218 protein-coding genes, 5 tRNA genes, 1 other RNA gene, 1 pseudogene, 1 CRISPR repeat array and 1 riboswitch (1 of these 227 running past the window's edge) are annotated in these 230,686 nt (G+C 44.1%); of the genes and pseudogenes, 189 read left to right on the plus strand and 36 right to left on the minus strand.

The genetic code is table 11. The annotated features are described in order from the left end of the window. Positions 1-48 precede the first annotated feature (48 nt). The 14 genes from DWW77_RS05200 (at position 49) to DWW77_RS05265 (ending at position 17,005) form a co-directional block, all read left to right on the plus strand. Positions 49-1,467 carry a sugar transferase gene (locus DWW77_RS05200; RefSeq protein ID WP_118608196.1) on the plus strand — a complete coding sequence of 473 codons (1,419 nt, stop codon included), beginning with the start codon at positions 49-51 and terminating at the stop codon, positions 1,465-1,467. 104 nt (positions 1,468-1,571) lie between these two features. Beyond that, positions 1,572-3,779 (plus strand): polysaccharide biosynthesis protein, encoded by a 2,208-nt coding sequence (locus tag DWW77_RS05205; protein ID WP_353616918.1) that lies wholly within the window; start codon positions 1,572-1,574, stop codon positions 3,777-3,779. Positions 3,780-3,820: 41 nt separating this feature from the next. Continuing rightward, entirely contained in the window at positions 3,821-5,104 is a 1,284-nt protein-coding gene (locus tag DWW77_RS05210) for a DegT/DnrJ/EryC1/StrS family aminotransferase (protein WP_118608197.1), read from the plus strand. A 20-nt stretch (positions 5,105-5,124) separates the two neighbouring features. Beyond that, positions 5,125-6,402, plus strand: coding sequence for a sugar transferase (locus DWW77_RS05215; RefSeq protein ID WP_286187990.1), 1,278 nt, complete (start codon positions 5,125-5,127; stop codon positions 6,400-6,402). Positions 6,403-6,472: 70 nt separating this feature from the next. Further along, positions 6,473-7,387 carry a LicD family protein gene (locus DWW77_RS05220; protein WP_118608198.1) on the plus strand — a complete coding sequence of 305 codons (915 nt, stop codon included), beginning with the start codon at positions 6,473-6,475 and terminating at the stop codon, positions 7,385-7,387. Next, positions 7,384-8,283, plus strand: coding sequence for a glycosyltransferase family 2 protein (locus DWW77_RS05225; protein ID WP_118608199.1), 900 nt, complete (start codon positions 7,384-7,386; stop codon positions 8,281-8,283). Before DWW77_RS05220 ends, DWW77_RS05225 begins: the two co-directional genes overlap by 4 nt. Before the next feature lie 15 nt (positions 8,284-8,298). After that, a complete protein-coding gene (locus DWW77_RS05230; RefSeq protein WP_118608200.1) occupies positions 8,299-9,015 on the plus strand; it encodes an IspD/TarI family cytidylyltransferase in 717 nt (238 codons plus the stop codon). Positions 9,016-9,033: 18 nt separating this feature from the next. After that, on the plus strand, positions 9,034-9,936 hold the full coding sequence (locus tag DWW77_RS05235; protein WP_118608201.1) for a glycosyltransferase domain-containing protein: 903 nt from the start codon (positions 9,034-9,036) through the stop codon (positions 9,934-9,936). A 40-nt stretch (positions 9,937-9,976) separates the two neighbouring features. Further along, entirely contained in the window at positions 9,977-11,248 is a 1,272-nt protein-coding gene (locus DWW77_RS05240) for an O-antigen ligase family protein (RefSeq protein ID WP_118608202.1), read from the plus strand. Beyond that, positions 11,242-12,213: an NAD-dependent epimerase/dehydratase family protein gene (locus DWW77_RS05245; protein ID WP_118608203.1), complete on the plus strand. Its 972-nt coding sequence runs from the start codon at positions 11,242-11,244 to the stop codon at positions 12,211-12,213. The genes DWW77_RS05240 and DWW77_RS05245 overlap by 7 nt, the downstream gene beginning before the upstream one ends. Positions 12,214-12,258: 45 nt before the next feature. Further along, positions 12,259-13,116 carry an ATP-grasp fold amidoligase family protein gene (locus DWW77_RS05250; protein ID WP_202048777.1) on the plus strand — a complete coding sequence of 286 codons (858 nt, stop codon included), beginning with the start codon at positions 12,259-12,261 and terminating at the stop codon, positions 13,114-13,116. A 20-nt stretch (positions 13,117-13,136) separates the two neighbouring features. Then, complete coding sequence (locus DWW77_RS05255; RefSeq protein WP_118608205.1) at positions 13,137-14,633, plus strand: lipopolysaccharide biosynthesis protein; 1,497 nt, start codon at positions 13,137-13,139, stop codon at positions 14,631-14,633. A 34-nt stretch (positions 14,634-14,667) separates the two neighbouring features. Further along, complete coding sequence (locus tag DWW77_RS05260; RefSeq protein WP_118608206.1) at positions 14,668-15,756, plus strand: GDP-mannose 4,6-dehydratase; 1,089 nt, start codon at positions 14,668-14,670, stop codon at positions 15,754-15,756. Between the two features lie 16 nt (positions 15,757-15,772). Next, positions 15,773-17,005, plus strand: coding sequence for a nucleotide sugar dehydrogenase (locus DWW77_RS05265; protein WP_118608207.1), 1,233 nt, complete (start codon positions 15,773-15,775; stop codon positions 17,003-17,005). Between the two features lie 235 nt (positions 17,006-17,240). Here the strand turns inward: DWW77_RS05265 and tnpC are convergent. Next, positions 17,241-18,278 (minus strand): annotated as a pseudogene (tnpC, locus tag DWW77_RS05270) (IS66 family transposase). A 158-nt stretch (positions 18,279-18,436) separates the two neighbouring features. Between tnpC and glmM the strand changes: the two are divergent. The 3 genes from glmM to DWW77_RS05290 all read left to right on the plus strand — a co-directional run bounded on the left by glmM (position 18,437) and on the right by DWW77_RS05290 (position 23,587). Beyond that, positions 18,437-19,825, plus strand: coding sequence for a phosphoglucosamine mutase (gene glmM / locus DWW77_RS05280; RefSeq protein WP_059086318.1), 1,389 nt, complete (start codon positions 18,437-18,439; stop codon positions 19,823-19,825). Between the two features lie 81 nt (positions 19,826-19,906). After that, positions 19,907-21,745, plus strand: coding sequence for a glutamine--fructose-6-phosphate transaminase (isomerizing) (glmS, locus tag DWW77_RS05285; protein ID WP_118608210.1), 1,839 nt, complete (start codon positions 19,907-19,909; stop codon positions 21,743-21,745). Positions 21,746-21,964: 219 nt separating this feature from the next. Further along, positions 21,965-23,587, plus strand: coding sequence for an LCP family glycopolymer transferase (locus DWW77_RS05290; RefSeq protein ID WP_118608211.1), 1,623 nt, complete (start codon positions 21,965-21,967; stop codon positions 23,585-23,587). 123 nt (positions 23,588-23,710) lie between these two features. On the opposite strand, the gene rfbD is transcribed toward DWW77_RS05290, so the two are convergent. The 4 genes from rfbD to DWW77_RS05310 form a co-directional block, all read right to left on the minus strand. Next, positions 23,711-24,643, minus strand: coding sequence for a dTDP-4-dehydrorhamnose reductase (rfbD, locus tag DWW77_RS05295; RefSeq protein ID WP_092069245.1), 933 nt, complete (start codon positions 24,641-24,643; stop codon positions 23,711-23,713). Next, on the minus strand, positions 24,640-25,674 hold the full coding sequence (gene rfbB / locus DWW77_RS05300; RefSeq protein WP_015525710.1) for a dTDP-glucose 4,6-dehydratase: 1,035 nt from the start codon (positions 25,672-25,674) through the stop codon (positions 24,640-24,642). Before rfbB ends, rfbD begins: the two co-directional genes overlap by 4 nt. Positions 25,675-25,767: 93 nt before the next feature. Beyond that, positions 25,768-26,664, minus strand: coding sequence for a glucose-1-phosphate thymidylyltransferase RfbA (rfbA, locus tag DWW77_RS05305; RefSeq protein WP_015525711.1), 897 nt, complete (start codon positions 26,662-26,664; stop codon positions 25,768-25,770). A gap of 129 nt (positions 26,665-26,793) precedes the next feature. Then, the gene (locus DWW77_RS05310) at positions 26,794-27,975 is read right to left on the minus strand and encodes a MerR family transcriptional regulator (protein WP_021976536.1); all 1,182 of its coding nucleotides are present in this window, start codon (positions 27,973-27,975) and stop codon (positions 26,794-26,796) included. A gap of 234 nt (positions 27,976-28,209) precedes the next feature. Between DWW77_RS05310 and DWW77_RS05315 the strand changes: the two genes are divergently transcribed. Both DWW77_RS05315 and DWW77_RS05320 read left to right on the plus strand, forming a co-directional pair. Continuing rightward, the gene (locus DWW77_RS05315; protein WP_118608212.1) at positions 28,210-29,208 is read left to right on the plus strand and encodes an acyltransferase; all 999 of its coding nucleotides are present in this window, start codon (positions 28,210-28,212) and stop codon (positions 29,206-29,208) included. A gap of 170 nt (positions 29,209-29,378) precedes the next feature. Next, a complete protein-coding gene (locus tag DWW77_RS05320; RefSeq protein ID WP_118608213.1) occupies positions 29,379-30,089 on the plus strand; it encodes a hypothetical protein in 711 nt (236 codons plus the stop codon). 86 nt (positions 30,090-30,175) lie between these two features. Here DWW77_RS05320 and glgD read toward each other — a convergent pair whose 3' ends face one another. Continuing rightward, the gene (gene glgD, locus DWW77_RS05325; RefSeq protein WP_118608214.1) at positions 30,176-31,297 is read right to left on the minus strand and encodes a glucose-1-phosphate adenylyltransferase subunit GlgD; all 1,122 of its coding nucleotides are present in this window, start codon (positions 31,295-31,297) and stop codon (positions 30,176-30,178) included. A 1-nt stretch (position 31,298) separates the two neighbouring features. After that, a complete protein-coding gene (locus DWW77_RS05330) occupies positions 31,299-32,438 on the minus strand; it encodes a glucose-1-phosphate adenylyltransferase (RefSeq protein ID WP_118608215.1) in 1,140 nt (379 codons plus the stop codon). Positions 32,439-32,794: 356 nt separating this feature from the next. Between DWW77_RS05330 and DWW77_RS05335 the strand changes: the two genes are divergently transcribed. Then, the gene (locus DWW77_RS05335) at positions 32,795-33,448 is read left to right on the plus strand and encodes a DUF3786 domain-containing protein (protein WP_015525717.1); all 654 of its coding nucleotides are present in this window, start codon (positions 32,795-32,797) and stop codon (positions 33,446-33,448) included. A gap of 159 nt (positions 33,449-33,607) precedes the next feature. Further along, positions 33,608-36,034 (plus strand): putative bifunctional diguanylate cyclase/phosphodiesterase, encoded by a 2,427-nt coding sequence (locus tag DWW77_RS05340; RefSeq protein WP_242981896.1) that lies wholly within the window; start codon positions 33,608-33,610, stop codon positions 36,032-36,034. Between the two features lie 29 nt (positions 36,035-36,063). Here DWW77_RS05340 and DWW77_RS05345 read toward each other — a convergent pair whose 3' ends face one another. Both DWW77_RS05345 and DWW77_RS05350 read right to left on the minus strand, forming a co-directional pair. Next, a complete protein-coding gene (locus DWW77_RS05345) occupies positions 36,064-36,864 on the minus strand; it encodes an ABC transporter permease subunit (RefSeq protein ID WP_330418234.1) in 801 nt (266 codons plus the stop codon). Next, positions 36,851-37,618, minus strand: a complete 768-nt coding sequence (locus DWW77_RS05350) for an ABC transporter ATP-binding protein (protein WP_015525718.1) — start codon at positions 37,616-37,618, stop codon at positions 36,851-36,853. Before DWW77_RS05350 ends, DWW77_RS05345 begins: the two co-directional genes overlap by 14 nt. A 129-nt stretch (positions 37,619-37,747) precedes the next feature. On the opposite strand from DWW77_RS05350, the gene DWW77_RS05355 reads away from it, so the two are divergent. From DWW77_RS05355 to DWW77_RS05385, 7 genes are all read left to right on the plus strand, one after another. Beyond that, positions 37,748-38,413 (plus strand): epoxyqueuosine reductase QueH, encoded by a 666-nt coding sequence (locus DWW77_RS05355; protein WP_022426266.1) that lies wholly within the window; start codon positions 37,748-37,750, stop codon positions 38,411-38,413. A gap of 151 nt (positions 38,414-38,564) precedes the next feature. Then, entirely contained in the window at positions 38,565-39,944 is a 1,380-nt protein-coding gene (argH, locus tag DWW77_RS05360; protein WP_015525719.1) for an argininosuccinate lyase, read from the plus strand. Positions 39,945-40,037: 93 nt separating this feature from the next. Then, positions 40,038-41,123, plus strand: coding sequence for an aspartate-semialdehyde dehydrogenase (gene asd, locus DWW77_RS05365; RefSeq protein WP_015525720.1), 1,086 nt, complete (start codon positions 40,038-40,040; stop codon positions 41,121-41,123). Between the two features lie 99 nt (positions 41,124-41,222). Further along, on the plus strand, positions 41,223-41,459 hold the full coding sequence (locus tag DWW77_RS05370; protein WP_015525721.1) for a putative Se/S carrier protein: 237 nt from the start codon (positions 41,223-41,225) through the stop codon (positions 41,457-41,459). 181 nt (positions 41,460-41,640) lie between these two features. Continuing rightward, on the plus strand, positions 41,641-42,396 hold the full coding sequence (locus DWW77_RS05375; protein ID WP_015525722.1) for a formate/nitrite transporter family protein: 756 nt from the start codon (positions 41,641-41,643) through the stop codon (positions 42,394-42,396). 1 nt (position 42,397) lies between these two features. Continuing rightward, positions 42,398-44,449 carry a DNA topoisomerase gene (locus tag DWW77_RS05380; protein ID WP_114001427.1) on the plus strand — a complete coding sequence of 684 codons (2,052 nt, stop codon included), beginning with the start codon at positions 42,398-42,400 and terminating at the stop codon, positions 44,447-44,449. Continuing rightward, positions 44,446-45,114, plus strand: coding sequence for an LbetaH domain-containing protein (locus DWW77_RS05385; protein ID WP_021651109.1), 669 nt, complete (start codon positions 44,446-44,448; stop codon positions 45,112-45,114). The genes DWW77_RS05380 and DWW77_RS05385 overlap by 4 nt, the downstream gene beginning before the upstream one ends. A 124-nt stretch (positions 45,115-45,238) precedes the next feature. On the opposite strand, the gene DWW77_RS05390 is transcribed toward DWW77_RS05385, so the two are convergent. Then, positions 45,239-45,976: a TraX family protein gene (locus DWW77_RS05390; protein WP_015525725.1), complete on the minus strand. Its 738-nt coding sequence runs from the start codon at positions 45,974-45,976 to the stop codon at positions 45,239-45,241. Between the two features lie 246 nt (positions 45,977-46,222). Here DWW77_RS05390 and DWW77_RS05395 point away from each other — a divergent pair, with 246 nt between their 5' ends. Next, a complete protein-coding gene (locus DWW77_RS05395) occupies positions 46,223-46,915 on the plus strand; it encodes an iron-sulfur cluster assembly scaffold protein (RefSeq protein WP_015525726.1) in 693 nt (230 codons plus the stop codon). 40 nt (positions 46,916-46,955) lie between these two features. Continuing rightward, complete coding sequence (locus DWW77_RS05400) at positions 46,956-47,966, plus strand: GGGtGRT protein (protein ID WP_118608216.1); 1,011 nt, start codon at positions 46,956-46,958, stop codon at positions 47,964-47,966. Between the two features lie 227 nt (positions 47,967-48,193). Here the strand turns inward: DWW77_RS05400 and DWW77_RS05405 are convergent, their stop codons facing one another. The 4 genes from DWW77_RS05405 to DWW77_RS17935 form a co-directional block, all read right to left on the minus strand. Then, positions 48,194-49,324 (minus strand): tyrosine-type recombinase/integrase, encoded by a 1,131-nt coding sequence (locus tag DWW77_RS05405; protein WP_118608217.1) that lies wholly within the window; start codon positions 49,322-49,324, stop codon positions 48,194-48,196. 399 nt (positions 49,325-49,723) lie between these two features. Continuing rightward, the gene (locus DWW77_RS05410) at positions 49,724-49,912 is read right to left on the minus strand and encodes a hypothetical protein (RefSeq protein ID WP_118608218.1); all 189 of its coding nucleotides are present in this window, start codon (positions 49,910-49,912) and stop codon (positions 49,724-49,726) included. A 13-nt stretch (positions 49,913-49,925) separates the two neighbouring features. Beyond that, positions 49,926-50,219, minus strand: coding sequence for a hypothetical protein (locus DWW77_RS05415; RefSeq protein ID WP_118608219.1), 294 nt, complete (start codon positions 50,217-50,219; stop codon positions 49,926-49,928). 40 nt (positions 50,220-50,259) lie between these two features. Further along, positions 50,260-50,649, minus strand: coding sequence for a helix-turn-helix domain-containing protein (locus DWW77_RS17935; protein WP_171030223.1), 390 nt, complete (start codon positions 50,647-50,649; stop codon positions 50,260-50,262). Positions 50,650-50,883: 234 nt separating this feature from the next. On the opposite strand from DWW77_RS17935, the gene DWW77_RS17940 reads away from it, so the two are divergent. The 39 genes from DWW77_RS17940 to DWW77_RS05595 all read left to right on the plus strand — a co-directional run bounded on the left by DWW77_RS17940 (position 50,884) and on the right by DWW77_RS05595 (position 71,263). Further along, positions 50,884-51,312, plus strand: a complete 429-nt coding sequence (locus DWW77_RS17940; protein ID WP_171030222.1) for a helix-turn-helix domain-containing protein — start codon at positions 50,884-50,886, stop codon at positions 51,310-51,312. A 22-nt stretch (positions 51,313-51,334) separates the two neighbouring features. Beyond that, on the plus strand, positions 51,335-51,835 hold the full coding sequence (locus DWW77_RS05425; RefSeq protein ID WP_226834064.1) for a helix-turn-helix domain-containing protein: 501 nt from the start codon (positions 51,335-51,337) through the stop codon (positions 51,833-51,835). A 9-nt stretch (positions 51,836-51,844) separates the two neighbouring features. Then, positions 51,845-52,042, plus strand: coding sequence for a hypothetical protein (locus DWW77_RS05430; RefSeq protein WP_118608222.1), 198 nt, complete (start codon positions 51,845-51,847; stop codon positions 52,040-52,042). Between the two features lie 69 nt (positions 52,043-52,111). Further along, entirely contained in the window at positions 52,112-52,993 is an 882-nt protein-coding gene (locus tag DWW77_RS05435) for a putative phage tail protein (RefSeq protein WP_118608223.1), read from the plus strand. Between the two features lie 14 nt (positions 52,994-53,007). After that, positions 53,008-53,313 carry a hypothetical protein gene (locus DWW77_RS05440; RefSeq protein WP_118608224.1) on the plus strand — a complete coding sequence of 102 codons (306 nt, stop codon included), beginning with the start codon at positions 53,008-53,010 and terminating at the stop codon, positions 53,311-53,313. 16 nt (positions 53,314-53,329) lie between these two features. Then, positions 53,330-53,821 carry a hypothetical protein gene (locus DWW77_RS05445; RefSeq protein WP_182431193.1) on the plus strand — a complete coding sequence of 164 codons (492 nt, stop codon included), beginning with the start codon at positions 53,330-53,332 and terminating at the stop codon, positions 53,819-53,821. Positions 53,822-53,823: 2 nt separating this feature from the next. Further along, the gene (locus DWW77_RS17945) at positions 53,824-53,994 is read left to right on the plus strand and encodes a hypothetical protein (RefSeq protein ID WP_173716207.1); all 171 of its coding nucleotides are present in this window, start codon (positions 53,824-53,826) and stop codon (positions 53,992-53,994) included. Next, positions 53,994-54,359, plus strand: coding sequence for a hypothetical protein (locus DWW77_RS05450; protein ID WP_118608225.1), 366 nt, complete (start codon positions 53,994-53,996; stop codon positions 54,357-54,359). The genes DWW77_RS17945 and DWW77_RS05450 overlap by 1 nt, the downstream gene beginning before the upstream one ends. Before the next feature lie 3 nt (positions 54,360-54,362). Continuing rightward, complete coding sequence (locus DWW77_RS05455) at positions 54,363-55,409, plus strand: formylglycine-generating enzyme family protein (protein ID WP_118608226.1); 1,047 nt, start codon at positions 54,363-54,365, stop codon at positions 55,407-55,409. Positions 55,410-55,467: 58 nt separating this feature from the next. Then, positions 55,468-55,899, plus strand: coding sequence for a four helix bundle protein (locus DWW77_RS05460; protein ID WP_118608227.1), 432 nt, complete (start codon positions 55,468-55,470; stop codon positions 55,897-55,899). Between the two features lie 376 nt (positions 55,900-56,275). Beyond that, complete coding sequence (locus DWW77_RS05470; RefSeq protein ID WP_118608229.1) at positions 56,276-57,496, plus strand: RNA-directed DNA polymerase; 1,221 nt, start codon at positions 56,276-56,278, stop codon at positions 57,494-57,496. A gap of 145 nt (positions 57,497-57,641) precedes the next feature. Further along, positions 57,642-58,022 carry a hypothetical protein gene (locus DWW77_RS05475; protein ID WP_118608230.1) on the plus strand — a complete coding sequence of 127 codons (381 nt, stop codon included), beginning with the start codon at positions 57,642-57,644 and terminating at the stop codon, positions 58,020-58,022. A gap of 20 nt (positions 58,023-58,042) precedes the next feature. Further along, on the plus strand, positions 58,043-58,363 hold the full coding sequence (locus tag DWW77_RS05480) for a hypothetical protein (RefSeq protein ID WP_118608231.1): 321 nt from the start codon (positions 58,043-58,045) through the stop codon (positions 58,361-58,363). After that, entirely contained in the window at positions 58,360-58,671 is a 312-nt protein-coding gene (locus DWW77_RS05485; protein ID WP_118608232.1) for an aminopeptidase, read from the plus strand. Before DWW77_RS05480 ends, DWW77_RS05485 begins: the two co-directional genes overlap by 4 nt. Before the next feature lie 2 nt (positions 58,672-58,673). Next, complete coding sequence (locus DWW77_RS17950; protein WP_177290865.1) at positions 58,674-58,826, plus strand: hypothetical protein; 153 nt, start codon at positions 58,674-58,676, stop codon at positions 58,824-58,826. Further along, positions 58,810-60,465 (plus strand): phage tail tip lysozyme, encoded by a 1,656-nt coding sequence (locus DWW77_RS18175; protein ID WP_207664952.1) that lies wholly within the window; start codon positions 58,810-58,812, stop codon positions 60,463-60,465. Before DWW77_RS17950 ends, DWW77_RS18175 begins: the two co-directional genes overlap by 17 nt. Before the next feature lie 1,015 nt (positions 60,466-61,480). Further along, positions 61,481-61,636, plus strand: a complete 156-nt coding sequence (locus DWW77_RS17960) for a hypothetical protein (RefSeq protein ID WP_182431194.1) — start codon at positions 61,481-61,483, stop codon at positions 61,634-61,636. 83 nt (positions 61,637-61,719) lie between these two features. Continuing rightward, positions 61,720-61,884, plus strand: coding sequence for a hypothetical protein (locus tag DWW77_RS17965; protein ID WP_182431195.1), 165 nt, complete (start codon positions 61,720-61,722; stop codon positions 61,882-61,884). Further along, positions 61,884-62,024, plus strand: coding sequence for a hypothetical protein (locus tag DWW77_RS17970; RefSeq protein ID WP_182431196.1), 141 nt, complete (start codon positions 61,884-61,886; stop codon positions 62,022-62,024). The genes DWW77_RS17965 and DWW77_RS17970 overlap by 1 nt, the downstream gene beginning before the upstream one ends. 119 nt (positions 62,025-62,143) lie before the next feature. Next, positions 62,144-62,473 (plus strand): hypothetical protein, encoded by a 330-nt coding sequence (locus DWW77_RS05500; RefSeq protein ID WP_118608233.1) that lies wholly within the window; start codon positions 62,144-62,146, stop codon positions 62,471-62,473. Further along, entirely contained in the window at positions 62,463-62,807 is a 345-nt protein-coding gene (locus DWW77_RS05505; RefSeq protein ID WP_118608234.1) for a hypothetical protein, read from the plus strand. Before DWW77_RS05500 ends, DWW77_RS05505 begins: the two co-directional genes overlap by 11 nt. Further along, positions 62,804-63,061: a helix-turn-helix domain-containing protein gene (locus DWW77_RS05510; RefSeq protein WP_118608235.1), complete on the plus strand. Its 258-nt coding sequence runs from the start codon at positions 62,804-62,806 to the stop codon at positions 63,059-63,061. The genes DWW77_RS05505 and DWW77_RS05510 overlap by 4 nt, the downstream gene beginning before the upstream one ends. An 88-nt stretch (positions 63,062-63,149) precedes the next feature. Beyond that, complete coding sequence (locus DWW77_RS05515; RefSeq protein ID WP_118608236.1) at positions 63,150-63,431, plus strand: hypothetical protein; 282 nt, start codon at positions 63,150-63,152, stop codon at positions 63,429-63,431. 78 nt (positions 63,432-63,509) lie between these two features. Beyond that, entirely contained in the window at positions 63,510-63,695 is a 186-nt protein-coding gene (locus tag DWW77_RS05520; RefSeq protein ID WP_118608237.1) for a hypothetical protein, read from the plus strand. A gap of 18 nt (positions 63,696-63,713) precedes the next feature. Next, positions 63,714-64,043, plus strand: a complete 330-nt coding sequence (locus DWW77_RS05525; protein WP_118608238.1) for a DUF4313 domain-containing protein — start codon at positions 63,714-63,716, stop codon at positions 64,041-64,043. Position 64,044: 1 nt separating this feature from the next. Continuing rightward, positions 64,045-64,968: a DUF8626 domain-containing protein gene (locus DWW77_RS05530; RefSeq protein ID WP_118608239.1), complete on the plus strand. Its 924-nt coding sequence runs from the start codon at positions 64,045-64,047 to the stop codon at positions 64,966-64,968. Continuing rightward, positions 64,958-65,170, plus strand: a complete 213-nt coding sequence (locus DWW77_RS05535; protein ID WP_118608240.1) for a hypothetical protein — start codon at positions 64,958-64,960, stop codon at positions 65,168-65,170. Before DWW77_RS05530 ends, DWW77_RS05535 begins: the two co-directional genes overlap by 11 nt. Next, complete coding sequence (locus DWW77_RS05540; RefSeq protein ID WP_118608241.1) at positions 65,170-65,421, plus strand: hypothetical protein; 252 nt, start codon at positions 65,170-65,172, stop codon at positions 65,419-65,421. The genes DWW77_RS05535 and DWW77_RS05540 overlap by 1 nt, the downstream gene beginning before the upstream one ends. Further along, positions 65,384-65,704, plus strand: coding sequence for a hypothetical protein (locus DWW77_RS05545; protein ID WP_118608242.1), 321 nt, complete (start codon positions 65,384-65,386; stop codon positions 65,702-65,704). The genes DWW77_RS05540 and DWW77_RS05545 overlap by 38 nt, the downstream gene beginning before the upstream one ends. Next, positions 65,701-65,952 carry a hypothetical protein gene (locus DWW77_RS05550; RefSeq protein WP_118608243.1) on the plus strand — a complete coding sequence of 84 codons (252 nt, stop codon included), beginning with the start codon at positions 65,701-65,703 and terminating at the stop codon, positions 65,950-65,952. The genes DWW77_RS05545 and DWW77_RS05550 overlap by 4 nt, the downstream gene beginning before the upstream one ends. Next, positions 65,949-66,623, plus strand: coding sequence for a hypothetical protein (locus DWW77_RS05555; RefSeq protein WP_118608244.1), 675 nt, complete (start codon positions 65,949-65,951; stop codon positions 66,621-66,623). Before DWW77_RS05550 ends, DWW77_RS05555 begins: the two co-directional genes overlap by 4 nt. 12 nt (positions 66,624-66,635) lie before the next feature. Beyond that, positions 66,636-67,796 carry an SUMF1/EgtB/PvdO family nonheme iron enzyme gene (locus tag DWW77_RS05560; protein ID WP_118608245.1) on the plus strand — a complete coding sequence of 387 codons (1,161 nt, stop codon included), beginning with the start codon at positions 66,636-66,638 and terminating at the stop codon, positions 67,794-67,796. A 54-nt stretch (positions 67,797-67,850) separates the two neighbouring features. Beyond that, positions 67,851-69,206: a ParB/RepB/Spo0J family partition protein gene (locus DWW77_RS05565; protein ID WP_118608246.1), complete on the plus strand. Its 1,356-nt coding sequence runs from the start codon at positions 67,851-67,853 to the stop codon at positions 69,204-69,206. Next, positions 69,203-69,682 (plus strand): hypothetical protein, encoded by a 480-nt coding sequence (locus tag DWW77_RS05570; RefSeq protein ID WP_118608247.1) that lies wholly within the window; start codon positions 69,203-69,205, stop codon positions 69,680-69,682. The genes DWW77_RS05565 and DWW77_RS05570 overlap by 4 nt, the downstream gene beginning before the upstream one ends. After that, positions 69,669-69,908, plus strand: coding sequence for a hypothetical protein (locus tag DWW77_RS05575; protein ID WP_118608248.1), 240 nt, complete (start codon positions 69,669-69,671; stop codon positions 69,906-69,908). Before DWW77_RS05570 ends, DWW77_RS05575 begins: the two co-directional genes overlap by 14 nt. Positions 69,909-69,910: 2 nt before the next feature. After that, entirely contained in the window at positions 69,911-70,153 is a 243-nt protein-coding gene (locus tag DWW77_RS05580) for a hypothetical protein (protein WP_118608249.1), read from the plus strand. Positions 70,154-70,158: 5 nt separating this feature from the next. Then, positions 70,159-70,377, plus strand: a complete 219-nt coding sequence (locus DWW77_RS05585; RefSeq protein WP_118608250.1) for a hypothetical protein — start codon at positions 70,159-70,161, stop codon at positions 70,375-70,377. Positions 70,378-70,380: 3 nt separating this feature from the next. Then, entirely contained in the window at positions 70,381-70,620 is a 240-nt protein-coding gene (locus DWW77_RS05590) for a hypothetical protein (RefSeq protein ID WP_118608251.1), read from the plus strand. Positions 70,621-70,957: 337 nt separating this feature from the next. Further along, on the plus strand, positions 70,958-71,263 hold the full coding sequence (locus DWW77_RS05595; protein WP_330591180.1) for a phage holin family protein: 306 nt from the start codon (positions 70,958-70,960) through the stop codon (positions 71,261-71,263). 189 nt (positions 71,264-71,452) lie between these two features. Here DWW77_RS05595 and DWW77_RS05600 read toward each other — a convergent pair whose 3' ends face one another. Further along, positions 71,453-72,736: an O-acetylhomoserine aminocarboxypropyltransferase/cysteine synthase family protein gene (locus DWW77_RS05600; RefSeq protein ID WP_118608308.1), complete on the minus strand. Its 1,284-nt coding sequence runs from the start codon at positions 72,734-72,736 to the stop codon at positions 71,453-71,455. 594 nt (positions 72,737-73,330) lie between these two features. Here DWW77_RS05600 and DWW77_RS05605 point away from each other — a divergent pair. From DWW77_RS05605 to DWW77_RS05645, 9 genes are all read left to right on the plus strand, one after another. Next, positions 73,331-74,335 carry a Gfo/Idh/MocA family protein gene (locus DWW77_RS05605; protein WP_015525730.1) on the plus strand — a complete coding sequence of 335 codons (1,005 nt, stop codon included), beginning with the start codon at positions 73,331-73,333 and terminating at the stop codon, positions 74,333-74,335. A gap of 202 nt (positions 74,336-74,537) precedes the next feature. Further along, positions 74,538-75,371, plus strand: a complete 834-nt coding sequence (locus DWW77_RS05610) for a sugar phosphate isomerase/epimerase family protein (protein WP_021651116.1) — start codon at positions 74,538-74,540, stop codon at positions 75,369-75,371. A 45-nt stretch (positions 75,372-75,416) separates the two neighbouring features. Beyond that, positions 75,417-77,525 carry a cytidylate kinase family protein gene (locus tag DWW77_RS05615; protein WP_114001428.1) on the plus strand — a complete coding sequence of 703 codons (2,109 nt, stop codon included), beginning with the start codon at positions 75,417-75,419 and terminating at the stop codon, positions 77,523-77,525. Next, positions 77,522-78,442 carry a sugar phosphate isomerase/epimerase family protein gene (locus DWW77_RS05620; protein WP_015525733.1) on the plus strand — a complete coding sequence of 307 codons (921 nt, stop codon included), beginning with the start codon at positions 77,522-77,524 and terminating at the stop codon, positions 78,440-78,442. Before DWW77_RS05615 ends, DWW77_RS05620 begins: the two co-directional genes overlap by 4 nt. 438 nt (positions 78,443-78,880) lie before the next feature. Then, positions 78,881-79,786: a quinolinate synthase NadA gene (nadA, locus tag DWW77_RS05625; protein ID WP_118608252.1), complete on the plus strand. Its 906-nt coding sequence runs from the start codon at positions 78,881-78,883 to the stop codon at positions 79,784-79,786. Positions 79,787-79,859: 73 nt separating this feature from the next. After that, positions 79,860-81,119 carry an FAD-binding protein gene (locus DWW77_RS05630; RefSeq protein WP_059086302.1) on the plus strand — a complete coding sequence of 420 codons (1,260 nt, stop codon included), beginning with the start codon at positions 79,860-79,862 and terminating at the stop codon, positions 81,117-81,119. Positions 81,120-81,220: 101 nt separating this feature from the next. Then, complete coding sequence (gene nadC, locus DWW77_RS05635; protein WP_021651122.1) at positions 81,221-82,075, plus strand: carboxylating nicotinate-nucleotide diphosphorylase; 855 nt, start codon at positions 81,221-81,223, stop codon at positions 82,073-82,075. A 188-nt stretch (positions 82,076-82,263) separates the two neighbouring features. Beyond that, positions 82,264-82,776 (plus strand): transcription repressor NadR, encoded by a 513-nt coding sequence (locus DWW77_RS05640; protein ID WP_021651124.1) that lies wholly within the window; start codon positions 82,264-82,266, stop codon positions 82,774-82,776. Between the two features lie 216 nt (positions 82,777-82,992). Next, on the plus strand, positions 82,993-83,643 hold the full coding sequence (locus tag DWW77_RS05645) for a trimeric intracellular cation channel family protein (RefSeq protein ID WP_118608253.1): 651 nt from the start codon (positions 82,993-82,995) through the stop codon (positions 83,641-83,643). 111 nt (positions 83,644-83,754) lie between these two features. Here DWW77_RS05645 and DWW77_RS05650 read toward each other — a convergent pair whose 3' ends face one another. Together DWW77_RS05650 and DWW77_RS05655 are read right to left on the minus strand one after the other, a co-directional pair. Then, positions 83,755-85,479 (minus strand): ammonium transporter, encoded by a 1,725-nt coding sequence (locus DWW77_RS05650; protein WP_022426742.1) that lies wholly within the window; start codon positions 85,477-85,479, stop codon positions 83,755-83,757. 293 nt (positions 85,480-85,772) lie between these two features. After that, positions 85,773-87,875 carry a glutamine synthetase III family protein gene (locus DWW77_RS05655; protein ID WP_118608254.1) on the minus strand — a complete coding sequence of 701 codons (2,103 nt, stop codon included), beginning with the start codon at positions 87,873-87,875 and terminating at the stop codon, positions 85,773-85,775. A gap of 391 nt (positions 87,876-88,266) precedes the next feature. Between DWW77_RS05655 and purF the strand changes: the two genes are divergently transcribed. The 26 genes from purF (at position 88,267) to rnpB (ending at position 121,246) form a co-directional block, all read left to right on the plus strand. Further along, the gene (gene purF, locus DWW77_RS05660; protein WP_015525743.1) at positions 88,267-89,661 is read left to right on the plus strand and encodes an amidophosphoribosyltransferase; all 1,395 of its coding nucleotides are present in this window, start codon (positions 88,267-88,269) and stop codon (positions 89,659-89,661) included. Between the two features lie 182 nt (positions 89,662-89,843). After that, a complete protein-coding gene (locus DWW77_RS05665; RefSeq protein WP_330364123.1) occupies positions 89,844-90,173 on the plus strand; it encodes an HPr family phosphocarrier protein in 330 nt (109 codons plus the stop codon). 321 nt (positions 90,174-90,494) lie between these two features. Further along, the gene (pyrG, locus tag DWW77_RS05670) at positions 90,495-92,123 is read left to right on the plus strand and encodes a CTP synthase (protein WP_022426745.1); all 1,629 of its coding nucleotides are present in this window, start codon (positions 90,495-90,497) and stop codon (positions 92,121-92,123) included. Beyond that, a complete protein-coding gene (gene gltB, locus DWW77_RS05675; RefSeq protein ID WP_118608255.1) occupies positions 92,120-96,673 on the plus strand; it encodes a glutamate synthase large subunit in 4,554 nt (1,517 codons plus the stop codon). Before pyrG ends, gltB begins: the two co-directional genes overlap by 4 nt. A 13-nt stretch (positions 96,674-96,686) precedes the next feature. Continuing rightward, the gene (locus DWW77_RS05680) at positions 96,687-98,174 is read left to right on the plus strand and encodes a glutamate synthase subunit beta (protein ID WP_118608256.1); all 1,488 of its coding nucleotides are present in this window, start codon (positions 96,687-96,689) and stop codon (positions 98,172-98,174) included. Between the two features lie 229 nt (positions 98,175-98,403). Continuing rightward, positions 98,404-99,726, plus strand: coding sequence for a glutamine synthetase family protein (locus DWW77_RS05685; protein ID WP_118608257.1), 1,323 nt, complete (start codon positions 98,404-98,406; stop codon positions 99,724-99,726). A gap of 38 nt (positions 99,727-99,764) precedes the next feature. Then, positions 99,765-100,319, plus strand: coding sequence for an ANTAR domain-containing response regulator (locus DWW77_RS05690; RefSeq protein WP_015525749.1), 555 nt, complete (start codon positions 99,765-99,767; stop codon positions 100,317-100,319). Between the two features lie 130 nt (positions 100,320-100,449). Next, positions 100,450-101,781, plus strand: a complete 1,332-nt coding sequence (gene aspS, locus DWW77_RS05695; protein ID WP_059085246.1) for an aspartate--tRNA(Asn) ligase — start codon at positions 100,450-100,452, stop codon at positions 101,779-101,781. 14 nt (positions 101,782-101,795) lie between these two features. Continuing rightward, positions 101,796-102,089, plus strand: coding sequence for an Asp-tRNA(Asn)/Glu-tRNA(Gln) amidotransferase subunit GatC (gene gatC, locus DWW77_RS05700; protein WP_110102034.1), 294 nt, complete (start codon positions 101,796-101,798; stop codon positions 102,087-102,089). 15 nt (positions 102,090-102,104) lie between these two features. After that, a complete protein-coding gene (gatA, locus tag DWW77_RS05705) occupies positions 102,105-103,577 on the plus strand; it encodes an Asp-tRNA(Asn)/Glu-tRNA(Gln) amidotransferase subunit GatA (protein ID WP_118608258.1) in 1,473 nt (490 codons plus the stop codon). Further along, positions 103,574-105,013, plus strand: coding sequence for an Asp-tRNA(Asn)/Glu-tRNA(Gln) amidotransferase subunit GatB (gene gatB, locus DWW77_RS05710; RefSeq protein ID WP_118608259.1), 1,440 nt, complete (start codon positions 103,574-103,576; stop codon positions 105,011-105,013). Before gatA ends, gatB begins: the two co-directional genes overlap by 4 nt. A gap of 6 nt (positions 105,014-105,019) precedes the next feature. Further along, positions 105,020-106,243, plus strand: coding sequence for an LL-diaminopimelate aminotransferase (locus DWW77_RS05715; protein WP_021651140.1), 1,224 nt, complete (start codon positions 105,020-105,022; stop codon positions 106,241-106,243). Positions 106,244-106,549: 306 nt separating this feature from the next. After that, positions 106,550-106,876, plus strand: a complete 327-nt coding sequence (locus DWW77_RS05720; RefSeq protein ID WP_015525755.1) for a cupin domain-containing protein — start codon at positions 106,550-106,552, stop codon at positions 106,874-106,876. 272 nt (positions 106,877-107,148) lie between these two features. After that, a tRNA-Leu gene (locus DWW77_RS05725) sits at positions 107,149-107,233 on the plus strand. A 137-nt stretch (positions 107,234-107,370) separates the two neighbouring features. Continuing rightward, the gene (locus DWW77_RS05730) at positions 107,371-109,623 is read left to right on the plus strand and encodes a leucine-rich repeat domain-containing protein (RefSeq protein WP_110102028.1); all 2,253 of its coding nucleotides are present in this window, start codon (positions 107,371-107,373) and stop codon (positions 109,621-109,623) included. Between the two features lie 119 nt (positions 109,624-109,742). Beyond that, positions 109,743-109,827, plus strand: a tRNA-Leu gene (locus DWW77_RS05735). Positions 109,828-109,854: 27 nt separating this feature from the next. After that, positions 109,855-109,939 (plus strand) — tRNA-Leu (locus DWW77_RS05740). 289 nt (positions 109,940-110,228) lie between these two features. Further along, positions 110,229-111,239 carry a deoxyguanosinetriphosphate triphosphohydrolase gene (locus DWW77_RS05745; protein WP_015525757.1) on the plus strand — a complete coding sequence of 337 codons (1,011 nt, stop codon included), beginning with the start codon at positions 110,229-110,231 and terminating at the stop codon, positions 111,237-111,239. Positions 111,240-111,258: 19 nt separating this feature from the next. After that, entirely contained in the window at positions 111,259-113,052 is a 1,794-nt protein-coding gene (dnaG, locus tag DWW77_RS05750; RefSeq protein ID WP_110102026.1) for a DNA primase, read from the plus strand. A 39-nt stretch (positions 113,053-113,091) separates the two neighbouring features. Next, positions 113,092-114,219, plus strand: coding sequence for an RNA polymerase sigma factor RpoD (rpoD, locus tag DWW77_RS05755; RefSeq protein WP_021651146.1), 1,128 nt, complete (start codon positions 113,092-113,094; stop codon positions 114,217-114,219). After that, on the plus strand, positions 114,212-114,940 hold the full coding sequence (locus DWW77_RS05760) for a tRNA (adenine(22)-N(1))-methyltransferase (RefSeq protein WP_227573898.1): 729 nt from the start codon (positions 114,212-114,214) through the stop codon (positions 114,938-114,940). The genes rpoD and DWW77_RS05760 overlap by 8 nt, the downstream gene beginning before the upstream one ends. After that, positions 114,927-115,709, plus strand: coding sequence for a Nif3-like dinuclear metal center hexameric protein (locus DWW77_RS05765; RefSeq protein WP_021651148.1), 783 nt, complete (start codon positions 114,927-114,929; stop codon positions 115,707-115,709). Before DWW77_RS05760 ends, DWW77_RS05765 begins: the two co-directional genes overlap by 14 nt. Positions 115,710-115,856: 147 nt before the next feature. Further along, a complete protein-coding gene (locus tag DWW77_RS05770) occupies positions 115,857-117,524 on the plus strand; it encodes a nucleoside kinase (protein ID WP_173739874.1) in 1,668 nt (555 codons plus the stop codon). Positions 117,525-117,739: 215 nt separating this feature from the next. Then, positions 117,740-118,774, plus strand: a complete 1,035-nt coding sequence (selD, locus tag DWW77_RS05775; protein ID WP_330383049.1) for a selenide, water dikinase SelD — start codon at positions 117,740-117,742, stop codon at positions 118,772-118,774. A gap of 679 nt (positions 118,775-119,453) precedes the next feature. Continuing rightward, a complete protein-coding gene (locus DWW77_RS05780) occupies positions 119,454-120,827 on the plus strand; it encodes a sodium-dependent transporter (protein ID WP_092069463.1) in 1,374 nt (457 codons plus the stop codon). A gap of 68 nt (positions 120,828-120,895) precedes the next feature. Then, positions 120,896-121,246: RNase P RNA component class A (gene rnpB / locus DWW77_RS05785), an RNA gene on the plus strand. A 183-nt stretch (positions 121,247-121,429) separates the two neighbouring features. On the opposite strand, the gene DWW77_RS05790 is transcribed toward rnpB, so the two are convergent. From DWW77_RS05790 to DWW77_RS05800, 3 genes are all read right to left on the minus strand, one after another. Then, positions 121,430-121,867, minus strand: a complete 438-nt coding sequence (locus DWW77_RS05790; RefSeq protein WP_118513716.1) for an aspartate carbamoyltransferase regulatory subunit — start codon at positions 121,865-121,867, stop codon at positions 121,430-121,432. Further along, the gene (pyrB, locus tag DWW77_RS05795) at positions 121,861-122,784 is read right to left on the minus strand and encodes an aspartate carbamoyltransferase (RefSeq protein WP_118513714.1); all 924 of its coding nucleotides are present in this window, start codon (positions 122,782-122,784) and stop codon (positions 121,861-121,863) included. The genes DWW77_RS05790 and pyrB overlap by 7 nt, the downstream gene beginning before the upstream one ends. Before the next feature lie 69 nt (positions 122,785-122,853). Next, positions 122,854-123,255, minus strand: coding sequence for a putative ABC transporter permease (locus DWW77_RS05800; RefSeq protein WP_022426606.1), 402 nt, complete (start codon positions 123,253-123,255; stop codon positions 122,854-122,856). Between the two features lie 252 nt (positions 123,256-123,507). Between DWW77_RS05800 and DWW77_RS05805 the strand changes: the two genes are divergently transcribed. The 5 genes from DWW77_RS05805 to DWW77_RS05825 are packed head-to-tail and all read left to right on the plus strand — an operon-like array spanning position 123,508 to position 131,014. Next, positions 123,508-124,806, plus strand: a complete 1,299-nt coding sequence (locus tag DWW77_RS05805) for a bifunctional folylpolyglutamate synthase/dihydrofolate synthase (RefSeq protein WP_118513712.1) — start codon at positions 123,508-123,510, stop codon at positions 124,804-124,806. Next, the gene (pheA, locus tag DWW77_RS05810; RefSeq protein WP_118608260.1) at positions 124,803-125,933 is read left to right on the plus strand and encodes a prephenate dehydratase; all 1,131 of its coding nucleotides are present in this window, start codon (positions 124,803-124,805) and stop codon (positions 125,931-125,933) included. The genes DWW77_RS05805 and pheA overlap by 4 nt, the downstream gene beginning before the upstream one ends. 21 nt (positions 125,934-125,954) lie before the next feature. Next, positions 125,955-127,274: an ATP-binding protein gene (locus DWW77_RS05815; RefSeq protein WP_330575514.1), complete on the plus strand. Its 1,320-nt coding sequence runs from the start codon at positions 125,955-125,957 to the stop codon at positions 127,272-127,274. A gap of 34 nt (positions 127,275-127,308) precedes the next feature. After that, positions 127,309-128,844: a Ppx/GppA phosphatase family protein gene (locus tag DWW77_RS05820; RefSeq protein WP_118513710.1), complete on the plus strand. Its 1,536-nt coding sequence runs from the start codon at positions 127,309-127,311 to the stop codon at positions 128,842-128,844. 16 nt (positions 128,845-128,860) lie between these two features. Beyond that, entirely contained in the window at positions 128,861-131,014 is a 2,154-nt protein-coding gene (locus DWW77_RS05825; RefSeq protein ID WP_118608261.1) for an RNA degradosome polyphosphate kinase, read from the plus strand. Positions 131,015-131,141: 127 nt separating this feature from the next. Here DWW77_RS05825 and DWW77_RS05830 read toward each other — a convergent pair whose 3' ends face one another. Together DWW77_RS05830 and DWW77_RS05835 are read right to left on the minus strand one after the other, a co-directional pair. Further along, the gene (locus DWW77_RS05830; protein WP_118608262.1) at positions 131,142-132,305 is read right to left on the minus strand and encodes a ComEC/Rec2 family competence protein; all 1,164 of its coding nucleotides are present in this window, start codon (positions 132,303-132,305) and stop codon (positions 131,142-131,144) included. Between the two features lie 225 nt (positions 132,306-132,530). Beyond that, positions 132,531-132,602, minus strand: a tRNA-Glu gene (locus DWW77_RS05835). A gap of 213 nt (positions 132,603-132,815) precedes the next feature. Between DWW77_RS05835 and DWW77_RS05840 the strand changes: the two genes are divergently transcribed. From DWW77_RS05840 to DWW77_RS05855, 4 genes are all read left to right on the plus strand, one after another. Beyond that, complete coding sequence (locus DWW77_RS05840; RefSeq protein ID WP_118608263.1) at positions 132,816-134,495, plus strand: GGDEF domain-containing protein; 1,680 nt, start codon at positions 132,816-132,818, stop codon at positions 134,493-134,495. Beyond that, the gene (locus tag DWW77_RS05845; protein ID WP_118608264.1) at positions 134,482-136,386 is read left to right on the plus strand and encodes a GGDEF domain-containing phosphodiesterase; all 1,905 of its coding nucleotides are present in this window, start codon (positions 134,482-134,484) and stop codon (positions 136,384-136,386) included. Before DWW77_RS05840 ends, DWW77_RS05845 begins: the two co-directional genes overlap by 14 nt. 287 nt (positions 136,387-136,673) lie before the next feature. Beyond that, positions 136,674-138,599, plus strand: a complete 1,926-nt coding sequence (locus DWW77_RS05850; protein WP_021650321.1) for a DNA gyrase/topoisomerase IV subunit B — start codon at positions 136,674-136,676, stop codon at positions 138,597-138,599. A 15-nt stretch (positions 138,600-138,614) separates the two neighbouring features. Beyond that, positions 138,615-140,861, plus strand: coding sequence for a DNA gyrase/topoisomerase IV subunit A (locus tag DWW77_RS05855; RefSeq protein ID WP_118608265.1), 2,247 nt, complete (start codon positions 138,615-138,617; stop codon positions 140,859-140,861). Positions 140,862-140,931: 70 nt separating this feature from the next. Here the strand turns inward: DWW77_RS05855 and DWW77_RS17975 are convergent, their stop codons facing one another. Then, entirely contained in the window at positions 140,932-141,072 is a 141-nt protein-coding gene (locus tag DWW77_RS17975) for a hypothetical protein (RefSeq protein ID WP_173733046.1), read from the minus strand. A gap of 150 nt (positions 141,073-141,222) precedes the next feature. Here DWW77_RS17975 and DWW77_RS05860 point away from each other — a divergent pair, with 150 nt between their 5' ends. The 22 genes from DWW77_RS05860 to DWW77_RS05965 all read left to right on the plus strand — a co-directional run bounded on the left by DWW77_RS05860 (position 141,223) and on the right by DWW77_RS05965 (position 163,508). Next, the gene (locus DWW77_RS05860) at positions 141,223-143,358 is read left to right on the plus strand and encodes a CRISPR-associated helicase/endonuclease Cas3 (RefSeq protein WP_059085252.1); all 2,136 of its coding nucleotides are present in this window, start codon (positions 141,223-141,225) and stop codon (positions 143,356-143,358) included. Between the two features lie 331 nt (positions 143,359-143,689). Continuing rightward, entirely contained in the window at positions 143,690-144,157 is a 468-nt protein-coding gene (locus DWW77_RS05865) for a DUF3990 domain-containing protein (RefSeq protein WP_015525783.1), read from the plus strand. Next, positions 144,141-144,581 (plus strand): hypothetical protein, encoded by a 441-nt coding sequence (locus DWW77_RS05870; protein WP_059085218.1) that lies wholly within the window; start codon positions 144,141-144,143, stop codon positions 144,579-144,581. Before DWW77_RS05865 ends, DWW77_RS05870 begins: the two co-directional genes overlap by 17 nt. A 19-nt stretch (positions 144,582-144,600) precedes the next feature. Continuing rightward, a complete protein-coding gene (gene cas5c / locus DWW77_RS05875; RefSeq protein ID WP_015525785.1) occupies positions 144,601-145,263 on the plus strand; it encodes a type I-C CRISPR-associated protein Cas5c in 663 nt (220 codons plus the stop codon). Continuing rightward, positions 145,260-146,996, plus strand: coding sequence for a type I-C CRISPR-associated protein Cas8c/Csd1 (cas8c, locus tag DWW77_RS05880; RefSeq protein WP_059085217.1), 1,737 nt, complete (start codon positions 145,260-145,262; stop codon positions 146,994-146,996). Before cas5c ends, cas8c begins: the two co-directional genes overlap by 4 nt. Continuing rightward, positions 146,993-147,904, plus strand: coding sequence for a type I-C CRISPR-associated protein Cas7/Csd2 (gene cas7c, locus DWW77_RS05885; RefSeq protein ID WP_059085216.1), 912 nt, complete (start codon positions 146,993-146,995; stop codon positions 147,902-147,904). The genes cas8c and cas7c overlap by 4 nt, the downstream gene beginning before the upstream one ends. After that, positions 147,904-148,569 (plus strand): CRISPR-associated protein Cas4, encoded by a 666-nt coding sequence (gene cas4 / locus DWW77_RS05890; protein ID WP_059085215.1) that lies wholly within the window; start codon positions 147,904-147,906, stop codon positions 148,567-148,569. The genes cas7c and cas4 overlap by 1 nt, the downstream gene beginning before the upstream one ends. Further along, positions 148,566-149,597 carry a type I-C CRISPR-associated endonuclease Cas1c gene (gene cas1c / locus DWW77_RS05895; protein WP_015525792.1) on the plus strand — a complete coding sequence of 344 codons (1,032 nt, stop codon included), beginning with the start codon at positions 148,566-148,568 and terminating at the stop codon, positions 149,595-149,597. Before cas4 ends, cas1c begins: the two co-directional genes overlap by 4 nt. Before the next feature lie 9 nt (positions 149,598-149,606). Continuing rightward, the gene (gene cas2 / locus DWW77_RS05900; protein WP_059085214.1) at positions 149,607-149,897 is read left to right on the plus strand and encodes a CRISPR-associated endonuclease Cas2; all 291 of its coding nucleotides are present in this window, start codon (positions 149,607-149,609) and stop codon (positions 149,895-149,897) included. Between the two features lie 160 nt (positions 149,898-150,057). Next, positions 150,058-151,332: direct repeats of the CRISPR family, unit length 32 nt; unit sequence GTCGTTCCCCACGAGGGAACGTGGATTGAAAT. A gap of 216 nt (positions 151,333-151,548) precedes the next feature. Then, entirely contained in the window at positions 151,549-152,013 is a 465-nt protein-coding gene (rimP, locus tag DWW77_RS05905) for a ribosome maturation factor RimP (protein WP_021650312.1), read from the plus strand. Positions 152,014-152,054: 41 nt separating this feature from the next. Then, the gene (gene nusA / locus DWW77_RS05910; RefSeq protein WP_015525794.1) at positions 152,055-153,248 is read left to right on the plus strand and encodes a transcription termination factor NusA; all 1,194 of its coding nucleotides are present in this window, start codon (positions 152,055-152,057) and stop codon (positions 153,246-153,248) included. Next, positions 153,248-153,526, plus strand: coding sequence for an RNase P modulator RnpM (rnpM, locus tag DWW77_RS05915; RefSeq protein WP_015525795.1), 279 nt, complete (start codon positions 153,248-153,250; stop codon positions 153,524-153,526). The genes nusA and rnpM overlap by 1 nt, the downstream gene beginning before the upstream one ends. Then, positions 153,513-153,830, plus strand: a complete 318-nt coding sequence (locus tag DWW77_RS05920; protein ID WP_021650310.1) for a L7Ae/L30e/S12e/Gadd45 family ribosomal protein — start codon at positions 153,513-153,515, stop codon at positions 153,828-153,830. The genes rnpM and DWW77_RS05920 overlap by 14 nt, the downstream gene beginning before the upstream one ends. 42 nt (positions 153,831-153,872) lie before the next feature. Beyond that, positions 153,873-156,566: a translation initiation factor IF-2 gene (infB, locus tag DWW77_RS05925; RefSeq protein WP_092069354.1), complete on the plus strand. Its 2,694-nt coding sequence runs from the start codon at positions 153,873-153,875 to the stop codon at positions 156,564-156,566. Between the two features lie 12 nt (positions 156,567-156,578). After that, a complete protein-coding gene (gene rbfA, locus DWW77_RS05930) occupies positions 156,579-156,947 on the plus strand; it encodes a 30S ribosome-binding factor RbfA (protein WP_015525797.1) in 369 nt (122 codons plus the stop codon). A 9-nt stretch (positions 156,948-156,956) separates the two neighbouring features. After that, on the plus strand, positions 156,957-157,913 hold the full coding sequence (locus DWW77_RS05935; RefSeq protein WP_022426620.1) for a DHH family phosphoesterase: 957 nt from the start codon (positions 156,957-156,959) through the stop codon (positions 157,911-157,913). Positions 157,914-157,923: 10 nt separating this feature from the next. Continuing rightward, the gene (gene truB, locus DWW77_RS05940) at positions 157,924-158,811 is read left to right on the plus strand and encodes a tRNA pseudouridine(55) synthase TruB (protein WP_092069358.1); all 888 of its coding nucleotides are present in this window, start codon (positions 157,924-157,926) and stop codon (positions 158,809-158,811) included. 34 nt (positions 158,812-158,845) lie between these two features. Continuing rightward, positions 158,846-159,745, plus strand: a complete 900-nt coding sequence (locus tag DWW77_RS05945; RefSeq protein ID WP_015525800.1) for a bifunctional riboflavin kinase/FAD synthetase — start codon at positions 158,846-158,848, stop codon at positions 159,743-159,745. Positions 159,746-159,900: 155 nt separating this feature from the next. After that, entirely contained in the window at positions 159,901-160,167 is a 267-nt protein-coding gene (gene rpsO, locus DWW77_RS05950; RefSeq protein ID WP_015525801.1) for a 30S ribosomal protein S15, read from the plus strand. 197 nt (positions 160,168-160,364) lie between these two features. Beyond that, positions 160,365-162,458 carry a polyribonucleotide nucleotidyltransferase gene (locus tag DWW77_RS05955; RefSeq protein WP_118608266.1) on the plus strand — a complete coding sequence of 698 codons (2,094 nt, stop codon included), beginning with the start codon at positions 160,365-160,367 and terminating at the stop codon, positions 162,456-162,458. Beyond that, a complete protein-coding gene (gene nrdG, locus DWW77_RS05960; RefSeq protein ID WP_015525803.1) occupies positions 162,459-162,953 on the plus strand; it encodes an anaerobic ribonucleoside-triphosphate reductase activating protein in 495 nt (164 codons plus the stop codon). It begins immediately after the preceding gene. Positions 162,954-162,995: 42 nt separating this feature from the next. Beyond that, a complete protein-coding gene (locus tag DWW77_RS05965; protein WP_015525804.1) occupies positions 162,996-163,508 on the plus strand; it encodes a dCTP deaminase/dUTPase family protein in 513 nt (170 codons plus the stop codon). Between the two features lie 94 nt (positions 163,509-163,602). Here DWW77_RS05965 and DWW77_RS05970 read toward each other — a convergent pair whose 3' ends face one another. Then, positions 163,603-163,977, minus strand: a complete 375-nt coding sequence (locus DWW77_RS05970) for a DUF1292 domain-containing protein (protein WP_015525805.1) — start codon at positions 163,975-163,977, stop codon at positions 163,603-163,605. A gap of 200 nt (positions 163,978-164,177) precedes the next feature. On the opposite strand from DWW77_RS05970, the gene DWW77_RS05975 reads away from it, so the two are divergent. From DWW77_RS05975 to DWW77_RS06010, 8 genes are all read left to right on the plus strand, one after another. Continuing rightward, positions 164,178-164,933: an exodeoxyribonuclease III gene (locus DWW77_RS05975; RefSeq protein WP_015525806.1), complete on the plus strand. Its 756-nt coding sequence runs from the start codon at positions 164,178-164,180 to the stop codon at positions 164,931-164,933. Positions 164,934-164,995: 62 nt separating this feature from the next. After that, a complete protein-coding gene (locus tag DWW77_RS05980; RefSeq protein ID WP_286187991.1) occupies positions 164,996-166,921 on the plus strand; it encodes a Type II secretory pathway, pullulanase PulA and related glycosidase in 1,926 nt (641 codons plus the stop codon). Beyond that, complete coding sequence (locus DWW77_RS05985) at positions 166,872-167,465, plus strand: DUF5662 family protein (protein WP_021977109.1); 594 nt, start codon at positions 166,872-166,874, stop codon at positions 167,463-167,465. Before DWW77_RS05980 ends, DWW77_RS05985 begins: the two co-directional genes overlap by 50 nt. Before the next feature lie 57 nt (positions 167,466-167,522). Then, positions 167,523-168,101, plus strand: a complete 579-nt coding sequence (locus DWW77_RS05990; protein ID WP_110102003.1) for a DUF6553 family protein — start codon at positions 167,523-167,525, stop codon at positions 168,099-168,101. 141 nt (positions 168,102-168,242) lie between these two features. Further along, on the plus strand, positions 168,243-171,164 hold the full coding sequence (locus DWW77_RS05995; protein ID WP_118608267.1) for an insulinase family protein: 2,922 nt from the start codon (positions 168,243-168,245) through the stop codon (positions 171,162-171,164). Positions 171,165-171,232: 68 nt separating this feature from the next. After that, the gene (era, locus tag DWW77_RS06000; RefSeq protein ID WP_118608268.1) at positions 171,233-172,141 is read left to right on the plus strand and encodes a GTPase Era; all 909 of its coding nucleotides are present in this window, start codon (positions 171,233-171,235) and stop codon (positions 172,139-172,141) included. A 2-nt stretch (positions 172,142-172,143) separates the two neighbouring features. Next, positions 172,144-172,902, plus strand: coding sequence for a DNA repair protein RecO (gene recO / locus DWW77_RS06005; protein WP_015525810.1), 759 nt, complete (start codon positions 172,144-172,146; stop codon positions 172,900-172,902). A 193-nt stretch (positions 172,903-173,095) separates the two neighbouring features. Beyond that, positions 173,096-174,490, plus strand: coding sequence for a glycine--tRNA ligase (locus tag DWW77_RS06010; protein ID WP_015525811.1), 1,395 nt, complete (start codon positions 173,096-173,098; stop codon positions 174,488-174,490). A 31-nt stretch (positions 174,491-174,521) separates the two neighbouring features. Here the strand turns inward: DWW77_RS06010 and DWW77_RS06015 are convergent, their stop codons facing one another. After that, positions 174,522-175,394, minus strand: coding sequence for an AraC family transcriptional regulator (locus DWW77_RS06015; protein WP_022426301.1), 873 nt, complete (start codon positions 175,392-175,394; stop codon positions 174,522-174,524). A gap of 461 nt (positions 175,395-175,855) precedes the next feature. Between DWW77_RS06015 and DWW77_RS06020 the strand changes: the two genes are divergently transcribed. From DWW77_RS06020 to DWW77_RS06035, 4 genes are read left to right on the plus strand one after another with little or no spacing between them, the layout of a single operon-like run. Continuing rightward, complete coding sequence (locus DWW77_RS06020; RefSeq protein ID WP_118608269.1) at positions 175,856-177,151, plus strand: ABC transporter substrate-binding protein; 1,296 nt, start codon at positions 175,856-175,858, stop codon at positions 177,149-177,151. Positions 177,152-177,168: 17 nt separating this feature from the next. Beyond that, positions 177,169-178,032, plus strand: coding sequence for a carbohydrate ABC transporter permease (locus DWW77_RS06025; protein WP_502696223.1), 864 nt, complete (start codon positions 177,169-177,171; stop codon positions 178,030-178,032). Then, positions 178,032-178,874, plus strand: a complete 843-nt coding sequence (locus DWW77_RS06030; protein ID WP_015525816.1) for a carbohydrate ABC transporter permease — start codon at positions 178,032-178,034, stop codon at positions 178,872-178,874. Before DWW77_RS06025 ends, DWW77_RS06030 begins: the two co-directional genes overlap by 1 nt. 27 nt (positions 178,875-178,901) lie before the next feature. Beyond that, positions 178,902-181,082 carry an alpha-galactosidase gene (locus DWW77_RS06035; RefSeq protein WP_110101999.1) on the plus strand — a complete coding sequence of 727 codons (2,181 nt, stop codon included), beginning with the start codon at positions 178,902-178,904 and terminating at the stop codon, positions 181,080-181,082. 89 nt (positions 181,083-181,171) lie between these two features. Here DWW77_RS06035 and DWW77_RS06040 read toward each other — a convergent pair whose 3' ends face one another. After that, positions 181,172-182,050 (minus strand): aldose 1-epimerase family protein, encoded by an 879-nt coding sequence (locus DWW77_RS06040; protein WP_015525818.1) that lies wholly within the window; start codon positions 182,048-182,050, stop codon positions 181,172-181,174. A 271-nt stretch (positions 182,051-182,321) separates the two neighbouring features. On the opposite strand from DWW77_RS06040, the gene ppdK reads away from it, so the two are divergent. From ppdK to DWW77_RS06125, 17 genes are all read left to right on the plus strand, one after another. Then, complete coding sequence (ppdK, locus tag DWW77_RS06045; protein WP_059085207.1) at positions 182,322-184,952, plus strand: pyruvate, phosphate dikinase; 2,631 nt, start codon at positions 182,322-182,324, stop codon at positions 184,950-184,952. A 116-nt stretch (positions 184,953-185,068) separates the two neighbouring features. After that, positions 185,069-186,250, plus strand: a complete 1,182-nt coding sequence (locus DWW77_RS06050) for a hypothetical protein (protein WP_118608270.1) — start codon at positions 185,069-185,071, stop codon at positions 186,248-186,250. A 105-nt stretch (positions 186,251-186,355) separates the two neighbouring features. Further along, entirely contained in the window at positions 186,356-187,408 is a 1,053-nt protein-coding gene (rsmH, locus tag DWW77_RS06055) for a 16S rRNA (cytosine(1402)-N(4))-methyltransferase RsmH (protein WP_118071171.1), read from the plus strand. A 203-nt stretch (positions 187,409-187,611) separates the two neighbouring features. Then, a complete protein-coding gene (locus DWW77_RS06060; RefSeq protein WP_118608271.1) occupies positions 187,612-188,643 on the plus strand; it encodes a 2,5-dihydroxypyridine 5,6-dioxygenase NicX family protein in 1,032 nt (343 codons plus the stop codon). Positions 188,644-188,648: 5 nt separating this feature from the next. After that, positions 188,649-189,806: a PucR family transcriptional regulator gene (locus DWW77_RS06065; RefSeq protein WP_021977542.1), complete on the plus strand. Its 1,158-nt coding sequence runs from the start codon at positions 188,649-188,651 to the stop codon at positions 189,804-189,806. A 2-nt stretch (positions 189,807-189,808) separates the two neighbouring features. Then, positions 189,809-191,074 (plus strand): cytosine permease, encoded by a 1,266-nt coding sequence (locus DWW77_RS06070; RefSeq protein WP_059085206.1) that lies wholly within the window; start codon positions 189,809-189,811, stop codon positions 191,072-191,074. Then, positions 191,075-192,466 (plus strand): dipeptidase PepV, encoded by a 1,392-nt coding sequence (pepV, locus tag DWW77_RS06075; RefSeq protein ID WP_021977544.1) that lies wholly within the window; start codon positions 191,075-191,077, stop codon positions 192,464-192,466. Between the two features lie 109 nt (positions 192,467-192,575). After that, positions 192,576-193,034 carry a GtrA family protein gene (locus tag DWW77_RS06080; RefSeq protein ID WP_353616919.1) on the plus strand — a complete coding sequence of 153 codons (459 nt, stop codon included), beginning with the start codon at positions 192,576-192,578 and terminating at the stop codon, positions 193,032-193,034. A gap of 39 nt (positions 193,035-193,073) precedes the next feature. Beyond that, positions 193,074-194,435: an MATE family efflux transporter gene (locus DWW77_RS06085; protein ID WP_118608273.1), complete on the plus strand. Its 1,362-nt coding sequence runs from the start codon at positions 193,074-193,076 to the stop codon at positions 194,433-194,435. A 144-nt stretch (positions 194,436-194,579) separates the two neighbouring features. Beyond that, complete coding sequence (locus DWW77_RS06090) at positions 194,580-194,789, plus strand: DUF1858 domain-containing protein (protein ID WP_021650997.1); 210 nt, start codon at positions 194,580-194,582, stop codon at positions 194,787-194,789. A gap of 153 nt (positions 194,790-194,942) precedes the next feature. Further along, positions 194,943-195,530, plus strand: coding sequence for an anthranilate synthase component II (locus tag DWW77_RS06095; protein WP_118608274.1), 588 nt, complete (start codon positions 194,943-194,945; stop codon positions 195,528-195,530). A 4-nt stretch (positions 195,531-195,534) separates the two neighbouring features. Next, positions 195,535-196,956 carry an aminodeoxychorismate synthase component I gene (gene pabB / locus DWW77_RS06100; protein ID WP_118608275.1) on the plus strand — a complete coding sequence of 474 codons (1,422 nt, stop codon included), beginning with the start codon at positions 195,535-195,537 and terminating at the stop codon, positions 196,954-196,956. 86 nt (positions 196,957-197,042) lie between these two features. Next, entirely contained in the window at positions 197,043-197,837 is a 795-nt protein-coding gene (locus tag DWW77_RS06105) for an aminotransferase class IV (protein WP_118608276.1), read from the plus strand. A gap of 264 nt (positions 197,838-198,101) precedes the next feature. Further along, on the plus strand, positions 198,102-199,013 hold the full coding sequence (pfkB, locus tag DWW77_RS06110) for a 1-phosphofructokinase (RefSeq protein WP_118608277.1): 912 nt from the start codon (positions 198,102-198,104) through the stop codon (positions 199,011-199,013). A gap of 20 nt (positions 199,014-199,033) precedes the next feature. Continuing rightward, the gene (locus tag DWW77_RS06115; protein ID WP_118608278.1) at positions 199,034-200,947 is read left to right on the plus strand and encodes a PTS fructose transporter subunit IIABC; all 1,914 of its coding nucleotides are present in this window, start codon (positions 199,034-199,036) and stop codon (positions 200,945-200,947) included. Between the two features lie 38 nt (positions 200,948-200,985). Next, a complete protein-coding gene (locus DWW77_RS06120; protein ID WP_118608279.1) occupies positions 200,986-201,243 on the plus strand; it encodes an HPr family phosphocarrier protein in 258 nt (85 codons plus the stop codon). Positions 201,244-201,314: 71 nt separating this feature from the next. Further along, positions 201,315-202,058 (plus strand): DeoR/GlpR family DNA-binding transcription regulator, encoded by a 744-nt coding sequence (locus tag DWW77_RS06125; protein ID WP_118608280.1) that lies wholly within the window; start codon positions 201,315-201,317, stop codon positions 202,056-202,058. A gap of 75 nt (positions 202,059-202,133) precedes the next feature. On the opposite strand, the gene DWW77_RS06130 is transcribed toward DWW77_RS06125, so the two are convergent. Further along, entirely contained in the window at positions 202,134-202,388 is a 255-nt protein-coding gene (locus DWW77_RS06130; protein ID WP_022426090.1) for a hypothetical protein, read from the minus strand. Between the two features lie 135 nt (positions 202,389-202,523). Here DWW77_RS06130 and DWW77_RS06135 point away from each other — a divergent pair, with 135 nt between their 5' ends. The 16 genes from DWW77_RS06135 to DWW77_RS06210 all read left to right on the plus strand — a co-directional run bounded on the left by DWW77_RS06135 (position 202,524) and on the right by DWW77_RS06210 (position 217,740). Further along, positions 202,524-203,390: a GGDEF domain-containing protein gene (locus tag DWW77_RS06135; protein ID WP_182431197.1), complete on the plus strand. Its 867-nt coding sequence runs from the start codon at positions 202,524-202,526 to the stop codon at positions 203,388-203,390. Between the two features lie 87 nt (positions 203,391-203,477). Then, a complete protein-coding gene (gene tsaA / locus DWW77_RS06140) occupies positions 203,478-204,167 on the plus strand; it encodes a tRNA (N6-threonylcarbamoyladenosine(37)-N6)-methyltransferase TrmO (protein WP_021650988.1) in 690 nt (229 codons plus the stop codon). Between the two features lie 143 nt (positions 204,168-204,310). Beyond that, on the plus strand, positions 204,311-204,592 hold the full coding sequence (locus DWW77_RS06145; RefSeq protein ID WP_015525835.1) for a DUF2325 domain-containing protein: 282 nt from the start codon (positions 204,311-204,313) through the stop codon (positions 204,590-204,592). 182 nt (positions 204,593-204,774) lie between these two features. Further along, a complete protein-coding gene (locus DWW77_RS06150; protein WP_015525836.1) occupies positions 204,775-206,094 on the plus strand; it encodes an aspartate kinase in 1,320 nt (439 codons plus the stop codon). 334 nt (positions 206,095-206,428) lie between these two features. Further along, positions 206,429-206,650 (plus strand): HPr family phosphocarrier protein, encoded by a 222-nt coding sequence (locus tag DWW77_RS06155; RefSeq protein WP_015525837.1) that lies wholly within the window; start codon positions 206,429-206,431, stop codon positions 206,648-206,650. A gap of 178 nt (positions 206,651-206,828) precedes the next feature. Continuing rightward, a complete protein-coding gene (locus tag DWW77_RS06160; protein ID WP_118608311.1) occupies positions 206,829-209,195 on the plus strand; it encodes an ATP-dependent DNA helicase in 2,367 nt (788 codons plus the stop codon). Between the two features lie 123 nt (positions 209,196-209,318). After that, positions 209,319-210,785 (plus strand): serine hydrolase, encoded by a 1,467-nt coding sequence (locus DWW77_RS06165; protein ID WP_286187992.1) that lies wholly within the window; start codon positions 209,319-209,321, stop codon positions 210,783-210,785. 94 nt (positions 210,786-210,879) lie between these two features. Further along, the gene (locus DWW77_RS06170) at positions 210,880-211,254 is read left to right on the plus strand and encodes a RidA family protein (RefSeq protein WP_015525839.1); all 375 of its coding nucleotides are present in this window, start codon (positions 210,880-210,882) and stop codon (positions 211,252-211,254) included. Between the two features lie 201 nt (positions 211,255-211,455). Next, positions 211,456-211,531: riboswitch (cyclic di-GMP riboswitch) on the plus strand. A 528-nt stretch (positions 211,532-212,059) separates the two neighbouring features. Then, positions 212,060-213,325: a sn-glycerol-1-phosphate dehydrogenase gene (locus DWW77_RS06175; protein ID WP_114001462.1), complete on the plus strand. Its 1,266-nt coding sequence runs from the start codon at positions 212,060-212,062 to the stop codon at positions 213,323-213,325. A 70-nt stretch (positions 213,326-213,395) separates the two neighbouring features. Continuing rightward, complete coding sequence (ispF, locus tag DWW77_RS06180; protein WP_044961210.1) at positions 213,396-213,887, plus strand: 2-C-methyl-D-erythritol 2,4-cyclodiphosphate synthase; 492 nt, start codon at positions 213,396-213,398, stop codon at positions 213,885-213,887. Between the two features lies 1 nt (position 213,888). Then, positions 213,889-215,298 (plus strand): cysteine--tRNA ligase, encoded by a 1,410-nt coding sequence (gene cysS / locus DWW77_RS06185; protein ID WP_021650981.1) that lies wholly within the window; start codon positions 213,889-213,891, stop codon positions 215,296-215,298. Then, positions 215,283-215,708 (plus strand): Mini-ribonuclease 3, encoded by a 426-nt coding sequence (locus tag DWW77_RS06190; RefSeq protein ID WP_022426226.1) that lies wholly within the window; start codon positions 215,283-215,285, stop codon positions 215,706-215,708. Before cysS ends, DWW77_RS06190 begins: the two co-directional genes overlap by 16 nt. A gap of 10 nt (positions 215,709-215,718) precedes the next feature. Further along, positions 215,719-216,444, plus strand: a complete 726-nt coding sequence (gene rlmB / locus DWW77_RS06195) for a 23S rRNA (guanosine(2251)-2'-O)-methyltransferase RlmB (protein ID WP_243874521.1) — start codon at positions 215,719-215,721, stop codon at positions 216,442-216,444. 36 nt (positions 216,445-216,480) lie between these two features. Next, entirely contained in the window at positions 216,481-217,065 is a 585-nt protein-coding gene (gene sigH, locus DWW77_RS06200) for an RNA polymerase sporulation sigma factor SigH (RefSeq protein ID WP_118608283.1), read from the plus strand. An 84-nt stretch (positions 217,066-217,149) separates the two neighbouring features. After that, positions 217,150-217,503: a hypothetical protein gene (locus tag DWW77_RS06205; protein ID WP_059085171.1), complete on the plus strand. Its 354-nt coding sequence runs from the start codon at positions 217,150-217,152 to the stop codon at positions 217,501-217,503. Positions 217,504-217,667: 164 nt separating this feature from the next. Next, positions 217,668-217,740, plus strand: a tRNA-Thr gene (locus DWW77_RS06210). Between the two features lie 436 nt (positions 217,741-218,176). On the opposite strand, the gene DWW77_RS06215 is transcribed toward DWW77_RS06210, so the two are convergent. Then, entirely contained in the window at positions 218,177-218,611 is a 435-nt protein-coding gene (locus DWW77_RS06215) for a BRO-N domain-containing protein (protein WP_118608284.1), read from the minus strand. A 173-nt stretch (positions 218,612-218,784) separates the two neighbouring features. Beyond that, complete coding sequence (locus DWW77_RS06220) at positions 218,785-219,048, minus strand: DUF6809 family protein (RefSeq protein WP_110103902.1); 264 nt, start codon at positions 219,046-219,048, stop codon at positions 218,785-218,787. Between the two features lie 109 nt (positions 219,049-219,157). On the opposite strand from DWW77_RS06220, the gene DWW77_RS06225 reads away from it, so the two are divergent. From DWW77_RS06225 to DWW77_RS06235, 3 genes are all read left to right on the plus strand, one after another. Then, a complete protein-coding gene (locus DWW77_RS06225; RefSeq protein ID WP_118608285.1) occupies positions 219,158-219,388 on the plus strand; it encodes a helix-turn-helix domain-containing protein in 231 nt (76 codons plus the stop codon). A 927-nt stretch (positions 219,389-220,315) separates the two neighbouring features. Further along, positions 220,316-221,140, plus strand: coding sequence for a hypothetical protein (locus DWW77_RS06230; protein WP_118608286.1), 825 nt, complete (start codon positions 220,316-220,318; stop codon positions 221,138-221,140). A gap of 28 nt (positions 221,141-221,168) precedes the next feature. Next, positions 221,169-221,954, plus strand: coding sequence for a hypothetical protein (locus tag DWW77_RS06235; RefSeq protein ID WP_110103901.1), 786 nt, complete (start codon positions 221,169-221,171; stop codon positions 221,952-221,954). 857 nt (positions 221,955-222,811) lie between these two features. Here DWW77_RS06235 and DWW77_RS06240 read toward each other — a convergent pair. The 7 genes from DWW77_RS06240 to DWW77_RS06270 all read right to left on the minus strand — a co-directional run bounded on the left by DWW77_RS06240 (position 222,812) and on the right by DWW77_RS06270 (position 225,935). Further along, the gene (locus tag DWW77_RS06240) at positions 222,812-223,354 is read right to left on the minus strand and encodes a Uma2 family endonuclease (RefSeq protein ID WP_118608287.1); all 543 of its coding nucleotides are present in this window, start codon (positions 223,352-223,354) and stop codon (positions 222,812-222,814) included. Between the two features lie 66 nt (positions 223,355-223,420). Continuing rightward, positions 223,421-224,128 (minus strand): recombinase family protein, encoded by a 708-nt coding sequence (locus tag DWW77_RS06245; RefSeq protein WP_118608288.1) that lies wholly within the window; start codon positions 224,126-224,128, stop codon positions 223,421-223,423. Positions 224,129-224,247: 119 nt separating this feature from the next. Further along, positions 224,248-224,463: a hypothetical protein gene (locus tag DWW77_RS06250; RefSeq protein ID WP_118608289.1), complete on the minus strand. Its 216-nt coding sequence runs from the start codon at positions 224,461-224,463 to the stop codon at positions 224,248-224,250. An 81-nt stretch (positions 224,464-224,544) separates the two neighbouring features. After that, positions 224,545-224,880, minus strand: coding sequence for a hypothetical protein (locus DWW77_RS06255; protein WP_118608290.1), 336 nt, complete (start codon positions 224,878-224,880; stop codon positions 224,545-224,547). Between the two features lie 4 nt (positions 224,881-224,884). After that, the gene (locus DWW77_RS06260) at positions 224,885-225,220 is read right to left on the minus strand and encodes a hypothetical protein (RefSeq protein WP_118608291.1); all 336 of its coding nucleotides are present in this window, start codon (positions 225,218-225,220) and stop codon (positions 224,885-224,887) included. A gap of 17 nt (positions 225,221-225,237) precedes the next feature. Beyond that, positions 225,238-225,603, minus strand: a complete 366-nt coding sequence (locus tag DWW77_RS06265; protein WP_118608292.1) for a hypothetical protein — start codon at positions 225,601-225,603, stop codon at positions 225,238-225,240. Next, positions 225,600-225,935, minus strand: coding sequence for a hypothetical protein (locus DWW77_RS06270; protein ID WP_147419583.1), 336 nt, complete (start codon positions 225,933-225,935; stop codon positions 225,600-225,602). Before DWW77_RS06270 ends, DWW77_RS06265 begins: the two co-directional genes overlap by 4 nt. On the opposite strand from DWW77_RS06270, the gene DWW77_RS06275 reads away from it, so the two are divergent. From DWW77_RS06275 to DWW77_RS06300, 6 genes are all read left to right on the plus strand, one after another. Then, positions 225,934-226,320 carry a hypothetical protein gene (locus tag DWW77_RS06275; RefSeq protein ID WP_118608294.1) on the plus strand — a complete coding sequence of 129 codons (387 nt, stop codon included), beginning with the start codon at positions 225,934-225,936 and terminating at the stop codon, positions 226,318-226,320. The genes DWW77_RS06270 and DWW77_RS06275 overlap by 2 nt on opposite strands. A gap of 1,521 nt (positions 226,321-227,841) precedes the next feature. Next, complete coding sequence (locus DWW77_RS17980; RefSeq protein WP_173760814.1) at positions 227,842-228,000, plus strand: hypothetical protein; 159 nt, start codon at positions 227,842-227,844, stop codon at positions 227,998-228,000. Between the two features lie 274 nt (positions 228,001-228,274). Beyond that, entirely contained in the window at positions 228,275-229,498 is a 1,224-nt protein-coding gene (locus DWW77_RS06285) for a winged helix-turn-helix domain-containing protein (protein ID WP_118608296.1), read from the plus strand. Between the two features lie 45 nt (positions 229,499-229,543). Next, entirely contained in the window at positions 229,544-229,930 is a 387-nt protein-coding gene (locus tag DWW77_RS06290; protein WP_118608297.1) for a hypothetical protein, read from the plus strand. Between the two features lie 87 nt (positions 229,931-230,017). After that, the gene (locus DWW77_RS06295) at positions 230,018-230,320 is read left to right on the plus strand and encodes a hypothetical protein (protein WP_118608298.1); all 303 of its coding nucleotides are present in this window, start codon (positions 230,018-230,020) and stop codon (positions 230,318-230,320) included. A gap of 107 nt (positions 230,321-230,427) precedes the next feature. Continuing rightward, positions 230,428-230,686, plus strand: the beginning of a protein-coding gene (locus DWW77_RS06300; RefSeq protein WP_118608299.1) for an Ig-like domain-containing protein. 1,265 nt of this gene lie beyond the right edge of the window; 259 of the gene's 1,524 nt are visible here — the first part of the coding sequence; the start codon lies at positions 230,428-230,430; its stop codon lies beyond the right edge, outside the window.

Consider the following 230,686-nt stretch of genomic DNA (forward strand, 5'->3'; position numbering starts at 1 on the left):
TAAACACAGTATAACATACTGTAAGCGAGGGAAGGCGTATAAAAGGATATGTATCAAAAAGAAAACAGTAGCTGGGTAAAACATGCGGATTTTGCGATCTGCGATATGCTGTGTCTGCAGCTTGCGTTTGTACTTGCATACTGGATCCGAAACGGGATCGATCAGCCATACGAGACAGAGCTGTACCGAAATGTGGCAGTGGTGATGTTTCTTATCCAGCTGATGGTCACATTTTTTAATGAGAGCTTCAGCGGAGTTCTGCGAAGAGGAATGCTGGTGGAACTGAAGAAAACCTTTGAACAGTGTACACTGGTCTGCCTTCTGGTTCTGGCATATATGTTTCTTTTAAGAATTGGAAACAATTATTCCAGAATGATCCTGCTGATCACCTATGTGCTTTATACCTGCTTCAGCTATTGCGGCAGACAGGCACTGAAGAAATTCCTGAAGGATCGCAGATACGAAGAAAGCGAGAAACGATCCCTGCTGATCGTTACAGTCAGTGAAAATGCAGACAATGTGGTGGAAACCATCCGCAAGAATAATTACGGAACCTATCATCTGGCAGGAATTGTTTTTATGGATTGTGACAAGAAGGGAGCATCCGTCTGTGGAGTACCGGTAGTAGCCGGGAAGGAGGATATGATCTCCTATATCCATAAGAACTGGATCGACGAAGTTTTTTTTGCAGTGCCTAAGCAAATCTCAATCCCGGAGCAGATGATCAAGGATTGTTCTGCAATGGGAGTTGTCATCCATATGAGACTGGCAACCATGAAATCTCTTGGCAAGAACCAGGTGGTGGAGGAGCTTGGTGGATATACCGTGCTTTCCAGCAGTATCCACATTGTAACGCCGCGCCAGATGTTTGTTAAGAGAGCCATGGATATCGCAGGCGGTTTGGTAGGCTGTCTTTTTACAGGAATCGCAGCGATCTTTCTGGTTCCGGCCATCAAGATCAAATCTCCGGGTCCTGCATTTTTTTCACAGGTCCGCATGGGAAAGAACGGTCGTCCGTTCAAGATCTATAAATTCCGCTCCATGTATATGGATGCAGAAGAACGCAAAAAAGAACTGATGAAACAGAATAACGTAAAAGACGGAATGATGTTCAAAATGGATGATGATCCACGAATCATCAAAGGAGTAGGACATTTTATCCGAAAGACATCCCTGGATGAATTTCCGCAGTTCTGGAATATTCTGAAAGGAGATATGAGCCTTGTAGGAACCAGACCGCCGACAATGGATGAGTGGGAGAAGTACGAGCTTCACCATCGCAAACGTCTGGCCATCAAGCCGGGACTTACCGGTATGTGGCAGGTAAGCGGTCGAAGTGATATCACGGATTTCGAGGAAGTCGTAGAGCTTGATACGAAGTACATTGCCGAATGGTGTCTGAAGCTGGACATTGAGATCCTGGTTAAGACAGTTATGGTCGTTTTCCGCGGAAGCGGCGCGAAATGATCAATACATATTGAGATTCGAATATAATGACCCGGACGGCGGAAGTGCAGTCCGGGGATAAAAATAAATTAGATAAGTTATAAATATAAAAGAGGAAGTTAAAAATGCAGATTTTATTGATCATGCTGATTGTAGTACTTCTCGCGTTCTTGGTCCTGCTTCTGGCATTGGCAAAACAAAGTCCCAGGGAAAAGCAGACAGAAGACAAAGAGCAGGAAGAATACATCAGGGATTATGCAGAAACAGTAAGACAGACCGGAGGAAGTATGAAGAAGTTAGAACATTGGAAAGTAATTGCGATATATCTGATCATCTATGACATAATAGCTGTTAATTTTTCTTATTTTATGGCGCTGCTGGTGAGATTCGATTTTCGGTATTTCTCGATCCCCACAGATTATTTTGCTGCATGGAGGAGTTTTGCACCGATCTATACCATTATCATCCTGGCAGTGTTCGGATGCATGCATCTGTATAACAGTGTATGGCGTTTCGCAAGCTTCCATGAGCTGATCAAGATCACGGTAGCAACTGTGATCACAGGCGTTCTGCATATTGCGGGTATCACGATCTTCTGGGGACGGATGCCGGCCTCCTATTATCTGATCGGTGTCATGCTGCAGTTTTTCCTGACTGTAGGCGTACGTTTCTCCTATCGTTTTGTACTTCTTGAGCGGAACCGCAGAGAAAAGAGCGAGCGTGAAGAGCGGAGCAAAAACGTAATGATCATCGGTGCAGGAGAAGCGGGAAGAACCATTGTCCGGGAGCTTCAGAATGCAAGGGAAACCAATTCCAGAGTACGCTGCCTGATCGATGACAATCCGAATAAATGGGGAAGATACATGGAAGGAGTTCCGGTGGTAGGCGGAAGAGACGATATTTTTCTCAATGTGGATAAGTATCATATCAATCAGATCCTTCTTGCGATTCCGACTGCAACACCGCATCAGAAGCGGGATATCCTGAACATCTGCAAGGAAACCGGATGCGAGCTGAAGCAGCTTCCGGGTGTATATCAGCTTGTAAACGGAGAAGTATCCTTGAGCAAGATGAAAAAAGTAGCAGTGGAGGATCTTCTCGGACGAGACACCATCAAAGTCAACATGTCAGAAATCTTTCAGTATCTGAAGGGCAAAAGGATCCTGGTAACAGGAGGCGGCGGTTCCATCGGAAGTGAGCTCTGCCGTCAGATCGCAGGTCATGAGCCGGAGCTCCTGGTGATCTTCGATATTTATGAAAATAACGCTTACGACATTGAACAGGAGCTGAAGGCCAGTTATCCGAACCTGAACCTGAAGGTACTGATCGGCTCCGTCCGTGACAGCAAAAGGATCAACTGGGTATTTGAAACCTACAAGCCGGAGATCGTATATCATGCAGCCGCACATAAGCACGTACCGCTGATGGAGAACAGCCCCTGTGAGGCGATCAAGAACAATGTGGTAGGAACCTATAAGACTGCATATGCGGCAATGATGAACGGCTGTCAGCGATTTGTGCTGATCAGCACCGACAAGGCCGTAAACCCGACCAACATCATGGGCGCCAGCAAACGACTCTGCGAAATGGTAGTCCAGAGCATGAACATGGTCAGCCACAACGGACACACCGACTGGCTGCCACGACTTGGCGGACACAGAAAGGATACCCTGGATGCACTTCACGATAACGAAGGCCAGGCATATGTAAGTGAGAACCATACATCGAAAACAGGAACCGGCACAGAATTCGTAGCTGTACGATTCGGAAACGTTCTCGGCAGCAACGGAAGTGTGATCCCGCTGTTCAAGCGCCAGATCGAAAAAGGCGGCCCTGTCACCGTCACACATCCGGACATCATCCGCTACTTTATGACTATCCCGGAGGCCGTAAGCCTTGTCCTCCAGGCAGGAACCTACGCCAAAGGCGGCGAGATCTTCGTCCTGGACATGGGAGCCCCGGTAAAGATCGACACCCTTGCCCGAAACCTGATCAAGCTTTCCGGCTACACCCCGGATGTAGACATCAAAGTCACCTACACTGGTCTCCGCCCAGGCGAAAAGCTTTACGAAGAAAAGCTGATGGCCGAAGAAGGCATGGAGAAAACTCCAAACGACCTCATCCACATCGGCAAACCCATCGAAATGGACGTACAGGAATTCTTCAAACAGCTGGAAGTCCTGGCAGCATACGGCTACGCCAACAGCGAAAAGATCCGAGACATCGTAGCCGCGATCGTACCGACCTATCACTCTGCGGATTCCGACCTGAAGCTGCATAAGAAGGTGTATGAGGAGCTGATGAGTGAGGCGGCTGTGGCTGCGGAGAAGTGATCAAGCATAAACTGAAAGTACATAAAAAGAGGTAGAGAGCCATGTTCAAAGAAAGTAATAAGTTTGAAAAATTTGAATCCAAAGTCTGGTTAAGCAGTCCAACAATGCATGGACCGGAAATTGAATATGTAAAAGAAGCATATGAAACAAACTGGATGTCTACAGTAGGAAAAAACATTAATGAAGTAGAAAAACTTGCCTGTGAATATATTGGCTGCAAATATGCGGTAGCTTTATCAGCAGGAACGGCTTCTTTACATCTGGCTATGAAACTGGCTGGAATCGAAGCATATGGTATGCCGAAAGTAGGTCATGGAGCATTGGAAGGAAAAAAAGTTTTCTGCTCCGATATGACTTTTGATGCAACAGTAAATCCAGTTGTATACGAAGGCGGAGAACCGGTATTTATAGATACAGAGTATGATACCTGGAACATGGATCCGGAAGCATTGGAAAAAGCCTTTGAAATCTATCCTGATACGAAGGTTGTGGTTATTGCACATCTTTACGGAACTCCGGGAAAGATAGAAGAATTAAATGCTGTGATCAGAAAGCATGGAGCTATTTTGATCGAGGATGCGGCAGAATCTATGGGAGCCACATATAAAGGTGTTCAGACAGGTACGTTTGGAAAGTATAATACGATTTCTTTTAATGGAAACAAGATCATTACAGGAAGTTCAGGCGGATGTTTCCTGACAGATGATGAAGAAGCTGCAAATAAAGTACGTAAATGGTCAACGCAGGCCAGAGAGAATGCTGCATGGTACCAGCATGAAGAACTGGGATATAACTATCGAATGAGCAATGTGGTTGCTGGCGTTGTACGTGGGCAGTTTTCATATTTAAATGAACATATTGCACAGAAAAAAGCAATCTATGAGAGATATAAAGAGGGATTAAAAGGATTACCAGTATCCATGAATCCAATGGATCTGGAAAATTCTGAGCCAAATTACTGGCTGTCTTGTCTGATTATTGATAAGAAAGCGATGTGCAAGCAGGTTCGTGGCGAGCAGGATGTCTGCTACATAAAAGAAACAGGAAAAACCTGTCCGACAGAGATTCTGGAAGCAATTGCATCTATTAATGCAGAAGGACGCCCAGTCTGGAAACCGATGCATATGCAGCCGATTTATCGTCTGAATCCATTTGTTGTAAAAGACGGAAATGGAAGAGCCAGATCGAATGCATATATTGCAGGCAGCGTGTCTGATGTTGGAATGGATATTTTCAACCGAGGTCTGTGTCTGCCTAGTGATAATAAGATGACAGTGGAGCAGCAGGAGAGGATCATTGAGGTTATTCGGGCTTGTTTTGAATAGTATTCAAGGGGAATGAGATTGTGTCTAAAAAGAAAAAATTAGGTCTTCTGGCAGGAAGTACAGCAGTAACGACTGCGACAACAGCACATGCAATGAAAAAGGAAGCAGATAAGACTACATATACTGCTGAATTAATGAGTGCGATTAAACCCCGTAAGATGGGATTTTATGAGAAGTATATAAAACGAGGAATGGATGTAATATGTGCATCTGCAGCAATTTTATGTTTTAGTCCGATTTATGCAGGCGTTGCTCTTTTAGTAAAAATAAAACTGGGATCACCAGTTATTTTTACGCAGGATCGTCCAGGTTTGGTAGATAAGGACGGAAGAGAAACGATTTTCAAAATGTATAAATTTCGTACGATGACAGATGAGCGAGACGAAGAAGGAAATCTGCTTCCTGATGAAGTAAGACTGACAAAATTTGGTGCATGGTTAAGAAAGACAAGCCTTGATGAGCTGCCGGAAGCTTTTAACATCCTGAACGGAACGATGTCAGTATATAAAAATGACAATCCGGACTTTCTGGAACAAGCATTAAGTAGCATTATTGATATTCAAACGATAGTGCCTGATGAAGTGATTCTTGTAGTCGATGGACCCGTTAGTAATGAAATAGATAATGTTATAAAAAATTATCAAAAAAAATACATTTTTCTTCGAGTAATTCGTTTAGAAGAAAATGGTGGATTGGGTAATGCACTTAAAATTGCTACAGAAAGTGCTAAATATAATTTAATCGCTCGTATGGATAGTGACGATATCTCATTACCAAATAGATTTGAGGAACAATTAAAATATTTTATGCTTCATCCTACAATAGATGTTGTTGGTGGTGATATCGAAGAATTTATTAATGATGAATCTAATATTGTGGGTAGGAGAAGAGTTCCTCAAAAAAATGATGAAATTAGAGAATATATGAAAAAAAGATGTGCTTTTAACCATATGTCGGTAATGTATAAAAAAACAACTATTCAAGCTGTAGGTGGTTATCAAGATTGGTTTTGGAATGAGGATTATTTTCTCTGGATTAGAATGTGGCTTAATAATGCAGAATTTGCAAATACAGGAACTACTCTTGTAAAAGTTCGGGTTGGAAAAGAGATGTACCAGCGACGTGGTGGTAACAAATATTTTCAAAGCGAAAAAAAACTTCAAACTTATATGCTAACACATGGAATGATAAATAGAAAAACATATTGTATTAATATAATAAAAAGATGGATTGTTCAGAGGGTGTTGACAAATAGATTAAGGGGATGGGTATTTAGGACATTTGCGCGTGAAAAATAAGTGCGTGATATTTTAAAAAGTAAGTGATATTTAAAATTGAGATATCAATATTCTAAAAAAGGTGATGTAATTGATAAACAAAAAAAAAATACTTAACAAAGTGTCAAATGAGAAAAATATTAGGAAACTTACTGAGACGGAAAAAAAGGATTTGAAGAATACCTTTCTTTTGATGACACAAGAAATAGATATGGTATGTAAAAAGTATGGAATAAAAATGTTTTTAGTAGGTGGAAGTTTACTTGGAGCTGTACGGCATGGCGGCTTTATACCATGGGATGATGATATTGACTTTGGAATGAAAAGATGTGACTATCAAAAATTTATAGAAATTTTTGATAGTGAATTAGGTGATAGATATTATTTAAGATGTCCTAATTCAAAATATCCTAATGGCAATCGGTTTATGCAAATTTATAAAAGAGGAACTACATTAAAAGTTGCAGAAGGAAGCACTCCATTGCAGCCAAATTGTGTTTTAATTGATGTATTTCCATATGATTATGTTCCTGATAATAAACTATTACGAATTTTAAAGGGAATATATTGCAATTTTTTGATGTTAATAGCAGCATCTGTAACAGGTTATGTTTATCCAAATGAGAATTATAAAAAAATGATGATGCACTCTTTTACTGGTAAATGTATATTTTATGGAGAGTATTTGTTGGGAAAATTGTTTTCATGGAAAAAACCAGAAGAATGGTTTAATAAAGTTGATAGAGCGGTTCAACAGAAAAAAAAATCTAAGTATGTTACCAGTGCAATGGGAAGAAAACATTATCTAGGAGAAATTTTTTCAGAAAAGGTTTTTTTTCCTCTATCTGAGATAAAGTTTGAAGAATTAAAATTATATGCGCCAGCAGATCCTCAAACTTATCTATTACATAATTATGGAAAAAATTATATGACCCCACCATCAAGAGATAATCAGGAAAGTCATTTTGTTTTATATTTTGATTTGAATAAAGAGGAGAATATATGAATGTTGCAGTACTAATGAGTACATATAATGGAGAAAAATATATTAAAGAACAAATTGAAAGCATATTAGGACAAGAGAATGTATCAGTTGAGATTTTTATTCGGGATGATGGATCAATTGATCATACAGTAGATATTGTAGAAAAGTATGACAATATAAATATTATAAGAGGAGAAAATATCGGAGTAGGAAATAGCTTTATGGAATTAGTATATAAAGTTCCTAACAGTTTTGAATTTTATGCTTTTGCGGATCAAGATGATATTTGGCTTAATAATAAAATGGAAAAAGGAATTGAAAAAATTAGACACCAAAAAGGGCCGATTTTATATTGTTCGAATCAGCGATTAATAGATAAATATGGAAGTGAAATAGGTGTTAGATTTAATAGAAATCCGGATTTATCGAGTGAAAAAATATTTGTTCAAAATAGTGCAACGGGATGTACTATGATTTGGAATAGAGAATTGCAAAATATTCTTTTAAAAAAAAGGCCAGCAAAAGAATTATTATATAGCAGAATACATGATGTTTGGGTTGCTATGGTAGCAAGTATATGTGGAACTATTATCTACGATAAAAATGGATATATACTTTATCGACAGCATGAAAATAATGTAGTTGGAGCAAGAAAAAAGACAAGAAAAGATATACTTGTTCAACAAATAAAAAAAATAAAGAGAAAAGATTTAAGGTGTGGAAGAAGTTTGTTGGCAAAACAAATGAAGATACTTTTTCCTAAAGAATCTGAAAAGTGTAAGGCTATTGTTTGGGGAGCAAATTCAACATCTTTTTCAGGAAAATTGAATCTTATATTTAATAATAGATATTTCAGGAAATATTCAAATGAAAATTTGTGTGCATTTATTTTTAAAGTTGTTTTTGAATTGTTTTAGTGAAAGGATATAATAATGAATATTGCAATTATTTTTGCTGGCGGAGTTGGCACGCGTATGAATACCAAAGATAGGCCTAAACAATTTTTGATGGTTCATGGGAAACCAATTATAGTACATACTATTGAAAAATTTCAAGAACATGCCGAAATTGATGGAATTATTGTTGTATGTGTTAAAGATTGGATTAATTATATGAAAGAAATGCAATTTAGATATCGTTTGGATAAAATTGCTAAAATTGTTCCTGGGGGAAAAACGGGACAACTTTCCATTTATGCTGGATTAAAAGCAGCAGAAGATATATTTGGAGTAGATGATAATATTGTATTGATTCATGATGGTGTTAGACCTTTAATAGGAAAACAGATTATTTCAGATAATATTGAGAGTGTAAAAAAATATGGAAGTGCGGTAACTTGTGCTCCAACAAAAGAATCTGTTGTTTTGATAGATGAGAAAAACAATATTACGGAAGTAGTAGAACGTAATGAATCTAGAACTGCAAAAGCACCGGAAAGTTTTTATTTGAAAGATATTTTGGCTGCTGATGAAGAAGCTATTTCTAAAGGAATTATAAATGAGATAGATTCATGCACATTGATGGCACATCATGGAGCAAAGATGCATGTTGTAAATGGAGATTACGGAAACATCAAAATTACGACACCGGAAGATTTTTATACATTTAGAGCAATCTATGATGTGAAAGAAAATGAACAATTACAATAAAATGGGGAGACAATAGATATGTCTAAAAGTTTAGATCAGAGAATATTGCAGTTAAATAAGCGCTATCAGGAAATTTATTGGTCAAATGAATTTCAAAAAAAAGAAAAAATGAAATATTATTTAAATAATTTAATTCATGGAAGATTTAATCAAATATTTGAAGATTTAAAATTTAGACATTATGCGATTGAAAATTTTACAACTGCTGCGAATATAGATACCCAAATTGGTGGAAACAATAATATTAAAGGAAAAAAGATAGCAGTTTATAGTTGCATTATCGGGAATTATGATAATTTTATAGATCCAATTATTGTAGATCCTGAAGTAGACTATTATATGTTTACAGATCAAGAATTACCAACAGATACTATTTGGAATAAGATTGATGTGACACAATTATTAGAATACGAGAAATATTCACCTATATTATTAAATCGCAAAATAAAAATGTTACCGTTTAATTATTTAAGAGGATATGATTATAGTGTTTATGTGGATGGAAATATAGAAATAGTAACTTCAGTATTACCAATAATTAAAAATATGGGAAATGCTGTATTAGGAGTGCATTATCATAGTGCAAGAGATTGTATTTTTGATGAAGTTATTGCGGTAAGACATTATAAAAGAGCAAGTATAAATGAAAATTATGATAAACAGTTATATGAATATGAAAAGATAGGTTTTCCGAGGCACTTCGGACTTTATGAAAATTCTATAATAGTTCGGAAACATAAAGATAAAATGTTAAAAAAAATTATGAATGATTGGTGGAATGAATACAATAAATATCCGACAAGAGATCAATTTAGCTTACCATTTGTTATTTGGAAAAATCATTATAAGAATGATGTGTATATATTAGGTAACAATATTTCAAAAAACCCAAGATTTAATAGAGTAGATAAACACAATTAAAGAAAATATAAAATAGGATGGTGATTAGGAGGGTTACCCATTGAAAAAGATAGGACGTTATAGCATAGGAGAAATGATCAAAAATTTATCAGCAATCCTGTTTTGTACAACTATAGAAATAAATATTATTGGCAAATATGTACCATTCGCTAAAGGGCAATATGTGTTATTATTGTCCTTAATAATGATGATAATAGGAACTGCACTTCAAAATGAATTTATAATTAAGATAAAGTTTTCAAAATATCAAGGATATTTATTAGGAGTTATTATATTCACATTTTGTAGTGGATTATGGGCAATAGATTCAAATCTTACTAATATGTGGGGAAGTGATTTCATAGGTACTTTTTTAATGATGTACGTTATATATATATGCTATAGAAATGAAAGTACCATAGATACTATGTTAAAGATATTTATGATAAGTGGTTATTTTGTTATTATATCGTCTATAATGTATTATGGCATAGACTATTTTGTTTTAATATTGAAATCATCAGAATTTTCGATTTCTAATAGATTGTCGAATGATTTTATTAATGCGAATGTATTAGGAATGAGAGCTGCGTATTCTATATTAATTAACATATATTTATTTTTGTATAAAAAATCTCATGTTTGCTATTTACCATTTTCTTTTCTTTGCATTTTAATAATTGCATTTTCACAAAGTAGAAAAGCTATTATCATAATAGGAATTGGAACTTTTATGATGCTGATTTTAAAAAATATGAATAATAAAAATTTTATAAGTAAATTCTGGGGATTAATCAAAATACTTATTGTGTTAATTGTGTTATGGTTTGTGATTTCTTATGTTCCAGCTTTCTCTGCATTAAATGAACGTATGCAATATGTTGTTAATTATTTTTCAGGAAGAGGAGAAGTGGGCTTATCTATTACGGAAAGATCAGAATTAATAAAAATTGGAAAAGAAATATTTGTTCATCATCCTATATTAGGAATTGGTATAGATAATGCAAAACTTGTTGTATTGAAAATAATGGGAAAAAAAGATTATTATCTGCATAATAATTATTGGGAAATGCTGGCAGATGGAGGGATTATTGGTTTTATTATTTATTATTGGATTTATGCTTTTATTTTAAAAAAAATGATTAAATTTAGAAGATTATCAGACGGAGAGTTTGTAATATGTTTTACTTTTCTAATTTTGAGCCTGATTTTGGATAATGCAGCAGTTAGTTATTTGAGTAAAACAACATATTACAAATTATTGTTTATATTTATTTATTGTGAACGATTAACAAAATATGATGATAAGAATAAAGGAAAATTGAAATGTTAAATGAATTGAATGGAAAAAAGGTATTGTTAACAGGAGCAACTGGATTAATAGGTTCGTCAATAGTAAAGGTACTGGAGAATTATAATGTAAAAATAGTGGCAGTGGTAAGAAATATTGAAAAAGCAAAAAAAATATTAGGAAAATATACCAATATTGATTATTTAAATTATGATATTGTAGATATACCTATTGAAAATATGAAAATTGATTATGTTATTCACGCGGCGGCAAATACTTCTAGTGAATCATTTGTTGATGAACCAGTTGAAATTATTATGAATGCTATTAATGGAACTAGGAGGATATTGGAAATTGCAAAATATAATAATGTAAAAGGAATGGTATATTTATCCAGCATGGAAGTTTATGGTTGCCCTAAAAGTGATTTGAAAATTAGTGAAGATAGTGAATCAAATTTAAATACGATGTCGGTAAGATCAAGCTATCCTATTTCAAAACGTGTTTGTGAAAATTTATGTGCATCATATGCAGGAGAATATAAAGTTCCAGTTAAGGTTATAAGATTAACACAGACATTTGGAGAAGGTGTTGTCTATGATGATAAAAGGGTATTTGCTGAGTTTGCAAGATGTGTTTTAGAGAAAAAAAATATTGTTTTAAAAACCAAGGGTGAGACGAGAAGAAGTTATTTATATACAAAAGATGCAGCAATGGCAGTATTAACTGTTTTAGTTAAAGGAAAAATAAGTGAAGCGTATAATGCAGCTAATGAAAAAACGTATTGTTCTATTTATGAAATGGCTAAATTGGTAGTTGATAAATGTTCAAATAATAAAATAAAAGTTATTATAGATGAATCAGAAAATTCTTTTAAATATGGGTATGCGCCTACATTGCATATGAATTTAGATACGAGCAAAATAAGAATGTTGGGATGGAATCCAACTATAGATTTAGAAAAAATGTATAAGCTGATGATTGAATGGATGGCTAATAATAAGTAATAGAATTGAAAAGTTTAACAAGAATAAATGAGGAGGTATATTATTATGACTATAAAACATAGGCTAGCACAATTGTTACCAGATAAAATATATTTGCAGATTTATTATAGGAGAATTTTTGGGAGGAAACTTAACTTAAAGGAGCCAAAAACTTTTAATGAAAAAATTCAATGGTTAAAATTATATGACCGTAATCCAACATATAGTAAGATGGTGGATAAATATGAAGCTAAAAATTATGTCGAAAATAAAATAGGAAAAGAATATATAATACCTACATTGGGTGTATGGGAGGAATTTGACAAAATTAATTTTAGTGAATTACCAAATCAATTTGTATTAAAAACAACTCATGATTCAGGAGGCGTTGTAATTGTAAAAGATAAAGATAAAATGAATCTTGTAAAAACAAAAAAAATTATTGAAGATTCTTTAAATAATAACTATTATCTTCAAGGCAGAGAGTGGCCATATAAAAATGTGAAGCATAGAATTATTGCAGAAAAATATATGGTAGATGAATCAGGATATGAGTTAAAAGATTACAAATTTTTTTGTTTTAATGGGATAGCAAAAGTAATGTTTATTGCTTCGGATAGACAAAATACTAATGAAGAAACTAAGTTTGATTTTTTTGATATGGAATTTAATCATTTGCCATTTACTAATGGTCATCCTAATTCTAATAAGATTATAATAAAACCCAAGTCTTTTGAAAAAATGAAAAAGTTGGCTGAAATATTATCAGAGGGAATTCCACAAGTTAGAATAGATTTTTATGATATTAATGGAAATATTTATTTTGGAGAAATGACTTTTTCACATTGGAGTGGATTTGTTCCATTTATTCCGGATGAATGGGATTATCGTTTGGGAAGTATGATAAATTTGCCAGTAAAATAATTGATAAATAGAGGGATATGATGAGAGAAAGAAAATTAGCCAAAAATACTATTTCATCTTTAATATTTCAGGTGACAACAATAGTAAGTGGTTTTATATTACCGAGATTAATTTTGAAACAATATGGATCGTCTGTTAATGGATTAGTCAATTCTATTGCACAATTTTTGAGTATAATTTCTTTCCTTGAATTGGGGGTAGGTGCAGTTGTCCAATCAACATTGTATAAACCTTTGGCAGAAAATGATAATGTTCAAGTTAGTAAAATATTAGCATCAGCAGAAAAGTTTTTTAAAAATTTAGCGCGAATTTTAATAATATATATAATTATACTTGTTTTTTGTTATCCTTATTTGGGAAATCAAAAATATAGTTTTCTTTATACAGCAACATTAATAGGAGCAATGTGCATTAGTTATTTTGCACAATACTATTTTGGGGTTGTTGACCGGTTATTATTAACTGCGGATCAAAAAGGCTATATTCAATATAATGCACAGACAATAACATTAATACTAAATACTGTTATAAGTATAAGTTTAATAAAATGTGGTAGTTCAATACAATTACTTAAACTAATGTCATCTTTGATATATTTATTTAGACCCATTTACTTAAGAATATACATAAATAGACACTATGTAATTAATCGAAAAATTAGCTATGATGAGGAACCTATTAAACAAAAATGGAATGGTGTTGCACAACATGTTTGTTCAGTTGTGTTGGATAGTACGGATAATATTGTATTAACAATTTTTGCAACATTGTCAGATGTATCTATTTATTCAGTATATTATTTGGTTGTAAGTGGAGTAAAACAGTTATTTTTATCACTAACAAATGGAATTCAATCGTTAATAGGGGAGCTTTGGGCAAAACAAGAATTAGATAATTTGAAAAAATATTTTGAATGGATTGAATGGAGTATACATACAGGTGTTGTGTTTATTTTTGGTTGCACATTGTTTTTGATTGTTCCGTTTGTTCAGGTTTATACTGAGGGAATTACAGATGCTAATTATGTTGTACCAAGCTTTGCTATATTATTAACAGTGGCAAATGCAATGCATTGTTTACGGTTACCTTATAATATTATGATACTTGCAGCTGGACATTATAAACAAACACAATGCAATTATATTATTGCTACAATTATGAACATAGTTCTTTCGATTATGATGGTTCAAATTTGGGGCTTGATAGGTGTTGCAATAGGTACAATTTGTGCAATGACATTTCAGACGATGTGGATGATGTATTACGATTCAAAAAATTTTATAAAGTGGCCACTTGTAAAATCTATAAAGCAATTTTCAATTGATATATTTACTATAATTATAGGGTTTATTGTATGTAATCAGATACACATGAAGAATATCGATATTATTTCGTGGGTCTTATTAGCTTTTTCTACAATTATTATATTTGGATGTATTATTGTAGCAATTAATATGATTTTTTATAGAGAAAAAATTGTAAGATTATTAAAAGTGATAAGAAAAGGTTTAAATTAGATTATTTATAAAATAAAGGAGTACAAATATATAAATGAAAAAGCAGAATATCATGTTAAATGGTAAAGTTGTTTTAATAACTGGCGTAGCTGGGTTTATTGGATCAAATCTAGTTCACAAATTGTTGTGTATGAAGGAATCTGTTAACATCATCGGAATAGATAATATGAATGATTATTATGATGTTTCAATCAAGGAATGGAGATTAAAAGAAATTGAAACGGTTGTCAGTGAACATCCAGGATCATCATGGAAATTTATAAAAGGAAACATTGCAGATAAAGAATTGATTAATCAGATTTTTGAAGAATATAAACCAGCAGTGGTTGTAAATTTGGCTGCTCAGGCAGGGGTTCGTTATTCTATCACAAATCCAGATGTGTACATTGAGAGTAATCTGATGGGATTTTACAATATTCTTGAAGCGTGTCGTCATTCCTATGATAATGGACAGAAAGGTGTAGAACATCTGGTATATGCATCTAGTTCTTCTGTTTATGGAACAAACAAAAAAATCCCATATTCTACAGAAGACAAAGTAGATAATCCGGTATCCTTGTATGCCGCAACGAAGAAATCAAATGAGCTGATGGCTCATGCTTATAGCAAATTATATAATATTCCGTCAACTGGTCTTCGATTTTTTACTGTATATGGACCGGCAGGACGTCCGGATATGGCATATTTTGGATTTACGAATAAACTTCGTGCAGGCGATACCATTCAAATTTTTAATTATGGAAACTGTAAACGTGATTTTACCTATGTGGATGACATTGTAGAAGGAGTAAAGCGTGTAATGCAGGCTGCGCCGGAAAAGAGGAATGGAGAAGATGGTCTGCCAATTCCACCTTATGCAGTTTACAACATTGGAAATAATCAGCCGGAAAATCTGCTTGATTTTGTGGATATTTTACAGCAGGAATTGATTCGAGCAGAAGTGTTGCCGGCTGATTATGATTTTGAGTCACATAAAAAGCTAGTTCCAATGCAGCCAGGAGATGTTCCAATTACTTATGCAGATACGACTGCATTGGAGCAGGATTTTGGTTTTAAACCTAAAACTAGTCTTAGAAACGGATTAAGAAAGTTTGCAGAGTGGTATAAAGAATTTTATATGTAAAAAGGAGTTTTGACGTATGAAGATAGCAGTAGCTGGAACAGGATATGTTGGTTTGTCCATTGCGACATTGTTATCACAGCATCATGAAGTGATGGCAGTTGATATTATTCCGGAAAAAGTAGAAAAAATTAATAAGAGAATCAGTCCGATTCAGGATGAGTATATCGAGAAGTACCTGGCAGAAAAAGAATTAAACCTGACAGCTACATTGGATGCAGAGATAGCATATAAAGATGCTGATTTTGTGGTGATTGCGGCACCTACCAATTATGACAGTAAAAAAAATTTCTTTGATACATCTGCAGTAGAAGCAGTGATTCAGTTGGTAATCAGATATAATCCGGATGCGATAATGATTATCAAATCTACGATTCCAGTTGGTTTTACAGCATCTGTTCGTGAAAAGTATCACTGTGATAATATTATTTTTAGCCCGGAATTTTTGAGGGAATCGAAGGCACTTTATGATAATCTATATCCATCAAGAATTATTGTTGGTACTGATATACAGAATGCAAGACTTGTAAAAGCAGCCAAAACATTTGCCGGACTTTTACAGGAGGGAGCTATTAAGGAAAATATTGACACATTGATTATGGGATTTACTGAGGCTGAAGCAGTTAAACTGTTTGCAAATACATATTTGGCATTGCGGGTATCGTACTTTAATGAACTTGATACTTATGCTGAAATGAAAGGTTTGAATACTCAGCAGATTATAAATGGGGTGTGTCTGGATCCACGTATTGGCTCTCATTATAATAATCCGTCTTTTGGATATGGTGGATATTGTTTGCCGAAAGATACAAAGCAGCTTTTGGCTAACTATGCAGATGTTCCGCAAAATATGATGTCTGCAATCGTAGAATCCAATAAAACACGTAAAGATTATATTGCAGAGCGTGTGTTGGAGCTTACCGGTGCATATGAAGCTAATGATGATTATGATACAAGCAAAGAGAAAGAGGTTATTGTTGGTGTATATCGGCTTACCATGAAATCAAATTCAGATAATTTCCGTCAGTCCTCTATACAAGGTGTGATGAAGCGCATTAAGGCCAAAGGTGCCACCATTATTGTTTATGAGCCGACATTAGAGGATGGAACGACATTTTTTGGAAGCAAAGTCGTAAATGATCTTGAGGCATTTAAAGAGCAGAGTCAGGCAATTATTGCAAATAGATATGATAAATGCCTAGATGATGTAAAAGAACGAGTATATACAAGAGATATCTTTTACAGAGATTAAAAGATAAGTTATAAATTTAAATGAATACTTATGAAATAATTACTAAGCAAAATTCCAGTTGAGGAATAACAGGGTTTTGTTGTTTTTTCGTATTTTTATTGTGTTTTAGCCGGATCATAAAACAGTCATACAAAAGTAACAGAATTAGTTTTTCATAAAGTCTGGCAGTAAATCCTCAAACATGAGTACTGGGGATTGAGCTGACTTTATGAAAATAGATATGCACATTGAAAAATCAAGTTTTTTTGTAGCGGCTTGGACATTCTTTCTGGATTCTGGGCGACCATGGAAGAAGATCATCAATAAACATGAGATCTTTGTCATCCATATGCTGAGGGATCTCAGTAAGCAGCAGGTTGAAATATTCAAAGGTATTTAGCATGTTTGCCTTTGCTGTTTCGACCAGGCTGTACAGGATCGCACTTGCCTTTGCACCAGTGGAAGATTCAATCATTACGAAGTTTTTACGGCCAATGGTAAAAGGCCGGATTGCCTGTTCTGCATAATTGTTATCCATTGGGACATTGCCGTCAGATAAAAACACACGAAGATATTCTTCCTGATTTATACTGTAAGCGAGAGCCTTTCCAATTGTGCTGTTATGAGTTACCTGTGAGTACTTCTGTTTTGCCCATGCGAAATAAGCATCCACTTTTTCTAAAAGAACAAGCTGACGCTGCTTTTTGCGGTCTGTGACAGAGAGGTCATCAAAGGTATTGTCGATGTGCATGATCTCTGTGATCATGCGGTATGCTTCCTGGGCGATCGACCCTCTGGCGGTATCCTGCTCGACAGATTTTATGAATTCTGCAAAAGGTCTTCTTGCATGGATCCAGCATCCTGCGACTTTAAGATCACGGCGTTCCCTTGCAAGTTTATGATAGACCTGGTATCCATCCGTGACCACAGTCCCGGAGAAAGTATTCAGGAATTCACGCGGATGGTCTGAGTGGCGGGAAGGCTGCCAGTCAAAGAGGACGATGGGATGAGTTCCGCGCAAAGGCCGGTTTCGGTAGACCCACATGTAAATCTTCTTACCGTTTTTGATCTTTGCATGATCGATCCGCATGACTTTTACCGGTGACTCATCCGCATGTATGACTTTACTGTCATAGATCAGGGACAGGTATACATCGGTACTTTTGATCACTCAGTTAGCCATGGTATTTTTGGAAAGCTGGATGCCATTTGTCTTAAAAGCTTTTGACTGTCGTTCCAGAGGCAGAGCATTTGTATATTTGCCATTGACCCTGTGATAGCTATATACTACCACAAAAGTAATTTTCTTTCACTGACAACTATCCTAACACACAGGGATAAACAGTATTATTGATGTTCATACAGAAAGGTAAGAACAATTCTGATCAATCTGTATGACACATTAATGCATAAGATAGGTTATAAATATTAGCACACAAAGGAGAGCAAGAAATGGGAAAATATTTTGGTACAGATGGCTTCCGTGGAGAAGCGGGTGTTTCGTTAACTGCAGATCATGCTTTCAAGATCGGGCGTTTTCTGGGATGGTATTATAATGAGCTGCGCAGAAGAGCGGGGGAGACGGCTGCGGCCAGGATCGTGATCGGCAAGGATACCCGGCGTTCCAGCTATATGTTTGAGTATTCGCTGGTCGGCGGACTGGTGGCGTCCGGAGCGGATGCTTATCTTCTCCACGTGACAACAACGCCGTCTGTGGCTTATGTTGCTCGTACCGATGGCTTTGACTGTGGTATTATGATCTCTGCCAGCCATAATCCTTATTATGATAACGGGATTAAGCTGATCAATGGCCAGGGTGAGAAGATGGAAGAGGAAATCATCGCTCTGGTGGAGGATTATCTGGATGACCGTCTTCAGCTGTTCGGAGAGAAATGGCATGAGATTCCTTTTACAAAGGGCGGTGAGATCGGCAGGACGGTGGATTATTCGGCAGGCCGGAACCGTTACATAGGATATCTGATCTCCCTGGGAGTATATTCCTTTAAGGGAATGAGGATTGGTCTGGACTGTGCCAACGGAAGTGCATGGAATATCGCAAAGGCGGTTTTTGATGCGCTGGGAGCGAAGACTTATGTGATCAATGCTGAGCCGGATGGTACCAATATCAATAACAATGCCGGTTCCACCCATATCGAGGGTCTCCAGAAGCTTGTAGTGGAGAAGGGGCTGGATGTTGGCTTTGCCTACGATGGAGATGCGGACCGCTGTCTCTGTGTGGATGAGAAGGGAAATGTGGTCAGCGGGGATGCGATCCTTTATGTGTACGGCCGTTATATGAAGGAGCGCGGAAAGCTTCTCACCAATACGGTTGTGACTACGGTAATGTCCAATTTTGGCCTTTACAAGGCTTTTGATGCTCTTGATATCGATTATGCGAAGACTGCAGTAGGGGATAAATATGTTTATGAATATATGATGCAGAATGGCTGCCGTATTGGTGGTGAGCAGTCCGGGCACATTATTTTTTCCAAGTATGCATCTACCGGGGATGGCATCCTTACAAGTCTGAAGATGATGGAAGTTATAATGGCAAGGAAGAAAAAGCTCAGTGAGCTTACTGCTGATCTGGCGATCTATCCCCAGGTTCTTGAGAACGTGCGTGTCCATGACAAGGCAGCAGCGCAGGCAGATGTGGATGTGCAGGCAGCAGTAGAGAGTGTGGCTGAGGCGCTTGGAGACACCGGAAGGATCCTGGTGAGAGAATCCGGTACAGAACCTCTGCTTCGTGTTATGGTTGAGGCAGAGAGTGAGGAGCTTTGCAGAAAATATGTGGACCAGGTGGTTGAGATCGTCCGTAAGAAGGGGCATGTGGCAGAGTGATGTCCTGGATGCAGACCGCAGGTGTCTGAAGAACGGAGCAGTCAGAAGAATATAAAAATGCAATAAGAGGAGAAAAAAATCATGTGTGGAATTGTAGGTTTTACAGGCAGGCATCAGGCAGCACCCATCCTTCTGGACGGGCTTTCCAAACTGGAATACAGGGGATATGATTCCGCCGGCATCGCAGTGCGTGACGGGGAAAAGGATATCGAGATCATTAAGGCGAAGGGCCGTCTGAAGGTCCTTCTGGAGAAAACAAACGCAGGTGAATCTGTTCCGGGTATGTGCGGGATCGGTCATACCCGCTGGGCAACTCACGGAGAACCATCAGAGGTCAATGCCCATCCTCATGTCAGTGATAACGGAAATGTGGCAGCTGTGCATAACGGCATTATCGAGAATTACCAGGAGCTGAAGGAGAAGCTTCTCCGCAGGGGATATTCTTTTTATTCTTCCACAGATACGGAGGTTGCTGTGAAGCTGGTGGATTATTACTACCAGAAATACGGCGGATCTCCGGTTGAGGCAGTGCGTCATGCCATGGTGCGTATCCGTGGTTCCTATGCGCTGGCAATGATGTTCCGTGATTATCCGGAAGAGATCTTTGTAGCGAGAAAAGACAGCCCTATGATCCTGGGTGTGGAGAATGGAGAATCCTATATCGCATCGGATGTTCCTGCGATCCTGAAGTATACAAGAAATGTTTATTATATCGGAAATCTGGAGCTGGCATGTGTAAAACCGGGTGAGATCACTTTTTACAATCTGGATGGTGAGGAGATCGAGAAGGAGCCTAAGATCATTGAGTGGGATGCAGAGGCAGCGGAGAAAGCCGGTTTTGAGCATTTCATGATGAAGGAGATCCATGAGCAGCCGAAAGCAGTTGCAGATACACTGAACTCCGTTATCCGGGAGGGCAGGCTGGATCTGACGGAGATCGGTCTGGATGATGAGAGGATCCGCAGCATCAGCCAGGTTTATATCGTGGCCTGCGGCTCTGCTTACCATGTGGGAATGGCTGCACAGTATGTGATCGAGGATCTTGCAGGTCTTCCGGTGCGTGTGGAGCTTGCTTCGGAGTTCCGTTACCGGAAGCCGCTTCTGGATCCTGACGGCCTGGCAGTGATCATCAGTCAGTCCGGTGAGACTGCGGACAGTCTGGCTGCACTTCGGGAATGTAAGGAGAAGGGGATCCGCACGCTGGCTATTGTCAATGTGGTGGGTTCTTCCATTGCAAGAGAGGCGGATCATGTATTCTACACACTTGCAGGACCGGAAATCTCGGTTGCTACCACCAAGGCGTACAGTACACAGCTGATCGCTTCCTATGTGCTGGCATTGCAGATGGCACTGGTCCGCGGAAAGATCTCAGAGGAGCAGTGTGAGTCCTACATTAAGGAATTGAAGACACTTCCGGACAAGATCAGCAGGATCATCGAGGATAAGGAAAGGCTTCAGTGGTTCGCCTCCAAGCAGGCCAATGCAAAGGATATCTTTTTTATCGGAAGAGGGATCGATTATGCCATCAGCCTTGAGGGCAGCCTTAAGATGAAGGAGATCAGTTACATCCATTCTGAAGCATATGCAGCTGGTGAGCTGAAGCATGGCACCATTTCCCTGATCGAGGACGGCACCCTTGTGATCGGTGTCTTGACACAGCCGGAGCTTTATGAGAAAACAGTCAGCAATATGGTGGAGTGCAGAAGCCGTGGGGCATATCTGATGGGGCTTACTACATTTGGGAACTATAATATCGAGGATACTGCTGACTTTACGGTTTATATCCCGAAAACAGATCCGCATTTTGCAACTTCTCTGGCAGTGATCCCGCTGCAGCTTCTGGGTTACTATGTCAGTGTAAATAAAGGTCTGGATGTGGATAAACCGAGAAATCTTGCCAAGAGTGTTACCGTGGAATAAGGAAATCCATTTTACAGAAGGAACATTTTAGCGGCAGTTCCGTGACATCGTGAGAGCATAAAAGAATCATGATATCACGGAACTGTTTTTGCATTTGGCGATTTACGATATTTCTTGCTTTTATCAGTAAAAAAGCGTAAAATGATTAGGATATTTGAATCTGTACAGAGAGTGTCCATATGGAATATTTTCTGTACCAGCAAAAATGGAGGATTGCATATGAGAAAAATGGGAAAACATATCCCAGGGCTGATCGTGACGCTTGTGGTTCTGATCACAGCGATCGTATTTGCGGTCATGCTTCTGAATATGAAGGTGATCCCGACGAAGTTCATTGCAGTGATCGGACTGGTAATGCTGGTCCTGATCGTGATCGTCGGAGCGCTTGTATGGAGTACGGATGGTAAGATAAGATTTGTAGTGGGAGTGATCCTTGCAGCAGTCTTTGCAGCAGTATTCATTCTCGGAAGTATGTATGTTTATAAGACACATTCTACACTGGCAGGGATTTCCGGTGTGAACACAGAGGTTACGGAGGTCGGCATTTATGTCCGTGCAGATGATTCTGCAGATTCCATAGGGGCTACAGCAGATTATGTGTATGGTGTGCTGACAGATCTTGACAGAGCCAATTCTGACAAGGCTATCCAGGAGGTGGATTCTGAGACAGGCAAGACTGTGCAGGTCCAGGAGTTTGCAGGACTTACAGAGCTGGTTGACGGTCTTCTGAACGGACAGACAGGTGCGATCGTGCTGAACAGCGCATATTTAAGCGTTATTGAAGAGATGGATGGATATTCCGATATTTCTTCCAGGATCAGAGAGCTGACTGTGAAGAAGGTGGAGACGACCATTGAGCCGCAGGAGACAGAGGCGAAGGCTGAAGAGAATACCAATGACGGTTCTGTATATACCATTTTTATCAGTGGTATCGACAGCCGCAGCGGCCTTGTTGCAAAGAGCCGAAGCGATTCCAATATCATTGCTACGGTAAATACAGCTACCAGACAGGTGCTTCTGGTTTCTACACCTCGTGATTATTTTGTACCGCTTTCTATTTCAGGCGGACAGAGAGATAAGCTGACACATGCAGGTATCTATGGTATCAATGTATGTATGGATACTCTGGGAATGCTTTACAATGAGGATATCAACTATTATTTCCGTATCAACTTTGCGGGATTTGAGCAGCTGATCGATGCGCTTGGCGGAGTTACCGTTTATTCTGACTATGACTTTGATTCCAAGAATGAGACAGGATATCACTTCAATCAGGGAGAGAACTACCTGAACGGTGAGCAGGCTCTGGTATTCAGCCGTGAGCGTTATGCCTTTAAAGAGGGCGACCGTCAGCGTGGCAAGAACCAGATGGCAGTGATCAAGGGGGTGATCAACAAGGCTCTTTCACCGGAGCTTCTGAAGAATTATTCTTCTGTCCTTTCCAGCATCCAGGGATGCTTTGAGACCAATATCTCCTATGAGGAGATCGCCAGACTGCTCCAGCAGCAGCTGAACAATGGCGGTGACTGGAACATCGTAAGCTACAGTGTAAATGGTACCGGTGACACACAGAAGCCGTACTCCATGAGCCAGAAGGCTTACGTTATGATCCCGGATGAGTCTACCGTTCAGAAGGCGGAGGCCATGATGAAGAAGGTTCGTGACGGAGAGACTGTTTCCCAGGAGGAGGCAGACAGTGCAACATCAGTGGCAGAAGCTACGGATAATGATGCACAGGCAGCTGCAGAGGGAAGTACAGCAGAAGCGCAGGGTGAGACTGCAGATGCCACACAGAATGGCACAGCAGATGCCCAGGCAGCAGACGGAACTGTTGCACAGTAGTAAGATAAAATTATTAAATTTTAGCATAAGAACAGCCGGGAAAGCGTAAAGCTTTCCACCGGCTGTTTTTTCATGAGAAACAGAACGAAAAAAATCCACCGGCGATTACCGATGGACTTTTTTTTACAGGATCTCTTTCAGATATCTTTCCAGGGCATCCTGCCATGTTGGAAGTGGCTGGAAGCCGTTTTTTACAAGCTTGGATTTATCCAGGCGGCTGTTGAATGGACGTACAGCCTTGGAAACGCCGTACTCTGCAGTTGTGACAGGAGATACCTCTACTTTTTCGTATTCCTTGTGGCCGAGGGCAGCAGCCTGGCGGAAGATCTCTTTAGTGAAATCATACCAGCTGATGAAGCCGCCTTCGTTGGTTGCGTGATAGTAGCCGTATTTCTCTGTCTCGACCATGTCTACCAGAAGACGTGCAAGGTCGTAGGTGTAGGTCGGAGTTCCAATCTGGTCACTGACTACGGTAAGCTTGTCATGGGTTTTTCCCAGATTTACCATGGTACGGATAAAGTTTTTGCCGTTTTTGCCGAATACCCATGCAATACGTACGATAAAGAATTTATCTACAGTGCCGGATACTGCCAGTTCACCGTCAAGCTTGGTCTGACCGTATACGTTCTGTGGAGCGTAGTCCTTGCAGTCCGGATCCCATGGTGTGGTTCCCTGGCCGTCAAAAACGTAGTCTGTGGAAATATACATCATCTTGATGCCAAGCTCCTTGCAGATGTCCGCAATGTTCTGTGTTCCTACAACATTGACAAGACGTACCTTTTCACGGTTTTCCTCGTCCTCTGCAGCGTCTACGGCTGTCCATGCGGCACAGTGTACCACTGCATCAGGCTTTACCTCACGGATGGTTTTTGCTACCGCTTCTTTATCTGTGATATCAAGCTGCACATAAGGCATGGTGGTAACAGGAGTACCATCAGCGATGCCGCTGTAGGAAGGAGCAATGTCACTTCCTACGCCTTCATGTCCACGGCCGGACAGTTCATTCATTACGTCATGGCCAAGCTGGCCGCCAACACCTGTTACGAAAAATCTCATGCTTTAACCTCCTCGCGGTTTCCATACATTTTTTCGTAGTAGTTCTGATACTCACCGGAGATGATGGTTTCCCACCATTCCTTGTTGTCAAGGTACCATTTGATGGTCTTTTTGATTCCGTCTGCGAATTTTGTTTCAGGAAGCCATCCAAGCTCGTTGTGGATCTTGGTCGGGTCGATAGCGTAGCGCATGTCATGGCCTTTACGGTCTGCTACATGTGTGATCAGGCTTTCCGGTTTGCCAAGCTCCTTGCAGATCAGTTTTACGATATCGATGTTTTTCATCTCGTTATGTCCGCCTACATTGTAAACCTCGCCTACACGCCCTTTGTGGATGATCAGGTCGATGGCACGGCAGTGATCCTCAACATAGAGCCAGTCGCGGACATTTTCGCCCTTTCCGTAAACCGGGAGTGGTTTGTCGTTCAGAGCGTTGGCGATCATCAGCGGGATCAGCTTTTCCGGGAAGTGATACGGGCCGTAGTTGTTGGAGCAGCGGCTGATGGTCACAGGCAGGCCGTAGGTTCTGTGGTATGCGAGAACAAGAAGGTCAGCACCTGCTTTGGAGGAGCTGTACGGGCTGCTTGTATGGATCGGAGTTTCCTCTGTGAAGAAGAGGTCAGGTCTGTCAAGAGGAAGATCTCCGTAAACCTCGTCTGTGGAAACCTGATGATAACGCTGGATTCCGTATTTACGGCAAGCATCCATGAGAACAGCAGTACCCTTGATGTTGGTGTCAAGGAATACCTCCGGGTTTTCGATGGAACGGTCTACGTGGCTCTCAGCTGCGAAGTTTACCACGATGTCCGGATGTTCCTCCTCGAAAAGCTTGTAAACAGCGTCACGGTCTGTGATGCTTTCCTTTACAAAGCGGAAGTTCGGCTTGTCCATGACCGGTGCAAGAGTGGAAAGGTTTCCGGCATAGGTCAGGCAGTCCAGGCATACGATACGGTAATCCGGATGAGCCTCCATCATATGAAAAATAAAGTTGCTTCCGATAAATCCGGCGCCGCCGGTAACGATGATTGTCATAAAAAATCTCCTTTATAATAAATGATTGATCTTATGCGGATTCCGTCGAAACGGAGTCCGCAGGTAAATTCAGTGTCGGAAAATCAGATCGGCTTAGTGAAGCGCGTCCAGATATTTTCCGTCCAGAACATCCTTGAGATACTGGCCATACTGGTTTTTCTTAAGGATTTCGTAAACCTTGAGCACGTCCTCCTTTGTGATCCAGCCGTTTAAGTAAGCAATCTCCTCAAGGCATGCGATCTTGCGGTGCTGATGCTGCTCCATGGTTTTTACGAAGTTGGTTGCCTCTACAAGGCTTTCGTGTGTACCGGTATCCAGCCATGTGAAGCCCTGGCCCAGAAGCTCAACGTTCAGCTGTCCCTTCTCAAGGTAGATACGGTTCAGGTCTGTGATCTCAAGCTCGCCTCTTGCGCTTGGCTTCAGATTTTTTGCGTACTCTACAACCTTGTTGTCGTAGAAGTAGAGACCGGTTACACAGTAGTTGCTTTTTGGCTTTTCCGGTTTCTCTTCAATGGAAACCGCTTTTCCGTTCTGGTCGAATTCCACGATGCCGAAACGCTCCGGATCATCTACATAGTATCCGAAAACAGTGGCACCTTTGCCTGTTTCTGCGTTGTCTACAGCAGCTTTCAGGCGCTTTTTGAGGCCATGTCCTGCGAAAATGTTGTCACCAAGGACCATACATACGGTATCGTTGCCGATGAATTCCTCGCCGATGATAAATGCCTGAGCAAGTCCGTCCGGGCTTGGCTGTACAGCATAGGTAAGGTTGACACCGAACTGATGGCCGTCACCGAGAAGCTCCTCAAATCTCGGGGTATCCTGCGGGGTGGAGATGATCAGGATATCACGGATGCCTGCGTTCATAAGAACAGACATAGGATAGTAGATCATCGGTTTGTCAAAGATCGGCAGAAGCTGTTTGGAGGTCACCATGGTAAGCGGGTAAAGACGTGTTCCGGAGCCTCCGGCTAAAATAATTCCTTTCATATGTTTTCTCCTTTGCGTGATGATGTGCAGCATAAGTCGTGCCTGCACATAACTTTGTTACTGTAACTGTATTATAAAAGGTGACGCAAGGTCACCTTCAAGAGCTTTTTTCATATTTTTTATTTTTGGCTATTTTTCACAAAGAAATACGCCGGCATCCTTGGTAATGCGGAATCCTTTGGCAGTTTTTCTGGCGGTGTAGGCCCGGAATTCCTTGTAACGGTCCAATATATACTGATTCTGGTTGCCGTGGCAGGAGAGGACGTAGGAGATCAGCGGTTCCGCATCCTGGACCAGAAGGCAGTCTTCATAAGAAAGCCACTGAGCCTTTGGGAAAAAAGGCGCCAGGATACTCTGGCCGTTTTCACGTCCGAACCGTTCATAAAGCCGGTCTGCGGAAAGCACGATCCGTTCATCAAAATCCTGCACCAGCTGGCTGACCTCCTGCATATGTGCCTTTCCGTAAGCACTGCAGAGAAATCTTCCGCCGGGAGCGAGGACACGGCGGACTTCCTTCAGGACGGAAGGAATATCATCGCAGTAAAAAAGCACGTGATTGGCGATCACCAGATCAAAGCTTTCGTCCTTGCAGGGGATTTTTCGGCAGTCAAAGGCCCGGAATGCAAACCGGGTATCCGAGGAACCGATGGCTCGTCTGGCATCGCGGAGCATACCGCTGGAAATATCGGAAAGTGTGATGGAGATATCCTCCGGCAGAAGGGAAAGATTGTCGGTCCATAACGTTCCGTCCCCGCAGCCCAGCTCCAGAATACGAAGACCGGGTGAGATCCGGCATTGCTCAAAGATCCAGGGAAACCATCCCTGTTTGTTCTGGGAGTACAGGCTGTGGAGGTTGATCCTGGAGGAAATGTTGGTGGCATTCTGATACTGATTCTTGAGGCTTTTTTCCATGCCGGTCAGGTGGATCAGGTTCAGCATCTGGCTCCAGTCAATGGTGTGCTGTTCCTTTATCATCTGTGCGGTATCCTGGATCGCTTTTTCCACCAGCTGCATCTGTTCGATCCGGTCACGGACCAGACGAAGCTGGATATTCAGAGAATTCAGCATGAAATGATAATCGGAATCACCGATGGTCATTTCACGGATGTCATCCAGGGAAAAGCCCAGGTATTTCAGAAGGAGGATCTGCTGAAGCCTTGCAAAATCCTCGTCTGTATAAAAGCGTGCGCCGGATTCGGTGACGAGAGAGGGTTTCAGGATATCCTGTTTATCATAATAGCGGACAGTACGCAGAGTTACGTGTGCCATGCGTGCAAATTCGCCGGAAGAATAGTAGCCGTCTTTTTTCATAAAAAATAGAATCCTTTCTGAGGAAATAACAAACATCCTGTCATAGAAGTCATAAAAGAATTATAATTCAGATCTGGAAGCCGTACAAGAGTAAAACGTATAAGAGTAAACCGTACAGGAGAAAAACAGCATTGACAAAATTCTGCTGGTTTGTTAGTATATCGTTTCGAAAAAAAGGGAACCCCGGAATCATATTTTCGGGATAAGCGTTCGATATAAAAAGGAGTAATTTTTATGCGAAACCGTACTCTGGATATGGTAAAGGCGATCTGTGCTTATGCAGTTGTGCTTCTTCACGTCCATTTTCCGGGAAATGCCGGAATTATAGCCAATGTACTTGCCAGATTTGCAGTACCTGTGTTTTTTATGGTATCCGGATATTTTTGTTTCCGTGGCGATGATACGGAATTTATAAGAACCGGAAAAAAGATCCGGCATGTTCTGAAGCTGATGCTTGTGGCATTTCCGGTCTGCTGTCTGTGGGAGCTGATCCAGAACCACATCGACGGAGCAAGCCAGAAGGAATGGCTGGAAGCCCTGGTTTCGGGGGAACATATCCGCCAGTTTCTTCTATATAATAACAGCTCTCAGGTGAAATGGCATCTGTGGTTTCTCCCGGCACTGCTCTATTGTTATCTTCTTTTTGCCCTGGCAGCAAGATTCCGGATTTGTAAGCAGGCATATGTTCTGATACCGATGCTTCTTCTGATCCATTTCGGAATGGAGGAATTTTCGACCTTCCTGTTCCCGGAAAAGCATTTCCGTGTTATGCAGTTTCGAAACTATCTGTTTACCGGATTTCCGTTTTTTATGTTGGGACATCTGATACACAGACATCAGGAAAAGCTGGAAGCCTGGTTTGCCGGAAAAAAAGTGCTTCTTTTGTATGGCATGGTAGCTGGCGGCGGGATTGCAAGTCTGCTGGAATACCGGTATTTTGGCAAACTGGAATTGTTTCTGGGTTCAGTATTTATGGCTGTTGGTCTTTTTCTCATTGCGATCATGGGAAAGAATCGGAAAGTGCCCGAGCTTCCGGTAGCCATCGGTCAGAAATATGCATTTTTTATTTATCTGTTCCATCTCTGTGTGGCGGATATCCTGAAGGATGTGGCTGTGGCAGCTGGAATTGAGAAAAATCTTTTATATCTGTGGATGAGACCGGTGATGGTCTGTGTTCTTGTGACTGCTGTGGCGGTAATGTATGGATATGGAATGAGGATCTGCCGGAAATAGAAGAGTTTATGGTATTTTCATATTTATGCGCTGTGATTTTGTACCAAAATATGCTAAAATATCCTTTATTGATAAGTCACAGCACCCACCCGGAGGATGCGGGGAAAGCGACTGGAATATCCCGCTTCAGGGTAAGAAATACTGAGACATGAAAGAAAAAGGAGATTTTTATGGATTTACAAAACAGAGCGGAGGCCGGCAGTGACGGACACGATGAGAGTGTACTGAATCCGGAGATGCCCAACGAAACTGATCTGACGAAGAAGGAACGCCGCCGGATCGAAAGAGAGAAACTGAAGGGAATGGGAACAGGTAAGAAGATTCAGTATATCTGGATGTATTATAAGATACATATGCTGTGCGTGCTTCTTGCCATTGGCGGAGTCTGTCTGGGAGTGAATATTTATCGCCACGCACAGATGAAGACAGTGCTTTCCATTGCAGTGGTGAATGCAGGGGATTTTGACGCTGAGAAGGTGGAAGAGGATGCCCTGAAGACACTGGGAACAGAGGATAAATATGCAGAAGTCAGTGTGGCACAGAATCTGATGACGGATGAGACAGGAGAGGATTTCGATTATTATGCCAGGATCGCATATGTGACGGAAATCCAGAGTGCTACCGTTGATGTCCTGATCATGCCGAAGGAACTCTATGAACATGAGAAGGACAGCGGAATGTATGCAGATCTCAGGGAAACGTTTGGAGATGAGGTATTTGAGTCTTTGGGCGCTGTGGATGATCATCATCTGGAGCTTGACGGCAGCAGTAGTGTTGCTCAGGAATTTGGCCTGAGATATGATCCGGTGTGCATCTGCCTTCCGGGTAATGTGAAGAATAAAGATAATGCATTGAAATGGATCCAGTCTGTTCTGAAATGATGAATCCATATGTCTGGCTGAGTACAGAGATAAATAAGGCCTCCGGTTCGTAACACAGGAACCGGAGGCCTTATTATATATGAATATTACAGTGTATCGTTACGTTTGATGTAGCCGGGCTCATCTGCAGGACAGATGATCTCCTTGGCATGTGTGATCTTGGCATGCTTGTCTACGACCAGATTTTCGATATGGACATTTTCACCGATGGTGCAGTCTGCAAGAACTACACAGTTCTTGATAACAGCGCCCTTTTTGATGGTACAGCCACGTCCGACAATAGAATTCTCTACAGTTCCCTCGATCATGGAGCCGTTGGAGATAACGGAGTTGGAAACATTGGCTGTGTCAAAGTAATGGGTCGGGCAGGAGTTATTGGTGCGTGTATAGATCGGCCAGTTATCATGGAAAAGATCGGTTGCAGTTTTGTAGTCGATCAGATCCATATTTGCATCGTGATAGCTCTTGAAATCAGTGATCGTTGCAAAATATCCGCGATGAGATACACCACGCACATCCAGCTCACCGTCTCTGCAGCCGGCATTGATCACGTCTGCAAGGGTATAAAGAGAGGAGATCTCTTTTGCCTTATGGATGAGGCTGATGAAAAGCTCCTTGCTCATTACGTAGGTATCCATGAAAATGTTGCGGTTCTTCGCATTGCCGTGGTTGTGCTCAATGGAGAGAACACCCTTCTGACGGTTCAGGTTCAGGATGTGGCAGTTCAGATGGTTCTCCTTGGCATTATCAACGGAATGATAAAGCATGGTCACATCTGCACCGGATTCGATATGGGCATCGATCAGCTTGGAGTAGTCGGTAGTGTAGATCATGTAATTCGGGGCGATAACAACATACGGATAATGAACTGCTTCGATGCACTCCAGATTGGAGTAGTAGTTGTCGATATCGGTGTTATATATATCGTTGACTCCGGAATGCTCTGAAAAGAGGATCTGGAGATTACCACTCTTGGAATTGATGTTGTAGTGACGTCCGGTTCCGAGATGTTCCACAAGAGAACGGGGTTTGTTCTTTACATAGACCTGAATGTACTCGATCCCGCTGTTGGTCATATTTGAGATCGGGAAGTCGATGACACGATATCTTCCGAGAAATGAAAAGGCGCCGATCGCACGGTAGTCCTGAAGCCCCTCCACATGGATATTTCTTTCTGAGGAATTCACGATTCCAAATGCTTTAAACATATTACTCAGCCCCCTTTACACGTTTTGATACAAGTTCGATGTGCTCACTGTCTTTGGAACCGACACAAGCATTGGCACCGATCACGACTCCGCCTGCAACGAGAGCACGCTGGACAACGGCACCTGCCTCAACAACAACACCCGGCATCAGGACACTGTCGATGATCTTGGCACCAGGACCGACTTTGACGCCTGTGAAAAGTACGGAGTTGGTGATCTCACCCTCCACAACACAGCCCTGAGTGATGAAAGCATTGTTGATCACAGCTGTATCACAGATATACTGTGGAAGAGATGTAGCATCCTCAGTGTAGATCTTCCAGGTAGGATCGTTAAGATCAAGTTCACTGTTTGGACTGAGAAGATCCATGTTTGCTTCCCAGAGGGAATCGATGGTTCCGACATCCTTCCAGTAGCCTTTGAACTTGTAGGCGTAGAGTGCCTTGTCCTGTGCAAGGAGTGTAGGGATGATGTCTTTACCGAAATCGTGATTGGAATCCGGATTTTTGATATCTGCCAGCAGGAGCTTGCGCAGAAGCTTCCAGTTGAATATGTAGATACCCATGGAGGCAAGATTGCTCTTTGGGTGTTCCGGTTTCTCCTCAAATTCCACGATGCGGTCATCTTCACCGGTGTTCATGATACCGAAACGGCTGGCTTCCTTCATGGGAACCTCGATAACTGCAATAGTCGCATCTGCCTTATGCTGGATATGATCATCAAGCATCTTTGCATAATTCATCTTATAGATGTGGTCACCGGAAAGGATCAGAAGGTATTCTGGGTTCTGTGAGTCGATGAAATCAATATTCTGAGAGATCGCATCAGCTGTTCCACGGTATACATCCAGACCGGCATCAGCCTTCTCACGTGGAGGAAGTACATAAACTCCGCTGTCCTTGGCATCAAGGCCCCAGCGGCCACCGGCTGCTACATAGCTGTTCAGTAAAACTGATTCATACTGTGTCAGTACACCTACGACATCAATGCCACTGTTGGCACAGTTACTGAGCGGAAAATCCACGATACGGTATTTACCGCCATAACCAACGGCTGGCTTGGCAACTTTATTCGTCAATTCGTGAAGACGACTTCCTCTTCCACCGGCCAGGATCATTGCTAACATACTGTTTTGTTTCATGGCGAATCCTCACTTTCATTTCTTGTTTACTGCCAGGTGTCTTTAACCATAAAAACAATAAACTTTGTTAATATTATACACCTTTTAAAAAAGAAAATCCAGTTTTTTGTGCAAAAAAACGTTATTTTTATATTGGGAAATTAGACGGATTTGGGAAAATTGATGGATGATCTGTCGAAAAAAAGAAACGCTTAAGAAGATTCCGGGATGCTGAAAAAACAGTAACACTGAAAATAGCCGGATTTCGGATACATCGGCGAAGATTCTTGCGGAAAATGTGAAAGCAGTGTATTCTGTAAAAAAAGTCCGGAATACAGCGGAGAAAGGATATCGATATCAGACAGGGAGAAGACAGGATGAAAGAAGAAAGAATTTCCAACTATGTAAAACTATGTGAAGAGTGGGCACAACGCTTTTTGAAGATGGATCAGGCAGATCTGCATAAACGGGTGCCGGAACTGAAGGAAGAAAACGGGTTTCTCACGATCATTCATTTCGGAAGAAGATATGGGGTGAGTCTGGAAGACGGCAGTATCCGGAGCCTGGATGGACAGAGAGAACCGGATACTACGGAGATGCTGAATATTTATACGCTTCTGGGGTATGCGAAAGAGGGGGCTTTTATTATGGATAAGTGGGTCCCTTTTGCAGATCTCAGGAATGCAAGACCATTTGCGCCGGCGTATCAGATCGGAGAGACGGATGTGTTCAGTGCTACATTTTCCGGCCATGAAAAGGAATTGAGGGAGGCGTTTCAGAAGCTTGACGGCAGGGAACTGCCCCAGGGTGATGTGGGATATGAGATCAGGGCCTTTGACTGTATGCCTATGAGATTCTTTTTCTGGGAACGGGACGAGGAGTTTGAAGCACAGGGAAATATCCTGTTTGATTACAGTGCCACAGATTTCAATCATGTGGAGAGTGCGGTATCCATAGCAGATTCCGGGATCAAAAGGCTTGCGGAGCTTGCCGGGGTTCCGCTCAGGGGGAAATCTTTTCAGATGCGCTGATAACCGAAATATAATAAAACCAATATGAAAAATAAATAATACGAAAGATAATTGCAGTTATCAGAAAAATCGTATATAATGAAGGAATATTTAAGGATTTTGAGACAGTAACTGTCACGAAGGATCTATGAGAAATTTACGAATCCGGAGGTGATGCTCGTGGGGAAAAATGCATCGGGAATGTATGTCATAGATGAGGATTATAAGATTATCAGCTATAACCTGGCAGCACGTGAGATCTATCCGCAGCTGAAGAGGGGCGAGAAATGCTATCACTGTCTGAGAAACAGAGAAACTCCCTGTGAGATCTGTCCGGTCGTTAACGGGATCAAAGGTCCGAAGAATTATCTGGAACCGGGACGGAATATCCTGCGTTCGGTTGATGCTGTGGAGATTCCGCTGGAATCCGGCGGGACAGGACATGCCCTTGTTTTTTCGGATACAAAGACGAATGATGAGATCAGCAGCGGAATGATGGAGAATCCGCTTCTTATGGGGATCATTAATGTTCTCGGAAAAAATTTTATCAATATCTACTCTGTTGACAGAGAGACTCATAAGGTCCAGGTATGCCGCTTCCAGGGGCAGAGTGGAGCTTATGGGGAGGAGGGACTTCGCAGGGATGAATCCTATGAGAAGATCATGGATATTTATATTGAGAGCAGTGTTGCGGCAGAGGACAGGATCCGGATGCATCAGATGATGGATTTTGAGAAGATATGCCAACGTCTTACAAGGATTCCCCAGTTGATGGTACATTATCGTGTACGCCGAAGCAACGGGAGGATTGAATATTTCTATGTGAAATGTGCCAGGGTAGGAACGGCTGAGGATTTTCAGACCGTGGTGTTTGCTTTTGCCAATGAGGATATGGATGTACGGTACAGTGAGATGGAGGCAATACTGGAACCAGGAGGAACAGCATCCGGAAGAAAACTTCTTATTGTAGTGAATGACGAGACGGATCGGAAAGCGCTTACAGAACATCTGGAGGGCAGTTTTGAGGTTATCACTGCGATGAATGAAGCAGAGGGGATGAAGCGTCTGTCTGAGAATTACAAAACCCTTTCTGCAATTCTTCTTGATATGAGTGTGCCGGTATGTGATGAATTTCAGTTTCTGGAGCTGATCCGTGATGATGTGATGCTGACCTCTGTGCCTGTGATCATCATAACCGGAAGTAACCGGTTGGAGGATGAGGTGCGATGTCTGGAACTGGGAGCAGTGGATTTTGTACGGAAACCGTATAATGTCCGTATATTAAAAAGTAAGATCAACAATGTGATCAAGCTGAGAGAGTCCGTGATGGTACTCTCAGCTCTGGAATATGATGATCTTACAGGGCTTTATATCAGACAGGCCTTTTTCCATCATGCAAAGACGCTGATGCGCTTTAATACGAATCAGGATTTTCATGTGGTGGTGGCAGATATAAAGAACTTTAAATGGATCAATGGAACCTATGGAGAGAAGATCGGTGATCAGGTTCTTACTTATCTGGGAGATACGTATAGAAATCAGGTTCGCTACGGGACGGTGGGCAGATATGGAGGAGACCAGTTTGTAGCCATCATATATGGAAAGAAAGAGATCCGTAGGGCAGATATGGAGAAATTTATCCACAGGGTCGAGAGTGGAGCACCGATTCCTAATCTGGTGGTCAACTATGGGGTCTATGAGAATGTGGATAAGACACTGCCTTTTACCCTGATCTGTGACAGGGCTTTTCTGGCCATGAAGAGTATCCGGGATGACTATGAGCACCAGATCGCTTTTTATGATGATGAGATGAGACAGAGGCATATCCGTAACGGACAGATGGAGAATGCTTTCGTGGAGGCTATACGCAATGAAGAATTCGTAGTCTACCTGCAGCCGAAATACAGTGTGGAGACAGAAGAGATCGTTGGGGCGGAGGCACTGGTGCGCTGGAAGAGAGCGGAAGGAACTATGGTTTCGCCGGGAGAATTTATCCCTCTTTTTGAGAAGGATGGTCTGATCGTACGCCTTGATGAATATGTTTTCCGAAAGGTATGCAGCATCCAGGGGGAACGTATAAGATCAGGGAAAAAGATACTTCCGATTTCGGTGAATCTGTCACGTGCCAGTATCCATTACGATAATATGATCTGTCGTTATGTGAAGATCGTGGAAGAAAATGGCATTCCGTTTTCTTCTGTTCCCATTGAATTGACAGAAACTGCTGCGTTGTATAATGATCGGATCAGTAAGCTCATAGAGAAGATGGTGGATGCAGGATTCGAGCTGCATATGGATGATTTTGGCTCCGGCTATTCATCTATGACAAGCCTGAACCAGCTGCCATTCGATACTCTGAAGCTGGATAAAAGTCTGATCGATTACATAGAGAATTTTCGTGGGCAGCAGGTAATCCGTCATACCATTTCGCTGGCACACAGCCTGGGAATGAAGGTTCTTGCCGAGGGCGTGGAGAAAGAAAAACAGGTGGAGATCCTGCGAAGCCTGAGCTGCGATGAGATCCAGGGCTTTTATTATGCACGGCCTTTGCCGTGGGAAAACTTTGAAACAAAGGTTATAAGAGCAAAAGAGGCGTGTAAAAAATGAGAGATCATTTTTACACGCCCTTTTTACAGCTAATGCTTCCGGACCTGTTTTTCAATAAGATAAAGTGCAAAATACAGCAGCATGGCAATGATGCAGAGGATCACAATGGACATCAGGACCCATGTAAGTCTGAATGTCTGGCTTCCGTAAATAATCAGGTATCCCAGGCCTTTTCGTGCACCGATAAATTCTCCGATGATCACGCCTACCAAGCAAAGCCCGATGTTGACCTTCATCACACTCAGGATAAGAGGAACGGAGGAGGGCAGGACGATCTTCAGAAGCTTTTCCTTTTTGTGTCCCCCCAGAGTTTCGATCAGCTTCAGCTTTTCCGGATCTGCCTGGCAGAAGCCGGAGTACAGATTGATAACGGAGCCGAAGATGGCTACAGACATGCCGGCGACCACAATGGTACGTTCGTTGGCACCAAGCCATACGATCAGAAGAGGGGCCAGAGCAGATTTCGGGAGACTGTTCAGTACCACCAGACATGGCTCCAGGATCCGTGCAATCCGTCGGGAGCACCAGAGAAGTACTGCGGTTCCTACACCCAGGATCACAACAAAAAAGAAACTGACAAGAGTTTCTGCCAGTGTCACGGCAATATGTGCAAACAGGGACTGATCCCTGCACATGGAAAGAAAGGTCTCTGCGATCAGGGAAGGACTACTGAAGATAAAGGAATCGATCCATCCAAGATCAGAGGATATTTCCCAAAGTCCCATAAACAGAACAAAAAGAAGTGTCCGTGCAGCCAGGATAATGTTTTTTTCTTTTTTTTGCCGTGCAAGATATTGTTTCTGCTGTCTGGAAATTTCAGGCATTTTCATTGAGCTCCTTCCATATGATGTTAAAATATTTCTTAAAATCCGGAGCATTTCTGGAGGAGAGGGGAGTGCGGTCGCTGATATCCAGATCGATATCAATGATCTTTCGTACAGTAGCAGGACGTGCAGAAAGGATCAGTACCCGGTCGGCCATGCTGATGGCCTCTGAGATATCGTGAGTGACCAGGATCGCAGGCTTGCCGGAGCTTTTGAGGATTTTTCCGATATCATCACTGACATTTAAGCGGGTCTGGTAATCCAGTGCAGAAAAAGGTTCATCCAGAAGAAGGAGCTCCGGTTCCAGCACAAGGGTCCGGATCAGAGCGGCACGTTGGCGCATACCGCCGGAAAGCTGGGAAGGGCGGGCATCACGGAAACGGTCCAGACCGTAGGTCTGAAGAAGGGCTTCTGCATGTGCCAGCTTTTCAGGTGTGAGTTCTTTCCGGATCTCCAGGCCGAGAAGGATGTTTTTGTAGATGCTCCGCCATTCCAGAAGATGATCCTTCTGGAGCATATATCCTACAGTGGTACTGCCGGAGGATACCGGCCGGCCTCCCAGAGTAATGGAACCGTGCTCCGGAGTGAGCAGGCCGGCAATGAGATTCAGAAGAGTGGATTTTCCGCATCCGGAAGGTCCTACAATGGACAGGAATTCACCGGGCATCAGGTCAAAGGATATATGAGAAAGGGCGGGTGTCTCACCGGATAATGTGTGATAGGAGAGACACACGTCCCGCACTTTCAGGACAGGATTCATGGATGTTGCCTCCTTTTCGTAGATAATGGTATAATATTATCATATGTCTGAAACATGAGAAGGCCAATGGCAGAGATGCATACTTTGATGTCTGCCTGAAAACAGTCATAGAGAAAGGAATTACAAACATTGAACAAGAGAAACTACCAGAAAGAACTGGATAAACTGATTGAAAGAAACCAGAAAGAAGGGAAAACCCCCAGACTTTTTCTGCATGCCTGCTGTGCGCCATGCAGCAGCTATGTGATGGAATATCTGTCGCAGTATTTTGAAATCACGATATTTTTTTATAATCCCAATATTGCACCGGTGGAGGAATATTCACACCGCGTGGCTGAGATCCGCCGCCTGATCGGGGAGATGGAGTTTGTCCATCCGGTAACGCTGGTGGAGGGACGGTATGACCCGGAGGAGTTTTACGAGATGGCCAAAGGCCTGGAGAACGTTCCGGAAGGAGGAGAACGGTGCTTTCGGTGTTACCGCCTGCGGATGGAAGAGGCGGCAAAGCTGGCGAAGGAGGGAGGATATGATTATTTCACCACAACATTAAGTATCAGTCCGCTGAAAAATGCACAGAAGATCAATGAGATTGGCGAGGAGCTGGCAGAAATCTATAAAGTGCCACATCTGACTTCAGATTTTAAGAAAAAGAATGGCTACAAGCGTTCTATTGAACTGTCTCATGAGCATGCTTTGTACCGGCAGAATTACTGCGGCTGTGTATTTTCAAAGAAAGAAGCCATGGACAGAGAACGGCTGGTTACTGAGAACCGAGTGAACAGTAACAACGGCTGAAGACAGCAAACGTATAATTATGAAAAACTTTGCATTTTTATAAAAATATGTTACACTAACACAGAAAAGTGCAGACGTCCGGGAGACGGAGCTCGTGTATGTCCGGAGAAGACAGTTCTGCCGCAAAAAAGAAAAGTGAGGAAGAATCAATATGGCACAGTTATGGGGAGGCCGTTTTACAAAAGAAACGGACAAGCTGGTTTACAATTTTAACGCATCCATTTCCTTTGATCAAAAATTTTACAGACAGGATATCCGTGGAAGCAAGGCACATGTTGCCATGCTTGCAAAACAGGGGATCCTGACAGAGGAAGAAAAGGAGCAGATCACAGAAGGACTGGACGGTATCCTTGCAGACGTGGAAGCAGGCAAGCTGGAGATCACAGCGGAGTATGAGGATATCCACAGCTTCGTGGAGGCAAACCTGATCGACCGTATCGGAGATGCCGGAAAGAAGCTTCACACAGGAAGAAGCCGTAATGACCAGGTAGCTCTGGATATGAAGCTTTATGTCCGCGACGAGATCGATGAGACAGATAAGGAGCTGAAGGACCTTCTTCTTGCCCTGCAGAAGATCATGGAAGAGAATGTTCACACCTACATGCCGGGATTTACCCACCTTCAGAAGGCACAGCCGGTAACTCTGGCACACCATGTAGGCGCATATTTTGAGATGTTCCGCAGAGACCGTGACAGACTTTTTGATATCCGTAAGAGAATGAATACCTGTCCGCTTGGAGCGGGAGCACTGGCAGGAACCACTTATCCGCTGGATCGTGCCTATACTGCAGAGCTTCTCGGCTTTGATGCACCAACCAGAAACAGTATGGATTCCGTATCTGACAGAGATTATGTCATCGAGCTTCTCAGTGCATTTTCTACGATCATGATGCATCTGAGCCGTTTTTCCGAGGAGATCATTCTGTGGAATTCCAATGAGTACCGTTTCGTTGAGATCGATGACGCATACAGCACAGGCAGCAGTATCATGCCGCAGAAGAAGAATCCGGATATCGCAGAGCTTGTCCGTGGAAAAACAGGCCGTGTTTACGGAGCGCTGACATCTATTCTCACAACCATGAAGGGAATCCCGCTTGCATACAACAAAGATATGCAGGAAGACAAGGAGCTGACCTTTGATGCCATTGACACCGTAAAGGGCTGTATCGCCCTGTTTACCGGCATGGTTTCCACTATGCAGTTCAACAAAGCCAACATGGAGGCAAGTGCAAAGAGAGGCTTTACAAACGCCACAGACGCAGCAGATTATCTGGTTAACCACGGTGTACCGTTCCGTGATGCTCATGGCATCGTCGGAAGACTGGTCCTTCTCTGTCTGGATAAGGGAATCTCTCTGGATGAGCTTCCGCTTTCCGAGTACAAAGAGATCAGTCCTGTGTTTGAGGAGGACATCTATGAAGCCATCAGTATGAAGACCTGCGTGGAAAAACGTGTGACTCTGGGAGCGCCGGGACCGGACGTGATGGAGCAGGTGATTGCTCAGAATAAAGAGTATCTTGAAAAAAATTAAGATAATGCTTGCATTTTAGGAAAAATTGGTATAGTATTTACAGAAAAGACAAATGTGTGCCATGGAGGGACACAAGATGAGGAGAGTTTTATTATGAGTGAAAAGCTTAAAGTCGGTATTTTAGGTGCAACTGGAATGGTTGGTCAGAGATTCATTTCTCTTCTGGAGAATCACCCGTGGTTTGAGGTGGTTACTGTAGCGGCAAGCCCGAGAAGCGCAGGCAAGACCTACGAGGAGGCTGTAGGCGGCAGATGGAAAATGGATACTCCGATGCCGGAGGCAGTAAAGAAGCTGGTTGTTATGGATATCCACGAGGTTGAGAAGGTTGCAGCTACGGTTGACTTTGTATTTTCCGCAGTTGATATGACTAAGGATGAGATCAAGGCGATCGAGGAAGAATATGCAAAGACAGAGACACCGGTTGTGTCCAACAACAGCGCACACCGCTGGACACCGGACGTTCCGATGGTAGTTCCGGAAATCAATCCGGAGCACTTCGAGGTTATCGAATTCCAGAAGAAACGTCTCGGAACAAAACGCGGCTTTGTAGCTGTTAAACCGAACTGCTCTATCCAGAGTTACGCTCCGGTACTTACCGCATGGAAAGAGTTCGAGCCGTATGAAGTAGTTGCCACTACATACCAGGCTATTTCCGGAGCAGGAAAAACCTTCAAGGACTGGCCGGAGATGGAGCACAACATCATTCCGTACATCGGTGGTGAGGAAGAGAAGAGTGAGAAGGAGCCGTTAAGACTCTGGGGCAAGATCGAGGACGGCGTGATCGTTCCAGCTACCACACCTGTCATCACATGCCAGTGTGTACGTGTTCCGGTCCTCAACGGACATACAGCAGCTGTATTCGTTAAATTCCGCAAGAAACCTACCAAAGAGCAGCTGATCCAGAAGCTGGTTGAGTTTAAGGGACTTCCGCAGGAGCTTGAGCTTCCAAGCGCTCCGAAGCAGTTCATCCAGTATCTTGAGGAGGACAACCGTCCGCAGGTACAGATGGATGTAAACTATGAGAATGGAATGGGAGTATCTGTAGGACGTCTTCGTGAGGATACTGTTTATGATTACAAGTTCATCGGACTTTCCCATAACACAGTAAGAGGTGCCGCAGGCGGAGCAGTTCTCTGTGCAGAAACTCTGAAAGCGAAAGGATATATCCAGGCTAAATAAGAACTGGATCCTTTACATGAAATAAAGAAAATCATCAGAAACGGGATATCGGTTTTTCCGGTGTCCTGTTTTTGCGTATGTGGAAGGAACAAAGGAGATATGCGCAGAAAAGTAATTACTACAGTTGTGACATTTTCCACAACCACGGCTGCCATGAAAATGGAAAGAACGGCCAAGGAATCTGAATTTCCGGGAAGGCTGATCCCGATCCCTTCAGAGATCAGTGCCCAGTGCGGACTGGCATGGAAATGCGTGGAGCAATCAGAGGAGGAAACAGAAAATTTCCTGAAAAAAAAGGAACTGGCCTGGGATGGCATCTATCGTGTTCTGGTATAAAACGGATATTGTTTGTTGTATGTAACAAAACGGAAATTTTTGAAAATTTTCGCATTTTCATTGTGGAATAATTGGTAAAGTGTTACAATATAACAAGCAGATTTCCGGAAAGCGTGTTACTGTGAACAAAGAAGCAGTAACAAAGTGCCACGCTTGCTAAAAATATGTGGAGGTGCTATTTATGAACAGGGAGGATGTAGAGAAACTGTCAACCGCTGCGAAGGGTAAGATAAACTTACTGAACAGCAATTTCGGAAAATACTTTATGCGGGCAATCATGGCCGGATTTTTTATTGATGTGGCGATGATCTACAGTAACGTTGTTGGAAATGTATTTTCCAAGACATTCCCGGAATGGGGGAAATTCCTTGGAGCCATCGTGTTCTCCATTGCGGTCCTGCTGATCGTAATGGTAGGAGGAGAGCTGTTTACCGGTAACAATCTGGTAATGGCTTTTGGTGCGTATGACAAGAGCGTATCATGGAAAGATGTTGGAAAGGTCTGGGGAATCAGTTACATCGGCAATTTTGTGGGCTGCCTGATCCTGGCACTGATCTTTGTAGGTGCCGGAGCGTCCGGTACAGCAGATTATTTTGCCGGATTTATAAACGGAAAACTGAGTATTCCGGCAGGTCAGATGTTTTTCCGTGCGGTACTTTGTAATTTCTTCGTCTGTCTTGCTGTTCTCTGCGGCATTAAGCTGAAGAGTGAGTCAGGCAAGTTCCTGATGATCGTGATCTGTATTTCAGGTTTCGTTGTCAGCGGATTTGAGCATTGTATTGCAAATATGGGTATTTTTACAGTTGCATTCTGTATGGTGCCAGGATTGTCTGTCGGCGCTATGCTTAAAAGCATGGTGATCGTAACACTGGGAAATATAGTTGGCGGAGCTGTGCTTCTGGCATGGCCGCTTAGAAAGATGAGTGCAGATAAATAGTATGGCAAAGGCTTTATACATAGCGGAGAAGCCCAGCGTGGCACAGGAATTTGCGAAGGCTTTGAAGATCAACGGTCAGAGAAAAGACGGATATCTGGAATCTGATGATTCTGTGGTAACCTGGTGTGTAGGACACCTGGTTACCATGAGCTATCCCGAAAAATATGATATCAAGTTTAAAAGGTGGAGTTTTGATACCCTGCCTTTTTTGCCGCGCGAATTTAAATATGAAGTGATCCCCGGGGTCAAAAAGCAGTTCGAGATCGTAAAAGGACTGCTGAACCGGCCGGATGTGGATACCATTTATGTGTGTACCGACTCCGGACGTGAGGGTGAATATATCTACCGTCTGGTAGCCCAGATGGCAGGAGTAAAGGGGAAAGTCCAGAAACGTGTGTGGATCGATTCCCAGACAGAGGAAGAGATCTTAAGAGGGATCCGTGAAGCGAAGGATATCTCGGAGTATGATAATCTGGCAGCATCTGCGTATCTCCGCGCAAAGGAAGATTATCTTATGGGAATCAATTTTTCCAGAGTTCTGACCTTGCGCTACGGAAGCAGTGTCACCAATTATCTCCATTCCAAATATCAGGCCATTGCAGTTGGGCGTGTGATGACCTGTGTTCTTGGCATGGTGGTGCGGAGAGAACGGGAGATCCGTGTCTTTGTGAAGACACCGTTTTACCGTGTCCTTGGCAGCATTGGACTTGCAGGCGAAAATTTTGACGGTGAATGGAGAGCTGTGGAAGGCAGCCGGTATTTCCAGTCCCCGTATCTTTATAAAGAAAACGGCTTCAGGAAAAAAGAGCATGCACAGATGCTGATCGATCAGCTGATGGTGAACCAGCCCCTTTCCTGTATTGTGGAAAAGGTGGAACGAAAAAAAGAAAACAAAAATCCGCCGCTTCTTTTTAACCTGGCGGAGCTTCAGAATGTGTGCTCAAAGCTGTTTAAGATCAGTCCGGACGAGACACTCCGGATCGTACAGGAGCTTTATGAGAAGAAGTTGGTGACTTATCCGAGAACGGATGCCAGAGTTCTTTCCACGGCAGTGGCCAAGGAGATATACAAGAATATTTCCGGTCTTCGAAATTATCAGCAGGCCGGTGCTGCGGCGGCAGAGGTTTTGGGGATGGAATCCTGGAAAAGCATTGCAAAGACCAGATATGTGAATGACAAGCAGATCACAGACCATTACGCGATCATTCCTACCGGTCAGGGACTGAACGCGCTGGGAAGTGTGTCTCTTACTGCACAGCGTGTGTACGAGACCATTGTACGGAGATTTTTGTGTATTTTTTATCCGCCGGCCGTTTATCAGAAGGTGAGTCTTGTGACGAAGCTGGACGGCGAGGCATTCTTTTCATCCTTTAAGGTTCTCAAAGAAGAAGGCTATCTGAAGATCGTCACGAATTCTTTTTCGCGGAAAAGGGCTTCAGACAGTGAGAAAAACGGAAATGGAGAGGAAGACGAGGTTTCCTGTGATACTGTGCTCCTGGAGGCGTTGCAGAAGCTGAAAAAGGGTGATATACTTCCTGTGAACGGTTTGAGTATCAAGGAGGGTGAGACTTCACCGCCCAAACGATACAATTCCGGTTCCATGATCCTTGCCATGGAAAATGCAGGACAGCTGATCGAGGATGAGGAGCTTCGAGCCCAGATCAAGGGAAGCGGGATCGGCACCAGTGCTACCCGTGCCGAGATCCTGAAGAAGCTTTTTAACATCAAATATCTGGCACTGAACAAAAAGACCCAGGTGATCACTCCAACGCTTCTTGGGGAAATGATCTTTGATGTGGTAAATTGTTCTATCCGGCAGCTTCTGAACCCGGAGCTTACGGCAAGCTGGGAAAAGGGGCTCACCTATGTGGCAGAGGGCAGCATCACGGAACAGGAATATATGGACAAACTGGAGCATTTTGTGCGGGTACGTACCCGGCAGGTGGAGGCAAGCAATTATCAGTATAACCTGCGGCAGTTTTTTGATGCGGCCGCTGTAAACTACAGGAAGCCGGAGCGAGCTTCCAGACAGGGAGGAAAGAGATCATCATGATGAAAGATTTTACTATCAGCAATATGCTGGATCTGAATGAGACCATTGCAGCAGAGCTTTTTGAGGGAAAAACCTATCCGTGGGAGGTTCTTCCGGAGATCGGAGATTTCATTATCAAGCTGGGAAAAACACTGGATCCTTCTGAATATGAGGAGAAGGGCGAAAATGTATGGATCGCAAGATCCGCTACAGTTGCGCCGACTGCAAGTATCACCGGACCGGCTATCATTGGCAGAGACGCCGAGGTGCGCCACTGTGCATTTATCCGCGGCAAGGCTATCGTTGGTGAGGGCGCAGTTGTGGGAAATTCCACAGAGCTTAAGAATGCAGTGCTGTTTAACAAGGTTCAGGTTCCTCATTATAATTATGTTGGAGATGCTGTGCTGGGATATAAGTCCCACATGGGTGCCGGATCGATCTGTTCCAACGTAAAATCAGACAAGAAGCTGGTTGTCGTAAAAGACGGGGATGAAAAGATCGAAACCGGTCTTAAGAAATTCGGAGCGATGCTCGGAGATCATGTTGAAGTCGGATGCGGTTCTGTGCTGAATCCCGGTACTGTGATCGGACGGAATTCCAATATTTACCCGCTGTCACCGGTACGTGGATGTGTTCCGGCGGATTCCATTTATAAAAATGCAAAAGAGATCGTAAAGAAAAAATAAGAAACAGATTCTTCTGGACACGCATTTAGGCTGCACTTTTGAGAAAGTGCAGCTTTTTTTTGATGGGGTGATGGATGCAACAGTATTGGTCGTGGAAGGATGAAACGACCGGGAGCGGGCGGGATTAAGATAAAAACAAAAGCTGTCGAAGTATGACCAGTCCCATAATATGGACTGGGTAAAACCAGTAAAAGAAATATTTTGCTGATTTTCCGCGGATGAAGCCTCTTTTTCCATTGTACAGGTTAATGGACAGAAAGGCAAAGGAGGCTCTCCATTCATAGTAAAGCCAGCAGCTTCCGAGGATTGCCTGGCCTGGCTTATCGTTTCGCATATAGTACATGATCAGCAGGAAGATATACCCCCGCCATCCATAGTCTGCTTTCAGAAAAATGGAAATGACAAGCAGTCCCAGGATGCAGAGAAGCTGCATCGAAGGTCTGGTCTGGAAATATTCGATGGCACAAAAGGCCAGATATCCGAGGAAAAGCGTGAAAAACACATTTTGTCTTTCGTAACGCAGCGTATTTGTAAACATCAGATTCCACGGAATTTCTGAGAGCAGCGCAAAAAGAAGGAGATTTCTTCCATAGAGGAACCGGCTCCGTGTATGACGGAAGCCTTCCAGCAGGAGAAAACAGAAGATGGGAAAAGCAGCTCTTCCGATATCGCGGAAAATAAGATATACAGTATATTCTCTGCCGAAAAGTGTAAACAGGATTTTCTGTGCAGGCTGATACATACTGAGCAGCACAGCTCCGATATGATCGATCAGCATGGTGATGACCGCGATCATCTTCAGAGCGCTTCCGCTGAGAATGCGGTATTTTTCTGGAAAAACAGAATCCACAGATGCATTCATGAAAAATATACCTCCAGGGTTAAACTTGCTAATATATTATCACATACATACAGCAGTTGCCAGAAATATTTGACAGTTAGGCATGCAATACTGCCGGAATAACTACCAATATTATGCGTTTTATGGCAAAATTTTATTAAATATGACTGGACGAAACAAAGGTTTTGTGAGAAAATAGCGATAGGGTGTTATCGAACTTTTTTTCTCAATAACATCGGTCAATCTATACTTGAAAGGAGTTTTAAAATGATTTATTCACGCGAAGTAGAAGAAATGTGTCCAGTGGCACAGGGCGTACATCATGGTGCCGCTCCGATCCCGGAAGAAGCAAAATGGGTTCAGGCAAAAGAAGTAAAGGATATCTCCGGATTTACACACGGTGTTGGCTGGTGTGCTCCGCAGCAGGGTGCTTGCAAGCTTTCCCTTAACGTTAAAGAGGGAATCATCCAGGAGGCACTTGTTGAGACAATCGGATGTTCAGGAATGACTCATTCTGCAGCTATGGCTTCTGAGATCCTTCCAGGACTTACCGTTATGGAGGCGCTGAACACAGACCTTGTATGTGATGCAATCAATACAGCTATGAGAGAGCTTTTCCTTCAGATCGTTTACGGACGTTCCCAGTCTGCATTCTCCGAGGACGGACTTGCAGTAGGCGCTGGTCTTGAGGACCTTGGAAAAGGACTTCGTTCTCAGGTTGGTACAATGTATGGAACTCTGAAAAAAGGACCTCGTTACCTTGAGATGGCTGAGGGTTATGTTACAGGTATCGCTCTTGATGAGAACGATGAGATCATCGGATATCAGTTCGTAAGCCTTGGAAAAATGACTGACTTCATTAAGAAAGGTGATGACCCGAACACAGCATGGGAGAAAGCAAAAGGTCAGTACGGCCGTGTTGCAGATGCTGTTAAGATCATCGACCCAAGAAAAGAGTAATTACACTTCGTAAGGTGAAAATATCAGGAGGTTACAGGAAATGGCTTTATTTGAATCATATGAGAGACGAATTGACAAGATCAATTCTGTTTTAAACAGCTATGGAATCGCTTCTATCGAAGAAGCTGAGAAAATCACTAAAGACGCAGGACTGAACGTTTACGATCAGATCAAAGGCATTCAGCCGATCTGCTTCGAGAACGCTTGCTGGGCTTACACAGTAGGTGCAGCTATCGCGATCAAAAAAGGCTGCAGAAGAGCCGCTGATGCAGCAGCAGCTATCGGAGAAGGCCTTCAGGCTTTCTGTATCCCGGGATCCGTTGCAGACACACGTAAAGTAGGTCTTGGACATGGAAACCTTGGAAAGATGCTCCTTGAGGAAGAGACAGACTGCTTCTGTTTCCTTGCAGGACATGAGTCTTTTGCAGCAGCTGAGGGTGCGATCGGTATCGCTGAGAAAGCAAACAAGGTTCGTAAAAAACCTCTTCGTGTTATCCTGAATGGTCTTGGAAAAGATGCTGCTCAGATCATCTCCCGTATCAACGGCTTTACATATGTAGAGACAGAGTATGATCCATATAAGAACGAGGTTAAGGAAGTATTCCGTAAATCCTATTCTGAGGGACTTCGTGCAAAGGTTAACTGCTACGGCGCTAACAGCGTTCCGGAAGGTGTTGCGATCATGTGGAAAGAGGGCGTTGACGTTTCCATCACAGGAAACTCCACAAACCCGACTCGTTTCCAGCATCCGGTAGCAGGAACATACAAAAAAGAGTGCAACGAGAAAGGCAAAAAATACTTCTCCGTTGCTTCCGGCGGTGGTACAGGACGTACACTTCATCCGGACAACATGGCAGCAGGTCCTGCTTCCTACGGTATGACTGATACACTTGGACGTATGCATTCTGACGCTCAGTTCGCAGGATCTTCTTCCGTACCGGCTCACGTAGAGATGATGGGTCTTATCGGCGCTGGAAACAACCCGATGGTTGGTATGACAGTTGCTGTAGCTGTTTCTGTTGAGGAAGCTGCAGAGGCAGGAAAGTTCTAATCAAACCTTTTTAATTAAAGAGTCAACAAACCTTGAAAGTACCGTAGTTCCAAGGGCTGCGGTACTTTTCTTAATTTTGATTGTAAAAAAGAAGATGTAATTTAAGACAGTGTGAGAAGCCTTGAAAATGGCAAGATAGGCAACAGGTAGGTAACAAGCAGGTAACAGAGCGAAGGAAACAAAAAGAAGAACCGATCATAGGAAAAGAAAAGCCGCAACCACAAGGGTTACGGCATTTTTTCTATCTCATCTCTGAGCCACTCAATATCACGGATCGTATAGACCGCCTCGGTTACGTCTGTGATCTTGTGACCGGCAAGACGCTTCACAACATATTCATCCACGCCCGCCTTTTTCGCCATCGTAATGAATGTTGTTCGGGGATCATGCGGTCGATGTTCGGAACGAAGGTGCAGTGCGGCAACGACCTTGTTAAAACGTCCAGCGTATTTATCATAGGTGATTTTCATACCGCCCTTGGTAGCCTCCGGATCATTAAAGAGGCGGTCGCTTCCAAGAGAAACTGCTTCGTCATAATTTCTTCTTACCAAGTCCCGAATACGAGTGTGGATCGGGACGGTACGGTGCCTGCCGGCCTCAGTCTTCATACCGCCGGTAATACACCACTTTCCAAAGTCAACGTCTTTTAATTCCAAGAGTCCCATTTCTTGGGGACGCCATCCCATATAGCATTGTATAAGCAACCAGTCGGCGAATTTAATATTGTCAGCAGCACTCCAAAGGGCTTCCATCTCAGAATCATTGAAGTTAATATGGCCACGCTTTGCGTTCTCTTTTTCTTTGATAATGTCATTTGAAAGTTCGAAGGTACGAGCATAGTTTTTCGAGACAAGATCATATTCCATAGCATAGTCCAGCATGAGGTTAAACATGGATTTTATTCTGGATTTCGTTCCAGGAGATGCAGGCACCTTAGCTCCGGCATCTTTGCCACGGTTTTGAATTACATATCCGTCTTCCATGATTCCTTTTATGTGGCGGGCACGCAGATCCTTTACACGCATCCCCTGTATAGCGTGACAATATCTCCAGGCAGCGATTATTGTCCTGGAAGAAGAATCACTTTCTAGGGTAGGAAAGTAAGCTGCTGTCCATCTCTCGTAAAGCTCGGCCAAGGTCATGTTATTGTTCTGAATGTCGTAGGGGTTAGCTCCGTATTCAGCTAATGCCTGCAGAGCATCTTTTTTAGTCTTAAAGGTCCCGATAGGAACTCTGTTCTGTACTGCTTTTCCGGTTTCTTTATTTATGACCCAGCCGAGGGTTACTCTGGCCAGATATGGCTTACGCCGGTTTCCGGATAATTTAGTTACGCTTCCATAGCCATTCGGTAATTTCAATAGATCATCTCCTGTCATAATGCAATGGTTTCGATAATGTTTCCGAGGTCCTGGAAATTTGTTTTTATCGGCTCCAGAGAAAGGAGAGAGTTTAAAGCTATACTTTTCTGGTTAGGCTTTTGCTGATCCAGAACAGAAGTAGGCAATACATAAAATTCCCAGAGATTAAGATTTCTTATGGATTGCTCGCGACTTCTGGCAGTATACAGGCAAAAGACGTACAGGTCAGAATGGCGGCTCCGCTCAGGAGAATAACCGGTCTGCGGATTCCATGCTCGCTTTGGTGCGATGTCAAAAATAATGTGTGAAAAGTAGTCCTCGGTCCAAGATTGAAGGTAAGCGGCAGATTTTACTTCAATCCTTCTCCCGGAAGGGCTAGCTAGATCATAAGGCGTCCAGTCAGTCCTCAAAATTTCTCGGGGGGGGGGGGAAAAATGAGAATGATTTTTTTACGAGAAATTCTGCCAGCACCCCTCGAAGCGTATTGTTGAGCAGATCAGAATAAGCCCAGCTCCAAAATTCAGAGACAGATATTCCAGTATCATTTCCATCGAGAGTAAATTTCTCATTTCCGTTTAGTAGTTCCATTGTTTTCTCCTCGTTAGGTAAGGACAGCCGGCAACTCTCCACTTAGAGATTGAAGCAGAGAGAGCTGACACGCCTCATCCGAGAGAGGACCGTAAGAGTGAACCATGGCAATTAGGGATTCATCAGGTAAAGAGATACGGGCCTGCAGCCTTTGGATTTTGGCGGTTGTCCTGCACAAAGTTTGAGTGTCACAGCAATTAAGACTTGCGCAGAATGAAGCAAGGTAAAAAAGAATGGCCGGTGCGTCATGCCCGGCCATCTCTTCTGTTCTTGCAAGTGCGAAATACTTGGTTGCGTTATGTTGCATAAAGCATCCTCCTGTCAGTACCGAGTTTTGCGATACCAGCTCAGCCGGATAATCTTTTCCCTTCGTCAACGTATTTCTTTGAGTCCTCGACAGCACGCAAGAAGCCCTTAATTTCTCCCATAAATTCATATTGTTTGCTCATGGGAAGTTCGTGGAATAAATCCAAAAGTTCTTCGTCCATTGCGGAAAGCTTTGGCTCTTGAACCTCAGGCTGTTCTATGACAGCAGGACGCTCTTGACCGGTCAGGAGATAATCCAGCGAAACGCAAAGAAAATTTGCAATGGCCGGCATATAGCGAGCCGGAGGATCTTTCTTCCTGGTTTTCCATGTAGACATAGTAGATGTTTGGATATCGAGAACCTTGCACAATTCTATGGCCGTTTTATCACGCTCTGCGAGTAAATCGGATATGCGTTCAATGATTTCCATTAGACACCTCCAAGTGTAAAAATATACGCAAATACGAGGTAAAATCTTTACAAATACGCAGATTCGTGCTATAATATAATCATGAAACAAATTATTATTCGTGGTTGCGAGCCTATGATTTAAAATCTGTTTCATGGTGATTGCGTGTTCGTAATAACTCGTATTTGTATTATAGCACGCACTCGGAAAAAATGCAAATGCGAATCGCAGATGCAAGAAAGGAGATCGATGCAAATGAGCAATACTACTGTCCCCATTTCTGAATGGTGCAAGGAAATAAGAGTTGCGCTTGCGAGGAAGGAAATGAACCTTCAGAGTGTAGCTGATGAAATCGGCTACAGCTATACAACGATAACAGCCCTTATCAGCGGCCGGATCGTAAAGGATAATTACCTGGATATCGCAAAGAAAATTAACGAAGTTCTGGAAGTGAACGTGCTTCCGGAAAAGCCGCAGCTTCCGTCCGATGAATGGTGTGGAGCAGTGCGAGCAAAACTGTATGTAAAAAAAATGAACATCAGCGAGCTGAGCAAGTCCATCGGATTCAATCGAGACAAGGTATCGTTGGTGCTGAACGGCCATGCACTTGATTGGCCAGTGATCGAGAAGATCAATGAACAGTTAAAAGTGGAAGTACCGGCCGTTCCTGTAGGCACTGATTAAATTATAAGTGAAAGTAAGGTAAATGAGAATGGGACGGAACCCTATAAAAGAAAACCAGAATCCGTATTTTAGAGCCAGAAAACAGGCGGCAGAATGGGATGCAAGGCTGGAAAGCAGAGAAAGAGCATCGGAGCTTATAGGAATTGCGGCATATACGCTGGCAGACTACGAGCTGGGAAATGTTAAAAGAGTGCCAGCCGACAAGGTTTTGATAATGGCGGATCTGTACAACGCACCTTGGCTCCTGAGCAATTATTGCAAGAATGAATGTCCGATCTGCGGATTCCTTCCACTTGCAACGGAAGAGAAAAATATATGCAGCGTGACCGTGAGATTATTAAAAGCTTTGAGAGAAGATGAGCTGGAGAATATGAAAAATCAGCTGCTTGAAATATCCCAGGACGGAAAGATAAGGGACGATGAGGTAGAAGCGGTGAGAAAGATATCTGAATATCTTGACGGCATCGCAGAGGTAATAAGTGAATTTAAAATAATGAGCGATAAAGCTTTGAAAGGCAAATAGGAGGATACGATGAGAAAGGTTAGACGGTTACTGAAGGAAAATTGGATACCGATTGCAGTTGGTATTCTTATCACGAAGTGGGCCGTAGATTATGCATATCGAGTGTGGGGTTATGACGCAATAGGGAGTGAATGGTTAGTATTACCGTTCACCATTTTTATTTTTAACTGGGGAAAAGCCGTGTGGGAAGAATTAAGAGGTGAATAGGTATGTGTGCAGTATGTAGAAAAAATCCATGTGACAGCAGATGCCCGAACGCTGAAGAGCCGAAGCTAAATGTTTGATTTAGAGAACTTCCCAACCAGAGAACTTGCAAGGGACATGATGGGTATGATTTCCCCCATTTATGACAACTCATATGTGGGAAAATGGATTTTCGAGGTTATGAGCGTACCTCTGTCATTGGCGCAGGACACAATTAACGAATTAAGGGAGCAGGCATTTCCGGAAACGGCAACCTGGTCCCTTCCCTATTGGGAGCAAAGCTATGGGCTGCCGACCAATGAAGCGCTGAGTATTGAAGAACGCCGGAGCAGAGTTATTTCAAAAAGGAACTACAGGAAGCCGATGAATCCGGCCAGAATTGAGATGCTGCTGAAAGAATTGTGTGGAAGAGATGTCAAGCTAATTGAAAACACAGCACCTCATACCTTTGAAATCAGCGTAAGCCCTGGAACTTCGGAAGCCAGTTTAGATCAGATTATAAAATTGGTGAACGAGGTGAAACAGGCACAAAAAAGTTTCCGAGTGGTTTTTGATACTCCAACAACAATCAAAATTCGGGCAGATCCTAAGCCGCAGAAATTCCCTTATCGAATGACAGCAAGAGGAAGAAAAGCAGGTACATATCCGCAAGTTAATTGGGTAGGGATTTCGGAACATGGTTCTGTTATTGTGACTGCGAACAGAATGAGTAGGGAATTTCCTTATGTTGTAGCTGGAACCAAACCAGATAGAACATACGATGCCCGTCTGACTGCGTTACAGCTACAGGCTTCGTCAAAAGGTAAAGGTGTCGAGTTTCCCTATCCTATTTCTGGCACAAAACCAGATAGGAGCTTTCTGGCCGAGATAGAACCAGGAGCGTTGAATGTGCAGGTAGATAGCACAAATGCAGAAGTTTTGTATCGTGCTTGCGGAAGCAAAAGAAAATTGTAAAAGGAGGAGTAGCAATGTTATCAGCTGCGGCACTGGCCGGATTCAGAAATCATGTGAAGAATACGGTCGCTTATGCCAAATACAAAATCGGTTCCACCTATTACCGGTCAGAGATTACAGATATCACTATTAGCAGTGATGGAAAAGTAAAGATTGAATTTATATTAAACCCTTCGGTATCCGGCGAGGTAAAGGTAACAGAAGTACAGCTTTACAGTACAAGTGGAGAGCTTTGGTGGAGTAAAGCTGAAAATATCACCAAGAAATCCAAAAAGGAAGGTATTTATTACCGAGTAACTATCAACATTTTAGAAGAGTAGGAAGGAGGTATGCACAATGTACGAACCGACATATTGGAAAGATGAAGTCGTAGAAAATCCGTATCGGTACAAAGAAACGCAGAACTCGGATGGAAGTATTGAACACGTCCCTGATCCGGGAGAAGTTCTGCAGGAAGGCACTGAGCAGAGCGCAACTAATTTCAATCACATGGAGCAGGGAATCCTGGAAGGACATGAAATAAGCGCAGAGGCTGTCAGGATGCTGAAAAGTGTTATGAGAAAAGTAGAGGGACTTGACGGCGAGAAAGTCACAGTCACCCTGACAAACTCCCAGGTATATCCGTTTAATAACTCAGTGAAAACCATTCAGCTGAAAACTCCACGCAATTATAAGACGTATCTTATCACAGCAGAAGTTACCAGCGTGTCTGGTGGTGCTGTGGGAGATATTGAGTTTACGGACAAGCTGCTGAATGGATTCAAGGTAGCTTACACTGGATCTGCGAAATCAGTAACCATGGACCTGTATGTGAGAGGAGGAATGTAATCATGGCAAATGTGATTATCCAGGACGAAAGAAGACAGGCAGACATCGAGTATGTTGCCAAGAAGTACGGAATCGACACCAACAACCCGGCAATGAGAGAAGCTGCAGAAGTAACTGCGGTCAGAAGCCGTGAAGCAATGGAAATGGGAAGAACACAGAGGAGGTATTACTGATGAAGATTACATACTTACCGGAAGACGGAAAGAATTTCATTCCTTACGAGGTATCTGGAAAAACGATCGACTTTGACGATGGAGAGCTGATGTTCAATGTCTCAAAGAAAGAGCGTGACTATGAGGTTGTGATCGATATTTGCGAAGACTACACCGGTGGACTGGTGATGGGAGCCGATGCAGGTGACAAGTATGTTGCACAGATCATTATTCCTGCAAGGGAATATACAGAAGTAGAAAAAGAAAATCCGAACTATGATCCAGAGAATGAAGAGGGAACCGAACAGCCTACTATCAAAGAGCTGAAGCCGGTTCCTTTTTCTATGGATCGTTGCGAACTGAGATTATGGGAAAGAGAGGTCTAAATCATGGCAAATTTTGATGATATGAAGCTGGCAGTCGAGGCGCTGTCCGGAGGAAAGAACACAGTTTTACTGGATGATCGTGGGATGCCGTCCATCATGGTTGCGTTTCCAAAATTCAAAATCTCAGATGTAATTGCCGGAGGAAGTGAGAACATCCATCCGGCATTTTCTGTAGGTGGTGCGGAAAAAGATGTTGTGTATGTCTCAAAATTCCAGAACATTGTAATGAATGACAGAGCATACTCACTTCCGTTTAAGGACCCGAAGACCGGCGTGAACTTCGACCAGTCCGCCAACTACTGCAGAAACAAAGGAACCGGATGGGGCCTGATGCCGTATTCCTTATGGAGCGCTATCGCTCTGTGGTGTAGAAAGAACGGTACTATGCCAAGAGGTAACAATAACTACGGCAGCGATCACGGATACCCACACGAGAAAGGGACACCGACTTACTACGATAGTAATAAGATCGCTCGTGTAGCAACCGGTTCTGGCCCTGATACATGGAGCCACAACTGGATGCCGGACGGAATCTTCGATCTGAATGGAAATGTATGGGAGTGGTGCGCTGGCATGAGACTTGTTGATGGAGAAATCCAGATCATTCCGTATGCGAACAGTATGATTTTGACAACCAGTATGGCGGCCGGCTCTACAGAATGGAAAGCAATCGCAGCTGACGGTTCACTGGTGGCTCCTGGCACTGCCGGTACTTTGAAATGGGATGTTGTTTCTGGAAAGATTCAGCTTACCAAAGGAACTATCACACCGAAAGACACAGGAAACTGGCTGCCATATAACAATATGACACTTGGCGAAGGACTTACAGCAGCTCCGGAGTTGGCAAAAGCTCTCCTCCTGTATCCGGATGAGCCAAACGGAGATTACGGTGGAGATTACCATGGATTAAATACTTCCGGAGAGCGTTTGCCGGTCTGCGGGGGCGGCTGGAACCTCGCTTCCAATGCTGGCGTGTTCGGCGTGTACCTGTTCCACCCTCGGACTAGCGCCAACGGCTACATCGGTTTCCGCTCCGCTTTTGTAAACTGAGGACTGTAAACTGATTGCCGCCTGGGAAGGCGGCGTTTGTTGTGAAAGGAGAAAGAATGTGGCAGAACAGAGATCCGACAACATGACAGCAGAGATGGAAGAGGAAGGGCTAACGATATTACAGAAAATTGAAGATATGGAAGTCTACGCCCTCCCTCTCATCGAAAGATGGTCCATTGCACACCAGAAATTATTAGGTGACGATATAGCTCATTGTATGAACAGAATGTCGCAGCTGGCGTCGGCATTAACGGTTGCATACTACAAGAAAACTTCCATCAGCGAACTGGATGAAATGAACAAAGCACTCCAGTCTCACATCAGAGTAGCCTATCGCCTGGGATATTTGAAAGGAAAATCTTCCAGGAGTGAATGGGAAGGCCGTTCTGCAGAGATCGGAAGAATGATTGGAAAATATAAAGAATGGGTATACGGCGATCAAAAATCGTCACAACAGAATAAAAGTGCAAAATCAAGGTACAGCCGGTAACGATCCGGTTGTGCCGCCGGGAATAGGCTATTTCGTTTGCCGATCTGCGGGGGCAACTGGAACAACACTTCCAATGCTGGCGTGTTCAACGTGTACCTGAACAACCCTCGGACTAGCGCCAACGGCAACATCGGTTTCCGCTCCGCTTTACTCTCATATGCCAGAACCGGTCAGTTCAAGGACTGCCGGCAGTGCGAGAGATTTAAAGGAGTCTATTTCCGCTCCGACCGTGTGGAAGGAGAAAAATGGTTCTACTCGTGCGTGGGTAGAGCCGTCCCTGTGGAGACACACAAAGCAGGAGACACCTATGGAGGCCGCAAGTAGCGAGAGTGAAAGCTGCCACACATAGTCAAATACAAAGGAGCGATAACGCAACATGAAGATTAAGAATGTTTTTGATCTTATCTTCTCCATGGAAAATCTGTATGGAGCCTTAGAAGATGCTTCAGATCAAAGGAGATATAACAAGGATGTAATGCTCTTCAATTTCAACGCCTGGGATAATTTGAAAGAGATTAGAGATTCTGTTTACGATGGGACGTATACCATAGACAAATATTATATTTTCTATGTGTATGAACCGAAGAAAAGGATGATAATGTCCATCAAATTTAAACACAGAGTTGTTCAATGGGCGATATACAGAGTTATCAATCCTATGCTGATTAAGGGATATATCAAGGATTCTTACGGATGTATCCCGGAAAGAGGACCACTGACCGCTATGTTTCGGCTTAAATACTGGTTGGAACAGGTGAACCGTAAGGATGAGCAGTGGTATTACTTAAAACTAGATATAAGCAAATATTTTTACCGGATATCGCATCGGATACTAAAGAAAATACTTGCAAAGAAAATTAAGGATCAGCGGTTGCTGAAATTGCTGGAATCAATTATAGATTGCAAACATACACCGTTTGGATTGCCGCCAGGACGTTCACCAGGGGAAGTACCTTTGGAAGAACGTCTTTTTGATGTCGGAATGCCTATCGGAAATCTGCTATCACAGGTGTTTGCGAATGTGTATTTGGACGCACTGGATCAGTTCTGCAAGAGGGAATTGCAAATTCATTGTTATGTCCGATACATGGATGATGTGATTATTCTCAGTAGTAGCAAGGCACAGCTCCAGGAATGGAAAGTCAGAATTGCTTCTTTTCTGGAAACGGAGTTGGAACTGCAGCTAAACAATAAAACTTGTATCCGGCCAATAAATCAAGGTATTGAATTTGTCGGATACAGGGTATGGCCTGACAAAGTGGTACTCAGGAAGAAAACAACACTTCACATCAAGAGAGTTTTGAAGGCAAAGAAAGAAGCGTACAGAGTGAAGGAAATTTCTTTTAAGCAGGCAACAGACACACTGCAGAGTTACTTGGGAATGATGAAATATTGTGACTGCGATGCATTGAAGGAGAAGATTCTGGATGATTTTGTCCTGACGCACGCAGACATGAAACAAATTTACGAGGAAGGAGGGGATCGGGATGAGAACTACTATCGCAGAGGTGATGGATGGTCAGTCGAAGATTATCCAGTTACAGACGAAACTCATAGACCGGCTGGCACTTGCATTACTGCAGCATGGAACTATTGAGGATAAGGAACTGGCAATGATTAAAGAAGCAGCGGATCTGCAGAAAGGACTGGAAGAATGAAACCTAAAAGCAGAATCAACCGGCGGGCCGGTCCTGGATTCTTGATATATCAATGAATATTGCAGAAATCGAGGTAGAAAAGGAATGACATTAAAAGAACTCATGGAAACTGGCGGAGGAATCCTTTTCATTGTCCTTACATTAGTGCAGATAGCACCAATCAAGTTCAATCCCTGGACAGCACTGGCTCGGGCAATCGGGCGAGCGTTAAACAAAGAAGTCATGGATAAGATTGAGGAGGGGGATGCGAAAAATGCACGCTACAGAATTATTCGATTTAACGATGAAATTCGACATAATGTAAGGCATACGGAGGAACATTTCAATCAGATTATCGATGATATTGATACTTACGAAAAATATTGCAGAACCCATCCTAAATTTCCGAATGGAAAGGGAGTTCATTCAGTAGCAAACGTCAAAAAGATTTACGAAAAATGCAGTGATGAGAACTCTTTTCTGTAATTTAGGAGGTTGCAGGTGAAATGAAAAAAATTAAAAAAGTGGTTGCGGCCGTAAAGAAGGTCGGAACCTTGAACCTGGTACTGATTCTGGTCGGTGCTTTTTTTGTTTGGTTTAACTGGCAGATGATCCTGGTTTTCCGGGAATATGGAAGTATGCCGGAAACCTATGCCTGCGCTGTTGTGGCAGCAACAATAGGTGAGTGTGGAATCTGCGGCTGGATTCGGACGAATAAAGATAAGCGGCTGGATCGGAAATGGCAGAAAGAAGACGAAAAAGAAAGCCAAGAACAATATGTCTCCGACATAAATGTCGGTAACAAAAACGAGGAGGAAAACTTATGAGCTTAGAGATTTTTTTACTGTTACTGCTGATTGTATCTATTTTTACAGGACTCTTCACAGAGGGAATCAAGAAATTGATGGATGAGGTAAACAAGAAATACCTCTCCAATTTCTTGGCCGGTTTCGTTGCAGTCGTACTGTCAGTTCTGGTAGATGCGGGATATATCATTCTGACGGAGGCACAGATCAATGCAAAGATGGCTGTATATTTAATCGCTCTGGTGCTGTTATCCTGGCTGGCATCAATGGTGGGATACGACAAGGTGATCCAGGCTATTACGCAGTGCAAGAAGTACAAAGAGGAGTAGACATGGGAAATGTAGCAAAAATCGTAGTGGGGGTGCTTGCCATAGGCGGCACCTTTTTCATTCTGTTAATCAGAGAATTTGGGAAATTTATTGACGAAGTTTCACCCTACAACTGGGGAGAAAGCGAGGTGCTGAAAGATGAGTATAAACGTTGAGGCGGAGAAAAGAGCCTATAAGAAATTCAGACAGGCCGGCATGACTGCAGCTGGGGCTTGCGGCCTGATCGGAAACCTGGAAGCGGAGAGTGATGGTTTCTACACAAACCGGGTTGAATACCTGTGCCTTAAACGGCTGAAAGAAAAGGGAAAAGTCTATACCCATGCCACCTATACTGCAGCGATCGACAGCGGAAAGATTTCCTGCGAGGAGTTCTTACATCCGCTTTCCGGAAAACAGTACGGGTACGGATTGGCCCAGTGGACAAGCCCTAGCAGAAAATCTGGTCTTTGGAATTTTGCCAAGCAGAGAGGCGTGTCCATTGCGGACGAAGATATGCAGCTGGATTTCTTACTGAAGGAACTGAGAGAAAGCTACAGCCCGGTTTTGGCTATTCTCAAATCAGCAACAACAATCCGGCAGGCATCCGATGTTGTTTTAAAGAAGTTTGAAATTCCGGCCAACACAGGGGAAAGTGTATGCGAAAGTAGAGCGGCAAGAGGCCAGAAATTCTATAACGATTATGCAAAGGAGGAAAAAATCGTGAGCGTGAAAATTAGTAATTGTGGACATGATGAAAACGGACGTTATGCAGGAGGCCAGGCGGGCGATCAGACTGGTACAGAGTATCAGATCATCAATTGGTACAATAGACCTTGGCTCTGTGTTTTACGATTTGAAGACCAGGAAGTAGCGGCACTGATTGCAGAGATGGCAACACAGGCCGCAAACAATAATATGATCGGCTATGACCAGGGAACCGCAGGGAATAGTAATGATCGCTATACCTTCTGGGAGCAGCTGGCCGCAAATGGTTATGATCCATCAAAAATCAAAAAGCCATGCGAAACAGACTGCAGTCAGAGTACCGCAAGCATCGTGAAAGCAGTCGGATACCGTCTAAATAAGCCGAAGCTGAAGGCAGTCAGCATTTATCTGACTACATACAACATGAGAAGTGCATTCAAGACAGCGGGAGCAAAGGTCCTCACCGATCAGAAATACCTGACAAGCGGTACATGCTTAAAGCCTGGAGATATCCTGCTGAATGACAATCATCATGTGGCTATCGCAGTGAGTGGAGATGCCAGTTCCAATGCAACTCCGGTAAAGAAGAATTATCTGGAAAAAGGAGACACCGGATCAGAAGTAACCACGATGCAGAAAATGCTTATCAAAGTTGGATATTCTTGCGGAGCTGCAGGAGCTGACGGAGATTTCGGCTCTGGCACTGATTCAGCTCTTCGCAAATTTCAGAAAGACAATGGACTGACGGTTGATGGACAGTACGGAACTAATTCCAAAGCCAAGCTGACCACTCTGTACAACAAAAAGGTTGGAACCACCACATCCACCAAGAAAGACGTAACGACAGTAGCCAAAGAGGTGATTGCCGGTAAGTGGGGTAGCGGAGATGAGCGGAAAAAGAAGCTGACTGCGGCCGGCTATGATTATAATACTGTCCAGAAGAAGGTGAACGAGCTGCTGAAGGCAAGTACCAAGAAAACTGTAGCCGAAGTTGCAAAGGAAGTTGTTTCCGGAAAATGGGGAAATGGAGCTGATCGGAAGAAAAAACTGGAAGCAGCCGGTTACAATTATGCAGAAGTCCAGAAAGAAGTAAACAAGCTACTGAAATAACAGCGGAGAAATGGTGCTTTTGAAGAGAGTCTGCACCTCTGAGGAAAATATATCACATACGCCCTGGTCCTTCGGGACTGGGGCATTTTTTATTGCAAAATGCGGAGCAAGTTAGAGGTAAAAATCAATATACAAAATAACTAAAATTTCAATGCTATTTTTGACGAAATGTGCCTGAGCAACGATAGAGAATTTTTCAATACTTAATATGCCTAAAAGCCAAAATCCGGTATAGAAGCGTGTACGAGCGTATAGAACTATTCAATTTTAGAAGAGTTGGTATGGAAAAGGTTAGAGAATTATGATATGGTGTAGATGCTGCCGAACCTCCAGCGGGAAGGAGGTGGAACCATTGGATGAAATAATCGCCATCATTCTTGTCCCTGTCATGGTAAATATAATTAGCTACTATATTTGCAAATGGTTGGACAGAAAAGACAAATAGGCAGCGAATAGCCTGAGGCATAAGCCACCTACATAACGGAATAGAAAACCCCAGAGATCTGACACATCTCCGGGGTTTTCATTTTTTGCTCATTGGATAATCGCCATCATCCTTAGCTGTTTTCAGTATATGCGTATCAAACAGAAAAGTCAACCAGTAATTTTTGGGTTCGCAAAATCGAGTTTTCCACATTATCCACACTCAAATGAGGATAAGATACAAATGCGTAAAGCCTTATAAATAAAGGAAAAACTTCATATTATAATAAAAAACGTGTGACATTGTCCCATCAATGTCACGAAACCGTCACGTCACTATTACTCTATATCTATTTCTGTATCTAAATCTTTTTCTATCTTTTTCTTTTATTCTCACTATTAACTATCGAATGTTGCAGTTGCGAAAATAATTTGCATAAAAAGAGCAAAACTATTGACAAATACGCAAGTGCGAGTTATAATATATACATAATCAAACAAAACACAAGAATCAAATAGGTAGGTGTTATTTTTTTACCTAAACAGTTCGCAAGTGCGAGAATGATTAAATAATCCGAGAGGAGGACACCAGTTGGCAAAAAGAAAGAGAACGGAAGACAAAGAAAAAGAACTGCTTGAGAAACGACTTCTTAGAATCCAGTTTTATGAAAGTGTGACAGCTATCATAACAGCCATAGTAACGATGCTTTTAGCAATCATTACGGCAGTCTCAAATTGGATTAAGTAAATCGAACCAAACAGTTCCTTGGTAGCAGGGGAGCGGTAACTCCCCTTGGCTATCAAGTCTACCATATAGGAGGACAGAAAGCAATGAAAAAGCTGAGAAGATTTTTGACAGTGTTGCTGTTTATCAATTTTTCATGGGGGATGGCAACCGGGATGGAGCCATTAAACTTCTGGTTGGTAATGGCAAATGGCACAGTAGTAATCGGATTGGCAGTACAAGATCTGGAGGAAAGAAAATGGAAGCACTGATGGAGAGAGCGAAAATCATGATCGAAAGACTGGATTTTAATGGTTGCATAGAATTGTTCAATCAGCTTCCAAGTGGTCATCCGATGATCGACTTGGTATGTACAGCTTGGAGGAGTATTCGGAAACGAGCTGCTTTGTAGAAAACGCTTCGAGGAAAAGGTGAGAAACCGGGAAATTTTCTACGGAATTGATTTAAGCACCGCAGTATTTGCAAAGAGAGAGACAGTGTCACTGACAGAAGAATGGGAGGCAATGGGAAATGTTGATCTGGAGATGTAAGAAGTGTGGGTGGATAGGAAGGGACTCCGAACTGGGTCTGCATTATGGAAATGATGAGGAATATTGTCCTCGGTGCAAGGAAGTAGATAGCATTGCAACAGTTGATTTTTCTGACTGCTTCAACAGCCAGGAAGTTGAAAAGCTGTGGCAGTTTTTTGGAGAAATCCCCATTGATGATGAAGATGCTATTTTGGAAGAGTTCTTGGGATTTTCGGAAGGAACGGACAGAATAGAAATCTGGCACTGGTTTGATGAGAATTATCCGGAAGGAGTGACCGAACTGGTAAACGGAGGAAGACATGGTAATTGAGAGAACTATATTAAGCAAAGTAGCAGAACTTAATGGGATTTCTATCTGTGATGAGAGAACAGTGAAAATCGAGTTGACAGAGGCAGAAATCGAAGAAGCGTATCGGATCAGGGAAAGAGAATACCTGGAAGAGGATACAAGGAATGCTGTTGAAGAGTTCTGCGATTATTGGGGGATTCCTAAAGGTATTGCCGGAGGCTTAAATGACAATCCGGATATCATCTGCAAGATCGCAAGTTTGTACGAAAAAAATCAGGATACAAATGTAGCATCTGCTGATACGATGAAAGAGGCGGTAAAACAGGTTTTGAAAAAGGAAGGAGTTTGGAAATGAGCAGGGCAGTTTATCCGGCAAGGGAAACCGTAACGGAGATCAGAGGCGAAGATGCGGCAGAGATCATCAATAAAATGATGGAGAAGGAAGGAATGACGCAGATCCAGCTGGCTCAGAAAATGGGAATCACCAGACAGAGAGTGAGCAGATTGATTTCTGGGAATATGAGATATGAGAATTTCGTGAGGATTATCAATGCTGCTGGGTATGATGTGAAAATTGAAAAACGCAAGTGCGAGAAAAACTTGAAATAATAGAGCAAAACTATTGACAAATACGCAGATGCGAGTTATAATATATACATAATCAAACAACAAATAAAACATCTTGGAGGTAGAGATTATGTATAGCATGAATGATTACAAAGCTGCATTGGCAGAAAGAGAAGAAAAAGATTTCGGTTCACAGTCATGGAACTATGCGCAGGCAAAAGTACAGGCTATCGCAGCAATCTTAGTTGCAACAGGAAACGAAGAAATGGTAGCTGAAATTGTAGAAGAATTGTACAGCATGAATGACAGTGGTTTTAGCTTTTTAGATCCGGCAGTGCAGTATGATTTATGGCTTCTGGAAAGAAATGGATACGAAGAGAAAAGGAAAGAATTTACTAAGCTTGGCTGGTAGGTGTTATTTTTTTACCCATACAGCTCGCAAGTGCGAGAAACACATAAGAAAAAATCGCATTTGCAGAAAGGAGTATGAATGAGCTATCAGAGAAAGACAAAGGACCGCTGGGACATAATGACAAACTGGGGATATGGCTGGGAGTGCGAGAACAGCGAATATACCAGGGCTGATGCAAAGAGAAGCCTTAGAGAGTACAGAGAGAATCTTGCAGGAAGAGCAGCCGTGAGAATGGAAAAACACAGAGAGCCGATCACAGCATAATTTTAGGAGGGATATAGCATGGCATTGTTAGAGGTTAAGACAAGTTACGCAACATATACAGATTGTACATTAAGAGTAGGACAGTATCAGATGGATGGTAGTATCGCAGTTGAAATCTTCAGCAGAAGAGAGGGACCAGTTGCAAGAATTACCGTTTGTCTGTGCGATTCAGCATTAGCAGAAAATGAAGCATACGTGGATACAAATAATTGTCCTTGGGTAGTGGATTTCTTAGAGGCGAAAGGGCTGGCAAAATCGACTGGAAGAACGAGACGTAGCGGATATTGTATTTATCCATCAATGAAATTCGACAGAGAGAAAATGATAGAGTTTGAGAGAGGGTGCTGAAATGGAAAGATTATATTGCACAATCAATGAAGAACAGGCCAGAATCGCACACGATATGATGTCTATGAGCGATTATAAGGTAGGCAGCAAGACAGAAGAATACAGAGGATATGTCGATAAAGCCTATGACTTGGCAGAGAAAGTTGCAGAAGCAAGACCGAGAGAAACGGATAGAGTTGAAGCATTGGCAAAGAGATATTCAAAGAGAATGGCCGAGTACATGAACCGGGAGAGTAATATCGGTTGCAGATGTCCTTCGGTTATGATTTCGGGTGCCGGCAATTTTCCAGTGAAGAAAAAAGAGAAACAAGTGCAGGCTTGGGAGAAGAACCACCAGTTTTATACTGAGACGCAGAAAATTCTGGATAAGATCAAGGGGATTTTGAGAGGAAAGGATATCATCAAGTCCTCAGATGAGGATGCTATAGAACGCCTGGAAGAGAAGCTGGATGCTTTAAAAGAAAACCAGGAAAGAATGAGAGCTGTCAATAAAGCCATCCGCTTGAAGAATACCAAAAAGGGAGATGAGGAGCTTAAAATCCTGGGGTATTCCGATGAGCAGATCCAGGAACTGAGAACCCCGGATTTCATGGGAAGAGTTGGATTTCCAGCATACGCCCTGCAGAACAACAACGCAAATATCCATAGAGTAGAGGAAAGGGTGAAAAGCTTGAAAGCAGTCAAGGAAAAGGGAACAAAAGAAACGGAATTTGAGCTGTTTAAGGTTGTTGAGAATGTGGAAGCTATGAGGCTGCAGATCATCTTTGATGGAAAGCCGGAGGCAGATGTCAGAGCCGTTTTGAAAAAGCATGGCTTTAAGTGGGCACCATCCCAGGGAGCGTGGCAGAGAATGTTGAATCCGGCCGGCAAATACGCATTGAACCGAGTGAAAGAAGAACTGGAGGCGATGCAGAATGACAATTAGAGAAGCTGGAAAAGGCATTGTAAGAAAGTCATACGGCGGACGAAAAAACACATATCGAATTGGATTTGTAAACAGGGACGGCGAAGAAGATGAGACGGAGCTGGAAGCGGAAGACATGAATGATCTTGCAAAATTATGGAGTTCTCTTTGTTCGGAATTTAATTGCAAAGCAAATAGTGTCACATATGTGGAGGCTGTATAATGCCAGAACTTCTCACAGCAGAAATCGCCAATGAATACAGAATATTGGCAGAAAATATTCCGGAAAATGGTAGGCAAGATACAGGCGAGAGAAGAGAACTGCGGCAGGAACTTCAAAGGAGATGCGGACTATCGGAACTGCAGGCAATCAATATTTTGAATGGGTTTCATGTCAAAGACTACATAGCAATAAAAGAAAGGGAGTATGCAGAGAATGAGCGAAGAAAAGCAGAAAGAGATCAAGACACTTAAAGGATGGGAAGAAAGTGGGAAAAACTGGGATGATTTTTGCAAGCCTGGGGAGCTGGTGGACGAAGATGTCTACTGGTACTTCTTGAATATTTTGCCACCGAGAAATATGGGAGCAGGATATCTGCAGGTAGGAGAACCTTACGACAGTAGATTAAACCCGAAGACAGGAAAATATATGGCAACCTATTCTACATTCGTGAAAGTAGGGGATAAGGTATGGAAATATTGCGGAAATTGTTTCCCCGGAGAAAGCGTTGATATTGAAAGCGAGGACAAGAGATGATTGTTGGTTATTGCATCCTTAATGGAAAAAAGTGGGTCATGTTCGAGGACAAACAGTGCGCAGCTGGAGAAGTAAAGTTGACCGATGGATTCAAGGATAAGCTGATCCGTTGGAACAGCGATAAGCTGATTGGAATGGAAAGCATCAGCAAGGAAGAGATTGATCTGAGAAAAGTCGTGAAGCGCATGAGAGGAGCTAGGCCTTGGCATCCTCTTCTGCAGGCTTTGAGAAAGGAGCTGGAAGGATGAACGAAATTAAGATCACGCCGGAAGAAATCGGAAAGGCCGCAGAGCTTATCCGAAAAGTAGCAGAGGGGACAACGCAACCTGCAGAGCCACTTACCAGTTGGGAAATCGCAAAAATTTTCCAGAGTACGCACATGAGAATTTTCAATCGGATTTCTCGGTTTTACAATGCGGAAGCGTCCGAAGACGAAAAGAAGGAGTTCGAGATTGCGTATAGACCGTATAGAAACCAGAGAAAACATCCAATCTGGAAACTGAGTGAAAAAGGCTGCCAGCTTTACATTGAAAAGATATGCGCCGAGGAAAAACGTAGCAAGGCTTTCGTGGAAGGACTTGGGAAATTCAATGATTTAATCGCACAGCATTTCCATGGAGCAAAAACGCAGGAAAATATCCTGATGAAGGGAAGATCCAGAACAGAGTGCAGTTACATAAAGAATCTGTTCGACCAGTTTATCGAAGGTCCGGCAATCGAGAATAGAGAAATCGAAGAGCTTGGGGCAAAATACGAAGAGTTTTATAAGGCAATGAGCGGGCTGAATGATGATGTAGCAGCCAAAAGAAAAGTAGAGGACTCGGTAATGGGAGTTGCAATCGAGGCAGAAATGCAGGGATTTATTTATGGATTCAAAGTATTTGAGATACTTTTGAATAGAGAATTAGCCACAGCATAGGAGGAAAAGAACATGGCAAAAGCAAAGTTTATGAAAGGTGAGTTTTCAGCAAAGTTTAAAGGAAAGAGAAAATTCGTTGCAGAACAGATGGAAGCAATTAAGGATTATGCGGCAAGAGATGATATGCAGATCAATATTTGTCCGGTAATCCAGGAGAGACCTTCCGGAAAAAAGAATACTGAGGAGCAGATCACACCAACCCATTCCATCAGCGGAAACCTGGAACACGCAGTAGTAGCAATTTACGACAATGCCGGCATCCCGTCGTTCATGCACAGATTCCGCAAGGTGACAAATAAGGAGCTGTTCGGTGGAAGCGATAAAACAAATGCAGCGTTTATCATTGGAGATGAAGAATACGATGAAATTTACATTTCTGTCTATGAGAACTGCGAAATTAACGGAAAGCCTTATAGCCTGCCAATGCAGAAGCCATGGACAGGAATTACCAATGATGAGGCGGCGAGAGCTTGTTTTTCAAAGGGAGAGGGATGGCATCTTATGACAAGAGCTGAATGGGGATTGCTTGCGAACCTCAGCTTGAAGAATGGTACTTTGCCACATGGCAACACAAACTATGGAAAGTACCATGCAAACCCGGAAGAACATGGAGAGTCAGCAGGAGAATCCGGAAAGACCAAAACCGGATCAGGACCGGCAACCTGGACCCACGATTATACATTGGAAGGCGTTCACGATCTGTCCGGAAACGTATGGGAAATGGTAAGAGGCTTGAGAATAAAAGACGGACAGCTGGAGATGGCAAAGAATAACGATGCAGCATTGGATATTGATCTTACTCTTGAAGGAGATAACTGGGAACCGGTAAGAGATGATTCCGGAAAGTCTATTAGAGTAAGCGTTTCCGATGGCGGTATCAAATTCCTTGCTGAAAGTGATTACGAAGAGGGATACGATGGATGTAGATGGAAAGATGTTAATATTGATTGTGAGAGTGAAACACTGAAAGAGCTGGCTCTGTATCCTGGAGAGCCGGAAGCCTACTGCTATATTGATAGCACCGAGGGAGAACGTTTGCCGCGCTGCGGGGGCGGCTGGTACAGCACTTCCGCTGCTGGCGTGTTCAGCGTGTGCCTGGACGACCCTCGGACTAGCGCCGACGGCAGCATCGGTTTCCGCTCCGCTTATTTTAGAAAACTGAAAACTGAGTAACTGATATGGCGGCTGGAAAGCCGCCGTTCATATATGAGAACGAGGAGAAAAGCCATGGAAGAAAGAAGAGATATAGTTTATATCGGAATAGAACACATCCATACACACCCGGAGAATCCAAGAAAGGATCTCGGAGATTTGACAGAACTGGCAGAGTCTATGAAAAAGCAGGGGTGCCTGCAGAATTTAACGGTTGTTCCAGTAGAAGGACAGCCTGGAGAGTATTATGCGTTGATTGGGAACCGCAGGCATGGAGCATCAAAGTTGGCAGGACTGGAAGAATTGCCATGCAGGATCGCTGAAGGATTAAGTCGAAAAGAACAGTTGTCAATCATGCTGGAAGAAAATATGCAGCGCAGCGATTTGACAATTTATGAGCAGGCCCAGGGATTTCAGCTTATGCTTGATTTGGGAGATACCGAGGAACAAATTGCTGAGAAAACTGGATTCAGCAAGACTACCATTCGCCGTAGGTTAAATATTGCGAAGCTAAACCAGGACGAACTTAAAAAGAAGGAGCAGGACGAAAATTTTCAGTTAACGCTGAAGGATTTATACGAACTGGAAAAAGTGAAAGATATTAAGACGAGGGATAAAATTCTCAGAGAAGCAACCAGTTCAAGAGACTTGGTGAGCAGAGCGCAAGCAGCTGCAGCAGAAGCTAAACGAAATGAAAATGCAAAAAAACTGAAAGAGATGTTGAAGAAGAAAGGCATTAAGGCTGCCCCGAAGTCAGCAGAAAATGAAATTTGGAGCGGAAAATGGAATACTATTAAGGAGTATGAGTTAGACAAAGACGTTCCGGAGCAGATCAAACTTCCAAAGACAGAAGAAGAAAAATTTTTCTTAGTATATTATCGTAGTTTGAGAATTATTACAAAAATTCCAAAAGGAAAGAAAGAACTTTCACCTTGGGAGAAAGAACAAAAGGAAAAGGATCAGGCAAAAAGGAAAATCAAAGCGATATTAAAAGAAAGCAGTGCCAGAAGAAAAGAATTTCTGGAGAATATTATTTCGGGGAAAATCAGCCCGGTTAAAGATGAATCTGAAGTAAAAGAAAAGATATGGGAAGCTATGATGGCACTTGGCAGTTACATTTATGCAAGCACAGTGCGAGATTTCTATTTGGAAAAGAGCTACTATGAATCTTCGCCAGAAGAGAAAAAAGCAGCAGATGAGTCAGCGGGGAAACTTAGTTCCTTACATCAGATGATGATTATTTTGCACAATTCAATGAAAATTTGCAACGAACCGTATGATTACAACTTGGTCTTTAATAAAAACAAAGGAGACGCACTCTTGAAAGGATATGAAGTGCTTGAGCCGTATGGTTGGTATTTTGAAGATGAAAAGGAACGTCAGGTGCTGGATGGAACATCTGAACTGTACAGAAAGGAGAGGAAAGATTGAGCAGAAGACCAGAGATAACAGCTACGTTGTCTCTGGCACTTGAAAAGAAAATCAATCCGTACAATGATCCCCGGATATATTGGGCTAAGGAAGTGACATTTGATTATTCCACAAACCATGCGGTCAGAGTTGATTACATGAGATACAAACCGGTCAATAATACGGTGTCCGGAATAGAAAAAGGAGACTTTTACTGTTATGAAGTGAAATCTTCTGTAGAGGATTTTCACTCGGGGCATGGCTTGAATTTCCTCGGAGATTATAATTACCTAGTAATGCCGGAGAAGATTTACGCAACGATTTCATTGGAGGTCCCACACTACGTTGGTGTATATGTTTTGGATGGGACAGAATTAACCTGCATAAAGAAAGCCAAGAGACACGATCGGAGCAAACCAGTATCAGAAATGCTACTTATGATGTTTAGATCAGCAGCAAGAGATAGAAAGAAGGTAAAAGAAGATGAAGACAGGTAAATATGCGAAAGATGGAAGAGAGATGCAGGTGGGCGATGTTGTACACTTCAGATGCAAAGATCATCCGCTGAGCGGAAAAGGTATAGTATTCATGGGAAAGGAAGTAGATGGTTTAGGAGAAGATCCGTTCCGCATCAGAGATACAAGAACCGGAAGAAATAATGGACGGATATACCCTTATTACGATGATGCGGTATATCGAATTGACGGAAGAGAGGGCGAGTAGTCATGGCAAAGCAGATGGTTTTGAATCGAAAGATGTACAAAGAAATTAAGAAAATGGATCACCAGGATATGTCCAACTATCTGTCACGTTATTACATGAACGCATACAACCAGGGAAAGGAAGACGCCGAAGGATTGAAGGCAGATGAGCTAAGAGAAATCCTTTTGACAGTAAAGGGAATCGGACCAGCAAAGACAGAGAACATTATGGAAGCAGTTGGAAAAGCCCTTGCAGAAAAGGGGTGAGGGAGATGTGGCAGCGAGGAGACGAATGCGATGGCAAGTGCTATACTGATGAAGGAATATGTCCGAGAGCTGAGTGGTGCGATAAAACCAGGAAAGGTGAGTTTGCGGCAGCAGCGCTGGCCGGATTCTTCTTTTTGGTGGTGTTGGTAATGCTGGCACCAGGAATGATCGCATTAAAATTGCTGGACTGGGTATATGGAAAATTATTTTGGAGGGAGAGTTGACAAATGGAAGAAAAGAAGGTATGGTTAGAAGTACCAAGATTTACTGGCGAAAATGTACCGGTGAATGTAGCTGCAAGAGTAATGAAGAAAGATCCTCAGTTTGTGAGACAGGGAATCATCCAGGGATTACTCACGTTTGGAGTAGCTTTCAAGAAAGATGGAAGTAGCCAGTATGATTATTACATATCACCCATGAAATTCTGGCAGGAAACGGGTTATGTTTATGACGGAATCGAGGTATAAAATTGGTCTGAGAAGTGCTGAAAAAGTACCAAAATTGGTGAATAGGAAACAGGTAGGTAACAAAATGTTCGATATGTCTTAATTTTGCGGGCTTTACCGTTTATGTTGAGGAAGCTGCTGACGCTGGCAAGTTCTGATTTCAGATAACGAAAAATAGTGGGAAAGGCTGTAAACCTTAGGGTTTATGGCCTTTTTCTTTTTGAATCGGAATAGAACAAAATATTTTCAAAAAGTGCGAAAAAACAGCAATAGCGAACACGTAGCTAACATTTTTGGGGAATTTATGAAATATTTTTTGGAGAAATTCATAAAATAAATCAAAGCGGCAGGGGAGATATTGAGAATATTTATGGAAGCGCTTGTGGATTATATTAAACCGGAATTGCTGATCACAGCGATCGCTTTGTATTTTATGGGGATCGCACTGAAGGAGGCTCAGGCTGTGAAGGACAAATATATTCCGCTGATACTGGGGTGTGCAGGGATCCTTATATGCGGAATTTATATTTTTGCTACCTGTTCCTGTAAAAATGCACAGGATATTGCAATGGCAGTATTTACATCCACGACACAGGGAGTCCTGGTGGCGGGGCTTTCTACATATGTGAACCAGCTGATCAAACAGCTGGAAAAAGATGAATAATGGATTTTGTAAGGTAGTTTCAGATACTTGCAGCAGCTGCAGGAATTTATGCGCCAGAAGAAAGCCGTTCAGAACAGGATGCAGGTAATTTGCGGAAATGCCATAATTGAGAGTAGGAGAAAATATATCATAAAAAGGAAGGATACATCATGCATGAGCAGATGTATCCTTCCTTTTTGAATTGGTTATTTATGCATTTTTCAGTGCCTGATCCAGATCTTTGATAATATCATCCACATTTTCGATACCAATGGAAAGACGGATCATTCCGGGAGAAACTCCTGCTTCAACCAGCTGCTCGTCGTTCATCTGACGGTGGGTATGGCTGGCTGGGTGAAGGACCATAGTGATGGAAGCAGCAACATGAGTTGCGATGGTGGCAAGCTTCAGACTGTCCATAAAACGGACTGCTGCATCACGGCCACCGGTCAGTTCAAAGGAGATAACGCCGCAGGTACGGCCATCCTTCATATATTTCTGAGCCAGTGCGTGATATTTATCCTCCGGAAGTCCTGCATAATTTACATGAGAAACCTTTTCGTGTGCGTTTAGGTATTCTGCGATCTTCTGGGCGTTGGAGCAATGGCGTTCAACACGCAGTGGAAGTGTTTCCAGGCCGAGGTTCAGAAGGAAGCAGTTCATCGGGGACGGAATAGAGCCCAGATCACGCATCAGCTGGGAAGTAGCCTTGGTGATGTAAGCTTTTTTTCCGAACTGCTTTGTATAGACAACACCGTGATAGGATTCATCCGGCTCTGTCAGACCGTGATATTTATGGCCATAGGCATCCCAGTCGAAGTTACCGCTGTCGACAATGGCGCCGCCTACCTGAACGGCATGCCCGTCCATATATTTGGTGGTGGAGTGGGTAACGATATCTGCACCCCACTCGAAGGGACGGCAGTTTACCGGTGTGGCAAAGGTGTTATCCACAATAAGAGGCACGCCGTTCTGGTGTGCAACGTGTGCAAATTTCTCGATGTCCAGGACGACCAGAGCTGGATTGGCGATGGTTTCTGCAAAGAGAACCTTTGTGTTCGGTTTAAATGCGGCAGCAATCTCTTCTTCTGTTGCATCGGTATCAACAAAGGTGCAGTCAATGCCAAGCTTTTTGAAGGTGACGGCAAGAAGGTTGAAGGTTCCTCCGTAAATGGTAGAAGCGGCAACAACGTGATCGCCTGCCTCGCAGATGTTGAATACTGCGTAGAAGTTGGCTGCCTGTCCGGAAGATGTCAGGATCGCAGCAACACCGCCCTCCAGATCTGCGATCTTTGCGGCAACGGCATCGTTGGTCGGGTTCTGGAGACGGGTGTAAAAATATCCGTCTGCCTTCAGGTCAAATAACTGGCCCATTTCGTCAGTGGTGTCATATTTGTAAGTAGTGCTTTGATAGACAGGAAGTGCACAGGGCTCGCCTTTGGATGGGGTGTAGCCGGAGTGGATACATTTAGTCTCTAAATTATAATTGCTCATAGGGATAAGTCCTTTCTGCTGTGGTTTTCGTATGAATTTAGCCGAATCAGGGAAGTTCTCTGCTTCAGATGCGGATATCCCATTGATCGGAATTAAGGAAGCTTCCTGTACTTCCGGATATTTCATTCCTGTATTATGCGTTTCAGGGATTTCTGAGGGAAGCTTTGTTCCTTACAGTTCGGCTAAATAAAGTATGAAAAATGCATTTGTATATTTTAAATAAAACTACATATAAGTATAACTCTTTATGTGTTGAAATACAACAATATTCTACATAAACTCTACTAGGGTATAAGGAAAATAAAATATTGCGTTCTGGTGCACATAATAAAACGCTATATGATCAACGTTTGTAATAAGCATAGTAAGTCATTTTATAGATGCGAAAATGTGAGTGAATGCCGAAAAAATACTGTAAAATAAACAAAATATGTGAATGAAGTAACAAATAGTGAAAATCGCATAAAAACAAAATGGATATTTTGTACAAAAAAGATATTGCGTTCACGTGCACAAGATGATAATATAACATCATCAAAAAGAACACAAAAACAGAAAACAATAAACAATAAAAAATGAACGGAGGAATTTAAAATGTTAAGAGTAGGAGTTATCGGATGCGGCGGAATGGGAAGAGATCATATCAGAAGACTGACAGAGAAGATCCAGGGAGCAGAAGTAGTAGCTGTTTCCGATGTATTTGAGGAAAGTGCCAGGAAAGCAGCCGAGATCTGCGGAGCAAAAGTCTATGCAGACAGTAAGGAGCTCATCAATGCAGAGAACGTAGATGCAGTATTTATCGTATCTCCGGGCTTCGCACATGTAGATTCTCTTCTTCAGGCGATCGAGGCCGGTAAGAGGATTTTCTGTGAGAAACCATTATGTACAACTGCTGAGGACTGCCTGAAAGTAGTAAAGGCAGAGGAGGCAGCCGGCAAACATCTCATCCAGCTTGGATTTATGAGACGCTATGACAAGGGATATCAGCAGATCAAGGAAGCACTTGCAACCGGAGAATACGGCGAGCCGCTGATCCTTCACTGTACACACAGAAATCCGGAGGTAGGTACCAATTACAATACACCAATGGCTGTGCACGATACCGCAATCCATGAGATCGATGTCCTTCACTGGCTTGTAGATGATGAGTATGAATCAGCACAGGTAGTAATGCCAAAAGTGACGAAATATTCCCACTCTGAGCTGAAGGATCCGCAGATCATGATGCTCCGTACTAAAAAAGGTGTATGCATTGATGTAGAAGTATTTGTAAACTGCAAGTTTGGATATGACATCAACTGTGAAGTTGTATGTGAGGACGGTGCACTGAAAATGGCACAGCCGGCTTATCCGTCTATCCGCAAGAATGCGGCAGTGTCCACTGCTATTGACACAGACTGCTTCGTAAGATTTAAAGACGCTTATGATAAAGAGGTTCAGGACTGGGTTGATAACGCAGAGGCAGGAGTGATCACAGGACCGAATGCATGGGATGGATACCTGGCAGCGATCACAGCAGATGCTCTTGTAAAAGCGCAGGAAACCGGACAGATCGAGAAAATCGTTTCAGCAGTTGAGAAGCCGGAATTTTATAAATAAATATATTTTACGAGCTCCACCTCATCAAGTGTGAGTTATCATACCAACTTATTGCTACAGACTTCCCCAATGAGTCTGCGGCGGCAGTTACCGGCAGGATCCGATTCCGCTTCGGCTTTGTTGAAACTGCAGTGGAAAACCTGCCGGTGAGATTAACCGGAAAAATTGGCTGAAAAGTAAAAACATATGGAGGGTATTGAAGATGAAATTAGGATTTAATGAAGCAACTGCACTGGAATGTAAAGGACAGTCTCTTATGGCAGACCTGGAGATGTGCGAGAAATATGGTTTTGATTATATTGAGATCCGCTTTGACTGCGTAAAGGACTATCTCAAAGAGCATACACTGGAAGAACTTGCAGACTGGTTTAAGAATCATCATCTGAAACCATGGGCATACAACACTCTGATCTTCTTTAACCAGAGAGATGAGGCAGGGGAAAAAGAGATTGACGAAGAAGTTGATTTTATCCTGAAGGTTTCCAAAGCAATCGGAATGAAAATGCTGATCACCGTTCCAAGCTTTGATGTAAAAGACAAATCTGTCAGTGAGATCAAAGAAGAAGCAGTTGCACGTCTTCGTTATCTTTCCGATAAGGTTGGCGCGGATATGAAGATCTCCTTGGAGTTCTGTGGTGCACCGAACTGCTCCATCAACCAGTTTGGAACAGCCTATGATGTGGTAAAAGCAGTAGACAGAGATAATGTAGGCGTTACCGTGGATACCTTCCATTTCCATGAGATGTGCTCCCGCCTTGAGGACCTGAGAGCTGCTGATGGCAAGAAGATTTTTGCATACCATTTAAATGACTGTGAGGATCTTCCGCTTGGCTCCTGCGGAGACGACAAGAGACTGTGGCCGGGTGAGGGTGTTGTAGATCATGCAGGAATCGCAGCTGCACTGAAGGAGATTGGTTTTGATGGCGTTTGCACCATCGAAGAGTTCCGTCCGGAGTACTATGCAATGAGCCATGAGGACAACGTGAAAAAGGCTGCGGAAGTTACCAGAGACTTTGTGCAGAAATATTTCGGATAATTCATTCAGAAAGGTCCGACCTTAAACCGATAGGAGGTAGATACTATGGCTGGTAAGGGAATCCCTGAATTGTTGAATTACAAGCAGAAGGGGAAAGACTTGAATGAATTCATCAAGGTTCCGTTGTCGGAAAAGCTGGCATACTGTTTTGGTGATCCGGCACTGACCTTGATGTATACCATGACTACAACTCTGCTGATCTATTTTTATACCAACGTTGTTGGAATATCAGCAGGTGCGGTAGGAATGATCATGCTTTTGTCCCGTGTTTTTGATGGATTTTCCGATGTGCTGATGGGAACTATTATCGACCGGACTCATTCCAAGTATGGAAAAGCCAGGATCTGGATCTTAAGACTTGCGGTTCCTTATGCGCTGGCAGCGGTGCTTTTGTTCACCATGCCGCCAATGGGAAATATGGGAAAGATCATCTATGCTTTTGTTACCTATAATATCATGAATACGGTTGTATACACTGCTATCAGCCAGCCATTCCATGCACTGGGATCTCTGATGAGCCGTGACCGTCGTGAACGTGATGTGATCTGTAACATCCGCATGGTATTGTCGATCACAGCAAGTATGATCATTACTGCGTTCACACTGCCGCTGATCAATATCGTAGCGAATATTACCGGCAATCAGCAGATGGCCTGGATCCTGGTAACTGCCGGCTATGCGATCATTTCTGTCGGTGTACTTGTGAATACTTATATGGTCTGTACAGAGCGTGTTTCTGCAGCAAAACAGGAAAAGGAAGATATTCCTTTTGTGGAAGCATTTAAAGCAACCGTTACCAACCGGTATTTCCTTATCGCTCTGGGGCTGATGATCTTTTATACCGCATATCAGATCATTATCGGAACGGACCTTACCTATTACTGCCAGTATGTACTCGGAAATGTAGACCTCGTCATGCCTCTTTCCGCAGCTGAGAAACTGGCAACTGTGGCAGGAATTGCCCTTTTGCCGAAGGTGCTTCCCCGCTATGGAAAAAGAAATCTCATCTGTGTCGGCTGCATCCTGGGCGTTGCAGGACAGCTTCTGTTCCTGATGAATATTACCAGTGTTTCGCTTGGTGTTGTAACCTGTATCATGAGAGGTATCGGAATCGCCCCATTCTATGGTGTGCAGTATTCTCTTCCAAGCGATGCTATTGAGTATGGCCAGTGGAAAACAGGCAAGCGTGTGGAGGGTCTGATGTTCTCATCTATGAGCATGGGTCAGAAAGCCGGTTCCGGACTGACTTCTGCTATTATGGGAGGAATTCTTTCGGCGGCATACTTTGACGGAACAAAGGCGACAGCGGCAGAGCAGTCTGCAGAGGCAATCCGCGTGATCAAGGGATTTTATCTGTATGTTCCGATAGCGATCTGGGTAGTGATGTTTGTGATCGCAGCATGCTACCAGCTGGACAAAGTTTATGACAAAATGATGCGTGAACTGATCCAGAGAGAATCGGGAGAGGAAAGCGTCTCTGTGCCGGGCGAGATCCAGGCCATGCCGTTACCGGAAGCTTCCGGAAACCGGATCAACGTGGCAATTGGAAGACTGTATGGCAGCAGTGGAAGAAAGATTGCCGAGGGTGTTGCAAAAGCACTGGACTGCAAGGTTTATGATCGCCAGATCATCTGTCTTATGGCAGAAAAGTTCGGTATGGAAAAAGCAGATCTGGAAAGTGTAAGGCAGTATCTGGATTCCTACAATTATGAGGATTCTGAGCTTACATTTTCCCCGTATGGACATTCATCGGCAGGTGCGGCAGCAGATTATACAGGTGTTCAGATGTTTGAGGTGCAGAGCCGGATCATCCGTGAGCTTTCTGAGAGAAGACCAGGTGTATTCCTGGGAAGATGTGCCAACTATGTGCTTCGTGGAGAGCCGCATACATACAGCTTTTTCGTTTATGCAGATGATGCTTACCGGGAAAAAGAGGGCCAGGAATATTATAAAGGCCAGTCTCTTGGAGAACTGAAGAAACGTGATCAGATCCGAAATGAATATTATGAGAAGTTTACCGGAATCCGCAGAGACGATCCCCATTATTACGATATGGTGATCAATGTATCCAAAACAGGTGTAGCCGGAGCGGCCAGCCTGATCCTGGATTATATCCGGAATAAAGAAGAGGAAAAAGGAGGGAATGCATCATGAAGATTGCATTTGACGTAGATGTTCTTGCGAAACAGATGGATATCAACCGTATGGTCCATCAGGTGGCGGACTGGGGATATAAATATATTGAACAGTCTCCGCATCCGAGAATCAATCCGTTCTATAAGCATCCGTTGTTTTCAAAAGAATGTGAACAGGAATACAGACAGGCTCTTAAAGAGACTGGCGTTGAGATTTCGTCCTTTATCGTGGTGTATCGCTGGTCTGGTCCGACGGAGGAACAGAGACAGTTTGCAGTTGCAAACTGGAAACGGATGATCCAGATCGCCGGAGATATGGGAGTGAAGGTTATCAATACAGAGCTTTCGGGTGATCCGAACCAGCAGGAGATCTGCAATGGAATGTGGTTTAGATCCATGGAGGAATTGCTTCCGCTGATCGAGCGTGAGGGTATCCGTGTGGAGATCCAGTCTCATCCTTATGATTTCTGTGAGCTGAATAATGAGACCTGTGATATGGTGAAATCCTTCCGTTCTCCAAATCTTGGTTATGTGTATTCTTCTCCTCACGGCTTCTTCTACGATGAGGGCAAAGGAGATGTGCGGTCCATGCTGAAATATGCGGGAGATGAACTGACCCATGTACTTTTTGCGGATACCTTTAACCAGACCATGGACTGCAGATACATTTTAAATCCGCCGTGGCTGAATGGCCGTGGAAAAGCGGATGTGACGGTGCATCAGCATCTTGCAATGGGTGAGGGTGATGTGGATTTTGATGGTATTTTTGAAACATTGAGAGAAATGGATTTTGCCAGCAAGCAGCTGAAACCGGATGCACCGAAAGCCGGCGGCGATAACATTGCCTGCGTTTCCATGTTTGGTTTTCCGGAAAAGATGGATAAGCAGGCACCGGAAGCAAGAGAGCGGATTGAGAGAGAACTGCTGGGGAAATGATCGGGTGATTGCGGCAGATCAGAAAGAAAACTGTAATAAATGAGCAGCTGACAGTACGCAGAACGGTGAATAAGACTGATAAAATAATGAATGTGTGCAGAAACACGGTTTCCAGGATGAAAGTTTCATTGTGGAAACCGTGTTTTTTGATGCCTTTCTTTACAAAAAACTTTACATACATTAAACAACTGTCTTGTCACATGTAAAGAACTGTGGTATTATGTGTAAGATGTTTTGAAAAAAATTACATGTTAATAAAAAAGCAGATCAGAAGCATCTGCATAATAAAGACTAGTACAGCGAAAATTAAGTTTCTGCTATATTGACGCAGCAGATGAAAAATCAGACAAGTCAATATGGCGGTTACTTAATATTCGCTGTACTAGAAAGCAAAAGCAGGAACTCAAAAAAGAAATCCTGCAGGAAAGGTGAAAGATAATGACAGTTGCAGAAGAAATCCAGAAATTAAAAAAAGAAAAAGATGCCATCATCCTTGCACACTACTACGTGCGTCCCGAAGTGCAGGATGTAGCTGACTATATAGGAGATTCCTTTTATCTCAGCAAGATCGCAGCCAGCGCGAAAGAGAAGACGATCGTGTTCTGTGGAGTAGGATTTATGGGAGAGAGCGCCAAGATCTTAAGTCCGGATAAAACTGTTCTGATGCCTGCCATGGATGCAGACTGTCCGATGGCTCATATGGCAACAGAAGAAGGCATCCGCAAGGTGCGAGAGGAATATGACGATGTGGCAGTTGTCTGTTACATTAATTCCACAGCAACATTGAAGGAGCTTTCTGATGTATGTGTTACTTCCGCAAATGCAGTAAAGATCGTAAAAGCGCTTCCGAACAAAAACATCTTTTTTATCCCGGACAGAAATCTTGCACATTTTATTGCAGAACAGGTTCCTGAGAAGAACTTTATTTATAACGAAGGTTTCTGTATTGTCCATGAATTTATGAATCCGGAAGAAGTAAAAGCAGCAAAAGAAGCGCACCCGGATGCACTGGTTCTGGCACATCCGGAATGTCCTCAGACAGTTCTGAAACAGGCTGATTACATCGGAAGCACATCCGGAATCATTAAATATGCACAGGAAAGTGACAATAAAGAGTTTATCATCTGCACAGAATGTGGCGTTCAGTACAAGCTGGAAACTACCTGCCCGGATAAAAAATTCTACTTCACAGAAACCGTACCGGTCTGCAAAAACATGAAAAAAGTATTTCTGGAAAAAGTTCTCCACGTTCTGAAAACCGGGGAGAATGAGGTTCATGTAACAGACGAGACACGTGAAAACGCGAAGAGACCGCTGGAGCGGATGCTGGAACTGGCAAAATAAATAAAACACATTTGTATAAAAGATTTGTCTGAGTTGGCTGAAAAGAGAAATCAAGACAGAGAGGCGAAAAGCAATGAGAATTAAAACAGACGTAGTAATCGTGGGAACAGGTGTTGCAGGTATGTTCAGTGCCTTGAAGCTTCCGCGGGACAAAAAGATCGTGATCATCACAAAAGAGGATATGAGGAGTAGTGATTCTTTCCTGGCGCAGGGGGGAATCTGTGTGCTTCGTGATGAAAACGATTACGACAGCTATTTTGAAGACACCATGAAGGCAGGACATTACGAAAACAGAAAAGAGTCGGTAGACATTATGATCCGAGGCTCCAGAGATATCATTAATGATCTTGTCGGATATGGCGTGGATTTCAAGATGGATGGAGATGATTTTGCCTATACAAGAGAAGGTGCACATTCCAGACCGAGGATCCTTTATCATGAGGATATCACAGGAAAAGAAATTTCCGAAAAACTGCTCCAGCAGGTTCTGAAGCTTGAAAATGTAACAATTCTGGAATATACTACCATGCAGGATATTCTTGTGGAAAATGGCAAATGTACAGGTCTGAAGGCAGTTTCCGCAGAAGCGAACAGGGCACGTCTTGAAGCTATGGAAGCCGGAAAAGCAGTGAAAAGCCAGGAAGAGATCCAGCCGGGCGGAGAGATCCCGGTAGAGATTTATGCACAGGATACGATCCTGGCCAGCGGCGGGATCGGAGGAAGATATGCGCATTCCACCAACTATCCGCATCTTACAGGGGATGCTCTTGATATTGCAAAAAAACACAATGTGCGTCTGGAACATCTGGATTATGTGCAGATCCATCCGACAACGCTGTATTCCAAGAAACCGGGCCGCAGATTCCTGATCTCAGAATCGGTTCGAGGAGAAGGTGCAGTACTTTATAACAGCAAAAAAGAGCGTTTTGTCAATGAACTTCTTCCAAGAGATGTAGTAACAAATGCGATCCGGGAAGAAATGAAAAAAGAAGGAACAGACCATGTATGGCTTTCCATGGAAAATATTGATAAAGATACGATCCTGAATCATTTTCCGAATATTTATCAGAGATGCCTGGAAGAAGGCTATGATGTGACAAAAGAATGCATCCCTGTTGTTCCTGCTCAGCATTATTTCATGGGCGGTATCTGGGTGGATTCTGACAGCAAGACCAGCATGGACCAGCTTTATGCAGTGGGAGAAACCAGCTGCAACGGTGTACATGGCGCGAACAGACTGGCAAGTAATTCCCTGCTGGAGAGCCTTGTATTTGCAAAACGTGCAGCCAAAGCAATCTCAGCAGAAAAGAAAAGTGCTGCAGGTGCGGCGTGAATGCAGCCGGAATATAAATATCCGTATTATGAAAGACAGGAGCAGCCTTGCTTTGGAGAACAGGGCTGCTGTGATAATTAAGAAAGAGCAGGTATTGTAAAATGAATAAGATCACAATGACACTTCAGGTAGATCACCTGATCCTGGAGGCTTTAAAGGAAGATATTTCAAGTGAAGACGTTACCACAAACTCTGTTATGAAAGAAGCAGTTCCGGGAGAGGTAGATCTGATCTGTAAAGAGGATGGAATCATTGCGGGACTGGAAATCTTCAGCCGTGTATTTACGCTTCTGGATGCTGACACAAAAGTGGAGCTGTTCTGCAAGGATGGAGATGAAGTAAAAAAAGGTCAGAAAATGGGAAAAGTTACAGGAGATATCCGGGTGCTTCTTTCCGGCGAGCGTGTGGCGCTGAATTATCTTCAGAGAATGAGCGGGATCGCAACCTATACACATTCGGTTGCGTCACTTCTTGAAGGAACAGGGATCACATTGCTGGATACCAGAAAAACGACGCCGAATATGCGTATTTTTGAGAAATATGCTGTTCGTGTAGGCGGCGGACAGAACCACAGATATAATCTTTCAGATGGAGTTCTTTTGAAAGACAATCACATCGGAGCAGCAGGAAGCGTTGCGAATGCTGTAAAAATGGCGCAGGAGTACGCTCCTTTTGTCCGCAAGATCGAAGTTGAGGTAGAAACTCTTGATCAGGTAAAAGAAGCTGTTGAGGCCGGCGCAGATATCATCATGCTTGATAATATGACTCCGGAGATGATGAAAGAAGCGGTGCAGCTGATCGGCGGAAGAGCCAAAACTGAATGTTCTGGAAATGTTACAAAAGAAAACATTGCAAAGATCAGGGATGTTGGTGTAGACTATGTATCAAGTGGTGCGTTAACGCATTCTGCACCGATCCTTGATATTTCGCTTAAGAATCTTCATCCGCTTTCCTGAAAAATGCAGGATTTTACAGAATACCGAGTGCTGTGACAGGAAATACCCCGAATATCAGAAAAGAAGCGTGAATTGCCGGAAGCAGAGGCATAGCAGGTGATGTCGGGCCGAGGTGGAGAGATCGCGAGAATGAAGGAGAGAGGTATCGGAACAAAAAGTACAGGCACAGCCAGGAAAGGGGAACTTAAATGACTGGTTCAGAACGCAGGACAGCGATCATGGATCAAATTAAAAACAGTGAACGGCCGGTCTCAGGAAGTGCTCTGGCCAGAACATTTCAGGTCAGCAGACAGGTGATCGTGCAGGATATTGCGCTGATACGCGCGGAGGGGAATGACGTGATCTCCACCAATAGAGGATATATTTTTACTGCTCCCCATACTGTGAGCCGGATATTCAAGGTGCATCATACAGATGCGGATCTGGAAAACGAGCTCTGCGGGATTGTGGATCTTGGCGGAAAAGTGATCAACGTAATGGTGAATCACAGAGTTTACGGGCATATCGAGGCAGAACTGAATATCAGCTCCAGGCGCCAGGTTGAGAATTTTATGGAGGATATCCGAAGCGGCAAGTCCAGTCCTCTGAAGAATATCACATCGGATTATCATTATCATAAAGTAGAAGCAGAATCCGAGGAAATCCTGGATATGATCCAGGATATGCTGAAACGGCGAGGATTTCTGATCGAAGCAGAATAGCAGAAGTCAGATACAAAAAGAAAAGATATACAGAATGAGAAAATTCTGTTAATATGAAATATAGTGATCACGAAGATAAGAGAAGGAATCCTGCATGTCAGGGTTCCTTCTTGCACCCTGCGGAAATGTGCACCTTGTGGAAATGTGCAGACAGGGAAAACAGGATGCAGATATGAGGGTGAGAAAAAATACGGCTTGATATGCATGGAGGGGGAAATGGATTATCAGAGTATGTTTACATTTATGCTGGAGATGGCAGGAACTATTGCGTTTGCTGCTTCCGGAGCTATGGTGGGGGCGCAGAGAGGAATGGATATTTTCGGGGTCTGCGTTCTTGGAGTGGTGACTGCAGTGGGCGGAGGAGCTACCAGGGATATTATCCTGGGAATCGTGCCGCCGGGAATGTTTCAGGATCCGCTGTATACCATTGTGGCAACCGTGACGGCCTGTATTGTTTTTGCAGTGATGTACTGGAAGCAGGAGCTTTTGGAAGGCGGGAACCGGCTGGTCTATGATAAGGTGATGCTGGTGATGGATACGGTTGGCCTTGGTGTGTTTACTGTCATGGGGGTTGATAAGGGGATTTCCCAGGGGTATATGGAAAGAACATTTTTTCTTGTATTTCTTGGGACTGTCACAGGAGTTGGAGGCGGCTTGATCCGTGATATGATGGCAGGAGTACCGCCATATATTTTTGTGCGCCATATTTATGCCTGTGCGTCTATTGTAGGGGCCATTGCCTGTGTTTGGATATACAGGCTGTGGGGCGGAGTGCCGGCCATGGTGATCGGAACGGTGGTAGTGATCCTGATCCGGTACCTGGCGGCACATTACCGGTGGAATCTGCCGAGACTGAGAAGAGAATAAAAAAAGATATGAAAAGCTCCGGAACATTTAAGGAATAATGTTCCGGAGCTTTTTGGCTTTTATTTGGTTTATATTGCGTAGAAGATTTTATCTGTTCCTCTCATAAGAGAATCATGCGTCTGTATCCTGCAGAGCCAGGAAGCCTTCCTCGCCGGTACGGATCTTGACAACGTTTTCGATATCGTAAACGAAGACCTTACCATCACCGATCTGACCGGTATGAAGAACTTCTTTTGCAGTATCAATAACCTTCTGAACCGGTACAAGACTTACAACGATCTCGATCTTAACCTTCGGACGGAGGTTCATGTCGACTTCAACACCACGATAGTAGGTTGGAGCACCCTTCTGAACACCACAGCCCATAACGTTTGTGATAGTGATACCGGTTACGCCGATCTCGTTCATAGCCTGCATAAACTCATCCAGCTTGTTCTGACGTGTGATGATAACAACCTTTGTCAGTTTGTGTACGCCGTCTGCAGGAATTTCAGGAACAGATTCAGCAGGAGCAGAAGGAGCATGTTTTACAACAGGGGCTTTTACGGAAGTTCCCATTGGAGTCGGAGCCTTTGTCATGGTATCCTGTACAAAGAATCCATCGTAAGCACTTGCGAGGCCATGCTCTTTCATATCCAGACCCGCGATCTCTTCCTCAGCGGAAACACGAAGTCCGATCGTGTGTTTGATTACCTGGAAGATAATTGTCATAGTAACAGCAACCCATGCGATGGTGATAACCATACCAATAAACTGAACACCGAAGCCATGGAAACCACCGCCTGTGAGAAGACCCTTCCACTCGGTACCTGCACCGTCGGAGAAAAGACCGACAGCAAGAGTTCCGAAAGCACCGTTAAGACCGTGAACGCCAACAGCACCAACCGGGTCATCAATTTTGAGAACTTTATCAACAAATTCAATACCAAATACTACAATGAATCCGGAGAGGATTCCGATGATAGCTGCAGATGTAGGAGATACGGTATCACAGCCTGCTGTGATGGCTACCAGTCCTGCAAGAGAACCGTTCAGGGACATGGAAACATCCGGTTTTTTATAGCGGATCCATGTGATCAGCATAACTGTTACAGTAGCAACAGCAGCTGCAAGGTTTGTTGTTACGAAGATCTTTCCGGCGCTTACAATGGCATCGCCTTCCATGCTGACAGTAGATGCACCGTTGAAACCGAACCAGCAGAACCAGAGAATGAATACACCAAGTGCACCAACTGTAAGGTTATGTCCCGGGATCGCTCTGGATTTACCGGATTTGGAATATTTTCCGATACGAGGTCCGAGGATGATGGCACCGATCAGTGCAGCAACACCACCAACCATGTGAACGGCACAGGAACCTGCGAAATCATGAAATCCCATCTGGCTGATAAAGCCGCCGCCCCAGATCCAGTGACCGGATACAGGATATACAACGAGACTGATCAGTAAACTGTAGATACAGTAGGAGATGAATTTAGTACGCTCTGCCATGGCACCGGATACGATGGTAGCAGAAGTAGCACAGAATACAGTCTGGAAGATGAGAAATGCCCAGAAAGGAACTCCATCCGGAAGCATTGCGTTTCCGTAGTTTGCCTCTGAGGCGATTCCGCCAATTTTGCCGAAGAAACCGTTTCCTGCACCGAACATGATGCCAAATCCAACCAGCCAGAAGACCGGTGTACCGATACAGAAGTCCATCAGGTTTTTCATGATGATATTTCCTGCGTTTTTTGCTCTTGTGAATCCTGTTTCGACCATTGCAAATCCAGCCTGCATGAAGAAGACCAGTGCTGCACCGACGAGGACCCAAGTTGTGTTTACTGAAGAATACATAGTAACACTCCCTTTCCCAATTTTTTTCTTTCTTATTATGTATAGAAAGAATTTTTGTAATACCGGACAGAAAAAAACAGATAGAATTTATCCAGTATCAGTATAACGAAAAAGCGCAGGAGAGAGGAAATTCTCTTCCGCGCCTTTACGAAATCAAAATTAGTATATGTAAAACAGGGGATATCTGTATCGTGTGATTAATGGATGAGGAAATCGATAATGAATTATGAAGTAGAGTTCATAAGGGATATCCCCTGTATTTACCGTATGAAATTGTTATCTGATATCCGTGATCAGATGGAGAATAACAGCTCGTCGTAGGTCGGATAAGGAAGTAACTCATCCGGGATCAGAGCCTCTGCCTCATCTGCAGATTTTCTTAAAGTTTCCATGTCTTCCAGAACAGTTTCCTGATAAGCCTTGGAGCATGCAAGTACATCGTCAGAAGAAGCAAGAGCTTTTGATGTATCTGCTTTCAGAGTTTCCAGATCTTTTGCCATGGTATCTGCAAGTGTACTCAGTTTGGAGATCAGAGCAGCTTCACTTGCTACAGAAATATCAGCTACTACGGATTTCTTTGCAGCTGCAGTATCTGCAAGCTTTTCAACATATGTATATACAGAAGGAATTACCTGCTTCTGGATCATCTCAGCCAGAGTGTTGGACTCGATGTTGATGGTCTTGTAATAGTTCTCAAGCCAGATCTCGTAACGGGAGAAAAGCTCTTCCCTTGTAAAAATGCCATGCTTTGTAAACAGCGCAATGTTCTTCTCAGCAATGAAATGCGGAAGTGCATCCGGAGTTGTTTTCAGATTGTAGAGACCACGTTTCTCAGCTTCTTCAACCCATTCGTCTGTATATCCGTTTCCGTTAAAGATGATGCGTTTATGCTCTTCAATGGTCTTCTTAAGAAGTGCATGTACTGCGCTTTCCATTTCTTCTTCCGGAACATCCTTAAGAGCTGCGCTGAATTCTGCAAGAACCTCTGCAACAGCGGTATTCAGTACGATGTTCGGGTTTGCGACAGATGCTGCAGAACCAAGCATACGGAACTCAAATTTGTTTCCGGTAAATGCAAATGGTGAAGTACGGTTTCTGTCTGTGGTATCCTTTATGAAGTGCGGAAGTACCTTTGCTCCGATATCCATCTGTACCGCATGCTTATTGCTGAAGAAGGTATCGTTTTCAATAGATTTCAGTACGTCTGTCAGCTCATCTCCAAGGAAGATGGATACGATCGCAGGAGGTGCCTCGTTTGCTCCAAGACGATGATCGTTTCCGGCGCTTGCAACGGATACGCGGAGAAGATCAGCATAATCGTCAACGGCTTTGATGACAGCTACCAGGAATACCAGGAACTGTGTATTTTCTGCCGGTGTTTTTCCTGGATCAAGAAGGTTTACACCTGTGTCTGTGCTCATAGACCAGTTGTTGTGTTTACCGCTTCCGTTGATTCCCTCAAATGGTTTCTCGTGAAGGAGGCAGACCATGTTGTGCTTGTCGGCAACCTTCTTCATGATCTCCATGGTCAGCTGGTTGTGGTCAACAGCAACATTTGTGGTATCAAATACAGGAGCCAGTTCGTGCTGTGCAGGAGCAACCTCGTTATGTTTTGTTTTTGCTGGAATGCCAAGCTTCCAAAGTTCTTCGTCAAGATCATGCATGTAAGCAGCAACGCGAGGCTTCAGGGCTCCGAAGTAATGATCTTCCATTTCCTGTCCTTTTGGTGCAGAAGCGCCCAGAAGAGTACGGCCGCAGAAGATCAGGTCTTTTCTCTTTTTGTAAAGATCCTTGTCAACCAGGAAATATTCCTGCTCAGGTCCTACGGTTGTGTCGATGTGACGGACCTCTTTGTTTCCAAGGATGTGAAGAATACGAACCGCTTCTTTGTTCAGAACATCCATGGAACGAAGAAGAGGAGTTTTCTTATCCAGTGCCTCTCCGCTGTAGGAACAGAATGCAGTAGGAATGTAAAGAGTTTTATCTTTAATGAATGCAGGTGAAGTAGGATCCCATGCTGTATATCCTCTTGCTTCAAAAGTAGCACGAAGTCCGCCTGACGGGAAGCTGGATGCATCCGGCTCACCTTTTACCAGCTCTTTACCGGAGAAATCCATGATCACCTGTCCGTCACCTGTAGGGGAGATGAAGCTGTCATGCTTCTCAGCAGTTACGTTTGTCATCGGCTGGAACCAGTGTGTGTAATGTGTCGCACCGTTTTCAGTAGCCCATTCTTTCATTGCAACTGCTACGGAATTTGCAACGTCCAGTTCCAGATGAGTTCCGTTTTCAATTGTTTTCTTTAATGCTTTGTACATGTCCTTTGGCAGTTTGCTTCGCATCACTTTGTCATTGAATACAAGGCTGCCATACATTTCAGGGATACTCTGTGCCATATAGGTACACTCCTTTCGATTTCACTCATTCATTATAATTTTTAATTATTTTATAAGGACCGCTGCCGGAAGAACCGAGTATAAACGGACCGGAAAACAAAAAAAGCGCTTCAGATACCTGCCGTATCCAAAGCGCCTTTGCTTTATGTGTTGCAGTATACACCAAAATAAAATATTGTCAAGAGCTTTTTTGAAAAAATCTAAAAAATTGACCAGGGCGATCGGACTGTCGGAAAATAGGCAGGGTTGACAAATCTTGTCCTTTTATTATAATCTGATATCGTAGTTATACAGTCGAAAAGTCAGCAATCGCTATAAGTGATTGAGGCAAAAGAAGCTTTTTGACCAGTGACAAAGATGTACAATACGGAAAGAACAGATGGAGGGAAATATGTCAGGAGTAAAGGAAGAATGTGGCGTATTCGGGATTTATGATCTGGATGGAGGGAATATTGCACCATCTATTTATTATGGTCTTACCTCGCTGCAGCACAGGGGACAGGAGTCCTGCGGAATGGCCGTTTCAAGGACGGACGGAGAAAGAGGAAACGTACAGTTCCATAAAGATCTCGGACTGGTAAGCGAAGTTTTGCGAAAAGATGTTGTACATAATATGAATGGTGATATTGGAATCGGACATGTTCGTTATTCCACCACCGGAGAATCTGTCGCAGAGAATGCACAGCCGCTGGTACTTTCTTATATCAAGGGAAGTCTGGCACTTGCGCACAACGGAAATCTGGTTAATACAGAAGCTCTGAAATGGGAGTTGATTCAGACAGGCGCAATTTTCCATACAACTACCGACTCAGAGGTTATCGCGTTCCATATCGCAAGAGAACGTGTGCATTCTGCCACTGTAGAGGAAGCAGTACATAAAACCGTAGAGAAGATCCGCGGAGGATATGCTCTTGTGATCATGAGCCCCCGGAAGCTGATCGGTGCCCGTGATCCTTACGGACTGAAACCCCTCTGTCTTGGAAAAAGAGATAATGCCTATGTCCTTGCATCTGAAAGCTGCGCGCTGACATCTGTAGGAGCGGAATTTATCCGTGATATTGAACCGGGTGAGATCGTCACGATCACCAAGAACGGACTGAAATCCAGTAAACTGACTGAGAAGAAAAAGCATGCTCATTGTGTTTTTGAATATATTTATTTTGCAAGACTGGATAGCACCATGGATGGCGTGAAAATCTATGATGCAAGGATCCGTGGAGGAAAATCTCTTGCAAAATCCTATCCGGTAGAAGCGGACCTGGTGACCGGTGTACCGGAATCCGGACTTCCGGCAGCAAAAGGCTATTCTGAGGAATCCGGAATCCCGTTTGGCTTTGCGTTCTATAAAAACAGTTACATTGGAAGAACTTTTATCAAGCCTACACAGCAGGAGAGAGAGTCCAGTGTCCATCTGAAGCTGAGCGTTCTGGAATCCGTGGTGAAGGGGAAGAGAATCGTTCTGGTGGATGATTCCATTGTCCGCGGAACTACCATTGCCAATCTGATCCACATGCTGAAAGAAGCAGGAGCAAAAGAAGTCCATGTACGTATCAGCTCCCCGCCATTTTTACATCCCTGTTATTTTGGTACCGATGTGCCGTCCAATGACCAGCTCATCGCAGCACAGCACAGCACGGAAGAAATCCGTAAGATGATCGGTGCAGACTCCCTGGGTTATATGCAGATCGATTATCTGGAAGGCATGGCAGGTGGACTTCCGCTGTGTAAAGCATGTTTTGATGGCAATTATCCGATGGAAATACCGGCAGAAATCAAACAGGATTAATGAACTATGTGGAATTAATCTCACAGTAAAAAATAATGGATTGAAAAACGAAAATGTAAAAACTGCACAATAAATATATAAAAAACCCGGATTTTGTCATATAAAATCCGGGTTTTTATAGAAAGACTCTTAAAAACGATAAAAAACATCAACTTGACAAATCTGACAATATGAGACATAATGTGGAACAGCCAGATGAAAAAGGCCGCTGGTCTGGAATATACAGGAAAACAGCAAGGCCGAAAAAAGGCCGGTTTTTTGCCGAGATAAAAGAAAGGATGATATTTATGTCTAAAAAAATTAGATTGAATGCGACAGAGGATGTTAAAGAATTTGTTAAGGCTGCAAGTAAATGTGATTTTGATGTAGATATTTCATATAACAGAATTTTAATTGATGCAAAATCTATTCTTGGAATCCTCAGCATGGATCTGACCAGAGTTCTTACAGTAACCTGTCATGGCGAGGATCATGAGTTTGATCGTTTCCTTCAGAAATATGCAGTTGCCTGACAGACAGTGCAGAGACAGACAAGATATGAAAGACATAAAAAGAAAAGGCAGACGTGACTGCAGAGACAGGAGATCAGTTTGAAATCCTCAGCAGGCGTCTGTTTTTTCTTTACATCCATTTCATAGGAAGAAATTCCGCAGACTATATGAAAAATCAGTTATTGACAAATAAAAAAAAATAGTTTATAGTAAACCATATTTTATATGAAAGATAACTGACAAAGGCGTCAGGAACGGATACCACAGGGGAATTCTCACCCCTTTGAATCTGTTCCGGACGCCTTTTTGTTGTGGGACACAAAATGGAGGAGGAAATCGAAGATGGCAGTAAAGTATGTTTTTGTAACAGGTGGAGTTGTTTCCGGTCTGGGAAAAGGAATTACCGCAGCGTCTCTTGGGCGCCTTCTGAAAGCCAGAGGGTATCAGGTGACCATGCAGAAATTTGATCCCTACATTAATATTGACCCGGGAACTATGAATCCCATTCAGCATGGAGAGGTTTTTGTAACGGATGACGGTACAGAGACTGACCTTGACCTTGGACATTATGAGCGTTTCATTGATGAAAGCCTTGACAAAAATTCCAATGTGACAACCGGTAAGATTTACTGGTCTGTTCTTCAGAAAGAGCGTCATGGTGATTTCGGCGGAGGTACCGTTCAGGTGATCCCGCATATTACCAATGAGATCAAGAGCCGTTTTTACAGAGCAAAATCCGCAGACGAAGACAGAATTGCCATCATCGAGGTTGGTGGTACAGTCGGTGATATTGAGAGCCAGCCGTTCCTGGAATCCATCCGTCAGTTCCAGCATGATGTGGGACATGACAATGCGATCCTTATCCATGTAACTCTGATCCCGTATCTCCGTGCTTCCGGAGAGATGAAGACCAAACCCACCCAGGCCAGTGTAAAAGAACTTCAGGGAATGGGAATCCAGCCGGATGTCCTGGTATGCAGAAGTGAGTATCCTCTTACCGAGGATATCCGTGGAAAGATCGCCCTGTTCTGTAATGTGCCTGTAAGCAATGTGCTTCAGAATCTGGATGTGGAATATTTATATGAAGCTCCTCTTGCAATGGAGAGAGAAAAGCTTGCAGACGTAGTACTGCAGAGCTTAAGACTGGAGAATCGCAAACCAGATCTTACAGACTGGGAAAATATGGTAGAAAATCTCCGCCACCCGGATAAAACAGTAAAGATCGCCATGGTTGGTAAATATACACAGCTTCATGATGCATACTTGAGTGTTGTGGAAGCACTGAAGCATGGCGGGATCTCTTGCCGTGCAAAGGTTGATATCACCTGGGTGGACTCCGAAGAACTCAATGAAAAAAATTTGGATCAGACTCTCCATTCTGTAGATGGAATCTTGGTTCCGGGAGGATTCGGAAACCGTGGTACAGAAGGAATGATCCTTGCGGCACAGTATGCAAGAGTTCATAAGATCCCATACCTTGGGATCTGCCTGGGAATGCAGATGGCTATTGTGGAATTTGCCCGCCATGTGCTTGGATATGAAGATGCCAACAGTATTGAGCTGGCACCGGAAACAACACATCCGGTCATTGCCCTGATGCCGGATCAGGAGGATGTGGAAGATCTTGGAGGAACTCTTCGTCTTGGAAGCTATCCGTGTGTGCTTGCAGAAGGCTCCAGATCCTATGAGCTTTTTGGAAAGAAAGAGATCCAGGAACGTCACAGACATCGTTATGAGGTAAACAACGCATTCCGTAAGGAACTGGACGAAAAGGGAATGTCCATTGTAGGAACATCCCCGGATGCTCACATTGTTGAGATGATCGAAATTGCCGGACATCCGTTCTTTGTGGGAACACAGGGACATCCGGAATTTAAATCCAGGCCAAATCATGCACATCCACTGTTCCGTGGATTTGTGCAGGCGGCAGTTGATAAAAAGACGGCAGAAGAAGCTGCAATGAAAGGATGAAAAAAATGAGAGAAGTAGCAAATCAGCAGCAGGGCCTCTACCGCCCTGAATTTGAACATGATAATTGCGGTATCGGAGCCGTTGTTAATATAAAAGGAAAGAAAACACATGATACAGTTGCCAATGCTCTTAAGATCGTAGAGAATCTTGAGCATCGTGCTGGTAAGGATGCAGAAGGAAAAACCGGTGATGGTGTCGGTATCCTTCTTCAGATCTCCCACAAATTTTTTAAGAAGGTCTGTAAAAAAGAAGGCTTTGATATCGGCGGAGAGAGAGAATACGGTGTAGCCCAGCTCTTTTTCCCACAGCAGGAGATCAAACGTGCCCAGGCAAAGAAGATGTTCGAGATCATCGTGGAAAAAGAGGGTCTGGAGCTTCTTGGATGGCGTACAGTACCGGTCTTCCCGGAGGTTCTTGGTCATAAAGCGAAAGAGTGCATGCCGTGCATTATGCAGGCATTTGTTAAAAAGCCGGAGGATGTGGAAAAAGGTCTTGCCTTTGACCGTATGCTTTACATCGCACGTCGTGAATTTGAACAGAGTAATGATAATACTTACGTAGTTTCCATGAACAGCCGTACCATCGTATACAAAGGTATGTTCCTGGTAGGACAGCTCCGTACCTTCTTTGGCGATCTTCAGAGCCAGGATTACGAGTCTGCCATTGCAGTGGTACATTCCCGTTTCAGTACCAACACGAATCCAAGCTGGGAGAGAGCACATCCGAACCGTTTCATCGTACATAACGGTGAGATCAACACAATCCGCGGAAACGCCGATAAGATGCTTGCACGTGAGGAAAACATGGAGTCTCCGTATCTGAAGGATGAGCTTCACAAGGTCCTTCCTGTAGTTAACCGCAATGGTTCTGACTCTGCAATGCTTGACAATACCCTGGAATTCCTGGTTATGAGTGGAATGGATCTTCCACTTGCAGTGATGATCACGATTCCGGAGCCATGGGCAAACAACGATACGATTTCTCAGGAGAAGAGAGATTTTTATCAGTACTATGCGACTATGATGGAACCATGGGACGGTCCTGCGTCCATTCTGTTCTCAGATGGTGATGTGATGGGAGCAGTTCTTGACAGAAACGGTCTTCGTCCATCCAGATACTATATCACATCGGATGGCTATATGATCCTTTCCTCCGAGGTTGGTGTTCTTCCTGTGGATGAGGAGAAGATCGTATTAAAAGAACGTCTTCATCCGGGAAAAATGCTTCTGGTTGATACCGTTCAGGGTCGTGTCATTGATGACAATGAGCTCAAAGAAAAATATGCGAAAAAGCAGCCTTATGGTGAGTGGCTGGACAGCAATCTGGTACAGCTTCGTGATATCAAGATCCCGAATCAGAGAGTTGTCGAATACACTCCGGAGGAGAGAGCACGCCTTCAGAAAGCCTTCGGATATACTTATGAGCAGTACCGTACTTCGATCCGAAACATGGCATTAAATGGCGCAGAAAGCATCGGAGCCATGGGACATGATACTCCCCTTGCGGTATTTTCCAAGGAACATTATCCGTTGTTCGATTATTTCAAGCAGCTTTTTGCACAGGTAACAAACCCGCCGATCGATGCGATCCGTGAGGAGATCGTTACTTCTACAAGTGTATATGTAGGAAAAGACGGAAATCTTCTGATCCAGAAGCCGGAGAACTGTCAGGTGCTGAAGATCAACAATCCGATCCTGACCAACACCGATATGCTGAAGATCAAGAATATGAAAAAGGACGGCTTCAAGGTTGTAACACTTTCTACATTATATTATAAGAGCACAAAGCTTGAACGTGCCATTGACCGTCTGTTCGTAGAGGTAGACAAAGCCTTCCGTGAGGGAGCAAACATCCTGGTCCTTTCTGACCGCGGTGTGGATGAGAACCATATGCCGATCCCGTCCCTGCTGGCGGTTTCCGCAGTACATCAGCATCTTGTAAAAACAAAGAAGAGCACTTCCCTTGCCCTGATTCTGGAGTCCGGTGAGCCGAGAGAGGTACATCATTTCGCAACACTCCTCGGATATGGTGCAAGTGCAGTCAATCCGTATCTGGCACTGGATACGATCCATGAGCTGATCGATACACATATGCTGGATAAGGACTATTACGCAGCCGTTGATGATTACAATCATGCAGTGATCAGCGGTATCGTAAAGATTGCTTCCAAGATGGGTATTTCCACTATCCAGTCCTATCAGGGATCTCAGATCTTTGAGGCAATCGGAATTTCCCAGGATGTGATCGATCGTTACTTTACAGGAACCGTAAGTCGTGTAGGCGGAATCACATTGGAAGATATCGAGGATAATGTAGAAAAACTTCATTCTGAGGCATTTGATCCCCTTGGACTTGCCACAGATCTTACTCTGGACAGCGTAGGTGCCCATAAGATGAGAAGCCAGGGTGAGGAGCACAAATATAACCCGCGTACCATTCATCTTCTCCAGCAGTCCACAAAACAGGGCAGCTATGAGATGTTTAAGGAATATACAAAGCTGGTAGATGACGAGGGTCATGGAAACTTAAGAGGTCTTCTGGACTTTAAGTTTGCCAAGGAGCCTATTCCCATCGACCAGGTTGAGAGTGTTGAGGATATTGTAAAACGATTTAAGACAGGTGCTATGTCCTACGGTTCTATTTCCCAGGAAGCACATGAGACACTGGCTATTGCCATGAACCATCTCCATGGAAAATCCAATACCGGTGAGGGTGGTGAAAGTGATGAGCGTCTGGATTCAGCAGGAACAGACAATGACCGCTGCTCTGCGATCAAACAGGTAGCCAGCGGACGTTTCGGCGTTACCAGCCGTTATCTGGTTTCCGCAAGAGAGATCCAGATCAAGATGGCACAGGGTGCAAAGCCGGGTGAGGGCGGACATCTTCCTGCAAAGAAGGTATATCCGTGGATCGCAAAAACCCGTCATTCCACACCGGGAGTCAGCCTGATCTCTCCGCCGCCACATCATGATATCTATTCTATCGAGGATCTGGCAGAATTGATCTATGACCTGAAAAACGCCAATAAATATGCGGATATTTCCGTAAAGCTGGTTTCTGAGGCGGGTGTTGGTACGGTTGCAGCCGGTGTTGCAAAGGCCGGTGCACAGACTGTTCTGATCTCCGGATATGACGGAGGTACAGGAGCAGCGCCAAGAAGTTCTATCCATAATGCAGGACTTCCATGGGAGCTTGGACTTGCAGAAACACACCAGACGCTGATCATGAACGGACTTCGTAACCGTGTACGTATCGAGACAGACGGTAAGCTGATGAGCGGCCGTGACGTTGCCATTGCAGCACTTCTCGGTGCAGAGGAATTCGGTTTTGCAACAGCGCCGCTTGTAACGATGGGCTGCGTGATGATGAGAGTCTGCAATCTGGATACCTGCCCGGTAGGTGTGGCTACACAGAACCCGGAGCTGCGTAAGAGATTCCGCGGAAAACCGGAGTATGTGGAGAACTTCATGCGCTTTATTGCACAGGAGCTGAGAGAGTACATGGCACGCCTTGGTGTTGCTACCATCGATGAGATGGTAGGTCGTACAGACCTTCTTACAGTTTCTGACAGTGTGCAGGAGCCGCATAAGGGTAAGGTTGACTTAAGTGCCATCCTGAATAACCCATATGCAGGAAAGGGCAAAGTAACCTTTGATCCGAAGGCTGTATACAATTTCAATCTTGAGAAAACTCTGGATGAAAAAGTTCTGGTCAAGAAATGTGCACCGGCGATCCAGAAGGGTGAGAAAGTTTCTGTTGATGTAAATGTTACCAATACAGACCGTGCATTTGGTACCATCCTCGGATCTGAGATCACAAGAAATCATAAGGATGGACTTCCGGAGGATACGGTAACTGTAAACTGTACAGGTGCAGGCGGACAGAGCTTCGGTGCCTTTATTCCGAAAGGACTGACATTGAAACTGACCGGTGACAGCAACGACTACTTCGGAAAAGGCCTTTCCGGTGGAAAGCTGATCGTTAAGGTTCCAGAGAAGGCCGGATACAAGGCTGAAGAGAACATCATCGTCGGAAACGTGGCACTCTATGGTGCGACCAGCGGAACTGCATTTATCAACGGTGTTGCCGGTGAGCGTTTTGCAGTACGTAACTCCGGTGCGGTTGCAGTTGTTGAGGGTGTTGGCGAGCATGGCTGCGAGTACATGACCGGCGGCCGTGTGGTAGTTCTTGGAAAAACAGGAAAGAACTTTGCAGCAGGTATGAGCGGCGGTATCGCTTATGTCCTTGATGTGGATAACGTTCTTTACAAGAACCTCAATAAAGCAATGATCTCCATTGAAAAAGTGGAGAATAAATATGATAAAAAAGAGCTTCGTGATCTTATCGAGGCTCATGTGGAAGCAACAGGCTCTGAGATCGGTAAGAAGGTGCTGGCTGATTTTGATTCCTATCTGCCTCACTTCAAAAAACTCATTCCGGATGAGTACAAGAGAATGATCACATTAAGTGCAAAGCTGGAAGAAAAAGGTCTGACCAGCCAGCAGGCACAGATGGAAGCGTTCTATGAGAGCATCGGCGTGAAACATTAAGGAGGATGAGGAAATGGGAAAGCCAACTGGATTTTTAGATTATGAAAGAGAAACGGCAAAGGTTCTGCCGCCAAAGGAACGTATTCAGAATTTCAACGAATTTCGTATTCCATTAAATAAAGAAAAACAGAAACTTCAGGGAGCACGCTGCATGGCCTGCGGCGTCCCCTTCTGCCAGTCAGGTATGATGATCGGCGGAATGGCTTCCGGCTGCCCGCTGCACAACCTGGTTCCTGAGACAAATGATCTTGTGTACACAGGAAACTGGAAGCAGGCATTCCTTCGTTTAAACAAGACACACAGCTTTCCGGAGTTTACATCCAGAGTGTGTCCAGCACTTTGCGAAGCTGCATGTACCTGTAACCTAAACGGAGATCCGGTCAGCACAAAAGAGAATGAGAAAGCGATCATTGAGACAGCCTATGCAGAAGGATGGGTAAAACCGCAGATCCCGCCTGTCCGCACAGGAAAGACGATCGCAGTCATCGGAAGTGGTCCTTCCGGACTGGCAGCAGCACAGCAGCTGAACCGCCGTGGCCACAGCGTAACCGTATTTGAGAGAAACGACCGTATCGGAGGACTTCTCCGCTACGGCATTCCGAACATGAAGCTGGAGAAAAAGGTCATTGACCGCAGACTGAAGCTGATGGAAGAGGAAGGCGTGAAATTTGTTACCAATATCAATGTTGGTGTTGACATCACGGCAGAACAGCTTCTGAAGGATTATGACCGTGTCCTTCTCTGCTGTGGAGCTTCTCATCCGAGAGATATCAAGGTTCCGGGAAGAGATGCCAAGGGAATTTACTTTGCAGTGGATTTCCTGAAGCAGGTAACAAAAAGTCTTCTGGATACAGATTTTGCAAAATTCCCATATGAGCTTGCAAAGGGCAAAAATGTTCTGGTCATTGGCGGTGGTGATACCGGTAATGACTGTGTGGGAACCTCCATCCGTCTGGGTGCGAAATCTGTAACACAGCTTGAGATGATGCCGCAGCCTCCTGCAGCAAGAACTCCTTCCAATCCATGGCCGGAGTGGCCGAAGGTCCTGAAAACCGATTACGGCCAGGAAGAGGCTATTGCAGTATTTGGCCATGATCCTCGGATCTATCAGACAACCGTTACCGAGTTTATCAAGGACAAAAAAGGAAATGTCTGCAAGGCCAAGATCGTAAAACTGAAAGGCGTAAAGGATGAAAAGACCGGAAGATTCAATATGGTACCGGTTGAGGGCAGTGAGGAAGTGATTCCTGCAGATGTGGTCCTTATTGCAGCCGGCTTCCTTGGCAGCGAGAAATATGTGACAGATGCTTTCCGTGTAGCGCTTACACCAAGAACCAATGTGGAAACAAAACCGGAGCAGTATGCAACAAGCGTAGATCGTGTGTTCACAGCAGGTGATATGCATCGTGGACAGTCCCTTGTCGTATGGGCGATCCATGAGGGACGTGAGGCTGCGAAAGCAGTGGATGAATCACTGATGAGCTATTCATATTTACAGTAAAATAACAGATACCAGGGGCAAAAGGTCAAAAAAACTGTTCGTGTTTCCGCGATAAAGCTTTTGAACTTTTGCCCCTTTTAAAAAATGGTTGACAAAGAATTGACCGATTGCTATAATTACGTCCATGAACAAGGGTGTTCTTCAGGAGCGGAAGCTCTCTGAAGTGCACCCTTTTTCTGATTTTGAGGGTAATTATTTTGTGTGATGAGGAAATAAAGGAGAGAATACTATGGGGAATTATACCAGAGAAGAGATTCTTGCAATGGCAGAGGAGGAAGACGTAGAGTTCATCCGCCTCCAGTTTACAGATATGTTTGGAACTCTGAAAAATATTGCGATCACAGCAAGAGAGCTTCCAAGAGCCCTGGATAACCAGTGCGTTGTATATGGCTCTCATATTGCGGGCATTGTGGGAGAAAAGGAGCCGGATCTGATCCTGTATCCGGATTATAATACTTTTTCAATTCTTCCATGGCGTCCTCAGCAGGGAAAGGTTGCAAGACTGATCTGTGATATGCGCCGTGCAGACGGATCAGAGCATGAGATGAGCTCCAGATATATTCTGAAAAAAACAGCGCAGGCAGCAGAGGAGGCAGGGTATACCTGTTATGTTGACCCGGAATGCGAGTTTTTCCTGTTTCATATTGATGATAACGGAATGCCTACAACGGTTTCTCACGAAAAGGCCGGATATCTGGATGTAAGTCCGGTGGACTTAGGCGAAAATGCAAGACGTGACATGGTACTGACTCTTGAGGATATGGGATTTGAGGTGGAATCCTCTCATCATGAGACAGCACCTGCACAGCATGAGATCGCCCTTCATTACGGGGAAGCACGTGAGATGGCAGACGAAGTTATAACCTTTAAGATGGCAGTAAGAACTGTAGCCAAACGTCATGGACTTCATGCGACATTTATGCCGAAGCCAAGACGGGAAGTAAACGGTTCAGCCATGCATATCCATTTTTCACTGTTTAAAAATGGAAAAAATATTTTCGTGGATCCGGAGGATCCGTCCAGATTAAGTGAAGAGGCATACTATTTTATCGGAGGTCTTCTGGCTCACAGCCGTGAGATGACTCTGATCACCAATCCGCTTGTAAATTCTTATAAGCGTCTTGTACCTGGATTTGATGCGCCTACAGAGCTGACCTGGACGAGAAATAACCAGAATTCACTGGTAAGGATTTCGAGAGTCAATGGTGCTGATACCAGGATCGAGCTTCGAAGCCCGGATGCTGCATCCAACCCATACCTTGTTTTTGCGGTATGCCTGGCAGCGGGCCTGGATGGAATCCAGAAGAAGATCTATCCTACAAAAGCTTCTAACCGTTCTCTTTCCGAGTCGGATCAGAAGGAACAGGGTATCGAGAATTTACCGGAGAACCTGCGGGAAGCGATCACACTGTTTGAGGACAGCAGCTGGATGAAGGAAATCCTTGGAGAAGCTTTCTGCAAACAGTATGCGCAGGCAAAGAGAAAAGAGTGGTTGCGTTATTCCCAGGAGATTTCCGACTGGGAGATCGAGGAGTATCTGTATCGGATCTGATGAACGAGGCATAATGGGACGAAAGAGAGTGGCGGCTTATGAACACGAGTATCGTGATTGCATTACCGAAAATAGAAGATGCCAAAAAGATCCGCACAGTCCTTAACCGATATGGATTCACGGTGGCGGCAGTATGCAATTCAGGTGCCAATGCCCTTGCCAGTATCTCGGAGCTTGATGGCGGCGTTCTGCTTTGCGGTTATCATCTTCAGGATATGTACTACCGTGATCTTCTGGACTATATGCCGGATTATTTTGAAATGCTGCTTATGGCCTCCCGGGGAGTGATCAGTGAGGCGCCAACATCCATTTTATGCGTGGGAATGCCTCTGAAAGTCGGAGATCTGGTAAATACGGTAAGCATGATGCTTTCCCAGATCGAAAGGCGCTGGAAAAAAGATAAGAAAAAGCCGAAGCAGCGTTCATGGAAAGAACAGAATTATATTTCAAATGCAAAGATGCTTTTAATGGAAAGAAATCACCTGAGCGAGGATGACGCATACCGCTATATCCAGAAATGCAGTATGGATTCCGGGACCAATATGGTGGAGACGGCCCAGATGGTTCTGATGCTTTTATATGATTCTGTGTAAAAAACAACAAAAAACAGCAGAGCGGACAGGAATGATCTGTTCTGAATGACTGATATCACACCGGATCGGGAAAAATTCCGCAGGGGATTTCCTGATTCGGTGAAACTACTTTGAATTGGAGGATGAGGGAATGGAATTTATGGATGGAATCTGTAAGACTAGAGAATGTGCCTGGGATGTGCTTCTTTCTGAGAGCATGAAAGACCAGGAAGCAACAGTGGAAGGTGCAATACACAGCATCCGTAATATGGGTGACGTGGCATTTGTGATACTTCGAAAAAAAGAAGGGCTTTTTCAGACCGTATATGAAAACGACAAGACAAATGTTTCCATTCATGATCTGAAGGAGGCAATGTGTGTGCGCCTCACAGGAACTCTTCATGAGGAAGAAAGAGCGCCTCACGGAAGAGAACTCCGCATCAGCCATGTGGAGATCCTTTCCTCACCTGCAGAGCCTCTTCCGCTGGCCATCGACAAATGGAAGCTGAACACTTCCCTGGAGGCAAAGCTGAATTATCGTCCTATCGCCCTGCGTAATGTGCAGGAGCGTGCAAAATTCAAGATCCAGGAGGCTCTGGTGCGGGCATTTCGTGATTACCTCTATGAGAAGGGGTTCACCGAGATCCACACACCGAAGATCGGAGCCAGAGGTGCAGAGGGTGGTGCAAACCTGTTCAAGCTGAGTTATTTCCATAAACCGGCAGTTCTGGCACAGAGCCCGCAGTTTTATAAACAGATGATGGTAGGTGTTTTTGACCGTGTATTTGAGACCGGCCCTGTATTCCGTGCAGAGAAGCATAACACAAAACGTCATCTGAATGAATATACAAGCCTTGATTTTGAGATGGGCTATATCAACGGATTTGAGGATATCATGGAGATGGAAACCGGATTTCTCCAGTATGCGGTAGAACTTCTTAAGAAAGACTACGCTCATGAGCTTTCCATTCTGAAGGTGGAGCTTCCGAAGGTGGACAAGATCCCGGCAGTACGTTTTGACAAGGCCAAAGAGCTGGTAGCTGAAAAATATAATCGTAAGATCCGCAACCCATATGATCTGGAGCCGGAGGAAGAAGCGCTGATTGGAAGATATTTCAAAGAAGAATATGATGCTGATTTTGTTTTTGTCACACATTATCCGTCTAAGAAGCGTCCGTTCTACGCAATGGATGATCCGTCAGATGAGAAATTTACATTAAGCTTTGACCTTCTGTTCAAGGGACTTGAGGTAACTACAGGCGGACAGCGTATCCATGATTATCAGATGCTGAAGGATAAGATCGCAGCCCGTGGTATGGATGAAGAGGGTATGGAGCAGTACCTGGATACCTTCAAGCATGGAATGCCGCCTCACGGAGGACTTGGAATCGGACTGGAACGTCTTACCATGCAGATCCTCGGAGAAGAAAACGTTCGTGAGACCTGTCTGTTCCCACGTGATATGAACAGACTTGAGCCGTAATAAGGAGAAAAAAGATGGCAAAGATAATCGATGATGAAACAATGGAAAATGTCTGCATCCTTGCAAAGCTTTCTCTGACAGAGGATGAAAAGGAAAAAGCAAAAGAGGACATGCAGAAGATGCTGGACTATGTAGACAAGCTGGATGAACTGGACACTTCTTCCGTAGAGCCCATGTCCCATATTTTTGAGGATGAAAATGTATTTCGTGAAGATATTGTGACAAACGGAGACAATCATGAGGCGATGCTTGCCAATGCACCGAAACAGAAAGAAAACCAGTATCAGGTTCCGAAAACAATTGGATAAGACAGGAGACAGGACATGGATTTGGGAAAATTAACCGCATTACAGCTTGCGGAAAAGATCAAGCAGCATCAGATAAGCGTCCTGGACGGTGTGAAATACGTATTTGATCAGATCGAAGCAAAAGAGGACAAGGTCCACGCTTATCTTGATACTTACAAAAAAGAAGCCTATGCAAGAGCAAAAGAGGTACAGAAGGGCATTGAGGATGGAACCTATACAGGACCTCTTGCCGGTGTACCTATTGCAATTAAGGATAATATCTGCGTTAAGGGAAAAACAACTACCTGTGCATCAAAGATCCTTGAGAATTTTGTGCCGCAGTACAATGCCGAGGTTATTGACCGTCTGGAACAGGCAGGTCTTGTGATCATCGGAAAGACAAACATGGATGAGTTCGCCATGGGAAGTACCACAGAGACATCCGCTTACGGCGTCACCAGAAACCCGTGGGATCTGGAGCATGTTCCGGGCGGCTCCTCCGGCGGTTCCTGTGCGGCAGTGGCAGCAGGAGAGACTTACCTGGCACTGGGGTCTGATACCGGCGGTTCCATCCGTCAGCCAAGCTCCTACTGCGGTGTTACCGGAATCAAACCGACCTACGGAACAGTATCCCGTTACGGACTGGTCGCCTATGCATCCTCTCTGGATCAGATCGGACCGGTAGGAAAGGATGTTGCGGACTGTGCGGCACTTCTTGAGATCATTGCCGGACACGATGCCAAGGACAGCACATCCATGAAGAGAGAGGATCTTGATTTCTCCGCTTCTATGACAGATAAGATCGTGGGAATGAAATTCGGCGTGCCGAAGGAATATCTCTCAGAGGGACTGAACCCGGAGGTAAAAGAGGCCTTTATGAATACGCTGAAGAGCCTTACCGAGATGGGCGCAGTGGTAGAATTTTTCTCCATGAAGACAACAGAATATATGATCCCTGCCTACTATATCATTGCCAGCGCAGAGGCCAGCTCAAACCTGGAGCGCTTTGACGGCGTGAAGTACGGTTTCCGTGCAAAAGAGTACGAGGGGCTTCATGATATGTACAAGAAGACAAGGACTGAAGGTTTCGGCGAGGAAGTAAAACGCCGTATCATGCTTGGCTCCTTTGTGTTAAGCTCCGGTTACTACGATGCTTACTATCTGAAAGCACTTCGCACAAAAGCCCTTATCAAAAAGGAATTTGATCAGGCCTTTTCCAAATATGACGTTCTTCTTGCCCCGGCATCACCCTTTACGGCGCCGAAGCTGGGAGAGAGTCTGAAAGATCCTCTTGCCATGTATCTTGGCGATATTTATACGGTAGCAGTAAACCTGTGCGGACTTCCCGGAATCACAGTTCCATGCGGAAAAGACGCAGCAGGACTTCCAATCGGGATCCAGATGATCGGCGACTGCTTCAAAGAAAACAACCTGTTCCGCGCAGCACACGCCTATGAGAAAAAACGCGGTGATTTCGGAACAGCAATGGAAGGGGGAGAAAAGGCATGAAACAGTATGAGACAGTCATAGGACTTGAGGTGCATGTGGAGCTTGCCACAAAAACAAAGATCTTCTGCGGATGCTCCACAGAATTCGGAGGCGCACCAAATACACATACCTGCCCGGTCTGCACCGGTATGCCGGGCTCTCTTCCGGTCCTCAACAAAAAAGTGGTAGAGTTTGCCATCAAGGCAGGTCTTGCGGCAAACTGTCATATCCATCAGTACTGTAAGTTTGACCGTAAGAACTATTTTTACCCGGATAACCCCCAGAACTATCAGATCTCTCAGCTGTATCTGCCAATCTGCTATGACGGAGCTGTTGAGATCGAGACTTCCGCAGGCAAAAAGACTGTACGTATCCATGAGATGCATATGGAGGAGGATGCCGGTAAGCTGATCCATGATGAGTGGGAAGACTGCTCCCTGGTTGACTACAACCGAAGCGGGGTACCACTGATCGAGATCGTATCCGAGCCGGATATGAGAAGCTCCGAGGAGGTTATCGCATATCTGGAAAAGCTCCGCTGCACCATGCAGTATCTTGGAGTTTCTGACTGTAAGCTCCAGGAGGGCTCCATGCGTGCCGATGTCAATCTTTCCGTCCGTGAGGTGGGAAGTGAGACCTTCGGAACAAGAACAGAGATGAAGAACCTGAACTCCTTTAAGGCCATTGCGAGAGCGATCGAAGGAGAGAGAGAACGTCAGATCGAGCTTCTGGAAGAAGGAAGAGCCGTTGTACAGGAGACAAGAAGATGGGACGATAACAAAGAGTCTTCCCATGCTATGCGTTCCAAGGAGGATGCAAAGGATTACCGTTACTTCCCGGACCCGGATCTTCCGCCGATCCACATTTCCGATGCATGGATCGAAGAGCTGCGTACTTCCATTCCGGAGCTTCGTGAAGCCAAGATGGAGCGTTATCAGAAGGAGTATGAGCTTCCGGCTTATGATGCAGGGATCCTGACCGAATCCAGACATCTGGCAGGACTTTTTGAGGAGACAGCAGTTCTTCTCGGAAACCCGAAAAAGGTGGCAAACTGGTTTATGGTGGAGGTTCTCCGCCTGACAAAGGACAAGGGCCTTGATCCGGAAAGGGTAAGCTTTACCCCGAAGCATCTGGCAGACCTTCTTTCCATGGTGGAGAAAAAAGAGGTCAGCGCACAGAATGCCAAGAAAGTATTTGAAAAAGTGTTTGACGAGGATATTGATCCGGTTGTATATATAGAAGAGAATGGTCTTAAGATCGTAGAAGATACAGGCCTTCTCACCGAAACTGTGAAAAAGATCGTAGATGTAAACCCTGGACCGCTGGCAGAGCTTCTGGGCGGCAAGGATAAGGTTATGGGATTTTTCGTAGGACAGCTGATGAGAGAATTGAAAGGCAAGGCAAATCCTGACAGCGTCAGAAAAGCACTGGCAGAGGAAATTGAGAGAAGGAGATAAAATACTATGGTTACAGTAAATCAGAATTATTTAAAACTTCCGGGAAGCTATCTGTTTTCCAATATCGCAAAGAAGGTAAGCGCATATAAGGAGGCCAATCCGGAATTTAAGGATTCTGTGATCAGTCTTGGAATCGGTGATGTGACACAGCCGCTTGCACCGGCGATCATCGATGCCCTTCATAAATCCGTAGACGAGATGGCACACGCAGAAACCTTTCACGGATATGCTCCGGATCTCGGATATGAGTTCTTAAGAAGTGCCATTGCAAAAAATGATTATCAGTCCAGAGGCTGCGACATCAGCGCAGACGAGATTTTTGTTTCCGATGGAGCAAAAAGTGATTCCGGAAACATCCAGGAGATTTTCGGACTGGATAACAAGGTTGCGGTCTGCGACCCGGTTTATCCTGTATATGTAGATACCAACGTTATGGCCGGACGTACTGGTCTGTATAACAAGGAGAGAGAGAATTTTGACGGTGTGATCTACATGCCCTGCAAAGAGGAGAATGGTTTCCTTCCGGAGATCCCGGCAGATGAGGTACCGGATCTGATCTATCTCTGCTTCCCGAACAATCCCACCGGTGGTGCGATCACAAAGGCAGCTCTTCAGGAGTGGGTCGACTACGCCAACAAAAACGGCTGCGTGATCATCTATGATGCAGCATATGAGGCATATATTTCCGAGGAGGATGTCCCGCACAGCATTTATGAGTGCGAGGGTGCGAGAACCTGTGCCATCGAGCTTCGAAGCTTTTCCAAAAATGCTGGCTTTACAGGCGTTCGTCTTGGATTTACTGTTGTTCCGAAGGAACTGGTGCGTGATGGCGTAGAGCTTCACAGTCTCTGGGCAAGACGCCACGGAACCAAGTTTAACGGTGCTCCGTACATTGTACAGAGAGCAGGCGAGGCTGTTTACTCTCCGGAGGGAAAAGCACAGCTGAAGGAGCAGATCGCTTATTACATGCGTAATGCAAAGACGATCCTGGAGGGACTTTCCGCAGCAGGATTTTCCGTGTCTGGTGGAAAAAATGCTCCATATATCTGGCTGAAAACACCGGATCAGATGACCTCCTGGGAGTTCTTTGATTATCTCCTTGAGAAAGCACACATCGTAGGAACACCAGGTTCAGGCTTTGGTGCACATGGTGAGGGATATTTCCGTCTGACAGCATTCGGAAGCTATGAGAATACTCTTGAGGCAATTGAGAGAATTAAAAATCTGTAATATGAGTATAAATTGCGGAGCAGGTCTTTGTAAAAGAGCTGCTTCGTTTTTTTACCGAATCAAAGAAATATTCTGCTTCATTGCGAATATCCACTTGATCTGGATCAAAGAAGCTCCCGGCAGGGTTGCGAAAAGCAATAAGCAGTGGGAAAAATTTGCCTGTAAGTTAATTTGTGAAAATAACAATAAGGATTGCGAAAATTTATCATATCATTTATAATTGTACAGGAAGTAAGGCACAGGCCGCAGAAAGCCTGTGTTCATAAAATTTCACAAATTTACGCAATCACGAAAGGGGATTTTATCATGGGTATCAGAAGAGTAGAAAATATGTGCGGCGGTAAAGGCCATGTGATCATCAAAGACATTCTTGAGGGAGACGAGCTGAAGGGAAAATGCGGACTTTACGCACAGGTTACCATCGAAAAAGGATGTTCTCTGGGATACCATGAGCATCATGGCGAGACAGAAACCTACTATATCTTAAGCGGTGAAGGCGAGTACGACGATAACGGCGTGAAACGCCCGGTAAAGGCCGGCGACATCACCATCACACCAGATGGAAAAGGACACGGTCTTACCAATACAGGCGACACAGATCTTGTGTTTATGGCACTGATCATTTTTGACTGATCCATATAGAAGAAAACAGAAGTGAGACAGAAGGGCGGCCTTTTTGAAGAGGCTGCTCTTTTTACGACTGAGGCGTAACCTGTGTCGGAGTATAAATTCTGGGATGAAAGATTCTCTGTCTCAGATTGTTATTAAACGAAATGTATTAATTGTATAAACAAAAAATATTTTTGGATTTTTTTAGAAAAAAACTGTTGACATACAAAAAGCACTTTGCTATACTATCACTTGTCGCGAGGGAGAAGATAAAGAATCCCGAAGAAATGCGATATGCGGAAGTGTCGGAACTGGCAGACGAGCAAGACTAAGGATCTTGTGAGCATTGCGCTCGTGTGGGTTCAAGTCCCATCTTCCGCATTTTTTATTTGAGAAACCTGCATCTGGAAACGGATGCAGTTTTTTTGCTACCTAAAAATATCTGTAAAAAAGGAATCCGGATAGAATATATCATGTTTATATGATATGATAGAAGAAAATGGAAGGAGCATAGTCATATGAGAAGAAAAAGTGCAGGAAAAAAGATCATGGTCGTACTTGTAGCGGCAAGTCTGGCACTGACTCCGGCGGAGCTGACAGTGGCGGCAGAAATGGAACCAGAGGGTGCGGAAGCAACATTTTTGGCAGAAGAAAGTGGAGATGCTGCATCCTCAGATCAAGAAGATACTGCAGAGACGGAAGCAGAGATTGCAGATGGATCAGCTGCTACAGAGGAACAGGAAACCACAGATACAGACAAGCCAGATACCGGGAATAACGTACAGGAGAATGCGGAAACAGGCGTAATGGAGCCTGGTGAAGAAGCGCCAGAGGGTACTGCAGAAGAGGAAGATCCGGAGACTCCGGAAGCGGCAATGGATGCAGCCGAAGCGTTGGAGGAATGCGAACAGGAAGAAGAAAACGCAGCTTTTGATGATGGAACGAAGGATGCAGTGCAGGCATCTGCAGAATACTCTGATGGAAAATTTACGTGGGTACTGGACGGGAATGGAACACTGACCATTACGGGAAATAACATGGAGTTGACAAAAAATGAGATATCTGAAAGTGCTTTGGAGAAGGCAGGCATCGATTTTTCTAGAGTAAATAAGCTTGTAATCGGGAATGGGATCACAGGCTTTGATAGATGGGGCATGTGGAATCTGAAAAAATATATTAAGGAACTGGAAATCCATGGAAATGCAGGCATGAATATGCCGGAGCAATGCTTTTACGATGTGCCAAATATAGAGAGTGTGGTGATATCCGGTGCAGTGGATGTGCCGAGAGATATGTTTGGAAAATGTACCGGGCTGAAAAAGGTTACATTAAAAAATGGAGTGAGGTCTATTGGAGAGGATGCCTTTCGAGATTGCAGCAGTCTGGAGGGTGTGATATTTGAGAATACAGTATTGGAAAAAATCAGTGACGGAGCATTTTGGGGCTGCAGTGCGCTGAGTTCTATTGTGTTACCGGATTCCGTAACAGAAATAGAAAGGAATGCATTTTTCGAGACCGGACTCAGAAATATCCAGCTTCCGGAAAAACTGACGCTGATAGGAGGAGGGGCATTTTGTAACTGCAAAAATCTGAAGCAGGTACAGCTTCCGCCTCAATTAAAAGAGCTGGGTGAGGGTGCATTTTTTAACTGCGAAAATCTGACACAGATCCAGCTTCCGGCTCAGTTAAATAAATTAGGGACAGATGCATTCAGAAATTGTACATCATTGGATAAGATTGACATACCTGCCGGTCTGACGCAGATCGGGCCTGATACATTTTGCAATACCGGGCTGACCAGTGTGACCTTACATGAGGGACTGACGAAGATCGAAGATGGGGCGTTTCATGATTGCCTTAAGCTGAAAAAGATCCGTATTCCGAAATCAGTTACAGATATTGGTGGACTGGCATTAGGAATACGTTATAACAGGGGAAATGGTGCAGAGGAAGTTATTCCCGGTGGTTTTACAGTAGAAGGTTATACAGGCTCGGCAGCGGAACGATATGTAAAGAGAATGCATCAATGTGAAAATTTATATCATGTATTTTTTAAAGATGTGAAATTTGTTTCCATTGGTGGACAGACTGCAGCGGTTACCAATATCAGCAAAACAAAGATATCCGCACTTAAGACCGGGGCCTTTACCGGAAAGCCGCTGACCCAGGCACTCACCATAACCTACGGCGGTAAGAAGCTTGTAAACGGAAGGGATTACACCCTTACCTGGAAGAATAATAAAAACATCGGAACTGCATCCGTTACGATCAAAGGAAAAGGAAAATATAACGGTTCTGTTACAAAAAAATTCCGGATCACGGTTCAGAAAAACGCAGTCTATACAGTCAGCAGGCTGAAATATAAGATATCCAATGCAGACACATCCGGCAAGGGAACCGTAGTCTTTACCGGAGCTACGGATAAGGCAGCAAGAAAGACACTTACGATCCCGACGACAGTAAAGATTGGTGGAAAGAGCTTTCGTGTAACAGCCATTGGCACCTCTGCAATGTCCGGAGCGAAGAAGCTGACAACAGTGAAAATCGGAGCGAATATAATGACAGTAGGTGCGAAAGCCTTCTGCGGCTGCAGTAAACTCTCCAATGTAACGATCTTCAGCACAAAGCTTACGACAGCGAAGACCGGAGCCAATGCATTTAAGGGGATCCGTTCCAACTGCAGATTTAAAGTACCGGCTTCCAGGGTAAGTGCATACAAAAAACTCCTCCGTGCAAAGGGTGCCGGACCAAAGATAATCGTGACAAAATAACAGAAAAACCGAAAAAATAGAAAACTTTTGAAAAAAGGTGTTGACATACAAGATCCACTTTGCTATACTATCACTTGTCGCGAGGGAGAAAATAAAAAATCCCAAGGAAATGCGGTCATGCGGAAGTGTCGGAACTGGCAGACGAGCAAGACTAAGGATCTTGTGAGCATTGCGCTCGTGTGGGTTCAAGTCCCATCTTCCGCATTGGAAATTTCCAATGAAATGCGATATGCGGAAGTGTCGGAACTGGCAGACGAGCAAGACTAAGGATCTTGTAAGCATTGCGCTTGTGTGGGTTCAAGTCCCATCTTCCGCATGACTTTAAAACAGAGCTGTGAATTGCAGCTCTGTTTTTGGCTATATGAAAGTAAATTATTGCATGCCTGCACTGGTGAGAAGCTGAAATGGGAAGATCTGCGTGATATATTTGTATTCGTTTCATATACAATAGGATAATTTTGGACATCTTAAGGGCTGATCAGACCGTAACTCCAATATTTTTTGAATTATTTTTTCAGAAAAGAGGAATTTGTGGTTTTGTGTAGAATATAATTAACAGAGGGTATTTTGTCGCCGCTGTTTGTCAGACTGTGGAGGAAATGCTTATGAACATCAGAGAGAGCATGGAACAGAGAGAACGGGAGCTTTTGAGCCCTTATGCTTCTCACAGCGCAGATACCAGAGGCCGGGAGCACCCGGAAGAGGAATGCGATGTGCGGACAACGTATCAGAGAGACAGAGACAGGATCCTTCACTGTAAGGCTTTTCGCCGTATGAAGGATAAGACACAGGTGTTTCTGGCACCACAGGGAGATCATTACCGTACCAGGCTGACACATACACTGGAGGTATCGCAGATCGCCCGGACTATTGCCAAGGCACTTCGCTTAAATGAAGATCTGGTGGAAGCAATCGCTTTGGGACATGATCTGGGGCATACGCCTTTTGGACATGCAGGAGAGAGAGCACTGGATCAGGTACATCCGGGTGGCTTTGCACACTATAGGCAGAGCGTCCGGGTTGTGGAAGTACTGGAGAAGAACGGAAACGGGCTGAACCTTACCTGGGAAGTCCGAAATGGGATCATGAATCACCGCACCAGCGGAAATCCTTTCACACTGGAAGGACAGGTGGTACGTTTTTCTGACAAGATCGCCTATATCCACCATGATATGGACGATGCCCAGCGGGCAGGGATCATCACAGAAGATGATATTCCTGTCACAATGAGAACTTTTCTGGGCTATACCACGAGAGAACGGCTGAATACTTTCGTACATAATATTATAGAGAACAGTATGGGGAAAGACAGCATCTCCATGTCGCCGGATGTTTTTGAGGCGATGATGGAGCTTCGGGCGCTGATGTTCCGGAATGTCTATGAGAATCCGGTTGCCAGGAAGGAAGAGGATAAAGTGATCCAGATGCTGAGTGAACTGTACGGATATTATACTGACCATCCGGAGGCAATGTCCCGGGAATACAGGGAATTGGTGGAATACCGGGGAGTACCTAAGGAACAGGCAGTATGTGATTATATTTCGGGAATGACGGATCAGTATTCCATGGAGAAATTCAGGGAGATCTATATACCGAGAGCCTGGGAGGTCTATTAAATGGAAAAGAGGGATAAGCATGCGTTATTCAGATGACATCATAGAAGAAGTCCGAATGAAAAATGACATTGTAGACGTGATATCCCAGTATGTGAAACTGACACGGAGGGGGAGTTCCTATTTTGGGCTGTGTCCCTTCCATAATGAGAAAACCCCTTCCTTTTCCGTAACACCATCCAAGCAGATGTATTACTGCTTTGGCTGCGGGGCAGGAGGAAACGTATACAATTTTATCATGGAATATGAGAATTACTCGTTTGGTGAGGCGCTGTCACATCTGGCTGACCGGGCAGGGGTAGAGCTTCCGAAGATCGAGTATTCCAGAGAAGCCAGAGAAAAAGCAGAACAGAGAGCAAATCTTCTGGAGATCAACAAGCTGGCAGCACAGTACTTTTATTATCAGCTCCGGAGAGAAGGCGGAAAGACGGCTTACGGATATCTGACAGGAAGAGGTCTTTCCGAGGAAACCATCCGTAAATTCGGTCTTGGATATTCGGATAAGTATAGTGATGATCTGTACAAATATCTTAAGGGGAAGGGCTACAGTGATGAACTTCTCAGGGAATCCGGCCTGTTCAATGTAGATGAGCGGCGAGGTATGTATGATAAGTTCTGGAACCGTGTGATCTTCCCGATCATGGATGTAAACAACCGGGTCATTGGTTTCGGAGGTCGTGTCATGGGAGATGGCAAGCCCAAGTACCTGAATTCACCGGAGACGAAGATCTTTGATAAGAGCCGGAATCTTTACGGGCTGAATGTGGCCAGGACCACCAGGAAGAATTATCTGATCCTCTGTGAGGGATATATGGATGTGATCGCCATGCATCAGGCAGGCTTTACCAATGCAGTGGCGTCGCTTGGAACTGCACTGACCTCCGGACATGCAAGCCTTGTGAAACGTTACACCAAGGAAGTCCTGCTTCTTTATGACAGTGACGGTGCAGGGATCCGGGCGGCACTTCGTGCGATTCCGATCCTGCGGGAGGCGGGAGTCACGTCCAGGGTAGTAAGCCTGAAGCCCTGGAAGGATCCGGACGAGTTCATCAAGAATGAAGGAGCGGAGGCCTTTGAGGAACGTCTGAACCGGGCCATGGACAGCTTTATGTTTCGTGTACATATTGCGGAACAGGAATTTGCCATGGATGCACCCCAGGGACAGAATCAGTTTTTTGAGCGGTGTGCCGGGATGCTTCTGGAGCTTTCCGATGAACTGGAGAGGAATCTTTATATAGAAGCCATTGTAAAGGAATACGGCCGCTATGGAGTGGGCACGGAGGATATCCGGAAAAGGGTCAACACGCTGGCTCTGAAGGGAACGCCTGCAGAGAAACGGATCCAGCCAAAGTCCGGGACTCCGGAAACAAAGAAAAAGGAATCCGCCGCAGACAAAGCACAGAAGCTGATGCTGACCTGGCTTGTAAATTATCCGGGTATTTTTGAACAGGTGGAAAAATACATTTCCCCTTCCGATTTTGTGGTACCGCTGTATAAAGAGGTAGCCCAGATGCTGTTTGAACAGCATAAGGAGGGAGAGACCAATCCGGGAAAGCTTCTCAACGCCTTTACAGACAGTGAGGAGCAGCGGGAGGTGGCATCTCTTTTTAACGCCACCATCCATCTGGAAAACGAAGGAGAACAGCAGAGGGCTTTTTCCGATGCGCTGCTGCGGATCAAGGAAGAAAGCCTCAAAGAAAAAAACCGTACCTGGGACCCGTCAGACATGGCCGGGCTTCAGGAACTGATAAAAGCAAAAAAAGAACTGGAAGACCTTGGAAGAAAGAGGCAGCAGCTGCATATTTCTTTCAATTAAGGATAAAATATAAACACTATATGGAGGTATAGAGCACCTATGGAAATGAATATGGCAAAATTCAGCGAGAAACTTGTAGAGCTTCTTGAACTTGCAAAAAAGAAAAAGAATGTGCTGGAATATCAGGAGATCAGCGACTTTTTCAAGGACTCTCCACTGGAAGTGGATCAGATGGAGAAGGTTTTTGACTTCCTGGAGGCCAGCGGTGTGGACGTTCTCCGTATCACAGAAAATAGCGGTGACGAACTCCTCCTTGATAACGATATGGATATGGATGGGATGGAAGATGAAGAAGAGGTAGAGCTTGATAAGATCGACCTCTCTGTACCGGAAGGTGTCAGCATCGAGGATCCGGTCCGTATGTACCTGAAAGAGATCGGTAAAGTCAGTCTGTTAAGTGCAGATGAGGAGATCGAGCTTGCCAAGAGAATGGAAAAGGGGGATGAAGCTGCCAAGAAACGTCTGGCAGAGGCCAATCTCCGTCTTGTTGTCAGCATTGCAAAGCGTTATGTTGGACGTGGGATGCTGTTCCTCGACCTGATCCAGGAGGGAAATCTTGGCCTTATCAAAGCTGTTGAAAAATTTGATTACAGAAAAGGCTACAAGTTCAGTACCTATGCAACCTGGTGGATCCGTCAGGCTATCACAAGAGCCATTGCAGATCAGGCACGTACCATCCGTATCCCTGTGCATATGGTTGAGACTATCAACAAGCTGATCCGTGTTTCCCGTCAGCTGCTCCAGGAGCTTGGACGTGAACCTACGCCGGAGGAAATTGCTGAGGAGATGGACATGCCGGTAGACCGTGTACGTGAGATCCTTAAGATCTCTCAGGAGCCGGTATCTCTGGAAACTCCTATCGGTGAGGAGGAAGACAGTCATCTTGGCGATTTCATCCAGGATGATAATGTTCCGGTACCTGCAGATGCAGCTGCATTTACACTTCTGAAGGAGCAGCTGGTAGAAGTCTTAAGTACGCTTACTGACCGTGAACAGAAGGTTCTCCGCCTCCGTTTCGGACTGGACGACGGACGTGCCAGAACTCTGGAGGAAGTTGGTAAAGAGTTCAATGTCACAAGAGAGCGTATCCGTCAGATCGAGGCAAAAGCTCTGCGCAAGCTGCGTCATCCCAGCCGCAGCCGCAAGCTGAAGGATTATCTTGACTGATAAAAATATATCCGTACAGCTTTCCATGCGTCTTCGTGCCATTGCCGGTATGGTAACAAAAGGAAACCGGCTGGCAGACGTAGGATGTGACCATGGCTATCTGTCGATCTGGCTTGTCAGTGAAAAAACAGTTCCGTCAGCCATTGCCATGGATGTACGCCCGGGACCGCTTTCAAGAGCCAGGGAGAATATTACCCGTTATGGCCTTGAAGATTACATAGAGACCCGTTTGAGCGACGGGCTTGCGAAGCTTGAGCCAGGAGAAGGTGATACCCTGGTGATCGCGGGAATGGGTGGTCCTCTGATGGAAAGGATATTAAAGGATGGAGCGAAGGTCCGGGAGGGGTTTCAGGAACTGATCCTGCAGCCTCAGTCGGACCTTCCTCATTTCCGGCATTTTCTTTCTGAGATCGGCTGGGAGATCGTAAGGGAAGAAATGATAAAAGAAGACGGAAAATTTTATCCTATGATGAAAGCGGTACGTAACAATTCGGGAGAAAAGTCTGTTTACACAGAGGAAGAGGCCTGGTTTGGACCTCTCCTTCTGAAAAAATGTCACCCGGTCCTTAAAGAGTATCTTCTCCGGGAGGAAATGATTCGTAAGAAAATACTTGCCGGTCTTTCCGGGGCAGAGTCTGTTTCCGCAAAAACTCGTCTGGCAGAAGTAAAGGAGGAAATGGAGCTGATCCATACAGCTCTGAAACGATATGAAAGCATATGAACTGATCGAATGGCTGAATGAGCACCATCCGCAAAAATTTGCGGAGGACTGGGATAATGTGGGACTGCTGGTGGGAGATGACCAGAAAGAGATTTCCCATGTATTTCTTGCGCTGGATCTTACGGAACCGGTGTTGGATGAGGCGGTGGCTGCTGGTGCGGATATGATCCTTACCCATCACCCAATGATCTTTTCCGGGATCAAAAAGATCAACAATCATACCTTTACCGGAAGGAAGATCCTCCGTCTGATAAAGGAGGATATCCCGTATTTTGCCATGCATACCAATTATGATGTGATCGGAATGGCAGATTTAAGCGCAGAGCATCTGAAGCTTCAGGATACAAGGGTGCTTACAGTTACCGATGAATCCGGGGAGCAGCCGGAGGGGTTCGGAAGAGTAGGAAAGCTTCCCCATGTTATGACTCTTGGTGAGTTTGGAAAATATGTAAAAGAATGCAATCATCTTCCGGATGTGCGGGTTTACGGTGATCTGGATCGGAAGATCGAGACTGTGGCGATCTGTACAGGAAGCGGAAAGAGTATGATCGGTGATGTAATGGCCGCCGGTGCGGATGTATATGTGACCGGAGATATTGATTATCATACTGCCATTGATACTATGGCAGATGGTCTGGCGATCGTAGATGCCGGACATTACGGTACGGAGTATATTTTTGCGGAAGCTATGGAGAAGGAACTGAATGAGGCATTCTCTGCGCTTAAGACAACCTGCGCCAGTGTGAAAAATCCATATACTGTTTTGTAAAAGCGGATCGCAAAAAGTGCTTGTATTCATGAATATGTAGTGGGACGGAATACGATTATCCGTTTCGGAAAAATGAATTGTGAAACACATGGCTGTCCGAAAAATCGGGCAGCTGTATAAATATGTAAGCCTGTGGAGGGGATCGTTATGGAACAGACAATGATTAAAGTGACCATAAACGGAGAAACAAGGGAATACCCCAAAATGACACCGTATTCTGAGATCATAAGGGATTATGAGGGCAAAACAGAGTATCCGGTGATCCTTGTGACTGAGAACGGAAAGCTCCGTGAGCTTCACAAGAAGCTTCAGCATGACTGTACACTGGGATTTATAACCGCAAAGGACAGTGCCGGTCGAAAAACCTATCGGAGAAGTGCGATCTTTATTCTTTTGAAGGCAATTTTTGATGTAGCTGGAAAAGAGAATGTGGATCATGTTGTGATCCATTATTCTATTGGAAATGCTCTTTATTTTACTATGAAAGGCAGTGCTACCCTGGATCAGGAGCTTCTTGACCGGGTAAAAGTGCGGATGCGGGAACTGGTAGACCGGAAGCTTCCGATCTGCAAACGCAGTGTCAGCACGGATGATGCCGTTTCCATGTTCCACAGGCATCATATGTATGATAAAGAAAAGCTGTTCCGTTATCGGCGGGTTTCCAGAGTGAATATTTACAGCCTGGAAAATTTCGAGGATTATTTTTACGGATTTATGGCACCAGATACCGGCTATGTGAAGTATTTTGATCTGCAGCTTTATGATGAAGGCTTTGTGCTGATTCTTCCGAGACAGAAGAACCCGGATGTGCTGGAGCCTTTTGAACCCCAGGATAAGATCTTCCATGTGCAGAAGGAATCGGAAGAGTGGGGCGATAAGCTGGATGTTGCCACTGTAGGAGATCTCAATGACCGGATCACAAGAGAAGGTGTGCAGAGCCTGATGCTGATCCAGGAGGCACTCCATGAGGCCAAGATTTCTTCGATTGCCGAGGAGATCCGGAGAAGGGGCAATGTAAAGTTCGTAATGATCGCAGGTCCGTCTTCTTCCGGAAAGACCAGTTTTTCTCACAGATTATCTATTCAGCTTTCTGCTCATGGTCTGAAGCCGCATCCCATTGCTGTGGATAACTATTTTGTGGATCGTGAACATACGCCGTTGGATGAATTCGGAGAAAAGAATTATGAGTGTCTGGAAGCCATTGATACGAAGCAGTTTAATGAAGATATGCTGAATCTTCTTTCGGGAAAAACCGTGGATCTTCCTACATTTAATTTCAAGACCGGATGCAGGGAATACCGGGGAGACCAGCTTCAGCTTGGAAAAGATGATATCCTGGTTATCGAAGGCATTCACGGGCTTAATGACAAGCTGAGTTATGCCCTTCCAAAAGAGAGTAAGTTTAAGATCTATATCAGTGCGTTGACACAGCTGAACATTGATGAGCATAACCGGATCCCCACAACGGATGGAAGACTGATACGCCGAATTGTCCGTGATGCACGTACACGTGGAACTTCCGCAAAGGATACCATTGCAAGGTGGCCTTCTGTACGGAGAGGCGAGGAGCAGAATATTTTTCCGTTCCAGGAGGAAGCAGATGTGATGTTTAATTCAGCTCTTGTGTATGAGCTTGCCTGCCTGAAGGTTTATGCGGAACCGCTGCTTTTTGGAATTGACAAGAGTGAACCGGAGTATCAGGAGGCGAAGCGGCTTTTGAAGTTCCTGGATTATTTTGTGCCGGTGCCCAGTGAGGGTGTTCCGTTTAATTCGCTTCTGAGGGAGTTTATTGGCGGTAGTTGTTTTAATGTATAAATTAATTGTATGAATAAAAAAAGCTATGTGTAGATATAAGGCTCTATGCAATGCAGATATCGGTTGGCACAAAGATGAGAAGATTAGGATTTCTCTGTGCATAGGATCTGTGGTGTGTGGAGCCTTTTGAGTGTGAATCGGAAAAGTTAAAGTCCTCTGTGGTGCTGCGGATGGATGACGGGATTTACAGGACTTAAAGGAAAGGGAAAATGATCATGAAAGAAAAAATACAATTGACAAAACTGGCTCCAAACTGTGGCTGTGCAGCTAAGGTAGGACCGGGGACTCTGGCGGGAGTTCTTGGCGGGCTGCCAAAGTTCTGTGATCCGGATCTTCTGGTTGGAACGGACACTTCGGATGATGCTGCAGTTTACCGGGTGAGTGATGATCTGGCGCTGATCCAGACACTGGATTTTTTTACGCCTGTGGCAGATGATCCTTATGATTTCGGGCAGATCGCGGCGGCCAATGCGTTGAGTGATGTATATGCTATGGGTGGAACTCCAAAGACGGCTTTGAATATTGTGGCGTTTCCGAAGGATATGGATGTGGAGATTCTCGGGGAGATCCTGCGTGGTGGTGCAGATAAGGTGATGGAGGCTGGTGCGGTTCTTGCCGGTGGCCATACGATCCAGGATGATACACCAAAGTATGGGCTCAGTGTGACGGGTTTTGTAGATCCGAGGAAGTTCTGGAAGAATTTTGGAGCGCAGACCGGAGATAAGCTGATCCTGACGAAGGCGCTGGGTGCGGGGATCGTGAATACGGCGATCAAGGCGGATCTGGTGACGGAAGGTGCACGTAAGGCGGTTTTGGCTTCCATGAAGAAACTGAACCGGGATGCCTGTGAGGTTTTTAAAGAGTTTGAGGTTCATGCCTGTACGGATGTGACGGGGTTTGGTCTTGGGGGACATGCTACGGAGATGGCTGTGGCCAGTGACCGGACGGTTGTGATCGATACGGAGAAGCTGCCGGTGCTTCCGGATGTGGAGGAGTTTGCTTCTATGGGATTGATTCCGGGTGGGGCTTACAGGAACCGGGAGTTTGCTGAGAAAACCGGAGTGAAAAGTGTGGCAGAGCTCTGGCGGGAGGATCTGGTGTTTGATCCGCAGACTTCTGGGGGATTGCTGGCGGCGGTTCCGGAGAGGGATGTGCCGGAGATCATGAAGCGGCTGGATGCGGCTGGTCTGCAGGCTGGGGTGATCGGTGAGGTTGTGGATCGGCGGGAGTGGACGTTGGAGATCCGGTAGGAAATTAATTTACGAACGAATGTTTGGACGATAACGTCAGAGTGGATGGTTGCGTAGGGGGGATACTGCTGGGGAAAGTGGTGGAAGCAGAATGATGGATGGCGGATGGCGGACGACGGACGCCTGGGGGAGAGGATATCGGTCCGGGCAGGGACTCCGTCGGGGGATACTACTAGGACTCCGTGAGTCGGCTAAAAGCATTGCGGCAGGGCCAGAACTCGCCGTTGGCTCAGACAGCTGACCCTGCCGCAATAACGCCGACTCCCGCAGCCCAAGTAGTTATCACCCCTCCTCCGCAGCAGCCCAAACCGATATCCTCTCCCCCAGGCTGGTGCATCCAGCTGGCAGGAAAAATATAAAATGTGCGGAGAGTATGGTTGTGGGATGCAGAACAGGAAAATTACTGTTTACTGGTAATATTCCGCGAGGTGTTTTTTGTGAGCGAAGGTCACAGAAAACCCGAGCCATACTGCGCGAATTTATGTGATTAGCATAAATTCTGTGCACCGCGAAGCGTGTTACTGAGAATGGAGTGAACAGTAATTCAGGAAATATAGGCTCTGTATTTTTTTAATATATTGTTTGCCTGAGGGATAAAAGCATGGTATTATCATATGAGCGGAAATTGAGAAGACATAAAGAATACAAAAAACAAATATGTGACGGGAAAGGAAGAATTATGGAGAAACATAAACATGAGAGGAGTACATTTTCCGGGAAGATTGGATTTGTACTGTCTGCAGCTGGTGCTTCGGTAGGGCTTGGGAATATATGGAGATTCCCTTATCTGGCGGCAAAGTACGGCGGTGGAATTTTTTTACTGATCTATATCATTCTGGCATTGACCTTCGGATATTCTATGATCGTGGCAGAGACAGCTCTGGGACGTATGACAAAGAAAAGTCCGGTAGGTGCGTTTGGAACTTTTGGTAAATCAAAGTGGCTGTCTTTGGGCGGTTGGATCAATGCGATCATACCGGTTCTGATCGTGCCGTATTATTCCGTGATCGGTGGATGGGTAATTAAATACCTGGTGGAGTATGTAAAGGGAGGCAGTCAGACTCTTGCTGAAGACGGATATTTTTCTGCTTTTATAGCGGATGGATTTTCTACAGAAACCTGTTTCCTGTTTTTTACACTGCTTACGCTGGTGATCATTTATGCAGGTGTGCAGAATGGCGTGGAACGAGTTTCCAAATTAATGATGCCGATACTGGTATTCTTGTCTGTGGTCATTGTCATTTATTCGGTAACGAGGCCAGGAGCACTGGAAGGTGTGAAATATTTTCTGATACCAAATATCAAAAACTTCTCCTGGATGACAGTGGTTGCGGCAATGGGACAGATGTTTTATTCTCTGTCGATCGCGATGGGTATTCTGGTAACTTTTGGTTCCTATATGAAAAAGGATGTATCTATTGAAGGTTCTACACAAAATGTAGAAATTTTTGACACAGCGATCGCAATGATGGCAGGTCTGATGATCATTCCGGCAGTGTTTGCATTTTCCGGTGGAGATCCGGATACGTTACAGGCGGGACCGGCACTGATGTTTATTACGATTCCGAAGGTATTCGCAAGCATGGGATTTGGAACTCTGGTTGGAATCCTGTTTTTTGTACTGGTTCTCTGTGCAGCCTTGACCAGTTCTATTGCACTGACTGAGAGTGCAGTATCTACTTTTCAGGATGAACTGAAATGGGGACGCAAGAAGGCGACAGTATTTGTCGGAATTATCATGGTTGTTCTCGGAAGTCTTTCTTCTCTTGGCTATGGTCCTCTGGCGTGTGTTAAGATCATTGGAATGCAGTTCCTTGATTTCTTTGATTTCCTGACGAACTCTGTCATGATGCCGATCGCAGCGATTGCTACCTGTCTTCTGATATCCAGAGTAGTTGGTACAAAGAAGATTGAAGAGGAAGTACTGCAGGAAGGTGGTACTTTCCGCAGAAAAAGAATCTTTAATTTTATGATCCAGTATCTTTGCCCAATCTTTGCGGCGATCATTCTTTTCAGTTCTGTGGCAAATGCATTTGGATGGATTTCCATGTAAAAGACATAGGAGACCAAGAAAATTCCAACTTTACAAGTCTATACACCTGTGTTAAAATAGCAGGTGCGCAGCCAGGCCAGGTGATCGCGGCTGGACAGACGAAAGGGTCCAGACGAGGAAAGTCCGGGCTTCACAGGGCAGGATGCCGGATAACGTCCGGTGGAGGTAACTCCCAGACCAGTGCAACAGAAATAAACCGCCCCGTTTTGCGGGGTAAGGGTGGAAAGGCAGTGTAAGAGACTACCGCCGCTGTGGTAACAGAGCGGGCACATGTAAACTCCATTCGAAGCAAGACCGAGAAGAAAGCCATACGGCGGCCCGTCGTGCTTTCAGGTAGGTCGCTGGAGCCTTCTGGCAACGGAAGGCCTAGATAGATGATCACCCAACGACATAACCCGGCTTATCGGTCTGACTGTGTATGATAATAAGCACATAATAAAAGCAACTGTATTTTGCAGATATGTTCTGTAAAATATCAGTTGCTTTTTTGTAAAAAACTTTTCTATGAAAACACAGCGCCCGGTTCCCGCTTCGATATTCAGGCCTTCGCAGGAGCCGGACGCGTCTGTTTGTCAATAATTCTCGCAGGAATCCTTGAATCCCTATTTATTCCGTTTACCTCTATATTTCTCCTCACAATATTTACACCGGTAAACTTCATTCTCTTCATCTGCAAGAACAAAAATCTGATCCAGCCCCTGCTCGATGGAAGTAATGCAGCGAGGATTCTTGCATTTGATCACGTTCACAACCTGCTTCGGCAGCTTCAGCTCTTTCTTTGCAACGATCTTTTCGTCCTTGATGATATTTACGGTAATATTATGATCGATAAAACCAAGGATATCCAGATCCAGGTCCTCGATGGGGCATTCAACCTTGATGATATCCTTTTTTCCCATTTTCTTGCTGCGGGCATTTTTGATAATAGCAACCGTACAATCCAGCTTATCCAGCTTCAGGTCGTGATAGATCGTCATTGCTTTGCCGGCTTTGATATGATCCAGAACATAACCCTCACGAAGAGCACCTACGTTTAACATGGCAGTTCCACCTCCAGTAATGTAAGAATCAGGGCCATACGGACATACACACCATACTGGGCCTGTTTGAAATAAGCGGCACGCGGATCAGAGTCCACTTCAACAGAAATCTCGTTAACACGTGGGAGTGGGTGAAGGATATACATATCCTTCGGTGCAAGCTCCATTTTCTGTTTGTCCAGAACATAGAAATCCTTCATGCGGACATAATCCTCTTCGTTGAAGAAACGTTCCTTCTGAACACGAGTCATGTACAGGATATCCAGATCCGGAAGTGCATCCTCCAGACGTTCCTCTTCGACAAACTCGACATTGTTGCGTTTCAGAACATCCTCACGGATATAGCTTGGAATACGAAGCTCCTCCGGAGAGATCAGAACAAATTTCACATTTTCATAACGGACCAGAGCCTCGATCAGAGAGTGAACGGTACGACCAAATTTCAGGTCACCGCAGAGGCCGATGGTAATATTGTCAAGTCTGCCCTTCAGGGAACGGATAGTTAAAAGATCGGTTAATGTTTGGGTAGGATGCTGGTGGCCGCCATCACCGGCATTGATCACCGGAATATTGGATGACATAGAAGCTACAAGCGGAGCACCCTCTTTCGGATGGCGCATAGCACAGATATCTGCATAACAGGAAACAACGCGAATCGTATCGGCAACGCTCTCGCCTTTGGATGCAGAGCTGGAATCAGCAGAAGAAAAACCGAGAACCTTTCCTCCAAGATTCATCATGGCTGCTTCGAAGCTTAAACGTGTACGTGTACTTGGTTCGTAAAACAATGTCGCAAGCCTTTTATCATCACAGGTATGCGCATACTTTTTTGGATTTTTCCCGATGTCGTCGGCAAGATTCAGAAGCTTATCAAGCTCTTCGACCGAGAGATCCAAAGGACTCATTAAATGTCTCATGTTGTACCTCCAATTATTTACTGGAAATAAGATTCCTTCCAATTATCATATAATATAACTGTGAGATTTTCAAGAGACTTTCCGAGGATTTTGTCGAAGAAGCCATTCAAAAAAGAGACCGGTAAAAAACCACAGAGGAGCATAGTCCAGTCGGATCACTCCTTTATACTGAAGCGGAACATGAGAATAATCCCAGGGACAGATGTGAAGCTTCTGAAAAAAAGATCCGCTTAAAAATTCCACGAAAAAAATCCCGCAGCTGTAAATGATCCCCCGTACCATAACCGGAAAGCGGGCAAGCTTGTAGTAAGCCGGACGGATCAGTGCTGCAAGTCCGTAAACAGGGAACATCAGAAGAGAGGTTTTGCCCATCATAGTAAAATGTCCGGTGACAAGAGAGTGCAGTCCTGTCCATAAGATCTCCAGACACCAGCCTGTAAAACCGCACAGAAAAAAATCCTTCTTTTGCATTTTAAAGCTCCTTCTCATCAGCAGAAATCCTGCGCTTTCCGGAAAATGTTAGTTTAACTGGATTAAGAAAGTTCCCTGCGGGGTTGTGAATATCCGCCTGGACTTTACATATATTTAACGTGGAAAAGCGTCTTTAATAGCCTTCCCTGCCTTGAAAAAAATATACACGTGGGTTATAATGAACAAAATTATTACTGCAAAGTGAAAAAGCAGTAATGGATTATCAACACATGCGGAAGGAGAAAACAGACGATGAATTATGAAGAAAGTCGTGCCTACATCAGAGCCGCGGAACTGAAAAAGGGAATTGTTCTGGGCCTGGAAAATATGAGAGAGATGATGAGGCGGCTTGGAAATCCCCAGGATGAACTGAAGTATGTTCATGTAGCGGGAACTAACGGAAAGGGTTCGGTGATCGCATATCTGTATTCCGCTTTATCAGGTGCAGGTTACCGGGTCGGAAGATATATTTCCCCGGCGGTCTATTCCTACAGAGAGAGGATGGAGGTTAACGGAGAACCTGTCAGCAGAGAGAAATTTGCAGCATATGTGACAAGGATCGCGGAGGTGATCGATGAGATCGTAAAAGAGGGAAAACCGCATCCGTCAGTATTTGAAATTGAAACTGCAGCCGCATTTCTTTATTTTCAGGATGAGAAATGCGATCTGGTATTAATGGAAGTTGGTATGGGCGGCGATCTGGATGCCACCAACATTATACGTACTACAGTTCTTTCCATTCTGGTATCCATCAGTATGGATCATACGGCATTTCTTGGAAATACCCTGGGCGAGATAGCAGAAAAAAAGGCCGGCATCATTAAACCGGACAGTCATATGGTAACTGTAAAGCAGCAGCCGGAGGCAGAGGCGGTCATACGGAGAATATGTGAAGAACAGAATGTGCCGTACGAGGCAGCAGACCGGGACAGCGCAGAGGTACTGGAAGCATCCATAACCGGCCAGACCTTTCTTTATAAAGGAGAAAAATATACAATATCCCTGGCAGGTGCCTATCAGAAAGAGAATGCGGTGGCAGCGCTCCGGGCACTGGAAATCCTGAATGAACAGGGATATCCCACAACACTGGTCCAGAGACAGGATGGACTGAAGCGTACCACCTGGCCAGGAAGATTTGCACTTCTCGGGACAGAACCGGATTTTGTGGTTGACGGAGCTCATAACCCTGCAGCAGCAGACATGCTGGCTGCGTCCATTGAGCGGTATTTTAAGGGGAAAAGGATCATCTACATCATGGGAATGTTCCGTGACAAGGATTACCGAAAGGTCATCCGGAAAACAGAAAAATATGCAGATACCATCCTGACGATTGCGGCACCGGATAACCCCAGGGCTCTGACCCCGCAGGAACTGGCAGATGCGGTGCGGGAATTTCATTCTGATGTAAGACCCTTTGACAACATCGAAGCTGCAGTGGCAGAGGCCTATCATCTGGCAGGAAAAGAGGATGTGATCATTGCTTTTGGTTCCCTGGCGTTCCTGGGGAACCTTACAGAAATTATCAGGAACCATAACGGAGGAAACCAATGACGGATTTGGAAAGATACAGAGACGAGATCGATGAGATCGACAGTGAGATCGTACGTCTCTTTGAAAAACGAATGAAGGTGAGTGAGGAAGTCGCTGAATATAAAATAAAAACCGGTAAGCAGGTACTGGATCCGGCACGTGAGAGCCAGAAGATCCATACGCTGAAAAACAAGGCTCACGGAGACTTTAACAGCCTCGGCGTGCAGGAGCTTTTCCGTCAGATCATGGCCATCAGCCGTAAGAGACAGTACCAGCTGCTGACAGAGCATGGGATTTACGGAGAGCGCAATTTCACAACTGTGAAGCATGTTCCCCTTGAAAACGCAACGGTTGTGTTTCAGGGGGTAGAGGGAGCTTACAGCTATGCGGCTATGCGGCAGTACTTTGGAAAAAATATTGAAAGCTACCATGTAAAAACATGGAGGACAGCTATGGAGGATGTAACCCATGGCAAGGCCGATTATGCGGTACTTCCTATTGAGAATTCTACTGCAGGTATCGTGGCTGATATCTATGACCTTCTTATGGAATACAAGCTGTATATCGTGGGCGAGCAGATCATCCGTGTGGATCATGTGCTTCTGGGAATGCCGGATGCACAGATCAAGGATATCAGGGAAGTATGCTCTCATCCCCAGGGACTTGCCCAGTGCAAAGCGTTTCTGGAGGAAAACCCTTCTTGGAAAAAGAAAGAAGTGGAAAACACCGCAGGAGCGGCAAAAAAGGTCAGTGAAGTGGGAGACAAAGGTGTGGCAGCTATCGCAAGCCGTGAGGCTGGTGAGGTATTCGGTCTGAAGGTCCTTGCAGAAAATATCTGCAGAGAAAAAGCAAACTCCACACGTTTTATTATTGTAAGCAGGAAACCGGAATATGAGGAAAAGGCCGGGAAGATCAGCATCTGTTTTGAACTGCCTCATGAAAGCGGAACTCTTTACAACATGCTTTCCCATATCATTTACAACGGTCTGAATATGACCAAGATCGAATCCCGTCCGATTCCGGGAAAATCCTGGGAATACCGTTTCTTCGTGGATTTCACAGGGAAGCTTGGCGAAAGCGCTGTGGAAAATGCGTTAAGAGGAATCGAGGCGGAGGCGAATGTTCTCCGTGTTCTTGGAAATTATTAAGATACAGAGGAGTTAATTATTATGTTGGCAAGAATTCAGGAATGTATCCTTTACCGTGAATTTTCAAACGGCGAGATACTGAACGATATGGCAGAGCTTATCAATCTTTATGAATCTGATGAAGAAGCACTCAAGGCAAGAGAAGACCAGTTTTTCAAAAGTGTCAACGGGCTGGTGGAGCTGGCAGGAATGTACGGCTTTTCCGGAAATATCTGGCATACATATCTTACATTCCTTCTGGTAAATCATGAGAACGCTTTCAGTATGGCAAGCGAGATCCGGGGAGCGATCAAGGGCAGCATTAATGACCTGGCAAAAAATGATTTCCAGATTTTCAAGGAACTGTATGATTTTGACATCACGGTCTTTGACAAAGTGTTCGGAACTGTATGCTGCAGGGTGATCTGTGATTACCAGACACCGGATGAGAACAGCAAGCTCTTTAACACCAGGATCCGTGACCGGATCTGCCAGATGAGCAAAACCCTGGCAGCAGCCACCACAACCGAAGAATTTATGGATGACATGGTATCCTTCTATAAAGATTTCGGTGTTGGCAAGCTTGGCCTTCATAAGGCATTCCGTATCGGCCACGATGAAGAGGGAAAGGTGGAGATCCAGCCTATCACAAGAATCGCACATGTGAAGATCGATGACCTGGTAGGATATGAGATCGCCAAGAAAAAGCTCATTGATAATACAGAGGCATTTGTACAGGGGAGAAAGGCGAACAACTGTCTGCTCTTTGGCGATGCGGGAACCGGCAAATCTTCCAGTATCAAGGGAATCCTGAACCAGTATTATGATCAGGGACTTCGTATCATTGAGGCCTATAAGCATCAGTTCCAGGATCTTAATGAAGTCATCGCCCAGATCAAAAACCGTAACTATCGTTTTATCATTTATATGGATGATCTTTCCTTTGAGGAATTTGAAATTGAATATAAATACCTGAAAGCAGTGATCGAGGGCGGGCTTGAGAAAAAACCGGACAATGTCCTGATCTATGCCACAAGTAACCGGCGTAATCTTGTCCGTGAGCGTGCCACAGACAAGCTGGAGATCGCAGATGACAATGATCTGCATTCCTCCGATACCGTACAGGAGAAGCTTTCTCTGGTATATCGTTTTGGGGTTCGTATCTACTTTGGCAAACCGGACAAAAAACAGTTCCAGGAGATCGTCCGTACACTGGCAGCCCGTTATGGAGTTACCATGCCGGAGGAGGAACTGCTTCTGAAAGCCAACCAGTGGGAGATTTCTCACGGGGGACTGACCGGACGTGCAGCGCAGCAGTTTATTGATTACATTGTGGGAACAGAGGAAGAAAAAAAGAAATAGTTTACCTGTGTATTGGGGGAAAGGATGAAAAACTATGGCGGTGACAACCTTTGCAGCAATTGATATAGGCTCCTATGAAGTCAGTATGAAGATCTTTGAAATGTCAAAGCGGATCGGCTTCCGGGAGATCAATGATGTCCGTTACCAGCTGGAGCTGGGCCGTGGAACTTACGCTGCAGGACGGCTGGAGATGGAGACTGTGGATGAACTCTGCGGGATCCTTAATGATTTTAAACGCATGATGGCTGAATTTGGGGTGGAAAGCTGGCGTGCGTGTGCAACAAGCTCTCTCCGTGAGCTGGAAAATCCGGTGATCATCCTGGAGCAGATATATCAGAGAACTGGTATCCGGGTAGAGATCCTGAGCAATGCGGAACAGCATTTCCTGGGATATAAATCCATTGCTGCCATTGAATCCGGCTTCAAAAAGGCTATTCAGAAGGGTACGGCGATCCTGGATATCGGAGGAGGAAATCTGCAGATTTCTCTCTTTGACAAAGATGCTCTGGTGCTGACCCAGAGTATCCGTATGGGAAGTCTTCGTATCCGCGAACGTCTGAAAGAACTGGAGAAAACAACTCCACATTATGACCGGCTGATAGAGGAATTTATCCGAAATGATCTGATAAGCTTTCAACGCCTTTATCTTAAAGACAAGGAAATCTCAAATCTGATCCTGATGGGAGATTTTCTCACAGATACGATTTTTCAGGACAGATCCGGAGAGAATATCATTACAAAGGAGGAATTCCTGAAGAAATACGAGACCATTGTAAACATGTCCGATCATGACCTTGCCGAATCCATGGAGCTGGAACCGGAATATGCGTCTCTGATCGTGCCGAACATGGTTATCATTCGAAACTTTATAGAAATCTTTCAGGCAGAAGCACTCTGGATCCCGGGTGTTTCTCTTCTGGACGGGATCGCCTATGACCATGCGGAAAAAAATAAATATCTGAAAAGTGTACATAATTTTGAAAATGATATCCTGGTGGCATCCAGGAACATTGCCAAAAGGTATTCCAGCGGAAAGAATCACATTGCAGGAACTACCGATGTGGCACTGGATATTTTTGACAGCACAAGGAAGATCCACGGCATGGGAAAACGTGAACGGCTTCTTCTGCAGATCGCGGTTCTTCTTCATGACTGCGGAAAATATATCAGTATGAGTGAGGTGGCAGAATGCTCTTACCGAATCATCATGGCTACGGAGATCATAGGTCTTTCCACAGAGGAGCGGCAGGTGATCGCCAGTGCGGTAAGGTACAATACCAGAGAATTCGGCTGCTACGAAGAGATCAACCGTGAAACATCCATGAGCAGGGAAAATTATCTCCTGACTGCGAAGCTGACCGCAATTCTCCGTCTGGCCAATGCTATGGACAGAAGCCATTACCAGAAGGTAAAAGCGCTTAATGTAACCTTAAAAGACAGGATTCTTTACCTGGTGGTGGATTCCGCAAGGGATGTTTCGCTGGAGCTGGGACTTCTGAAAGATAAAAAGGAATTTTTTGAAGAGGTGTTTGGCATCCGGCTTGTAATGAGACGGAAGGGAAAAAGATAACGGAGGAGGCTTTTGTATGAAATTTAAGGAATTTGACAAACCGGAATATTTTGTAAACAGAGAACTGAGCTGGATCAAATTTGATGATCGTGTGCTCAGTGAAGCCAGAGACAAAAATCTGCCTCTGTTTGAGAGAATGAAATTTTTGAGTATCACCTCATCCAATCTGGATGAATTTTATATGGTCCGTGTTGCATCCCTGAAGGATCAGGTTCATGCAGGATACAAAAAAACGGATATTGCAGGAATGACAGCCAAGGAACAGCTGAAAGCCATCAGCCGGCAGACACATGAGCTTGTTCACGTACAGTACAGTACATTAAACCGGTCTCTGGTCCCTGCACTTGAAAAAGCAGGACTTCATGTGATCTTTGAGCACGAGGCATTTTCCGAGAAGCAGAAAGAGTTTGTGGATCAGTATTTTGAGGACAATGTATATCCGGTCCTGACACCAATGGCAATGGATTCTTCCAGACCGTTTCCTCTGATCCGTAATAAAACGTTGAATATCGGAGCACTTCTTTCCAAAAAAGATACCAAAAAAGGAAAAGAAGAGATTGATTTTGCCACTGTACAGGTGCCTTCTGTACTTCCAAGAGTAGTGATCATTCCATCTGAGAAAAAAGGCCATACAACCGTAACGCTTCTGGAACAGATCATTGAGCGCAACATCGACAAGCTGTTCTTAAGCTATGATGTGATCTGTGCCCATCCGTACAGGATCATGCGTAATGCGGATCTTCCTATTGACGAGGATGAAGCAGAGGATCTTCTGGTTGAGATCCAGAAACAGCTGAAAAAGCGCCAGTGGGGAGAGGTGATCCGCCTGGAAGTGGAAGATAAGATGGATCCGCGACTCCTGGATATTCTGAAAATGGAGTTTCAGGTTCATGGAGATGATATCTTTTTTATCAACGGACCGCTGGATCTGACCATGCTGATGAAGGTTTATGGTATTGACGGATACGATCAGTTCAAGGAACCGAAATACAAACCGGCAGCAGTGCCGGCATTTCAGAATGACAAAGATATTTTCCAGGTGATCAGGGAGGGTGATGTGTTCCTGCATCATCCGTATATGAGTTTTGATCCGGTGGTGAATTTTGTGCGTCAGGCGGCAAAGGACCCGGATGTACTGGCGATCAAGCAGACTCTGTATCGCGTCAGCGGCAATTCACCCATCATTGCGGCACTTGCTCAGGCTGCAGAAAACGGCAAGCAGGTTTCCGTTCTTGTAGAACTGAAGGCGCGTTTTGATGAGGAAAACAATATCGTCTGGGCAAAAATGCTGGAAAAGGCAGGCTGTCATGTGATCTATGGTCTGGTGGGGCTGAAGACACACAGTAAGATCACTCTTGTTGTGAGAAGAGAAGAAAACGGAATCCGCAGATATGTGCATCTGGCAACCGGAAACTATAACGATTCCACAGCCAAGCTTTATACAGACTGCGGTATATTTACCTGTGACGAACGGTTTGGAGAGGATGCAACTGCTGTGTTCAACATGCTTTCCGGATATTCCGAGCCGAAGCGCTGGAATCGCCTGATCGTTGCGCCGATCTGGATGAAGGACCGTTTTGTAAAAATGATCGAAAGAGAAGCGGAGCATGCGAAAAAGGGAGAAGAGGCTCACATTGCGGCAAAGATGAATTCTCTGTGTGACCCTGAGATCATAGCAGCGCTGTATTATGCTTCTTCCTGTGGCGTAAGGATCGATCTTCTGATCCGCGGCATCTGCTGCCTGAAGGTGGGCATTCCGGGTATCAGCGAAAATATCCACGTGCGTTCGATCGTCGGCAATTTCCTGGAGCACAGCCGTATTTTCTATTTCCGCAATGGCGGTTCCGATGAAATCTATATGGGAAGTGCGGACTGGATGCCACGTAACCTTGACCGTCGTGTGGAGATTGTTTTCCCTGTGGAAGATGAGCGGATCAAGGAAGAGATCATGCATGTGCTGGATCTGGAATTCCGTGACAATGTAAAAGCACATATCCTGCAGCCCTCCGGTTTGTATGAGAAGCAGGACAAACGTGGCAAAACGCTGATAAATTCCCAGATGGAATTCTGCAGGGAGGCTACCGAGCGGGCCAGGGCAGCAAAGAAGGAGAAAAAAGAAAAGAAGAGAGTTTTCGTACCGGCTGAACCGGCGGAGGATATTATAAAATAGTAAAAGAAAAGGACAGCCTGTCATATCAATTTATGATACAGCTGTCCTTAAATAATGTTCTCAAAGATTATCCATATTATGTCAATACTGCATGATATTCAGAAAAACTGACAGCATGCGGACGTTTCTAATAACACTTCTTGCAGGCTTTATACCCTGCAGCTTCAGCCTGGGAGCGTGTCATCTCTGTGGCATTATCCGGATTCATATTTCCGCAGTTAGGGATCCGGTGGTACTTGCTTCCGGTAGCGGAGATCCAGACCATATCACCCACTGGCTCCGGATCGGCCTGCACTCCGGTCTGAGGATCTGCAGCAGCCGAATCAGAAGATCCATAGCCGGACGCACCGGAATCCTTATAAGCGGAGGAAGGCTGTGTGCCGGTATCCGATTCATCTCCAGCAGAATAATCATTACAGGGACTCTGGTTCCACTGGATATTGCTTCCGTCGCTGACTGCGATCACCGTACCCTGCTCATCAGTACGAAATACCTGTATTCCCATATCCGCAAGCTTATCCATGGTATCCTTATGAGGATGTCCGTAGGAATTACCGGCGCCGCAGCTGATCACTGCATATTCCGGAACAGTCTTCTGGAGCAGATCCCAGGTGGTGGCAGTGGCAGAACCGTGATGTCCCGGAACGATCACATCGCAGGAAAGATCAAGTCCCAGATCACAGATCGCTTCCTCCCCGGCAGATTCTGCATCCCCGGTAAAAAGAAAATGGTTATTTCCGTTTTCCAGCCGGATCGCAACAGAATTGTCGTTATCGTTGCTACTGATCGATTGAGGAGAAAGAACCGTAAATTTCCCGCCTCCGAAAGCAAAATCCGTTCCGGGCTTCGGATGCTGCACAGTTAATCCCTGAGCGGCAACACTGTTTTCAAAAGATTGATAGATCTTTGTATCCTGTACATAATCTGCACCGATCACATTTTTTACGGAAAAGCTGTCTAGGCATCCTACAAGACCAGCCACATGGTCCTCGTCATAATGGGAGGAGATCATATAGTCAATGATGGAAATATTCTGTTTCTGCAGATAGGAAACCACGAAACTGGAATGTCCTCGGTCACCGCCGTCATACAGGAGATTCTGCCCCTGTGACTGGACCAGGATCGAAAGCCCCTGCCCTACATCCAGAAAGTGTACAGCCATTGTTGTGTCAGCAGAAGCAGCCTCGGCTGTGTAAGCAGCAGAGGGAACTCCTGCGACTGTTAGCAGAACAAGCAGCAGAGAAAGAAAAAATGTCTGCAGCTTTCTGCGAAAAGAACGTTTGTGATGCATGAGAAGTCACCCCTTATCTTAAGTATTTTCAGGGGAAATTATAAAACAGAAGAGAAAGAAAAGCAAAATAATATATGTGAAAATACAGAAAACAGATAAACAGGAAGAACGAAATTTTTATATGCAATGTTCAGAGCAACGTTTGAAAGCGATAACAGGAAAAAGTGAAGTATAACAATCACAAAAAAAGCAGTCAGAATAAAAATCCTAACTGCTTTCTGTTGATAGCCAGTACGGGAATCGAACCCGTGTTTCCGCCGTGAGAGGGCGGCGTCTTAACCCCTTGACCAACTGGCCATATTCATTTGTGTCGTTTGCTCTTGATTTCTGTTGTTTCCCGCAACCGACTTCGTTAGTATATAATACTTTCTTACAAAATGCAAGCACTTTTTTTCTTTTTTTGAAAAAAATTTTCACCCTGTTTTTTGACAATTTTTTTGACGGAAAAATCGATTGATGATATGATAGATACAAAACGAAATGGAATAAAAAAATATAAAGAGGAAGAGTATGGATTACAGAAAAAAGAAAAATTTGATATGGAAGGGAGAATCCTTTCTTTTTGTTGTGGTACTGCTGGTTTTTGGCGCGATCTTTGCGGCGATCCACACAGGGGGGCTGATCCAGAAGCAGGACAGTGTACAGCTTCTTAACAAAGGATGGTACTACATAAAAGACGGAAAAAAACAGGAGATCACCCTGCCTGCGGAAATTCCGGCAAAAACAGGTGAAAAGCTGATCCTGTACAATGAAAGTCTGGGAGCGGAAAGCAGAGGAATGACCGTGGTTTCTACAGGAGCCCAGTACGATCTGGTGATACGCCTGAATGGAAAGATCCTGTATGAATATAAGGAGGCCATGTTTTCCAAAAATGTGCAGATGCGTTCCAAGGTGCAGTGCATCGCCGCTCTGGGTAATGACACAGAGGGAAAAGTCCTGACGTTCAGCTATTCTGCGCCTCAGAGAGGAAAATATGTTATAGAGCCGGTATGCATAGGAACCGGAAGTGCAATAGCCTGGTATCAGATCAGAAAAGCAGCCATTCCTTTAGGGGCGGCAACGATCATGATCGTATTAAGTATGATCGCCCTGTGCATCTGCATCTATATGAGAATAAGGCAGATGCCGGACAGACGGTTCCGGGATGTGGCACTGTTCCTTATGATGTGCAGTATCTGGCTGGTGACGGACTCATCACTGGCACAAAGCTACAGCAGATGCCCCGAAGTATTATGTCTCATTTCTTTTTATATGTTCATGCTGCTAGCAGTTCCGATGTTGCGTTTTTTGCAGAATATCGGAAACATGAAAAAATACAGGCTCCTGGATCTTGGAATCTTTACATTTTATCTGAATGCTGTTTTACAGGGAGTTCTGGTGATCCTGGGAGTCTTTGAATTTAAGGATATGCTGTTTGTAACACATATCCTGCTGTTTGTGTGGGTCCTGATATCAGCGGTACTTCTGATCCGGGAGTACCGGAAGCATAAACAGCGTGAGATACATCTGCTTCTCATTGCATATATCATCGTGGGAACAAGTGGTATCATAGCGCTGATCCTGTACTGGCTGTTCGAGATTTCCTACTATGGATCCATTTTTGAATTGGGAAATCTTGTGTTTCTTGTGCTGGTCATTGCAGACGCAGTCATGATGATGGCAGACAATGTCCGTTACCGTCTGGAATCCCAGGCTTACGAACGACTGTCCAGAGAGGATGGGATGACAGGACTTGAGACGAGAGCCAATTTTGAGAAAAAACTGGAAAGTATTTCCGCAGATATGGGCAGATACCGGGATATCCTTCTTATGTATATCGATATCGATCAGCTTCGCGTGATCAACGAAGAATACGGACGGGCTGCAGGAGACGAGATGGTGGTGATCTCGGCCAGATGTGTGGAGAACGTTTTCCGGGAAAAAGGAACCTGCTACCGCATCGGCGGGGATGAATTTGCGGTTCTGGTCTATGAGCCGGAAGTACCGGACGAATTCTGGCCGGAACGCCTGAAAGAAGAGCTCCGGAATATTGGGAGAGGATGCAGACATCGTTTTTCGTTATCTCTGGGATACAGCCATCTGCGGAATAAGGATGGTTCTCTGAAATCCATAGGAGAATGGAAATATGAGGCAGACAGGAAGCTTTATGAGAACAAAAAGAAGGAGGATTTGAAAAATGGAGTATATTAACTGTTTTCAGATCACATCCCTTGTTCTGGTGACGATGATCGCGATACATTATTTTTCTCATAAAAGACTGAACAATGCGGAAAACAGGAATTTTGTATGTTTTCTGGCTTTCAGCGGCGTTTACGTGCTGCTGGATATGCTGAGTGCGGTGATCGCGGGAGGCGGCAGCAGCGAAGTCTGCAGAATGTCAGCGCTGGTCCTGACGCTCTATTATTTCTGTGATGTCATACTTACCTATGGGCTTTTCTGCTACATTCGGATCATCACCGGAAGACAGAAGGAGAAGTATAAATGGCTGAAAACCGGCTGGGTGGTCCTGCCGGCTGCAATGCTGCTGGCAGTTACAGCAAACTTACGGACGGGATGGCTTTTTTATTTTGACCAGGAAGGTAGATTTATCCGGGGAAGTTTTCATTTTCTGCTCTATGGATATGTATTCTTTTTTATGCTGGTGATCGTTGCATTTATGTTACTTTATGGAAAAACAGCAGAAAAAGAAATACGGCGCACCATATGGAGATTTTGGTTTATCGAAGCAGCCTGCCTGTTTCTCCAGATTGCCGCGGAAAGAATACTGCTTACCGGCTTCGGACTTTCTGTAGGACTTTGGCTGATCTATCTTACTATGAACAATCCAGGTGAATATACGGACAGTATGACAGGTTTATTTGACAAACAGTATTTTGACAAATGGATCGGAGAAAAGCTCTATCGAAAAGAAAGCTTTCATCTGCTTGCTGTGGATGCCCGCAATATGAAGCAGATCAACCGGATCTACGGTACCAGAGTGGGAGATCAGCTGCTGATCCGGGCGGCGAAGGGATTTCGGGAGATCACGGATTCAGTGCAGATCTTTCGTATCACAGGCAATTGCTTTCTGGCAGTGCTGGACTCGCTGACAGATTATGAAAAAGCCAGAGATGGTATAGAAGAATTTCTGAAAAAGCCGTTTTTTATCGAAAACGAAAAGGTGTCGTTCCATGCTGCGATCTGCGGGATCATGAATGCGGAAAAACTGGAAAAAGAGGATAGTATTCTTTCTTATATTGAATATATGATCTCTCTGATACAGAACCGTCAGGATACGGTCCTGATCCAGTCGGACAGCAAGATCCTGGAGGGCTTCCGCTATGAGCAGGAAGTGGAGCATTTTCTTCAGAAGGCTGTGAAAGAGGATCTGTTTGAAGTATATTATCAGCCGGTATATTCTATAAAAAACCAGGATTTTATTACTCTGGAGGCACTGAGCCGGCTGAAACATCCTGTTCTGGGAATGATCCCGCCGGATGTGTTTATCGGGATCGCGGAAAAACAGGGAATGATCTCTGCAGTGGGATGTCTTCAGCTTCACAAGGTCTGCCGTTTTATAAAAGAACATGAATATATCATGAAGAAGATCCGGAATGTGAAATTCAATCTTTCTCCTTCCGAACTGATGAAACCCGGATACAGCCATGTGCTTATCGGGATCATACAGGGGTATGGATTAGATCCAGGATATTTTCAGTTTGAGATCACGGAAAACGTGGCAACCGAATACAGCGAAAGCTTCTGCACAGCCATTGATGATTTTGCAGAAGTGGGGATCCACATGTGCCTGGATGATTTCGGTTCCGGTTATGCAAATCTGAACGCAGTTCTTCGCATCCCGTTTTCAGCAGTAAAAATGGACCGTTCTCTTTTGTCCGGGGTCAGCAGCGATCCTCAGACGGCTACCTTTTATCGCAGCATTGTCATGATCCTGCAGCATATGGGATATAAGGTGATCGCAGAAGGCGCTGAGACCGAAAAGGAGGTAAAGCTTCTGGAAAAATGGGGTGTGGATATGATACAGGGATATTATTTTTCCAGGCCCCTGTGCGAGGAGAAGCTTCTGGAAAAAATTTCCTGAAATGATCAGAAACAGGCGGAAAACATGCTTTCATAAAAAGCAGGGGTTTCCGCCTGTTGTATTCTGGCAGACACAAATTGCTTGAAGTTTACAGATACTTTTGATAGAATAGATAGGCTGTGGCGGCTGAAGAAAGCGATTTTTCGGAAGACCGGTTTCTTGAACTGCCACGCGTATCTTTTGGAAAAATTGCAGAAAAAAGATGATCATGTGGACTTTACAAGTACATATATTTTGAGTATAATACAAACAAATGTTCGAATATAAAAAAGAAAGGAATCAGTGGAATGGCAAAAAAAGACACTTATGATGCGGGCAGTATCTCTGTCCTGGAGGGCCTCGAGGCCGTGCGAAAGCGCCCCGGTATGTACATCGGAAGCGTATCCAGAAAGGGACTGAACCATCTGATATATGAGATCGTAGACAATGCGGTGGATGAGCACCTTGCAGGGTACTGCAGCCGTATCCATGTAGTTCTTGAGAAGGACGGTTCCTGTACAGTAGAGGATAATGGACGAGGGATCCCGGTGGATATGCATGCCAAGGGAATATCTGCGGAGCGTCTTGTTTTTACAACCCTTCATGCAGGCGGTAAGTTTGACAATTCCGCATATAAGACAAGCGGCGGACTTCATGGTGTAGGGTCTTCCGTAGTGAACGCATTATCTACGTATCTGGATATTAAGATCAGTCGTGATGGTTATATACATCATGACCACTATGAGAGAGGAATCCCTACCATTGAACTGGAAGCAGGACTGCTCCCCAAATTAGGGAAGACCAGAGGTACCGGAACCTGTGTGAATTTCCTTCCGGATCCGGAGATTTTTGAGAAAACAAGATTTGGAGCAGCGGATGTAAAGAGCCGTCTCCATGAGACTGCCTATCTGAATCCGGAGCTTACCATCCATTTTGAGGATCGAAGAGGGGACGCTCCCGAGGATATTGAGTATCATGAGCCGGAGGGAATCGTAGGTTTTATCCGTGACCTTAACAAGAATGCACAGCCTCTCCATGATCCGGTTTATTTTAAAGGAGAGGCAGACGGGATCCAGGTGGAGGTTGCTTTTCAGTTTACCAATGAGTTCCGTGAGAACGTTCTAGGATTCTGCAATAATATCTACAATGCAGAGGGAGGAACTCATCTGACCGGATTTAAGACTACCTTCACAACGGTAATGAACACCTACGCACGTGAGATCGGTGTACTGAAGGATAAAGACCCCAACTTTACAGGTGCAGATATCCGAAACGGAATGACTGCTGTAGTCTCCATCAAGCATCCGGCACCCCGCTTTGAGGGACAGACCAAGACCAAGCTGGACAACCAGGACGCATCCAGAGCCACCGGCAAGGTAGCAGGAGAACAGCTGGTACTGTTTTTTGACCGAAATCTGGAAACACTGAAGATCGTCCTTTCCTGTGCGGAAAAGGCGGCCAAGATCCGTAAGACCGAGGAGCGTGCCAAGACAAACCTTCTTACCAAACAGAAATACTCTTTTGATTCCAACGGCAAGCTGGCCAACTGTGAGAAGAAGGATCCGTCACTGTGTGAGATCTTTATCGTAGAGGGAGATTCCGCCGGCGGTTCGGCCAAGACAGCCAGAGACCGTAACTATCAGGCAATCCTTCCGATCCGCGGTAAGATCCTCAACGTAGAGAAGGCTACCATCGACAAGGTGCTGGCCAACGCAGAGATCAAGACTATGATCAATGCCTTTGGCTGCGGTTTTTCCGAAGGCTACGGAAATGATTTTGATATCACGAAGCTTCGTTATGACAAGATCGTGATCATGGCCGATGCGGATGTGGATGGTGCTCATATCTCTACTCTGCTTCTGACCTTGTTTTACCGTTTTATGCCGGAGCTTATCTATGAGGGACATGTGTATATTGCCATGCCACCTCTTTATAAGGTAATGCCGAAGAAGGGGCAGGAGGAATATCTCTACGATGACAAGGCTCTTGAGAAATACCGTAAGAGCCATAAACCGGGAAGCTTCACGCTCCAGAGATACAAAGGTCTCGGTGAGATGGACGCCCAGCAGCTCTGGGAGACTACCCTGAACCCTGAGACAAGAATGATGAAGCGTGTGGAGATCGAAGATGCCCGCATGGCCTCCGATGTGACAGAGATCCTGATGGGAAGCGATGTTCCGCCACGTAAGGCCTTTATCTATGAGCATGCAACAGATGCAGAGCTGGATATTTGATTGGGAGAATAAACTATGAATACGAAACAGGACAATATCATCCGCACCGATTATGCGGAGATCATGCAGAAATCATATATCGATTATGCCATGAGCGTTATCATTTCCAGAGCACTGCCGGATGTACGTGACGGACTGAAGCCGGTACAGCGCCGTACCCTTTACGATATGTATGAGTTGGGTATCCGTTACGACCGCCCGTACCGTAAATGTGCCCGTATCGTAGGAGATACTATGGGTAAATATCATCCCCACGGTGACCGCTCCATTTATGATGCGCTTGTAGTCATGGCGCAGGAATTTAAAAAGGGTCGTACATTGGTGGACGGACATGGAAACTTTGGTTCCATCGAGGGAGACGGAGCCGCAGCCATGCGATACACAGAGGCCCGCCTGGAGAAGCTGACCCAGGAGGTTTTTCTGGAAGATCTGGATAAGAACGTTGTGGACTTTATGCCGAACTTTGATGAAACAGAGAAGGAGCCGGTAGTACTTCCGGTGCGTATTCCAAACCTCCTTGTAAACGGAGCAGATGGAATAGCCGTTGGTATGGCTACCAGCATCCCGCCGCATAACCTGGGCGAAGTGGTGGATGCTGTGAAGGCATACATGAAGAATAATGATATCAGCACCCGTGGGCTGATGCGTTATCTCAAGGGCCCGGATTTTCCGACAGGTGGTATCGTAGTAAATAAGGACGACCTTGTAAAGATCTATGAATCCGGAACAGGTAAGCTCCGTATCCGTGGACGGGTGGAAATAGAGAAGCTGAAGGGCGGTCGCCAGCAGCTGGTGATCACAGAGATTCCTTACACCATGATCGGTGCAAACATCGGAAAATTCCTTAATGATATCGCAACCCTGGTAGAGACCAAGAAGACCACAGATATCGTGGATATTTCCAACCAGTCTTCCAAGGAGGGAATCCGTATCGTTCTGGAACTGAAGCGCGATGCAGACGTGGAGAACCTTACCAACATGCTCTATAAGAAGACCCGACTGGAGGATACCTTCGGTGTCAACATGCTGGCAGTTGCAGACGGAAGACCGGAAACACTGGGACTGAAGCAGATCATTGCTCACCATGTGGACTTTGTATTTGAAGTAAATTCCAGAAAATATACAACCCTTCTTGCCAAGGAACAGGAGAAACGGGAGATCCAGGAAGGCCTTATCAAAGCCTGTGATGTCATTGATCTGATCATCGAGATCCTCCGTGGCAGCAAGAGCCGTGACCAGGTAAAGAAATGTCTGATCGACGGTATCACAGAAGGGATTAAATTCAAGACCAAGACATCCGAAAAAGCGGCAAAATCCTTGAAATTCACAGAAAAACAGGCCGCAGCTATCCTGGACATGCGTCTTTACAAGCTGATCGGTCTGGAGATCGATGCTCTGATGAAGGAGCATGAGGAAACCATGAAGAACATTGCTGCTTATGAGGATATCCTGAATAATTATGACTCCATGGCAGCAGTGATCATGGGTGAACTGGATCAGATCAAGAAGGAATACGGCAGTAAGCGTAAGACTTCCATTGAAAACGCCGAGGAAGCTGTTTATGAGGAGAAGAAGATGGAAGAGACCGAAGTCTGCTTCCTGATGGATCGTTTCGGATATATGCGTCTCATTGACAAGAATGCCTACGAGCGTAATAAGGATGCCGCTCATGCAGAGAGCCGCTATGTCTTTACCTGCATGAATACGGACAAGATCTGTATCTTTACAGATACCGGCAAGCTCCACACCGTGAAGGCAGAGGATATCCCGCTGGTACGTTTTCGTGACAAGGGTGTTCCTGCAGATAATCTGGGTAATTATGACAGTACTTCCGAGCAGATCCTCTATGTGGCACCGCTGAGTCAGGTAGCAGCCTCCACAGTACTTTTTGTTACAGAGAACGGTATGTGCAAGCTGGTAAAAGGTGACGAGTTCCGTGCTTCCAAACGCACCATTGTTTCCACCAAGCTTGCAGAGGATGACCGCCTTGTATTCGTAGGAGCAGCGGATGAGATGGATCAGGTTGTGTTCCAGTCTGAGAAAGGTTACTTCCTCCGTATCATGAAAACCGAGATCTCCGTCACCAAGAAAAACGCCCTGGGTGTCCGAGGCATGAAGCTTACCGGCGAAGACCGCATCCACCATGCGTATCTTTTGGAAAGCAGGCAGGAGTATGCCATTACCTACCACGACAAACCATATGTACTTAACAAAGTCAAACTCGCCAAGCGAGACACCAAAGGTGTGAAGCCGAGAATCTGATCACCACCCCGCCATCTACCTCACAGCTTACGGTGATCTGGCTGGAACTGACCATTCGTGAGATGCACGCTCATTCCCGGTTTGACGGGCAGATATGAGGGGAAGGCTCTCCTCCCTGAAATACGTAGACAAAGGTCAGCTCTACGAAGCCACCATCCTCAAGTCCCTGAAAGAAGACACCACCCGCCGCACTGTAGTCCTGGTATCCCACAGAGTCTCCACTATGAATGTGGTGTATGAGATGGAGAATGGGAGATTATCATAAGAGATGGCGCTTTGGATACATTGATATAGATGAACTAAAGCAGTATAATATATAACTTGTAGTGAGGGTACGGTGTTGTAAATGGAAGAGAAGAAGATGAATTATATTGCACATTGTGATGGTGAACGTGAACAAAGTATATTAGAGCATTTGCAGGGAACGGCAGAAAAAGCAAAAGATTTTGCAGAAGTTTTTGAAAAAGGAGATTGGGGATATTGCTGTGGAATGCTGCATGATATCGGAAAATATAGCGATAAATTTCAACGTCGGATTCGTGGAGAAGAAATAAAAGTGGATCATGCAACAGCAGGAGCAAGAGTTTGCATGGAATTGGGTGGGATGTATCCGTTTTTGGAGATGTGTATTGCGGGACATCATGCTGGCTTATCCGATTATGGCGTCAGCACAGATACAGGAAATTCATCTACTACACTTGGAAGAAGAAAGAAGAAAATAGAAGATTTTTATGCATACAAAAAAGAAGTGAAGATTCCAGAGTTAAAAACATCACCAGTTAATGTAGAGAAAACGAAGGATTTAAATTTTTCTTTAAGTATGTTTACGAGAATGATGTATTCTTGTCTTGTCGATGCCGATTTTCTTGATACAGAAGAATTTATGACAGAAGAAAGATCGGGACGACAGCAGGGGCAAGAGATACAGGTGCTTCTGGATAAATTGGAAAAATATATAACAGAGTGGCTGAAAAATACAGAAACAGAAAGTGTAAATGGCAGAAGAACAGAGATTTTAAAAGCTTGCCTGGAAAACGGAGAGAGAGAAAAAGGCCTTTTTCGGCTGACGGTTCCGACTGGTGGAGGTAAAACGGTTGCATCGCTTGCATTTGCATTAAGGCATGCAGTTAAGCATCACATGAAACGTATTATTTATGTGATACCTTATACCAGTATTATCGAACAAAATGCAGCAGTTTTTCGAAGGATATTAGGAGATGAAAATGTTCTGGAAAATCATTGCAACATAGATTATGAGGAAGCAGAAGAACTGAAACCTATGCAGCTTGCTTCTGAAAACTGGGATAAACCAGTAGTAGTTACAACGAATGTACAATTTTTTGAATCCTTGTTTTCAAATAAATCTTCAAAATGCAGAAAATTACATAATATGGCAAATAGTGTGATCATATTTGATGAAGCACAGATGTTGCCAAATGACTATTTGAAACCCTGTCTGACAGCAATTGAAGAACTGGTGATAAATTATAAGGTGAGTGCAGTATTATGTACAGCTACACAACCGGCATTGGATGCTTTTTTTTGCAATATAAAGCAGATTACTGAGCTTTGTCCAAGGACAGAGGAACAGTTTGAGTTTTTTAAAAGAGTTCACTTTGAAAACGATGGAAAATTGTCAGAAGAAGACGTGGAAGAATGTCTGTTAAGAGAAACACAGGCATTATGCATTGTGAATACAAAAAAGAAAGCTCAAAAAATTTATAATGCTATGAGAGAAGATGGCGTTTATCATTTATCTACGAGCATGTATCCAAAACATAGAAAGCGTATGTTAAAGCAGATAAAAGAACGATTGAGAGAAGGGAAAAAGTGCATTGTAATTTCAACAAGTCTGGTAGAGGCAGGAGTAGATCTTGATTTTTATACAGTATACAGACAGCTTTCAGGAATAGATTCTATCATTCAGGCGGCAGGAAGGTGTAATCGTGAGGGAAAACGGACGATAGAAGAAAGCAAAGTGGTGATTTTTCAGTTTGATGATGCTGAAAAAGTTCCAGGGCAGAGACAGCAGATGGATGTTTCGAAAGCGCTGCTTGCGAATGAATGTAAAATTGAAGATATGCAGACTGTAACAAGATACTTTGAAATGCTTTATCATATGCGAGGTGAAAGTTTGGATAAAAAGAAAATCTGCGAAGAGTTTAATGGGGGATGGCATCATTTTGCTACAGTGGAAAGAGAGTTTAAACTGATAGATGAAAACACGGTAACCGTTTTTGTAAATCAGGAAGAAGATGCTCAGGAAGTGATACAGGATCTGAAAAATAAAGGTTTTACAAAATCCGGAATGAGACGGGCTGTACAATATTGTGTGAATTTGTATAAACAGGAATTTGAGAAATATAATGATGCGGGGATGCTGAAGCTGGTTTCGGAAGATATAAAGGATTTCTATGAACTGACAGATTTAGAACAATATTCAGAGGAGACAGGACTGAATCTTGAGGTTGACTGTGGCATGGCAGTTTGGTTGTGAAAATATGTAGATTAGAGCAGGGAGATTAAGGTGGAAAAACCTTAATCTCCCTGTTCTAATTCTACACGGTTACATTTAAAATTATTATTTCAATCCACAGGAACCATTTTAATCGAATCAAGCAAGTCGCCTGCCTTCATAGGCATTAAAATGTTTTCTGACATACTATAAATATAATATATAAATAAAAAGAATTCAATAAATTTAAATGTAAATAATTTAGGGGCAAGTATTGTATATTTTGGATGAGTGTAGTATATTTAAGATGACGAGAAAAAATAAAAGAAAATTATTAAAAATAAAAAGAATTTACAGAAAAAAGGAGCTGCATATGATTCTATATCATGGGAGCAAAGAGGTAGTGGAATATCCGGAAATCAGAAAAGCCAGATTTAACAAAGATTTTTATTTTGGTTTTTATTGTACAAATATTGAAAAGCAGGCAGAACGATGGGCTATAAGATATGGTAAAAAAGGATATATTAACAAGTATGAGTATACAGAAAATCAGAGATTAAATATTCTTAAATTCGATAAAATGACGGAAGAATGGCTGGATTTTATTATTTCCTGTCGAAAGGGACAGGCACATCAGTATGATATTGTGGAAGGACCAATGGCAGATGATACAATCTACAATTATCTGCAAAATTATCTGGATGGAAAGATTTCAAGAGCTGCTTTCTGGGAATTGGTAAAATTCAAGTATCCAACGCATCAAATCAGTTTTCATACAATTTCAGCACTGGATACATTGAAATTTGTAGGAAGTGAGGTTGTTTATGGCGAGAAAAAATAATAATGCTTTGTTTTTTACCTGTAGTTTGATCGAGTACATAGGACGAACTCAAAAACAACGTCGGTGGAAAGTTACGGATTATCTTGGAATGGAAAATATAAAGCGAATATATAACTATGCGGATGTCTTTCACTGTGAGCCAATAGAAAAAGTTGCGGCAGAATTTACAGAGCAATGTGATATTCCGGAGGGCGAATTTGACAATGTATCAATATGCAGGTATGCAATTCCGGATTACTGGGATATTGGAGAAGTATATGAGAGATTAATAGAAGACATATACGATGATACAGAACTTGAAAAGGGAATATGGGAAATTTATCATTCCTGGATTGATGCACATATTTCGGACTATAATACAGATTTTTATTATCAATCACGAGATTATATAGCAGCATGTTATAAAGCTGGTGAAATAATATGAGAAAAGAGGGAAAGTGCCTATGGGAATGGGAGTAAAGGTCAGAGTGTGGGGGGATTATGCATTATTTTCAAGACCAGAGATGAAAGTAGAACGGTGTTCTTATGATGTAATAACACCGTCGGCTGCCAGAGGAATTTTGGAAGCAATTTACTGGCATCCGGGCATGAAATGGTGTATAGATAAGATTTATGTGAAGAAACCGGTTAAATTTACCAGTGTAAGAAGAAATGAAGTGAAGAGTAAGGTATCTGCAAGTAAAGTGCTTGAAGCCTATAATGGAGGAATGAAACCCCTATATTTAAGCAGTAAAGAGGAAATTGTACAGAGAGCGTCTTTGTTGTTAAGTGATGTAGAGTATGTTATTGAAGCTCATTTTGAAATGACGGAGAAAGCAAATGAAACGGATAATCCAGGGAAATTCAAGGATATTATTATGAGGAGATTGAAAAGAGGCGCATGTTACAGTATGCCTTATTTTGGGTGTCGGGAATTTCCTGCAAATTTTGAGTTGTGTAATGAAGAGGAAATTCATACTGCATATGACGATGTAGAGGAAAAAGATTTTGGATTTATGCTATATGATATTGATTATTCGGATGAAGAGAATCTTAGCCCCATGTTTTTTAGAGCAATCATGAAACAGGGAGTAATAGATGTGCGAAACTGCGAGGTGGTTCGATGATACTGCAGGCATTGGTGAAATATTATGAAGATTTGGAAAGACAAGAAAAATTACCCAAACAGGGGTGGTGTCAGGCAAAAGTTTCTTATGGAATCAATTTGTCTACAGACGGGGATATAAAGAATATCTTATGGCTGAAGGAGGAGAGACAGGCAGGGAAGAAACAGATTTGGATTTCACAAACAATGAAAGTTCCGGCAATGCTCACGCGATCATCCGGAGTTGCGGCGAATTTTTTATGTGATAATTCGAAATATATGCTTGGAATTGATAAGAGTGGTACAGGAAAAAGAATTACAGAATGCTTTGAAGCGGCAAAGGAGAAGCATCTGAAGTTGTTGAAAAATACTTCCGGAGAAATGGCACAGGCTATATGTGCTTTTTTTTATAAATGGAATCCGGAAAAAGCAAAAGAAAATGCTGCTGTTTTAGAAAACTGGGAGGAGATCACGGATGGTGGAAATCTTATATTCTGTATGGATAAAAAATATGCCCAGGATGACAAGGAAATAGAGCAAATATGGAATGTAGAAAGTAAACAGTCGGAAACAGATATAAGTGGAATTTGTCTGGTAACAGGAGAAAAAACTGAAATTTCAAGAATTCACAGGAATATAAAAGGGGTGCCGGGAGCACAGTCCAGTGGTGCAGCTTTGGTTTCTTTTAATGCACCATCATTTGAATCTTATGGAAAAGAACAGAGCTATAATGCACCGGTCGGAAAATATGCAGAGTTTGCTTACACAAGTGCGTTGAATTATTTGCTGGCACAAAAGAAATATACGTTTCCGCTGGGAGATTCTATTATTGTATATTGGGCAGAGGAGGCAAAGACGGAATATCAGGATGCGCTTTTAGCATTGTTAAATCCGGTAAAAGATAATCAAAGTGAGGTACATGGATTTTTTGAAAAACTCAGAAAAGATGAACAGATCATAATTGATGACATTGAATTAAATCCATCTCAGAAGTTTTATATTTTATGTCTGGCACCAAATGCTGCCAGGTTATCTGTAAGATTTTTTTATCAGAGTTCATTTGGAAATATTACGAAAAATCTGGCATGTCATTATGAACGAATGCAGATGATAAAACCTAAATGGGAAGAGCGGGAATATCTTGGAATTGAAGATATGTTAAAAGAAACAGTGAATATGAATTCACGGGATAAAAAAACAATCTCCAATATGGCCGCTATGGCGTTTTCAGCTATTTTACAAAATTCCAGGTATCCGGCAAGTTTGTATACAGATACATTAATAAGAATACGGGCTGAGCAGGGATGTGTAACATGGGGAAGAGTTTCTATTGTTAAGGCATTTCTGATAAAAAATTATAAAAATACGGAAGGAGAGATCTGTATGGGATTAAATGAAGAATCTAATGATGTAGCATATGTATTGGGAAGATTATTTTCTGTGTTGGAGTCGATTCAGACAGAGGCAAATCCTGGAATAAAATCAACAATTCGAGATCGGTATTTTAATTCAGCATGTGCAACACCGGCATCAGTATTTCCAGTATTGTTTAAATTAAAGAATAGTCATATAAAAAAAATAGAAAGAGATAAAGGGTATTTGAAAAGAAAATATGAAGATCTTTTGGGCGAATTGGTGAGTAAGCTAGAAGCTTATCCAAAACGTTTGCCATTGGAGGAACAAGGAAAATTTATTTTGGGGTATTACCACCAGAAACAGGAAAGTATTTGGGAAAACGGGAGGGAAAATAGATGAGCGAAGTTATTAAAAACAGATATGAGTTTGTAGTTTTATTTGATGTGGAAAATGGTAATCCAAATGGAGATCCGGATGCAGGAAATATGCCAAGAATAGATCCGGAAAGCGGCTTAGGGCTTGTTACGGATGTCTGCCTGAAAAGAAAAATAAGAAATTATGTGGAAACAGTAAAAGAGGATGCACAGGGTTACAAAATTTATATTAAAGAAGATGTTCCGTTGAATCGAAGTGACCGAACGGCATGTGAAAATGTTGGAATCAAAGAAACAGATGATAAGAAAGTAACGGAAGCATTAAAAAAACTGAAAAAAAGTGATCCGGGTGTGGATTCAAAATTGCGGGATTACATGTGTGAAAATTATTATGATATCAGAACTTTTGGGGCAGTAATGACTACTTTTGTAAAAGCTTCTTTAAACTGCGGACAGGTGCGTGGCCCAGTTCAGCTTGGATTTGCCAGAAGTATCGACCCAGTGATCAGTCAGGAAGTTACCATTACCCGTGTGGCAATCACAACAGAAAAAGATGCCGAAAATAAAAGTACCGAAATGGGAAGAAAGAGTATTGTGCCATATGCATTGTATCGCGCAGAGGGCTTTATATCTGCAAATCTTGCACGAAAAACAACAGGATTTACAGAAGAAGATCTGGAACTTCTGTGGGATGCGATCATAAATATGTTTGAAAATGACCATTCAGCAGCCCGTGGAAAAATGTCAGTACGTGAACTGATCGTGTTTAAGCACAGTAAAGAATTGGGAGATTGTCCGGCATATAAATTGTTTGATGCAGTTGAAGTAACACGAAAAGAAAATGTAGAATATCCGAGAAGATATCAGGATTATACAGTTGAAATTCATAATGATAAAATACCGGAATCTGTTGAAGTAAAAAGGATGATTTGATGGAGTATACAGAAGATGATTATTTGATGATATCAGGTATACAGCATTTTAAATTTTGCAGAAGACAGTGGGCATTGATCCATGTTGAGCAGCAGTGGGCAGAAAATGTTCATACAGCTGTTGGAAAACTGATGCACCAGAAGGTACATGATCCATATTTGACGGAAAAAAGAAAAGATACTATTTTGGTAAGAGCTTTGCCGGTTTCTTCAAGAATTATGGGAGTGAGTGGAGAGTGTGATCTTGTAGAATTTCATAAATGTGAAGATGGAATACGGCTTCATGGACATCGGGGAATGTATTCTGTTTATCCGGTAGAATACAAAAAAGGAAAAGAAAAATCAACAGATGCCGATAGATTGCAGCTTGTGGCACAGGTTTTATGTCTCGAAGAAATGTTTTCTGCAACAATACCTGAAGCAGCTCTTTTTTATGGAGAAACAAGACGAAGAGAAGTTGTGGAAATTACAGAGGATCTGAGAAATGCAGTCAAAGATATATTTGAAGAGATGCATCAGTATTACAATAGAGGTTATACTCCGAAGGTAAAAACAGGTAAAATGTGTAATTCCTGTTCATTAAAGGAACTTTGTCTGCCCAAATTAAACAAACAAGTTTCTGTGAAACATTATATAGACCAGATGCTGAAGGAGGAAGAGACATGAAAAAACTTTTGAATACGTTGTATGTAACTTCTGAAAACAGCTATTTGGGTTTAGATGGAGAAAATATAGTTGTTTTTGAAGAGGATAAAGAAAAAGGAAGACTTCCATTACATAATCTGGAAGGGATAGTTTCCTTTGGATACAGGGGCGTCAGTCCGGCATTGATGGGATCTTGTGCAGAAAAAAATATCTCTCTTTGTTTTATGACGCCCCAGGGAAAATTTCTTGCGAGGATAACCGGAAAGACAAGAGGAAATGTGCTTTTGCGAGAACAGCAGTATGCAAGCAGTTTGGATTCAGCAATCAGCCTGGAAATTGCAAAAAACTGTATACTTGGAAAGGTGTATAATGCAAGATGGGTGTTGGAACGCTGTGTTAGAGATCATAGTATGCAGGTAGATGCGGACAAAATAAAAATAGCATCAGAAAAGCTGAAACATACGTTGGGATTAATTCAAACATGTGAATCAAAAGCACAATTAAGAGGTTTTGAAGGGGAAGCGGCCAGCGTGTATTTTGGAGTTTTTGATGAAATGATTTTGCAACAGAAAAAGGATTTTTCATTTCAAGGAAGAAATAAAAGACCACCGTTAGATAATATGAATGCAATGTTGTCTTTTGTATATACGTTGTTGACAAATACGATTGCTTCTTCCCTGGAGTGTGTGGGGCTGGATCCTTATGTGGGATATCTTCATACCGAAAGACCAGGTAGAGTATCACTGGCTTTGGATATGATAGAGGAATTAAGAGCTGTATTGGCAGATCGTTTTGTATTATCGCTTGTTAACAAAAAGATTGTAAATGGAAAGAATTTTACCAAAAAAGAAAATGGAGCTGTTCTGATGGATGATGAGCTGCGAAAAAAGCTGTTGGTAGAATGGCAGAAGAAAAAGAAGGAAACCATCACACATCCGTTCTTGAAAGAAAAGGTGGAATGGGGAATGGTTCCTTATGTACAGGCAATGTTGTTGGCAAGATATTTAAGAGGAGATTTGGACAGTTATCCAGTGTTTTTGTGGAAATGAGGTGACAAAGTGTTGGTAGTGATTACTTATGATGTAAATACAGAGACAACTGCAGGAAGAACTCGTTTGCGTAAAGTGGCGAAGCAATGTACAAATTATGGAAGAAGGGTGCAAAATTCTGTATTTGAGTGTATTTTGGATAGCGCTCAAAGTGTTGCTTTGAAGGGGATATTGTCTGATATTATTGACAAAAATAAAGATAGCTTACGTTTTTATTACCTCGGAAATAATTATCAGACTAAAATAGAACATGTAGGTATAGAACGTGGAATTCCAGTAGATCAACCTTTAATTATGTAGGTGCGAATCAGAAGTACACATAAAATGCCGGCAGGATTCGCACTACAAAAATCAGAAAAGTAACATGAATAACACTAAAGAAAAGAGAGAAGGGATAATAAAAAGTAGAAAAATTATATTTATTGCATAAAAAAACAAAGAATATTTGTGAAAATTTGCCGTCGTTCCCCACGAGGGAACGTGGATTGAAATTAAAAACTTCCATGTGTTATCTGCCATCAATACGTCGTTCCCCACGAGGGAACGTGGATTGAAATAAAATAACGGGGTACAAATCAAAAAAACGGAATGTCGTTCCCCACGAGGGAACGTGGATTGAAATTTACAAAAGCTGCTGCCTCCTGCGATATGTCGGTCGTTCCCCACGAGGGAACGTGGATTGAAATTGCCATTCTGGTTCCTCCTTATGTTCTGATTTCCGTCGTTCCCCACGAGGGAACGTGGATTGAAATAAAACAGAAGAGGACAAGCAGCTCTACGAAGAACGTCGTTCCCCACGAGGGAACGTGGATTGAAATAAGATACAAGGCGGCTGCCTCCTCGTAAAAATCGTCGTTCCCCACGAGGGAACGTGGATTGAAATCTCAACAATGGTATAGGTTCCTACTGGAATATAGTCGTTCCCCACGAGGGAACGTGGATTGAAATGGATATGCTTTACCGCAACCAGCCAGCATAGATGTCGTTCCCCACGAGGGAACGTGGATTGAAATCGGCAAGGGGAAAGGAAGATCAAATAAGGACCTCGTCGTTCCCCACGAGGGAACGTGGATTGAAATCGCTTACTCCACGAGTTACAGTATACTGCCACCGTCGTTCCCCACGAGGGAACGTGGATTGAAATTATCACAGGTCAGCAGAAAAGTTGTGGTACATGTGTCGTTCCCCACGAGGGAACGTGGATTGAGATCATAGTAAATGGTATTTGTAATAGGGCTAACACCGTCGTTCCCCACGAGGGAAAGTGGATTGAAATTCTGTCTTTGCGGTGATCTCGTGCGGATCCGGAAGTCGTTCCCCACGAGGGAACGTGGATTGAAATGGAAAAGAAGCAATGTCTGGGATGCTTGCTATCGTCGTTCCCCACGAGGGAACGTGGATTGAAATCTGGATATGACCTTAATTTTTTTTCGCATTTCGTGTCGTTCCCTACGCAGGAATGTGGATTGAAATCCCGATCACATATGCGATCACTGTAGCTCCAGCCGTCGTTCCCTACGCGGGAACGTGGATTGAAATGCAAAGTAGTTAGCTGCATTCTGGTAATATGCCGTCGTTCCCCACACAGGAACGTGGATTGAAATGAGTGTAGAAGATAGTGATAGCCTGGTTGATGATGTCGTTCCCCACGAGGGAACGTGGATTGAAATATCAACGCAAAGAGATTCGTGGAGATTGAAAGGGTCGTTCCCCACGTGGGAACGTGAATTGAAATAACAAAGAGGAAATCAAACGGTGTGGTACATGGGACATTCCCTATGCGGGGACAAAAACCGGAAATCGCAATTAATACTTGCATTTAACAGACATTGGTGTTACAATGAACGAAACTAAGAACTTGTTGGCATAGGAGTGGGCGAGAGCCCGCTCCTATTTGCTGAGAAGGAATTTGTTCAGAAATAGGCAGAAATAGGAAAGGCAGGTGGGAAGCATGAGCAGACGGGAAGAATATGAACAGAAGACAGAGGCGATCCTTACACCAATCGTGGAGTCCAGGGGCTTTGAGCTGGTAGACGTGGAGTATGTCAAGGAAGCCGGAACCTGGTATCTCAGAGGCTATATCGACAAGCCGGGCGGAATCACAGTCAATGACTGCGAGGACGTAAGCCGTGCATTCAGCGATATACTGGATGAGCAGGATTTCATCGAGGACAGCTACATTATGGAGATCAGTTCTCCGGGACTTGACCGGCCTCTTAAAAAAGAAAAAGACTTTAAGAGAAGCCTTGGCAAGCTGGTGGAGATCCGTACCTACCGGCCCATCGAGAAACAGAAAGAATTCTGCGGTATTTTAAATGCATATGATAGTAACAGTGTGACAATCGATGAAGACGGCACAGAACGTACCTTTGATAAAAAAGATATTGCCCTGATTCGTCTCGCGATCGAATTCTAAAAGAGAATCGAATCTGTAAAATTCAGGAGGAAAAAAGAAAAATGAGCAGAGATTTAAGAGATGCGCTGGACGTTCTCGAAAAAGAGAAAAACATCAGTAAGGATACACTGCTGGAGGCAATTGAGCAGTCACTGATCCAGGCATGTAAGAACCATTTCGGAAAGGCAGATAACGTTCACGTTATGATCGATCCGGAGACCTGTGACTTCAGTGTTTACGCTGACAGAACTGTTGTAGAGCATGTGGAGGATCCGGCGCTGGAGATTTCTCTGGTGGATGCACAGAAAACAAACACGAACGCAGAGATCGGTGATGTTATGAAGGTTGAGATCCAGTCCAAGGAATTCGGACGTATCGCAACCCAGAATGCAAAGAATGTCATTCTTCAGAAAATCCGTGAGGAAGAGCGTAAAGTTCTTTACGATCAGTACTATGGAATCGAAAAAGAAGTGGTAACCGGTATTGTTCAGAGAGTAATGGGCAAAAATGTCAGCATCAACCTTGGTAAGGCAGACGCAGTACTTACAGAGAACGAACAGGTAAAGGGTGAGACCTTCCAGCCAACTGAGCGAGTAAAAGTTTACATTCTTGAAGTTAAGGATACCCCGAAGGGACCGCGTATCCTGGTTTCCAGAACACATCCCGGTCTTGTAAAGAGACTTTTCGAGTCCGAGGTTGCAGAGGTAAGAGACGGTACCGTTGAGATCAAGAGCATTGCCCGTGAGGCAGGCTCCCGTACCAAGATCGCTGTATGGAGCAACGATCCGGATGTAGATGCTGTGGGAGCATGCGTTGGTATGAACGGTGCACGTGTAGGGGCAGTTGTTAACGAGCTTCACGGTGAGAAGATCGATATCATCAACTGGGATGAGAACCCGGCGATCCTTATTGAGAATGCATTAAGCCCTGCAAAGGTTATCGCAGTTATGGCTGACCCGGATGAGAAGACCGCACTGGTCGTAGTTCCGGATTACCAGCTTTCCCTTGCTATCGGTAAGGAAGGACAGAACGCACGTCTTGCTGCAAGACTTACAGGCTTCAAGATCGACATCAAGAGCGAGACACAGGCAAGAGAGTCCGGTGACTTCTACGATGATTACGATGAGGAACACGAGGAAGCAGAGGAAGAAATGACAGAAGAGGCTGTTTCCGAAGAGCTTGAAGAAGTAGAGGAAGATACAGAAGAGACAGAAACAGAAGCTGAAGAAACAGCAGATGGAGATGCCGAAGAATAATGAAAACGAGAACCAAGATTCCCATGCGTCAGTGTACCGGCTGCAGGGAAATGAAAAGCAAAAAGGAAATGATACGAGTTCTCAGGACATCAGAGAATGAGATCATCCTGGACGCTACAGGTAAGAAAAACGGACGCGGCGCATACCTTTGTTTCTCAGAGGAATGCCTGGAAAAGGCTATCAAAAACCATGGCCTGGAGCGTTCCTTGAAAATGGCAGTTCCGGATGAAGTGTATCAGAACCTCAAAAAGGAGTTTGGATCAATTGAAAAACAATAAGGTTTTATCACTCATCGGACTTGCGACAAAAGCAGGAAAAACAGTGAGCGGAGAATTTTCCACAGAGAAATCCGTAAAAACAGGAAAAGGTTTCCTGGCACTGGTGGCAGATGATGCTTCCGAAAACACAAAAAAGAAATTTCGGAATATGTGTACCTATTATGAAGTTCCGTTATATTTCCTTTCAGACAAAGAGAGCCTGGGCAGAGCAATGGGCAAAGAATTCCGTGCCAGCCTTGCCGTGCAGGACGAAAATTTTGCAAAGGCGATCATGAAGGCGCTGGAAAAAGAATCCGGCAGATAACCTGCATGATACAGGCGTCTGTAAGGAGGTTTGACGATAGAAATGATAAAAGATAAATTCAACAGATCGGGAAAGGAGCAATATAGACAATTGGATACTCCAAAAACAGAAGAAAAGACAACAACGGTGAATACAGAGGGTAACAAATCTGAAGCACCGAAAAAGAAAAAAAATATCATCCGTGTATTTCATGCACAGAATGCCAGCGATGGCGGTAAAGGAAGAAGAAAACCGGCAGCAGGCGAGAGAAAGGGACCGGCACGTCCACAGAACGGCGGTCAGAGAAGCGCAGGAGCAAACACAAGAAATGGTGAGTCCGGTGAGCAGAGAAACGGTCAGAGTGGTCAGAATCGTACTCAGGGCGGAAGACCGCAGGGCAACCGTCCGGAAGGAAGAAGAGACGGAAATCGTGACGGAAGAACCTTCGAGGGAAGAAGAGACGGAGGAAATCGTTTTGGCGGAAACCGTTCCCAGAATGGTGAGGGACGTCCGGCAAGACAGGGCGAGGGAAACAGAGGCCCACGTCAGAATGACGGAAGAGGCGGAAGCCGTTTCGGCGGTGGAGCAAACCGTGGCCAGGGAGGTCAGGGCGGAAGCTTTGAAGGAAGAAGAGACGGAGGAAATCGTTTCGGCGGTGGAGCAAACCGTGGCCAGGGAGGCCAGGGCGGACGTTCCGAAGGCGGAAGAAGCGGAGACAACCGTTTCAGCGGAGCAAACCGTGGTGGCCAGGGCGGCGGACAGCGTCCGGGACAGAGAAGAAGCGGTGGCTCTTCAGATGCTGTATTCACTCCGGAGCTGACCAAGACATCCAAGGACAGCAAGCGTGAGCGTGACAGAGAGAATAAGAACAAGAAGAAAGAATTCGAGAAAGGTACCCAGGGCGGACGCAGACCAAATCAGGGCGGACGCAGACCGAATTCCAGAATCCCGAAAGCACTTCAGAAACCGAATCCACAGCCGAAGCAGGAAGAGAAGAAACCGGAGATCAAGGAGATCACCATTCCGGAGAAGCTTACTATCCGTGAGCTTGCGGACGCGATGAAGATGCAGCCGTCAGTGATCGTTAAGAAGCTTTTCATGGAAGGTGTCATGGTAACAGTAAACCAGGAGATCGACTTTGAAAAGGCAGAGGAGATCGCACTTGGCTTTGATATCATTGCTGAGAAGGAAGAAAAGGTGGATGTGATCGCAGAGCTCCTCAAAGAGGACGAAGAGGATGAGGATGATATGGTTCCGAGACCTCCGGTAGTCTGTGTTATGGGTCACGTTGACCATGGTAAAACATCTCTTCTGGATGCCATCCGTAATACAAACGTAACCAGAGGCGAGGCCGGCGGAATCACACAGCACATCGGTGCTTACGTGGTAAATATCAAAGGTCAGAAGATCACATTCCTGGATACACCGGGACATGAGGCGTTCACAGCTATGCGTATGCGTGGTGCCAACGCTACAGATATCGCAGTTCTGGTCGTTGCCGCAGACGATGGTGTAATGCCGCAGACAGTAGAGGCGATCAGCCATGCAAAGGCAGCCGGTGTTGAGATCATCGTTGCCATCAATAAGATCGATAAACCAAGTGCAAATGTAGAGCGTGTAAAACAGGAGCTTTCCGAGTATGAACTGATTCCTGAGGACTGGGGCGGAAGCACCATCTTTGTTCCGGTATCCGCACATACAGGAGAAGGAATTGAGAATCTTCTTGAGATGATTCTTCTTACTGCTGAGGTTTCCGAGCTCAAAGCCAATCCGAACCGTGAGGCAAGAGGTCTTGTTATTGAGGCTCAGCTTGATAAAGGTAAAGGACCGGTTGCTACCATCCTTGTTCAGAAGGGTACTCTTCATGTGGGAGACTTTATTGCCGCAGGTGCATGCAATGGTAAGGTACGTGCAATGATGGATGATAAGGGACGTCGTGTAAAAGAGGCAGGTCCGTCTACTCCGGTTGAGATCCTCGGACTTGGTGATGTTCCTAATGCAGGTGAGATCCTGATGTCCTTTGAGAGCGATAAAGAAGCCAAGAACTTTGCAGGCGCATTCGTTACAGAGAACAAGAGCCGTCTTCTCGAGGAGACCAAAGGCAAGCTTTCTCTGGATAACCTGTTTGACCAGATCCAGGCCAGCGATCTTAAGGAGCTTCCGATCATCGTCAAGGCCGATGTACAGGGATCTGTTGAGGCTGTTAAACAGAGCCTTACCAAGCTTTCCAACGAGGAAGTTATCGTTAAGGTGATCCATGGTGGTGTAGGTGCCATCAATGAGTCTGATGTCAGCCTTGCTGCAACATCCAATGCGATCATCATCGGCTTTAACGTACGTCCGGATACTACAGCAAAACAGCTTGCTGAGCAGGAGGGCGTTGACCTTCGACTTTATAAAGTCATTTATCAGGCGATCGAGGATGTAGAGGCAGCTATGAAGGGTATGCTGGATCCTGTATTCGAGGAGAAGGTTATCGGTCACGCAGAGGTTCGTCAGCTGTTCAAGGCATCCGGTGTCGGAACCATCGCAGGAAGCTATGTGCTGGATGGTACATTCCAGCGTAACTGTAAGGTTCGTATCACACGAGGTGAGGACCAGATCTTCGAGGGTGAGCTTGCATCCCTGAAGAGATTTAAGGATGATGTCAAGGAAGTTCGTGCCGGATATGAGTGTGGTCTTGTATTTAATGACTTTAATGATGTCAAAGAAGAAGATAAAGTCGAAGCATATATCATGGTAGAGGTACCAAGATAGGAGTGATTCGTAATGAGAAAAAACAGCATTAAAAATACACGTGTGAATGGTGCAGTTCAAAAAGAACTCAGCACCATCATACACAGCGAGATCAAGGACCCCAGAATTCATCCGATGACTTCTGTGACAGCTGTTGAGGTGGCACCGGATCTTAAGACCTGCAAAGCTTACATCAGTGTGCTGGGCGAGAAGCAGGCCAAGGATTCCACCCTCCGGGGCTTAAAGAATGCAGAGGGCTATGTTCGGAGAGAACTGGCCAGAAGACTGAATCTCCGCAATACACCGGAGATCCGTTTTGTTCTGGATGAGTCTATTGAATATGGTGTAAATATGTCAAAGAAGATCAATGACGTAATGAGTGGGATGGAAACAGAGGAATAGGTGGAAAAAATGAAAAACATTTCAGAAATACTGGAAAATGTAAAAACCGTTGGCATTGGCGGTCACATCCGTCCGGATGGAGACTGCATTGGTTCCTGTATGGCTCTGTATCTCTATATCCGGAAATATTTTCCTGATATAGAAGCAGATGTTTATCTGGAAGACCGGAAACCTGTATTTGATTACATTGACAGAATGGATGAGGTTAAGACAGAAGCAGAAGAAGATAAGGTGTATGATCTTTTTATCACCTGTGATGTCAGCGCACTGGACAGGCTTGCTGTTGCTCGGAAATATTTCGATGCAGCAAAAAAGACAGCCTGCATTGATCATCATGTGAGCAATAACGGATTTGCGGATGTCAATCATGTAAGAGGCGAGATCAGCTCTGCCAGCGAAGTTCTTTACGGACTTCTGGATTCAGACAAGATCGATCGTTCTATTGCGGTTCCTATTTATACAGGAATGGCACATGATACCGGCGTGTTCCAGTATTCTTCCACAACACCGGAAACCATGAGGATCGCCGGAGAACTGATGAAAACAGGATTTGATTTCAGCAGGATCATCGATGAGTCCTTTTACCAGAAAACATATCTTCAGAATCAGGTCATGGGACGTGTCCTGGCAGAGAGTATTCTCCTTCAGGGCGGTAAGTGTGTGGTCGGATATCTGAAAAAACGGGAGATGGATTTCTACAGTGTGGAAGGAAAGGATCTGGAGGGAATCGTGAGCCAGCTCCGTCTGACTGCTGGTGTGGAGGTTGCGATCTTTATCTATGAGATGCAGACGCAGCTCTTTAAGGTATCTCTCCGTTCCAATGGTAAGGTGGATGTAAGCAAGATTGCCGTATTTTTCGGAGGCGGCGGACATGTGCGTGCAGCCGGCTGTGATATGCAGGGCTCCATGTACGATGTGATCAATAACCTTACTGCTGAAATTGAAAAACAGCTTGCAGAGGAGTAAAGATAAGATCATGGACGGAATACTTGTGATCCGAAAGGAAAAAGGTTATACCTCTCATGATGTTGTTGCAAAGCTGCGTGGGATTCTCCACATGAAAAAGATTGGCCATACTGGGACTCTGGATCCGGCAGCAGAGGGAGTACTTCCTGTTGCACTGGGCAAGGGGACCCGGCTGGTGGAGCTTCTTACAGAAAAAGAAAAAACATATGAGGCGGTTTTAAGGCTGGGAGTTTCCACAGATACCCAGGACATGACCGGAGCTGTTCTTTCTGAGAAACCTGTGACCGTCACGGAAGAGGAAGTCCGTGAGGCAGTGGGATCCTTTGTGGGAGAACAGCTGCAGATCCCTCCTATGTATTCGGCTCTGAAGGTAAACGGAAAGAAGCTTTACGAACTGGCCAGAGAAGGAAAAACCATAGAGCGTAAGCCGCGCCCTGTGGTTTTTTATGAGATAAGGATACTGGATATGGAGCTTCCGCTGGTACGCATAAGCGTTACCTGTAGCAAGGGCACCTATATCCGTACACTTTGCAATGACATCGGAGAAAAATTAGGCTGCGGCGGAGCCATGGAAGAGCTGCTTCGGACCAGGTCCGGAAATTTCACTCTGGAAGAGAGCATGACACTTTCCCAGGTGGAGGAGGCGGTTGCCGATGGGACCATCGGGGAAAAGCTTGTTTCCATCGAGGATGTACTTTCCATGTATCCGGTCCTTACCTGTACACCGGAGGGAGACAGACTTCTCAATAACGGAAACCCGCTTCCGGAAGAACTGGTACAGGGAGGCAGCAGGGAAGAAAAAGTCCGGATGTATAAAAGCAGCGGAAATTTCACAGGAATATACGGCTGGGATGAAAGAAAACAGAAATACGTACCCATCCGCATGTTTTTTGTATGACATTTTATAAAAACTTGCAGGAGCAGCAGAAGATATGGAATACTTGAAGATCGACGGAGAATTTCCGCGCCTTTCAAAGAGTGCGGTGACACTTGGAAAATTTGACGGCATACACCGTGGACACCAGAAACTGGTGGAGAAGATCCTGGAACAGAAAGAAAAAGGTCTGCAGACAGTCCTTTTTTCTCTTGGCATCGGCAGTCAGATGATCTTTACAAAAGAGGAACGATGTCAGCTTCTTGAGAAAGCAGGCGTGGATGTGCTGATCGAATGTCCGCTGGATAACCGGATCCGTCATATGAAGGCAGAAACCTTTGTTAAAGAGATCCTGGTGGGAGATCTTCAGGCGGAGCATGTTGCAGTGGGAGAAGATTTCAGGTTCGGGTATGAACGCAAGGGAACACCACAGCTTCTGGAGACTATGGGAAGGAAGCTTGGCTTTACTGTGGATGTTGTTCCGAAAGAAATGGAAGGCCGCAGAAAGATCAGCAGTACATTTATCCGTGAGGAACTGAAAAAGGGAAATATGGAAAAGGTTAATGATCTGCTGGGAATCCCCTTTTTTGTGGACGGTGTGATCGAACATGGAAGAGGAATGGGACATAAGGTCCTTCTTCCCACTACTAATATCGTTCCTGCAAAAGAAAAGCTGATGCCGCCAAATGGCGTTTATGATACAGTGTCCCATTTTAAGGACAGAACCCTTTGCGGGATCACAAACGTAGGATATAAACCAACCATAGGAGAGAAATTCCTGGGTGTTGAGACCTATCTTTTTGACTGTGAAGAGGATCTGTACGGAGAGCCCTGCAGAGTGGAATTCTTTCATTATTCCAGACCGGAGAAGCGCTTTTCGTCCATAGAAGCACTGAAGCAGCAGCTCCTGAAGGATGCAGAAAAGGGAAAGGCTTATTTCCGCAGCCTCGAAAAATAAAAACTTTCGGGAAAAACTTTTCGAAAAAACAGTTTACAGGTCAGAAACCGTGTGCTATACTGTTCGAGGTGAAAAAAGCCAGTATTCAGAAGCCGGAGACTCCGACCACTTCTTAATACCCGGCGTTTAATTAAAATTTCAAGGAGGAAACAATAATGATTTCTAAAGAAAAGAAAACAGCGATCATGAAAGAGTATGCAAGAACAGAGGGTGACACAGGTTCACCGGAGGTTCAGGTTGCAGTTCTTACAGCAAGAATCCAGGAGCTCACAGAGCATCTTAAAACACACCACAAAGATCATCATTCCAGAAGAGGTCTTCTGAAAATGGTAGGTCAGAGACGTGGCCTTCTTGCTTATCTTAAGAAAACAGACATCGAAAGATACCGTGCACTGATTGAGAAATTAGGTTTAAGAAAATAATTGCTACGGGAGGGGCGGATGATTCCATCCGCCCCATTTTAACATGTGTGATAAACACAGACGGAATTACCGCAGGAGTGATTTCCGAGACTACTGAAAAGCCCATTTCCGGTCGAGATCTTTTTCAAAGGAAGTGGTCTTTTCAGTTGTTTCGGGCTCCTGTCAGATATTAATATAATAAGAAAAGGAGAACGAATATGTACAAAAGTTATTCCACGGAACTTGCAGGAAGAACACTGACTGTAGATATCGGACGTGTAGCGAAACAGGCCAATGGTGCTGCTCTTATGCACTATGGTGATACTACAGTCCTTGCTACTGCTACCGCATCCAAAGAGCCAAGAGAAGGAATCGATTTCTTCCCGTTAAGTGTTGAGTATGAGGAGAAGATGTATGCAGTAGGAAAGATCCCGGGAGGATTCAACAAGAGAGAGGGTAAGGCAAGCGAGCATGCAATCCTTACATCCCGTGTTATCGACCGTCCGATGCGTCCGCTGTTTCCAAAGGATTACAGAAATGACGTAACTCTGGTAGATATGGTTATGTCTGTTGATCCGGAATGCAATCCGGAGATCCCGGCTATGCTTGGTTCTTCCATTGCAACCTGTATTTCTGATATCCCATTTGACGGTCCATGCGCAACCACACAGGTTGGTATGATCGACGGCGAGTTTATCATCAACCCGACACTTGCACAGAAGGCAGTTTCTGATCTTCAGCTTACGGTTGCTTCTACAAGAGAGAAGGTTATCATGATTGAGGCCGGAGCTAATGAGATCCCGGAAGATAAGATGATCGAGGCTATCTACAAGGCTCATGAAGTGAACCAGGAGATCATCAAATTCATCGACCAGATCGTAGCAGAGTGCGGAAAAGAGAAACATTCCTACGAGTCCTGTGCAGTACCTCAGGAGCTTTTTGATGAGATCAAGAAGATCGTTCCTCCGGAAGAGATGGAGGTTGCCGTATTCTCTGATGACAAGCAGACACGTGAGAATAACATCAGCGAGATCACTGATAAGCTGAAAGAAGCTTTTGCAGACAATGAGGAATGGCTTGCCGTTCTCGGTGAGGCTGTATATCAGTACCAGAAGAAGACTGTCCGCAAGATGATCCTCAAAGATCATAAACGTCCGGATGGACGTGAGATCAGACAGATCCGTCCGCTGGCTGCAGAGACAGATATCATCCCGAGAGTTCATGGTTCTGCCATGTTCACAAGAGGACAGACTCAGATCTGTACCGTTACTACACTTGCTCCTCTTACAGAGGCACAGCGTCTTGACGGACTGGATGAGTTTGAGACATCCAAGAGATATATGCACCACTACAACTTCCCGTCCTACTCTGTAGGTGAGACCAAGCCTTCCAGAGGACCGGGACGTCGTGAGATCGGTCACGGAGCACTTGCTGAGAGAGCACTGGTACCGGTACTTCCTACAGAGGAAGAATTCCCATATGCAATCCGTACCGTATCTGAGACATTTGAGTCCAACGGCTCCACATCCCAGGCAAGTATCTGTGCATCTACCATGTCACTGATGGCTGCCGGTGTACCGATCAGAAAACCGGTTGCAGGTATTTCCTGCGGACTTGTTACAGGTGAAACAGACGATGATTACATCGTTCTTACAGATATCCAGGGCCTTGAGGACTTCTTCGGAGATATGGACTTCAAGGTAGCCGGAACACATGACGGAATCACAGCGATCCAGATGGATATTAAGATCCATGGTCTTACAAGACCGATCGTTGAGGAAGCGATCCGCAGAACAAAAGAGGCAAGAGAATATATCCTGACAGAAGTTATGGAGAAATGTATCGACAAGCCTCGTACAACTGTTGGGGAGTTTGCTCCGAAGATCATCCAGATCCAGATCGACCCGCAGAAGATCGGTGATGTAGTCGGACAGAGAGGAAAGACTATCAACACGATCATCGAGCGTACAGGTGTGAAGATCGACATCACAGACGACGGCGCAGTTTCTATTTGCGGAACAGACCAGAAGGGTATGGATGAAGCAAAACGTATGATCGAGATCATCACTACCGAGTTTGAGGCAGGACAGATCTTTACAGGACGCGTAGTCAGCATCAAAGAGTTTGGCGCATTCCTTGAGTTTGCACCGGGCAAGGAGGGAATGGTACACATTTCCAAGATCTCCAAACAGAGGATCAACCGTGTTGAGGATGTTCTCACACTTGGCGACAAAGTTAAGGTTATCTGCCTTGGCAAGGACAAGATGGGAAGAATCAGCTTCAGCATGAAGGATGTACCGGAAGAAGCATAAATGATGAGATACCACAATATTACCAAGGACGATATGTTAAACGGAGACGGACTTCGTGTAGTGCTCTGGGTAGCTGGCTGTTCACACGGCTGCCGGGAGTGCCAGAATCCCATTACCTGGGATCCGAATGGAGGTCTGCCCTTTACGGACAGCGAGCGAGCTGAGATATTTGCAGAGCTGGACAAGGATTATATCAGCGGGATCACCTTTTCAGGAGGCGATCCTCTGCATCCTTCCAATATCGCTGAGGTAACAGCTCTTGCAAGAGAGATCAGAGAGAAGTATCCGGATAAGACGATCTGGCTGTATACGGGTTCTCTCTGGGAAGAAATCCAGCAGTACGAGATCATCCATTATCTGGATGTATGCGTGGACGGGGAATTTCAGGTGGACAAGAAAGAGGTTCGTCTGAAATGGAAAGGCTCCTCAAATCAGAGGGTGATCGATGTACAGGCGTCACTTCGTGAGAACCGTGTGGTTCTGTACACGGAGTGATCAGAGGTTTTTTGAAATTACCTATTGGGAGTGGAACGAAAAATGAAAAGAATTGCGAAATTTCACAAGGTAAGTTTTGAACAGTTTGCAAAGGACTGGAAGGATACCTTTGAACAGTATTCAGAAGAGGAGATCCGGAATATCTACGACAGTCTGAAGCTTCCGAAGAGAGCTACGACCGGAAGTGCAGGATATGATTTTTATGCACCTGTGGATGTGACCATGAAGCCAGGTGAGATCGTAAAGATACCGACTGGTATCCGTGTAGAGATGGAAGAGGGCTGGGTTCTGAAATGTTATCCGAGAAGCGGACTGGGATTTAAATTCCGGCTGCAGTTGAATAACACAGTGGGAATCATTGACAGCGATTATTTCTTTTCCGACAACGAAGGTCATATCTTTGCCAAGCTGACTAACGATACAAGAGAAGATAAAACGATCCAGATCCCGGCAGGAACCGGTTTTATGCAGGGGATCTTTGTGGAATACGGAATCACTGTGGATGACGATGCAGATGCAGTAAGAAACGGTGGCTTCGGAAGTACCACAAAATAAAACAAAAGCCCGGAAGGCGGAGGTGTGAAGACCACATACATCCGATTTTCCGGGCTTGTTTTGTGTAGTTACTGCTTTCCGATAAATGCACTGTTTAGCTGAGAGGTGCGTCTGCCTCCTCGTCTGCACGTGCTTTTTCCACGACTGCGTTAAAGGCATTTGCGGCAGCGTCGTACTCTTCATCATCTTCAATGTTTGCCAGCATCGGATCGCCGTCTGCTGTGCGGGAGAAACTGTAGAGATAAACCTCACCGGTCTCATTCTGGCCGTTCTCATCCAGTGGGAGAAGTGCGATATATTCTTTGTTCTCTACAGGGAAAATAGTAAGGATGGCACATTCTACCTCAGTATCGTCATCCATAGTCAGGGTAATGGTATGATGTGCCTCATCTACCTTGCTTTCGCAGTTGGCTGTACAGGAAGCGCAGTCGCTTGGTGCACATCCGCTTTTGTTAAATTCATCACTCATAAAAAAATCCTCCGTTCTGCTGCTGCCTGTAAATAAGGGGGCAGCTCTGCATGATATAGAGAACATTTTAACAGATATGACGTAGAACAGCAACAAAATATTTGAGAGCCTGAGAAAACTTTCAAAATATTTTTTGCTTAATCCGACAATGTGAGATATAATAAAAATATGACGAAAAAATGAGGAGAAAATATAAAAATATGAAATTTATTTCCTGGAATGTAAATGGGATCCGGGCCTGTATCACCAAGGGCTTTGAGGAACGCTTTCATGAGCTGGATGCGGATATTTTCTGTCTGCAGGAGACGAAATGCCAGCAGGGACAGGTAAAGCTGGAACTTCCCGGATATCATCAGTACTGGAACTACGCAAACCGCAGAGGCTATTCAGGTACAGCCATTTTTACGAAGAGGGAGCCATTGTCTGCGGCTTACGGGATCGGGATAGAGGAGCATGATAAAGAAGGACGTGTCATCACGCTGGAATTCGATGAGTATTATTTTGTGACTGTATATACTCCCAACTCCCAGAGTGAGCTCCGCCGTCTGGAATATCGTATGAAATGGGAAGAGGATTTCCTGGCTTATCTCCTGAAACTGCAGGAGAAGAAACCGGTGATCTGCTGTGGCGACCTTAATGTGGCACATCAGGAGATCGATCTCAAGAACCCGAAGACCAACCGCAAAAATGCAGGCTTTACTGATGAAGAGAGAGCCTGCTTTACCAGAGCCCTTGAGAGTGGCTTTATTGATACATTCCGCTATTTTTATCCGGATAAAGAGGGCGTTTACTCCTGGTGGTCCTACCGTTTCCGTGCACGAGAGAAGAACGCCGGCTGGCGTATCGACTATTTCCTTGTTTCCCCTTCCCTGAAAGAAAAGCTTCAGGATGCGAAGATCCACGGAGAGATCATGGGATCCGATCATTGCCCGGTTGAGCTGGATATTGATCTGTGACGGATCCGGCGAAAAGGATTTCTATGGATTTGAATAATAAAAAGAGAAAAGGAGGAGTTGCCTTGGCAAGCCGCAGATTAGGTCGAGTGGAAAAAGGTCAGCCGCTGATACTTGGCGCCAACAAAATGGAGGGCGGTTATAATTTTGCAGTGGAGGCATCGGAGGATTCCGAAGTGTCCCTGCTTTTATATAAAAAAAGAGGAGCTGCCGCACCGGTGGAGATCGTTTTTCCAAAGGATTTCCATACAGGACGTGTGTGGGCACTGAAGCTGTGCAGTGCTTCTCTGAAGGAGTTTGAATATAATTATAAAATAGACGGTGAGATCGTGCAGGATCCGTATGCATACGGACTTCACGGGAGAGAGCATTTCGGAGTACCTTACGATCCGGAAAAGGAGGTCCGCTGTCGCTTCCTTAATGAGAATGTTTCCGGCTGGGAAAATGAAACTGCACCGGCAGTAGAATATGAAAATATGATCCTGTACAAGCTTCATGTCCGTGGTTATACGAAGCTTGCCAGAAAGATGGTTTCCCATAAGGGGACTTTTCTTGGCCTGACAGAGATGATCCCTTACTGGAAAGAACTTGGGATCAATGCCATTGAACTGATGCCTGCCTATGAATTCTGTGAGGTTCCGATCAATAAACCGAAGGAAGGCAGTGAACACATCAAGACCCGTCGAAAGGAAAATGTAGTGAATTACTGGGGCTATGCATCCGGCTTCTATTTCAGCCCGAAGAGTGCTTACTGCAGCACCAGAGAACCGGAGCAGGAATTTCGGTATATGATCCGGGAGCTGCACAAGAACGGCATTGCCTGTATCATGGAATTCTATTTTCCAGAGGAAACAGACAGCCTGATGGCTCTTCGAGCTTTGCAGTTCTGGAGAGATTTTTACCATGTAGATGGATTTCATGTGCTGGGAGAGGGCTTTAACCGGGAGATGCTTCTTCGGGATGGGATCCTTTCCGGAGCAAAACTGATCTTCCAGGGCTTTGATTTTGATCATTTTTACAGAGGAAAGTTTCCGGTCAGACGCTGCGGAGCGGAGAGCAATATGAATTTTCTCCAGGATATGCGCCGTTTCCTGAAAAGCGATGAAGGTATGGTGGAGGCTGCAGCGTGGCATATCCGTCATAACAGCGAGAATCATGGAGTGATCAATTACATGGTCTGCCAGGACGGATTTACCATGAATGACCTGGTGAGCTACAATTATAAACATAACGAGGCCAATGGCGAGGGCAATCAGGACGGAAGCAGCTATAATTATTCCTGGAACTGTGGTGTGGAAGGCCCTACCCGTAAGGTTTCCGTCCGTCAGATGAGGGAACGCCAGATCAAAAATGCCTTTCTGATGATGCTGCTGAGTCAGGGTGTTCCCATGATCTATCACGGTGATGAATTCGGCAATTCCCAGAGCGGAAACAATAATGCCTACTGTCAGGATAATGCTACCGGCTGGACAGACTGGAAGGGCCTTTCCAGAAACCAGGGACTGAGGAAATTTGTAAAGGATGCCATTGCTTTTCGTAAGGCCCATCCCGTTCTTCATATGCCGGTGGAACTGAAAGGGGTAGATTATCTGACCAAGGGGTTCCCGGATGTGTCTCTTCACGGGGAACGTGCCTGGTATCTGAGCTATGAGAATACCAGCAGGCTTCTTGGTATGATGTACTACGGAGCCTATGCAAGGGAAAAAGAGGATCTGGAGGCTGCAGAGGATGATTTTATTTACATCGGCTATAATTTCCACTGGGAAAACCGGAGCCTTGCTCTGCCCAATCTCCCGGAAGGCATGTGCTGGAAAAAAATCGCAGATACCTCTCTTCACGGAACAGGATTCTGTCTGGAGGAGGAAGAAGAATATAAAAAATCAATCGAAATAGGCCCCCGCGCCATTGTGGTATTGCTGGGCAGACAGGAGGCGGAGAAAGATGCGATCATGGCACCCGTGGCTGCACTTCAGGACCATCACGAGGCATAAGCTTCTGGTGATGAAATATTGTTTTCGTATCGGGTTATATAAGCAGGGGTTGCTTCATGACCTGTCCAAATATTCCCCGACGGAATTTCTGGTAGGCTGTAAATATTATCAGGGGACAAGAAGTCCCAACAACGCAGAACGTGAGGCAACCGGCGTATCCATGTCCTGGCTGCACCATAAGGGAAGAAACAGACACCATTTTGAACATTGGGTAGACTATTCCCTTGACGGTGAGCATGTGATCATGGGAGCCAGAATGCCCAGAAAATATGTGGCGGAAATGGTCATGGACCGGATCAGTGCATCCAGAAACTATCTGGGAGAGGAATATACCTATCATGAACCATTGCAGTATTTTCTGAAAAGCAAGGAGAAGCTGTGGTTTATCCACCCACAGACAAAGAAAGAGCTGGAGGGACTTCTCCGGATCCTGGATAAATACGGAGAGGATAAGACCCTGTGGTATATCCGCAATGTATATCTATGTGATAACCGCGGAAAAAAAGTGAAAAGCCCCGGGAAAAAGCTTCGAAATCACAGATAGGGGTGTATTTTTGGCAGGTTGTCTGATATAATATTCAGATATCAGGAGGAAGAATGAATGGATACACCAACAATTGCGAAATACTATAGAGAGAAAGATCCCATGGAACGCCTGAAGCTTCTGGAGCAGTCCATTGCAGCAGGAGAAGAACCGGAAGAAAACAGGATCCGCAAGGAACTCTGGGAGATCCGTTACAGCGATAAAGCTGAGACTGGTGATACCAGGGCAGACGGTTATCTCGGTCTCTGGATGACCATGGAGTTTAACCGGAATTCCGCTTCCAGATTCTTTGGTACAAGAAGTGCGAAGAAAGAGATAGGCAAGTATCTTAAGAAGCTGAAATTTCAGGAGTTCCAGGAAAAGGGCGGCCTTTATGAGGAGCTTCTTTACCGGGAATGCTGTCATCTGGTTCTGGTCTACATGGATCTCTGTCAGACAGATAAATCCTATAACACAACGATTTTCGGCCTGATCCACATCAAGGAGGACAGTGCGAAGGCCAAGGTCCAGAGAGACATCAGGGAAACAGCTGTGGAGCTTCCGGCTAATCTTGGAATGGAAGCTGAGCTTGGAATCATCACAAGAGCTGCCAGAGAGATCTACAGGCAGTATTATCCCAACGAAGGAAACATTTAGGAGGCCGGAGCGCTTCCGTTTCAGGCTGTCTGACTACTCAGGCAGCCTTTTGTTGCCATGCATCCGATAAAATATTCTGAGATTTTTTGAACGAAGATCCATGTCGGGTGTGAAGAGAAACATTCAGGAGGTTACTATTTTATGAATCCCAATCATCTGAAAGCATATGAAGTCCTGAAGGAAGAGGAGCTTCAGGATATTCATTCAAAAGGATGGCTTCTGAGACACAAAAAAACAGGAGCCAGAGTGATGCTCATCGAGAATAGTGATGAGAATAAGGTTTTTAACATTGCATTCCGTACACCGCCGAAAAACAGCACAGGTGTTGCTCATATATTGGAACACAGCGTACTGTGCGGCTCCAGGGAATTTCCGCTTAAGGATCCTTTTGTGGAGCTGGTAAAAGGTTCTCTTAATACCTTCCTTAATGCCATGACCTATCCGGATAAGACCTGCTACCCGGTAGCAAGCTGTAATGACCGGGATTTCCAGAATCTGATGCATGTATATCTGGATGCGGTATTCTATCCGAATATTTACAAAAAAGAAGAGATTTTCCGTCAGGAAGGCTGGAACTACCATCTGGAGAAAAAAGAAGGCCCGCTGAAATACAACGGTGTCGTTTACAATGAAATGAAGGGTGCTTTTTCCTCACCGGATGATGTTCTGGAGAGAGAGATCATGAATTCGCTGTTCCCGGATACAACCTATGGCTGTGAGTCCGGCGGAGATCCTGTAAATATTCCGGATCTCAGCTATGAGGAATTTCTGGATTTCCACAGACAGTACTATCATCCGTCCAACAGCTTTATCTATCTCTACGGAAACATGGATATGGAGGAGAAACTGGAATTTCTTGACAGCCATTATCTGTCTGCCTTTGATTCTCTTGTCATTGATTCCGAGATCCGGGATCAGGAAGCCTTTGCTCAGGTAAAGGACATCCAGAAGTCTTATCCGGTATCAGAGGATGAGGGAGAAGAGGATAACACCTATCTTTCCTACAATATGGTTGTGGGTGAAGCGGCAGATATCAACTTGAGTCTTGCTTTCGAGGTTTTGGATTATGCTCTCTTAAGCGCACCGGGTGCACCACTGAAGCAGGCACTTCTGGATGCAAAGATCGGCAAGGATATCTATGGCTCCTTTGAGGATGGAATCAAACAGACCTATTTCTCCATCGTGGCAAAGGGAGCCAACTTAAGCCAGAAAGAGGAATTTGTCAAAGTGATCCGTGACACCCTCACAAAGATCATGGAGGAAGGTATCGACAAGAAGGCAGTAACAGCCGGAATCAACTACTACGAATTCCGTTTCCGTGAGGCAGATTTCTCTTCCTATCCGAAGGGACTGATGTATGGCCTGGATATTTTAAGCAGCTGGCTTTATGACGATACAAAGCCGTTCTGTGAAGTACAGCTTCTTGAGGGATTTGAGTTCCTCAAAAAAGCTCTGGAAGAGGGATATTTTGAGGATCTGATCCGTAAATATCTTCTGGATAATACCCATGGCGCGATCCTTTCCCTGGTACCGGAGAAAGGCCTTGCTGCTAAGAGAGACAAAGAACTGGAAGAAAAACTGGAGAATTACAGAAAGAGCCTTTCTGATGAAGAGCTTACCCGGATGGTAGAGAATACAAAAGCCCTGGAAGCTTATCAGGAATCCGAGGAAGATCCGGAAACACTGACCTGTATCCCGATGCTTTCCAGAGAAGATATCAAAAAAGAGATCACAGGACTGACAAACGAGGAGCACCATGTGGAGGACAGCCTGTTTCTGTATCATGATGTGTGCACCAATGGTATCGGTTATGCAGATCTTCTTTTTGAGATCCATGACTTTGATGTTGACACAGTCCATTATCTGGGCCTTCTGAAATCTGTGCTTGGTGCAGTGGATACAGAGAATTACACATATGGCGAGTTGTTTAATGAAGTGAATGCGAGAACCGGCGGTATTGCCTATGGGATAGAGGTTTTTGATGATGCCCAGGATACCGATGCATTCCGTGCCATGTTTGCCGTAAGAGGAAAAGCGTTATATCCGGAGATGGATTTCATGTTTTCCATGATCCGGGAGGTTCTTACAACTTCGAAGCTGGATGACACCAAACGTCTCTACGAGATCATTGCCAGAGTGAGATCCAGAGCCCAGGCCAGCCTTGCAAGTGCAGGCCATTCCACCGCCGTTCTCCGTGGTGCTTCCTACGCATCTCCGATGGCGGCATTCCAGGATGAGATGGCAGGAATCGGATATTATCAGTTTATCGAAAAACTGGAGAAGGATTTTGACAGCTGCAAGGATGAGATCGTGAAAAATCTCCGTAAGGTGATGGAAGAGGTACTTCGTCCGGAGAATTTCTGTGTAAGCTATACCGGAGAGAGAGAATCTCTGGATGTAGTAAAAGCACAGGCTGCCGGGATCAAAAAAGTTTTGTTTAACGGACAGAAGCCGGAGTCTGTGAAGCAGGCCCCCTGCATAAAGAAAAACGAAGCCTTCAAGACCTCCGGCCAGGTCCAGTATGTGGCACAGAACGGAAACTTCCGCAAAAAAGGCCTGGAGTATACCGGTGCACTGGAGATCCTGAAAGTGATCTTAAGCTACGATTATCTCTGGATCAACCTTCGTGTAAAGGGTGGAGCGTATGGCTGCATGAGCGGCTTTAAGAGAAACGGAGAGAGCTTCCTGGTATCCTACCGTGATCCCCATCTAAAGAGAACCCTGGAAGTATACCAAGGAGTGCCGGATTATATCCGTGCCTTTGAGGCAGACGAGCGTGAGATGACAAAATATATTATCGGAACGATCAGCAACAAGGATGTGCCGAGAACTCCGCAGATGCAGGGAAGTATCTCAAAAACCGCATATTTCTCCAATGTTACAGAGGATATGCTCCAGAAGGAAAGAAATCAGATCCTCGGAGCGCAGAAGGAGGATATCCAGAAACTGGCAGCTCTTGTAGAAGCAGTACTTTCCGATGATCAGATCTGCGTAGTAGGAAGTGAGACTGCAATAGAGAAGGCGGAAGATGTATTCATGGAAGTGAAGCCACTGATCGGCTGATGAGAAACAAAGCCTGCTGTCCGTTAAATGGGATAGCAGGCTGTGAAAGGATTATGAGAGGATAAAGAATGGATAATAATTTTAGATCAGGCTTTGTTGCGATCATCGGAAGACCGAATGTTGGAAAATCCACGCTGATGAACCATCTTATCGGACAGAAGATCGCCATCACATCAAACAAGCCACAGACAACCAGAAACAAGATACAGACTGTGTATACCTGTGATGAGGGACAGATCGTATTTTTGGACACACCGGGTATCCACAAGGCAAAAAACAAGCTTGGAGAATACATGGTACAGGTTGCGGAGAGAACCCTGAAGGAAGTAGATGCCATTATGTGGCTGGTGGAGCCGTCCACATTCGTAGGTGCGGGAGAGCGCCACATTGCCGAGCAGCTGCAGAAGGTTGGAGTTCCAGTGATTCTCATCATCAACAAGATCGATACGGTAAAAAAAGAAGAGCTTCTTCCTGCGATCGATACCTACCGTAAGATCTGCGATTTTGCAGAGGTCATTCCTTGCTCTGCCCTCCGCGGAAAAAACACACAGGATATCATTCCAAGTATTTTCAAATATCTTCCGTACGGACCGATGTTCTATGATGAGGATACAGTTACCGACCAGCCTCAGCGCCAGATCGCCGCAGAGATCATCCGTGAGAAGGCTCTGCATGCACTGGATGAGGAGATCCCTCACGGAATCGCCGTTGCCATCGACCGGATGAAGAAACGTCCGGGAAGAAGCAACATCATAGATATTGATGCGACCATCATCTGCGAGCGTAATTCCCACAAAGGCATCATCATCGGAAAACAGGGTGCCATGTTGAAAAAGATCGGAAGCAATGCCCGCTATGAGCTGGAGCGTATGCTGGAAGCAAAGGTAAACCTAAAGCTCTGGGTCAAGGTGACTAAGAACTGGAGAGACAGTGATTTCCTGATCAAGAACTTTGGATATGATAAGAAAGAAATCTGAAAATGAGTGATCTGATTACCGTACAGGGAGTGGTACTTTCTGCTATGCCGGTAGGGGATTATGACAAGCGGATCGTCCTTCTCACAAGAGAGAGGGGGAAGATCTCCGCTTTTGCCAAGGGAGCGAGACGGCAGAACAGTCCGTTCATGGCAGCAGCTAACCCGTTTGTATTCGGAAGCTTTACTCTTTATGAGGGAAGGACGAGCTATAATCTGAACCAGGTCAGCGTGCAGCATCATTTTGTGGAGCTGGCCACCCGGCAGCCGGGGGTTTACTATGGATATTATTTTCTGGAGCTGGCAGATTATTTTGGCAAAGAGGGAACGGATGAGAAGGAGATGATGAATCTTCTCTATGTGACCATCAAAGCCATTTTGAATCCTCATATAGAAGACCGGCTGGTGCGCTGTATCTATGAACTGCGGACTATGGTAATCCAGGGCGTGATGCCGCAGCTGTTCCAGTGTGCGGGCTGCGGGAGAGAGCTTACGGAGGAAGAAACCGGAGAACTTTTTTTCTCCCAGGACGAGCATGGGATCCTGTGTGCGGACTGCAGTAGGATGGCCATGGACAGGAAACGGATCTCAGCGGCTGCCCTGTATGCCATGCGCTACATAGCCGTGTCCCCCCTGGCAAAGCTGTATACGTTTACAGTACGGGATGATGTGCTGCGGGAACTGGAACGCCACATTTACCGGTATACGGAGCTGAATACAGACAAGCGGTTTAAAAGTCTGGAGATCCTGGAATTGATGAGATAGATCACTGCCGGCTGCGGAATAACCGTAACGATTTATTTTTCAAAAGCAGGACAGGATGCAATGCAAATGGAAATATCCTTGAAAAATCATGAGGATACTAGTATAATAAGACCAAAAATGTAAAAAAGCAGCTTTTTCCGGAGCTTTCCGGACGCATTTGGCGGAACAGCTGCAAGTCAAGAGGAGAGAAATCATGGAAAAGACAATGGAAAAGATCGTAGCTCTTGCAAAAGCCAGAGGATTTGTTTACCCGGGTTCCGAGATCTACGGCGGCCTGGCAAACACATGGGATTATGGAAATCTCGGTGTAGAGCTTAAAAATAATGTAAAACGTGCATGGTGGCAGAAATTCATTCAGGAGTCTCCGTACAATGTAGGTGTTGACTGTGCGATCCTTATGAACCCGCAGACATGGATCGCTTCCGGACATCTTGGCGGATTTTCTGATCCTCTTATGGACTGTAAAGAGTGCCACGAGCGTTTCCGTGCAGATAAACTCATTGAGGACTTTTGTGCAGAGCATGACATTGCCATTGAGGGAAGCGTAGATGCATGGTCCCAGGAGAAGATGATGGACTTCATCAAAGAACACGAGGTAGGATGTCCGAGCTGTGGTAAACACAACTTCACAGATATCCGTCAGTTCAACCTGATGTTCAAGACATTCCAGGGTGTTACCGAAGATGCCAAGAATACTGTATATTTAAGACCGGAGACTGCACAGGGTATTTTCGTAAACTTCAAGAACGTACAGAGAACATCCCGTAAAAAGATTCCGTTTGGTATCGGCCAGATCGGTAAATCCTTCCGTAACGAGATCACACCGGGTAACTTCACATTCCGTACCCGTGAGTTCGAGCAGATGGAGCTTGAGTTCTTCTGCGAGCCGGATACAGATCTTGAGTGGTTTGCATACTGGAAGAAGTTCTGCCTTGACTGGCTGAGTGCTCTCGGACTTAAGGATGATGAGGTTCGTTACCGTGATCATGATAAGGAAGAGCTGAGCTTCTACAGCAAGGCTACCACAGATGTGGAATTCCTTTTCCCATTCGGATGGGGCGAGCTCTGGGGAATCGCTGACAGAACAGATTATGACCTGACACAGCATCAGAATGTATCCGGCCAGGATCTCACATACTTTGATGATGAGAAGAAACAGAAATATATCCCATACGTTATCGAGCCATCACTTGGAGCAGACCGTATGGTACTTGCTTTCCTCTGCAGCGCTTACGATGAGGAAGTTCTGGATGCAGAGAAGAACGATGTCCGTACAGTCCTTCATTTCCATCCGGTACTTGCACCGGTTAAGATCGGTGTGCTTCCGCTTTCCAAGAAGCTTAACGAGGGTGCTGAGAAGATCTACCAGCAGCTTTCCAAGAAGTACAACTGTGAGTACGATGACCGTGGAAATATCGGTAAACGTTACCGCAGACAGGATGAGATCGGTACTCCGTTCTGTATCACTTATGACTTCGAGTCTGAGAATGACGGTGCAGTTACAGTCCGTGACCGTGACACTATGGAGCAGGTACGTGTGAAGATCGATGAGCTTGATGCATACTTTGCTGATAAATTTACATTTTAAGTAAATACATTTTTTAATAAAAAACCTCCGGCTATTTTCTGGCCGGAGGCTTTTTTTCAATAAGTCTGTTTTTCATCCGCCAGTTTCTTGGCGACATTCCGTATACATTTTTGAAAGCCCGGGAAAAATGCAGCTGATTGGGATATCCGACTGCATTTCCGATATCTGCGATAGACAGGGCTGTGATCTTAAGAAGTTCTGCAGCTTTGGTCATGCGATAGCTGATCAGGAATTCCTGGGGAGAACGTCCGATGGTGTCGTGGAAGATCTTACCGAAGTAGCTTCGGTTCAGGCCGCAGCAGGCTGCGATATCCTCAATGGAAATATCATTCTGGAAATTCTGTTCAATAAAAGAGAGCGCCTCCTTGATATAAAAATCACGGATACTTCCATCCTGTTTCATGCGGACAGTTTCAGTAGAGCGCATAAAGTAATCCAGAAAAAGCCAGGTATGTCCGATAAGATGAAAGGGTGATTCCTGGGAATTATGGCTGATATAAAGCATTTCCTCCATCATTTTCTGGCGGAGATCTGCAGAGTGGCTGTGATAGACCGGATGGTCCGGACTTAAACCTGCAGTTTCCACGATCTCTTTTGCCCGGAGCCCGTCAAATTCCACCCAGGTGTACTCCCATGGAAAGTCGGTATCTGCAATGTAGGTGTTGATCTGACCGGGAAAAAGCATGAAACCCTGGCCGCTTTTTACCTGATAGGTGATGGTCTCTCCTGCGGAATTGTCTGCCATCAGAGTTCCGGTACCGGAGATCACATAATGAAAAATATAATGGTTTCGTGCGGCCGGGCCGAATGAATGTGCCGGAGCGCAGTGCTCCCAGCCGTATTGGTATAGTCCGATATCAACAAAGTTTTCATTTGGAAAAACGGAGAAGAGAAGGTCATTCATATTTTTATCCTTTAGGCGTATGATTTTGTCTGGTTTCAGTAACATTATATATTAAAACAGCAGGGAACTTCAACATATGTATAAAAATGCAATTACAAAAACAGCCTGTAAAATATACTAAAAAGAGAAGGATAATCGATAAAACTTTGTGAGAAAATTAAGTTTCTCGAGAAACCTGTTGATTTTCGATAAATTCGGAATATACTAATTTTAGATAAAAGTAGTGATATAGGCGTAAAATATATCAAAATGCTAGATGACTTTAATGAAGACAGAGAAAAATTGCATTTTGGTATAAAACAAGAAAAACACTGCTATTTATGCAAGCATAAAGCTATGTTAAAATAGCTTTCAGAAAAAAGAAACCAGAGAATAAGTATTGGAGAACCCGGATAGCCATATCAGTTAAATGGGTGATATCCGACTTATCAAATAAAAGGAAAAGGAAGGAGCATTACAAGATGCGCAACAGAAGTAAATGGATCCTCTGTATGGGACTTGCCTTTACCATGGCAGCTTCCGTTACATTGAGCGGATGCGGCACAGGTAAAAAGGACAGCGGAAAGACAGAGATCGAACTTGTGCAGTATAAACCGGAAGCGGTTAAGGCATTTGAAAAACTGGAAGAAAAATTCAATGCCACTCATGATGATATCCATCTTACCATCGAATCACCAAACGATGCTATGACTGTATTGAAGACAAGATTTATCCGTGAGGATAATCCGGATATCATTGGAATCGGAGGCGATGTTAACTTTTCCAATTTTATTGATTCTGATATGCTGATGGATATTTCCGATTATCAGGGACTGGATTCGATCAAAGATGCATATAAAGAAATTGATAAAGCGCTGGAATTCGTTCCGGAAGACGGAGTCTATGCGGTTCCTTACGTGGCCAATGCCGCCGGAATCCTTTACAATCGTGAGCTTTTCAAGGAGCATGGCTGGCAGATCCCGACTACATGGGATGAATTTATGAGCCTTTGCCAGGAAATTCAGGATGCAGGTATCCAGCCGCTTTATTTCGGATTTAAAGATACCTGGACCTGTCTTGCACCGTGGAATTCTATTGCGGTAGATCTTGCACCAGCCGATGTATGCCGCCAGGTAAACCAGGGAAAAACTACTTTTGCAAAAGAGTATAAGGAAGTAGCAGACCGTATGCTGGAGCTTATCCAGTATGGACCGGATGATCCCTTTGCCTATGATTACAATGGAGCCTGCACCGCTTTTGCAAAAGGGGAGGCTGCCATGTATCCCATCGGAAGCTATGCGATCCCGCAGATCCAGAGTGTAAATCCGGATATGGATATTGATTCTTTTGTAACACCGGCAAGCAATGATCCGTCAGAAAACAAACTGAATTCCGGAGTTGACCTTCAGTTCTGTGTGATGGATGACTGTGAGAATAAGGAAGCTGCATATGAAGTGCTGGATTTCCTTCTTGAGGATGAGAATATACAGACATATCTGGATGACCAGAAGGCAGTTCCCTGTAAAGAGGGTGATTTCACACTTCCCTCTACGCTGGATGGTATGAAGGAATACATAGAAGAGGGAAGGATGGCCGACTACCAGGATCATTATTATCCTACAGAGATGGCTGTGGATGCACAGATCCAGACCTTCCTGATGAAAAAGGATAAAGATGCATTCCTGAAAAAATTTGATACAGACTGGACAAGATATAACCGTGACATTATCCGTAAAGTACAGGACTATGAGGAGAAGAACGGGGAAGGAGAGAACTGATCATGGGAAAAAAATCTATGAGTGGAAGAAAGCTGACCTTTCTTCTGATCACCATTCCGATCGTGGCATTATTTTTCTGCTTTAACACACTGCCTCTGATCAAGGGTGTGATCTACAGCTTTACAAACTTTAAAGGCTATGGAAGCTATGACTGGGTAGGACTTCGAAACTATAAGGATCTTTTTACAGACAGCCGTGTTGGCGGTTCCTATCTGTTTACCTTTAAGTTGGCCATCGTGGCAACTATCGTAACGAATGTACTCAGCCTGATCCTGGCACTTGGACTGAACAGCAAGATCCGTTTCAAGAGTGCACTGCGTGGAGCTTATTTTATTCCTAATGTACTTGGCGCACTGGTCGTAGGATATATTTTCAATTATTTCTTTACATATATCCTGCCTGCATTCGGAAAGATGGTCGGAAATAAAACATTGTCTTCCAGCATGCTTTCCAGTACGAGCCTGGCATGGGTTGCCATCGTGATCGTGTGTGCATGGCAGTCCATTGCAATGAATACGATCATCTACATTTCCGGTCTTCAGACAGTGCCGGAGGATGTATACGAGGCAGGCGCTATTGATGGTGCTACCGGATTCAGTAAGTTCCGTTACCTGACATTCCCGCTGATCGTTCCGTTTTTCAGCATCAACATGGTTCTCTGTGTGAAAAACTTCCTGATGGTATTTGATCAGATCATGGCTTTGACAAAGGGTGGTCCTGCACAGAGTACAGAATCCATTTCCTATCTGATCTATAACAATGGTATGAGTGGCGGTCAGTTTGGATTCCAGAGTGCCAATGCGGTTATATTCTTTATTGTGATCGTGATCATTTCTGCAATGCAGTTGACTATCACAGGGAAAAAGGAGGAGCAGCTGTAATGAAAACGAAAGTAAGAGAAAAAGCGAACTGGCCGGTAACGATCCTTCTGATCCTTGGCCTTATCACAGTGGTATTTCCGCTTTATATGACAATTGTGATCGCATTCAAGCAGCCGACAGAGATGACCAACAGTGTAGCCGGGATCCTGTCTCTGCCAGAGAAATTCAGTCTTGCCAATTTCAGGGAAGCTATGGAGGTAACAGACTTCTGGCATTCTCTTGGAAACAGTGTATTGATCACTGTGATCACAGTGGTTCTTGCTATTGTAATTCATTCACTTTTAGGTTATGCTATAGCCAGAAACAAGAGAAGTAAATTTTATAAATTTATCTATCTCTATGTAGTGAGCGGTATGTTTGTTCCGTTTGCTATCCTGATGATGCCGCTTGTAAAGCAGACTGCTGAGATGGGCCTTGATAACAAAGTCGGTGTGATCATTCTTTATACGGTATTTTATATGCCTATGAACGTGCTTCTTTATTCCGGATATCTGACAAACATTCCAATGGCCCTTGAGGAGGCTGCCTGTGTGGATGGAGCCAGTACCTGGAAAACATATTGGAAGATCATCTTTCCGATCATGAAGCCGATGCATGCCACAGTGGCAGTTCTGACAGCACTTGGAACCTGGAATGATGTTATGACTCCATTGGTTATCATGTCCGGATCTACGGGTGGAACCACATTGCCTCTGGCACAGCTGAATTTCCAGACTCAGTTCGGAACAAACTATAACCTTGCGTTTGCCTCTTATCTGCTGGCACTGCTTCCGATCCTTCTGTTTTATCTGATCTGCCAGAAGCACATTTTAAATGGTGTTGTAAACGGTGCCGTAAAATAAAAACACAAGAAAAAGGAGGATTCACATATGGGAATCATCTACTGCGAGAAAGACAGAACGTTTACCCTGCAGACAAAAGAAACTACATATCAGATGCAGGTGGATCAGTACGGATTTCTTCTTCATCTCTATTATGGTAAAAAGGCAGAAGGCTGCATGGATTATCTTCTGACCTACTATGACAGAGGATTTTCCGGAAATCCCTATGATGCGGGAACAGACAGAACCTATTCCATGGACTCTCTTCCACAGGAGCTTTCCTGCTACGGAAACGGAGATTTCCGCAGTGCATCACTGATGCTGGAAAACGGTGACGGAAGCATGAGCTGTGATATGCGTTACAAGAACTATACTATCCGTGACGGTAAATACAGCCTTCCGGGGCTTCCGGCGGTTTATGCGGATAATGATGAGGCACAGACTCTGGAGATCGTACTGGAGGATCCGGCTACCGGCGTGGAGGCCATGCTTCTTTACGGTGTACTTCCGGAACTGGATATCATTACAAGAAGCGTCTATATCCGCAATCAGAGCAGTGAGAAGATCTATGTGAACAAGGTGATGTCCGCAGAACTGGATTTTCTTTACGGAGATTATGACCTGCTTACTTTTTACGGAAGACATGCCATGGAGCGGAATCTGCAGAGAGTACCGGTGGCTCATGGAAGTCAGATGATCGGCAGTGTCCGTGGCACATCCAGCCATCAGTATAATCCGATGATGATCCTGGCAGAGAAGGACACAACAGAGGATCATGGAGGCTGCTATGCTATGTCCTTTGTATATAGTGGAAATTTCCAGGGTGAGGTTCTTAAAGATCAGTACAATCAGACAAGAATGCTCCTTGGTGTACAGGAGGAGTGCTTCCGGTATCCGCTGGAAGCCGGGGAGACCTTCTATGCACCTGAGGTGATCTTAAGCTACACAGATCAGGGAATGAACCGTCTTTCCCAGAATCTGCACAGCTGCATCCGTCATCATATCTGCCGTGGTAAATATAAGACAGAGGTCCGTCCAGTGCTGGTAAACAGCTGGGAGGCAGCATATTTTGATTTTACAGGGGAGACTTTATATAATCTGGCAAAAGAGGCAAGGAGCCTTGGTATCGATATGCTGGTTCTGGATGACGGCTGGTTTGGAAAACGTGACGATGACAACAGTGGTCTTGGGGACTGGTATGTCAATGAGAAGAAGCTTGGAGAGACTCTCGGCGGACTGGTAAAAAGAGTCAATGACCTTGGAGTGAAATTCGGTATCTGGATCGAGCCGGAGATGATCTCTGAGGACAGTGATCTTTACCGTGAGCATCCGGACTGGGCACTTACGATTCCGGGAAGAAAACCAGTGAGATCCAGAAATCAGCTGGTACTTGATTTTTCTAGAAAAGAAGTTGTAGACGGAATCTTCGGACAGATCAGTGCGGTATTGGATAATGCCAATATTGAGTACGTTAAATGGGACATGAATCGAAGCCTGATGGATGTATTTTCCGTAATGACCAAGGATCAGGGACGTGTAATGTATGATTATGTCCTGGGATTGTACGATTTTCTGGACCGTATGGTGAACCGTTATCCGGATCTTCTGATCGAGGGCTGCAGCGGCGGCGGCGGAAGATTTGACGCAGGTATGCTGTATTACACACCGCAGATCTGGTGCAGCGACAACTCCGATGCTATTGACAGGCTTCGGATCCAGTATGGAACTTCCTTCGGATATCCGGTATCGGCCATGGGAGCACATGTATCTGCAGTGCCGAACCATCAGACAGGAAGGATCACCCCGTTACATACCAGAGGTGTGGTTGCTATGTCCGGAACCTTCGGCTACGAGCTGGATCTTCTGAAGCTGACTGAGGAAGAAAAAGATGAGGTCCGCAGCCAGATCGGGGAATTCCGTAAATATGCGCCACTGATCCAGAACGGACGGTACTATCGCCTGACAGATCCGTTTAAGAGTGAGGTCTGTGCATGGGAGATCGTTGGAAATTCTCAGGAAGAAGTTCTGCTCAATGTTGTCATGGAGGAGATCCATGGAAATATGACTGTGAATTATGTGCAGCTTCGCGGCCTTGATGAGAGTGCACTTTATAAGGAACAGACTACCGGCAGGATCTATTCCGGAGCTGCTCTGATGCATGGTGGAATGCCGCTTCCTGCAGAGTTTGGGGAGTACAGAGCTTATCAGTATCATTTTGTGAGAGAATAAGAGCGTATTGAGACAGTAAGATAAATAAAAGGATCCGTCATACAGACAGCTGAAAAAGCCGATGTATGGCGGATCTTTTTTATCATAGCTCAGTGTACGGTGATCTGATAGCTCTTGATAAATTCCTCATCCGGTTTCAGCACATTGATATTTGCTTTTTCGGAAAGAGGTTTTTCAAAACCACAGTCATCACAGCGTCCCATCCACGGCTCCAGGCATACGAAGGGAGCACCGGGTACGGACCAGATACCGAAATTCGGGAAGCCCTCACTGGTAAGTGTCAGATATGGAGTTCCGTCCGGGAAGAGGATACCGGCCTTTTGGATCTGGCCGTTATCAAAAACAAGAGCGTCTTTATCAAACATGTGAGGAGCAATGGAACAGGTTCCGTTTTCAAGGGAAAGTGTATGTGGCTCGTCAGCAAGGACTGTTCCTACAGACGTATCGATAAGGAGATAGGTAAGAGTGTCCAGGCCTTCAAAAGCAAGACGGTAATCACTCTGGGATTCGCCTTCACGTACCGGAACACGGAATGCCGGATGGCCGCCGATGGTAAAATACATAGTTTCAGAATCATTATTAACTACTTCCCAGCATACTTCCAGGTCGTGCTTCTTCAGAGTGTAGGTGATCTTCAGAGCGAAAGCAAACGGATAAACATTCAGGGTTTCTTCAGAGGACTTAAGGACAAAGGAAAGGGAAGTATCGGTGATATCCGTGCAGATAAAATCGCTGTCTCTTGCAAAGCCGTGCTGGCTGGAAGGATATTCCTTTCCGTTCAGACGCCAGATATCTTTGTAGTTACGTCCCACGTTGGGAAAAAGTACAGGCGCATGGCGTTTCCAGTAAGCCGGATCTGCCTGCCAGAGGATCTCCCTGTCATTAGTCTTGTCATAGATGCCGGTGAGTTCAGCACCGTGATCGGAAACGGAAATCTTAAGAAAGCTATTTTCAATCGTTCGTGTCATGATAAACCTCCTGTATGACAGCATTCGGGTAATATTACCTCGGAATTGCTGCATGTTTTTTTCTATTTTAGCACATTTTTCAGATGATAACGAGAAAAATACAATCTGTGAAAAATATAACTGGAAAATCTGTCATATTTCACAAGAGAAATTGCTGTTTTTTGGAAGAATAACCTTGACTAATGAAGGATAAATCTATAAAATAATTATGTGCGTAGAAAACATACATTTTTTATGTTTTAAAGAACAATAATTAGGAGGAAAATGTAAAATGGCAAAATGGGTTTACATGTTTACAGAAGGTAATGCTACTATGAGAAATCTTCTGGGCGGCAAAGGTGCCAACCTTGCTGAGATGACAAACCTCGGTCTTCCTGTACCGCAGGGCTTCACAATCACAACAGAGGCCTGCACACAGTACTACGAGGATGGCAGATCCATCAACGATGAGATCATGGCTCAGATCATGGAAGCAATTACCAAGATGGAAGGAGTTACCGGTAAGAAATTCGGTGACAAAGAAAATCCTCTGCTTGTATCCGTTCGTTCTGGTGCGAGAGCATCTATGCCAGGTATGATGGACACAATCCTCAACCTTGGTTTAAATGAAGAAGTTGTTAACACTCTTGCTGAGAAATCCGGCAATGAGCGTTGGGCTTGGGACTGCTACAGAAGATTCATCCAGATGTATTCTGACGTAGTTATGGAAGTTGGTAAGAAATACTTCGAGGAGCTCATCGATGAGATGAAAGCTAAGAGAGGTGTTAAGCAGGACGTTGAGCTTACAGCTGCTGACCTGCATGAGCTTGCTGACCAGTTCAAAGCTGAGTATAAATCCAAAATCGGTTCTGATTTCCCAACTGATCCGAAGGAGCAGCTGGTAGGTGCGATCAAAGCCGTATTCCGTTCCTGGGACAACCCACGTGCGAACGTATATCGTCGTGACAACGATATCCCATATTCCTGGGGTACAGCTGTTAACGTACAGATGATGGCATTCGGTAACATGGGTGACGACTGTGGTACAGGTGTTGCCTTCACACGTGACCCTGCTACAGGTGCTAACGGTCTGTTCGGTGAGTTCCTTACCAATGCACAGGGTGAGGACGTAGTTGCAGGTGTTCGTACACCTATGCACATCTCCGAGATGGAGCAGAAGTTCCCGGAAGCATTCGTACAGTTCAAACAGGTTTGCGAGACTCTTGAGAAACATTACAGAGACATGCAGGATATGGAGTTTACTGTAGAGCATGGTAAACTGTATATGCTTCAGACACGTAATGGTAAGAGAACTGCACAGGCTGCCCTTAAGATCGCTTGTGACCTCGTTGATGAGGGAATGAGAACTGAGGAAGAGGCTGTTGCAATGATCGATCCTCGTAACCTTGATACACTTCTTCATCCGCAGTTCGATGCAGCTGCTCTTAAAGCTGCTACACCGATGGGTAAAGGTCTTGGTGCTTCTCCAGGAGCTGCTTGCGGTAAGATCGTATTCTCTGCAGAGGACGCTGTTGAGTGGGCTGCAAGAGGAGAGAAAGTTGTTCTTGTTCGTCTTGAGACATCCCCAGAGGATATCACAGGTATGAAAGCTGCTCAGGGTATCCTGACAGTTCGTGGTGGTATGACATCTCACGCAGCCGTAGTTGCTCGTGGTATGGGATCCTGCTGTGTATCCGGATGTGGCGACATCGCTATGGATGAGGAGAACAAGAAATTTACACTTGCTGGTAAAGAGTTCCATGAGGGAGATGCAATCTCCATCGATGGTACAACAGGTAACATCTATGACGGACTTATCCCGACTGTAGATGCTAAGATCGCTGGTGAGTTCGGACGTATCATGGGATGGGCTGACAAGTACAGAACAATGAAAGTTCGTACAAACGCTGATACTCCTGCTGATGCTAAGAAAGCTCGTGAGCTTGGTGCAGAGGGAATCGGTCTTTGCCGTACAGAGCATATGTTCTTTGAGGGCAACAGAATTGATGCATTCCGTGAGATGATCTGCTCTGAGACAGTAGAGGAGAGAGAAGCAGCACTTGCTAAGATCCTTCCGGAGCAGCAGGGAGACTTCGAGAAACTCTATGAGGCACTTGAAGGAAATCCTGTAACAATCCGTTTCCTTGATCCGCCACTTCATGAGTTCGTTCCTACAGAGGAAGAGGACATCAAGAAACTGGCTGACGCTCAGGGCAAGACTGTTGAGCAGATCAAGACAATCATCGCTTCCCTTCACGAGTTCAACCCGATGATGGGACATCGTGGATGCCGTCTTGCTGTTACTTACCCAGAGATCGCTAAGATGCAGACAAGCGCTGTTATCCGTGCAGCTATCAACGTTAAGAAGAATCATCCGGATTGGAACATCAAACCGGAGATCATGATTCCGCTTGTTGGTGACATCAAAGAGCTTAAATATGTTAAGAAATTCGTTGTAGAGACAGCAGATGCTGAGATCAAAGCAGCTGGTTCTGACCTTGAGTACGAGGTTGGTACTATGATCGAGATCCCGAGAGCAGCTCTTACAGCTGATGATATCGCTAAAGAGGCTGACTTCTTCTGCTTCGGTACAAACGACCTTACACAGATGACATACGGATTCTCCCGTGATGATGCTGGTAAGTTCCTTAACGCATACTATGATGCTAAGATCTTCGAGAACGATCCATTCGCTAAACTTGATCAGGTTGGCGTTGGTAAACTTATGAAGATGGCAATCCAGCTTGGAAAACCGGTTAACCCGAAACTTCACGTAGGTATCTGCGGTGAGCACGGCGGAGATCCGTCTTCCGTAGAGTTCTGCAACGAGATCGGACTTGACTATGTATCCTGCTCACCGTTCCGTGTACCGATCGCTCGTCTTGCAGCAGCACAGGCAGCAATCGCTAAGAAGAACGCCTAAGCAGAACTTCATATTGCTTCAAGGCTGAAACTTCAGCCTGATCAAGCATAGAAAGCTTCTGGCAGTCTGTAGAAATACAGATTGTCAGGAGCTTTTTTTATACAGGGGAAAGAACCATGAAAAAGAAAATTTTTATTATCACAGGAATGATTCTGTGTATCCTGGCAGGAATAGTTATCGTGCCTTCCGTGATCAGAACCAGACAGGCAGTAAAAGAATTTGAAAAAGATTTTCATGCATCCGCCAATTCCGGGGCAGATTCTGCGGGGATAGATTCTGAAGATGAGCCAGCTGCGGAGAACGAAGAAGCTTCAGAGGAAGAAGAGAAGAAAGCGTTTGAGCTGGATACGTATTTGGATCACAGAGATATGACTCACCGGTTGTATATTTACGACATGGATTATATTGAAAAGGCTATTTCCTTTGAGAAAAAAAGCCTTCAGGATTTTGAGGAGGTGATCAGGCAGAATCCGAAAATCCCGGATAAATTCAAACCACTTATGGAAGAATACTGCAAATGTGTGTTTGAAAAATATCCGGATGTGGAACTTCGTCCTTTTTATCAGAATCTTCAGAGCCTGGAAGTTGTGGAATGTACAGAGGATGAACTGTTAAAAGTCAGCTGGGATGTTTATTCCTGCGGATGTTACGTGAAATCAGAGAATAAGATTTATGTGCTGAAAGATAAAGAATACGAAGAAGGAACCTGGGATTATCAGGTGATCTTCCATGAACTGAGCCATTGTCTGCGGGACAGCCATTATACAGATGAAGACGGAAACAAAGTATACATTCAATTTGCCGGACTGAATTATTATGATGTTCCCAATGCGGAGGCAATCAATTCCCTGTTTGCGGTCAGCCTTTTTGATTATGAGGAAAACGATATTGCCTATCAGATGCAGAGCAATGCCCATAAAATAATGATCGAATGTATGGACAATTATTCTCTGGATGATTATGTGAATCACAGTCTTGGATATTACGCAAAACAGCTGGATGAATATAATCAGGATGACAACTATGCAACAACGATCCTGACGCTGATGGATGAGCAGTACTACGATGAAAAGACATCGGAGAACCCGGAAAAATATTACCCGATCTATGATTATATTTCCAACATGTATCTGGGAAAACATCTGAACGCAGGGATGAGCCTGGAAGAAGCCAGAGGGATTATGGATGAGATGCTGGAAAAACTCCTCTTTGACGTCCCGGAGGAATATCATATAGATAGAGATCATTTTTATGAGTATCTGAAGAAGTATTATACAGAGAGATTTTCTGCCGCATAGCTGGAAGTTTTCCGTTTGCGATGATTCCGACAGTTTACGAAAAAAGGGATTCATGGTATCATGAAAGAAACAGGGCAGAGAATGCCAGAGGATAAGGAGAATTTTATGAACCAGGAATCACAGACACCGCATAAGAGGCGGGTACGATATAAAGGAAAATATCCGAAGAAATTCGAAGAGAAATATAAAGAGCTTCAGCCTGAGAAATATAAAGATACCATTGAACATGTGATCAGCAAGGGGAATACACCGGCTGGAATGCATATTTCCATTATGGTGAAAGAGATCATTGATTTTCTGGAGATCAAGCCGGGGCAGGTTGGATTTGATGCCACACTTGGATACGGTGGACATACCAGAGCTATGCTGGAATGTCTGAAAGGCCAGGGCCATATGTATGCCACAGATGTGGACCCGGAAGAGTCTGCCAAGACCAGAAAACGTCTGGCAGAGCAGGGCTTCGGGGAAGATATCCTGACAATTAAACTCCAGAATTTCTGCACCATTGATGAGATTGCGAAAGAAGTAGGCGGATTTGATTTTATCCTGGCAGATCTCGGAGTATCTTCCATGCAGATCGACAATCCAAAGAGAGGTTTTTCCTTTAAAGTGGACGGACCTCTGGATTTAAGACTGAATCAGGAATCCGGGATCAGTGCGGCGGAACGTTTGGATACCATTTCCAGAGAAGAACTTGCCGGAATGCTGGATGAAAATTCCGATGAGCCGTACTGTGAGGAGATCGCCAAAGCCATCACCGATGAGATCCGTAAGGGCAACCGCATAGATACCACTACGAAACTTCGGGAAGTGATCGAGAAGACTCTGGATTTTCTTCCGGAAAAAGAGAAAAAAGACATGGTCAAAAAAACATGCCAGAGAGTTTTTCAGGCGCTGCGTATTGATGTAAACCGGGAATTCGAGGTTCTCTATGATTTTATGGAAAAACTCCCCGGAGCTCTGAAACCAGGCGGACGTGTGGCAATCCTTACCTTCCATTCCGGAGAAGACAAACTGGTAAAGAAAGCACTGAAACAGGGATACAAAGAAGGAATTTATTCTGATTATTCCAAAGATGTGATCCGACCGTCTGCTCAGGAATGCGCTCAGAATGGACGTGCCAGATCAACGAAGATGCGCTGGGCGATAAAAGCATAAATGATGATCTCCATAAGCCATGGCAAAAAATAAGCCATGGCTTATTTTTTGAAAAAATTACAAATTTCTGTTCTGTATTTTGGAATAATTCCATACAAATTAAAAAATCACTGTGCTATCATGTTAAACAATTACAGTGACCTGGAAAAGTTAAAGATCAGATAAATATTTTTCGGGACACCACGAATTGGAAAGGAAAAAACATGGATATCACACTTGAAACAGCAGCAGATAAGCTGATAAAAGAAATTTTTGGCGTGAAGCCTGAAGAAACTGTGATCATCACAGCAGATGATGATTCGGATGCATCGGTTGTAGAAGCAGTAAAAAACAGTGCAAAAAATGCAGGAGCACATGCAATGGTAATTTCAGTTCCCACACCAGGGGGAGTAGGAAAAGCAGCAGATCCGGATCTTCCGGTCGATGCGTTAAGTGCAGCACTTCTCTGTGCAGATGTATGGATCGAATTTAATCATCAGTGGCTTCTTTATTCCACACCATTTGAGCGTGCAGAAGCAGAGAACAAAAAAATGCGTTACATGTGTCTGGTAGATTTTAACCCTGACCTCATGATCCGTACCATCGGCAATGTGGAGACAGAGCAGCTCAAAAAATTTATGCTTGCGATCACTGAAAAAACAAAAAATGCAAAGAACATGCGTGTCACAACTCCGGCTGGATGTGATATATCATTTGAAATCGATCCTGGCCATTATACAGCATGTGACTGCGGAAACGCAACAGTACCAGGAATCCATATGCTTACAGGACAGATCAATGTTGTGCCGCGATTTGGAAGCATCAATGGCGTGATCGTTTTTGACGGATCTGTAACCCCACCTTTTGGAACCACACCGGATGCGCCGATCCGTCTTACAATTGAAAACAGTAAAATCGTAAAAATTGAAGGAGGCCGTGATGCAGCCATTTTTGAAGAGCATTTGAAAAGCTTTGAAGATGAGGGAATGTTCAAGCTTGCACATATTGCGTATGGGTTTAATCCAGGAGCGGTTCTTACCGGCAATATTGTGGAGGATGAGCGTGTATGGGGATCCACAGAGTGGGGAATTGGTTATGTCAGCCCATTTGACGCTCCGCCGCACGGACAGGATGCAAAATCCCACTGTGATGGCATTTGCCTGAATTCTTCTGTATGGCTTGATGGTGTACAGATCATGGATGAAGGGAGAATAACAGATCCATATCTGAAAGAGCTGGCTGCATTCAGAGAATAAATAATATGAACATATCTTTATTGCAGGTTTTAAATGCACCTTTGTTTGAGAATGTAAAAATTTTGTCAGGACGGGCCGGACTTGGCCGGATCGTAAAGCGGGCATCTGTTTTTGATGCGCCATTTAAAGAGGATGTGCTGGAGAAAGATATTCTGGCACCTGGAGATTTTTTTATCACATCTCTTTTGCAGTTTCAGCCGAAATCAGAAGAACTGATGCAGGTTCTGGCGCTTCTTGTAAAAGGAAACTGCAGTGGGCTCTGTGTGATGATGGAGGAGAGAGCAGAGCTTTTTTCGAAAGAAATGCTTGCTTTCTGTGAAGAGAAGCAGTTTCCTGTGATCTGTATGAGGGAAGATATTTCTTATGCAGAGGTCCTTGGAGTTATTAATCAATGTATCCTGGAAGAACAGACAAATGTGCTTAATCAGCTGAAACTGGATAAGATCCTAGCATCGAGGACTCTGCCCCAGGAGCGAATGAAGATCCTTTTTAGCATTAATCCGGGGATCAGGGAGTACGTACAGGCTGTTTATATCCGGGATGAACGGCGGAAGATCACACAAAGAAAAAAAACAGGAGAAGTCTGTTCATCTTTTGATATATTTATTCCGGCGGATAACTATGATATCTGTATTTTGAGTGCAGATTCCAGGAAGGAACTGGAACAGCATAAAAATGTAGTGTGTGAACAGCTTTTGAGAAGCTATCATAACCGCAGACTTGGAATTGGCAGACCTTATGCCAGATACAGAGTAGAACGAACACTTCTTGAAGCAGGAGACGCCCTGGACATGGCACAGGCATCGGACCGGAGGCAGCAGGTCTATGATCCATTGTCTCCGCAGCAGCTTCTTTTGCCTATCAGGGGAAGTCGGGAAATGCAGGAATTTTATGACGAATTTTGTCGAGAGATTGCGGCGAAAACAACGGAAGAAGGCATGGAGGACATGCTTCTTACAACAAGGGCGTATGTACAGTGCAATGGAGATTTTAAAAAAACTGCCAAAAAACTGAAACAGCACGAGAATACGATCCGTTATCGTATTAACCGTCTGAGAAATTATCTTGATGTGGAAGAACAGCCGTTGCTTTTTCATGAGATCATTTCTCTGGCTGTGCGGATCGAATCTATGCTGGAGATAAAAAAGAATAAAGAGGTATGAGAGTGGAACAGGAAAAGAAAACAGGAAATGTGGAATCTGTCACATTGGAACAGGTTCCGATGGAAGAGAGAAAAAGCTGGGCAGATGTTGCCATGATCCAGGCGGGAATTATGATCTGTGTGCCCAGTCTGATGCTGGGAGGAATCCTGGCAGAGTCTATGCCGATGTCTCAGGCCATCTGGTCAGGGGTAATCGGATATGCAGTGATCGTGGCGTTGATGATATTTTGTGGAATTATGGGAAGTGATCTTGGTGTACCGACATGTGTTGTTGCATCTGGCGTTTTTGGAAAACAGGGATCATCAAAGCTGATCTCTGCATTATTTATGATCTCCATGATCGGTTGGTTTGCAGTGCAGAACGGTGTCTGTGGCTCTGCATTTTCCAATCTGATCGAAGCAAGCACAGGAGTAAAAATCCCGATTCCGGTATCAACGGTTGTGTGGGGAATAATCATGCTGGTTACAGCTGTATATGGAATCAATGCTCTGGATAAACTGAATAAGATTGCCATTCCTGCACTTGTGATCGTAACTGTGATCGGGTGTGTGGTAGCAATCCAGCGTTTCGGAACCGGAAATTTAAGTATGACTATCGAAGATCCGGCCATGAGCTTTGCAGATGGAGTTGTACTTACTATCAGTTTTATGGCCACCGGCGCCTTGAATGCACCTGATTTTACCAGATATCAGAGAACAAGAAAAGATACAGTCCTTTCTTCTGCTATCGGTGTGATGCCGGCAGGAATGGCTATGCTTATTCTCGGAGCGGTAATGACGAGAATTGCCCAGCAGTATGACATTTCACTTGTATTTTCTAATATTGGCCTTCCGTTCCTTGGAATGGTCGTACTGATCCTGGCAACCTGGACAACGAATACTACCAATGCCTACAGTGCAGGCTTAAATGCAGTTATGGTATTCAATCTGAAAGAAAGCGGCCGTTCTATGGCAACGGTTATACTTGGAGCTGTGGGAACAGTTCTGGCAGCTGTTGGTGTAGCCGGAAATTTTGAGGGATTTCTTACACTTCTTGGAAATGCGTTTATGCCGATCATTGCTCTGTTTATTGTGGAATACTGGAGCCTTGGGAAAGGAAAAGCAGAGAACTTTACATTACGTGAAGGATGGTCAGTGGCTGGAATCGTGACCTGGGCTCTTGGTTTTGCAGCTACGTTTTTGACTGTGGGAATTTCTTTTATCAATGGAATGCTGGTTTCCGGAATCCTGTATCTGGTGTGGAGACTGGTAAAAAAAGGTGATAAATAAATGGCTAGAGAATATGTAGAAAAAAATACAGCGGAAATGGTCAGATGTCTAAAAGAACTGGTAGCTATTCCCGGGATTTTTGAGGATGCACCATCTAAAGGAGCACCTTTTGGAAAAAATATCCAAAAATCTCTGGAGTACGTCCTTAGAATGGGACAGCAAATGGGATTTCAGGTAAAAAATTATGATGGTTATGCCGGAGAGATCACTGCCGGAGAGGGAAACAGGATGATCGGAATCCTCTGCCATACAGATGTGGTCAGTGCAGGAGAGGGATGGAACACAGATCCGTTTGATCCTGTGGAAAAAGATGGAAAGCTTTATGGAAGAGGAACTTCAGATGATAAAGGCCCTCTGGTGTCTTCACTTTTTGCTATGAAATATCTTGCAGATAATCAGTTGATTCCAAAAGATACCTGTCTTCGCATGATTGTGGGAACCGATGAGGAAGAGAGCTGGCAATGTATTCGTTATTATCTGGATCATGCAGAAATACTTCCACAGGTATCTATCGTACCAGATGCTAATTTTCCACTTTTATACTGCGAAAAAGGACTTCTTGACTTTGATCTTTCTTCTGTGGAATCTGTGGATGAAAGAGCAGAGATACAAATTGTGGAATTAAAAGGTGGACGTAGCAGAAATATTGTTCCGGACGAGGCGTCCTGTCTTCTGAAATGTGAAGATCCGAAGGCGGCAGTAAAAAGCATTGCGCTTCCGGAACAGGTTACAGCAAAGATCACAGATGGATTTTTGAAATTGTCAGTCAGAGGGATCAGTACACATTGTATGAGTCCGGAAAAAGGGTTTAATGCAGTTTCCTGTCTTCTGGAAACGCTGGGACAATTTGGCGAAAAACTTTCTCATGCTTCTTATATGAAATGTTTTCATCAGGCCATAGGAATGGATTATGACGGAGAGCGTCTGGGCTGTGCCATGGAGGATTCCGCAGGGGCACTGACGTTTAATGTGGGAACTGTGAATATGGATGAAAATGGAAGGATTTTTCTGCAGTGTAATATTCGTTATCCTGCATCTGTGGAGTATAATGATATTCGGGAGCTGCTGGAGAGACAGCTGAAAAAATATGGCTTCTTTTATAATGAAGTAGATTATCTGGCTCCGGTGTACCATAAAAAGGACTCAGCACTGATCCGGTGTCTGATGGAGGCCTATCAGGAAGTGACAGGGGATATGGATACAGAGCCAATGGCTATTGGCGGAGCTACCTATGCAAGGGCACTTCCTAATGCTGTGGCATTTGGGCCGCTGTTTCCGTATGAGGAAGAACTGGCTCATGAAGCAAATGAATTTTTAAGCATTGAGAGTCTGCAGAAAATGACCGAAATTTTTGTAAAAGGTCTTTACAAACTGATGACAGAATATAGATAAAAACATTAAAGAAACAAACTATAGAAATATCCTGGAATGCGTTGACATCCAGGATATTTTTTGCTATGGTATACAAGTTTACATATGACAAAGAAGAAAGGATATGGATATGGAGGAAAAAAGAGACATTTTTGACAGACTGATGCATCTTCCTGTATTGAACATATTTGAACCTTTTTATAAAAAACATAAGGAAGTTCTGATGTATCTGTTCTTTGGCGGGATCACATTTTTTCTGAATATAGCACTGTATGCATGGCTGGACGGCATACTCGGAATAAATGCGCTGATCGCCAATGTGATCTGCTGGGTAGTCTGCGTACTGTTTCAGTATTTTACAAACAGGACCTGGGTATTCGACGGTCAGGTAGATTCGGCAGCCGGATTTTTAAAGCAGATGGCTTCGTTTTTCGGTGGAAGACTCTTTACCCTGGTTGTGGAAGAAGCAATCCTTGCAGTATTCATCACCTGGCTTGGATTTAACAGCATGGCAGTGAAGCTGATCGCTCAGGTGGTTGTGATCGTATTGAATTATATAATCAGTAAATTAATTGTTTTTAAAAAATAAAAGATATTTATATTTAGAGGAAAGGAGTTGAGGTAAAAAATGGCAAAAGATAAGACCAATGATATGACTGTGGGAAATCCGGTGAGCCTGATCATACGGTTTATGATCCCCATGTGCCTTGGAAATATTTTTCAGCAGTTTTATAACATTGCGGATTCCATTGTTGCGGGTCAGTTCCTGGGAGTAGATGCGCTGGCTGCAATCGGAAGCACCGGTTCACTGATGTTTTTTGTTACCGGATGGCTTAACGGACTGAGCAGTGGCTTTGCCATTCTGGTATCCCAGTGGTTCGGGGCGAAGCAATATGATAAGATGCGTCATTACGTAGCTATGTCCATTTATCTGGCAGCAGCCTTTGCCATTGTGATGACCATTGGCTTTGAGGCTTTGAATGAACCGATTCTGCGGCTGATGAATTCACCGGAGGATCTGATGGGATCTGTGAAGGGATATATGGGAATTATTTATGCAGGCCTGATCGTAACAGCGGCATATAATTCACTGGCAGCGTTTCTCCGTGCACTTGGAGATTCAAAATCTCCGCTGTATTTTCTGATCATTTCGGCAGTGATCAATGTGTTCCTGGATATTCTGTTTATTGTAAAAATCGGGATGGGAGTGGAAGGCTGTGCCTATGCTACGGTTATCGCGCAGGCAATTTCCGCAGTCTGCTGCCTGATCTATATTATCAAAAAGTTCCCGATCCTGCATCTGAAGAAAGAAAACTTTGAAGTTTCTTTTACCAGCTTCCGTTATCTGCTGGCCCTTGGTATTCCCATGGGACTTCAGTTTTCCATCACAGCGATCGGAACCATTATTGTGCAGGGTGCGGTAAATATTTATGGTTCTGTATATATGGCAGGATTTTCCGCTGCGGGAAAAATACAGAATATCATTGCAACGGTATTTGTAGCTTTTGGTGCGACGATGGCAACCTATGTAGGACAGAACCGGGGCGCCGGAAAGATGGACCGTGTAAAAGCAGGAATGAAATATACCCAGATCATGGTCCTGATCTGGAGTGTGATCACTATGATCATAATGTTCTTTTTCGGAAAGTACATGACCTGGTTATTTATTGACAAGTCCCAGACGGATGTTATTAATGTTTCTGTTACTTATTTTCATACGGTATTCTGGGCATATCCGTTCCTTGGAAGTATCTTCCTCTACAGAAACGGACTTCAGGGACTGGGATATGGCTTGGTTCCCATGCTGGGCGGTGTGTTTGAACTGGCGGCAAGAAGTGCGATCGTTATGTTTGTTGCAGGAAAAACAAGTTTTGCAGGTGTATGTCTGGCAGATCCTGCCGCATGGATCGCAGCGCTGATCCCTCTGATCCCGTATTATATTTATGTGATGAAAAAGTGGAGCAGGGGAAAAAAGGAAACTGCTGCCTGAGTGGGTATAATACAGAAAATGAAAAGAATAAATTTAGGCTTGCAATTATGGAAGATACAGTTATAATGATATTATAACTGCGGAAAAAACCAGGAAACCGGGATTCCGGGTAAGATTACAGATCCAGAAGGGAGAATATAGATCATGGAAATCACAAAGGAAACAACAATGGGCGAGATGCTTGCATACGATGAGAAGATTGCATACATTCTTATGCAGGAAGGAATGCACTGCATCGGCTGTCCGTCTTCTATCGGTGAGTCTCTTGAGGAGGCATGTATGGTACACGGACTTGATGTAAACGCTGTACTGGCAGACATCCATCATTATGAGGAAACCAAGAAACAGAAATAATCAGCAGTACAATTTATATTAGAACGTACAGATTACGGACCGCAAGGGGATAACGACTGTGCATGTCTTTTTGGCATGCCGTCGTTATCCCTTTTTTTGTGAGCAGACGATAAAGAGAGTCTTAAATATCTGCTTGATATGGAGGAAAAAAGCATGTATGTGATGATCGATAATTTCGATTCATTTGTTTATAATCTCAAGGCATATTTTCAGGAGCTTGGAAGAGAGATCCTGGTCAGACGCTGCGATGAGATCACCCTGGAGGAGCTGGAAGAGCTGAACCCGGAAGGAATCATCCTTTCTCCGGGACCGAAGCGTCCCTGGGATGCGAAGCTCTGCGTAGATACCGTAAAAAGATTTCAGGGAAGGATTCCTGTTCTTGGTGTCTGTCTGGGCCATCAGGTGCTTGGCCACTGTGCGGGAGCAGTAGTGGAAAAGGGAGTGTGTCCCATGCACGGAAAAGTAACAGAGATCCACAACCACGGAACAGGAGTGTTTGCAGGCCTGCCTGAGAAATACAAGGTGACAAGATACCATTCCCTGATCGTGCGGGAAGACAGCATTCCGGAGGAGTATCAGGTGGATGCGCTTTCTGATGATGGTGCTGTTATGGGAATTTCCCATAAAGCATTGCCTATCTATGGTGTGCAATTCCATCCGGAAGCCGTTCTTACGGAATATGGACATGAGCTTCTTGAGAATTTTTGCAGGATCGCGGAGAATTTTCAGAAGGAGGAGTAAAAATATGTACAAAAATCAGCGAAGAATAAAAGAACTGACCCCATATATCCCGGCAGTGGACATTTTTCGGATCTACGAGGGAGAACCCGGAGCAGCGTTTCTGGATTCCTCCCTTGTCAATGAGCTGGGACATTATTCCGTGATCGGAAGATGTCCGTATCTGAAGCTGGTAAAGGACGGAGAGAACTTTACTATCAACGGAAGGCCGGAAACAGAAACAACCTTTGAAGACTATATGCGGGAATATTTAAATACCCATGAAGACAAAAATAACAGCGGACTTCCCATCGTATCCGGTGCAGTAGGATATTTTTCCTATGATTACGGAAGAAAACAGATGGGAGTACCATCCGGAGAAAAGGATCTTGTGACTGTTCCGGAGGCAGTTCTGACGTTTTATGACTGTTTTATCATAGAAGACTGTCAGGAAAAAAGAACCTATCTTGTGTCAAACGGAATCAGTGCAGACGCTGCAGCAGAAATTGGAGCGATGGAAAAAGCAATCCGGGAATTTACAGAGGCGGGGAAACAGGAAGGATCGGAAACAGGGGAAAAAAAGGAATCCGGAAACAGGATGGTCACGGAAAATTCTCACCGTGAGAAATTCAGGATCCAGGTTCATCCCAACTTTGAGAAAGAAGAATACAAACAGGCAGTAGACCGGATGATCCGCTATATTATAGAGGGCGATATCTATATTGCCAATATGACGCAGCAGCTGACCATTGAAAGCGAAAAACCACCTCTGGATGTTTTTTATGATCTTCGGAAAAATAATCCGTCTCCTTTCGGCGGATATCTGGATTTCGGAGATTATCAGATCGTCTGTGCATCTCCGGAACGTTTTCTGAAGATGAAAGACCGTCATGTAAATACCCGTCCTATAAAGGGAACAAGAAAACGTGGCGTAACATCTGAGGAAGATGAAATGCTCCGTCGGGAGCTTCAGGATTCCGGAAAAGATAAGAGTGAACTTCTTATGATCGTAGACCTGGAGCGAAATGATCTGAACCGGGTGTGTACACCGGGAAGCGTGAAGGTAACCGAGCTTTTTACAGTGGAAGCATACGCTACGGTTTTTCATCTGGTATCGGATATTGAAGGAAAACTGGAAGACGGAAAAAATGTTATGGATCTTCTGAAGGCTGCATTCCCCGGCGGTTCTATTACCGGTGCGCCGAAATACCGTGCCATGGAGATCATTGACGAGCTGGAACACGGAAAGAGAAATCTTTATACAGGCTCTATCGGCTACCTGACACTGGACGGAAGCTGTGATTTCAACATCGTGATCCGTACAGCTCTTCATAAAAACGGAAAATATCACCTTGGCGTTGGCGGCGGGATCACAGCAGAGTCAGATCTGGAATTTGAGTATGAGGAGACTCTGCAGAAGGCGAAAGCGATCCTGGATGCACTGCAGTAGAGAAACATACAGAACGGTAAAAGTGAAAGGCTCTGTGGACAGATCGGAAGATTTGACAGGGACACTTCATAAGGAGGTCAAAGGAAATGAACAACATAACCTTAGACGAATGTTTTCAGTTCGGTCTGGGAGCATTTGAGACCATAGGAATAGAAAAGGGAACCCCCATACTTCTGGAAAAGCATCTGAAAAGACTGGAACGAGCGGCAGATTTCCTGAAGCTGGGTGATCCGGCAGTGCGTGGGAGCACAGCCGGGAGGATCGAAGAATATCTGGAAGAACAAAAAAAACGCCCGGAGGTGCAGAAAGAATTTGACGGACTGGAACACTGTGCGCTGAAGCTTATGCTTACAAAGGAAAATGTAGTGTATTCTCTTCGTGCCAATCATTATACGCCGGAGAATTATGAAAAAGGCTTTATCATGGATGTCAGCAAGGTAAAACGAAATGAAACATCACCTCTTGTATATCACAAAACCATGAATTACGGAGATTGTATCCTGGAAAAACGTAATGCTACAGCAGCAGGAATGGATGAACGGTTGTTTCTGAATACAAAGAAACAGATATCGGAAGGGACAGTAAGTAATGTATTCTTTGTGCGAAATGGCATGATCTATACACCAAAAGTCAGCTGCGGACTTCTCCCGGGAATCCTCCGTGAATATCTCTGTGACACGGAAGAGGTGGAAGAAACCTATATCTATGTTCAGGATCTTAAATGGTATGAGGAATGTTTTGTCACCAATTCCCTGATGGGAATCATGCCGGTGCGTCAGATCGGAGGAATCCAGTTTGAGGAAGACAAAGTGACAAGGGAGCTGATGAGAAGATATCGGAAGATGGTCAGAGATACTGCGAATAAGAAACAAATCAGATAAATGTTATTGCGAAACTATCACATTCAGGAAAGGTGATGGAATTTGAATGAAAGTGACCAATACAGTCAGGGATAAACGTGCATTAACCAGGGAGAGCTAAGGTTGATGCACGTTTTTTGTGCAAACTCAACCAAAAACGTTCATGAATTTTGCGAAATAATTTGATTGACTTTGAATGAATTTGGAAGTATACTGAGCTCAACAAATGAAAAACAACAAAAAGCGGTCAAAAACCGCAGGATAAAAGATATGGGAGGAGAAAAAATGATCTGCACAGTTACTTTTAATCCGTCTCTGGACTATATCGTTTCCGTGGAGGATTTTAAACTCGGACTTACCAACCGAACAAGCTCTGAGCTGATGCTTCCGGGCGGAAAGGGAATCAACGTTTCCACCGTGCTGATGAATCTTGGAATCGAGAATACAGCACTTGGTTTCATGGCAGGATTCGTCGGAGATGAGATTGTAAGAAAGCTTGAGGAGATGGGAGTGAGATCTGATTTTATCAGGATCCCGGAAGGCGTTTCAAGGATCAACCTGAAGCTGAAATCTATTGATGGAACTGAGATCAACGGAATGGGACCGGAGATCAGCGCTGAAAAGGTTCAGGAGCTGATGAAGAAGCTTGACACACTGAAAGAGGGAGATGTGCTTTTTCTGGCAGGAAGTATTCCTTCATCTATGCCGGATGATATGTATGAGAAGATCATGGCGAGACTGGATGGAAAAGGCGTGATGATCGTTGTGGATGCAACGAGAGATCTTCTTGTGAATGTCCTAAAGTATCATCCGTTCCTGGTGAAGCCCAATAACCATGAGCTTGGAGAAATCTTCGGTGTAGAGCTTAAGACCCGTCAGGATGTGATCCCTTACGGAAAGAAGCTCCAGGAAAAAGGAGCCAGAAATGTGCTAATCTCAATGGCCGGAGAGGGAGCTGTCCTGGTAGCGGAAGACGGTCAGGTATTTGAGAAACCGGCACCGAAAGGAACACTGGTAAACGGAGTAGGAGCCGGAGATTCCATGGTAGCAGGCTTTATGGCAGGCTGGATGGAAAAACAGGATCACGAATATGCATTCCATATGGGAATTTCCGCAGGAAGCGCAAGTGCATTTTCTGAAAATCTTGCCACAAGGGAAGAAGTTCAGGCAGTATATGAACAGGTAACAGAGGGGTAAAGAAGAAAGGAGAAGGGAAGATGAGAATCACAGATCTGCTTGACAAACGAAGCATATCACTGGATGCTGCACCGAAGACGAAATCTGAAGCTCTGGACATGGCCGTAGACCTTATGGTAAAAAGTGAAAAGATCAGCGACAGGGAAGCTTATCGGAAACAGGTGTATTTAAGAGAGGAAGAAAGTACGACAGGAATCGGTGAGGGAATCGCTATTCCTCATGGAAAATGTGATGCGGTAAAGAAACCGGGACTTGCTGCCATGGTAGTAAAAAACGGCGTGGAATTTGAGGCACTGGATGATGAGCCGGTTACCCTTCTTTTCCTGATCGCAGCACCGAATACAGAAGATAACATTCATCTGGATGTACTCAGCAAGCTTTCCGTAATGCTGATGGATGATAATTTTACAGAATCCTTACGTAATGCAGGTTCTGTAGATGAATTTATGGAGATCATCGACAAGGCCGATGAGGAGAAAAAAGATATTGATGAAAGACTGGCAGATACAGGAAGTTCCGAAGGAGCCAGAGCTAAACTGCTGGCAGTTACCTCCTGCCCCACAGGTATTGCCCACACCTACATGGCAGCAGAGGGACTGGAAAAAGCAGCAAAGGCGAAAGACTGTTTCATTAAAATAGAGACACGAGGCTCCGGTGGAGCAAAAAATGTACTTACGGATCAGGAGATCCGGGAGGCAGACTGCATCATTGTAGCTGCAGATGCCAAGGTTCCCATGGATCGTTTCGATGGAAAGAAAGTCATCGAATGTCAGGTTTCAGATGGAATCAGCAAAGCGGACCAGCTTGTTGAACGTGCGATTTCCGGAGATGTTCCGGTATATCATGCAGCAGTAGGCAGTCAGAGCTCTTCCTCAAATGCAAAAGCAGGCGGCGGAGCAGGCCACAAGATCTATATGCAGCTGATGAACGGGGTATCTCATATGCTTCCACTGGTTGTAGGCGGTGGTATTCTGATCGCTCTTGCATTCCTGATCGATGGTTTAAGTGTAGATTTGAGTTCCCTTCCTGCAGACCAGAGAGCAAACTTTGGTACCATCACACCGGTAGCGGCTGTTCTGAAAAACATTGGTGGAACCGCATTTGGTTTCATGCTTCCGATCCTGGCCGGATTTATTGCAATGGCCATCGGTGACAGACCGGCACTTGCAGTTGGACTTGTGGGCGGTATGATCGCGGCAAACGGAAAATCTGGTTTCCTCGGAGCACTTCTTGCAGGCTTCCTTGCAGGATATCTGATCCTTGGACTTCGTAAGGTTTGTGATAAGCTTCCGGAAGCACTGGAAAAAATAGCGCCTGTACTGATCTATCCGGTTGTTGGTGTACTTCTTATGGGACTCTGTATGACCTTCGTTGTAGAGCCGATCATGGGCGGTATCAATACAGGATTAAATAATGCCTTGACAGGCATGGGAAATTCAAGTAAAGTAATTTTAGGGTTGGTTCTTGGTGGTATGATGGCCATTGATATGGGCGGCCCGTTCAACAAAGCAGCATATGTATTTGGTACAGCAGCTATTGCGGCAGGCAACTATGACATTATGGCAGCAGTTATGGTGGGAGGTATGACTCCTCCGTGTGCCATCGCACTCGCATCCCTGCTGTTTAAAGACAAATTTACAAAAGAAGAACGTGAGGCAGGACCGACCAATTTTATTATGGGACTTGCATTTATCACAGAAGGTGCGATTCCTTTTGCGGCATCTGACCCGGTCCATGTACTTCCGTCCTGTATCGTCGGTTCCGCAGCAGCCGGTGCAATCTCCATGTTCTTCAACTGTACACTGATGGCACCACATGGCGGAATCTTCGTATTCCCGGTTGTAGGTAATGCAATGATGTATCTGGTCGCACTGGTTGTGGGAACTCTGATCTCAGCTGTACTTCTCGGGGTACTGAAGAAAAAAGTTGCTTAAATTTTTTTAAATTAAAATGAAAACTGGAGGATAAAGAAATGAAAGAATTCAAGTATGTAGTAACAGATAACGAAGGAATCCATGCACGTCCGGCCGGAGAGCTTGTGAAGCTTGTAAAAGGTTTCGAGTCCAAGATCACTATCGAGAAGGACGGCAAGATTGTAGAGTGCAGAAAGCTTCTTGCACTTATGGGACTTGGCGTAAAGAAGGGACATGAGGTTACCTTTACATTCGATGGTGCAGATGAGGATGCAGCATACGAGGCAGTAAGCAAATTCATGCAGGAGAACCTGTAATCTCAGAATGAGTGAACAGAAGGCATCCCGGTCCGGTCGATCGGGATGTCTTTTTTGAAGGAGGAAAAGGAATGCTGACGGAGCAGAGATACGAGATCATACTCGGCCTTCTCAGAGAAAAAAATAGTGTTACGGTAACAGAACTGAAAGATATCCTGAATGCATCGGAATCTACGGTCCGCAGAGACATCACGGCGCTTTACAAGGCGGGGAAGCTGACCAGGGTTTTTGGCGGTGCGGTGGCACTGGAACATACTGTCAATGCCTATGAGCCTACCGTAGCCCAGAAAGTTGAGCTGAATATTGAAGAAAAAAAGAAGATCGCAGTCTATGCGGCAGCTCTGATCCGTCCGGAAGATTTTGTGTATCTGGATGCGGGAACGACTACCGGATATATGCTGGAGCATCTGGAAGGCTCCAGGGCGACTTTTGTCACCAATGGTGTTTCCCATGCCAGGGCTCTGGCTCAGATGGGAGTCCGTGTGCTGCTGATCGGCGGAGAACTGAAGGGATCTACGGAAGCTGTGATCGGAAGTCAGGCCATGCAGATGCTGAAGAATTATCATTTTACAAAGGGCTTTTTCGGGACCAACGGGATGACTCAGAGAGAAGGCTTTACCACGCCGGAATCCAATGAGGCGCTGGTAAAGCGAACCGCCATGGAGCAGTGTCTGGAAAAGTACGTGGTGTCTGACAGCTCCAAATTCGGACAGATCAGTGCGGTGACATTCTTTTCATTTGACGGAGCGGTGATCCTGACGGAAAGCTGTTCCAAAGAATATAAAGATTGCAGAAATATACAGATCGTATCATAGAAAGATCGCAAAAAAAACCGGTTTGGAAGAAAAAATTCTTCGTAAACCGGTTTTTTTGTTTGCTGAGGATCTGTTTCAGGCTTCCCTGGAGATCATGGCTTCCAGATCTTCTACGGAAATGTCTTTTTTTTGCATCAGCTTGAGCAGACGTTTCAGTTCGGCAGCTTCCTTTGCCTTTTTTTCAGCTTTGCGGATCTCATCCAGCTGAGCTGCCAGTGCAGTTTTTTCATCCTCCAGCGCTGCGATCTTTTCGGTGCAGGCAGCAATCTTGGAATCTACTTTGGAAATTTTCTCATTGAGTACTTCTATCTTTGTACGTCTCTGTGCCATATGAAACCTCCTGATAAAAATATTACTTCTTATACACTATACAATAGCATAAACGACGATGAAATACAATTGTGAATTGATGCGCAATGTGTTATCATGAATGTATATAACATTTCAGAAACGCAGGATAATACTATGGATAAAGATAAGGGTGTATTTATGACTGCCCGGGAAGTAAATATGGAAATAGAAATGCTGAAGACGGTTTTCGACATTGTAAGACTGGTGGATGTCAGCCGTACAGCTCCGGTAAATATTGGCTCAGACGATTGCTCTTATGAAGTAGAACATAAATGCTTTGCAGTGTGGAATAAAGGCAGAAGATGTGAGAACTGTATTTCTGCCAAAGTTTTTGCCCGTAAAAACAAAATGACGAAATTTGAGTTCGTCAATGATGACATTTATCAGGTAATCGCCAAATATGTGGTTATAGACGGGACACCTCTTGTCATGGAAATGGTCTTTAAAATGACGGATAAGATCTTTCTGGGAGCTTATGGAAGCGGATCTCTGATCGATAAGATCAGCAGATTCAACCGGGAATTATATGAAGATCCGTTGACTGGTGCCAGAAACCGGAGATATTTTGAGGAACAGCTGAAATCCCTGGATAAGATGGGGGCTATAGCTATGATCGACGTGGACAATTTTAAACAGATCAATGACAGCTATGGCCATGTAGCTGGAGATGCGGCGCTTTGTACCATTGTCAGAACGATCTTTGAGCATGTGCGGGCAGATGACGTGGTACTGCGTTATGGAGGAGACGAATTTCTTCTGATGTTTGAAGAAATCCCGGAAAAGGTATTTCAGCAGAAGCTGGAAGATATCCGGGAAGAGATCGCAATGGCAGATGTGCCGGAATACAAAGAAATCCGGCTTTCCATGAGCGTGGGAGGTGTATATGGAAGCTGTAAGGTCAGAGATGGAGTGATGGAAGCGGACAGGCTTCTCTATCAGGCCAAGCGGCAAAAAAACTGTGCTGCCTACAAGAGGATCTGACGGAAATGACATGACAGTCATTGAAAGCAGAATTATGTAACAGGCGCACGAGGTGTATATCTGGCAAGTGAAAGGGAGAATAGGGATATGAAGATAATCGCAAGGATCAGAAGTGATTTTCCGACAAAATTCGGAATCCCGCGTCAGAGCGGTCGAGTGGAAGAACTGACAGCCTGTATTGTTTTTGAACCGGAATACCGGGTACGGGAAGCGGTAAAAGGACTGGAAGATTTTTCGCATATCTGGCTGCTGTGGGAGTTTTCACAGTCGATCCGTGAGAACTGGTCCCCTACAGTACGTCCGCCACGCCTGGGCGGAAATGAAAGGATGGGCGTATTTGCCACCAGATCGCCCTTCCGTCCCAATCCTGTAGGCTTATCCTGTGTGAAGCTTGAAAAAATCGATCTGGAAAGCAAAGAAGCTCCTGTACTGATCGTATCCGGTGCGGACCTGATGGACGGAACCCCCATCTATGATATCAAGCCATATCTGCCTGTGGCAGACTGCCATCCGGAAGCGCTGGGCGGCTTTGCGACGAAGGTGGAGCAGCATTTTCTGCAGGTAGAGATCCCGGAAGAATGGAAGGCAAGGATTCCGGAGGATAAGCTTACTGCGTTGGAAGGCGTGCTCAGAGAGGATCCGAGGCCTGCCTACCAGAAAGATCCGGAGAGGATATACGGAATGCCTTTTGCAGGAATGGATGTTCATTTTCAGGTAAAAAACGGCATACTTACAGTATGTGAGATCACAGGATATAAAAAATCAGACAGAATTTAAAATTACCTTTGACAAACTTTTTGTGAGATGGTATTATAATAAATGAGTTAGCAAGTGCTAACTCAATATTTTAAAAGTAAAGTTAGTTTAAAATAACCTTGAAACAGTCATATAAAAGTTCAGAGATCAAAGGAGAGTGAATTATGAGCGTTGTAATTGTAGGCGGTAATGAAAGAATGGTATGTCAGTATGAGGATATCTGCAAAGGCTTCGGATGCAAGGCGAAAGTTTTTGCCAAGGAAAAAGGAGCCATGAAGAAAAAGATCGGGGTGCCGGATCTGATGATCCTGTTCACCAGTACCGTTTCCCACAAAATGGTAAACTGCGCAGTAGAAGAAGCAAAGAAAAAATCCATTCCGGTATGCCGCTGTCACACAAGCAGCGCTGCAGCTCTCGAGAATATTCTGAAGCAGTACTGTGCATAAGAAACAGGTCAGGAGATACTTTTCTCTTGTATAATTTGACTTTTTTTGCAGAAATGTTACGGAAAGGCTTGCAAAATTACAAATTATTCAATAAAATAGCCGTAGGTTTCTGTGGTAAAGCGTTGCAGTGAATGGTGAAAAGGCGGCGCTGGAAGTCGAAATTACAGGTGAGAGGTGTTATCATGAAAAAAGTTGTAAAATTCGGTGGAAGTTCTCTTGCAAATGCGGAGCAGTTCCAGAAAGTGGGCGATATCATCCGCAGTGATGAGAGCCGCCGTTATGTAGTTCCGTCAGCTCCGGGAAAGAGATTTGACGAGGATATCAAAGTGACGGATATGCTTTATGGATGTTATGACGCAGCATCCAAAGGGGAGGATATCACTGAGAAGATCAATGCGATTAAGGCGCGATATTATGAGATCATTAAGGGACTCGGACTGAGCCTTTCTCTTGAGGAGGAGTTCAAGAAGATCGATGAGGATTTCCGTGCACAGGCAGGAATCCAGTATGCGGCATCCAGAGGAGAGTTCCTCAATGGTAAGATCATGGCTGCATATCTTGGATATGATTTTGTGGATGCAGCTTCTGTGATCCGTTTTGATAAAGCTGGTAATCTGGAAGCGGAGGAGACCAATAAACTCCTTTCCAAAAAACTCAGCAAATCCCAGCATGCGGTTATTCCGGGATTTTACGGCGCATGTGCAGATGGCACAGTAAAGACATTTTCCAGAGGTGGTTCTGATGTGACAGGTTCCCTGGTTGCAAAGGCTATCCATGCAGATATTTATGAGAACTGGACGGACGTTTCCGGTTTTCTTGTAACAGATCCGCGTATCGTTCACAATCCGGAGCCTATCGAGGCGATCACATACAGAGAGCTTCGTGAGCTTTCCTACATGGGAGCTACTGTTCTTCATGAGGATGCCATTTTCCCGGTTCGTAAAGAGGGAATTCCGATCAATATCCGTAACACAAACAGCCCGGAGGATAAAGGTACTCTGATCGTAGAGAGCACCTGTAAGAAGCCGAAATTCACTATTACCGGTATCGCCGGAAAGAAAGGTTTCTGCTCTATTAATATCGAGAAATCCATGATGAACAGTGAGATTGGGTTCGGACGCAAGGTACTTCAGGTATTTGAAGATCAGGGGATCAGCTTTGAGCATGTACCATCCGGAATCGATACCATGACTGTATATGTTCATCAGGACGAATTTGAGGAGAAAGAGCAGCAGGTTATCGCAGGTATCCACCGTCTGGTGCAGCCTGATTTTGTGGAGATGGAATCTGACCTTGCACTGATCGCAGTTGTTGGTCGTGGAATGAAATCCCAGAGAGGCACTGCAGGAAGGATCTTCTCTGCTCTTGCCCATGCAAATGTAAACGTAAAAATGATCGACCAGGGTTCCAGTGAACTGAATATCATCATCGGTGTAGAGAATCGTGATTTCGAAAAAGCAGTCAGAGCAATCTACGATATTTTTGTTCTGACACGGATATAAACAAAATCCGGAAACGGATTTTGTTTATGAGGAAGTAGCGAAGCGGATTCCGAATATCCGATTTATATAAATCCGGAAACGGATTCCGAATATCCGATTTATTTAAAACCGCCGCAGTACGTGTAACATACCGTCCTGCGGCGGATTTTTTTGGAAAAAATCCAAGATTTATCTAAAAATAATACAATCAAATTCAACAGGATTTCCAAAGGAAAGACAAAGATATTGTACATTGTGTCGAAAAAAGTTTGATATGAAATAAACAGTATTGACAAAAACTTAACTTTTGTGTAAAACTGAAATATGAAAAAATCAGAAAGGCAGGCGGTCAGCTATGGAGAAACAGATCAAACTGGATGAAAAAAGTGCACAGGAGTTTGTCAGTGCAGCCAGCAGATGTAATTTTGATATTGATGTATTTTATAACCGTATTATCATTGATGCAAAGTCGATCCTCGGACTTTTGAGTCTGGATCTGACAAAGACTCTGACAGTAAAGTGTTACGGAGAAGATGAGGATTTTAATCGTGTTCTTTCCAAGTATGCAGCAGGTTGAGAAATATGAATAAAGAAAAACGGTGATAAAAGGGCGCAGTTCATGAGAAGAAAAGCAGAACATGCGTCCTTTTTATTATGGGAAGCTTTCGGATCATATTTTATGGTATAATCCTGGTATAGCATGGAAAAAGAATAGCTGCCGGACTGGAATTCCGGTAGCTGCCGGGAGTGAAAATATGGAAAAACCAAGAGTGCGGATTTCTGTCAGAAATCTTGTGGAATTTATACTGAGGAGCGGAGATCTGGATAACAGCAGTGGGACATCCGGAGATAAGGAAGCCATGTTAAAAGGCGGAAGGCTTCACCGCAAGATACAGCGGAGTATGAAGGGCGATTATCAGGCAGAGGTTTCTCTGAAAAAAGAAAGTGAATACGACGATGTGGTCATTAAGGTCGAGGGCCGTGCAGATGGGATCTTTACAGAGGACGGAGCCGTTTATATTGATGAGATCAAGGGGACTTACGGAAATGTCCAGGCAATGGACATGCCAATACCTGTCCACCGTGCCCAGGCCATGTGTTACGGACTGATCTGGGGAGAAAAAGAAAGGATTTCTGAAATCCACATTCAGATGACCTACGCTCATCTTGAGACGGAGGAAACCAGGAGATTTCGTGAGGATTTTTCCATAGAGGAGCTTAAAGGCTGGTATCAGAAGCTTCTGGATGCCTATCACAAATGGATCGCATATTCTCTTAACTGGAAAAAAGAGAGAAATGCATCCATGAAGGATCTGCAGTTTCCGTTTCCATACAGAGAAGGGCAGCGGGATATCGTTAGTGGTGTGTACCATACGGTTTCCAGCGGGAAGACCTTATTTGTTCAAGCGCCTACCGGTGTGGGAAAAACCATGTCTGCCATTTTTCCGTCCGTGCGCGCCATCGGTGAGGGAAAAGGTGAAACACTTTTTTATCTTACCGCAAAAACCATCACAGGAACTGTGGCGCAGGAGGCATTTCACATCCTGCGGGAAAAAGGTCTGAAATTCAAGGTAACGGCGATCACGGCAAAGGAAAAGCTGTGTTTTCAGGATATTCCGGAATGTACACCGGAGAAATGTCCTTATGCAAAGGGGCATTTTGACCGGGTAAATGATGCGGTTTATGAGCTCTGGACCACTGAAGAGGTATATTCCAGAGAAGTGATCCGTGCTCATGCAGAAAAATGGCAGGTGTGCCCTTTTGAAATGTGTCTGGATCTTTCAATCTGGGTAGACGGGATCATCTGTGATTATAATTACGTGTTTGATCCCAATGTTCATCTGAAACGTTTTTTCGGGGAAAATATTTCCGGGGATTATATTTTTCTGATCGATGAGGCACATAATCTGGTAGAACGTGGCAGAGAGATGTACAGTGCCGGTATTTCCCGTCAGAGTCTGGTAGCACTTCGAAAGAAGATAAGAAAGAGATTTTCAAAACTGGCCAGAACACTGGATAAAGCAAATCGCCAGATGATGGAACTGGAAGAGAATCTTGCGGAAACAGGAAAAGGGTATCAGGTGCTTCCCAATCCCGGAGTACTGCCGATCACATTTCTCACGATATCAGGTGAACTGGAAGAAATACTGGAGGAAAAAGAACTGGAAGAAGAACTACGCAGGGAAATACTGGAATTTTATTTTATAGTGCGTGATTTTTTAAATGTTTCAGAGCTGGTAGATGAAAATTATGTAGTATATACCGAAAACAGCGCAGAAGAAGGATTTCGTCTGAGGTTGTTCTGTGTGAACCCGGCAGAAAATCTGGGAGAATACCTGAAAAAAGGGAAAAGTGCTATTTTCTTTTCAGCTACAATGTTTCCCATGCTCTATTACCGGGAGCTTTTGACAACAGAACGTGATGCCTATGGGATTTATGTGCAGTCTCCTTTCCCAAAAGAAAACCGCAGGATTCTTATCGGCAGCGACGTAAGCAGCCGGTATACCCGGAGAAATCGTGCAGAATACCGGAAGATCGCCGGATATATTGCCAGATGTGTCTGGCAGAGGCAGGGAAATTATATGGTGTTTTTTCCGTCGTATCGTCTTATGGAAGACGTACTGCAGGTTTATGAGGAAGAATTTTCCGTAGACTGGGTGCGCTGCGTGTGTCAGACGCCGGATATGACAGAACAGGAACGGGAAGGATTTTTGGAGGAATTTCAGGAACGGGAAGGTACCCTGGTAGGGTTCTGTGTCCTTGGAGGGATTTTTTCTGAGGGTGTTGATCTGACAGGGGAAAGTCTGATCGGGGCAGTGATCGTAGGAACCGGACTTCCCCAGATCGGCAGTCAGCGTGAGATCCTGAAAGAGTATTACGATAAAAAGAATCACTGTGGTTTTGATTATGCATATCGCTATCCGGGTATGAACAAGGTGCTTCAGGCCGCCGGGCGCGTGATCCGCACAAAAGAGGATAAAGGCGTGATATTGCTTCTGGATGACCGCTTCTGGGATCGGGATTACCAGGAAATCTTTCCCAGGGAATGGCAGGACCGTACAGGCTGCAGGCTGGATACGGTAGAAGGTGCAGTGGAGACGTTCTGGAAGAGGTTTACTTGACAGAACGGAGAAATCCGATATACTTATAGAGTCTTTATCTGGAAAATCACTGGAGGAATGTGTGGATGTCGGATCAGGACAAGAAACTGTAAAATAGGATCATAAGAAAAGTGAAAGAAGTATATGAGACGAAAAAAAATATATAAAGCATTGGCATTTTGTCTGAGCACAGTGATGCTCGCACAGCCGGTTTTTGCGACAACAGTGCAGCAGACGGCACAGGGAAGCCTTGGTTCTGTTACGGAGGAGTCCCAGATACTTCCAATTCCCGGTGAAAGCGGGAAATATATTCTGAAAAGCAATGGCTTTTACTGCCTGAATGAAGATGGAACCAAAGAAAATACTCCGGCAGTGTATTATTTTGATCATTTTGAGATCGACGGAACGGTTTTTGATGGATATTATTATCACGACGAAAGCGGTAAATTTACAGCGGGAAACTCGCATATGGTCCAGATCACCGATCTGAAGGCTCTGGCAAAAGACGGCAGCGGTGAGGAAGTTTCTTTTGACGGCTGTTATATGGTAAACAATCTGGGAAAACTCAGCGCCTCTCCACAGGTACGTTATATGGATGATCTGGTGGTGGACAAAACAACGTACAACGGGCTGTATTATTTTGATGAATATGGAAAAATGGTCACAGATCCAGGTATCCATTATCTGGAAATGAATGCTGCAGGACAGATGTTTGACGGATATTATTATTTTGGCGGAGAAAACGGCGTTCTGCTCCAGGAAGAGGGAGAGACTCCGGAGGGATTTTCCGTGGATAAATCCGGAAAAGTCGAGACGAAAGATCTGGGAATGGATGGCCTTGAGAAACGGCTTGCGGATCTTCTTGGAACCTATGAGGGTACATGGAGCGTTTATGTAAAGGATCTGACCAGTGATCAGGAGTTTGAACAGAACAGTCAATCACTGTACTCAGCCAGTCTGATCAAAGTGTTTGTCATGGCCCAGACCTATGCCAACATGGATGCAGTCCTTCAGAACGAAGCGGCAAAAATGAAAAAAGATGTTACAGATCCGTCCGTATCCACAAAGGTCAATGACCTTCTCTGGAATATGATCACAGTCAGTGACAATGAATCCTTTAATGAGCTGGTACGTCTGCAGACAGCATCGGGTGTTTTTAAGGACGGAGCACAGGCTGTAAATGGATTTCTTGCGGAACAGAAATTTGCAGATACTTCCGTACAGCACATCTTAAGCCCGTCCTCTTCAAAGGACGTCGGCCTTGGTGGCAGGAACACCACTTCCGTAAAAGACTGCGCAGAGCTTCTTTCCCGGATCTATAAAGGAGAATGTGTATCGAAAGAAGCTTCGGAGGCTATGCTGAACCTGCTTCTGAACCAGCAGGTTACTACTAAGATCCCCAGCGGGATATCTGTGTCCGTGGAAATTGCAAATAAGACTGGAGAAACGGATACGGACCAGCATGATATCGCCATTGTATATGGAGAAAAGACTACATATATCCTCTGTGTGATGTCAGAAGACTGTAAACCTGGGGATGCAGTTTCGCATATCCGGGATATTTCCGGTATTGTTTATAATTATCTGAATATGGACCTTGACCAGGGGTGATCTGTGAGTTAGAATAAAAAACAGCTGAGCAAGATCCTGATGGATATTTCCGCCAGAGAAGTATCCGAAATGTTCATGAAAGGGGAATTCTATTATGAAGACAGTACATACAGACAAAGCACCTGCAGCAATCGGACCATACTCCCAGGCTATCATCCATGGAGATACACTTTACACATCCGGTCAGATCCCGGTGGATCCGGCAACTGGAGAGGTAGTTGGCACAACCATCGAGGAGCAGGCTGACCGTGTTATGAAGAATCTCGGAGCAGTTCTGGAAGCTGCCGGTTCCAGCTATGAGAATGCGATCAAGACAGTATGCTTCCTTGCAGATATGAACGATTTTGCGGCATTTAATGAAGTATATGCCAAATATTTCGTAAATAAACCTGCACGTTCCTGTGTTGCAGTCAAGACACTGCCAAAGAACGTTCTCTGCGAGGTAGAAGTGATCGCAGCGATCGGATGATCTGATAAAAAATCCCTGTTGTCTGATTTCAGTCAGACAGCGGGGATTTTTTTTTCGTGGGGATAAAGTATTTTTCTCTGTTTTGGAGCAATCTCTTTTTTTGTGTTTTCAAGCGTTAAAACGGTAATGCTTTTTCTTGTGTAAAGTAGAGCGCTGTAGTATAATAAAACCAGTTTTTTGGGATACGTATAAAAGCTTAATAAGGATGATCGGCAAACCAGATGAAAGTCTGGGACGCAAAGCTATAGGGCCTGTAAAATGGCAGCCAGTTGCATGAAATGAGGTGCACTGTCTGTGAGACGGTGCTTTTTTTATGATGTTATTCGGTTATGAGCAAGTAGCGAAGCGGATTGCGAATATCTGTTTGACAGACAGTGGGGTTGTAGGTCTGGATGCTGCAAAAGAGTTTTTTGGGCAATTAAAGACTTTAAGTGAAGCAGACGCTGAATGGAAATAAGCGGAGGGGAAGGATGCAGAAGAGCAAGAGTACAGAATGAATTGAAAAAGCTTGAAAATGTAATGTAATAATCAGAGCCACTTCCCTTTATTGTGAGTGGCTTTTTATTATGACAATTTTTGTGACAAACAAAAGAAAATAGACGCAACCAGGCGAAACATTGTTTGGCGTAGAAACACCGGAAATCCTTGAAAATAAAGGATTTTTGCTATATGATGAAACAAGTTGAACTCTATCATTGCGTAATAAAAAAAAATCCTGTATAATACCAAACTGTAATATTGTATCATTCAGCGGACAGAGAAATACGCTGTGAATCATTAAAAGAAGTCAGGAGGACATAAGTACATGCGAGTCGATGCGGACGATTTTGCCCGACCTTGCAGCTGCGGGAGGGAGCACCACATAGACGTTAGAGAAATTGTAATTGAATCAGGAGCTATCGGGAAACTGGAAAAGGAAATGTCAGACGGTGATCTGAAAGAATGTATTTCCCCGCTTCTGATCTGTGACACGAACAGTTACAAAGCTACAGAGGAACTGATGGAGGATATCTACGACCGGTGTCAGGTACTGATCCTGGATGCTGAAGGTCTTGAGGCAGATGAGCGTGCCGTGGAGATCGTGGAGAATTATATGGAAGAGGACATCGATCTTGTTCTTGCAGTTGGAGCGGGGACGATCCATGATCTCAGCCGTTTTGTCGCCCATCAGTACCGGATCCCTTTTGTCTCTGTGCCCACCGCAGCCAGTTCAGACGGATTTACTTCCACAGTAGCAGACATGACCTGGAATGGTGTAAAAAAAGTATTTCAGGCATCTGCGCCACTTTTTGTTTTTGCGGATACGGATATTTTTGCTAAGGCGCCTGCAAGGCTTACAGCAGCCGGGGTGTCGGATATTCTGGGAAAATACATTGCGCTGGCAGACTGGAAGATAGCAAGTATTCTTATGGATGAATACTATTGTACAGCGGTGGCAGACCTGGAAACAAAAGCGATCCGGACTGTTAAGGATAATCTGAAAGAAATTGCAGCAGGAGAGAAAGATGCATGTGAAAAGCTGATGTATGCGCTGATCCTTTCCGGACTGGCCATGCAGATGACAGGAAACTCCAGACCGGCATCCGGGGCGGAGCACCATATGGTCCACCTCTGGGATATGGAAGTGGTCAATGGTCACCTGGATGCTCTTCACGGGGAGAAGGTTTCTGCAGCAACCATGCTGGTCCTTCTGGAATATAAAAAGCTTGCAGATGCTATCCGAAGAGGAGCCTGCAGAGTGCATGCCTTTACAGACGGAGACACAGAACTCCTGCAGGAGACCTTCGGCAGAAAAGGGATTCTTGGAGCACTTGAAAAAGAAAACACCCCGGAACTTCTGGACGATGTAAGCACAGAAACACTTTCCGGTGCACTTCCGGAAATCCTTAAGATCATAGATCTTCTTCCTGCAGTTACAGATATGCAGGAGATGATGAGTATCGTTGGCTGCGTGAGCAGAGTCCGGGATATCGGACTGCCGGGAAAAGCGATCGAGGAGAGTCTCAGACTTGCACCGTATACAAGAAGAAGGCTGAGCCTTCTGAGACTTCGGAAGATGCTCACATACTGAGCAGGAACAGCTCATAAAAGGTTCTTTTGACTTGACATAAATTTCAGGAAAGGCAGTGATGAACGGTTTGATGAGAGTAGGAATGGGATATGATGTACATAAACTGACAGAGGGCAGGAAACTGATCCTTGGTGGTGTTGATATTCCCTGGGAAAAAGGTCTTTTGGGCCATTCGGATGCAGATGTTCTGATCCATGCGATCATGGATGCACTTCTGGGAGCTGCGGCTCTTGGAGATATCGGAAAGCATTTTCCGGATACAGACCCTGCATATAAGGGAATCTCCAGTGTGAAACTTCTGGTGCATGTTGCCGGATTACTGAAGGAGAATGACTATGCGATCGGAAATATCGATGCCACCATCATCGCTCAGAAACCGAAGATGGCACCACATATTCCGACGATGAGAGAAAATATCGCAGAAGCACTAGGGATTAAAATATCACAGCTGAATATCAAGGCGACCACAGAGGAAGGCCTTGGATTTACAGGACAGGGAGAGGGAATCTCCTCACAGGCGATCTGCTCCCTGTACAGAATCGGGAAATTGGAGGAAGAGTAACATGAAGATTTTTAACACACTGACACGCAGAAAAGAGGAATTTGTACCTCTGGAAGAAGGAAAAGTAAAAATGTATGTCTGCGGACCTACGGTATACAATCTGATCCATATCGGAAATGCCCGCCCTATGATCATTTTTGATACGGTGCGCAGATATATGGAATATAAAGGATATGAAGTAAATTATGTATCCAACTTTACCGATGTAGATGATAAGATCATCAAGAAGGCCATTGAAGAGGGCGTTTCCGCAGAGGAAATCTCTACCCGTTATATCAAAGAGTGCAAGAAGGATATGGCAGATATGAATGTAAAACCTGCTACAACTGCACCCCAGGCTACACAGGAGATCCAGGGCATGATCGACATGATCCAGACTCTTATTGATAAAGGATATGCATATCCGGCAGCTGACGGGACCGTTTATTTCCGTGTAAAGAAATTCAAAGAGTATGGCAAGCTTTCTCATAAGAATCTGGATGATCTCCAGTCAGGATTCCGTTCTCTTAAGGTATCCGGTGAGGATCAGAAGGAAGATCCGTTAGACTTCGTGCTTTGGAAACCAAAGAAAGAGGGCGAGCCGTCCTGGCCGTCACCGTGGTGCGACGGACGTCCTGGCTGGCATATTGAGTGCTCTGTTATGTCCAAGAAATATCTCGGAGAAGAGATTGATATCCATGCAGGCGGTGAGGATCTGATCTTCCCGCATCATGAGAATGAGATTGCACAGAGTGAGTGCTGCAATGGTAAGATTTTTGCAAGATACTGGATGCATAATGGTTTCCTGAACATCGACAACCGCAAGATGTCCAAATCTCTCGGAAATTTCCGTACCGTTCGTCAGATCGGTGAACAGTATGATCTTCAGGTTCTCCGTTTCTTTATGCTGAACGCACATTACAGAAGTCCGCTGAACTTCAGCGCAGATCTGATGGAGGCAGCAAAGAACTCTCTGGAGCGTATCCTTGAGGCGGCAGGCAAGCTCAGCGACCGTAAAGACAATGGGGCGGCAGAGAATATTACAGAGGAAGAGCTTGCGCTTCTCAAAGAAGCAGAAGGTTTTGTTACCAAATTTGAAGCTGCCATGGATGATGATTTTAATACTGCAGATGCACTTGCGGCAATTTTTGAGCTTGTAAAATTTGCCAACACAAACGTAGACGAGAACAGCTCAAGGGAGTTTGCCGGTGGTCTTTATGAGGAACTTTTTAAGCTCAGTGATGTGCTGGGACTGAAAATCGAGAAAAAAGAAGAGATTCTTGACAAAGAGATCGAGGATCTGATCCAGGAGCGCCAGGCTGCAAGAAAGGCAAAGGATTTCAAGAGAGCAGATGAGATCCGAGATGAGCTCCTGAAAAAAGGTATCATCCTTAAAGATACAAGAGAAGGTGTGAAATGGCAGAGAGCTTAAAGAAACTGAAAGAGCTGTTTGATTTGAAAGACGCAGACCTTCGGACCTATTCGCCGCTGACGCTGGCCTATATCGGGGATGGTGTTTATGAGCTGGTGATCCGTACTATTCTTGTGAAAAAAGCGAATTGTCCGGTAAATCGTCTCCACAAAAAAGCTAGCAGCCTTGTAAAAGCATCTGCGCAGTCGGGTATGATGGAGATCCTCGAACCACTTTTGACAGAAGAAGAAAAAAGTGTATATCGAAGAGGAAGGAATGCGCATTCCGCTACCATGGCCAAACATGCCACCATGGCGGATTACCGGCGTGCCACAGGGTTTGAGGCGCTGATGGGATATCTTTACCTGAAAGAGGATTTTTCAAGGATACTGGAGCTGGTCCATGCAGGACTTGAGAAGGAGGAAGTTTAAATTGACTGAAATGATAGAAGGAAGAAATGCGGTCCTTGAGGCATTTCGTTCCGGTAAATGTGTTGATAAACTGTTTATTCTGGATGGCTGTCAGGACGGACCGGTCCGCACCATCGCAAGAGAAGCCAGAAAACATGATACCATTGTAAAATTTGTTCCAAAGGAACGATTGGATTCCATGAGCGAGACAGGTGCACATCAGGGTGTGATCGCACAGGTTGCGGCTTATGATTATTCTACAGTGGAAGATATCCTGAAAAAAGCAGAAAATAAAGGAGAGCCTCCGTTTATCATTCTTCTTGATAATATTGAGGATCCTCATAATCTGGGAGCTATCATCCGTACCGCAAATCTCGCAGGTGCTCATGGTGTGATCATTCCCAAACACAGAGCAGTAGGACTGACTGCTACGGTTGCCAAGACGTCGGCAGGCGCACTGAATTATACACCGGTTGCCAAGGTTGCTAATCTGGGACAGACTATTGATGAACTGAAAGAAAAAGGCATCTGGTTCGTATGTGCAGATATGGACGGAGAGGTGATGTACCGTCAGAATCTGACAGGACCTATTGGCCTTGTGATCGGAAATGAGGGAAATGGTGTAAGCCGCCTTGTAAAAGAGAAATGTGATTTTACTACTGCGATCCCGATGAAAGGGGATATCGATTCCCTTAACGCTTCTGTAGCAGCAGGGGTGCTTGCTTTTGAAATCGTGAGACAGAGACTGTCAAAATAAATACATCAAATACAGCCATAGCTGTTCGGAGAAAAAATGTGCCGATATAATGAGATGACGGATGAAGCTCTTATCGAAAGACTTCGTGCAGGGGAATCTGCAATTGCAGATTATCTGATGGAAAAGTATAAAGGTCTGGTCAGAAAAAAGGCCCGTGCCATGTTTCTGATAGGTGGGGACACAGATGATCTGATACAGGAGGGGATGATCGGACTGTTTAAGGCAGTCCGTGATTACCAGCCAGACAGGGAAGCGTCTTTTCAGTCTTTTGCAAATATATGTATTGACAGACAGATATATACTGCAATTAAAAGTTCAAACCGCCAGAAACATCAGCCACTGAACACGTATGTGTCTTTAAGCGACGGAGAGGCGGAGGAAAACTTCAGAGATTCCTGTGTGGAGCATGATAATCCGGAATCGATCCTGATCGACCGGGAAAATGTGGCGGCTCTCGAAAATGAAATGAAAAAGAGCCTGAGCCCTCTGGAAAACAGGGTACTGCAGTTGTATCTGGATGGAAATGGATATATGGATATTGCCCGGATCCTTGGAAAAACACCGAAATCCATTGATAATGCACTGCAGAGGATCCGTGGGAAAATTAAAAGCTATTTTTGAGAAGAGTAAATACCTCTTTCCTTTTGAATATAAAAGTATTAAAATAATATTCATAAGGAGCAGAATAAGAAAGGAGACCAAATTATGGCAAAGATCAATAAATATTGGGGACTTGTTGCAGTAGGAGCGCTTACCGCTGCCGCAGCAGGAGCTATCGCAGCACTTGTATCCAGACGATCTGTATGCGAAGAAGACTTTGAGGATGATTTCGAAGATCTTGATGATTTCAAGGATGACGAGAAGAAGGAAGAAAAAGAAGAGAAAGAAGTCTTCCAGGACTGGGACAAGACTGCATCTGAGACTGTAGAAGTTTCCAAAGAGGCAGAGGATGCTGAAGAGGCACCAACAGAAGCAGAAGAGGAAACACCTGCAGATGATGAATCGGAGGCCGAAGCGGAAGAAGAGACAGAAGCAGAAGAGACAAAGACAGAAGAGTAAAAAGAGAATCCTGCGTGCTGTGTCTGTGAGCGACAGCACACAGGATTTTTTGTGCTATAATCATGAAAATATGAATTTTTAAAAAAATAAAAATAATGTATTGACAATATGACAATCATCTGATAATATAAACAACTGTGAGCGGCACAAACGTCGCGAAACAAGCTGCTGTGGCTCAGTCGGTAGAGCGTCGCCTTGGTAAGGCGGAGGTCACGGGTTCGATTCCCGTCAGCAGCTTTTTTTGTGTCCAAAAACTAAAAGGTTTTTGAAGTTTGGTAAGACGAAAGGTAATCAAAAAGGTAATCAGAACAAAAGTTCGTGAAAAACAAAATTAAAACGAGATTGAAACCAAAATAAAAACAGGAGGAAATCTTGCACATATGACAAATAATAGAATAGTAAAAAGAGATGAAAGAGACGAATTTCAAGGCTCATGATAAGTCGAGACTGTAGCGGTACAGTTTGCGGACAAGTCATGAGCCTTTTTTTACTTTTTATTTTGAAAGCAGCTATTATTCATATCTTCACCGGGACTTGCATATATAGCTGCCCTGTGAGCACGTATTTGATCTGTAAAGGGATTGAAAGTATTAAGACGAGGATTTGTTCGCTTGAAAAATAAAAACGGATTATAGGACGAATTACAAGGTCGAAAAAAGAGCAGATCCCTGATTTAAGAATTTGCTGCGAGAATATTTAATATCTCGACTATCATTTTGGTACTTGAGATATATCCACCATGTTTTCTAATACACGGCAATACCTCAGATGTAACCCAGTGTTTGAATGCTTTGGCTTTCTCAAGCTTGCTGCCGAAGATGAGAGAGTAGAGACCGGATTCGTTAATAATGGTCATTCCAAAATTGCTTTTCACATCCAAGGTGGCCATTTCGTCCACCTTGATAATTTGCTTATCTTCAGCGTCTACATGCGCTCTTATTGCTTTTGCTGTATCCGTATATCCTAACGCCGCAGCCGCATCTTTCCCCACAAACCATGGTTCTCCATCTTTCTCAATACATCTCAGATCTCCGAACTCTGGATTGTTGAAGAGCTCACACTGAGAAGCGGAAGAAGATGGGGAAGCCGTAGTTGTGGTTGGTGTAATTGGAGTAAATTCATAAAACCATTACCCTGATTCAGGGGACAGGTTAGAAATTAAAAGTCGTGTTTCCCGACCTTTGAAATTGCAACGTAGAAATAGGTGTTGTTATTTTAACAATACTTATTGATCTGCACCGTCGATTTGACGGGTCAGCTTTTTTATACATTATAGCATACTTATACATCTTTCCCGAACACTTCACACATCATCTTCACTCCAAGACAGAAACCATTTCTGAAATTCTGCTCCAATTCGTCTGCCAAAAGGTTAAGGTTCTCGTCCATGACCTGATCCAAGGCAGCAGCCTGAGCGTCTGTGAGCTGTTCTTTAAGAGCATGATAACCATGTAAAGCCTGATCTTTATGTATACGGTACTTGTCCAGAGCGTCCAGTGTGGCTGCACTTACATGTGAGTTGTAAAGCTGATCTATAATATCCATGATTTTGTATTCCTCTCTGATACGATTGTTTCTATCTAGTGACAATAATATCATGTTTTCCAGATATACTCAATACAAAAGTTACTAATTAGTCACAGGAGTATATCTTATGCAGTGGATTTTACAGGACGTTCCAATAGGTAGAAATATCCAGAATATACGGATGAAAAAGAACATGACACAGGCTGATGTAGTAGGTCAGTTACAGTTAATGGGGAGCAGTATGTCCAGAAGTACACTTGCAAATATTGAATCGGGCAGAAGAAACATAAAAGCCAGTGATCTTAAAGCCTTGCAGAAATTATTCAATGTGGATTATAAGGAATTTTTTGAGGATTAAGAGCTTTTGTAGTCAAGAATATTTTTGACATTTACGCAAATGCGTGTTAATATAATCATAGAAAAAGGGTGTTACCGATAGACGGTTAGTCCCAGTATATGTTAGTTAATCAAAGATAGTCGCTTCAGTTTACCAGACGTGGGCGGCTATTTTTGTGTTTTATTATTATCCTTACCGAATGTGTATCCGATACTAAAGCAGGTTAAGCCGAAGCTCACTACTGCAATAAAATCTACAATACTCATTGGCTTAGCCCTCCTTTCCAGTGGATTCCCTGACGGGTTTCTATGTAATCAGAGGGTCACAGTCCCTCCGTTGAAGGACTAACCGCCTACCGTTATGGCAACACCTATATGTCATTATAACAGTCAGAAAGTATGTTCGCAACAGAAAATTAGAGGATAAAATTTTATCCACTAGAACAAAATGAACTAAAAACGCCCTCATTGACATTTGGCAATAATTACTGAAAATTATAATCTGTTTTTAGAAGAAGTGCTGAAATATATAAATTTTCTTTACAACTCCAATCAACGGTGCTATGGTTAAAGCGATTACAGAAGAAATGTGCTGTAAGCGTACCTTACAAAGTCTTGGAAAATAATCAGTAAATGTATTTTATCTTTGCGCTCGTGAAGATAGTAGTGTGTATTGCGCTCGTGATATACCATGTTGAGAATTATTAAGTCATGTCATAGAGAAGAACACCGGTTCCCAGTACGGCAACCAAAAGTAAAAGTATGTGCTGAACGTTTAGAGATAGTATGTAATTTTTTATTAGATTTTTATTGAATATTTTGAAAGAAGTGATTATTTGATACACAGGTATAGTGTATCTTTTTTTACACCTAAAAATAAATTCAGAATATTTTTGAAATTAAAGCTAAAATCAGAAAGCACACACAGGAGGAAGGAGGAGACAAACTTATGATTATGAGTTTTAAAGACGTACAGAATTATAAGGAGTATGCAGATTCTACAGACGATCTTATTAAAAAGTGTGAGGATATTGTTAATAATTTTACTCCTGAAGAGGCAAATGCAAAGTGTAAATGTATTGCTCAGTTCGGAGATCATATAATAACAAATAAAGAACATTACGAAAACTATGTGCGATATGTAAAAGATGCGATAAAATCAGCAAAACGTCAAACAGAAAGTATGCAAAATTATTATGAACGTTACAGTGTACCTAAAGCTTATATAGAGCTTGAAGAAATGAAATATATTTATAATCGAATCTGTACTCAAGCAGCAAGTCCACCGCAGATGGATCAGTTAATCAGGAACACATATGAGGAGTTTAAATATAGGAATAGTCCTAGTTTGCGAAGGAAGAAAGAAGAGGAAGAACGCAGAATAAAGCAGATGCAAGAGGATGTTAAGAAATATACCAGCCCGGACGAACCAACGGTTGGTTATGCTGAATTAATGAGACGCAAGGCAGCTGCAAATCCTCCAAAGACTTCTTTATCTCAGGATGAGATTAAGCGATTTGACATGATGAGTGAAGAATGGCTGGTGAAATGGTGTCATTTCTCATATAACTGGTATTGGGTTGTGCCATGTCTGCTATTATGTATTGTGGCCAACGGAGGACTGATTGCTGCGATTGGATTAATTGTATTTATGGTATGCGGTGAGATATACTCCATGAGAGTACAAGAATATTGCGGAACGATTCTGCCATGGTATCGGGATTCAGGGAAAACATTGGAGAAGAGAATCATTAATAAGTACATTAAGAAGTAAAAGTAATATAACAAGGGGAGAGAATAATATGGGGAAAATGTCATTTACAGAACTTCAAGAGGAAATATATACTGAAGAACTGAAAAAAATTGAAAAAGAAAGTAATGATTATTACAGTGAATATTTATCTTTAAAGCATAAAGAAGATAGTTATATAGATTGGTATATAACTGTTTCGAATGAATGTATGGATGATGTTCAAAAGAATTCACTTAATAAATATAAACTAATAAAAATGTTAGATAATATGTCTGTGGAAAATGTTGAGAATGGAGAGTTTAAAAATCTGTTAAAATTACATCAAAAAGTAAAGAATACTTTGCAAAAAAAAATAGAAGCTATAGAACATTATGAGAACATGATTGATCTCAACATTCTTCAATTAACAAGAAGGATTACATCACAAAATAGTATGTTAAAAAATATATATGGCAGTACAAAAAAAGCAATGAGTGACTTTGAGCATTCGGATAAAGACTATTTATTTTTAGATACTAATATAGGATATCTTATTATTATGAGAAATTTTATAAATTTGAGAGAATGGGAACGTTCAGGAGTTTTAATAACAAATCTAAAAAATTATACGATTACAAATGAAACTGATACAGGTGGTGTTGCTGAAGAATGCTATAGGTTGTATCGAGAGAATCCAGATTGTGAAAAAAGAATATATACCATTATTTCACCAAATGATATATGTAAAAAACTTGACCCCGTCCCATTTCATAAAGTATATCTTTTACATGCTCAAACACAATTTGAATCTTATGGAAGAACAAAAAGTTTTTTAATTATAGGAATGATGATGTGAACATATTTCCAATTTTCCCAGCAATCACACCGATTATTCCGATTGTTACCCTCAAAATTTTTGTCGGTTAGTCTATCGGAAAATCCGTTAAAACACTCAGTTTATTCGTCCTGAGTGGTGTAAAATTCGATCACTGGAATTGAACAGAATCGACCCGAAAATCACCGGAAAGAGCAAACGGCAGCAGGTTGTATTAAGCTTAAGTTATCGTGCAGCCGTTGTTGCTCCGGTAAGGTCGATTCAGAGAGGATGAAAAGAAGGTCAGATCTGTAGAAAGTGCAGGGAAGATCAGGGAGAAATGGATGTGCTGAGGGTGAGAGGGAGCTGCGGTGGATCAGGGACTGGATTGTGGTGGTGAGATGCTGGATCGGGTAGGACGGTTGGGATAAAATCTGAGGACTGGAAGATAGAAGAATCCGAGATGAATATTGTTAAATCGGGGCTGTGGTGAATGTGCTAGGTGAGCGGAATAAGATGTGCTTGGTTGGTGACGAATTGGTGAGATTGACAAATTCTTGACATATGAGCGAGCACTCATATGTATACATCCACAGAATATGAGTACGATAACCAATTTTTTGAGCTACCATTTGAGCAGAAGATTACAGTATTATTCCTCACTGTAAGTAATTCCTGCTGCCAGATACAAGCTTTTTCAGACCGAATTACATTATCCTTTTACAATCAGGATGGATCAGTATGATCCAGCGTTATTCCATATGCAGTCTGTAGCAATTCAAAATTTCATCAGAGACACAATAAAAAAGTTGGCGATTCCCTATATAGAACAAGGGTTTACGCCAACTTTTATTTTTCAGAAAAGCGTCAATTTTGAGGATAGTCAGCACATGACTATGTTAAAAACTTAACACATTAAAATCAATCAGCAGATCATTATAGATTCCAGCCTTAACAGAATCCGTAAAGGAATACTCGTCCATTGTTGATTGTTCAAAATTGTATACAATAATTCTGCTCTTGTCAGGATCAACAATCCAATATTCTTTTACACCTGCCGTTCTGTACTTAAAGAGCTTGGTATAATAATCCATCCGTTTACTTGCAGGAGAAACGATCTCAACAATCCAGTCAGGAGCACCATTGCAGCCCTTATCATTCAGCTTGTTTGGATCACAGATAACAGAGATATCCGGTTCAACGTATGTGTTCGTGGATTCATCCAGATAAACAGCAAATGGGGCAGCAAATACTTCACATTGTCCTTTGTTGGCGTGAATGTAATTAGTGATCGTCCAACTTAGGAAATTACTGATTCTTTGGTGTCTTGTATTGGGCGGAGCCATATAATAAATTTGTCCGTCAATCAGTTCGGCACGTTCTCCCTCTGGAAGTGCATATATATCTTCTATAGTATAAGTATCTTCTTTGAGTAATGGCATATTTTCACGCTCCCTTCTTAATAAGTAAGGTTCCTGCTCTCATTATAACGGATTGCAGCAAAACATTCAACGCTGATCCGTTTGCTCTATCATCTCAGAGAGCAGTTCCTTCTTATATTTATAGAATGTCTTTTTTGTGATCCCAGCCTGAGTAATAGTTTCCAGATCGTTGAGTGATCCGCCGAACGTTTTGTTATGCTTCAGGATGATTTCTTTTGCTGCAATGGATTTCTTTGTTACAAGCTTTGAACCTGAAGCCTGTCCAATCTGTTTACCGGAAAGCCTTGCCGTCTGCATTCCTTCCTTAGTACGTTGCCTGAGATCCTGAACCTCTTTTTCTGACTGTTCAAAAGCAAGCCTGATCTGTTCCTTGGCAAGCAGGAGCAAATATTTGTTGATCCCTTCCAGAATACAGTCAATGTCGGTTCCTGTAGTTGGGATGCCACCTTGCAGCGCACTTTTATAGGTTTCTGTGTTTATGTGTGGTTCCTTCAGGAATACAAGATTAATTCCTTTGCTGAAAAGATCCTCATACATGGTAAAACCTTCTTCTGCATCACGGGACATTCTGGAAACAGAATCAAAGATAATGGTATCACCTGCGTTGAGCTTTTTCAGGAGCTTTTCAAATTCTCTTCGTCCCTGAAATTTCGTTCCGGTAAAAACTTCTCGGATAATCTCAGACTGTGGATATGCAGCAAGGATATTCCTGATCTGCCTTTCAATGCTTTGCTGTGGTGTGCTGATTCTTGCGTAACCAAAATATCTGTTCATGATGTTCCCTTCCTGTAGTAAATTTAAGGCTCCCTTAAAATGACACTGTAATAAGACTGCCTTGGAGCCTGAAATGGTAATGGTTTTACTACTTTTTGCATACTACCTTACTTTTACCACTAATTTGTCAGCAGATGTTTACGGAATTTCTGCCATGCACGGTTATAAACCTGTCGAGCTGTTTCTGTTGGTTTCGCTTCCTGTTCGGTCTGAGAAATGATCTGGTCAATGGTTGGCTCCGGTATACAGAAATCAGTCATAAGCTTTCTGAGATCTTTTTTCCAGATGGGACAAGCTGTATAAGGTCTGTTTTCCGCAAGTACGTAGTTCCTCATAATTGATACCGCCTTTCTGATGGATTCTATTGCCTTGGAAATCCTGCTGCCAGAGAGTGAACCCGGCAGCAGGAGAGAAGATTATACAAATGGAATCGGAATGTTTTTACAGATGAAAGCGTAAGCACGAGTTCTCTGTATACTCACAAGAGCTGTTTTTTCATCCTCTGTAAGATCAATATGCAGGATGTAGGCTTTGTGATAATAGATATCCGGTTCCTTTTCAGCAAGTGTATCAAGAAGATCCTTTAGACCATCCAGAAATTTATTTACACGGTGCTGGCGTTCGTAGGGATTACGGATTACGTCATACCATGTGTGATCCTTCATGACAACATGAAAACCTTCAAGTTCGCTTGGTAAAGTTACGCAAGCTTCACAACGTCCAGCTTCTGTATTGTAATGTATCCATCCCATAGTGTTATACCTCCTTTTTCTCTTCTGCAAATGAAACAGGAATATCTTTAAAGACAAATTCATAGCCACGGTTTCTCTGCAAACTGACCAGTGCAGTATTGGAAGCTTCTGCAAGATCAATGTGCAGGATGTAAAAGTATCTGATTGTCAGCATAAATTCTTCATCTGAGTAGCTGTCCAGAAGCTTTTTAAGGTTATCCAGAAATGTCGGAAGAGATGCTTTTTTAATAGCGTTCCATGTATCTTCGTCCATGACTACGGTGTCAAAATCACAAAGTACACGTGACAGACTTCTGTATTCGCAGATTTTGGTTTTAGGATCGTAGTGTTTCCAACTCATAGTGTAGTACCTCCTGATTATTTATTCTGATTGCCGATTTTCTTAAGAGAAATGATCTCATTCCTGAAAACAAACTCATAGTTACCTTTTCTCTGTAAACTGATAACTGCATTGGTTTCGTCTGCGGAAAGTTCAATGTGCAGGATATAGTCGTTCTGATGCTCCATAACCGGACGCTTTTCCTCCTGAGCATTCAGAAGAGTAGTAAGATCCTCAAAGAACTGTTTCTGTCTGGTCTTGCTGTTGCCAGTTTTTGTACTGGTCTTACTGATGATCTTCCATGTGTGATCCTCCATGACTACAGCATGAAAACAGGAAAGTTCTGAAATATAGCCACGCAGACAGGTTTCTTCAGTTTCTTTGTTGTAATACATCCAGCTCATGATCGGTGTTCTCCTTCCTGATCTTCAATGTCGTATTGCACAGGTGTCTCATTGAAGATAAAATTCAACAGAGTGTCCCATCTGTGCAGCGGCTCCATAGCTTCCAATGTTGGAATAACGTCCTGCGGATATGTGGTGCTAGGAAGAAAACGGTCGATGATCTCCTGAAGGTACTCAAGCTGTACCTGATTGTATTCATCATTGGTGATCTCGTCCTCTTGCATTAGGTGGAAGGTGTAGCCCCAAAAACGGTTGAATGCTGCCAGTGGTGTGATGTGACCTTCTGTGATCCATCGTGTCAGTAGAAGATATAACCGAATAGAGATTAACATGGATTATATTATGACCTTTAAGAAAAATGCTAACAAAAAGTGGCAGCTGCAAAGAAAGTTCCGCAGAGTTGTGGTGGAATCCATTTACCAATCAGTACGAAGAAGATGCCTTGATCTGAAAGAGTATAGTCAAAAGCTGGCTCCGGTGGAAAAGCTGATATTGCTCAATTACTTCAGACAGATGTTTAAAGAAATGGTATTGATGCAGGAATATAAGGAAGAGATGGAGCAGCTGAGAACTCAGGTTGAAGAGGTATATGCTGACGATGAAGAAATGATAGAATTCATAGAAAAGCGGAACAAGAGGACTGCAAAAGAAAAAGCAAGAGAAAAGGCACTTGCTAAAATACGCGAAGCAGAATCTGAAGAAAAGACGAAAAAATGATTTTAATGTTTACAGAACGTATGAGAGACACAGATCTTGTACGTTCTTTTTTTATGTCCGACCGTCCCGGGGTGCTTCCAACTTTACAGAATGATTACATTATATAGGAAGAAACTAGATTCAAAAAAACGAGCAGAAAATTTTGAGAGTGCAGCAGTGTTTTCTGATCTGTAAATAAGTGCTGCCCTGTGAGCGTCTTATAGACCTGTAAGCCGGGTTCTATGTCAGACGATAACTTCTCCGCCGGATCAGTTAGGATAGATTACAGAGCTATCAGGTGAGCTACAGTCCACAAATCAAGGTAAGCAAACGTGCCGGGTAAGCAGAGTATCAGGAGCAGGTCTGAGAGTGATCTGATTCAGGGATGATGGCAGCAGTTGGAGTAATAGCGTTACTCGGTCCGTCAAAAGTCCACTGTGACCGGAGAAAGAGCCTGACATGGACTGGAATTTATGTGGCTGGTACTGGCTGTATCAACAGATTGTGACCGCCAGAAAGAAGAGAAATTTCCTATATAATGGACTGAGATTGAATTTTTTAGTGACTTTATGATCGGATTGAACTATGGGCTTCTAGGACACGTATTCGATCAGGAACGGATCAGAGGTGCTGTATGGAGACTTCCTCGCCGGGATGGATAAAGCGTCCTGTACGAGCTATCAGACGCTCTGAAGGCCACTGTGACGGGTGAGGTCGGGACGCTGCGGAGAGTGAGCTGGGTTGGATAAAAATGCAGAAATTCAAGAAAAAAATCAGCAGAAAGTCCTTTATTTATGCGGAATATTGCAGATGCAAATTCGTCCGCTATATGAGGGAATGAACTTTTGTGGTAGAAAAAGTACGAAATTCAAAAAAAATATCGTTAAAAATCCCATATAAAACACCAAAAATTTGAGCTGTCGTTTTGTGTGCTATATGAGGGAAATAACTTTTGAAATCAGATTTACGGAAATTCAAGAAAAAAATCAGCAGAAATCCCTTATATTACAATGAAAATCGGTAATCGTTTAGCGTGTGGTATATGAGGGATGGTGAACTTCTGAACCAGAAAAAGTAAGAATATCTGGAAAAATATCCTCAGAAAAGCATTGTAGAATAAGGAAAAATCAGAAGTGCAATTTACTCCGCTATATGAGAGAAAAAACTTTTCAGAGCAAATCGACACGGTTTCAAAAAAAATATCACTGAAAAAACCTTAAAAGACAAGGAATATCGCAGATGTAAATTCGTCCGGTATATGAGGGAATCAACTTTTGATTTCCCGGCGGAATTTACACGCTCTCAATATTTTTTTCTTCATTTAACCCTTATGGTTACTGGATTTTTTGCAGATGCAAATGCGTGTGGTATATGAGGGAAACAAAAGTTCATATGTGCAAAAATGCACGAATTCGAAAAAAATATTGGCCTGAAACACTGATAGAATAAGGCTTTTCGGGCAATGCAGTAACGTCCGCTATATGAGGAAAATAACTTTTATCATAGATTAGAACAATATGTGCAGAAAGGAGAGTGAAAATCATGGCAGAAGAGAGTAAGAAAAGAAGAATCTCTATAGAGGTTGACCAAGATCTCCACAGAGAAATCAAGATGTTTTCTGCATTACGCAACATGACATTAAAGGATTACATCTTGACATTAGTGCAGAATGACATGAAAAAGCTGAAAAAAATGAAATAATCAGAAAGCAGAGGTAAAAAGAAATGAAAAATCAGAGAGAGCAGAAAACTCAATGCAAAACAAAGGCAGTACGTAGCCAGAGGATTGCGTGGATGTTAAGGAATGAAGGTTTCCCGGTCATAAATATAAGGCCAAACAGATGTATGCCAAACCTGAATGTGTTCATATTTGAAGCAACACCAGAATTATGCGCTGCGTTAAATGAACATATCAAAAACAAAGATAACATACGGAATAAGTAGGAATAAAAAGAGAGTCGGAGGAAAGAATCATTATGAGTGATAATAAGCAGTTTGATAGAAGCAAATGCTTCACATTTTTCAATACATACCGTACACAAGGTAAAAGAATCCGTGAGAAATATGGAGATAAAATGGCAGCAGATTATTATGAGGCAATCATAGATTATGGTTTGGATCAAAAGCCTATCATAGATGATGAGCTTATGCTATTAATTGGTGAAACTCTTCTGGAAACGATTGATTCATCGCAGAAGAGAAGATCCAGAGGTTTCGGAGAAAATACAGAACGTACCAAGGCAATCATTGAATTAGTACGTGATAACCCGGGCATCTCGCAAAGTAAGGTCGCATCAGCGGTACACTGTAGTAAGAGTACCGTCAGTGCCGCATTGAAAAACTTCAGGGAAGGCAAGTACAAAGAGGTGTTTGACTTTAACATTATCATAGGCGGTACCGAGTATAAACCTGATGGCAGTACCGTTACAGATGAGAGCGAAAGTGAGTATGAAAACGTGCCAGAATCAAGCACTGACGGGCAGTACGGTACAGGTACTAATACTAATGCTAATTATAATACTAATAATAATATTAATAGTACCGAACGGTACCAGTACCACTCCGTAGGTAGCCGGGACACCGTTACGGTCAACATGGACGCTGACGCTTCGGACGCTTCGCTTGATATGGTCGCTAACGCTCCTGGTAACTCCGCTGACGCTGCGCGCTTGCGCTTGCCTGTTGCACCAGAATGGCCAGCAGAATGGATTGAAAAAGATATACGGAAATTGGATCTTAGATTTGATGGAAGGATACCTGATAATGAGATGCTGGGTATTATTGCTCGTACTTATAGACAGCATATTAATAATGATGAACTTGACTACAAAGAAATTTTTATAGAAATGGTTAAGGAGTTTACAGGTGGCATTTATAATTGTAATAAGGATGAGGTTAAAAAAGTTTGTGCTTATATCTGTGGGGTTCCCGAGAATACTTTTGTTCCTAGGGTTGATCCAGATCCAGATACTGTAGATTCTGGTTTGGATAGTCCTGATCTGGCTGATTCTGGATTGACTGATTCTTCTTCAGATATGGTTTCTACAGATATTACGGATTCTGATTCAGTTATTGATCCTGTGTCTGATTCTTCTACTGATCCGGGTCCTTCAGATATTACAGCTTCTTCAGATACGATTGTACCTATTAATCAGGATAATACGGATATTTCTGGTTCTAATCCGGGTGATGTAGCATAATGGATCAGGTTTTTGTTTTTACATATGATTGGAGGTATTGCCACTATGGGTAACACATTTACATCTTGGAGTGGTTTGGTTTTGGCACTTCAACAGGAGGTTGCGGAAGCTACAGCAGAAGTAATTGACGCTTCTATGGATGATTTATTTATGAATACAGATCAGTTTTACAGTTCTTCAGAAGGAAGATATACACGTACCGGGACATTGCGTATGTCTCCTGAGAGTGAGTTTTCTGGCGGTGGTTCTGTATCTTCCGGGGAAATCCGGCTGAATACCGGGCACAGATATTCTCCTTCTGGAAGAGATACACAGACTATTTATAACTATGCTGAGGATGGAGGATTGCTTGGTAATGGAGGATTCTGGTCACGGACGATGAATCAGGTTCCCCGGCACATACAGGAATCTTTCGGCAGCAGGTTTTCCTGATTTTGGGATTGTAGAACTGATTTTTTTATATAGATTTTAACTGATAATTTTACAGATTTTATATAGGAATATAAGGAGATTAAGATTATGACAAATAAAATAATGACTATGGATGAAATTGCAGACAAATACTTTGATCTTGAGATGGCCACCGATGAAATCTTTACGGATATGGTGAACCGTTGGGATGAATTTACGGAGACAGACCGTAAGCGTGTATGTAAGGTTCTTGCGGAACAGATCAATGAGTATGCTTTATATAAGATTCTGGATGGATTGAGTTATGATCTGGATGTTGCAGATATGGAAAAAGATCTGGAAGAACAGGAACACTACGAGAAGAAAGAAGATATAAAGAGATGTGTTTGCAACCTGATTGATCTGATATAAAAATTCTTGATTAATCACGATTGAATTATAATGAATATTAATAATGAATTTATGATCGAGGGACTGTCTGTGGTGGCAGTCCTTCTTATTATATAAGGAGTAAGATAATGGCTGAGGACTTTAGAGCAAAAGTAACCGCTGAGTTAGATACGGCGGAAGCAGAGAGTAAGGCCAAGCTGGAACAGTTAAAGGCGGATCTTGCAGAAAAAGAGGAAGATCTGGAAGATACCAAACACGATCATGAAATTGATCTGATATCCAAGGGCTATGATAACCTTACCGATCAGGCTGACAAAGCACTGGACAGTACCTTAAATGCAGTGAAATCCAACTCTCAGATGCAGACCGCTGTTATTGAAGAGATGC

The sequence above is a fragment of the Ruminococcus sp. AF17-12 genome (genome assembly GCF_003479245.1).
GTDB classification, from domain to species: domain Bacteria; phylum Bacillota; class Clostridia; order Lachnospirales; family Lachnospiraceae; genus Blautia_A; species Blautia_A fusiformis.

Excerpts from the sequence above, each read along its gene's own strand:
- DWW77_RS05935 (WP_022426620.1), top strand. The coding sequence starts at position 156,957 with ATGAAAAACATTTCAGAAATACTGGAAAATGTAAAAACCGTTGGCATT.
- DWW77_RS05645 (WP_118608253.1), top strand. The coding sequence starts at position 82,993 with ATGGATTATCAGAGTATGTTTACATTTATGCTGGAGATGGCAGGAACT.
- glmM (WP_059086318.1), top strand. The coding sequence starts at position 18,437 with ATGGGAAAATATTTTGGTACAGATGGCTTCCGTGGAGAAGCGGGTGTT.
- DWW77_RS05225 (WP_118608199.1), top strand. The coding sequence starts at position 7,384 with ATGAATGTTGCAGTACTAATGAGTACATATAATGGAGAAAAATATATT.
- pepV (WP_021977544.1), top strand. The coding sequence starts at position 191,075 with ATGGCTAGAGAATATGTAGAAAAAAATACAGCGGAAATGGTCAGATGT.
- DWW77_RS05205 (WP_353616918.1), top strand. The coding sequence starts at position 1,572 with ATGCAGATTTTATTGATCATGCTGATTGTAGTACTTCTCGCGTTCTTG.
- DWW77_RS05955 (WP_118608266.1), top strand. The coding sequence starts at position 160,365 with ATGTACAAAAGTTATTCCACGGAACTTGCAGGAAGAACACTGACTGTA.
- DWW77_RS05515 (WP_118608236.1), top strand. The coding sequence starts at position 63,150 with ATGTATAGCATGAATGATTACAAAGCTGCATTGGCAGAAAGAGAAGAA.
- DWW77_RS05245 (WP_118608203.1), top strand. The coding sequence starts at position 11,242 with ATGTTAAATGAATTGAATGGAAAAAAGGTATTGTTAACAGGAGCAACT.
- DWW77_RS06120 (WP_118608279.1), top strand. The coding sequence starts at position 200,986 with ATGAAAGAATTCAAGTATGTAGTAACAGATAACGAAGGAATCCATGCA.
- rfbD (WP_092069245.1), bottom strand. The coding sequence starts at position 24,643 with ATGAGATTTTTCGTAACAGGTGTTGGCGGCCAGCTTGGCCATGACGTA.
- DWW77_RS06245 (WP_118608288.1), bottom strand. The coding sequence starts at position 224,128 with ATGAACAGATATTTTGGTTACGCAAGAATCAGCACACCACAGCAAAGC.
- DWW77_RS05730 (WP_110102028.1), top strand. The coding sequence starts at position 107,371 with ATGAGAAGAAAAAGTGCAGGAAAAAAGATCATGGTCGTACTTGTAGCG.
- DWW77_RS06010 (WP_015525811.1), top strand. The coding sequence starts at position 173,096 with ATGGAAAAGACAATGGAAAAGATCGTAGCTCTTGCAAAAGCCAGAGGA.
- DWW77_RS05585 (WP_118608250.1), top strand. The coding sequence starts at position 70,159 with ATGTGGCAGCGAGGAGACGAATGCGATGGCAAGTGCTATACTGATGAA.
- gatC (WP_110102034.1), top strand. The coding sequence starts at position 101,796 with ATGGCAAAGATAATCGATGATGAAACAATGGAAAATGTCTGCATCCTT.
- DWW77_RS05970 (WP_015525805.1), bottom strand. The coding sequence starts at position 163,977 with ATGAGTGATGAATTTAACAAAAGCGGATGTGCACCAAGCGACTGCGCT.
- infB (WP_092069354.1), top strand. The coding sequence starts at position 153,873 with ATGATAAAAGATAAATTCAACAGATCGGGAAAGGAGCAATATAGACAA.
- gatB (WP_118608259.1), top strand. The coding sequence starts at position 103,574 with ATGAAACAGTATGAGACAGTCATAGGACTTGAGGTGCATGTGGAGCTT.
- DWW77_RS06225 (WP_118608285.1), top strand. The coding sequence starts at position 219,158 with ATGCAGTGGATTTTACAGGACGTTCCAATAGGTAGAAATATCCAGAAT.
- nadC (WP_021651122.1), top strand. The coding sequence starts at position 81,221 with ATGAATAAGATCACAATGACACTTCAGGTAGATCACCTGATCCTGGAG.
- DWW77_RS05390 (WP_015525725.1), bottom strand. The coding sequence starts at position 45,976 with ATGAATGCATCTGTGGATTCTGTTTTTCCAGAAAAATACCGCATTCTC.
- DWW77_RS06250 (WP_118608289.1), bottom strand. The coding sequence starts at position 224,463 with ATGAGGAACTACGTACTTGCGGAAAACAGACCTTATACAGCTTGTCCC.
- DWW77_RS05850 (WP_021650321.1), top strand. The coding sequence starts at position 136,674 with ATGGCAAAAAAAGACACTTATGATGCGGGCAGTATCTCTGTCCTGGAG.
- DWW77_RS05620 (WP_015525733.1), top strand. The coding sequence starts at position 77,522 with ATGAAGATTGCATTTGACGTAGATGTTCTTGCGAAACAGATGGATATC.
- DWW77_RS06190 (WP_022426226.1), top strand. The coding sequence starts at position 215,283 with ATGGCAGAGAGCTTAAAGAAACTGAAAGAGCTGTTTGATTTGAAAGAC.
- DWW77_RS06170 (WP_015525839.1), top strand. The coding sequence starts at position 210,880 with ATGAAGACAGTACATACAGACAAAGCACCTGCAGCAATCGGACCATAC.
- DWW77_RS05345 (WP_330418234.1), bottom strand. The coding sequence starts at position 36,864 with ATGAAAATGCCTGAAATTTCCAGACAGCAGAAACAATATCTTGCACGG.
- argH (WP_015525719.1), top strand. The coding sequence starts at position 38,565 with ATGGCACAGTTATGGGGAGGCCGTTTTACAAAAGAAACGGACAAGCTG.
- ispF (WP_044961210.1), top strand. The coding sequence starts at position 213,396 with ATGAGAGTAGGAATGGGATATGATGTACATAAACTGACAGAGGGCAGG.
- DWW77_RS05780 (WP_092069463.1), top strand. The coding sequence starts at position 119,454 with ATGGAGAAACATAAACATGAGAGGAGTACATTTTCCGGGAAGATTGGA.
- gltB (WP_118608255.1), top strand. The coding sequence starts at position 92,120 with ATGAAAAAAATGAGAGAAGTAGCAAATCAGCAGCAGGGCCTCTACCGC.
- DWW77_RS05445 (WP_182431193.1), top strand. The coding sequence starts at position 53,330 with ATGTACGAACCGACATATTGGAAAGATGAAGTCGTAGAAAATCCGTAT.
- DWW77_RS05505 (WP_118608234.1), top strand. The coding sequence starts at position 62,463 with ATGGTAATTGAGAGAACTATATTAAGCAAAGTAGCAGAACTTAATGGG.
- DWW77_RS05450 (WP_118608225.1), top strand. The coding sequence starts at position 53,994 with ATGAAGATTACATACTTACCGGAAGACGGAAAGAATTTCATTCCTTAC.
- DWW77_RS05745 (WP_015525757.1), top strand. The coding sequence starts at position 110,229 with ATGAACATCAGAGAGAGCATGGAACAGAGAGAACGGGAGCTTTTGAGC.
- glmS (WP_118608210.1), top strand. The coding sequence starts at position 19,907 with ATGTGTGGAATTGTAGGTTTTACAGGCAGGCATCAGGCAGCACCCATC.
- DWW77_RS05385 (WP_021651109.1), top strand. The coding sequence starts at position 44,446 with ATGATGAAAGATTTTACTATCAGCAATATGCTGGATCTGAATGAGACC.
- pheA (WP_118608260.1), top strand. The coding sequence starts at position 124,803 with ATGACGGATTTGGAAAGATACAGAGACGAGATCGATGAGATCGACAGT.
- DWW77_RS06240 (WP_118608287.1), bottom strand. The coding sequence starts at position 223,354 with ATGCCATTACTCAAAGAAGATACTTATACTATAGAAGATATATATGCA.
- DWW77_RS06285 (WP_118608296.1), top strand. The coding sequence starts at position 228,275 with ATGAGTGATAATAAGCAGTTTGATAGAAGCAAATGCTTCACATTTTTC.
- DWW77_RS05530 (WP_118608239.1), top strand. The coding sequence starts at position 64,045 with ATGGAAAGATTATATTGCACAATCAATGAAGAACAGGCCAGAATCGCA.
- DWW77_RS05425 (WP_226834064.1), top strand. The coding sequence starts at position 51,335 with ATGAGAATGGGACGGAACCCTATAAAAGAAAACCAGAATCCGTATTTT.
- pyrB (WP_118513714.1), bottom strand. The coding sequence starts at position 122,784 with ATGAGACATTTAATGAGTCCTTTGGATCTCTCGGTCGAAGAGCTTGAT.
- DWW77_RS17940 (WP_171030222.1), top strand. The coding sequence starts at position 50,884 with ATGAGCAATACTACTGTCCCCATTTCTGAATGGTGCAAGGAAATAAGA.
- DWW77_RS05555 (WP_118608244.1), top strand. The coding sequence starts at position 65,949 with ATGAACGAAATTAAGATCACGCCGGAAGAAATCGGAAAGGCCGCAGAG.
- DWW77_RS17970 (WP_182431196.1), top strand. The coding sequence starts at position 61,884 with ATGGAGAGAGCGAAAATCATGATCGAAAGACTGGATTTTAATGGTTGC.
- DWW77_RS05430 (WP_118608222.1), top strand. The coding sequence starts at position 51,845 with ATGAGAAAGGTTAGACGGTTACTGAAGGAAAATTGGATACCGATTGCA.
- DWW77_RS05820 (WP_118513710.1), top strand. The coding sequence starts at position 127,309 with ATGGCGGTGACAACCTTTGCAGCAATTGATATAGGCTCCTATGAAGTC.
- DWW77_RS05580 (WP_118608249.1), top strand. The coding sequence starts at position 69,911 with ATGGCAAAGCAGATGGTTTTGAATCGAAAGATGTACAAAGAAATTAAG.
- DWW77_RS05685 (WP_118608257.1), top strand. The coding sequence starts at position 98,404 with ATGGGGAATTATACCAGAGAAGAGATTCTTGCAATGGCAGAGGAGGAA.
- DWW77_RS05615 (WP_114001428.1), top strand. The coding sequence starts at position 75,417 with ATGGCTGGTAAGGGAATCCCTGAATTGTTGAATTACAAGCAGAAGGGG.
- DWW77_RS05500 (WP_118608233.1), top strand. The coding sequence starts at position 62,144 with ATGTTGATCTGGAGATGTAAGAAGTGTGGGTGGATAGGAAGGGACTCC.
- DWW77_RS05535 (WP_118608240.1), top strand. The coding sequence starts at position 64,958 with ATGACAATTAGAGAAGCTGGAAAAGGCATTGTAAGAAAGTCATACGGC.
- DWW77_RS06220 (WP_110103902.1), bottom strand. The coding sequence starts at position 219,048 with ATGGATATTATAGATCAGCTTTACAACTCACATGTAAGTGCAGCCACA.
- DWW77_RS05610 (WP_021651116.1), top strand. The coding sequence starts at position 74,538 with ATGAAATTAGGATTTAATGAAGCAACTGCACTGGAATGTAAAGGACAG.
- rnpM (WP_015525795.1), top strand. The coding sequence starts at position 153,248 with ATGAAAACGAGAACCAAGATTCCCATGCGTCAGTGTACCGGCTGCAGG.
- DWW77_RS05290 (WP_118608211.1), top strand. The coding sequence starts at position 21,965 with ATGAGAAAAATGGGAAAACATATCCCAGGGCTGATCGTGACGCTTGTG.
- cas4 (WP_059085215.1), top strand. The coding sequence starts at position 147,904 with ATGGAGTATACAGAAGATGATTATTTGATGATATCAGGTATACAGCAT.
- DWW77_RS17950 (WP_177290865.1), top strand. The coding sequence starts at position 58,674 with ATGGGAAATGTAGCAAAAATCGTAGTGGGGGTGCTTGCCATAGGCGGC.
- DWW77_RS05310 (WP_021976536.1), bottom strand. The coding sequence starts at position 27,975 with ATGAAAAAAGACGGCTACTATTCTTCCGGCGAATTTGCACGCATGGCA.
- cas7c (WP_059085216.1), top strand. The coding sequence starts at position 146,993 with ATGAGCGAAGTTATTAAAAACAGATATGAGTTTGTAGTTTTATTTGAT.
- recO (WP_015525810.1), top strand. The coding sequence starts at position 172,144 with ATGAGTGATCTGATTACCGTACAGGGAGTGGTACTTTCTGCTATGCCG.
- DWW77_RS05855 (WP_118608265.1), top strand. The coding sequence starts at position 138,615 with ATGAATACGAAACAGGACAATATCATCCGCACCGATTATGCGGAGATC.
- cas1c (WP_015525792.1), top strand. The coding sequence starts at position 148,566 with ATGAAAAAACTTTTGAATACGTTGTATGTAACTTCTGAAAACAGCTAT.
- rlmB (WP_243874521.1), top strand. The coding sequence starts at position 215,719 with ATGATAGAAGGAAGAAATGCGGTCCTTGAGGCATTTCGTTCCGGTAAA.
- DWW77_RS05790 (WP_118513716.1), bottom strand. The coding sequence starts at position 121,867 with ATGTTAAACGTAGGTGCTCTTCGTGAGGGTTATGTTCTGGATCATATC.
- DWW77_RS06020 (WP_118608269.1), top strand. The coding sequence starts at position 175,856 with ATGCGCAACAGAAGTAAATGGATCCTCTGTATGGGACTTGCCTTTACC.
- DWW77_RS06050 (WP_118608270.1), top strand. The coding sequence starts at position 185,069 with ATGAAAAAGAAAATTTTTATTATCACAGGAATGATTCTGTGTATCCTG.
- DWW77_RS05985 (WP_021977109.1), top strand. The coding sequence starts at position 166,872 with ATGCGATCATGGCACCCGTGGCTGCACTTCAGGACCATCACGAGGCAT.
- DWW77_RS05545 (WP_118608242.1), top strand. The coding sequence starts at position 65,384 with ATGAGCGAAGAAAAGCAGAAAGAGATCAAGACACTTAAAGGATGGGAA.
- DWW77_RS05565 (WP_118608246.1), top strand. The coding sequence starts at position 67,851 with ATGGAAGAAAGAAGAGATATAGTTTATATCGGAATAGAACACATCCAT.
- DWW77_RS06030 (WP_015525816.1), top strand. The coding sequence starts at position 178,032 with ATGAAAACGAAAGTAAGAGAAAAAGCGAACTGGCCGGTAACGATCCTT.
- DWW77_RS06015 (WP_022426301.1), bottom strand. The coding sequence starts at position 175,394 with ATGAATGACCTTCTCTTCTCCGTTTTTCCAAATGAAAACTTTGTTGAT.
- DWW77_RS06205 (WP_059085171.1), top strand. The coding sequence starts at position 217,150 with ATGGCAAAGATCAATAAATATTGGGGACTTGTTGCAGTAGGAGCGCTT.
- purF (WP_015525743.1), top strand. The coding sequence starts at position 88,267 with ATGTCAGGAGTAAAGGAAGAATGTGGCGTATTCGGGATTTATGATCTG.
- DWW77_RS06025 (WP_502696223.1), top strand. The coding sequence starts at position 177,169 with ATGAGTGGAAGAAAGCTGACCTTTCTTCTGATCACCATTCCGATCGTG.
- DWW77_RS06035 (WP_110101999.1), top strand. The coding sequence starts at position 178,902 with ATGGGAATCATCTACTGCGAGAAAGACAGAACGTTTACCCTGCAGACA.
- era (WP_118608268.1), top strand. The coding sequence starts at position 171,233 with ATGGATAATAATTTTAGATCAGGCTTTGTTGCGATCATCGGAAGACCG.
- DWW77_RS06135 (WP_182431197.1), top strand. The coding sequence starts at position 202,524 with ATGGATAAAGATAAGGGTGTATTTATGACTGCCCGGGAAGTAAATATG.
- DWW77_RS06165 (WP_286187992.1), top strand. The coding sequence starts at position 209,319 with ATGAGACGAAAAAAAATATATAAAGCATTGGCATTTTGTCTGAGCACA.
- DWW77_RS18175 (WP_207664952.1), top strand. The coding sequence starts at position 58,810 with ATGAGTATAAACGTTGAGGCGGAGAAAAGAGCCTATAAGAAATTCAGA.
- cas8c (WP_059085217.1), top strand. The coding sequence starts at position 145,260 with ATGATACTGCAGGCATTGGTGAAATATTATGAAGATTTGGAAAGACAA.
- DWW77_RS06040 (WP_015525818.1), bottom strand. The coding sequence starts at position 182,050 with ATGACACGAACGATTGAAAATAGCTTTCTTAAGATTTCCGTTTCCGAT.
- nusA (WP_015525794.1), top strand. The coding sequence starts at position 152,055 with ATGAGCAGAGATTTAAGAGATGCGCTGGACGTTCTCGAAAAAGAGAAA.
- DWW77_RS05525 (WP_118608238.1), top strand. The coding sequence starts at position 63,714 with ATGGCATTGTTAGAGGTTAAGACAAGTTACGCAACATATACAGATTGT.
- DWW77_RS06175 (WP_114001462.1), top strand. The coding sequence starts at position 212,060 with ATGCGAGTCGATGCGGACGATTTTGCCCGACCTTGCAGCTGCGGGAGG.
- DWW77_RS05605 (WP_015525730.1), top strand. The coding sequence starts at position 73,331 with ATGTTAAGAGTAGGAGTTATCGGATGCGGCGGAATGGGAAGAGATCAT.
- truB (WP_092069358.1), top strand. The coding sequence starts at position 157,924 with ATGGACGGAATACTTGTGATCCGAAAGGAAAAAGGTTATACCTCTCAT.
- DWW77_RS05335 (WP_015525717.1), top strand. The coding sequence starts at position 32,795 with ATGAAAGAAGAAAGAATTTCCAACTATGTAAAACTATGTGAAGAGTGG.
- DWW77_RS05990 (WP_110102003.1), top strand. The coding sequence starts at position 167,523 with ATGGATACACCAACAATTGCGAAATACTATAGAGAGAAAGATCCCATG.
- DWW77_RS05815 (WP_330575514.1), top strand. The coding sequence starts at position 125,955 with ATGTTGGCAAGAATTCAGGAATGTATCCTTTACCGTGAATTTTCAAAC.
- DWW77_RS05655 (WP_118608254.1), bottom strand. The coding sequence starts at position 87,875 with ATGGCACAGAGTATCCCTGAAATGTATGGCAGCCTTGTATTCAATGAC.
- DWW77_RS05975 (WP_015525806.1), top strand. The coding sequence starts at position 164,178 with ATGAAATTTATTTCCTGGAATGTAAATGGGATCCGGGCCTGTATCACC.
- DWW77_RS05480 (WP_118608231.1), top strand. The coding sequence starts at position 58,043 with ATGAAAAAAATTAAAAAAGTGGTTGCGGCCGTAAAGAAGGTCGGAACC.
- dnaG (WP_110102026.1), top strand. The coding sequence starts at position 111,259 with ATGCGTTATTCAGATGACATCATAGAAGAAGTCCGAATGAAAAATGAC.
- rpsO (WP_015525801.1), top strand. The coding sequence starts at position 159,901 with ATGATTTCTAAAGAAAAGAAAACAGCGATCATGAAAGAGTATGCAAGA.
- DWW77_RS06085 (WP_118608273.1), top strand. The coding sequence starts at position 193,074 with ATGGCAAAAGATAAGACCAATGATATGACTGTGGGAAATCCGGTGAGC.
- DWW77_RS06160 (WP_118608311.1), top strand. The coding sequence starts at position 206,829 with ATGGAAAAACCAAGAGTGCGGATTTCTGTCAGAAATCTTGTGGAATTT.
- pyrG (WP_022426745.1), top strand. The coding sequence starts at position 90,495 with ATGGCAGTAAAGTATGTTTTTGTAACAGGTGGAGTTGTTTCCGGTCTG.
- DWW77_RS05600 (WP_118608308.1), bottom strand. The coding sequence starts at position 72,736 with ATGAGCAATTATAATTTAGAGACTAAATGTATCCACTCCGGCTACACC.
- DWW77_RS05440 (WP_118608224.1), top strand. The coding sequence starts at position 53,008 with ATGTTATCAGCTGCGGCACTGGCCGGATTCAGAAATCATGTGAAGAAT.
- asd (WP_015525720.1), top strand. The coding sequence starts at position 40,038 with ATGAGTGAAAAGCTTAAAGTCGGTATTTTAGGTGCAACTGGAATGGTT.
- DWW77_RS06265 (WP_118608292.1), bottom strand. The coding sequence starts at position 225,603 with ATGAGCTGGATGTATTACAACAAAGAAACTGAAGAAACCTGTCTGCGT.
- DWW77_RS06095 (WP_118608274.1), top strand. The coding sequence starts at position 194,943 with ATGTATGTGATGATCGATAATTTCGATTCATTTGTTTATAATCTCAAG.
- DWW77_RS05410 (WP_118608218.1), bottom strand. The coding sequence starts at position 49,912 with ATGGAACTACTAAACGGAAATGAGAAATTTACTCTCGATGGAAATGAT.
- rfbB (WP_015525710.1), bottom strand. The coding sequence starts at position 25,674 with ATGACAATCATCGTTACCGGCGGCGCCGGATTTATCGGAAGCAACTTT.
- pabB (WP_118608275.1), top strand. The coding sequence starts at position 195,535 with ATGTACAAAAATCAGCGAAGAATAAAAGAACTGACCCCATATATCCCG.
- DWW77_RS06090 (WP_021650997.1), top strand. The coding sequence starts at position 194,580 with ATGGAAATCACAAAGGAAACAACAATGGGCGAGATGCTTGCATACGAT.
- DWW77_RS06060 (WP_118608271.1), top strand. The coding sequence starts at position 187,612 with ATGGATATCACACTTGAAACAGCAGCAGATAAGCTGATAAAAGAAATT.
- DWW77_RS05470 (WP_118608229.1), top strand. The coding sequence starts at position 56,276 with ATGAAGATTAAGAATGTTTTTGATCTTATCTTCTCCATGGAAAATCTG.
- DWW77_RS05260 (WP_118608206.1), top strand. The coding sequence starts at position 14,668 with ATGAAAAAGCAGAATATCATGTTAAATGGTAAAGTTGTTTTAATAACT.
- DWW77_RS05435 (WP_118608223.1), top strand. The coding sequence starts at position 52,112 with ATGTTTGATTTAGAGAACTTCCCAACCAGAGAACTTGCAAGGGACATG.
- DWW77_RS05720 (WP_015525755.1), top strand. The coding sequence starts at position 106,550 with ATGGGTATCAGAAGAGTAGAAAATATGTGCGGCGGTAAAGGCCATGTG.
- rsmH (WP_118071171.1), top strand. The coding sequence starts at position 186,356 with ATGAACCAGGAATCACAGACACCGCATAAGAGGCGGGTACGATATAAA.
- DWW77_RS06255 (WP_118608290.1), bottom strand. The coding sequence starts at position 224,880 with ATGGGATGGATACATTACAATACAGAAGCTGGACGTTGTGAAGCTTGC.
- rbfA (WP_015525797.1), top strand. The coding sequence starts at position 156,579 with ATGAGAAAAAACAGCATTAAAAATACACGTGTGAATGGTGCAGTTCAA.
- DWW77_RS05805 (WP_118513712.1), top strand. The coding sequence starts at position 123,508 with ATGAATTATGAAGAAAGTCGTGCCTACATCAGAGCCGCGGAACTGAAA.
- DWW77_RS05560 (WP_118608245.1), top strand. The coding sequence starts at position 66,636 with ATGGCAAAAGCAAAGTTTATGAAAGGTGAGTTTTCAGCAAAGTTTAAA.
- DWW77_RS05255 (WP_118608205.1), top strand. The coding sequence starts at position 13,137 with ATGAGAGAAAGAAAATTAGCCAAAAATACTATTTCATCTTTAATATTT.
- DWW77_RS05650 (WP_022426742.1), bottom strand. The coding sequence starts at position 85,479 with ATGTATTCTTCAGTAAACACAACTTGGGTCCTCGTCGGTGCAGCACTG.
- rimP (WP_021650312.1), top strand. The coding sequence starts at position 151,549 with ATGAGCAGACGGGAAGAATATGAACAGAAGACAGAGGCGATCCTTACA.
- DWW77_RS17965 (WP_182431195.1), top strand. The coding sequence starts at position 61,720 with ATGAAAAAGCTGAGAAGATTTTTGACAGTGTTGCTGTTTATCAATTTT.
- ppdK (WP_059085207.1), top strand. The coding sequence starts at position 182,322 with ATGGCAAAATGGGTTTACATGTTTACAGAAGGTAATGCTACTATGAGA.
- DWW77_RS05840 (WP_118608263.1), top strand. The coding sequence starts at position 132,816 with ATGGATTACAGAAAAAAGAAAAATTTGATATGGAAGGGAGAATCCTTT.
- cas5c (WP_015525785.1), top strand. The coding sequence starts at position 144,601 with ATGGGAATGGGAGTAAAGGTCAGAGTGTGGGGGGATTATGCATTATTT.
- DWW77_RS06270 (WP_147419583.1), bottom strand. The coding sequence starts at position 225,935 with ATGTTAATCTCTATTCGGTTATATCTTCTACTGACACGATGGATCACA.
- selD (WP_330383049.1), top strand. The coding sequence starts at position 117,740 with ATGAAAGAAAAAATACAATTGACAAAACTGGCTCCAAACTGTGGCTGT.
- cysS (WP_021650981.1), top strand. The coding sequence starts at position 213,889 with ATGAAGATTTTTAACACACTGACACGCAGAAAAGAGGAATTTGTACCT.
- DWW77_RS05230 (WP_118608200.1), top strand. The coding sequence starts at position 8,299 with ATGAATATTGCAATTATTTTTGCTGGCGGAGTTGGCACGCGTATGAAT.
- DWW77_RS06080 (WP_353616919.1), top strand. The coding sequence starts at position 192,576 with ATGGAGGAAAAAAGAGACATTTTTGACAGACTGATGCATCTTCCTGTA.
- DWW77_RS17945 (WP_173716207.1), top strand. The coding sequence starts at position 53,824 with ATGGCAAATGTGATTATCCAGGACGAAAGAAGACAGGCAGACATCGAG.
- DWW77_RS05380 (WP_114001427.1), top strand. The coding sequence starts at position 42,398 with ATGGCAAAGGCTTTATACATAGCGGAGAAGCCCAGCGTGGCACAGGAA.
- DWW77_RS05825 (WP_118608261.1), top strand. The coding sequence starts at position 128,861 with ATGAAATTTAAGGAATTTGACAAACCGGAATATTTTGTAAACAGAGAA.
- DWW77_RS05640 (WP_021651124.1), top strand. The coding sequence starts at position 82,264 with ATGACTGGTTCAGAACGCAGGACAGCGATCATGGATCAAATTAAAAAC.
- DWW77_RS05350 (WP_015525718.1), bottom strand. The coding sequence starts at position 37,618 with ATGAATCCTGTCCTGAAAGTGCGGGACGTGTGTCTCTCCTATCACACA.
- DWW77_RS06115 (WP_118608278.1), top strand. The coding sequence starts at position 199,034 with ATGAGAATCACAGATCTGCTTGACAAACGAAGCATATCACTGGATGCT.
- DWW77_RS05690 (WP_015525749.1), top strand. The coding sequence starts at position 99,765 with ATGAACACGAGTATCGTGATTGCATTACCGAAAATAGAAGATGCCAAA.
- DWW77_RS06125 (WP_118608280.1), top strand. The coding sequence starts at position 201,315 with ATGCTGACGGAGCAGAGATACGAGATCATACTCGGCCTTCTCAGAGAA.
- DWW77_RS05870 (WP_059085218.1), top strand. The coding sequence starts at position 144,141 with ATGGCGAGAAAAAATAATAATGCTTTGTTTTTTACCTGTAGTTTGATC.
- DWW77_RS05865 (WP_015525783.1), top strand. The coding sequence starts at position 143,690 with ATGATTCTATATCATGGGAGCAAAGAGGTAGTGGAATATCCGGAAATC.
- DWW77_RS05715 (WP_021651140.1), top strand. The coding sequence starts at position 105,020 with ATGGTTACAGTAAATCAGAATTATTTAAAACTTCCGGGAAGCTATCTG.
- DWW77_RS06145 (WP_015525835.1), top strand. The coding sequence starts at position 204,311 with ATGAGCGTTGTAATTGTAGGCGGTAATGAAAGAATGGTATGTCAGTAT.
- rpoD (WP_021651146.1), top strand. The coding sequence starts at position 113,092 with ATGGAAATGAATATGGCAAAATTCAGCGAGAAACTTGTAGAGCTTCTT.
- DWW77_RS06130 (WP_022426090.1), bottom strand. The coding sequence starts at position 202,388 with ATGGCACAGAGACGTACAAAGATAGAAGTACTCAATGAGAAAATTTCC.
- DWW77_RS05235 (WP_118608201.1), top strand. The coding sequence starts at position 9,034 with ATGTCTAAAAGTTTAGATCAGAGAATATTGCAGTTAAATAAGCGCTAT.
- pfkB (WP_118608277.1), top strand. The coding sequence starts at position 198,102 with ATGATCTGCACAGTTACTTTTAATCCGTCTCTGGACTATATCGTTTCC.
- DWW77_RS06290 (WP_118608297.1), top strand. The coding sequence starts at position 229,544 with ATGGGTAACACATTTACATCTTGGAGTGGTTTGGTTTTGGCACTTCAA.
- nrdG (WP_015525803.1), top strand. The coding sequence starts at position 162,459 with ATGATGAGATACCACAATATTACCAAGGACGATATGTTAAACGGAGAC.
- DWW77_RS05475 (WP_118608230.1), top strand. The coding sequence starts at position 57,642 with ATGACATTAAAAGAACTCATGGAAACTGGCGGAGGAATCCTTTTCATT.
- DWW77_RS05455 (WP_118608226.1), top strand. The coding sequence starts at position 54,363 with ATGGCAAATTTTGATGATATGAAGCTGGCAGTCGAGGCGCTGTCCGGA.
- DWW77_RS05510 (WP_118608235.1), top strand. The coding sequence starts at position 62,804 with ATGAGCAGGGCAGTTTATCCGGCAAGGGAAACCGTAACGGAGATCAGA.
- gatA (WP_118608258.1), top strand. The coding sequence starts at position 102,105 with ATGGATTTGGGAAAATTAACCGCATTACAGCTTGCGGAAAAGATCAAG.
- DWW77_RS17980 (WP_173760814.1), top strand. The coding sequence starts at position 227,842 with ATGGCAGAAGAGAGTAAGAAAAGAAGAATCTCTATAGAGGTTGACCAA.
- DWW77_RS05330 (WP_118608215.1), bottom strand. The coding sequence starts at position 32,438 with ATGAAACAAAACAGTATGTTAGCAATGATCCTGGCCGGTGGAAGAGGA.
- DWW77_RS05540 (WP_118608241.1), top strand. The coding sequence starts at position 65,170 with ATGCCAGAACTTCTCACAGCAGAAATCGCCAATGAATACAGAATATTG.
- DWW77_RS05630 (WP_059086302.1), top strand. The coding sequence starts at position 79,860 with ATGAGAATTAAAACAGACGTAGTAATCGTGGGAACAGGTGTTGCAGGT.
- DWW77_RS05860 (WP_059085252.1), top strand. The coding sequence starts at position 141,223 with ATGAATTATATTGCACATTGTGATGGTGAACGTGAACAAAGTATATTA.
- DWW77_RS05770 (WP_173739874.1), top strand. The coding sequence starts at position 115,857 with ATGGAACAGACAATGATTAAAGTGACCATAAACGGAGAAACAAGGGAA.
- rfbA (WP_015525711.1), bottom strand. The coding sequence starts at position 26,664 with ATGAAAGGAATTATTTTAGCCGGAGGCTCCGGAACACGTCTTTACCCG.
- DWW77_RS05395 (WP_015525726.1), top strand. The coding sequence starts at position 46,223 with ATGATTTATTCACGCGAAGTAGAAGAAATGTGTCCAGTGGCACAGGGC.
- DWW77_RS05945 (WP_015525800.1), top strand. The coding sequence starts at position 158,846 with ATGGAATACTTGAAGATCGACGGAGAATTTCCGCGCCTTTCAAAGAGT.
- DWW77_RS17935 (WP_171030223.1), bottom strand. The coding sequence starts at position 50,649 with ATGGAAATCATTGAACGCATATCCGATTTACTCGCAGAGCGTGATAAA.
- DWW77_RS05400 (WP_118608216.1), top strand. The coding sequence starts at position 46,956 with ATGGCTTTATTTGAATCATATGAGAGACGAATTGACAAGATCAATTCT.
- DWW77_RS06105 (WP_118608276.1), top strand. The coding sequence starts at position 197,043 with ATGAACAACATAACCTTAGACGAATGTTTTCAGTTCGGTCTGGGAGCA.
- DWW77_RS05370 (WP_015525721.1), top strand. The coding sequence starts at position 41,223 with ATGCGCAGAAAAGTAATTACTACAGTTGTGACATTTTCCACAACCACG.
- DWW77_RS05830 (WP_118608262.1), bottom strand. The coding sequence starts at position 132,305 with ATGCATCACAAACGTTCTTTTCGCAGAAAGCTGCAGACATTTTTTCTT.
- tsaA (WP_021650988.1), top strand. The coding sequence starts at position 203,478 with ATGAAGATAATCGCAAGGATCAGAAGTGATTTTCCGACAAAATTCGGA.
- sigH (WP_118608283.1), top strand. The coding sequence starts at position 216,481 with ATGTGCCGATATAATGAGATGACGGATGAAGCTCTTATCGAAAGACTT.
- DWW77_RS05575 (WP_118608248.1), top strand. The coding sequence starts at position 69,669 with ATGAAGACAGGTAAATATGCGAAAGATGGAAGAGAGATGCAGGTGGGC.
- DWW77_RS05845 (WP_118608264.1), top strand. The coding sequence starts at position 134,482 with ATGGAGTATATTAACTGTTTTCAGATCACATCCCTTGTTCTGGTGACG.
- DWW77_RS06260 (WP_118608291.1), bottom strand. The coding sequence starts at position 225,220 with ATGAGTTGGAAACACTACGATCCTAAAACCAAAATCTGCGAATACAGA.
- DWW77_RS05590 (WP_118608251.1), top strand. The coding sequence starts at position 70,381 with ATGGAAGAAAAGAAGGTATGGTTAGAAGTACCAAGATTTACTGGCGAA.
- DWW77_RS05765 (WP_021651148.1), top strand. The coding sequence starts at position 114,927 with ATGAAAGCATATGAACTGATCGAATGGCTGAATGAGCACCATCCGCAA.
- DWW77_RS05265 (WP_118608207.1), top strand. The coding sequence starts at position 15,773 with ATGAAGATAGCAGTAGCTGGAACAGGATATGTTGGTTTGTCCATTGCG.
- DWW77_RS06230 (WP_118608286.1), top strand. The coding sequence starts at position 220,316 with ATGATTATGAGTTTTAAAGACGTACAGAATTATAAGGAGTATGCAGAT.
- DWW77_RS05200 (WP_118608196.1), top strand. The coding sequence starts at position 49 with ATGTATCAAAAAGAAAACAGTAGCTGGGTAAAACATGCGGATTTTGCG.
- DWW77_RS05320 (WP_118608213.1), top strand. The coding sequence starts at position 29,379 with ATGGATTTACAAAACAGAGCGGAGGCCGGCAGTGACGGACACGATGAG.
- DWW77_RS05800 (WP_022426606.1), bottom strand. The coding sequence starts at position 123,255 with ATGCAAAAGAAGGATTTTTTTCTGTGCGGTTTTACAGGCTGGTGTCTG.
- DWW77_RS06235 (WP_110103901.1), top strand. The coding sequence starts at position 221,169 with ATGGGGAAAATGTCATTTACAGAACTTCAAGAGGAAATATATACTGAA.
- DWW77_RS06275 (WP_118608294.1), top strand. The coding sequence starts at position 225,934 with ATGGATTATATTATGACCTTTAAGAAAAATGCTAACAAAAAGTGGCAG.
- nadA (WP_118608252.1), top strand. The coding sequence starts at position 78,881 with ATGACAGTTGCAGAAGAAATCCAGAAATTAAAAAAAGAAAAAGATGCC.
- DWW77_RS06295 (WP_118608298.1), top strand. The coding sequence starts at position 230,018 with ATGACAAATAAAATAATGACTATGGATGAAATTGCAGACAAATACTTT.
- DWW77_RS05680 (WP_118608256.1), top strand. The coding sequence starts at position 96,687 with ATGGGAAAGCCAACTGGATTTTTAGATTATGAAAGAGAAACGGCAAAG.
- glgD (WP_118608214.1), bottom strand. The coding sequence starts at position 31,297 with ATGTTTAAAGCATTTGGAATCGTGAATTCCTCAGAAAGAAATATCCAT.
- DWW77_RS05375 (WP_015525722.1), top strand. The coding sequence starts at position 41,641 with ATGAACAGGGAGGATGTAGAGAAACTGTCAACCGCTGCGAAGGGTAAG.
- DWW77_RS05250 (WP_202048777.1), top strand. The coding sequence starts at position 12,259 with ATGACTATAAAACATAGGCTAGCACAATTGTTACCAGATAAAATATAT.
- DWW77_RS05550 (WP_118608243.1), top strand. The coding sequence starts at position 65,701 with ATGATTGTTGGTTATTGCATCCTTAATGGAAAAAAGTGGGTCATGTTC.
- DWW77_RS05520 (WP_118608237.1), top strand. The coding sequence starts at position 63,510 with ATGAGCTATCAGAGAAAGACAAAGGACCGCTGGGACATAATGACAAAC.
- DWW77_RS06065 (WP_021977542.1), top strand. The coding sequence starts at position 188,649 with ATGAACATATCTTTATTGCAGGTTTTAAATGCACCTTTGTTTGAGAAT.
- DWW77_RS05315 (WP_118608212.1), top strand. The coding sequence starts at position 28,210 with ATGCGAAACCGTACTCTGGATATGGTAAAGGCGATCTGTGCTTATGCA.
- DWW77_RS05415 (WP_118608219.1), bottom strand. The coding sequence starts at position 50,219 with ATGCAACATAACGCAACCAAGTATTTCGCACTTGCAAGAACAGAAGAG.
- aspS (WP_059085246.1), top strand. The coding sequence starts at position 100,450 with ATGGAATTTATGGATGGAATCTGTAAGACTAGAGAATGTGCCTGGGAT.
- DWW77_RS06155 (WP_015525837.1), top strand. The coding sequence starts at position 206,429 with ATGGAGAAACAGATCAAACTGGATGAAAAAAGTGCACAGGAGTTTGTC.
- DWW77_RS05210 (WP_118608197.1), top strand. The coding sequence starts at position 3,821 with ATGTTCAAAGAAAGTAATAAGTTTGAAAAATTTGAATCCAAAGTCTGG.
- DWW77_RS05995 (WP_118608267.1), top strand. The coding sequence starts at position 168,243 with ATGAATCCCAATCATCTGAAAGCATATGAAGTCCTGAAGGAAGAGGAG.
- DWW77_RS05485 (WP_118608232.1), top strand. The coding sequence starts at position 58,360 with ATGAGCTTAGAGATTTTTTTACTGTTACTGCTGATTGTATCTATTTTT.
- DWW77_RS05965 (WP_015525804.1), top strand. The coding sequence starts at position 162,996 with ATGAAAAGAATTGCGAAATTTCACAAGGTAAGTTTTGAACAGTTTGCA.
- DWW77_RS06150 (WP_015525836.1), top strand. The coding sequence starts at position 204,775 with ATGAAAAAAGTTGTAAAATTCGGTGGAAGTTCTCTTGCAAATGCGGAG.